Source organism: Selenomonas sputigena, from assembly GCF_026015965.1.
Classification (GTDB): Bacteria; Bacillota; Negativicutes; order Selenomonadales; family Selenomonadaceae; genus Selenomonas.
On record NZ_CP110383.1, the window covers coordinates 1,688,823 to 1,919,508 of the forward strand.

Genomic DNA, 230,686 nt, shown 5'->3' on the forward strand with positions numbered 1-230,686 from the left:
GAAGAGAACGACAGCAATATCCTCGGACTGCTGTCGTCCGCGAGCAGCGACATCTTCCTGCGCTACTTCAAGGACAGCTTGAAGGAGCTCGTGCGCCTGCACATCGTCGCGCATGGAAGGGAAAATCCTGCCGTGCCGCAGGATTTCCTCGTCAACCACATCACGGGCAGCTTCGTCGAAATGGTACTGTGGTGGATCAAGGGCGGCCGGAAGATGAAGCCCGAAGATCTTGACCGCTGCTTTCGCGCCGTGATCGAGCCGATTCTCTAGCATGAAGGACGCAAGTATCACTGGCTAGAAGAGATTTTTAATGCTATAATGACAGAAAGAAGGTGAGTTCGTGCAAAAAGAGGAACAGACTTCAGAAAAAGATCATACACTTCCTTACCAAAATCCAATCTACGACCAACACGCCAAACGTCTACTTTCACAAAGAGCCATCATGGCGCGCCTTCTCAAACGAACCGTACCAGAATTTGAAAAAGTCTCCATTTCCGACATCGCCGAAAAATACATCGAAGGCACGCCGCAAATCAGTGAGATTCCTATCGACCGAGATAAGACGAATACGGTGAGAAAAACTCCTAAAGAAATCTTTGGCGATGCCACGGAAAACGTCGCCATCACCGAAGGTTGGATTCGCTTCGACATCTTATTTCGCGCACGCGTCCCAAAATCAGGAGAATTGATCACATTGATCGTCAACGTCGAGGCGCAGAGAACACAGCGTAGGTCGAAACTCGGCTACGCACTTTTACGTCGTGCCATTTACTATGCCAGTCGCTTGATTTCCTCACAAAAGGAAACCGAATTTACTGGGTCTTCCTACGATGATATCAAGAAAGTTTACAGCATCTGGCTCTGCATGGATTCCCCCAACGGCAAAAGCGCCATCAATCGCTACGAACTGAATGAACATCACATTCTTCACTGCCATAAGGAAAATCGCGTCGACTATGACTTGATAAGCATCATCACGATCCATCTTGGAGACGAGCAGCAGCTAAACGAGGATTGGCTCATCCGTTTTCTAAAAATCCTATTCAAGGATACAAAGACGTCTCCATCAGAAAAGAAGAACCTACTAAAAAATGAATTCGATCTTGATACGACTACAGATATAGAAGAGGAGTTGAAGACGATGTGCAACCTGAGTACAGGCATCTATGAGCGGGGCATGGAACGCGGTATGGAGCGCGGTATGGAGCGCGGCATAGAAAAAAATCGCTTGGAGACAGCACTTTCTATGCTCAAAGAAAATCTTCCCCTCGATATGATTGCCCGAATTACAAACCTATCACTGGACAAGATCAAATCCTTGCAAAAAGAACATTCGATACATTGACAGCCTGCGCCCCTTTTGCTAAAATGGTACAGCAAGTCACGGAGAGGTGTCCGAGCGGTTTATGGAGCCGGTCTTGAAAACCGGTGATGCAGCGATGCACCGTGGGTTCGAATCCCACCCTCTCCGCCATGATGAAATAAACGACGCATAGATAAAAAGACGGGGCATGAATCTTCGGATTCATGCCCCGTCTTTTTTGAGGTTGCTTACTTGTCGTAGGATGTCTTTGTCGCATCGAGACGCGCGATGGCGCGGCGCAGAGCTGCTTCGGCACGCTGGAGGTCGATCTCCTTCGATGCCGAGGCGCTGCGGAACGCCTCGATGCGTTCCTTGGCGCGCCGGTAAGCGCGCTGGGCGCGGTTGATATCGATATCGATCGGCTCTTCGGCGGCCGAGGCGAGCACCGTGATCTTTTCGGGCTGCACTTCCATGAAGCCCCCGGAGACAGCGATGAGTTCTTCGCGGTCGGGGAACTTCACATGCATGGCATGGGGCAGCAGTCCCGTGACAAGCGGCGCGTGATGTGGCAGGATGCCGAGTTCGCCGCCCGTCGAGCGCACGATGAGCATGGCGATGTCGTCGCTGTAGACAACTCGGTCGGGGGAGACAATTTCGAGCTTGATGGAAGCCACGAATCATCCCTCCTTTTTGATCTTGTCCGCTTTTTCGATGACCTCGTCGATGTTGCCGACCATGTAGAACGCGTTCTCGGGCAGATCGTCGTACTTGCCTTCGAGAATTTCCTTGAAGCCGCGGATCGTTTCCTTCAGCGGCACATACTTGCCGGGCGAGCCCGTGAAGACTTCGGCGACGGCAAACGGCTGCGACAGGAAGCGCTGGATCTTACGCGCACGCGCAACGGTGAGCTTGTCCTCGTCGGAAAGCTCTTCCATGCCGAGGATCGCGATAATGTCCTGCAGTTCCTTGTACTTCTGAAGCACCGCCTGCACGCCGCGCGCGACTTCGTAGTGATCCTCGCCGATGACGTTCGGGTCGAGGATGCGCGATGTGGAATCCAAAGGATCGACGGCGGGATAGATGCCGAGCTCGGCGATCTGGCGCGAAAGAACGGTCGTCGCATCGAGATGCGTGAACGTCGCTGCAGGCGCCGGGTCCGTCAAGTCGTCGGCAGGCACATAGACCGCTTGCACGGACGTGATCGAGCCTTTCTTCGTCGAGGTGATGCGCTCCTGCAGAGCGCCGACGTCCGTCGTCAATGTTGGCTGATAGCCGACGGCGGAAGGCATGCGGCCAAGAAGAGCCGAAACCTCGGAACCCGCCTGAATGAAACGGAAAATATTGTCGATGAAGAGCAGCACGTCCTGCCCCTGCACATCGCGGAAGTATTCCGCCATGGTAAGCCCCGTCAGAGCGACGCGCATACGCGCTCCCGGCGGCTCGTTCATCTGACCGTAGACGAGTGCCGTCTTGTCGATGACGCCCGACTCCGTCATTTCTGACCAGAGGTCATTTCCTTCACGCGTACGCTCGCCGACGCCGGCGAATACGGAGTAGCCGCCGTGCTCGGTCGCGATGTTATGGATAAGCTCCATGATGAGAACCGTCTTGCCGACGCCCGCGCCGCCGAAGAGACCGATCTTCCCGCCGCGCGAGTACGGGGCGATGAGGTCGACGACTTTGATACCCGTCTCAAGGATCTGCGTCGACGTCTCCTGCTCATCGAATGTCGGCGCCGGACGATGGATCGGCCACGACTCCTTGTTGCCGACGGGAGCGGGATTGTGGTCGACCGTGCGGCCGAGCACGTTGAAGACGCGCCCGAGGCACGCATCGCCGACGGGCACCTTGATCGGCGCGCCCGTGTCTTCGGCTTCCATGCCGCGCATGAGACCGTCCGTCGAGCTCATGGCGATGCAGCGTGTGACGCTGTCGCCGAGATGCTGCATGACTTCGACGACGAGGTCGATGTCGAGGTCTTCCACCTTACCCTGGATCGTAATGGCATTGAGGATGGCCGGCAGCTCTCCCGCTGGAAATTCGATATCTACGACAGGTCCGATGACCTGTACCACTTTACCTTTAGCCAATGCTAAACCTCCTTACTTCAAGGCTTCCGCACCGCCCACGATCTCGGTGATCTCGCGGGTTATGCCAGCCTGACGCACTTTGTTGTAGTGCAGGTCGAGCTTACGGATGAGTTCCTCGGCGTTGTCCGTCGCGTTGCTCATCGCGTTCATGCGGGAGCTGAGTTCGCTCGCGGCGGACTGCAAGAGCGCCGCGTACACCGTCGTCACGAGGTACTGCGGCAACAGGAAGCCCAGGACTTCCTCCGCCGACGGCTCGTAGAAGTACTCCGCATGAGGGCCTTCCTTCGCCTCGCCGAGCCCTCTAAAGGGCAGGAGCTGCATCGTTTCCGGCACACAGCTGATCGACGAGATGAAGCGCGTGTAGACCATGTGGATCTCCTTGATGCCGCCTTCGGTGAAGCGATTCGTAAGATCTTGGGCGATCGTGCGCGCTTCTTCGTAAGTCGGACGCTCGCTGATGCCGATGTAGGATTCCGCGACATCGAAGCCTCTGTGCTTGAAATGATCGCGCGCCTTGCGGCCCACGGTCACAAGCGTCGTCTTCGACTTGTCTTCAACGAGACTCGCGACGAGCTTGAATACGTTGCTCGAATAAGCACCCGCAAGCCCTTTGTCAGCGGCACAGACGAGATAGAGCGTCTTGCCGTCCGGATGCGTCTCCAACAGCGGATGGCTGAAATCGCCGGCATTCGCCGCGATGTCCTTGACCACCTGGACCATCTTCTCTGCGTAGGGGCGGTTGTTCGTCGCCGCATCCTTGGCACGGCGCAGCCTTGAGGTCGCGATCATATTCATAGCGTTCGTGATCTGCTGGATGCTTTTTACGCTCTTGATCCTTCGGCGTATATCCTGCAAGCTAGCCAAAATGAATCACCTCGCTATTATTCTTTGACCCTGTAAGAAATCGTCTCCTTGAACTCCTCGATGCACTTCTTGATCTCGGCTTCCAAAGCATCGTCGAGCTTCTTCTGCTCAGCGACTTTCTTGCCGACATCGGCATGGCTTGCGTGCATGAACTTGATGAAGTCCTCCTGGAACTTGACGACTTTCTCGACGGGGATGTCCGCGAGGAAGCCGCGCACCGCCGTGAAGAGCACGAGCACCTGATCCTCGACGGCGAGCGGCGTGTACTGCGGCTGCTTCAAAGTCTCGACCATGCGTGCGCCGCGATCGAGCTGCTCCTTCGTCGCCTTGTCGAGGTCGGAACCGAACTGCGCGAAAGCAGCGAGCTCACGGTACTGTGCAAGGTCGAGGCGCAAGGTGCCCGCGACCTGCTTCATCGCCTTGATCTGCGCCGAGCCGCCGACGCGCGAGACGGAGAGGCCGACGTTGATAGCCGGGCGGATGCCCGAGTAGAACGCGTCGGTTTCGAGCATGATCTGACCGTCTGTGATCGAGATGACGTTCGTCGGAATGTATGCCGAGAGGTCGCCTGCCAGCGTCTCAATGACAGGCAGAGCCGTGATGGAGCCTGCGCCAAGCTCATCGGAGAGCTTCGCCGCGCGCTCTAGAAGGCGCGAGTGCAGGTAGAACACGTCGCCCGGATAGGCTTCACGCCCCGGCGGACGGCGCAGCAGAAGCGACATCGCGCGGTAAGCGGCGGCATGCTTCGTCAGATCGTCGTAAACGCAGAGTGCATGGCCGCCCTTGTACATGAAGTACTCCGCCATGGCGACGCCCGCGTACGGCGCAAGGTACTGCAAGGGAGCGCTGTCCGCCGCCGTCGCAGCGACGACGATGGAATATTCCATCGCGCCGGCATCTTCGAGCGTCTTGACGACGCGTGCGACCGTCGACGCTTTCTGGCCGATGGCAACATAGACGCAGATGCAGTTCTGTCCCTTCTGGTTGAGGATCGTATCGACGGCGATCGCCGTCTTGCCCGTGCCGCGGTCGCCGATGATGAGCTCGCGCTGGCCGCGGCCGATCGGCACGAGGCCGTCGATCGCCTTGAGGCCTGTCTGCAGCGGCTCATGGACGGACTTTCTGTCCGCGATGCCCGGCGCGGAGAACTCGACGGCGCGATGCTCTGCCGCCTGAATGGGTCCCTTGCCGTCGATCGGACGCCCGAGAGCGTCGACGACGCGGCCGACCATGTTCTCGCCGACCGGCACCTGCATGATCTTCTTCGTGCGCTTGACCGTCGCACCTTCCTTGATTTCCGTGTCGCCGCCCAAGATAACGGCGCCGACGTCGTCCTGATCGAGGTTCAGGGCAAGACCGTATACATCATTGCCGAAATCGAGCAGCTCGCCTGCCATGGCTTTCGTGAGGCCGTGGATATGGGCGATGCCGTCACCGATCTCGATAACAGTGCCGACATCATCGACGTTCAGATCGACGTTGTAGTTCTTGATCTGGTCTTTGATGATGGCCGTTATTTCTTCCGGATTCATTTTCATCTTATGCTGTCACCCCAATTTCTCACTTGTTCGCCAGTATCTCGGCGCGCAGTGCTGCAAGTCTGCCCTGTACGCTGCCGTCGATGCGCTTGTCGCCGATCTGGGCGATCGCACCGCCGATGATGGCGGCGTCGATGTGCTTCCTGAGCTTCACGCTGCGCCCCGTCGCCTTTTCGAGCTTTTCGGCAAGAAGCTTTTCCAGCGCTCCCGTCAACGGATGCGCCGTCGTGATGTCCGCGACGACGATGCCCTGCGCCTCGTTGGAAAAATCTTGATACTGAGCATCTATGACCTCCAGAAGGTCCATGCGATGCTTGTCGATCAAGAGCATGATGAAGTTCTCAATATCCGAGGAGAGTTCGCCCGAGAAAATCTTCTTGAACAGCGATTTCTTTGCTTCAGGCGGCACCTGCGGATTCGTTGCGAAGCCTCGGAGCATCGGCTCATCGAATACGGCGCGCGTCACGCCCGTGAGTTCTTCGCCGTACTCCTTGAGTTTCTTCTCATCCGCGGCAATCTCGAAAATGGCGCGCGAATACTTTTTCGCCAGTTGCAGATTCAGCATGAGAGATCACCAAGCTTTTCGTTGCCGAGTCGATCGGCGAACTCGGCGATGAGGCTCTCGTTCGCCTTCTCGTCGAGGTTCTTCGCGATGACCTTGCTCGCCGCCGCCATCGAAAGGGCAACGACCTCGGCGCGAAGCGTCTCCGCTGCCGCGCGGCGCTCGCGCTCGATCTCCTCCGCCGCAGACTTCTTCATCTGCTCAATATCGCGCTTCGTCTTCACGACGCTCTCATCGCGCTCTTCCGCCGCCTGACGCGAAGCGGAGTCGATGATGCTTTGCGCCTTGACGCGGGCGCTCGCGAGCTGATCCTCGTATTCCTTCTTGAGGGCTTCGGCCTTTTCCACGTCCTCGTCCGCTTTGGCGAGGCTCATTTCGATCTTCTTCTGACGCTCCTGGAGCATGTTGACGATCGGCTTATAGGCAAAGGCGCGAAGCAGCACGACAAGAATCAGGAAGTTCAGGATCTGAGCCGCAAGGGTCCAATTTATATCGATCAATTTGCTGTACCCCCTTTTCTGTGATAGAGAGAATTTATGCTCTCCTTATTTCGTCAGAAGCGGGTTCGCATAGAGCATGATCAGGGCAACAACCGTCGCGATGATCGCCATAGCCTCGATCAGACCGACGGAAATCAGCGTGTTCGTGAAGAGGGTATTCTTCGCCTCTGGCTGACGCGTGATGCCTTCGATGAAACGAGCCGTGACAAGACCGTCGCCGATGCCGGCGCCGATCGCGGCAAGACCCATCGTAATACCTGCGCCAATCAAAGCGGCTGCTACCATAATCGCGTTTTCCATGAAAAATTTCCTCCTTAAAATACAATACAAAAACAGAAAGGAACCATCCCTGTCACTTTCAATGCTCCCCGCCTGCGCGGATGGCTTCCGCCGCATCAAGCAGAGCACCGCCCTCGCTCATGGCGTTGACGCCGTGTCCATGATCTTCTCCCTCACTTGCATGGAAAGAATTTGACAGGTACGCTATCGAAAGCATTGTAAAAATGACGGCCTGCACCATACCGATGAAGATACTGAAAGCAAGCCAGAGGACGGACGGCACAGGCATCCAAATCGGCAAGAGCTTCAGCAGGATGATGATGAGTATCTCGCCTGCAAGGATGTTGCCGAATAGACGAAAGGCCAGAGTAATGGGCTTCGCTAATTCCTCAATGATATTAAGGATGACGAAGACGGGTGTTGGCTGAAAGAAGTGCTTGATGTACTTCATGCCTCCCATATAGAGGCCCAGGCCATGCACCAAGGCGACGACAAAGAGCGCAAGCCCCAACGTGGTGTTCAAGTCATTCGTCGGCGACGCCATCTTCGGCACGAGGCCGATCCAGTTGGAAACCAAGAGAAACATGAACAAGGTGATGATCATTGGCGCGAGCCAGCGACCTTTCGGTCCGAGCGTCGCATCCATCTGCTCATGCAGCCACACGACGACCATCTCCAGCACATTCTGCCAGCCCGAGGGAATGAGCTGCAAATTGCGCGTCGCGAGAATCGCGATGAGAAGGACGACCGCCATGGTGATCCATGTCATGATCAAGGTTTCCTCATTGAAGGTCATGCCGGCGAACTGAATAACTTCGCGAACACCGATTTCATGCATGTTTAACTACCTCCCTTTCGGATAAATCTCGGAGAGGGCCGAAAAGCATCTCCCCGGAAAGCGCGGATTCAGTCCGCCTTTCCCTTATCGGTCTTTTTCGAGTGCGAGCAGCATGATGTGGAGCATCGTCACGACGTAGCATAGGGCAAAGCCCGAAACCACAGTGAAGAACACCTCGGTCGAGATCTGCACAGCAGCCCAGAACACGATAAAAATCGTGACGAGCCGCAGAACGAATCCCTGCTGCATCTCGCGCTTGGCGCGTTCGGCGGTCAGCGTCGTGCTCCGCCATGTGCGCCATACGAGATTCCACAGACAGACTGCCGCCGCCAGATAGCCGATGAGCCATGCGCCAATGAGACCCGCGCGTCCGCTGGCGGCGAACGAAACGAGCGCCATGAGCGCAAAGCCAAGAAGCCATGCAGCGAGCCGCTTCGCATATACCGATAAGACTTCCCTCACATATTCCTCCTTCGGCAAAAAAGCGCCGTGGTGCGAATATCATTGTAAGAAATCGCTGAACATCTCAGCATTCCCAAACCGCCGCATCATTTTCTTTAAGGAACCACTGATAAATTCAGTGTTTCCTTAAAAAAACCTTTGCAGCTATTTTACTGTTTCGACAAAAGAAGCCATTCCCCTGCCGAAAACAAGCGGAAATCGCCATAAAATTAAAGAATGATAAAATAGTTAAAAATAGACAGCAATTATATAAACAATATCTATCTTTTTATAAATAAATAATCAATATAAATTATAGCAAAGTTCATAAATTCATCTTGTCAATATTCGCAGCAGAGACTCACCTTGGCTTCTCTCTTTGCAGCGACGAAATGGCAAGCATTTTCCGCTATACGAAAGCACGACGTTATACCTATGTATCGCAGAAAAGAGAGATACACTTAAGCATCTTTTAAGTTTTCTTGAAAAATTTTCTTATTTCTATATTCCTTCATGCACCGCGCGAAAACTGCCCGCGACATCGTCAGCGCATACGGCGCACGCGCCGATAGACGGAAAAGAGGGCGAGCGGAAACCCCACGAGGATTCCCGCAAAGATTCCCTTGTGTCCCAAAGAGAAGGCCTCATCCACCAGGCTCCCCGCGTACATGCAAACGCCGAGAACGGCGCAGAAGAAGATACCGATGCCACTCAAAAAGATGTAGGCATCGAGCGCTTGACGGAACGCACCTTTTTCCTTCGGCGATGTTTGCCGTTCCATCAGCAAGCAGAGAAGATGTCGGGCTTTTCATGGGAAAGACCCGCATGGTAGAGAATCGCCTGAATGATACGGCGCGCGGCCTCACCGTCTCCGTAAGGATTGCAGGCGCCGCTCATGCGCTGGTAAGCAGCGTCGTCGGTCAGAAGTTCTTTCGCTTCTCGATAGACGTGCTCCTTATCCGTACCGACGAGACGCACCGTCCCCGCTTCCACGGCTTCGGGCCGCTCCGTCGTATTGCGCAGCACGAGCACTGGCTTGCCTAGCGCCGGCGCCTCCTCCTGCACCCCCCCTGAATCCGTAAGAATGAGGTGCGACCGCGCCATAAGGTTTGCGAACGGCTCGTAGTCCAATGGATCGATGAGGTGGACGCGATCAAGGCCGCCGAGTTCTTCGCGGGCGACTTCGCGCACCTTAGGATTCTTGTGCATAGGGAATACCGCTTCAATGTCGGAAAATTCCTCGACAAGCTCCTTGAGCGCCTTATAGACGTGGCGCATCGGCTCGCCGAGATTCTCACGCCGATGCGTCGTCACGAGCACGATGCGCCGCCCTCCGCCGCCGAGGCCGTCGAGCAGCGCATCGTCGAAGGAAAAATCCTCACGCACCGTCTGCTGCAGGGCGTCGATGACCGTATTGCCCGTGACGAAGATGCGGTTTTCATTCACGCCCTCGCGCAGAAGATTCGCCTTTGCCGTCATCGTCGGCGCAAAATGGAGGTCGGCGATCGCTCCCGTGAGCTTGCGGTTCATCTCCTCGGGAAACGGTGAATACTTATCCTGCGTGCGAAGCCCCGCCTCCACATGGCCGACTGCCGTCTGATGATAGTAAGACGCCAAAGCACCTGCAAACGTCGTCGTCGTGTCGCCATGCACGAGTACGATGTCGGGCTTCTCCTTCGTGAGAACGCCATCGAGTCCAAGGAGAGCCTTCGACGTGATGTCGAAGAGCGTCTGTCCCTGCGCCATGATGTCGAGATCGTAGTCGGGCGTGATGGAAAAGAGCGAAAGCACCTGGTCGAGCATCTCGCGATGCTGCGCCGTCACGGCGACGAGCGGCGTTATCTCTGCCTCATGTTTCTTGAGTTCGAGCACGATCGGCGCCATCTTGATCGCCTCGGGGCGCGTGCCGAAAACCGTCATGACCTTGATCTTCTTCATAGGTTTGTTCTCCTTTTCCCTCACTGGAACGAACGCGTGGAAAGTGTGGCAAAAACTCCGCCCCGCATCAATGCGTCTGGGCGGAATCGTTCATGCGGAAGATGCCGAGCTTCTTCGCGCCGAAGAGCACGGAGACGACGACTCCGGCGAAGATGAGGAGCGCGATGCCGCCCGAAACCTCCGTCAAAGCGACGGCGCTGAGACCCAAGAGGGCACTTATAATGTACATTAAGAGCACCGCCTGACGCTGCGTAAAGCCGAGGTCGAGCAGGCGATGATGCAGATGTCCCTTGTCCGGCTTGAAGATCGGCACGCCGCCGCGATAGCGGCGCACGATGGCAAATGTCGTGTCCATGATGGGGAGCCCGAGCGCGAGAATCGGCACGATGAGAGCGATCGTCGCCGCGCTCTTGACAGCGCCGATGACGGAGATGCCCGCGAGCATGAAACCGAGGAACATGCTACCCGTGTCACCCATAAAGATCTTCGCCGGATTGAAGTTGTAGAAAAGGAAGCCAATGGCAGCTCCCGCAAGCGCCGCCGTCAGCACGGCAACGAGCGCATAGCCCTGCTGCAGGGCAACGAGACAGATGGTCACAGACGCGATGGTGGCGACGCCCGCCGCCAAGCCGTCGAGGCCGTCGATGAGATTCACGGTATTCGTCAGACCGACGATCCAAAAGATCGTCGCGGGTATAGCAAGATACTCTAGGTAAAGATAATCGCCGAACGGATCGGTGATGAAGTCAATGCGCACATCGAAAGCGACGAGCACGCAGGCACAGACGATCTGCCCAAGGAGCTTGACCTTCGCGGGCAGATTCTTGTAGTCATCGATGAGTCCCAGAAGCACGATGAGAGAGCCGCCCGTCATGAGTCCTGCCAGTTCAGTCAAAACCTCATCCGAAAGCTCCCCGTAGACCATAAAGCTGAGCATCGCGGCCATAAAGGCGATGTAGATGCCGACTCCGCCAATGCGCGGTACCGGCTTCTTATGAACCTTACGCGCGTCCGGCGCATCGAGCGCCCCCGTTTTTTTCGCAAAAAAAATGACCGCCGGCGTCACGGCAACCGCGACAACCATGGCGACGAGGAACGCCAAAACGTGATTCGGCATGGAAAACAGCACCCCTTTTATATACCCGCAGGACGCCTCCAAAAGCGTCACCGTTTCTTTTCAACAGCCACTCCACTTTTTCATGAACCATTGTATCATGAAAGCCCAAGAAGTCAAGCCCGCAGGGCGCAGGCTGATTGAAAAGCCCGCCGGCGCGAAGCACCGGCGGGCAGTCAAACACAGAACAAAAAACTTAATTTCCCGGCTCGATCAAGGCGTACTTGCCGTCCGTGCGGCGATAAACGACGTTGATCTCCTCCGACTCAGCGTTACGGAACACGAAGAAGTTGTGGTTCAAGAGGTTCATCTGCATGATTGCCTCCTGTACATCCATAGGCTTCACGACGAAGCGCTTCGTCTTCACGAGCGGGAACTCGCCTTCCTCCTCCTGTACGGGAATCGCACCCATCTGCTGGACGGCCTCTTCTTTGAAACCGCCGCCGCGGAAACGCTTGGCAAGGCGCGTCTTCTGCTTGCGGATCTGACGCTCAAGCTTCTCGACGACGAGATCGATGGAGGTGTACATATCCATCGTGGCCTCCTCGCCCCGGAGCAGAACACCACCCGGGATGGGCACAGTGACTTCGACAATATGGCGTCCTTTGGAAACCGTGAGGAGCACCGAGATTTCGCCCACCTCGTCAAAATACTTCGTGATTTTGCCGACACGCTTCTCGACATAGTCCTTGAGCGATGGGGTGATCTCAATGTTTTTCCCTCGTACCGTGAATGTGGCCATAGTGACATGTCCCCTTTCCTGTATCTTCTGCTGTATATATTCTCTCTCCGCTCGCAAAACCCTTCTTTTGGAAAAGAATGTTTCTGAAAATTTTCACGAGGGTCATCCAATGCGTTTTCACTGGCTGCCCCTCCGCTCCACGTGCCGGCCTTCGATTTGTCTTTCAGCGACTCGTTCCCCTCGCTTGAAAACAAAAGAACCGGCTCCAAACGGAGCCGGTCTTTGCCAAACTTCAGAAAACGCGTGGTTCAATCAACGTTCTCTGAGGGAACACGATATGCTTTCGCGCAGCTTACGCCGTCTTCACGACATTGGAAGCCTGCGGGCCGCGTGCGCCTTCGACGATCTCGAATTCTACGCCCTGACCCTCAGCCAACGTCTTGAACCCATCGCCCTGGATTGCAGAGAAATGGACAAAAACATCATCGCCGTCTTCCCTCTCGATGAAACCATAGCCCTTTTCTGCGCTGAACCATTTGACCTTACCAACCATAGTAATTCCTCCTGTTTCTTGGTGTGTTGCAGAACCGCGCCTGATACTCACGCAATTTCATTATAGACCCTACCATCTAATCTGTCAATCAAATAGGAGGAAATGATTACGAGGACGCCATATTTTTTCTAAAATCTCAAGCAACGCGCCATCGCCGCGCGCACGATGCTCTCTGGCACATCGTCTCGCACGCAGACCTTGCCGATGCCTTCCATGAGCACCCAGTTGACCTTGCCGTCGACCGTCTTCTTGTCGTGGAAGATCGCCGCATAGAGGCCTTCGACCGTGCAGCCTTCGGCGAACAGTGGCAGTCCCAGACGCTCTGTCAGACGGCGCACGCGCAGGACGTCGGCATCATCGATCATGCCGAGTGCCTCACTGATGTACGCCGCACCCAAAGAACCGATGGCGACAGCCTCGCCGTGATTGTAGCGCGCATAGCCCGTTTCCTTCTCGATGGCATGAGCGATGGTGTGCCCGTAGTTCAAAATGCGGCGCAGGCCCCCTTCCTTCTCGTCCTTAGCGACAACCTCCGCCTTGATTTCGCACGAGCGCTCGACCATGAAGAGCGCCGCATCATGCGAAAGGCGCAGTGCGTCTGCCGCATGATCTTCGAGAGCGGCAAAGAAATCTGCGTCAAAGATGATGCCATACTTAATGATCTCGCCGAGTCCCGTGCGGATCTCGCGCTCGGGCAGAGTGGCGAATGTCGCGAGATCGGCGAAAACGGCGGCGGGCTGGTAAAAAGCGCCGATGAGATTCTTGCCGAGGCGATGGTTGACGGCGACCTTGCCGCCGACGCTTGAATCGACCTGCGCGAGAAGGCTCGTCGGCAGCTGCACGAAGGGAACGCCGCGCATGTACGCCGCAGCGATGAATCCTGCGAGGTCGCCGACGACGCCGCCGCCCAAGGCGAATACGGGCGAGCGGCGATCAAGTCCCAGCTCGATGGCGTGCGTAAAAATCTCATCTGCAACGGCAAGCGACTTCGAGGCTTCGCCTGCGGGCACGAGATGGAGCGCAGGTTCCAATCCCGCCTCGCGCAAGGCTGCCAATGTCCTCTCGCCATAAATCTTCCCGACATTCTCATCGGAGATGACGAGCGTCTTGTGCGAGAAATTCTGCGCCCTTACGAAATCGGAAATTTCCGGCAGAAGATTCTCGCCGATAAAGATGTCGTAACTCGCTGCGCCAAGTTCCACGCGCACCTTGTGCATCTCACGCACGAAAAACACCTTCTCTCTTCAAATAGCCGGCGATGTCGTCGACGACCTGCAGCGGTGAAAGATCGCTCGTGTCAACGCTGTAATCCGCGACATCATAAAGTTCCCTGCGCTCTGCCATGAGGTCTGCCACCGCCTGCCGGCGATCTCCTGCATCCTTTGCGTCGAGCACGGGACGATCGCCCACATGAGCCGTGCGTGCGAGCACGGCGTCGACAGAGGCCGTCAAGCAGATGATCGCACCGTTCTCCTTGAGCAGCGCCACATTCGCCGCGTCTTTGACCGTGCCGCCGCCCGTCGAAATCACGAGAGCGCGGCGCTTGGCCGTGCGCCTGACTGCCTCCCTTTCCAAAGCGCGGAAAGCCGCCTCACCCTCAGAGGCGAAGATCTCGGGAATCGAGCGCCCCGCCTCTTCCTCGATCATGCGGTCGAGATCGACGAAGGCGCGGCCGAGACGCTGTGCAAGCGCACGTCCCGTGCTCGTCTTGCCCGTGCCCATGAAGCCGATCAATACGACGTTCTTCATCTCACGCCTCCTCCGTGCGCTTCTTGTACGCTTCGACATCCGCTTTCATGTCGCCCATATTGTCGCTGTCAAACTTCTCAATAAAGGCTTCGGCGAGCACGAAGGCCGCCATCGCCTCGCCGACGACAGAGGCGGCGGGCACAGCGCAGACGTCGCTGCGCTCCTTCGAAGCGAGCACGGGCTCTTTTTTTTCGATGTCAACGGAATGAAGCGGCTTCATCAGCGTCGGAATCGGCTTCATGACGGCACGAATGACGATATCCTCGCCGTTCGTCATGCCGCCCTCAAGTCCGCCCGCTCGGTTCGTCCTGCGCACGACGGAGTCGTTCTCGCCCAAGAACATCTCGTCGTGCGCCTCGCTGCCGGGGAGCGCTGCATAGCCAAAGCCTGCGCCGATCTCAACGCCCTTGATGGCCTGGATCGACATCATGGCGGCGGCAAACCGCGCGTCGAGACGCCTGTCCCACTGGATGTGGCTGCCGAGTCCGAGCGGCGCACCCGCGATGCGCACCTCGAAGATGCCGCCGAGCGTATCGCCCGCCTCTTTCGCCGCGCGAATCTTCTCTTTCATGCGCTCTTCAGCCTCAGCATCAAAGCAGTTGAGTTCCGATGCCGCCTTATGCGCCGCGCCCGTCTCGCGCTTGGCTGCATCGGCGGCGACGCCGCCGATGTCGAGCACGGCGGATTCGACCGTGACGCCGAGTGCGAAGAGAAGCTCCTTCGCCACGGCGCCGACGGCGACGCGCATCGCCGTCTCTCTCGCGCTCGCCCGCTCCAAGATGTCGCGGATGTCCTCACGCGCGTACTTCCGAACGCCCGTGAGGTCTGCGTGTCCGGGGCGCGCCGCCGTCACCTTCTCGCCGTGCGCATCGCCGAACGCCGCCATGCGCTCCTGCCAGTTCTGCCAATCGCGGTTTTCGACCGAGAGCGTAATAGGAGAGCCGAGCGTTTCGCCGAAGCGCACGCCCGAGAGAATTCGCACTGTATCCGTTTCGATCTTCATGCGCCCACCGCGCCCGTAGCCCTGCTGGCGACGCGCCAGGTCACGGTTGATGTTTTCCAATCTCAGCGAAAGCCCCGCTGGAATGCCCTCCAAGATGGCTGTCAAAGACGGACCGTGCGATTCGCCCGCCGTCAAAAAACGCAATGTGCTCAATATGATTTCCCACTTTCAAAAATATAACCTTCCAACTTTATTTAGTCTACTATGAAAGTCCAAGAAGTCAAGCCCAAAGGGCGCAGACTGATTGGATAACTTTCGTTAAGGGCGGCGCACAATTAGGAAGCGTCCCCTGTGCACCCCTAAAACATCTGCTGAGGAGACGTTCATTCCTTCTCGGCAAAAATCGAAAGCCGCATCTTCACATGAAGCCTGCCGTCCTCGCTCTTGATCTCCGTGCTCTCCATGCGAACGAAGCGCTCGCTCTTTTCCAAATCCTTCAGGAAGGCGAGCAGATGAAAATAATCGCCGTCCAACTCCACATCGAGCGGCAGGCGCGAAACGCCGCCCTCCTCTTCGATCTGCCCGGGTGCGACGGCGGCGAGCATCAATTTCTCATGCTGCGCTTCGCGCTCCAAAAGCGCGAGGAAATCGCCCTGTCCCATGCGAGCGGGCAGGCGCTTTTCCAACGCGGCACTGCGTTCGGCACGCGCTTTTGCGCGTTCCGCCCCGTCGCCGTGCGCGTTCATGAAGTTCTGCACGGCGACAAGCGCTTCTTGTTCCTTCGCCGTTTCCCCCTCCAGCCTTGCGATTTCCGCACGCTGCGGCAAAAAGCACAGTTGGGAGAATGCCGCGCAGAGAAGCAGCGCCAGCGCAAAGATTGCCGAGAGAAGCATCTTTGACCGCATTTCTTCATCCTTTCTGGAAAATTCCCTCATATCTTCAATTCCAACGAAAAATAAATGAGCGAGCCTCCCGCCGCTTCCTGCTTGCGCTCCGACTTCTTCAGCACGGGAGCCGCCCGGAAGAAGCCCTTGTCCTCCTCCAATACGCGCACGAAATCCGCCAGAGCGTCGTAACTCGTCGCCGCGCCCTCAAGCTCGACCGCATGACCGTCGACAACGCGCAGTCCGCGAATCCAAGCGCCTTCGACCGTGCGCGTGCCGAAGTGTACCAAGAGGCTGCGGCATGGCAGAGCGCCTTTCGACAAGGAAATGAGCTGGCGTTCCTTTTGCGCGGCACGTCCATCCTCCTGCGCCTCTTGCTCCATGCGTGCCCTCTCAGCGGAAAGGAGCGTCATCTCGTGCGCATTCTTCTGCACCTCTCCCTGCAGCTCATGGATGCGCCAAGCGTTCCAGCCATAAATCGACGCCATGCAGAAGAAGAAAATGCCCGCAAGCAGGGCGGCCAGCCTGCCGAATGCCCAATCTGCCGGACGCATCGACTCGGGCAGCAGTTCCAAGTGATTTTTCTCTCGCGAAAGAAGTTCCTGCACCGCCAGAAAAGCAGCCCCATCCTCTTCCTGCGGCAAATCGTCCGCCGCCAAATTCATTCCATCTGCGGCAAAAGTACCCGGCACTTGCCGTCCTGCTCCTGTCGGCAAGAAGAACAGGGACGCAAGGCAGAGTCCCGCATGCGAGAAAGCGCGATGAATTTCCCGCACCTTTTCGCGCGGCAAGGCCGCCAGAACGACCTCCCTCTCGCCCACGCGCCGAAAATCCAGCGAGTACGCCGCCTCCTCATGAGCATCCGGCAGACTCGCGAGCAAATCCCAACGCGCAGCCTCGCGCATCTCCCGCTCGGACAAAGGAGGAAACTCCCTGCTGTAGGAAAAGACCTCGTCTTCCGTCAAACAGACGGCGATGCGGCTCTTCTCCCAGCCGCGCTTGGCAAGGGCGACTTGGATGACGCCCGCCGCCTCCTGCCAAAGCGATTCCTTCGCCTCCGTCGGCGGCAAGGGAAGATGCAGCGTCTCCTCCCTGCCTTGAAATTCTTCCGTCCCTGCAAGACAGGCGAGACAGATTCCGCCATCCGTCAAAGAGACGCCCACTGCCCCGCGCTGCGGCTCACGCAACAGCGCACGCATCTTTCTCAGCACGTTTCGCAAAGCATCGCCTCCTCACCTCTCCCAGCGCACGAATGAGAGCCGCGTCCCCTCAAGGCGGTAGAGCGCCGCCGCATACGCACGCTTGCCGGAAATCTCCGCTGCCGCCTGCCGCTCACTCCCCGCCCTCGGCCAGCTTGCCGCCGTCAGCAAATATGCCGCGCCGTCTGGCGTATCTTCTGTCGGCAAACGCTTGGCCGTCACACGATAGAACGCGTCATTTTTTTCAAAATATCCAGATGCCGCTTCAACCTCTGCTGCCCCAGTTTCCAACGGACGACGCAAATCCGCCTCAGCTTCGAGGCGCGCCGCGCCCAGCCGCACACCGCTCCGCGCGGATTCCAAAAGGCGCGTCGTCTGCACGGCCTCCCGCGCGGCGAGACGGTTGTGCCCGGAGAGCACGAGCAGAGCCGCCGTGCCCGCGAGCAGCAGCAGGACGGCGGCGAGGGCGAAGGCGGACGCCATGCCGCATTCATCAAGTCTTGCCACCTTGCACCTCCTTCTTATCTTTCTCTTTCGGCGGCAGGCAGATGTCGGTCGAAAATGTCACGCGCTTCTTCGTGCGCCGATTCTCCCCCGTGAGACTCAGGTGCAAAAGCCCCTTCTCCGGCACACATTGAAAATCGACGACGGCCAGATTGCCGAAGATGTTGCTGCCGCCCGTCATGGGCTGCGGCGCGTAGTAGCCATGGTCTTCGCCCGATACCTTCTTGCTGATGTACGGCGGCTGTCCCTTCCTGCCCTCGCGCAGCACATAATCCGTCGTCGATTTCTTCCCGTTGACATGCCGTTCGATATGAAGTTCATACGGCACACTGCACTCGATGTGCGTCGCCATCGACGCATCCTGCGCGATGCGCTCAAGCGTCAAGCGCATCTCCTGCTGCAGTTCCCAATCGCCCATGAGCACGACATAGCTCTTGAGAAAGAACAGCCATACCGCGAAAAGGCTGACGAGCAGCACGATGTAAACGGGAAAGCTCGTCAAAAACTCCAGCAGCACGTAGCCGCCCTCCTCCTTCAAGAAGGAAGCGCGGCTCTCCCGGCACGTCTCGCACGATTTTTCCCGCACGGTTCGCCCCTTATCGTCCGCCACCGAGATGCACCGTCCTTTCAAGGGAAAGTTCCTGCACTTCTCCTTTTTCGAGCCATGTCACGCGCACGCTCGCCTGACAAACAAAAGGACTCGCCCCCGGCGCAGAAAACTTCGGCGTCAAAGTGAAATTCCTGCCATTCGCCTCGACTTCATGCGGCTGCCGTTCGCCCAACGACGCGCCGCTTCCCTGCGTCCTTGCCTGCTGCTCCATCCTTGCCAGCTCGCCTTCTGCCAAGAACATCGCGCTCGTTTCCGCCTCGCTGTGCGCCAAGAGGGCGGCGGAGCGCTCCAAAGCTGCGAGCGACGCCACGGCAAAAAGCAGCAGAAAGGCGAGCACGGCGACCTCTGCGGCGAGGAAGCCGCCCTCGTCCAGCCGCTTCATGGCAATCGCCTGCTTTCCGTGCGCACGCGCCCCGCCTCATCAATGATGACGTCGAGCGAATAATGCGGCGACTGCAGCTCGATCGTGTGACCCAAGGCGCTCGTCCCGCTCGGATCGCCCGATGAGTCAAACGAATACGTCGCCGCAGACTGCGCACTCGAACCGCTCGGCACGGCGTAGACATCTTCGGGAAAGGAATGCGTCAGAACCTCGCCCGCCGCCCACGGCAGCAGGAAATAGTAGCGATGCGCCTCCACGATGAGTTTCGGGCGCAGCCTCCATTCGCCCTTGCCGTCCGCCGTGCGCTCCGTGCGCGAAACCTCCTGCAGATAGCGAAAATCGCTCGCCAGAAGCGCCGCCTCGCGCTCCAAGCGCATGCGCTCCGTCACGCGCACGACGGGCACGGAGAGCGCCGCAACGAGCGCGAGAACGAGGCAGACGACGAGCAATTCCAAAAGGGTGAAGCCTTCCTCCTTCATCACAGAAGCCCTCCATAAAAGGCAAGAAGATCGTCGGCGAAAAGCAGGGAAAGAACCGCGCCCAAGGCAAGAAACGGCGCGAAGGCGATGCGTCGCCCGCGCTTTTCACGCCCGAAGAGCAGCAGGCAGAAGGCTGCGAGTCCGCCGCTGAAAAAGGCGAGGAAGAGCGCGAGCGCGACGCCCTCTAAGCCAAGCCACAGTCCGAGCGCGAAGCCGAGCTTCACATCGCCGCCGCCCATGCCACCGCGTGAAACAAGGCGCAGGAGGCAAAGGAAGCCGCCAGCGAGAAAAGCGGCGAACACGAAGTTTTCCGGCGGCAGAGCGCCTGAAAACAGCGAGAACGCAATGCCGATGACGCCAAACGGCAAAACGAGGCGGTCAAAAACGAGGCCGTGCCGCCAGTCGAGCAGGGAGATGCGCCAGAGAAATGCGAAGAAAAGCCAGCGCTGGAAGAACACCATGCCGAAACCGTCGATGCGCCAGAGAAACAACGCCGCACAGAGCGTCCCGCCGACGAATGCCGCCTCGCCGCAAAAGGGCAGCGGCTTCACGCGCTGAAAACCGTGCATCGTCAAGTTCCCGACGCTTCTTTCTTTTCCGCCCTGCCAAACGCTTGAAGGGGGTGTGCGTCAAGCGTCGCCTGCAGTTCTCCATTCACTTCCTTCAGCGCGTAACTCGCACCCGCCTGCTGTGCCTCCGTTTTATCGCGCAGGAAATATTTTCCCGACGGCGGCTTCAATGCATCGAGATTGACAACATACTCCTTCAGCTGATCCAAAGTCTTCGGATCGACGCCCTTTTCCGCACGGTAAAGACCCACCGCCGTGTTGAGTGTGCTGAGGTCGGCCTGAATCTTCGACGTGTTCGCGAGCGTCATCGACTGCGAGAACTTCGGCACGGCGACGGCGGCGAGCACGCCGATGATGCAAATGACGAGGAGCATTTCAAGGAGCGTGAAGCCCTCCTCGCCTAAGGGGCGGCGCCTCTTTCGGCCGCTCCTGCATCGACTCTCGTCCCGCGCCTCGAATGCGCCGGCCATCGCCCCCTGCCGCCCGCTCTCCTTCTGCCGCATTTTCTTTTTGAGCAGCATACATCCGTACATACGACATCCCTCCCATCCCAAAATCTTCAACTGTCCTACGATGCAATCCTTTTCAATAGCCGTAAGAGCCAATCATCTCCAACAATGGCAGAGCGACCGCAAGGACGACTGTTCCGACGATCGCTCCCAGAAAGAGCACGAGCAGAGGCTCCAACATCGCCTCCATGCGCTCGGCGCGCATCTCGCCCGCAAAGCGACAGAAATCCGCCGCCTTTTCGAGCATCGCCGCAAGCTCGCCCGTATGCTCGCCCGCACGCACAAGCTCCCAGACGAGCGGCGGCACGACGCTGCCCGCCAAGGCGGCGGCCAGCGTGCCGCCGCGCTCGACCTCTCGCCTCGTCCTCGAAAAGAGCGCGGCGAGGAAACGGTTCTGCACGACGCCTTCGGAAGCGGCCAGCGCCTCGTGCAGCGCACTGCCGCTTTCCATGAGGACGGCGAGCGTGTCGAAGAGCGTCATAAGCTCCAAGTCGAGGCGCAGCCTGCCGAAAAGCGGCAGGCGCAAAAGAAGGCGGTCAGCGAAAAAATGCAGCCGCCTCTCGCGATAGAGAAGCCGAAGCGCCAAGGGCAGAAGGAACAGAGCCGCAAGGACTGCGACGCCGTGCCGCTCGAAGAGACTGCCGATTCCGATCACGAGCCGCGTCGGCAGGGGCAGCTCCACGGCAAGACCGTCGAGCATGTGGACGAAGTTCGGCAGCACGAAGAGGAAGATGAACGTCACGGCGAACACCGCCGCCAATGCGAGCAGCGCAGGATAAACGAGCGCCGTCTGCAATTTCTCCCGCACGCGCCAGCTCTTTTCCTCCTTGTCGGCGAGACGCTTCAACAGAGGCTCCAAACTGCCGCCCGCCTCCCCCGCGCGGACGAGGGAGGAAATCGTCGGCGGGAACACCTCGCCGTGGTGCGCCATCGCCTCGGCGAGCGTCGAGCCATGCGCCATGCGCCGTGCCATATCCGAAAGCATCGCCCGCCTCTTTTGCGGTGCATCCGCCGCAAGGAGCTGCAGGCTCTCGTTCGCGGCAAGTCCCGCCGCAAGCATCAGCGCCAACTCGCGGCAGAACACCATGGCGTACTTGCGATCTGCCGCGCGGCGGCGGGCGAGATGCAGCGCAGACTTTCGCCGCAAAGCCACGGCGAAAAGTCCGTGCGCCTGGATGAGCCGCGCCGCCTCCGTGCGCGTGGCGGCTTCCACCTCGCCTCGTCGCAAGTCTCCCGCTTCCGTGCGTGCCGTATAAGAAAAGGACGCCAAATCGCCACCTCCCTTCGCGCAAGTCCCCTGTACTAGCGCCCCTCGCCAAAGGCGTCGCCGTCGACAAGCGCCGCCTCTGCCGCTTCGCGCGTAATCTTGCCCGCGCGAAGCAGTCCCTCGACGGACTGCGCCATCGTCTGCATGCCCTGCGCCCCGCCCGAGAGGATTGCGCCTCGGAGCTGCGCGACCCTGCCCGTGCGGATGAGGTTTCGCACGGCGGGCGCGGCGACGAGCGCTTCGGCCGCCAGCACGCGCCCGCCGCCCGACTGCGGCAGAAGCCGCTGTGAGAAAATGGCGCGAAGCACGAGCGCGAACTGATGGCGCATCTGCTGCTCCTCGCCCGCGAACATCCCCTCGATGCGAAGAACCGCCTCCGCCGCATCCCTCGTGTGAAGCGTCGCCAGAACGAGACAGCCCGACTCCGCCGCCTGCAGCGCGATGCGCACCGTTTCGCGTTCGCGCATCTCTCCGATAAGGATCACGTCGGGATCTTCTCGCAAAGCATCCCGAAGCCCCGCCGGAAACGACGGAAAATCCCTGCCGAGCGTGCGCTGGCTGATGAAGCAGCGCTTCGGCACGAAAGCGTACTCAACGGGATCTTCCAGCGTGATGATGTGCGCGGCGCGGCTTTTATTCATCTCCTCGATAAATGCCGCAAGCGTCGTCGACTTGCCTGCTCCCGTGCGCCCGCCAACGAGGATCAGCCCGTCCTGCGCCCGAAGAAGCGAAAAAAGCGCAGGTGGCACGCCGAGGCTCGAAAGCGCCGGAACCTCTCGCGGCAGGAGGCGCACGGCAATCGCCCAAGAACCGCCCATGCCGTACACATGCGCACGACAGTGCCTCCCTTCGAGCGCGAGAGGAATATCCAGACTCTTCTCCTGCCGCAGACGCTCATGCTCCGCCTCGGTCAGAATATGCGCGAAGAAATCCGTCAGTTCCGCCTGCGTCAAAGAATCCTCCAATAGCGGCGTCATCTCGCCGTCAAGCCGCAGAAACGGGCGCTGCCCCGCCGCGAGATGCACGTCCGACGCCCCTCGCGCAAAGCCTTCGGCGAAGATGTCCGCCATCCTAGACGCCGCCATCGTCAGCCCCTCCGCAATCCCCTCTCGCCACTCCCGAAAAAGTTCCGGAAAAATCTGCTGCGTCCGCCTCGCCGTAGAGCACGCGCACCACCTCCGAAAGGGTCGTCTGGCCTTGCAGCGCCTTTTCTATGCCGTCCTCCGCCAGCGTCCTCATGCCCTGCCGCCCGGCAAGCTCGCGCATCTCCTCAAGCCCCGCTCTATGCACGATCGCCTGCTGCAGAGCCGCATCGACGACGAGCAGTTCCTGCAGCGCGAGCCGCCCCGAAAAGCCCGTGCCGCCGCAAGCCGCGCAGCCTGCCGCTCGCCACAGCCGTCCGGTCGGCGACGCCCCCTCGGCCCATGCGGGAAGCGCCTCCTCGGACGGCTCGCGGCAGTGCGGGCACAAGCGGCGCACGAGACGCTGCGCGACGACGCCCGTCAGAGCCGCCGCGAGCAGATACGCGGGCACGCCCATGTCGAGCAGACGGAAGACCGCGCCGAGCGCGTCCTTCGTATGCAGCGTCGAAAAGAGCAGATGACCCGTCAGCGCAGCACGCACCGCCATCTCCGCCGTCTCCGCATCACGGATTTCGCCGAGCACGATCTCGTCGATGTCCGAGCGCAGCATGGCGCGAAGACCTGCGGCATACGTCATGCCCGTCTTCTTGTTCACCTGGATCTGATTGACGCCCTCGATGCGGTACTCGGGCGGATCCTCGATCGTCATGATGTTGCGCTCGGGCGTATTGATCTCAGAGAGAGCCGCATAGAGCGTCGTCGTCTTGCCCGAATTGACCGGCCCTGTGATCAGAACCATGCCGCCGGGCTGATGGCACAAGCGGCGGAAAATCATCTCATTCTGCACGGAAAATCCGAGATTCCCGACGGAAAGAAGCGCGTGCGAGCGGTTCAAGATGCGAAGAACCGCCTTCTCCCCCGCGAGGAGCGGCAAGGTCGCCAGACGAAGATCGACGGCTTCACCGCCCTCAGGCGGCACGTACGATATGCGCCCGTCCTGCGCCATGCGGCGCTCCACGCTTTCAAGATGTGCCATGACCTTCAATCGCGCAAGCAAAAACGCATGCACCTCCCGGGGGATCGGTGCATGCGTTTCCAATAAACTTCCATCAACACGGTAACGGATGCGGACGGCGCCCTCGAAAGGCTCTATGTGGATATCGCTCGCCCGCAGGCGCAGAGCCTCCGCGATCATGCGATCGACAAACTCCACGACGGGCACGCGTCCCGGCTCTCCCTGCCTCGGCAGAGCACGGCTTGCATTTCCTGTGCGCACGCTCTGTACGAGGCGATGGATCAGCCTCTGATACGAATCCTCTTCTGTCCTCTGCATCTTCGAGCCTCCAAAAGACTGCGGAATCACGGATAAATTCGGTCACCCGTCTTCACACATTCGGGCGACTTCATTGATCAGCGTTTCCTTACCTATGAACATCTTGCTTCGGCTTTCGTGCTGACTTTCTTTTCGTTATGCCTTTGTTAATTCTATGCCTTTGTTAATTCATTACAGCTTGTTTCTTCTTGCTTTATTGATTTCCTGCCTTTTATTCCGCTGCTTTGTCATTTCGTCTCTGCTTCATTCTTCGCCGCTTGCTTCTCTTTTCCTTCCAGTGCCTCGCGCAGGGCGTGCGTCATCACGGCAAAATCTGCCTCTCGTCCCGTCCACAGGCGAAACGCCGCCGCCCCCTGCCCCACGAGCATCGCCTCGCCGTTCAGCGTCGGGCAGCCCAGCGACTCCGCACGCTGCAGAAACTGCGTCCTTGCGGGCGTATAGATGATGTCGTAGAAAAACATCCGTTCATGCACCGCCGGCCAAGGAACGGGCGGCATCGCCTGCGTCTGCGGCGCCATGCCGAGCGGCGTCGTATTGACGACGAGAGCCGCCTTTCTGACGGCTTCCTCGAACGCCGCCTCGTTCCAGTCGAGAGCACAGACCTCGCCGTACTGCGCGAACTCCTCAGCCAAGGGACGCGCCTTCGGAGCATTTCGCACGCCGAGCGTGACCTCCGCCGCACCCGAGCGCAGCAAACCGTAGAGCGCCGCGCGTGCCGCGCCGCCCGCGCCCAAGAGCACAACGCGCTTTCCCTCGACGGAAAAGTCGCGTGCCGTAAGCGCACCGAGGAATCCCTCCACATCGGTGTTGAAGCCCTTGAGGCGACCTGCCTCGCACACGACCGTATTGACCGCCCCGATGGCACGCGCCGCTTCATCCACCTCATCCAGCAGAGGCAAGATCGCCGACTTGTGCGGAATCGTCACATTGAAGCCGCGAAACCCCAGCGCACGAAGGCCGCGCACGCCGTCTTCCAGTCTCTCGGGCAGGACGAGCAAGGCGACATAGGCATAATCCAGTCCCGCCGCCCGAATCGCCGCATTCTGCATCGCCGGCGAAAGCGAATGCTCGATCGGCGAGCCGATGACGGCAAGATTTTTTGTCTTCCCTGTAAACATCATTGTACTCTCCTTTATTGTAACAAGCAGCACTTTCTTCCACAATAGGGGATTTATCCTAGAATTTTTAAAATTTTCCTACTATCCGCTTGTCTGCCACTTTTTTGTTCATCGTAATCGTAGCAAGGAAACATCTTTTTGTAAAGAGCGCCTTCCTCCGCATCGCCCTTTGTTGCAAAAAGCCTACCGCCATAGTATACTAAATGACATTCAACCCTGCCGTGCCAAAATGCAGGGGCATGTCCAACAGAAAAGGAGCGCTATGCCATGATAAAAGAAGCCATCCAAAAGATCGTCAGCAAGCACGATCTGACCTACGAAGAAGCTTATTGCGTAATGAACGAAATCATGAGCGGCAAGACGAGTCCGACTGAGAACGCCGCCTACCTCGCCGCACTCTCGACGAAGAGCGCCAAGGCTGAGACGACAGCAGAAATCGCCGGCTCTGCCGCCGCCATGCGCGAGCATGCGCTCGCCGTCGAGCATCCCGGCGTCGAAGTGCTTGAAATCGTCGGTACGGGCGGCGATCATGCGGGCAGCATCAACATATCGACGACGGCCTCCTTCATCATCGCCGCCGCCGGCATCGCCGTCGCCAAGCACGGCAACCGCGCAGCGTCATCGAAAAGCGGCGCCGCCGACTGCCTCGAAGCCCTCGGCGTCAACATCGACCTCGCGCCCGAAACATGTACAAAGCTTCTCAAAAGCATCGGCCTGTGCTTCATGTTCGCGCAGAAGTATCACACTTCGATGAAATACGTCGGCGCCATCCGCAAGGAACTGGGCATCCGCACCGTATTCAACATTCTCGGCCCCTTGACGAATCCCGCGCGTCCCGAGCGCATGATCCTCGGCGTCTACGATGAATATCTGCTGGAGCCGCTGACCCGCGTGCTCATCGACCTCGGCGTTCAGCGCGGCATGGTCATCTACGGCACGGACTGCCTCGACGAGATCTCCATCAGCGCCCCGACGAGGGTCTCCGAGTTCAAGGACGGCTGGTACAAGACGTATACGATCGCTCCAGAGGACTTCGACCTTGAGCGTGCCGAGAAGACGGCGATTGTCGGCGGCATGGCGAAAGAAAACGCCGCTGTGACGCGTGCTATCCTCACGGGAGCGCAAGGCACGAAGACCGACATCGTGCTTTTGAATGCCGGCGCCGCCATCTACATCGGCGGCAAGGCCGACTCCATCAAGGAAGGCGTCGAAAAAGCCCGCGCGCTCATTGAGAACGGTACGGCAGAGAAGAAACTGCAGGAATTCATCGAACAGTCGAACGCCTGAGGACAGCCCCCAAGCCGCAATCTTGGGGGCTTCTTCATTCCTTTTCCGTCGCCATTTATATTAATATAAATTATTGATATGTTACATTTCCATAAAAATGTTGTATAATGAAAAACACATAAGATTCACAATGTTCCCCACAAACTTTTCTGGAAAGGCGGTATGAATCATGACGGAAAAGGCAGCGAAACCACGCATCGTCATCTTGGGCGGCGGCATTGCAGGCATACGTGCGGCGCGAAAGCTCGCGAACGAGGCGGTCGATGTCCTCATCATCGACCACAACAACTATCAGGTCTTTCAGCCGCTGCTCTATCAGGTGGCGACCTCGATGCTCTCGGCGGACGAGGTCATCTACCCGATCCGAGGCTTTTTCCGCAGCGCTTCAAACGTCAACTTCCTGCTCGCCGAAATCGAGGGAATCGACGCAGCGGCGCAGACCGTGCGCACCGACCAGGGCGAGATCGACTACGATCATCTCATCATCGCGCTCGGCTCGACGCCAAACTTCTTCGGCTCGAAAAGCATCGAGGAAAACTCCCTGCCCTTGAAGACGCTCGTCGACTCCATCGAGATCCGCAGCCACGTCCTCAAGGTCTTCGAAGAAGCCTCGCGTGAAAAGGATGCGGCAAAGCGCAAGGCTCTTCTGACCTTCGTCTTCGTCGGCGCGGGCCCCATCGGCGTCGAAGGCTCGGGCGGCCTCTCAGAGCTCATCTACGACGTCTTTCAAAAGGAGTACCATACGATCGACTTCAGCGAGGTCGAAATCCATCTCATCGGCGCAGACCCCGGCGTCCTCATGATGATGCCTGAGAAGCTGCGCGACGAGACCGTGCGCGTGCTTGAAAAGAAAAAGGTCGCCGTGCAGTGCTCGATGATGGTCACGGACTACGACGGCGAAACGCTTCGCTACAAGCCCTTCAGCGCTCCCAAGGATGCGCCGCTGCAGGAAATCAAGACGCGCACCGTCGTCTGGGCGGCGGGCGTGCGCCCCGTCGACTGCCTCGACGGACTTGACGTGCAAAAAGACCGCGGTCGCCGCATCATCGTCGATGACACGATGCACGCCATAGGCTTCGAGAACGTCTACGCCGCCGGCGACTGCTCAAGTTTCACGCCGCCCGAAGACGAGCGCCCACTGCCGACGCTCGCGCCCGTCGCACTCGCTGAAGGCGACGTCGCCGCCGCCAACATCCTGCACAAGCTCAAGGGCGAGCCGCTTGAGCATCTCGACTACAAGAGCAAGGGCGTCATGGCGATCATCGGCAACAGCGAGGCCGTCATGTCTGCAGGCCCTCTCGTCGGCAGAGGCTTCCTCGCGTGGTCGGCATGGCTTTGGATTCACCTTCTGACGAAGGCGGGCTTCCATGCCAACGTCTCCGTCACATTCAAATGGTTCTTCAACTACCTCTTCGGCACGCGTCTCGGACGCATGATCACACGCTAACCCTCATGACTCGCAAACAGCCCGCCAAGGCGCAAAGCCTTGGCGGGCTGTTTTGTCAAAACAAGGATATCGGCACGATCGAATTCTTCTCTTCGACTAAAATAGGATAGGATTTTATTGGGGTCGAAAAACAGGATATTGGCAAGGACTTCATTTCAAGCCATGGATACATTAAGAACTCTGTCCGATATACGATCGTTTTCTCGTATGCTATAATAAGCGAAAATTATCGTATACTATTCATACCAGTTTTCTCTCTTCCTGCTCCCCACAGGAGACAGGCATTACAAAAGGATGTGAGGCGAATGAACACACCCCGCGCGCGCCAACAGTTGTGCACCCTCCTATTCATCATCGTCAGCCTCCTCGCATTTGCCGGCCCATCCGCCGACGCCGCCGTGCCGCCTAGACCTGCGCAGCGCGAATACGTCGTCGATGCAGCGGGCATGGTCCGTCCGGGAGATGCCGAACGAATCCGGCAAATCGGCGCGGAGCTGCGCGAGAAAACGAAAGCGGAGCTCGTCGTCGTGACCGTTGACACCTTGGACGGCACAGACATCGAATCGTACGCCAACGAGCTGTTTCGCAGCTGGGGCATCGGCGACGCGAAGCAAAGCAACGGCGTTCTCCTGCTCATCGCCAAGGAGGACCGCCAGTTCCGCATCGAGGTCGGCTACGGCCTTGAGGGAAAGATCACGGACGGCTATGCGGGCAGCGTGCTCGACGCGATGAAGGACGAGTTCCGAAAGGAAAACTACTCCCCCGCTATTCTCGGTGCGTATATAAATCTCGCACAAAAGGCCTGCGAGGAATACGGCGTGGGTCTGCAGAGCCTCGGAGCCGCGCTCGGCATACCGGCAAAGCCCGCCAACCTAGGCTATGTGATCGACATGGCGGAACTCCTTACGCCCGAGGATGCAGCGCAGATTGAACGGATGGGCGGCGATCTCAGCGATGTGACGGGAGTGCAGGCCATCATCGTTACTGTACCGACACTCAAAAAGGTGCAGTCGAAGCAATATGCCGAGCAGCTTTTTACTGATTGGCAGCTCAAGGATGCCGCCGGCGGAAAAAGCATCCTTCTATTTATCGCCAAGGAGGAAAGAGATGTCCTCTTCGTCTTCGGTCCCGCCGTATCGGACGCGGAGAAAGGCGACGGAGGGCAATACGTCATCAATCGCATAACTTCCTCTTTCCCCTATGGCAAAGAGGATCTTTCCGAGGCGATCGTCAAGGGCTATGCTCTGCTCGGAGAAGATCTGTGCAAAGCAAACGGCGCCACGGTTCCGCAATCAATCGAAGAGGGCGGCAGCGAGCCCTTCTACGTCTATATACTCGGAGGCCTCGTCGCGATTCTGCTCATCGGACTGCTCATCAGAGTCTTCTATTGCGGACTCGGCATCGTCTTGCTTCCCTGGTATGCGTTTGCGGCTCTCGTAAGTCTCCTTACCCGCGGCAAAATCAACCTGCCGGGACATGATTACTTGAAAAACATAGCGCCCGCCGGCGGACGCTATGACGACGACGATGACGATCGCTACAGAGGAGGTTCCGGCGGCGGTTCCGGTAGCGGAGGCGGCGGCTACGGCGGCGGCTCTTCCGGCGGCGGCGGCGCATCGGGCGGCTGGTAGAATACAGAGAGGATGTAAAAAATGAACTACGCCAAACAACTGCGTACGCTCTTTGCGCTTCTCCTCATGATCGCGGCAATCTTCGCTTGCGATAGTCCGGCTACAGATGCCGCAGGCGAGCTGCTGCCCAAGCCTGCGCAGAGAGAATACGTTGTCGACACGGCAGGCATCGTCTCGGCAGAAGATCGCGCACAGATCGAGAAGATCGGCGAAGAGCTGCGCGAAAAGACGAAGGCGGAAATCGTCGTCGTGACCGTCCACACCTTGGACGGTGCAGACATCGAATCGTATGCGAACAAACTCTTCCGCAGCTGGGGCATCGGCGACGCGAATCAAAGCAACGGCGTTCTCCTGCTCATCGCCAAGGACGACCGCAAGTTCCGCATCGAAGTCGGCTACGGACTTGAAGGCGAAATCACGGACGGCAGGTCAGGCGAAATCCTCGACAAGATGAAGCCGTACTTCCGCGATGAGAAGTACTCCGAAGGCGTGCTCAATGCCTATCAGAAGCTCGCCGCCTACGCCTACCGTGCTGCAGGAGTCGCACCGGGCGCTGATGTGAGCGAGACGCTTGAAGACGCGTCCACGCATGAAGAAGAACCGAGCATCCTGGTGAATGTCCTCATCTTCTTCCTCGCCATCGTCGGCATGATTGTGCTCGGCGTCATCCTGAACTGGCTCCTCGGCGTCATCAACAACGCACTCGGCCCTGATAGCGGCGGCTCCTCGCGCAGAGACAGAGATTTTTCCAACGACAGCAGAAGCAGCAGCAGAAGCAGCAGCAGCGGTCCCTCGCGCGGCGGCTACGGCGGCGGCTCTTCCGGCGGCGGCGGCGCATCGGGCGGCTGGTAAACTACACGCACAAACGTCCACTTTGTGGACATTGTGCGCCGCCCTTACAGAAGCCTAGCCAATCGGTCTGCACCTTCGGTTTGACCTCTTGGGGCTTCATGGTAAACCATTCTATATTTGCTCAGTCATTCAATCGACAGAAACAGAAAGGAGTTTTCAACATGAACAAAGGACTGATCGCGCTCGGCGCTGTCGTCGTCGTCATCATCTTCATCCTCGGCGGAGCCATCTCCCTCTACAACGGACTAAAAGAGGCGGAAATCAGCGTCGATGCAGCGTACGGACAGGTCGAGAATCAAATGCAGCGGCGCAGCGACCTCATCCCAAACCTCGTCAACACGGTCAAAGGCTATGACGTGCATGAGAAGGCTGTCATTGAGGAAGTCGTCAATGCGCGTGCCAAACTAGCAGGTGCGCAGGGCGTCGAGCAGATCGATGCGGCGAACGCCGAACTCACGGGCGCACTCGGCCGCCTCTTCGCCATCGCCGAGGCATATCCCGACCTCAAGGCAAACACGCAGTACCTCGAACTCATGCGCGAGCTAGCCGGCTCGGAGAACCGCATCGCCGTCGCACGCCGCGACTACAACGAGGCAGTGCGCCAGTACAACATGAGCATCTCAACCTTCCCCGGCGTATTCTTCGCCGGCTTCATGGGGATGACGAAGAAGCCCCAGTTCCAAGCGAAGGAGGGCGCAGACGCCGTCCCTGAAGTGAAGTTCTAAGAATCACACAAAAAAGCCCCGCACCTTTCGGCGCGGGGGCTTTACATTTCATGGTGGCGGCACAGAGATTTGAACTCCGGACACTGCGGGTATGAACCGCATGCTCTAGCCAACTGAGCTATGCCGCCGCTGGTGGGCAGGGATGGATTCGAACCATCGTAATCCGAAGATGACAGATTTACAGTCTGTTCCCTTTAACCACTCGGGCACCTACCCATGGATGCCCCGTGCAAGACGAAGCATTGTCATTATAGCGGCTTTTGAGCAGGCTGTCAAGCGAAAAATCGGCGCAAACTCCCTCTCTCGATGCACGGCAAATCATATTCCGGCAAATCGGAAGAAACTTTGGAAGACCTGCCGTATTTTTATGACACAAAAAAGATTTTGTGCTAAAATGAGTTTGATATTCCTTCTCTTGAAGGAGCAGTCTGCATTGGGAGGCAATAACAATGAAAAAAAATTATTATCTGATTCTTGGCTTGGCTGTCGGCATGCTCATCTGCCTTGTGACGGGCACTTTCATGTATCTCCATGTCTTTGCCAACGGCCCCGCTAAGATCGTCAACAAGAACATTCATATCTATGTCTCATATCTCCTGACCATCGGCGTCATTTTTCACCTCGCTTGGAACTGGAAGTGGCTTCGCGGCACGACAAAGGAAATATTCGGCGGGAAAGAACACAAATAACCTCGGCAAATGCAAAGGAACCGGATACAAAGCCCTGTGGCTTCGCATCCGGTTCCTTTTTTCTTTCTTAATTCATCTTTACCCTGTAAATCAGAATGCCCAGTTTACTCCTACACTGCCCGAGAAGCCTTCGCGCTTACCCTGCCAACCGCTGAAGTTGACGTCGTAGCTGACGCGGCTCTTTTTCGGTGTGAAGCGATAGCCAAGTTCGAGCATGGCGCTGCCTCCCTTGAGAGACGGGCTTGGCGTCGCCATGCCCTGATAGGTGGCTCGCGCCTCGCCGTTGAATTCGTATTCCCATGCAAGACCCGCGTAGAATTTGCCTTCTTCGCCCATATCGTGCGTGTAGCGAGCGCCGAGTCGCAGGCGGTGCGAGTTGACGGCATCGAAGTCGTAATCCTCGCCTGTCGAGAGCTTGCCGCTCGTGCCGTTCTGATGCGAGAAGAAGTACTTGAGGTACGTTTCGAGCGCATCGCCCGCCTTGAGCTTCGTCTCCTTCCCCACGCCCAGATGAATCGCATAATAGGGGTTCGAGATGTCGTAGCTCGTGGACGTGCCGGAAATGTTGCCCTCGTAGTCGCTCTTGATGCGTCCGCCGCGCACGCTTCCTTCGAGGTAGAGGCCGCTCTTCAGATCCTGCCTTGCGAGGACACCTGCGCCGATGTAGCTGACCTTGCCGCTGCCGTGCGTGCCCGCCGCATCCTCAAGGTAAGAGTCGTAGCTCGCCCTGCCGTATTCGACGAATGGCCCAAAGGTCAGCGTGCTGTCCTTGCCATCCTGCTTTCTTGCGAAGCCGACATTCAGCGTGTAGCCGTGCGTGTCGACGTAGGAGCCCGAATGGATGCGCACGGAGGAGCCTCCCTGCGCCGCCCATGCCGTGTATGCGCCCGACTGCACATTTGCTGCAGATGCCGCCTTTGCACTCGGCGCCTTGTTTGTCGCCATGGGAGCGGCCTCGACCTGAGTGTTGGCATTGGCGGAGGCTGCCGCTTGGACAGCGGCGGAGACGCCCGCATCGGCGATCATCGTCATGCCGCCTCCCAAGACGTCCGTCGCCGTCGTCCTCGTCTCCGCGAGGGACTTCGTCGCGTCCTTCATCTTTACACTCTCGACAGCGGCGATCAATTCATCCGCGCCCTTCTTCTGCACGCGGAACTTGTAGTCGAGCGATACGCCCTGCGTACCCGTGACCTCGCCCTTGATCTTCTCGTCCGTCGTCAACGTGCCGCCTTCAGCAACCTTCATGAGACTGAAGACATCCTCGCGCTTGAGCGTCTTGGCCGCGCCCGAGAGGTTGAGGTCAACGTTCAGACCCTTGATGTCCTTGTCCTTGACGCCGAGCCTCAGCATCGTCGCCATGGAAGATTTCGCCCCTTCGGGCAGGTAGAACTTGAGGTTCTGAATGCCCTTGAAGTCACCGATCTCCGTGCCGGCGGCGCGAATGGCGAGGACGTTCGCCTTGCCGTCCGCCGCCGTGCCGCACGTGACAGTACCCTTGATCTTCGTGCCGAAGAGGTTGATGACATTGCCGTCGGTCTTCTTACCCGAGCCGCCGTAGACGTTCGCGCCGATGTTGACGGCACCGAGGTTAAGGATGTTGCCCGAAGCTTCGCCCTGCGCGGCATAACCGCCATAGATTTGCGCCTGCGTGTCCTTCTGCACCTCGACGGTGTTCTTCGTGGCATCGCCCGCGCCCTCGACAAAGCCACCGTAAGCATTTTTGAGCGTGCCGCCGGCGAGTACGAGGGTATTGTCCGTGACCGCGCCCTTGGCGCTCAGACCGCCGTAGGCCGCCTCCGTCAGCGTGCCGCCCTTGACGGTCAGCTTGTTCCGCTGCACAGTGTTGCCGATGATGGAGCGTCCGCCCCAAGCCGCCTTGTTGTCGCCCGTCTCATAGACAGAGTCCGCATTGTTCTGGAAGCGGAAGCCGCGCACGACGACCTTTTCCGCCGCCGCGCCCTTCGCCGCATCGGCTTCCTTGGCAATCGCGTATTCATAATCGCCAACGGTCTTTTCCTTCGCCTTGTCGTAGGTCGTGCCGAAGTCAATCCCCTTGTCATTCGCCATCAGCGAGAACAATTCTTCACGCGCCACACCCGTGCGCGTCGCAAGGGAGGCTTCGTCAAGGCCTGTGGTTTCAACCTTCTGCCAATCAAGCCCCGTTGTCTTCTTGCCGCCGTTGAGCGTCAAGATCGTGTCGCCGGCCTTCGCCATACTCGTGTCGAAGTGGAGCTTCTCGAAGTTCTTGATGTCTCCCGCGCTCTGTATTCCCGTGACGTTCAGCGTATTTCCCGCCGCGCCGTTGTTGCCGCCATAGATCGTCCCCGTGACCGTACCGCCCGTGAAGTTCACGGTGTTGCCCGTGGTCTTTCCCGACGTGCCGTCGGCCTTCTTACCCGTCGACCAGCCGCCGTAGGCGTCCTTGAGCGTACCGCCCGAGATCGTCAGAGTGTTGTCCGTCGCATCGTTGCCAAGTACGGAGCGCCCGCCCCATGCTGCATCGTGTGCGCTGTCGGCTTCGCCGTATGTCGCCGTGTTGCCATGGAAGCGATAGATTTCTGCGTTGACGGCCTTTGCCTGCGCCACATGCGTATCCGTGTCAAGGACAGCCTCATAGTCGCCCTTGGTCACGCCCTTGGCGCCGATGGGCGCATAAGTGTCAACACCGCCCTTGCGGAAGTCGATGCCCTTTTCATTCGCCATGAGCGTCAGGCGGTACGCTTCGTAACTCTTGACCGCAGGCTTGAATTCATCAAGCGTGACATTCGTCCAGTCAAGACCCTCGGTCGCAGCCGCACCGTCGAGCGTCAGGAGCGTCGTGCCGCTCGCCATCGTGTCTCTGACATGGAACTTGACGCTCTCGAAGTTCTTGATGTTGCCTGCCGCGATCTTGCCGCTGACATTCAGGACATTACCCGTGGCGTCGCTGCCGCTGCCGCCGTAGATCGTGCCCGTGATTTTCGCGCCGTCAGCGACATCATGGAACACGCCCGCCTCGTCCGTATAGCCGATGTTGACGGTGTTCTTCACCGTCTTTCCCGTGCCGCGCGTGTAGCCGCCGTAGACGTTCTTTGCCGTACCGCCCGCGATGTTAACGGTATTCTCCGTCACATCCGCCGCATTCGCTACGCTGCCGACGTAACCGCCGTAGACCTCTTCAAGCGTTCCCTTGCCCGTACTCAAAAGGTTCACGGTGTTCTTGACCGCACCGCCCGCAGTCCCCTCCGAGCGTCCGCCCGAAACGTACTGGAGCGTCTTACCCTCGGAGATTCCCTTGAGCGTGAACGCGTTTCCTTCCGCCGTATTGCCGCCGTAGGAAACGCCAGCGTAGGTCTTAGCATTGTTGTCGCCGTTATGATAGGTGACGTCGCCGTTTCGGAAGCGGTTCACATCGATAAGGACGGCGTTCGCCTCGCTCGTATTCGTGTCCGTGCGCTGGACGACCTCATAGTCGCCGCTCACGGCATGATTCTTCGCCGCGTAGTTCGAGAACTTCAGCTTGTTCGCCGCCGTGCTCTTCATCAGCGTGATCGCGCCGAGCGTCTTGTCTGCGGAGAGCTTCGACGTATCGACCGTGACCTTGCTCCAGTCCGCCGTCTGTCCGTCGAAACCTTCTGCAAGCGTCAGCATCGTGCCGCGACTCTTGGTGAAGGTGTCGTCGACGACCCCGCTCTTCGGCTTATCGGCGGCAATATGGTCAGTCAGATGGAACGTATAGTTCTCGAAGTTCTGCGCCTTCTTTGCCGCCGCATCCTTCGCCTTGACATTCAGTGTGTTGCCCGTGACGTCGCCTGCATTGCTGCCGCCGTAGAGCGTCGCAGCCGAAAGATCCGTACCCGTCGCGAGCGTCGCGGCCGTACCGTCGCCGAGGTTCACGGTGTTGCCCGTCGTCTTGCCCGCGCCCGTCGTGTAGCCCGCGTAGATATTGCCCGCAGCCTTGCCTCCCGTAATCGTAACGGTGTTGTCCGCAGCATTGCCGCCCGTGCTGTATCCCCCGTAGAGATCGCCTGTGACTTCCGCGCCTGCAAGCGTGACGGTATTGCCTGTCACCGCAGCAGCGCCGTAGCCGCCATAAGCCGCTGCGGTCTTGCCGCCCTGCAGAATGAGACGGTTCTTCGTCACAGCGCCGGAGGCGGCAGAATTCAGACCGCCGTAAGCCGCTGTCGTCAGTTCGCCGCCCGTCATGGTGAGGGTATTGTTCGTGACGGTGTTGCCGATGGCCGAGCGCCCGCCCCATGCCGCCACATGCGTCGCATCTGCGGCCGTATACTCCGCCGTTTCATTGTTTTGGAACTGATAGCCTTCCAGGAGAATGCTCTTCGCCCTTGCCAGATGCGTATCCGTATCTATGGCAAGCTCAAAATTCCCGTTCGTCTCCCCCCGCACGCCGAGCGTATCCGCCGCGCCCACGCCGGGCTTCGTGAAGTCCAGCCCGGCTTCGTTATGGAGAAGCGTCAGGCGGTACGCCTCATAGCTCTTGCTCTCCGGGGTAATGACAGACCCCAGCTTGACCTTTGCCCAATCCAGCCGCGTCGTTGCACTGCCGTCATTGAGTGTAAGCAGCGTATCGCCCGACTGCATCGTATTGTTGAGGTGGAATACGACGTTCTCAAAATTTTTGATATTGCCCGCCGTCATCGTGCCCTTGACGTTCAGCGTGTTGTCCGTCGCCAGATCCTTGCTGCCGCCGTAAATCGTACCTGCGACGCGTGCACCCGCGGCGACGGCGTTCGTTCCGTCACCGAGGTTGACCGTATTGCCTGTCGTCAAGCCTCCGCCTGCTGTATAACCCGCATAGATATCTCCCGCAATCGTGCCGCCCGTGACCGTGACGGTATTCCCCGTCGCGCCCGCGCTCGCGGCATTGTTGATGTAACCGCCGTAGACATTCTTCAGTGCATGCGTACCCGTTCCTTCGACCGTCACGCTGTTGCCCGTGGAGTCGCCCGCCGCGCCCGCATTCTTGCCGCCGTAAACGGCGTCGATATCGGCGCTCAGATTGGTGATCGTCAGATGATTGCTCTTCGTCGTATTCCCTACATAAGAGATACCGCCGTAGATTTCGCTCGTCGAAGTCCCGTCGTCATGCGGCATCGTGTACGCCGCAGTTGACCCGTCGTACGTTGCGTCCGTATTGTTTTGGAAGCGGTTGTAGTCGAGGAGGACTTCGCTCGCCGTACCCGTGTTCGTATCCGTGCGCAGCGCCGTCTCGTAGTCGCCGTTCGTCACGGCCGTCGTCTTGTCGCGACCCGTATAGGCCGAGAAGCGCAGCGCATTCGCCGCATCGCTCCTGAGGAGCGTCGCCTTGCCGATGACCGTGTCGCCCGAAAGCTTCGATGTGTCGATGTCGAGCCTGTTCCAATTAACTGTCTCGCCGAAGCCGTCCGTCCCCTTGAACGTGAGCATTGCGCCGCTGCCCGTTCCGTTCCGCGCGATATCGTCCGTCAGATGGAAGACATACTTGCTGAAGTTCTTTGCCGTCTTGACCTTGATATCCTTTGCCTTGACGTTCAGGGTATTGCCTGTGATGACCGTACCGCTGCCGCCGTAGATCGTCGTATTCTCGAGGTTTGTCCCCTCTGCAAGACGCTCCGTCGTGCCGTCGCCGAGGTTGACAATATTGCCCGTCGTCCTGCCCGAGGGGGCGCCGGAAAAACCGCCGTAGACATCCTTTGAAAAAGCGCCGCCCGTGATCGTGACCTCGTTGTTCTCCACTTTCCCATTGGAAAGGGAATATCCCCCGTAGACATTTTTCGCGAAAGTGCCGCCCTTGATTCTGAGCTTATTGTTCGATGCTTCCCCATTGCCCTGGATATAGCCGGCATAGACAGGGCCGCCCACCGAAGCGCTGCCCTCGATCGTGACCGTATTGCCGGACGCCTTGCCGGCATTGATGGAATGACCCCCAAAGACCGTATCACCGATCGCCGCATCCTTGATCGTCACTTCGTTTTCCGTTACGGTCGCGCCCGACTTGCCGTAAGCCCCCCAGACGTCCTTGTTGACCTGCCCCCCGTCGATACGAACCTTGTTCCCCGTTGCCACGTCGCCGCTTTCAAGGTAGGCGGCGATTACACTGTCCCGAACCGTGCTGTTTTCAACGGTCACAACATTGTTGCTCGTGTCCTCCTTGCCATAGGCACCGCGAACGCCGACGGTAACCGTGGCATTTTTAACCAAAACAGTATTATCTGCCGCTTTTTTCGCTGCCCATCCGCCAAAAATTTGTCTGACCTTGCCGTTTTCCAGCACGACACGATTGCCTGTCGCATTTCCGGCAACCTTCGCCCAGCCGCCAGTCACAAAGCCCTTGGCCTCGCCGCCGGTGATCGTGACGATATTGTCTTTCGCCGTGCCCGTGCCTTCCGTGTAGCCGCCGTAAAGCGCGGCGCTGAAAGGGATGCCGACCTCGCCTTTCTTCAGGTTGACCTTGTTGCCGACGACATCGGCTGCATTTGCCTCATCCCCGATAAATCCGCCGTAGACGTTTTTGATCTTGCCGCTTTCCAGCTCGACGTTCACTGTATTGTTTTCCGAGCCGCCCGCCGCGCCCGCAGTCTTTCCGCCGTAGACGGCGTACAGCTCGCCGCCGCCCGGTGTTCCCGTCACAGTCAGCTCGTTGTTCTCCGTCTTGTTCCCGTGGTAGGAAACGCCGCCGTAGACCTCGCTCTCCCCATCCGCCATGACGGGTGCTTCTGCACCGTTATAGTTCTGCCTGCCATCCTTGAAGCGATTCATGCGCAGATAGACCGAGGTCGCTTCCACCGTGCCGCCGTTCTCCGTCGCCTCGTCGTCCACCGTCACGCTGCGCTCGAGGCCGTCCGCCGCGCCGATGTACGCATCGCGGTCAGACAGCTTGAGCGCGCCTGCCACACCGCTCTTGATGAGCTCCACGCGCGAAAAAATGCGGTTCTTGTTCGCCTCGCTCCATTCCGCAAGGCCGTCCAACGCGATGTCCTGATCGATGCGGGCGGTGCTGCCGCCGAAGCCGTCCTGCGCGATCGTCAGCATCGTGGCTTCCTGCGGCGTGTTCGCATGGAGGAAGAACTTGTACGTCTCGAAATTCTTCACCTTGTCGACTGCGACATTCCTCGCCTTGACATTCAGCGTGTTGCCCGTCACATCACCCGCATCGTTGCCGCCCGCAAGCGTCGCGGCTGAGAGATTCGTGCCCGCCGCGAGCGTCGCGGCCGTGCCGTCGCCGAGGTTCACGGTGTTGTTCGTCGTCTTGCCCGCGCCCGTCGTGTAGCCGCCGTAGACCTCGCCCGTCACCGTGCCGCCCGTGATCGTGACCGTATTCGCATTGACCTTGCCGCTCGCATTGGAGGACTGTCCGCCCTTGAGCGTGTTGACCGTACCGCCGTTGAACGTCACCGTGTTGCCGCTCACCGTGCCCGCGCCCGAGGCACTGCCGCCCGTCACGCTGATGAGCGCTCCGCCGTCGATGGTGACCGTATTGTCCGTGACATCGTTGCTGTTCGCCGCCCAGACATTTTCACCGCCAAAGACATTGTTGACCGTCCCCTTCTTGACCGTGACCGTGTTGCCCGTCACCGCGCCGTCCGCCGCGCCCCGCGCACGCGTATAGCCGCCGTAAAGCATCGTGATCGTGCCCGTTCCCGTGTCCTCGACCGTCACGGAGTTATTCTTAGAGCCGCCCGTCGCGATGGTCGGATGCTGCTCTGTCTTGCCGCCGTAGGCCTTGATCGAATCGCCCGCAGCAACGCCCGTAATCTTGAGCTGATTGTTTTCCGTTGTATTGCCGTACTTCGAAAGCCCGCCGCAGACTTCCTTATCACTGCCGACAAGCGTCGGCGGCGTTGTCCCGTCGTATGTCGCTTGCGCTTCGGTCACATTCTTGAACTGATTCGCACCAAGGAGGAGCTTCTGTGCCGTATTCGTGCCGGTATTCGTCGTGATGCCGATCTCATAATTGCCCGCCGTGCTGTATACGCCGCTGCCGCCCGTGAAACTCAGCGAGTTCGCCGTCGCGCCCTCGACAAGCGTCAGCTCTATCGAACGCGCCGTCTGCGCCGCCATCCACGCACCGAGTCCCGTCTCGTCCGCCTTGACCTTCGACCAGTCAAGTGCGCCCGTACCAAGGCCACCCTGCACGAGATGCAGCATCGTCGAACCCGCCGCAATCTTATCGTTCAGGACAAAATTATAGGTATCAAAGGCATCCACTTCTTTCACGGTAATGCCCGACGCCTTGATATTGAGCGTATTATCCGCACGAGAACCGCCGCCCGATTTGGCGCCGTAGATACTCGCTGTGCTCAGGTCAGTACCCGTCTTGAGCGTCGCCGTCGTACCGTCGCCGAGGTTGACCGTATTGTTGCTCTGATTGCCGTTCGCCCAGCCTGCCGCGACGAAGCTCGTAACCTTGCCGCCCGCAATCGTGACGGTATTATTCGTTGCAGCGCCGCCACTCGCCATACCGCCTTGAACATAAGCGACTTCCCCGCCGCTGATGAGCACGGCATTATTCGTTGCATCACCGCTGCCCGCCGTGCCGCCGCCGCGAAGATTGGAAACTTTGCCCCCGTTCAGGATCGCGTGATTGCCCGATGCCTCTGCCGTACTCGTACTATTCTCGATATAGCCGCCATAAAGGGAGCCCACTGCCTGCCCGTTCCCGATGGTCGCCGTATTGCCCGTGACCGCACCCGTGCCGAGCGTATAGCCGCCATATATATCCTGCACCATGCCGTTGGTGAGCGTCGCCGTGCTGCCGGAAACCCGTGCCCGCATTGCTCGTATTGAGGATTGTGCTGCCATAGACATTTTGCACACCAAATGAACCCGTGATGTCCACCGTCACATGGTTATTGGTTGCATTGCCGCTTGTGCCCGCCGTATAGCCGCCTGCCGCAATCGCAAGGTGGCTGCCTGGGAGAGATTTTACAAGCAGTTTGTTGTTCGTGGTCGTATTGCCGAGATTCGAATAGCCGCCCACAATCCCCTGTACGGCAGCGCCACCTGCGGGATTGAACGTCATGGCAGTCGTGCCGTTATACGTCGCGTCGGCGTTCCGGAAGCGATCGACGTTTGCCTGCACATAGTTCGCAAGCACACGGTTAAAGGACACCATTCCCGTGACATCTGTGGACATCCGATACTCGAAGTCACCGCTCGTTGCCGACCTCGTCGGAGCGGCACTTCCATCCACAGCAATATTCAGATCGCTGCCCGTCGAACCTTGCAGCAGTGTAACGTTGCCGATGCGCCCGTATTTCGTATGGTCATCGTTCCATCCCGCCGCATTAAGCGTGATGTTATCCCATTTGACATCGGCATTCGTACCAAACCCTCCGTCATGTGTTGTGAGCATGGCGGATCCGGCCGCAACTCCCTTCGTGAGGTTGAAATTGTATTTCTCGAAATTGCGCACAAAACGGACGTGAATGTTCGACGCATTGACATTGAGCGTATTACCCTTGAGCTTATCGCTGCCGTTCGCCTGTGCCTGCCGGTTGTATCCTGTGCCCCAAACCTCTGCGCGGGTAATATTTCCCGTAAACGTGCCGTCTGCCGCACCGAGATTGACCGTATTGCCGTTCGACGTGCTGGACGTTGTACGCGAATCGCCGCCCATGATGTAATATCTCGTCGAAGTATTCGCCGAGTTCATCGTGCCGCCTGCGATCGTGACGATGTTGTTCGACATATTGCCCGTCACGGTATTGTTCATTCCGCCTCCGCCGACAATAACGCCACCTGCGGCAAATGTGCCGCCGTTGACCGTGACCGTATTGCCCGTGGCGCTGCCTGCGCCGGCAGTGCGCGCCAAGCCGCCCCATACATAGGAGATGTCGCCGCCCGAGACGGTGACGGTATTGCCCGTCGCATTGCCGGACGCACCCGTGGTCGCTCCACCGATCAGAGAAATCGCCTTGCCGCCTTTGAAATTGACCGTATTATTCGAGGCCGTACCCGTGGCCAGGCCGCCAAAGACTGTACCATTGCCCGCTGCCGTTGCACTGATGCTGTTGATGGTGACGGTATTGCCCGTCGCGTTCGCCGACGTACCGCCCACAACATTGCCGCCGATGACAGGATGAAGCCCGCCGCTCTCTGCACCGATTGTGACTGTATTGTTATCCGTCGTGCCGCCCGTAACATCGCCGGCTTGATCCTCCGACACGCCAACCGTCACATCCGCCGCATACGCCGTCGAGCCCTGCCACAGAAAGCCTCCTCCACTGGGTAGATATGCCCCCCCAGCGGACAGAGCAAGCGCCACCATAAGCGCGAGCCGTCTTCTTGATTTCCCCTTACCGACCATTGAATACGATTCCTCCTTGTGCATTCAAAGGGACGATTGCCCCCAAGTGTCCTGGCAAATCCTTGCCGCCCCTGCTTTTTGTCATACCTGATGAACTTCTAACAGGTAATGACTTTTAGTTTCAATCTCATAAATCATACCATTCTCCTACCTTCTTTGTCTAGTAATTTTTCATGAATTTCAAACAATTTGATTCACTTCACAAATACTGGGAAATATGCTCTGAATCTTTGTATTGTGACTTGCCTGCCGTCTGAAAACACGTTAAGATTAACTAAAACAAAGCTTTTTACAAAAACCAACGAAAGGAGCGGAACAATATGCAGCTTCCTGAGCGCATCAATCTTCACTTGCACGAACTCAGCGATGCCGACAAAAGCATCTGGCGCTTCATCGAGAGCCACAAGGAGACGGCCTGCCGCGCCTCCATTCATGACCTCGCGCGGCTCTGCGCCGTTTCGAGCGCGTCCGTCGTGCGCTTCGCGCAGAAGATCGGCTTCGAGGGCTTCGGCGAGATGAAGGCGGTGCTCAAGATGGAACTCGAAGAGCGCGGAAAGCCCGACCGCGACATCCTGACGTCGCTGAGCCAGTTCTACGATCAGTCATGGCGCGAACTCATGGCGCGCGACTATCGCGGCGCGAGCCGCCTCGTCCACGAGGCGCACCGCGTCTTCGCCTACGCTTCGGGCTATGTGCAGACGAACGTCATGCAGGAACTCAAGCGTCTCTTCCTCTACGACAATGTCTTCATCTGCGAGATCGCAGGGCGCGAGGAGTTCTATTCCGTCTATCAGACGGCGGGGCCGGACGATCTCTTCGTCTTCATCTCGCTTTCAGGCGAATCCGAGCGCGTCAAGGAGTTCTCCGAGAAGCTGAACCTCAAGGGCGTGCCGCTTCTCGCCATCACGCAGATGCAGCACAACACGCTCGCGAGCCGCTCGACAGAGAACCTCTACGTCGTGCCCGCCGCCTTCAACCTGCCCAAAAGCGAGGAGCGGCTGCCGTTCAAGTCCATGCTCGCCTACTTCCTGCTGCTTGAGATCTTCTACGTCCACTACCGTCTCTACCGCAGCGAGCAGGAAAATGCCCTTACAGAAGCCTAGCCAATCGGTCTGCGCCTTTGGCTTGACCTCTTGGGGCTTCTGTAACAAGTTTCACTGCATGTACCTCCTTGCAACCTCTGTACATGCCTCCCGAATGGCGCAAAATGCTTGCTTTTTCAACGATTTTCCTTTATCGTAATAGACAAAGGTTTTCAGTGTTTCAGAGGAGGTAAGCTCATGTCACTCAGCAAGGACGTCTTCATGCAGAACATGCAGCGGTTTGGCGGCGCGATGTATACGCCCGTCATCCTGTTCGCGTTCTTCGGTCTGACGGTGGCGGTGTCCATCGTCTGCAAGAACACGGGGCTGCTCGGCGCGATCGCCGCCGAAGGCACGCTATGGTACGATTTCTGGTACATCGTCGAGCAGGGCGCGTGGACGGTGTTCGCACAGATGCCGATTCTCTTCGCCATCGCCGTGCCCATCGGCTTCGCGAAGAAGGAGCCGGCACGCTGCGCCATGGAATCCTTCGTCATCTACATGCTCTTCAACTACTTCATCTCGGCCATCCTCACGCTGCACGGCAGCGCATTCGGCGTCGACTACAGCCAGGCGGCAGGTCCCGGCACGGGACTTGCCATGATCGCGAACGTCAAGACGCTCGACATGGGCATGCTCGGCGCGATCTTCATCGCGTGCTGCACGGCATACCTGCACAACCACTTCTACGATACGAACATCCCCGATTGGCTCGGCATTTTCAAAGGCCCTGCCTTCGTCGTCGCCGTCGGCTTCGCCGTCATGATCCCGATGGCCCTCATCTTCTGCTGCGTCTGGCCAATGGTACAGCACGCGATTGAGCAGTTTCAGTTCTTCCTCAAAACGAGCGGCATCGTCGGCGTCTGGGCATACACGTTCTCGGAGAAAATTCTGCTGCCCGCCGGCCTCCATCACTTCATCTACCTGCCGTTCATGTTCGGCCCTGCGGTCGTCGACGGCGGCATCCAAGCCTACTGGCTCGGCCATATCAACGACTTCATGACGAGCGCGCAGTCTTTGCGTGACCTCTTCCCCGAGGGCGGCTTCGCACTGCACGGCAGCGGCAAGGTCTTCGGCCTGCCGGGCGCAGCGCTCGCCATCTACGCGTGCGCCAAGCCTGAAAAGCGCAAGAAGACAGCGGCTCTCTTGATCCCTGCGACGATCACGGCGATGCTCTGCGGCATCACCGAGCCTCTGGAATTCACCTTCCTTTTCGTCGCGCCTCTCCTTTATCTGCTGCACGCGATCCTCTCGGCGACGCTCTCGGCGACGCTCTACGCCATCGGGCTTTCGGGCAACTTCGGCGGCGGTCTCATCGACTGCTTCGTGCAGAACTGGATTCCTCTTTTCTCCTACCATTATGCGACATACCTCACGCAGATCGGCATCGGCCTGTGCTTCACCGCCATCTACTTCTTCGTCTTCCGCGCTGTCATCCGCTTCAAGGATTACAAGACACCGGGCAGAACGGACGACGATGTCGAGGACAAGCTCTTCACGAAAGCCGACTACAAGGCGAAGCAGGCAGGCGCTGCGGATGCCGCTGCAGGCGCCGCACCCGATCTGAAGCTCGACGAGCGCGACGTGAAGGCGAAGGTCTTCCTCGAAGGACTCGGCGGCCCTGCGAACATCAAGGACGTCACGAACTGCGCGACGCGCCTGCGCGTGACGGTAGAAGATCCCGATCTCGTACAGCCGGTCGCCGTCTTCACCCGCGCGGGCGCACACGGCCTCGTGCGGAACGGACATGCGTTCCAGGTCATCGTTGGCCTCTCCGTGCCACAGGTGCGCGAGCGCTTCGAGGCGCTTCTCGCAGCGCCTGCATCCGATGCGACGGAGCTCGCCGTCGGCACGGAAAAATCCCTTTCTTTCACGGCGGTCGCCGACGGCAAGGTCATCGACATGAGCGAGGTCAAGGATGAGATGTTCTCACAGAAGATGATAGGTGACGGCGTCGCCATCGAGCCGACGGGCAATCTCGTCGTCGCGCCCGCCGCCGCCGAAGTCACGATGGTCATGGAGGATTCGTTGCACGCCGTCGGGCTGCGTCTCGCGAACGGCGCGGAACTGCTCATCCACATCGGCGTCGACACGGTGAAGCTCGGCGGCAAGGGCTTCGAGCTTCTCGTCCGTGCAGGCGACAAGGTCGGCCAAGGTGCGCCGCTCGTGAAGTTCGACCGCGCGACGATCAAGGAAGCCGGCTACCAGGACACGGTCATCATGGCAGTGACAAACTCGGGCGAATACCCGCTGATGAAAAAGCATACGGGCATGACGGCAGAAGCCGGCAAGACGGACGTCCTGACCTTCTGACGCACGTCAAATCTCGCAGCCCCCTGCCCGCACGGCAGGGGGCTGAATGGAAAGGAAAAACGCATGAAAGCAACGCATTGGTGGCAGAACACCGCCGTCTACCAGATTTATCCGAAGAGCTTCAACGACACGCACGGCAAGGGCACGGGCGATCTTCGCGGCATCACGGAAAAGCTCGACTATCTAAGGTCGCTCGGCGCGGGCGCGCTATGGCTCACGCCCGTCTACCCGTCGCCCATGGTCGACAACGGCTACGACATCAGCGACTATTGCGGCATCCATCCCGATTTCGGCACGCTCGCCGACATGGAGGAACTGATCGCCGAAGCGAAGAAGCGCGACATGCGCATCGTCATGGATCTCGTCTACAACCACACCTCTGACCAGCACCCGTGGTTCTTAGAGTCGAAGAAGAGCCGCACGAACGCGAAGAGCGACTGGTATATCTGGCGCGACGCGAAGGAGGACGGCAGCGCCCCAACGAACTGGCGCGGCATCTTCGGCGGCTCTGCGTGGACGTACTGCGAGGAGCGCGGCCAATACTACCTGCACACCTTCGCCGAGGCGCAGCCCGACCTCAACTGGGAGAACCCCGAGGTCAGGGAGGCGCTCTTCGCCGCCGCAAACTTCTGGCTCGCAAAGGGCGTCGGCGGCTTCCGCATCGACGCCATCACCTACATCAAGAAGCCCGCCGTCTTCACGGACGGCGAGCCGGACGCGACGGACGGCATGACGAGTGTCCACGATATGACGGCGAACACGCCGGGCATCCTCGACTTCCTGCACGAGTTCCGCGCACGCGTCTTCGACGGACACGACATCTTCACCGTCGGCGAGGCGAACGGCGTCACACCCGAGGAACTGCCGCTGTGGGTCGGCGAAAACGGCGTCTTCTCCATGCTCTTCGAGTTCAGCCACGTCCTCGTGCCCTACGAAGGCGGCGAATGCTGGCACAAGGCGCAACCGTGGCCTCTCACGAAGCTCAAGCGTGCGCTCACGGCTAGCCAGCACGCCACCGCCAAGGAAGGCTGGTTTCCCATCTACTTCGAGAACCACGACCGTGCACGCTCCGTCAATTACTTCTTCCCCAAAGGCGCGGACAAGAAGCTCGCGGCAAAGGCTCTCGCCGCCGTCCTCTTCACGCTGCGCGGCACGCCCTTCATCTACGAGGGCGAAGAACTCGGCATGACGAACGTGGCTTGGGATTCCATCGACGCCTACGACGACATTTCGTCGCACGGCCAGTACGCGCTCGCTTTGGAAGATGGCTTCTCCAAGAAGGAAGCGCTGGGCTTCGTCCACTTCAACAGCCGAGACAACGCACGCACGCCGATGCAGTGGACGGCCGAAAGACATGCGGGCTTCACGAGCGGCACGCCATGGCTGCCCGTCAACGAGAACTATCGCACGCTCAACGCTGCCGCCGAGGAAAAGGACGCTGACTCCGTACTGCACTTCTACCGTCATCTCGCCAAGCTGCGCGAGACGATTCCCGCGCTTTTAGACGGCGTATATGAAGAGCTTCTGGAAGAAAACGAGCAGATCTATGCGTTCTCGCGCACACTGGGAAAGACGCGCATCAAGACGGCGGTCAACTTCAGCACAAAGGACGCGGCGCTTCCCGCAGACTTCCTCCGCGGCACGCGCCTTGCCGGAAGCTATGCGGACGCGCCGACGACTTCGCTTCGTCCATTGGAAGCCGTGATTTACGAGGAGGAGATACAATGAAGGTAGCTGCAAGCGATTACGACGGGACGCTCCTCAGGGGCGGCAAGATCGACGAGGAAACGCTGCAGGCCGTCAAGAAGTGGCGTGCGGCAGGCAACAAGTTCGGCGTCATCTCGGGGCGCGACTACGGCATGCTCGTGCCGCAGCTCTTCGCTTTCGGGCTGGAATTCGATTACACGGTCTGCAACAACGGCGGCATCATCCGCGACGCGAAAGAGACGGTGCGCTTCCAGGCCGAGATCGAACCGGCCGCCCTCGCCGCCATTGCCGAAGAGCCTCTGGCGGCAAAATCCTTCCACTTTGCCTTTTCAGCGGCCGACGTGACGTACCTTTGCCACCAATCGGAAGGCTCTTGGATCGAGCGTGAGGCAAAGGAATGGGACTATCCCATCATCTACATCGAGGAATCCGAGATCGGCACGCTCAAGAAGATCCAACAGTTCTCCATGGGCTTCCCGCTTCCCGCCGAATCCGACGCCTGCGCCGCCGCGCTCAACTCGAGGCTCGGCGATAAGATCCACGCCTACCCGAACGCCTGCAGCCTCGACATCACGCCCGTCGGCGTCGGCAAGGATCAGGGCATACGCACGCTGCTCTCCGTCATGGGCTGGGACGGCGCGGAAGTTTTCGCCATCGGCGACGAAACGAACGACCTGCCGATGCTCAAGGCATTCGACGGCTATACGCTGACGACGGCGCGAGAAGCGATTCAAAAGCAGGCGAAGGAAGTTTTTCCGAGTGTCGGCGCGATGATGCTGACCTATCTGTAAGGCAAGCCCGAAGGGCGCAGCCGCACAGGCAATAGGTCGCATGTGAAAACGTCCCAAGAACGCGAGCCGAAGGCGAAGCGCAATTGGCTGACGTTGACCACCCGGGGTCCGCTCAGCGGAGAAACCCTCATTTTAAAGGAGGAGCAGCCATGACCATGGACAAGAAGAAATACGACGAGGTGCTCGCCGAATTCAGCATCAGTGACGACGAGCTTCAGAAGATTTCCGCCGACTTCGAAGCAGAAATGCAGGCGGGACTTGAGGGCGAAGATTCCACGCTGCGCATGCTGCGCTCCTACGTCGCCCTGCCGACGGGCAAGGAAATCGGCGATTTCCTCGCGCTCGACTTCGGCGGCACAAACGTACGCGCCCTGCACATACTGTTGCACGGAGGCGGCAGGTACCAAGTCATCAAGAAGGCGGCGAAGCCCCTGACCGAGCCGGGCGTCTACGACTATGTGGCAGAAAGCGCCACTGCCGAAGAGATGTTCGACTTCCTCGCCGAACTCATCGACGAGGCCATCGAGAGCAACCGCTCGACGACGTACCTGCTCGGTCACACCTTCTCCTTCCCGTCGGTGCAGACCGACCTCTACAACGCCAAGCTCATCACTTGGACGAAGGAGTTCGCGACACAAGGCGTCGAGGGCAAGGTCGTCAACGACCTTCTGAAAGAAGCCCTCGCACGGCGCGGCGCACGAAACGTCATCCCCGTCGCCGTCATCAACGACACCGTCGCCACGCTCCTTGCCGCCGCCTACAAGAAACCGAACGCCTACATCGGCTCGATTTACGCCACGGGGCAGAACACCTGCTACTTCGAGGAGTTTTCGGACGGTTCCGAGCCGCCCACCGTCATCAACATGGAGTCGGGCGGCTTCGGCAAGCTGCGCCCGACGAAGTATGACAGGCACATCGACGAAACCTCCGAAAAGCCCGGCGCACAGCACCTCGAAAAGATGGTCTCGGGACGCTACCTCGGCGAAATCTACGGCGAGGCGCTCGCCGACATCCTCGGCAAGGCCGCTCCTTTCTCCTTCACGAGCATCGACCTTTCCACGATCGTCGCCGATGCCTACCTCGACCGTCACGAAGCCGCTGCCATCCTCGAAGAAAAGACGGGCGAGAAATTCAATGCACTTGAGCTGAACCTGCTGCAAAATCTCGCGGGCGTCATCATCGCGCGCTCCGCCCGCCTCGTCGCCGCGACCTTCGCAGGCATCGTGCGCCATCGCGCACATGGCGCGGAGATCAAGGAACAGCACATCGCCATCGACGGCTCCGTCTATGAAAAGATGCCCCTCGTCGCCGAAAACCTCAAGAAGGCGCTCACCGATCTCCTCGGCGACGAAGCAGAAAAGATCCACATCGTCCTTGAAAACACCGGCTCCGCCCTCGGCGCCGCCCTCGCCGCCGCCATGACGGTGGAAGGGTGAGTTTCCTATAAAGAAAAAGCGCTGCTGCATGGAACAAACACATTCCATGCAGCAGCGCCTTTTTCTTCCCTTCACCCCTCAAAAGCGGAAGTCTCTCATGCCGTCGCCGAGTTCCTTAAGGTAGAGCGCCGCCTTCTTCTTGACAGCAGGGTTCGGAATATCCTGCCACTGCTCCTGTATGACGCGCTCGCCCTTTTCCTGCGTCGTCTTCTTCGCGTAGTCCTCCAAGTATTCCTTCAAGGTCATCAGAGCGTTCGGCAGACAGCAGTTCTTGATCTGCCCGCTCTTACACAGGCTCATGAAGCGGTCGCCCGTGCGTCCCGCGCGGTAGCACGCGGTGCAGAAGCTCGGCACATAGCCGAGGTCTAAGAGCCATTCGATGACCTCGTCCAGCGTGCGCGTGTCGTTGACATCGAACTGCGCTGAATTTTCCTCTGGACTCTCCTGCTTCTCATAGCCGCCGACGCTCGTCGAGGATGCTCCCGAAATCTGCGAGATGCCGAGATCGAGGACGCGCCTGCGGCTCTCCTCGGATTCTCTCGTCGAGACGATCATGCCCGTATAGGGCACGGCGATGCGGATGACGGCGACGATCTTCGCGAAGGTATCGTCGTCGATGGCGTTGGAGAACGCGCCCGGGTCGATGTCATCCGCCGGCCGGATGCGCGGCACGCTGATCGTATGCGGGCCGACGCCAAAACGCGCTTCCAAGTGCTCGGCGTGCATCAACAGGCCGACGAAGTCGTAGCGGTACATATTGAGACCGAAGAGCACGCCGCAGCCCACGTCGTCGATGCCGCCCTCCATCGCGCGGTCCATCGCCTCCGTGTGCCATGCGTAGTCGTGCTTTGGGCCTGCCGGATGGAGCTTTTCGTAATTTTCCTTGTGGTACGTCTCCTGAAAAAGGATATAAGTGCCGATACCCGCTTCCTTGAGCTTTCGGTAGTCTTCGACCGTCGTCGCCGCGATGTTGACATTCACGCGGCGGATCGCGCCGTTCTTATGCTTGATAGAATATATCGTCTTGATACTTTCCAAGACGTATTCCAAAGGATTGTGCACGGGGTCTTCTCCCGTCTCCAACGCGAGACGCTTGTGCCCCATGTCCTGCAGCGCAATAACCTCACGGCGAATCTCGTCCTGTGTGAGCTTCTTGCGATGGATGTGCTTGTTCTTCGCATGGTAGGGACAGTAAACACAGCCATTCACGCAATAGTTCGACAGATAGAGCGGTGCAAAGAGCACGATGCGCTTGCCGTAAAGCTCCTCCTTGATCTCCTTGGCGAGCGCGAGCATTCGCTCGACGAGATCGGGCGCGTCGACGGCGAGCAGCAGCGCCGCCTCGCGGTGCGTCAGACCCCTACAGTCGCGCGCACGCGTCAAAAGTGCTTCTACAAGCGCGCGATTGTCTTTATTATCCTCCGCCCACGCGAGCGAGGCGAGGATTTCCTCATGGTTGATGAACTCCTCAGCACGCGCGGACTTCGGATCGTACGTTGTCATGCTTATGCCCCCTCAAACATCGGGCAGGCGAGATGCAAGATCGTCTGCCTACAAGCCCGCCTCTTCGACGAGTGCGGGCAAATCGCGACGGAAGAGCGTCATCTCCTCTTCGCTCCATTCCCCCGACTGCACGCCTAACAAGAAATATTTGCGAAAGATTTCGGGATGATTGCGCAAACGGTACGTTATGTCGGGCAAACACTTATGCATGAGGCGAACCTCCTGCTTATCCCTCTCCTTTTCTTTCGTCGCCGAAAGGCTTCCTTCATGAATACGATATCGATAAAGAACCTTTTTGATATGCCCGATCCTTCCATAGCGAAGGAGGATACGCAGCCAGTAGTCATAATCTTCCAGGAGAAACATCTCGGGATCATAACCACCAATTTCCTGCGGAACGCTGCGACGGTAAAGGAAACATGCACCAATGCGATTCTGAACAAGCATCTTCCACGGATCAGCATCAAAGCGATCCGTATCCACAAGATGCTGTTTTCCAGACACATCTTCAAACAGAAGCTCCATCGCCGCATTGACCATCATATACTCGGGAAAACGCTGCAGATAAGAAACCATCTCGTGAAGTGCTTCGGGTGCGTACGCATTATCATCGCTCGTCCATGTGAAAAACATACCGTGCGCTTCGGCAAAGCCGATATTCAAAGAGCGCGGCAAACGTTGATTCTCCTTGTTGCGCACGATGCGAATGCGGCTGTCGTGCGCAGCATATTCGGCAAGGATCTGTGGCGTCGTATCCTGCGAGCAGTCGTCGACAGCGATGAGTTCCCAATCCTGCATCGTCTGCGCCAAGATGCTATCCAAAGATTCACGCAGATACTTCTCTCCGTTATAGACGGGCAAGACGATGGAAACCAGCGGCTGATGCGATTTTCCCTTTTCCATCCATGATCTCACTCTCAATCTTCCTCTCCATCATGAGCGCCCTTCTGCCAAGGCGCTGAAGCCGTAGTCAAGGAGCGCGGCGGCCTCCGATGCTCGCGTCTCCTCGTCGTTCGAGTGCATGACGACGGCGATCAGCTCCGTATCGCCGCGCATGGCGGATGCTGCGAGGCAGCCCCCTGCCGCACGCGTCCAGCCCGTCTTGAGTCCCGTGCAGCCCGGGTAGGAGTAGAGCAGCGCGTTCGTGTTCTCACAGTACGTTTTGTAGCCTGCTGGCTGCAAATAGTAGATCGTGCTCGCCTTCGTGCCAACGATCTTGCGGAACTCAGGATTTCGGAGGCCATAGGCGGCAATGAGGGCGATGTCATGCGCCGTCGAATAATGGTTCACATCGGGCATGCCGTTCGGGTTGACGAAATGCGTATGGAAAGCGCCGATCTCCCGCGCCTTCCGATTCATCATCGCCGCGAACTGCGCCTCCGATCCGCCGAGCGTCTCGGCGATGGCGAGCGCCGCGCCGTTATCGGAAATCAGCATCATCTGACGCGTGAGATCTCGAAGCCGCGCCTGCTCGCCGGGGCGCACGCGCGTCGTCTCGACGTCGGCGGCAAACGGCGTGATCGTCACAGCGAGGTCGGATCTGCCGCTCTCGACCGAAAGGATGCATGTCATCATCTTCGTCATGCTCGCGGGGTACTCACGCTTGTCGCCGTTCTTTTCGTAGAGCACCTCGCCCGTCCTCGCGTTCATGAGAATTGCCGCATCTGCCGTCATCGAGCGCACAGAGGCAGGCGGCGCGGCGAGTGCTGCGGACGACACAGACGGCGCAAGGGAAGTAGCAGGGGCGGCGTCGGGCACAGCGGCTTCAACTGTCGTTGGCTCAGCATTCGGCGCATGCTCCCGCGACGGCTTCCCCAAGGCGATCGTGCGCTGCGCCGAGCTGGCGTGCTGCCGTTCGGTATGCACCTCGGTCTGTCCGACATCGTGCGCACGCTCGCCGACCGCGACGGGGGCGTGCGCGGCAAATGCGGGCACGCCCCCTGTCAGTGCATACGAAAGCGCAAGCGCCGTCGCAGCCGTGCGCAAAATGTGACGTCCCAAAAGGCGCACGCCGCCCGGCTTGAAACCACGAAAAGAGAAGAAATCCTTACATCTCAGCAAAAGAATTGCCCCCTTACAGAAACGCGCTAGATCTAGCGCGCCCCTTACATCTCCTTGACCGGCACAGGACCGCGCGACAGCGCGATGGCACCCGTGCGTGCAATCTCGATGATGCCATACTCCGAAAGCACCTCGGACAAAGCGTCGATCTTGTCGCCTTCGCCCGTCAGCTCGATGACGACATTCTCCTTGCTCACATCGACGATACGTGCGCGGAAGATGTTGACGACGTTGATGATGTCGGCGCGCGTCTCCTTCGTCGCGCGCACCTTAATCAAGACGAGTTCACGCTTGATCGAGTCCACCTCGCTGAGGTTGACGATCTTGATGACGTCGATGAGCTTCGCGAGCTGCGTCGTGACCTGCGCTAGCTCGCGTTCGTCCTCGACCGACACGACGATGTTGATGCGCGTCACGTCCGGTTCTTCCGTATAGCCTGCCGAAATGCTCTCGATGTTGAACGCGCGGCGGCTGATCAGCCCCGATATATGCGTGAGGACGCCCGGCTTGTTGTCGAGGAGCGCCGCAAGGAAAAATTTCTGCATCATGTTTGATTCAACCGCCCTTCCCGCCGCCTGGAGGAATCTCAGGCGACACTCTCATCATATCACACATGGGCGAACGATGCCACATGCTGCCACGCAATCGCGAGGAACTTGTCGCGCAAGGCGTCGCTCCAAATCTCTCGATGCCCCTCTCGCTCATACAGATGCCATACATAGGCGCTCATGTCGATCGTACCATCCATGCGCGTAAACTCCTTCGTTTCCAAACGAAACTCATGTTCCTTCGTGCGGATTGCAAGCTTGTACGTCTGCCCAGGGAAGACGGAATTCGAGATCACATATTCGCGCGCCCGGCCGCCAAACGCGGCGGGCAGGTTCGCATCGAGCGTTTCATCCATGGGCAATCCCGCCTCGTGCATGACGACGGCATGGAGATCGAGAAGGCTCACGAGCTCACCCGTCATACCGAGGGTGGGAACGCCCGCACCGCGCATCATGAACGCCGTGCCACAGCGCTCGTCGCTGAAGAAGAACGGGTCTTCGCTGTGAATAGAAACTCCATGGTCGGAATAGGCGTTGATGATGTACTCATCCTCCCCGTAGTGATCCTCGATATAGCGGAAAAGCTCACCGAGCGCCCTGTCCATGCGCTCGATGGCAGCCATGTTGTCATACACATTGCGCAGTTTTCCATTGAGATCAAATGCCCTTTCCCTAGGCTCGCCCTCGTAGACACGTTCCTGCCAAGGAAGCTTCGCCTGCGTTTTCGGCTGGGGCGGCACCGCATAGGAAACGACAGGATGCGAATCCGCCACATGAAGGAATACATAATTGTCACACTCGTCAAAAGCGTCGAGATGGTCGATCGTCCGCTTGACGCCTTCGTATGCCGGCTGCGTGATATACGGCGCTGCAAGAATGCGCCCATAGCCGCGCTTATAGCCGCTGTATATGCCCGAAGAATCCCCCATGGTCTGGACGCAGCAGTAGCCAAGCGCCCTCATGCGCTCGGAAAGCGTTTTTTTCTCAGGCGGAAGCTCCATCCACACCTCATCATGGAAAATCTGGCTTCTGTGCATGTGCAGCCCTGTCTCCACCGTGCCGAGCGAAGGAAACGTATACTCAGCCACCGAGAACGCTTGGTCAAAAATCACGCCCTTGGAAAAAAAGCTCATGAGATTCGGCATGGCGCGAAATCCATGACGGCGCATCGCCGGCCAGGACAGACCGTCGAGCAAAAGGTTCAGTATGAGACGCTTGCGCTTGGAGCCATGTTCGAGCCGCACCGGTTCCGCTGCGGCAAACTTCCCTGCAGAAGCAGCAAGGCGCGTATCGCTCTCCATGCGCAAAAAGCCGAACTCCGCCTTGCCCGTATAGAAATCCCCGCCGCCCTCCGCGTCGCTCAATGCAACAGGCGGCACCTCTTCCAGCGGCGCGGCAGCGGCGACGACAGGCGTCTCATGCGATGCATGAATCGTCAAGGAACTCGCGACGACAGCCTTGCGAAGATCGAAAGTGATGTTGGAATAAAAGTCGATATTTCTGCAGCCTGTACGCTCCAAGCATGCCAAGCGCGTGCTCCATACATGGAAAAAGACGTCCGTGTTGTAGAGTCCGCACCACAGACCTCTGCCCCGTCCGCCGGACTGCAGGAGGAAATCTCCGGCTGAAGAGCGCAGCTGCGTCTGCAGCTCTCCCGCCGCGGACCATGCGACCTCCTCGTAAAAGGGCGCGTGAACCGGCGTGAGCCTGCCCATGCAGAACGCCCGCCGCACCGCCGGATCTTCGAGGCGAAGCGCCAAGCCAGGAAGATCGCCTGCATGCTTGTGGCAAAGCCCCTTGAAGCGCGCGGCACGCTCCTCCTCGCCCGCCGCATCATAGATGTCAACGAGCAGTCGCCACAGATCTATGTTGGCAACGCGAAGCGCGTATGCGCGCTCGGCCAGTTCACGCGCTCCGGTCAAATCGCCCGCTGCAAAGCGAAGAGCCGCTTCGATATGCAAAGGCGCAGACGCATCATGGCTCAAGGCGGCAAACTCTGCCACCAGCTCTTTCGCCTGCGGAGGAAAAGAGCGATGCTCAAACCAGAGAAAAAGCTGGTGCCGTATGCCGATCACGCGCTGTTCGCGCAAAGCGTCCGCCATGAGCGGAAGAAGTTCCTTCTCCGACGCATCAAGCAGCATTTTCTGCACAGCATCCAAAAGACGCGCACCACTTTCATGCAGCAAGAAGCGATTCCCATCATTCCAGAAGAACACGGAAGCATCCGCATCGATGGGGAACAAGCGACACGGCAGTTCCTCATATGCGGGAAATTCCTGCGGAGATGACACCACCTCCGACAGTCTCACCGCCCTGTCGAAAAGTGCCGTGCGTGCTCTTTCATAGTTCACGCGCATAGCATCGGCATTCGGCACATAGAGCAGATCATGCAGCAGAGAAAAAAGGGCCTCATCGGGCGCACGGTTGTACGCTTCCATGAGCGCCAGAACCGCTATCCGAAATGCTTCTGCCTTTCCCGCAGCAGCCGCCTCCTGCAGCTGACCGATCAGCCGCAGCTCCTCCTCATTCATCCCACTGTCTCCCTTACTCGCTCTCCAAAACCATCTCATCGAGACTCTTGCCGCCCGGCACCATCGGCAGGACGTCGACGTTGCCCGGTACGATGACGTCGATGAGCATCGGCGCATCGCTTGTCAAGGCCGCTGCCAGATCCGCCTTGAGACTTGCCGGATCTTGGAGGCGGCAAGCCCTCACGCCCATCGCCTCGGCGAGCTTCACGAAGTCCGTGCTGCCCGGCAGGAGCGTCTGGGAGTAATGCTTGTCGTAGAACATGCGCTGCCACTGCGTGACCATGCCGAGCACGCGGTTGTGCACGACGATGATCTTCACGGCAACGCCGTTCGCCGCCGCCGTCGCCATCTCCTGACAGTTCATCATGATGCTGCCGTCGCCCGTGAAGAGGATGACCTGTTGTCCGGGTCGCGCGACCTTCGCGCCGATGGCGGCGGGCAGGCCGTAGCCCATCGTGCCGAGACCGCCCGACGTCAGGAAGCGGCGCGGCTCCTTCGCATCGTAGTACTGTGCCGCCCACATCTGATGCTGGCCGACGTCGGTCACGATGATCGCATCGTCAGCGGCAAGCTCGCTGACCGTCTCAATGAGCTGCTGCGGCATGATGCAGCCTTCCTTCTTCTTGTAGGAAAGCGGCTGCTCGTTGTTCATCTCGACCGTGTAGCGGCTCCACCCCGAAAAGCGTGCGCGCAGATCGCCGAGCGCGGCCAGCTTTTCCTTGAGGAGCGGCAGCGACCAGCGCAGGTCGCCGAGCACGCGGCAGTCAGCGACGATGTTCTTGTTCACCTCGACGGGATCGACCTCGAAGTGCACGATCTTCGCACGCGGTGCAAATCCTGCAACACGGCTCGTCACGCGGTCGTCGAAACGCATGCCGACGGCGATGAGCAGATCGCACTCCTGAATCGCCATGTTCGCCGCGTATGTGCCGTGCATGCCCGCCATGCCGAGGAAGTTCTCGCGTGCGGCCGGCACGCAGCCGATGCCCATGAGCGTTGTCACCGAGGGAATCCCCGTGAGATCGAGAATCTCGCGCACAGTCTTTGCCGTATCCGAGAGCGTCACGCCGCCGCCGAGGATGAGGAGCGGCCGCTTCGCCTCGGCGATTGCCAAAGCCGCCGCCTCGACCTCTGCCGCATCGCCCGTGAAGTCTGCCGTATAGCCCTTCAAGTGCACCCTCTCGGGATAGACATAATCCAGCTCCTGCGTGAAGACATCCTTGGCGATGTCGACCGTGACCGGCCCCGGACGCCCCGTGCGCGCGATGAAAAATGCTTCCTTCAGCACCTGCGGCAAATCCTCCGCCGCCTTCACGAGGTAGTTGTGCTTCGTGATCGGCGTCGTGATGCCGCAGATGTCCGCCTCCTGAAAGGAATCCTTGCCGATGTAGGGATTGCCGACCTGCCCCGTAATACAGACGAGCGGGACAGAGTCCATGTACGCCGTCGCAATACCCGTCACGAGGTTCGTGCCGCCGGGGCCGGACGTCGCCAGACACACGCCGACCTCGCCCGTCGCACGCGCGTAGCCGTCTGCCGCATGAGCCGCTCCCTGCTCGTGACGCACGAGGATATGGGGAAACTTCTCCGTGTAAATCGCATCGTAGAGGTCAAGCACCGCGCCGCCCGGATAGCCGAAAACAACGCGCACGCCCTCCTTGCGCAGGCTTTCCAAAACCGCCTGCGCCCCATTCATCTTCAAAGCAAACACCTCACAAATCTATACTTCTCCTGCGCCGAAAACCCGCATCCTCGGCGACGAAGCGGCCGATGGCCGAAAGCTGTGCGCCCAAGCACGCGCGGCAATGCTCGGGCGTATCCTTGACGCACGCCTTGCCCGGATAGAGCGCGTACTTGCGGCGAAAATCGCCCTCCGTCACATTCGGCATGACGACGTTCGCGCCCGAACGCAGGATGAGCGAACGTGCGCCGCGCTCCAAGGTTTCCATAGCCGTCGTCGCCGGAATGTTCGCCTCGGGCAGGAGCAGCCGCAAGAGTGAAACCATGCGCCGCGTCAAGTGAATGTCGCCCGCTGCCGCCTCGCCGAGCGGCGTATCGCCGTTCGGTATGAAGGGGCCGATGCCCACCATGTCCGCATCGAGCTCCTGGAAAAAGAGAATATCGCGAGCCAGAGACTCGACCGACTGCCCAGGCAGTCCCACGAGCGAACCCGTGCCGACCTCGTAGCCGAGCGCACGCAGAGAGGCGAGACATGCGCGGCGCGCCTCCCAGCTCATACCCGGGTCGAACCTTTCGTAAAGCTCGCGATCCGTCGTCTCGATACGAAGCAAAAAACGGCTTGCCCCCGCTTCCTTGAGCGCACGATACTCCTCTTTTGTGCGCTCGCCGATGGAAAGCGTGATGACAAGCCCCAAAGCCCGTATTTCGCGCAGGATCGGGGCGAGCCGCTCGACATGCCAATAGCCGTCCTCGCCCCCCTGCAGCACAACCGTCCGATAGCCATAGCCGCGTGCATTTCGTGCCAGACGCACGATCTCCCGCGGGCGCAGACGATAGCGCTCCGCCCTTTCATTTTCGCGCCGCAGACCGCAGTAAAAGCAGCTGCGTCGGCAGATATTCGTAAACTCGATGAGTCCGCGAAGATGCACGCCGTCGCCCACATACTTTCGCCGCACGCGGTCGGCAGCGGCAGCAAGAGGCTCTTCTGCAGCAGAAGACGTCAAAAGCTCGGCAAGCTCCTCCTCGCACAAGCTATGCTCATTCTCCGCCTTTTCAATCAGCCTCTGTCCCATGGTCTCTCGAATCCGTCTCCTTTGCTGCACCAGCAGATTCGTCCACCCATACCGTCGTCAGATCCTCGCGCTCATGCTCTTCGAGCCGTTTCAGATCGTCCGCCGTCAGCGTCTTCTTCGTCTGCGCGGCAATCTCCATGCGATGCCCACGCTCGTAGGCCAGGATCGCCTCAAGGAACTTGCGCTCCAAACTCTTCTCGGGCAGATCCTTTATGACCGTCACATTCTTCGGAAACGTCGTCGTAATGGACGACCATGTGCCGTCGAGGTCGTCGGCACGCTCCAGGGTCGAAGTTCCCGCAGCAAGGTCGATACGCAGGTATTCCGCCTCTCCCACGAGGTTGTCATAGCCCGCGAGCGATTCGCCGCGCCAGCGCCTCTTGGCAACGACATCGGCAATCGCCACATCATCGTATGTCTGCAGCGTCGGCACGATAAGCACGCGCGGGTTCAGCACACCGCCCTCAAGAAGTTCGTAGTGCATGACGCGCTTGTTGAAAAAATAATTGGCGCGTGCCGAGGACTGCACCCATTCGTAGATGTTCGGCGGCACATGAGGCGCCGCCTCTGCCGTCGCCGCGAGAAAAACGAGGGGAAGGGTGGCCGCCAGCCATCGTTTCATCTTCATTTTTCTTTCCGTCTCTCCTTCTCTGATGGAATCACAGATAAACTCAGTCATTCATCTTCATACATCCGAGCGACCTCATTCTATCAGCGCTTCCTAAACTCAATCATCTGCCGCACGGTAAAGCCCGTCAAGCTCATACGGCGTCTCCTGGTACACATAATAGTTGAGCCAGTTCGCGAACAAGAGGTTCGCCACGGAGCGCCAACGCACGACGGGCATCCGCGTCGGATCGTCCTCCGGGTAGTAATTCTGGGGGATTTCAATCGGAAGCCCCGCCATCACATCGCGGTCGTACTCCTGCTTCAAAGAAAGCGGATCATACTCGGCATGACCCGTGATGAAGAACTGCCTCTTTTCGATATTGGCAATCGCATAGACGCCCGCGCGGCTCTCTGACTCCGCGAGGATCGTCAACTCGGGCACGCGCTCGATGTCCGCCTTCTTCATCTCCGTATGGCGCGAATGCGGCACATAGAACTCATCGTCGAAACCGCGAAAAAGGCGCTCGTGCTCGACGCAAAGGTGATGCTTGTAGACGCCGAAGACCTTCTTTCCCGTATCCTGCTTGTCGATGCCGTAGTGGTAGTAGAGTCCCGCCTGCGCACCCCAGCAGATATGGAACGACGAATAGCAATGCTTCTTGCTCCACTCCATGATCTCGGCGACCTCTTCCCAGTAGGCGACCTCCTCGAAGGCCATCTGCTCGACGGGCGCACCCGTGATGATGAAGCCGTCATACTTCCTGTGGCGCACCTCGGCAAACGTGCCGTAGAACTCCGCAAGATAGTCCTGCGACGTATGCTGCGGCACATACGACTCCGTATAGATGAAGTCGACCTCGACCTGCAGCGGCGTATTGCCCAAAAGGCGCAGGAGCTGCGTCTCCGTCACCGACTTGTTCGGCATGAGGTTCAGGATCAGAAGCCTAAGCGGTCGGATGTCCTGGCTGTAGGCACGCTCCGCATCCATGACGAAGATATTCTCGCTCTCCAGCACATGCGCCGCCGGCAGGCTGTTCGGTATTTTGATCGGCACGAAACCGCCTCGCTTTCCCCAAGCGGCCGAGCCGCCTCAATCGTGATTCAGTTTAGCATAGAACAGGGAAAGGTGTCAAATGAGAAGGGTGCAGGAAAAAGGAAAACCGCCTTGCGGCGGCTTAAATATTCGAGGAGTCGAATGTCATATTTTTGTGCTTCCTTTATGCTGCACTTTCTGAAATCATAGCTGCAATATCCTCATGCTGTATCGTATCGGTCTCGATTCTGCCATCCGAACGGTCTATATCGGCTTCATAGGCAACGCCAGCTTCATAAATCTCCACAATACTGGCTGTCTCACCGCTCTTGAGACGTACTCTGTCATACAATTTGATTTCCATAGTATCACCTCGTCACATAAATCGAAATCAATCGAACGACCTCTGTATCCTTGTCTTGAATCCATGCAGTCATTGCGGAATCACTGATAAATTCAGCCGCCCATCTTCACACATCTGCACTGTCCTCTCGTCGTCGACAAATCCTCGACGTAGCACTGCTACGCCTGCGGTTTGTCTCCTCGATAGATACAGCGCATCTGTGTAAATCTAGGCGACTTCATTTTATCAGTGTTTCCTTACATTCGCAGTTTTTCCATTCTTGCCTGTCAGCGCCATCCGAATCTGAAACCGCTTGCCATACCCGTTGTCCGGCTTCTCTACCGCTGCGAAATCATTAATATGCAGAGAAACATTCCGCATCAATTCCTCTGCATCTTGTATCTGATACCCGAGGGCGGAATAGAATACCTCCGCCTTATGCTTGTCTTTCGCCGGATTCAAAGCATACTGCGTGAGCTTCTCTTTTGGAAAGACCGCTATCCCATAACCCCGTATTTCTAGATTCATTATACCACCTTCAAACATATTTTTCGACTGTAAATTTGCGCCAAGGGCGCGTCATTCCATGTAGACACGTATTATTCTATGTGTTAAACTGAATATGAAAGGAGTCCTCCATGAAAAGTTACTCATCGCGCGAGATCATCAAATTGCTGAAAAAAGACGGCTGGTACGAAGTCCATTGCGTCGGCGATCATCATCAGTTCAAACACCCGACGAAGAAAGGGCGCGTCACCGTCACGCACCCGCGCAGAGACTTCCCCCTCGACACATTGAAAAGCATCGCCGAGCAAGCCGGCATCGACTTGCCCTGAATCAGCCTTAGGAGGTTGTTATGAAAGACGCATATACATTTCCCGCCATATTCCACGAGGCTTCCGACGGCATTTCGATTCACTTTCCCGACCTTCCCGGCTGCCTTCCCTGTGCGCAGACAATGGAAGAAGCCTTCCGCAACGCGAAAGAAGCCTTGCAGCTGCATCTCTACGGCATGGAGGAGGATGCGGAGGAAATTCCCGAACCAAGCCGTCTCGCCTCGCTCTCCTGCCGGAAAGGGGAAAGTCTCGCCATGATTGATGCCTGGATGCCGCCGTTTCGTGAAAAGATGCTCAACAAGTCCACGAGCAAGACCGTCACGATTCCTCGCTGGCTCGACATCCTCGCACGCAAGGAAAAGATCAATTACTCCCATCTGCTGCAAGAATCCTTGAAGAATTACCTCGGCGTGCAAACATCGGACAGGCAGCATTTCCACGGCAGATGAAAAGAGCCGCCCTTTCCGCGACAGCGGCGAGGGCGGCTCTTTTCTTTCACTCCCCATCTTCCCACCGACGCCATACTTCCTCATACGCCGCCTCGACTTCCTGCACATATTGGCGAAAGTTCATCAACGGTGAGGCGAGGAGCATGTCGCGCTGTTTTTCTCGGAGCATTTGGAGCGTTTCGGGCGAGCCGGCGAGGAGCTTTGCGATTTCCACGTACTGCGCTGCATCTTCGGCGATCAGCTCGGGAAGTCCTGCATTCTGCAGCAAGCTCGCGCCAAACCTTGCGCCATGCGTCCCGCCCTTGAGTGTCACGACGGGCACGCCCATGTAGAGCGCCTCGCACGTCGTCAAGCCGCCCGTATAGGGGGCGGTATCAAGCGCGACGTCCATGTCGGCATACTCGGCGAGGTAATCCGAGGAAAAGCCACGCAGCTCAACGCGCGACGCATCGAGACCGAGCCGCCCGAAGCGTTCGACGGCGAGCGCGCGCCCCTCTTCACTCCCAAAAAGCCGGCTCTTCAAGAGCAGCCGCGCGCCCGGCACATCTGTCAAGAGCTGCCGCCATAGGAGCAGCATCGCGTCCGTGACCTTGCTGTAGTTGTTGAAGCAGCCGAAGGTGACATACCCGCGCGAAAGGCACGGCGGCGGCGCAACGTCTGGCATCGCGACGAACGGCAGGTAGCAGAAGTGGCTGTGCGACAGGGAGAGCGGACGCTCGCTTCGCTCTTCCCGAGCGTCCTGTGATGCGCCATCCTCCGCCGCGCCTCGGCAGCTCCCTCCTGCCGTGCGCTCTGCCGCCATTTCCGCTTCCTCCGCCGCATCCAGCACCCGATCCCCAAGCAAATAGTCGATCGTCGAAAGCCCCGTCGGCCCCATGTAGCCTAACCCTGTAACCTGCACGGGCGCAGGCTTTCGCGCGAGGACGGCGAGGCAGTTGTCCTTCGTGTGCCCCGAGAGGTCGCAGAGGATGTCGATCTCGTCCGCCGCGACGAGCCGCGCCGCCTCCTCGGGCAAAAGCCCGAGGATATTCGTCCAGTGAACGCCCGGCTGCTGCGCCATCGTGCGCGACACAGCGTCCTCGCTGTTGTTCGCATAGCAGAAGACCTCGAAGCGCTCGCGGTCGAAAGCACGAAGGAGCGGCAGCAGGAAGAAGGCGACCGCGTGACGACGGAGATCGGGCGAGATATAGCCGATGCGAAGCCGCGCGTGCGCATGCCGCGCCCTCGTGTGCGCCATGCGCTCCACATCGGAAAAGAAGCCGTCGAAGCCCTCGGCCAGACCCGCAAAAGGCGCACGCTCCTCCACGGCGACATAGTTGAGCGCGAAGAGCGCGTTGCTGTACTCCGCCACGGCCTGCGCTTCATCCGCTTCCATGCGGCTCGCGGCGAGAAAGGCACGGACGCCCTCTGCCGCGCTTCCCGCGAGCGTCAGCGCAGAACCCCCGAGGCTATAGCTTTCCGCGAGGAACTTTCGATAGTAGGCGGCAAGCGGTGCGGGCGGCTCCTCGGCAAGCCGCTCCTCCAAATACGAGATGAGCGCGGCGAGATGCTTAAGCTCCGTGCGCGTCCTGCCCTCGGCCTTCTCGATGTAGATCTCCTGCAGCGCCGCGCCCGGGTGCGCGGGAGCGCTCTCGCGGATGCGGGCGATCTCCGCACGCGCCGCCCCATAGTCGCCAAGCTGCACGAGAGACGCCGCCAACACATAGCGAAGCTCCACGAGATCGTGAAAAGCCGCCGCCTCGCTGGCAGCCGCCTCCGCCGTCGAGACGAGCGCTGACTCCGCCAGCGCACGCACATCCGTATACCGCGCGGCGGCAAAAAGGCGGCTCGCCTCGCCGAGCAACTCGGCAGGCGAGCCGCCTGCAAACGCCGCGAGCGGCTTCTTCACCGAGCCGCTCCGCACTCTCTTCTGACGCTTGCCGCGCTTAGCCATGCGCTTCCTCCCCGTTCACGAAGAGCACCTTGCAGTACATCTCCTGCTTGTCGTGCAGCAAGGCGAACGCCTCCTCGTATTTTTCAAAAGGAAAGGTATGCGTCACGAGCGCCTCAGCATCGACCGCATGGCTGCGCATCGCGTTCATCGCATCGAGCCATTCGGCAGGGCGCGTGTTCAGGCTGCTCTTCCATGCGCCGTGCAGCTCGACCTCCTTCTGCAGCAAGAGATCGTACATGAGGCCCGTCATCTCAAGGCTCTTCTCCGGCCTTCCCATGACGACGACGCGCCCGCCGCGCTTCACGGACAGCAGCGCCGTCTCCAGCGCACCGCCCTCGCCGAGACCCTCGATGCACGCATCGGCGCCGCGCCCACCCGTCAGGCGCATGACGTAGTTGTAGACGTCCGAGCCCTCGATGTCAACCGACTGCAAAAAGCCCAGCGAGCGAGCAAACGCCGCCTTCTCCATCGTTCGAGCCACGAGCACAACGTTTCGGACGTCGGCCTCGCGCGCCCAGCTCGCCAGCGCCAGACCGATCGAGCCGAGTCCGAACACCACGAGCGTCGAGCCAGGGCCTACGCCCGTCTTGCGGAAAGCATGCAGGGCCACCGCCGCCGCTCCCGTCAGCGCCGCCGCACGAAAGCTCACGTCGGGCGGCAAAAACACGAGATTTTGCTTCTTCACCGCTACGAACTCGGCCATGCCGCCCGCACGCCCCGCGCCGTAGAGCTGCATCTCGCCGCAGTCGCGCGGCCTCCCGTCAAGACACGCCATGCAGCGCCCGCAAAAAAGCATCGGATACGCCGCCGCCGCGCGGCCGACAAGAGCGACATCCTCCGCCTCAACGATGCGCCCCGCGAACTCATGCCCGAGGATCTGCGGCACATTGCCCTCCGGCGCGCCCATCTCGTAGACGCTCTTGACGTCGGACATGCTGATGCCCGACGCCTTGACCTCAAGCAGCACCTCGTCCTTCGTGCGCTCGGGGCGCTCCACTTCCTCCAGACGCAGATCACGCGCCCCGTACAGCCGCAATGCCTTCATCCATGCCACATCCCTTCCATCTCCCGACGCCGCACCTTCTCGCTCAGCCATGTTGCCAGCTCATCGGATGCCATATTGCCCGCTGCCACGTCGATGATGACCTCTTCGAGCACAGCGTCCTCTTCCTCCAAGGCACAGCCATTGACCGCGAGGAACACCAGCATCGAATGAAGCGCCGTGCGCTTGTTGCCGTCAAAAAACGGGTGGTTCTTCGCAATGCCATAGCACAGCCGCGCCGCCTTCTCCGTCAATGTCGGATAAAGCTCCACGCCGCCGAAACTCTGGAAGGGTGCGTTGACCGCCGAGGTCAGCAGCCCCATGTCGCGCACGCCCTTCTCCATGCGGGACGTGCGTTCCATCTCCTCGTGGAAGTAGAGCACATCATCCACCACCAACTGAATCTTGCTCATCGGTTCTCCAACTCCTTGTAGAGCTTCGCGTTCTTCTTCATCAGCTCTATGGAAGCCTGCCGAATCAGCTTTGCCGCTTCGAGGCTCGTCCGGCTCGTCTTTCTCTCCATCTTTTCCTCATTTCTTGCACTCGTCATTGGCTTGCCCATGGCACACCCCTCCTCGCGCCTCGGAAATGCGTTCTTTTCCTTGCCCTATAGTATACCACACTTTGCCGCCTGCGCCTACTTTTGCTTTTTCTAGTTAAAAGGTCTTGCTTTCTTTTTCAATTTCTTTTATAATGAACGTATACGAATGAACATATCGTCACCAACGAAAGGATGTGCTGCCTCATGGCGATCACACTCGGAAACACCCTCATCCAGCACTCGACCTTGAACCGCATCAACCATACATCGAACAACCTCGCGCGTCAGATTTCGAGCGGCACGAAGCACCCGTCCGCCGTATTCGGACCTTCCGCCTATGCCATCGACATGCGCATGAATGCGAACATCGCCGCCGTCAGCCAATCGGATGCCAATTCGCAGCGCACAAACGCCATGCTCAAGACGGCAGAAGGCGGCGTAAACTCTTCCCTCGAAGCGCTCGGCCAGCTGCAGCAGACGCTCCTCAATGCCGCCAACGGCACGAACAGCGACTCCGACCGCCGCGATCTCGGCAAGATGGTCGATCAGACGATCGCCACGCTCAATGACAACGCCGGCATCCAGTACAACGGCATGAACCTCCTCGACGGCTCGAAGTCCGCGAACGTCGCCTCGCTCGACGGCTCGACGAGCATCACGAACCTCGGCGACATGCGCTCTTCCGCGCTCGGCCTGACGGACGCGAACGGCAAGTCCACGCTGAACCTCGGCACGGACGCCGGCATCGCCGATGCCCTCGACAAGGTCACGACGGCGCTCAATAAGACGCTCGACCAGGCGACGACCATCGGCGCGGCGCAGCAGCGCCTCAATTACCAGTCGGCGAACTTCGTCACGCAGGAAGAAAACCTCATGGCCGCTTCGACGACGAGCAACGGCACCGACATGGCAAAGGCCGCGAGCGAGTTCAAGAACAACGATACGCAGCAGAAGCTCTTCCTCTTCGCACAGAAGGCGCAGATGAACACGATGGCGTCCCACTACTCCGCCCTGGCTCTGCTTCGCTGACATAACACAAAAAATCCGGCCTCACGGTCGGATTTTTTATTGCCTGTTTTCCTCGTGACGCAAAGGCCTTCTCATCCGTCAAATTTGTGTCCAGCAAGATCCGCATCAAAGATACTTCTCCTCCCTGTACCCTGCAAGTTCTCTAGCATAATCCAACTCGGGAACCTTGCGCTTCATGCTCTCCAAGACGGTGAATGCCTTCTCACGAGCATCATATTGCCGTTGCTCTCGCGCGGCGAATTTGCGATGATATTCATTCATGTATCGGATCAGATCCGCCATTCCCTCGTCGGGCATGGATTCCATCATACGAAATGCCTCTTGACGTAATGCATTCATGTCGAACACTCCCTTCTTTGATTTCCATTATATCATAAACCACCCCCCGTGCACATAGCAGAAGGAGGCTCCCGCTGCGGCGGGAGCCTCCTTCCTTATGCTCAGACGTGCGCGGCGATCATGCCGACGCCTTCGTCTTCTTCTTGATTTCCTCCTCCTCGTCATCGTCGGTATGGCTGTAGCCCTTGCCGTTGTAGTAGCCGGCACTGCCCACACCCTTGCCCAGGGCATTGGCGAGACCTCGGTCGGCGGCTCTCGAAGAGCCATCCACATAGGAGCCTGCACCGCTCGAAGAGCCCGAGTTACGCAGACTGCCGCTCGCGCCCGTGCGAGCGTCGCTCGAAGAACCGACGCTCACGCCCGCTGCTGCGGCAAGACCGCGATCAACGACGCTGCCTGCACCGACGCGGCTTGCAGAACCGGCGGCGCTCGCCGCACCCTGCGGCTTGGCTGCTACGCCAGACTGTGCGCCCTGCGGCTTAACACTTGCGCCCGGCTGTGCGCTCGGGCTGTAGTAGCCACCCTGACCTGCTGTGCCGCCGGCAAGCGCGGCGTTGCCGCCCGTCGTACCCTGCGGCTTGACTGCCGCACCAGACTGTGCGCCCTGCGGCTTAACACTTGCGCCCGGCTGTGCGCTCGGGCTGTAGTAGCCGCCCGAGCCTGCTGTGCCGCCGGCAAGCGCGGCGTTGCCGCCCGTCGTACCCTGCGGCTTGACTGCCGCACCAGACTGTGCGCCCGCGGCACGCGCGGCTTCATTCACCGCGCCCGTCGCGCCCTGCACCTTGCCGTTCATGCCTGCTGTGCCGCCAACGCCCGCGCTGCCGCCGATGTTCGTGCCTGTGCCTTGCTGGCGGATTCCTGCATCACCGACATTCGCGCTCGTACCCTGCTGCAGTTTCGTGCCACCGTAGTTGACACCCGCTCCCGTATAGGTGAGCGAAGCATCCGGGCCACGATGTGCGCCGAACGTATCCTTTTCATCGTAGCTTGCATGGGCGTACACCTGGCCGTCAGGGCGCAGCGTGCGATCCACGCCGTCCGTGCGCGGTGCGACGAAGAGTCGACTCGGCACCAGATTGAGCGTATAGTTCCTTTCGTACTCGCCGCGTGCGAGCGTTCTTACACCATCCTTTGTGTACCAACCCTGAATTTCCTGCCAGTTGGGCTGACTATAATCTGCCGAGCCGGACATCGGGCCATACGTGAATACACCGCTGTTGAAGCGCTGCAGATCATCTGCGACCGCAGGCGTCAAGAGGCTTCCTTCGTTCGCCTGCGCCGAACCGTCCGCAATGCGGCCCGTGTAGTTCACGCCGCCCTTGCCGGCGTACGTCGCCTGCCAATCGGGCAAGACGTCCAGCGTGCGGCGCTTGATGAAGCCTGCGCCGTCGACGCTATAGCCGCCCGCAGGAGTGCCGTTGACGAATTCATAGTTGCCCATGACATCGTCCGCGCCCTCGAAGCGATAGTTCACATTGTGCCGCTTGAGCGCACCAGCCGGAGTATCCGCCTCCGTCGCCTCTGCATCGTCGTAGGAAGCGCGCAGACTGTTCTTCGCACGCTGCTCCTCGCTCTCCGAAGCAAAGGCTCCTTCTCCCGTGCCGTTGCCATGTTCATCGACATTGGCAAAGTTCAGGTTGTTCCATGCATTATTAACACCCGTCGTGCCGTTGTAGACCTTCCAGGCGTCGGATGCAGTCACCTGTAGTCTGCGGCGGTAGATCGTGCCACTTTGCGGCTGCGTTCTGACCGTCGCCGTAAAGGAAACGCCGGACTTGTCAACCTTCGTCTGCGTCAGATCGTTGCCATCCTTGTCGAGCAACTTGTAATTGCCATTGCTCCAGGAAATATCATACGTCACCTGCTTGTCCGCCTTCGACTGCTTGTTTGCGTCAAGTGCGCTTGCGCCCGCGCTGTCGAAGTTGGCGTCAAGATGGAACGCCTTCTCGTCCTTGGTCAAGATCTCTTGCAGATTCTTTTCGTTGTTGTCCTCGTTGTCCAGAACCTTTCGGAAGTTGCCTTCACGGAAGGTGCCGTAAGCGTTGTCCTTGACTTCGTGCGTGCCGTCGTACTGCTTCTGCACATCTTGGCGCAGGAGTTCAACCTTCAGCCCCTTGGGATTGATCGTGCCGGAATCCTGCAGGAAGCTGCCATACTCAGGATGCGCCTCATCCGTCTTCAAGTTCGCGGGATCTATCTCATAGTTCTTCGACACCGCATCATCATTCATGGCAAGATTTCCATAGGTGATCGTATGCGCATTCTTTCGGACGACGCCGTTCTCATCGCGCTTGACATCCTTCGTGTCATAGACGCCCTGCCGCGTATTGCCGCCCTGCAGGAGCGCCTGCTCCGTACCGACGAGACCCGTATGCGCGTCATTGGTCGGGGAGAAGTGCAGACCGCGTACAGCCGCCTTCGTCGAGCCATCATAATCACGCGTGAGCGTCTCCGGCGCGACGGCGTCAAGCTCCACCTTGACCTTTCGCTTGACAATTTCCGCCGAAGCATCATAAGTGGAAGCAACCTCGTAGTTGCCGAGCGCGATCTTCTCCGCCTCGTTTGGCGAATCGGGATGCTGCACGCTCTTGAGCGCCAGGTTGTAATGCACGACCTTGCCGCTCTCGTTCTTCGTATTGTACTCGTTGTAATCCTTACGCTTCGCGAGTTCTTCCCAAGACTTTGCATCCAGCGTCGCGTTCTTGTCCGCTGCATCCGTCCTACGGTCATGGAAACGCCCATCGGTCGAAGTCGCTTCCACTTTGACCTTGCCTTTATCCGTTTCCAAGATACCCTGATAGGCGAAGTCGGGATGCGTCGAATCAAAAGGCTTCTCCCCGACGCGCAGAAGATCCTTGACCGTATCCGTGCCGTCGTAGATCTTCGCCAGCGGCGCGGTGTCCTTCTCGTCCACCGTGATCTTGCGCGGCGTGATCGTCGCTGTATAGCCAAGAGGACTCGTCCCCTCGGTCGTGCCGTCCGGCTTGTAGGTGCCGTCCAAAAGGCGGGCTTCCATATCGCCCGGATCGAGCTCCCAATCCTTATAATCCTTGCCGGACGTGACCTCCTTCAAACGATAGACAATGTCTTTCTTCTTACTCGTCAGAGCGCCGTCGTTATGCACATTGGCATCGCGCTCCTTGGTCGTCGGGTTTGCATAGTAGGGCATATTCGCCGGTTCGTCGCCCTCGGCATCGCCGTAGAGCTTGTAGTCGAGAGGGATCGCGCCTCCGCCCGTTCCGAGGTCGACGGAAAGATGCAGCTTGTCGTAGAACGCTCGTTTGACCGCCTGCTTGATCGTCTTGGTTTCGTCGGAATCCTTCTCCCCGACGGTGCTTGCCTCGCCAAAGCTGTAGTAACGGCCGTCCGCCCCCTTGAGCTTGGCAGTGCTCGTGCCGTCATAGGGCTTTTCAAAGCCACCGACCCAAGTCTTTTTCAGCTTGACCGTCTTCGGCGTGATCTTGCCCTTGCCGTAGACCATGTCTTCCGGATGGACGTACGTACCGCTTTCATCAACGTAGCCATTGTAGAAATAATTCTTCGCTCCATTGACGTCACGGTCACTGAGGCTCGCCATCGCTTCATCCAGACCCTGCAGGCGCACATCGCGCGCAACGACCTCTCCGGTACTGCCGTTCCTGCGCTTGACATGCGCATTCTGCGTGAAAGAGCCGTCTGCCTTCCGGTCGCCATAACTGCCGTTCTTGATCTTTTGGATCGCCGTATCATCGAGGGACAGATTTTCACCGTCGACTGCTCCCTTGAGCAGAAGCTTCTCCTTGAGCGTCTTCTCCGTCAAGTTGGCATTGCCGTCATACTCCTTGTCGAGCTGGCTGAGATCGAACTCGACCTTCTTGTACCAAATATCACCATGCCCGATGACATTGTAATCCGCCGTCTTGTTCGCCTGGTTGATGGCCGTGTTGTTGTTGTCATACACCTCGAACTCGTAGTTGTCTTCCGCCTTCGCATCGCCGGTCAGATGCAGCTTGTAGCCTACGTCCTTCTTCGCACCGGGCGAATACGGCGAGCGGTTCGCGTTCTTGTCGAGGTACTTTGCATCGAGATTCGCCAGATCCAACGCAACGCCGTCCGTACCGAGAAGGCCGCGCTCATTCTTGAGGGCGCCCGTCTTGTCATCGCGCTCCGCCTTTTCCACCTGGATGAGATCTCGGAGCGTGACATCTTGATTGGCATGCTCTTTCAAGGTGCTGCCACGGCCTTCGTAATAGCCGTTCTTGACGCCCGTCTTGCCGTCGTAGATCTTCTGCACATCCTGCAAGGTGAGCTTCACTTTGCGCGGATCGATCGTACCGATGCCGGTATAGGGCTTGTCAATCGACGGACCCGTATAGATGAAGTTGTCCTTATCCACAGAGAAGGTAAATTGGACATCCTTATTCGTCCCGGCATCCTTCGCCAGAAGCGTCCCCGTGTCCTTGAACTTGCCCGTTGCCGAATACGCACCGTCGATTTCCGTGATGTCCCACTCTTTCGGCGTCGCGCCCTCGGTGTACTTGACCTTGACTTTTGCCCCCGATTTGCGCAGACGATCCATCGCATCGGGGATGTCCGCCGTGCCATCATACGTCTTCCTAATCGAAGAGGGATTGAAAGCCGGATTCAGCTCCACATCGGTGATGGTGAGCGGCGTGATCTTGCCTGCGCCCGTCAGCTTGTAATAGCCGGCTGTCGTATCGGCTTCAAGATCCTTGATGCCTTCCGTCGTCTGATAGACGAGGTTGTAGTTGTTCGCCTGATCGACGAGCTGAATATGACTGTAGTTGACAGCGTTCGCCTTGCCGTCCTTCGGCTTCACATTGGGATCGCGATACTTCGCCCGATACTCATCATGGGCTGGCGTATGATTGAGCGTCGCTGATGCTTCATACGCGCCGCCGGCTTGGACGGCTGCCTTCGCCGTATCGTAGTATACGCCGTCAATCGTGAGCTTCGAGAGGATGCCGCCCGTGACCGTATCGGTGTTCGTATTGCCATTGTAGACCTTCTGCGCCTCCGCCGCCTTGACGAGGAGGTTTGCCTTTTGGATCGTCCCTTCGCCGTCAATCTTTGCGCTGCCGGTTCCAGCATCGCGTGCGAGCGCCTTGTTTTGGAATTCTGCCAGCGTCAGAGCGCCCTTGTCCAGTTGATCGAAGTCGCTCTTCTTGTAGATGCGATAGTTGTCCTGTGTACCGTCGGAGAGCGTGAGCGTATACGTCACCTTCCTCGCGCCGGCGTCCTTCTCAGCGAATTCACCTTTTGCAGACCATTTGTCCGCATTCAAGAGTCCTGTATCGCGGTTCTTGATATGATCATCGGAGAAGCTCGCACTGCTCTTCGCAAGAACCGTGACCGATTTGGCGCTTCCTGCCGTCGCATTCGTGAGATTCGCATCCTCGATATCCTCGTTCGCATTCGACGTGCTGCTGTAACGCTTCGCATCCTTCGTGCCGTCGTAATACTTTTCGAGCGTAGGATTGACGAGATCAGCAAAGACCATGCGGCGCTCGATGTCGCCCTTGGCTGTGATCTTTCCGCCGTCGGCGACAGCCGTCCCGCCATGCTTGAAGGTATAGTTGCCCTTGTCCTTGCCGTCGAAACTCACCGTGTACTCGACATCATAGCCCTTCGCTGCCGCAGCGAAAGGATCGATGTTCGCCTTGGAAACATCCGCTCCCCCCTGCTTGTAAAGGCCCTCGGATTTCCCCGAACCGTAGACGAGCTTGACGTCATCTCCGTCGGTTCCTTCCTTGACCACATCTTCATCATGCAGGTGGAGATGATTTTCGATATCCTTGACCTTCGACGTGCCGTCATAGACCTTGCGTGCATAAGCATCCGCATCAACGCGAAGCTCCTTCGGATTGATCTTGCCGTCCATGATCTTATAGTAGTCATAGCTGCCATCGGCCTGCCATGCGCCTTCATTTGGAGCAGCATTTCGCAGATCTGAGAGGTCGAAGTTCTTCAAATCCGCCGAATCGAATGTGACATTGAGACGAACCTTCTTGCTGGCTCCTGCGTCCTTGGCACGCGTACCGGCATTTCCGGTATTGTCCGTCGGACGGTATTCCGCTTCGTTGACGCTCGCTATGCCGATGTCGATCTCTTTCGTCCCATCTTTCACATAGCTCTTCGTCACAAGGTTCTTCCAAAGCGTAGGATTCTGACTCGCCGTCTTGCCCGAGACGAAGCCCGTGCCATCGTGTCCCTGCACCCACTTGTTGCCGTCGTATGTTTTCTCGACTGCACCGGTCTGCAAGCCGATGTTGAAGTTGTCCCCTGTGACCTTGCGCTTCTCGATCAGGCCATAGCCTTTCATCGTATAGTATAGGTTGCCATTGGAATCAACCATCGTATCCTTGTCGAGATCAGCATTCTCTCCTGCGGCATCCTTGTAGACCAGCTTATAGTTGCCGGCATCAGCGCCCGTGAGCTGGATGCGGCGATACGTCACATACTTGTTCTTGTTCGCCGCCGTATCATCGGCATTGGCATCTTTCTTGTTGTAATGGCGATAATACTTGTCCGTCGCGTCCGATCCGTCCGGCTTTTCTGCGATGTGGTTGAGCTCGACGTCGTCGAGTACGCCATTAGTATTCGCATCGTCTGCTCCCGGCGCCGATTCGTGCTTTTTCGGCCTCGCCAATTCCAGCTTTCCCTGCCCCGTCGCTACATCGACATCACCGTTGTACTGCCGCCGGACATCCGTAGGAGCCTTGACGAGAAGATCCGCCTGGGTGATCGTGCCTTTGCCCGTAAGCGGCGCATGCACAGCATCCCATTTCTGTCCCGCATACGTCGAGCCACCGTCCGGCGCATGGTAGAAAACATAGTTCGTCGGCACGCCAGTAACCTTCGGCGTATAGAGAACCTTGTCGTCTGCAGCGCCGGCATTGCGATTTTGATAAGCGCCCGTCGAGATATTGGATGCATCATCCAAATTACCCTTCTTGGCAAATCCCGCATTATTCTGTCCGCCATTGCCAAGACTGAGGAACGGATCTCCGCTGGTCGCTCCCTGGAGGATCAGTTTCGTCGTTCCGTCGTAGGACTTCGTGGTCATTTCCGGGTTCTTGGCGTTGCCGCTGAGGCTCACATACATCTTGCGCGACTGGATGTAGCCGACGCCGTCCCGCTCGAAGGTGATGTGATTGTGATCGCCGTCCACCGTGTACTTTCCTGTTGTCGTATTCCCATCGTGCCAGTTGCCAAGCTCGTAATTCCCTGCGGCCTCTCCGAGAAGCTTGATCGTATATTTGACGCCATAGGCAGCGGCACCTGCGTGCAGTGTAGCGCCATCATCCTCCTGCGCGTTTGCGTTCGGTGCCTTGAAGTCTCCTGTATTGGCAAGTGTATTGTAATATACGGAGTTCGCCCGCTCAATCTCGTAGCCGATGCCCGGCTTGAGTTCCGTCCCATCGACCGTGAGCTTCCGCAGTCCGTCCGCCTCGGCACGTTCGTTCGCATCGTACGTCTTCGTGACCTTGCTCTTCAAGAGTATCTTGAGGTTGTCCTTCGTCAGAACCATCTTCGTGATGTCGCCGAGGACGTCGAACGCATCGTCAATCTCATAGTTGCCGCTGTCCGCTCCCGTGAGAGCCTTCGAGATGCCCGTATATGCCACGGTATAGTTCGTGCCGCGGTTCACGGCCTTCTCAGCTTTCGTCGCGTCCTTGTAATACGTTCCCGTGATCGTAGTGCCGGTGCCCGTATTGAGCGTGACCGTATCGCCCGAGATCTTGCCGTCGAGGGTATGCTTGCCATCCAGCAGCGACGCCGAAGCGTCAGAGCCGCCATTGTAGCCGCGCGTGACCGGCGAAGTAGATGTAAGCGTCAGCTTCTTCGGCGTGATCTTGCCCGTGCCCGTCATCGTGATGGCGCTGCCTGTCGTCGCCGTGCCGCCTGTGGGCGTGTAGCTCAGGACATAGTTCGTCGCGGCATTCGTACCTGTGAGGCCGATCTTGTACTCGACGTCCTTGCCATCTTCAATAACATCGCCCGTCGCCGTGCGCGAGACGTCCTTGTCGCCGGCCTCCAATCCGCTCGCCTTCTTCTTGTAGACGGCAGACGTCGCCTTGATCTCCGCGCCGTCGCCTTCGACGAGCTTGTGATCGTCGGCCGTGCCTGTGACGTAGCCGAAGTTCGTGCCGAACAGCTTGTTGTTCGTCGTGCCGTTCGTGCCGTCCGTGACAGCCGTCGTCTTGTCATACACCTTGTCGATACCCGTCTTCTTCAAGAGGTCGACCGTGATCTCGCGCGGCGCGATGAACCCCGCACCCGTAACGGCATAGTCATCCGTCGTGTTGAGCGCACGCGTCGTGCCGCCGCCGAGATCAAGCTCGTAGTTTGCGAGCGTCTCACCATTCGTCGTGTCGCTCGCCTTGAGGGTATAGGAAAGAACCCGCGCACCATTGGGATTCGTGGTCGCGTTGTAGACGTCCTTCGTCGTCGCGCTCGTGGCGCTGTTCTTGTAGTAGGCCTTGTTGTCCGCAGCACTGATGTTGAACTTGAGCTTGTCCTTGTCCGCCTCGATGACGTTCCTGCCCGTGTCCAAGGCTTTGCCGGCTTCCTTGTCGACCGTGCCCTGCACCTTGCGCGTGCTGTCGACGACGAGGTAGTCCGTGCCGTCGTAAACCTTCGGCTTGCCCGAGACAGTGAAAGCCGACGCGTCAATCTTGCGCTTTTCAATCGTGCCCGTGCCCCAGATCGTACCGCCGTCCGTCTTCACCGCGCCGATGTAGCGGTCATTCGTCAATTTGTTCGCATCATTCGTAAGGGATGTGTAATCTGCCGCATGCGCAGCCTTGTACGCGTCCTCGCCAGCAGCCTTCTCACGGTAGAGCACGTCGCCCGTCTTATTGACGAGCATATAGTTCGCCGTCGAGCCCGTCGCTCCGGCGGCAAGCTTGATGTTCTTGTAGGCGATGTCGCGGTCGACCTTGGCATTGCCCGAAGTATTATCGTCGGCATCGGACGTTTTGTCCTTCATGTACTTCGCCTTAATGTCCGTGTAGTTGAGCTTGACGTCGCCCGCGGCATAGCCGCCTGCGGTCTTCGCCTCGAGTTTCAGCACATCGTTTGTCGTCTTCGGATCAACCGTACTCTTCACGTTCGCCGTGCCATCGTATGTCTTGCTGTAGTCCTTCGTATCGTCAAGGCCGACGACGATTTTCTTCTGGCGGATATTGCCCTTGAGGCCGGAAGCGGGCGGCGTAAGGCTGGCAGCATCAATATTGCTGTAGTTTACCGCGTCCGCGCCCGTGAGCGTGAAGGTCCCCCCTATAGTCAGTGACTTGCCGTAACCAGCATTGGCATCTGCGAAATTAGCAGTCACAGGATGCGCCGGATCAATGCCAATCGTTGCATTATCGCCGTCTATGACCCCTGTGATGCTGATACTGTCCGCCGTCAGGGACTTCTTTAGCGCATCCGTCGCGTCGGGCGTGGTGTCGTATTCCTTCTCGATCGTCAGGTCGTTCCAACTGCCGACGACCTTGCGCTTCGCGATCGCAACGTTCGTGCCCGCGACGTCGTAGCCATGCTGTCCGCCGTAGAGGACGGCCGTCTTGCCCGCATTGCGGCGGCCGTGGTCGGTGTCGAGCTTGATCTCCTTCGGATCGTTGGCTGCAGGCGCCGTGTAGCCAACGATGTTTACATCGGAGACATTCTGCACTTCCGTTCCGTCCGCCTTCGTAATCTTACGATAGGTGGCGTCGTAAGTGCGCTCGGGTATGCTCGCTCCGTTATTCGTTTTGAGCGTGCCGCTGATTATATCCGTATATGTATTGGAAACATTGCCGCTGTGTGCATGACCCGACTGCTCAAAATCGGCATACGAATACTCCGCCTGCACCGTGCCCTGCATAAAGGCGGTAAGAAGCGGCGTCGACTGCCCCGCGAAGATGCGCCACGTCGTATTCGCGCCGCCCTCGTCGGAGATGTCCCATGCGCCATAAGAAGAAGCCTGCTTGGCATCCTTATCATCGACAGCAGTCCCCGTCACCTTATTCGTATTGACTAACTTGGCTTTGCCCGTCGATGTCGCATAAGAATCGTAAGCGTTGATCGTATTATCCGCAATTCCCAATTGCGTGCCTTGAGACGTGTATGCATTCTTGATAAAAGACGAACCGCCCAATGACTTATAAACAGCGCGCGAAGTGCCTGCTTTGAGAAGGCCCGTATTGTAAACAGCATAAATCTGGCTGGTGCCTTGAATCCAACCTGCCACGCCAGCCGCCTGAGAATTAATTGGGGCCGTATTATAGGCATTGTCCAGACTGGAAGCATCCAGTCTGCCAACAAGACCTCCCGCCTCATGCGGAGAAGCACCACCGATCTCCTTCGTAGCCGCTGGAGTGGCACTCGACACCTCATTGTAGACATTGAATATATGCGTACTATTTTCCGCCTTGCCGACGACAGCGCCGCCATAGTCAAGCGTGGAGAGATTCGCATCGCGGATGCCGACATTCGCGATCTCCGCACCTGATGCATTGCCGAAAAGCCCCGCATAGTCCGTGGCATCGCCCGATGCCACGGTCATATTCTTGATTTCGTGGAACATGCCGTCGAATTTGCCTGTAAAGGGATCGGTATTCGTGCCGATCGACGTATGCGCCGCGCCTCCAAAGTCGATATCATTGCGCAGCATATATCTGCCCGCAAGACCTCCGGCAGTCGTCCTTATTGCATCGAGATCTGCCTTGCTGCCGACGAGCTTGTACATATTGGCATCCGTGAGATTCTTGTACTTACCCGTACTGCCATACGTCGGTGCAGAAGAAACATAGCCCACATGCACATAGCCCTTGTTGGCACGCACGGTCTTCATACCGCCAGCATCCACCTCAAGCGCACTCTGGTCAGCGACGGCAGAGACATCCGGCGAGTCGATCTTCGCATCGTTCATGATGCGCACGCTCTTGCCTTCGAGGACGATCTTCGTCGCCTTGACCGAGCCGCTGCCGTCGACAAGGCTGACGATATCGGACTCGGCCAGACCCGCCGAGCTGGCCGCGCTCCCATTGATGATACTGCCCGTGACTCCAGCACTCTCTGGAGTATCGAGATCGATCGTGCCATTTTTGACAGATGTGCCGATGGCGTCGGCATCGAGTTTGCGCGTCGTCACATAGAGGTTGCCGACATTGACGCTAGCCGTTTCGCCAAAGACAACGCCGTTCGTATTCGCGATATAGACATTCTTGCCGCCTGTAATCGAGCCGTCGATGCGCGACGTGACCTTGCCCGTGACGACATTGAGGTAATTGTTCGTCTTGGCGCCGCCGTCAAACTCTACAGATTCACCGTTTTTGACGGAAAAATCCTTCCAGCCGATAACATTGTTCGTATTATGGCTTTCGATTGTCGTTGCCGTACCAACATTAACCGTCGCACCGCCTGCACGCACACCCTTATCATCCAGAGACGGCGCGCCGTGCGCCGTCGAGGCAATGCCGAGGAGGCCGGCAAAGAGGCCGAGGCTGACTTGACACGCCAAGGCGTCCTTCTTGCTCATTCCTCTCATTTCTCATCTTCCTTTCTATCGCAAGAGAAGCCACCACAAGATGTGGTGGCTTTCTTTCCTTCTCGACTCCTGCCTCGGCAGGGCTTTAAGGCGGCAAAAGCCACCTATATATTCCTACTACTGCAACAGACTCAAGACACCGCTCGACGACTGGTTCGCCTGTGCGAGCATGGCCTGCGCCGTCTGCGTGAGGATGTTGCTCTTCGTGTAGTCCGTCATCGCCTTCGCCATATCGGCGTCACGAATCGTCGACTCGGCATTCTGCGTATTCTCGCTCGCCGTGACGATGTTCGACGACGTGAACTGCAGGCGTGCCTGCGCCGCGCCGAGCACCGTCTGCTGGTCGAGGCACATGCCGATGGCGTTCTCGATGACGTTGACCGCCGCATTGGCGCGTGCACGCGTCGTGACCTGGATCGCCTTCGAGTCCGAGCCCATCATGCCGAGCGCCTTCGCGTGCATATCGGTGAAGCCGACCTTGACGGCCTGGTTCGAGCGCGTGCCGATCTGGAAGACCATGGCGTTGTCGGGCGTCGGATCTTGAGCGCGCACCGTCATCTGGAATTTGTCGAGCATATTGTTCTGCGCCTTCTTGATATTGCCCTGCGAATCGGTCAGGCAGAACGTCACGCCGCCGATCTGTCCTGCAGTACCACCATTGGCTGCACGGATGCAAACAGCATCCTTGCCGTCCGCCGTCCGCACCTCATGATTATACTGGTCGACACCGACATAAGAAAGATCTGTTCCTCCCGTATAGGCCTCAAGATCCTGTCCGCCCGGATTCGGCACGAACTGTCCCGCAGCCGTCGTGAAACAATCAGCCAACGTAAGATTGCCAACTCGGAAGGTCTTTTCATACGTTTTGCCGTCCTTGACGTAAGAAACCGTCATCCAATCCGAAGGCAAGATACCGAGGCTCTTACCGTTCCGATCGGCATATTCCGAAAGAGCCTTTCCCGTGGCATTCGTCCCTTCCGCAAAGGCCTGGTTTGCCCATGTGGACTGCGTACCATGAGGCACTGCCACCTGGTTATTGTACGTGCCGCTCATCAGAATCTTGCCGTTGTACTGGATGTTCGCATTATCATTGATCTGATCGACCATCGCGTCCATTTCCTTCTGGATCGTCGCGCGGTCGTCATCGGTGTTCGTGTCGTTCGCCGCGTTGATGCACTTCTCCTTGAGCGTGCGCAAGATCTCGACGGTCGAGGCGACAGCGCCCTCGGCGACCTTCATCATGCTGTTGCCGTTCTGCGTGTTCTGATTGTCCTGATCGAGCGCACGAATCTGCACGCGCATGCGCTCGGAGATCGACATGCCCGAAGGATCGTCGCCTGCGCTCGTGATCTTCATGCCCGAGGAAACCTGTGCAAGGCTCTTCGCGCGATCCTTCTCGTTCTTGTTCAGCGTGTTCAGCGTATTCGCTGCCTGCATATTGTTCTTTACTACTAGTGGCACAGCAAAAACCTCCCTGATCATTGACGCCACAGCCAAAGAAACGCGCTTCCTTACGCTGCGACTGTCTTCCCTGATATGCCCAGAGGTCTCCGCCGACCTCCCTATCGCTTTACAGCAATTATATCGTAGCTTCCTCCATTTTCCTTAAGCAAGGCGATGATTTTTTTTTGCCATGAAGCCCCAAGAGGTCAAGCCGAAGGCGCTGACCTTTCGCCGTTTTTCCATATTCTCCGATCACACGAGCAGCTTCTTCATCTTCTGCAGCGCACGCCGCTTGACGACGGCGGCATAAGCGGCGCTGAGGCCGAGCTTCGCTGCGGCTTCCTTGAGACTCCAATCCGCAAGATAGACGAGCGACAGAAGTTCCTTCTCGCGCTCCGACAGCGTCTTCATCGCAGCGAAGAGCGCGTCCTTGAGCGCAAAATGCATAGGTGCGTCGCTCGCGGTCTCATCCTCGACGGATTCCCAGAAGCTCTTGCCCTCCTCGTCATCTCCCGGATGCACCTCTCGCTGCCAATAAGCACGTTCGCGGCGGAAGAGCGTATGCAGATCGCCGTAGACGCGGCGCTTGGCAAAGCCCTCGAACGGCACGCCGAGCGCTGCGTCAAAGTCGCGCACGGCGCGCAGAAAGCTCTCGTGTGCCGCCTGCAAAGCGTCCTCAAATACGGTGCGCAGATGGCGCTGCCGCGCCGCGCGAAAGAACATCCCTTGAAACTTCTCGCAAAGCTCTGCCAGAACTTCGCCATTTCCCCTCTGCGACTCTAAAACCATTTCGTTGATTGTCATTTTCCTCACCCTTGGGCGAGGAACCGGTTCCTCTATATTAGGGAACCACTGATAAATTCAGCCACCCATCTTCACGCATCTGCGCTGTCCTCTCGTCGTCGACAAATCCTCGACGTAGCACCGCTACGCCTCCGGTCTGTCTCCTCGATAGAACCAGCGCATCTGCGCAAATCTGGGCGACTTCATTTTATCAGCGTTTCCCATTAGCGCTTGCCGCTATTGTAGCGAAGAGGATGCGGCAGGCGCAAAAGCCGAGTGAGGGCTGACTCGACGGGAAGTTTGGGAGGAAGAGACCTCCACAAGCGTTTCAGCCCAATCCAAAGCCCTCCCCGCAGAACAGCAAAACCCAGCAAAGTACAGCTTGCACAGAACTCAGCGCGTATGCTATACTATATGCGGCAGGAACGATAGAGGGATACCGTATCCACATGCAAAAATCCCCCCAAGGTGGTAGCTTGGGGGGATTTTCTTGTTCCCTTGTTGCGGGCAGGGAACTACTGCCCAGGCCTGTTGCCTTTCACTCTCTCGTCAAGCCATTTGCAGAGGTAGTGGCAGACTACTCCTGCCGCGACGGAGAGAAGGAACGATAGAGGGATGCTCTCCATATCACATGCACCTCCTTCCCGTGCCGGTATGGAGGAGGCAACGAATAAAGTATAACATACTCTGATGCATCAACGCCATATGAGTCGCAAGCCAACAATTCCATACAGCAAAGAGCGCCGCAGCCCATTTCGCTGCGGCGCTCTACGCACGTTCTTTCATTTTCTTCTATTTCCTTCCTAACGCGGCACGATTCCATGCCTTCTGCCAGAAGAGGCGGCGCAGTACGGCAGCTTCGGTCTTTGCATCGAGGTCTTGCCGCAGGATTTCCGCCGCGCGAAGATGGGCGGCGAGGGTTGCCGCGCCCCAAAGCGCACGGATGCGCCTGCCACAGGAAAGCTCGATCTCAGCCGACTCTTCAGCGCGAACGAGCTGCGCGTGCATGGCATTCACGACGCCCATCGCCGCATCGCCTCGAATGCGCGGGCGCCGTGCGCGAAAGGGCACGAGCACGAGTTCCGATGCAATCGCCAAGGGCGCCGTCTGCGCAAGCGCCGTGCGCTCCTTCGCCCACGCACGTAGCAGCGGCAGAGAACGGCAATGACGCCTTGCCAAACGCTCCAGCACAGTGCGCAGACGCGCCCGCACGAGACGATCCGTACCGTCCGCCAAGAAAAGGCGCGTGGCATCGCCCTCCCCATCGACATATTCGGGCAGCGCCGCCTCGATCTCCCAATCCTCAGGCAAATCCCAATGCTTCATTCCTTCTTCCTCCCATCTTATCCAAACGTATGTTCGCTAAATCAGTATAACATACAGAACATATGTTTGGCAAGTGTTCTCATGCGGCGTTCTGCCAAAAGCGCCGCGAGAGAACATCAACGATGGAAACATGCCCTTCGGGGAAGTAAGATCCCGTATCAGCAAGAATGATGCGCTTGTTGAGGAAGAGCGGCTTTCCTCTCCCGTCAAGGAACAAGGTCGGCGTATGTCCGGCGACGATAATGTCGTCACCCGCGTAATGCTCATAGAACTCCTCGCGAATCCACAGGAGATCGTTCGATCGCTGTTCTTCGAAAGCGACGCCCGGGCGCACACCCGCATGCGCGAAGAAATAGCGTTCCCCTTCCTGCTCAACCGTATGCGAAAGCGGCAGTTCCCGCAGGAAGGCGAGTACGCGCGCAATCGTCCCCGGCGACTCCTTCTCCCATGCCAGAAGTTCCGCCATCGTCTCCCTGCCGCCGTTCATCAGCCAACTTTCGCCCGTCGCGCCGCCGAAGAAATAGTCGAGCATCATCTGCTCATGGTTGCCGCGCAAAAGGACGACATTCTTTTCCTCGGCGAGCTTCATGACGAATTCCAGCGTGCGGCGCACCGAAGGACCGCGGTCGATGTAGTCACCAAGGAACACGAGGAGGTCGTCTGCTGCGTCGACCTTCGCCTTCTCGTAAGCGGAACGAAACTTCTCAAAATGACCGTGAATGTCCCCAACTGCCAAAATCCTGCGATACGTCATGGCTTCCCTCTCCTTTTACTGCCACACTGCGATGAAAACAGGCTCGCCTGTCATACTGGCGATGCCATCGGTCTACATCATCAGTATAGCCGGAAAATGCCTCATCGTGGTCGCCCGTCATGCGACAGTTGCGGCAGGGATTTGCAGGATGTCACGGGACAAAAAGACGATGCATATGCCAAATGCGACATATGCACCGTCTCATTTTCAGTTTCAAACTGCTTTCTTCGTCAGGCAAAGCGCTTCCTTGAAAAGAAGGTCTCGTCGTACAACAACCCTTCGAGCGTGTAGAAGCCGAGGCGCGTCAGAAGCTCCAAGACATAGGGATTGTCGAGCGGCGTGCGGTACGGCGAGCGCTTGCCGTACGCCTTGACATGCTCCTTCGCCTCTTCCTGCGGAATGAGCTTCTTCGGACCGCCGACGCAGCCGCCCGCGCAGCCCATGCCCTCGAAGAAGTTCGCCTTGACCTCTCCTTCCATGAGGTCGTTGAGCATCTGCTTGCACTCGGCGACGCCGTTCGCATGGCGCGAGCGCACCTTGATCGCGCGCTCGGGATTCAGCCGGTCGAGCGTCATCTGCACCGCCTGGGATACGCCGCCTGCGTAGGCGTAGATGCGTCCCGCTTCCGACGAGTAGACGCGCTTCTTGTCCGACTGATCCTGCGGATGAATGCCGAGGCGGTCAAAGATGTCCTTGCACTCCTGGAACGTCAGTACATGGTCGATGGCGCCGACGAGGTCAGGATCCTTTGCCTCCGTCTTCTTTGCCATGCACGGCCCTAAGAACACGGTCAAGGCGTCGGGATAGAGCTTCTTCACCGTGCGTCCTGCAGCGATCATGGGCGAGACGGACGGCGGCACATGCGGCATGAGATGCCGAAAGCTCTTCTTGATCATCGCCACCCACATGGGACAGCAGCAGCTCGTGAGCATGTAATCCGATTCCGATTGGATGTTGCGGTCGAACTCCAAGGCTTCCTTGAGCGTCAGGATGTCGGCGAAGAGCGCGACTTCGACGAGACCGTCGAACCCCATCTTGCGGAAGGCATTGCGGATCTGCCCCGTCTTGACATCGTGATACTGTCCGAGGAACGCCGGCGCGAGCAGGATGTACGCCTTGCGCCCCGCCCGCTTGCCCGCGAGGACATCTTCCAAGACGGCATGCGCATCCTTCGTGAGCGCTTTCTTCTGCCCTTCGTCCGAAAGCTTTTCCTCGCCCCAGACCGGCTCATGCACTGTCGGATGGAAAAGACAGTTGAGCTGCTCGGGATCGTACTCGAACTCCTCTCGCCCTGTGGCCTTTTTCAGCGCTTCACGGTAGAAATCCTCGATTGTCTGCATGAAGAATCCTCCCCTTTTCTGTGCCATTCCCTCCAGTTATATTATAGCTTGTTTTTATATTCCTGTCAGCCAAAGAATCTTTGAATCATAAATTTTTATAAAAAAGGGATTGACAGTATACGTATTTTCTCCTATAATAGTCAACGTTGACAGCAACGCTCGTCAATGGGGTATCGCCAAGTTGGTAAGGCACGGGATTCTGAATCCCGCATGCGTTGGTTCGAGTCCAGCTACCCCAGCCATGCAAATCACGCCGCATCTGCGGCGTTTTTTTTGTACCCGAAAACGACGCAAAAAGAAGCTGCCCGCTCTTTTAGGGAGCACAGCAGCTTTCAAGAGCGCAGATTCTTCACGAAGGATTTTCCTTCCTGCTGCACCTTCACATATCTGCCAAGAGCAGCTTCAGCGCAAGCTGCTTTTCCATCGGCAGCTTGCGGATCAACTCCAATAAATGCGGGTCGATGCCGTCCGCTTCCTGCCCACGCGCAGGTGCGGGCTTCGCGACGATATTGTTGAGCTCTTCGACGGTCAGATCGAGCGCACGGCAGATCTTCAGCACGTTGTCCATCGCCGCGCCGCCGATGGAGCCATTCAATATGGAAAGAAGCGTCGTGTACGGCATGTGGATCTTCGCCGCGAATTCCTTGAGATTGCAGCCGTTCGATTTGATCAGCGACTTGACATAGTCCTCACGCGTCACGCTTTCGCCTCCTTTTTGCCGTGCATGTATTTCATTTCGTATATTTCACAATACGAGTTCATCGCTCACTGCGCCAAAAGCTCCTTGTACTTCGCCCTCTTTTCGGGCGGAATCAAAAGTGCGTTCATCGCTTCATCTTCTGACAACTGCATCGTCTGCATGATTGTCCGCAAACTCTCCAAACGATCACGCTCCATGCCCCAGTTAATACCTTCCTGACGAATCTCGTCCATGATCTTGCACATCTCGACTCGACCTCCTTCTTCGTTCTTGAAAAAACTCGCCCGATTTCTCAGTTCTTCATAATACATCTTCTCCGCATCTTGACAAAAGAAGTCGTGCATCAGCCTGCCCAACGGCGTCTCATCCTGTATTGTCCCGTTGACGTAGATGATATGTGATCGATCACCAAAGTCTTCGCCCGTTTCTTTGATTGTTCGCTCAATATGATAGCGCGAAAGCCCCTTGCCTAAAACGTCTTTTTCCGTAATGAACACCACATACGTCTCGGGCAGTTCCGTCACTTCCTCGCCTTTCTGCAGTTCCCTCGCATCCATCATGCTGCTGTTGAATCGCGCTCTCTCAGGCACAGCCCCTCGATCGTCCCGCTGCACCTCGATGTTCATGAGCCTCTCGCCCGCTCGCGCGAAGGCGTCGAACCTCACACCGCGACCATGGAGGCTGTCCGTCGTCTTCTGCACCGTGACGCTCTCGACAATCAATTCCGGCAGTGCCAGGATGATGCGCAGGATGCACGCCATCCCCGCGAGATAGCCGTCCATACATACGTTGAAGAACGTATCATCCATCAGGCACAAGCGCTCGATGCAGCTTTTATATCGCTCCTTCTGTCCGTCCATCTGAATCGCCATGCCGTCTGCCTCCTCTCGCCCCCATTATACTACGACAGGAGCAAAACGAGCAACCTTCCGCCTCGCATGGCATGTGCCAAAATGTTCTCCTTCAAAATGTCGCCGCAATAATTTTCTTTTTTCATTGGAAATCCCTCGATTTTATATTGATAAATCTGAAAATTTATGATACCATGAACTTGTCAAGAAAAAGAGGCTTTTGCGTCTCTCGGAAACGAAAAATCGTATTACCTGTCAAGTTGTGGCAAAATTTCGTTTCATGTCCAAGAATATTTCCTGCACGGCGCAAAATTCAAAGCACCGCGATGTGCGGCAGCGCTCGGGCAGATTGGCAGGCATGGAGAGGCTTCATCTTATCCGTGCTTTTGAAGAAAGGAGAACGATATGGAGAAGGCAACGGTCGTCGTCATCGGAGGAGGAGCCACGGGCGTCGGCATCCTGCGCGATCTCGCCATGCGCGGCATCGACGTGCTGCTCCTCGAAAAGGAAGATCTCGTCAACGGCGCGAGTTCGCGCTACCACGGTCTTCTGCACAGCGGCGGACGCTACGCCGTCAAGGATCAGGAGGCTGCAAAGGAGTGCATCGAGGAGAACACGATCCTCCGAAAGATCGGCACGTCGTGCGTCGAGCCGATCGGCGGCATGTTCGTGCGTCTCGACTCGGACGATGCGGACTTCGAGGCGAGCTGGGTCGAGGGCTGTCGGGCGAGCGGCATCGAGGCGCGCCCCTTGACGCTCGACGAAGCGTTCCGCATGGAGCCGCGCCTGTCGCGTCATATCGTCTCGGCCTACGCCGTGCCCGACGCGGCAATCGACGGTTTCCGCATGTCGTGCCAGAACGTCGCTTCCGCCGTACGCTACGGCGGGCGCTACAAGACGTACGCCGAAGTCGTCGGCATCTTGCAGAAGAACGGCGAACTCGAAGGCGTGCGCGTGCGCAATCGCTTCTCGGGCGAGGAATACTCGATCGCCTGCGACATCCTCGTCAATGCGGCGGGCGGCTGGTGCGAGAAGGTCGCCGAGCTTGCGGGACTCAACGTCCCCGTGCAGCCCGACAAGGGCACGCTCATCGCTTTCAACCAGCGCCTCGCGAACCACGTCGTCAATCGCCTGCACAAGCCGTCGGACGGCGACATCTTCGTGCCGCACGGCTCGATCACGATCCTCGGCACGACGTCGATGAGCATCGACGATCCCGAGGACACGAGCTCGTCCTACGAGGAGATCGAGGCATTGATGAAGATCGGTGAACAGACCTTCGAGGATCTGCGCCACTACCGCATTCTGCGCGCTTTCGCTGGCTCGCGCCCGCTCTACAAGCAGCCGGGCGCATCGGGGCGCGGCGCGTCGCGCGGCTTCGTGATTCTCGACCACGAAAACGACGGGCTCAAGGGCATGATGACGATCGTCGGCGGCAAGTTCACGACGTACCGCCTGATGGCGGAGCGCATCAGCGACCAAATCGCCGAGAAGCTCAACGTCAAGACGCCGTGCCGCACGGCCGACGAGCCGCTCGTGCCCGAGGTCAGCGAGGAGGCGAAGAAGAAGGCGGCGAAGTACTTCCCGTCCTTCGGCACGAACCTCGCGGCGACGCGCCTCGGCCCCGACGCCTTCGAGCGCGTCGCCAAGCGCCTCGAAGAGGAGCCGGAGTCGCGCGCGCTCATCTGCGAATGCGAGAACATCACGCTCGCAGAGATCGAGGAGATCGCCAAGAGCGCGGACAGCCACATCATCAACGACATCCGGCGCCGCACGCGCCTCGGCATGGGCACGTGCCAGGGCAATTTCTGCAGCCTGCGCGCCGCCGGCATCTTCGGACGCGTCGGCAGCACAGAGGGCGCGAAGGATTCGCTCGGACAGCTCAAGGGCTTTTTGCAGGGCCGCTGGAAGGGCGTGCGTCCCGTCCTCATGGGGCGCAACATCCGCGAGACGGAGATGACGCGAGCTCTCTACGAGCTTTCCTTTAATGTCAATGGAGGCCAGAAAGCATGAAACAACGGGACGTAGCAATCATCGGCGGTGGCTTTGCCGGTCTCATGGCTGCCATCGTTTGCGCCAAGAACGGCAAAAAAGCGAGCGTATTCCTCTACGGCTCGGGTTCTTTCCCCTTGAACAGCGGACTCATCGACCTCCTCGGCTACGACGAAGCGCACACATGGGTGAAGGATCCCCTGGTGGCAATCGAGCAGCTGCCCGCCGAGCATCCTTACCATAGAATCGGCAAAGCTTCCATCGAAGAAGCCGTCGACTTCTTCCTCAAGCTCATGGAAGAGGAGGGCTTCCCCTACTGCGGCTCCCTGCATGAACAGCAGTCTGCCGTGACGCCCGTCGGCACCTTGAAGCCCTCGTGTCTTGTGCCTTCATCCATGCAGGCGCCGGACTTCACCGGCAAGGACGTCATCGTCGTCGGCGTCAAGGGGCTCAAGGACTGCTACCCCGAGATGATCGCGGCGAACCTCGCCGATGCGCTCAAGGAAGCTTCGAGCATCCGCACGTTCGAGGTCATGCCTGAAGCCGTCGCCGAGCGCGATCTCTCGATCCTCGACGCCGCACGCTGGCTTGAAGGTGACGGTGCAACGACGGTCAGCCGCCAACTCGCCGCCGAGGACGGCGCAAACCGCGTCTTCATCTTCCCGCAGATCCTCGGCGTGCGTGGACAAAGGGTCTGCAAGAAGCTGCAGGCGGCGATGAAAGGAAAGATCCTTGAGACGACCGCCATGCCGCCCTCGGCGAACGGCATGCGCCTGCGTGATGTGCTCATGAAAGCGGCGCGCCGCATGGGCGTTGAATTCTTCGAGAATGCCCGCGTCACGGGCTTTTCGGCGGACGGCAAGCGCTGCCTTTCCATCCGCGTCACAGGCGTCCACGAGAAGGACTACCGCGCCGAGAAGTTCATCCTCGCGACGGGCGGCTTTTACAGCGCCGGACTCATCTCCGAGAATCCCGGGGAAGCCTATGAGCCGATCTTCAACCTGCCCGTCGCGTGCGAAAAAGACCCCGAGAAGTGGACGGCTGCCGACATCTTTGATGCGCAGCCCTTCATGAAGGCGGGCGTCCGCACGGACGAGATGCTTCGCCCCGTCGATGAAAGAGGCGCACTCGTCTTCGAAAATGTCCACGTCATCGGGCGCGAGCTTGCCGGATGCGACTTCTGTCGCGAGCATTCAGGCAACGGCGTGGCGCTGGCGTCGGCCTACAAAGCGGCACAGGCGTGAAAGGAGCGGAATTTGATGAAAAAAACTTTTGAACTGCATGAAAACACGCCGGACACCGCCGACCACTGCATCGCCTGCACCTGCTGCATCGCGAACTGCCCCGTGACGGAGGCCACGCGCGCCTTTGCCGGACCGAAGCTCACGGGCCCCGCACACAGCCGCATGAAGTTCGCCGAGGACGATATTGAGCGCAGCCTCGAGTACTGCTCGAACTGCAAAAACTGCGAGATCACCTGTCCCTCAGGCGTGCGCGTCGCAACGCTCAACATGCTGCAGCGCGGCGAATACTACCGCACGCACAAGCACTCGCAGAGGGACGACATGCTCGCGCACGGCGAGCGCATGGCAAAGCTCGTGCGCTCCCTGCCCTTTGGCGCAACATGCGCCAACATCGGCATGAAGATCGGCAAGGCGCTCGGCGTCTTCGCCGCCGTCGGCATCGCAGGCGAGCGCGATATGCCCGCCTTCGCGCCTGATTCTTTCTACAGCATCTTCGCCAAGATGGAGCAGAAGCCGTCGGAGAAGAAGGTCGTCTTCTATCCGGGCTGCTACATCAACGACTACGAGCCGGAGATCGGCCGCGCCTTCATCAACGTCATGCAGAAAAACGGCTATGAGGTCATCACGGACAAATCCTTCATCTGCTGCGGCGCTCCCATGGTCGCCTCGGGCTACCTCGACGAGGCGCACGAGAACGCGAAGAAGAACGCCGAGCGCATCCTCGCTTGGAAGGCGAAGGGCATTCCCGTCGTCGCGTGCTGCACGAGCTGCTCTTTGATGCTCAAGAGCGAGTACCACGAGCTTTTCGAAGACTCCGAGATGCGCGAGATTTCCTCGGGCATTTACGACGCCTTCGAGTTCCTCGACATCATGGAGGAGCGCGGCGAACTCAGCGAGGACTTCGCCCCCATCGAGCGGCGTTTTTCCTATCATGCGCCGTGCCACCTGCGCGCCCAGGGCATCGGGCTGCCGTCCTTCAACTTCCTGCAGCGCATCCCCGGCCTTTCTATCGAGAACCTCGCCGCTGGCTGCTGCGGCATGTCGGGAAGCTTCGGTTTCAAGGGCGACAAGTACGAGATCTCCATGAAGGTCGGCGAGAAGGTCTTCGAGCGCATCGCCGAGGTCGGCGCTGACACCGTCGTCTCCGACTGCGGCACCTGCCGCCTGCAGATCCGCCACGGCTCGGGCAAGGCGACGTGCCACCCCATCGAAATCCTCGCGCAAGCGTATGGATATAAATAAGGAAGCAATCCTCGCTTCCTCAAGTCCCCCGCAGCCCGACATGACGAGTCGTCAGGGAAGAAATCTCACCCGGAAGGGAGGCGGTCATCAAGAAACGCGAAGAAGGCATCACCACACAGTTTCATCCAACGAGGTCTGCCCGGCGATGTAGCAATACGGCGCTGGGCAAGGGGAACAGAGTCGAGAAACGAACGAAAAGGAGTGGCAATATGGGACAGAAATACGTCATGGCGCTTGACGCCGGCACGACGAGCAACCGCGCCATCATCTTCGATGTGGATTCCAAGATCGTCGGCGTCGCGCAGAAGGAGTTCACGCAGCACTTCCCGCAGCCCGGCTGGGTCGAGCACGACGCGGAAGAGATCTGGAGCTCCATGCACGAAGTCATGCGAGAAGCTCTCGAGCAGTCGGGACTCGTCGCGAGTGACATCGCCGCCATCGGCATCACGAACCAGCGCGAAACGGCGGTCGTCTGGGACAGGACGACGGGACGGCCAATCTACAATGCCATCGTCTGGCAGTCACGCCAGACGGCGGACATCTGCGAAGATCTCAAGCGTCAGGGACTTGTCGATGAGTTCAAGGAGAAGACGGGACTCGTCATCGACGCTTACTTCTCGGGCACGAAGGTCAAGTGGATCCTCGACCATGTGGAAGGCGCACGCGCACGCGCGGAAAAGGGCGAGCTTGCCTTCGGCACGATCGACACATGGCTTCTTTGGAAGCTCACGGGCGGCAAGGAGCACAAGACGGACTACTCGAACGCTTCGCGCACCTTGATGTTCAACATCAAGACGCTCGAATGGGATGAGGCACTCCTGAAGCATCTGACCGTGCCGAAGAGCCTCTTGCCCGAGGTTCGCCCGTCGAGCGAGGTCTACGGTCACACCATTCCGTCCATCATCGGCGCTTCCGTTCCCGTCGCAGGCATGGCGGGCGACCAGCAGTCGGCGCTCTTCGGCCAGAATTGCTTCTCTCCCGGCGAGGCGAAAAACACCTACGGCACGGGCTGCTTCCTGCTCATGAACACGGGCACGGATATATGCATGTCGAAGAACGGACTCGTGACGACCATTGCCTGGGGACTTGACGGCAAGGTCGAATATGCGCTCGAAGGCTCGATCTTCGTCGGCGGTTCTGCCATCCAATGGCTGCGCGACGGTCTGCGTCTCGTTGACTCCGCCCCCGACTCCGAATGGGTCGCGAAAAAAGTGCCCGATGCCGGCGGCGTCTATATGGTGCCTGCCTTCGTCGGACTCGGCGCACCGTATTGGGACATGAATGCGCGCGGCATGATCATCGGCCTCACGCGCGGCACTACGAAGGCGCACATCGTTCGCGCCACGCTCGACTCCCTCGCCTATCAGACGCGCGACGTGCTCGGTGCGATGGAAGCCGACTCGGGCAACCGCCTCGCCGCGCTCAAGGTCGATGGCGGCGCCGTAGCCAACAACCTCCTCATGCAGTTCCAGGCCGACCTCCTCGGCGTTCCCGTCGACCGCCCGCAGATCACGGAGACGACCGCCTTGGGCGCCGCCTACCTCGCAGGTCTTGCCACGGGAGTCTGGGCGTCGAAGGAAGAGCTGAAGAAGAGCTGGCAGCTCGACACACGGTTTACGCCCGCCCTTGACAAGAAAGATGCGGACAAGCTCTACAAGGGCTGGAGGAAGGCTGTCAAACACGCCGCGAACTGGCTCGAGGATGAAGAATAGGAGGATGTACGATGTACGATAATCTTCTCGGCGAATTTTTCGGCACGCTCGTCCTTATCGTCTTCGGCTGCGGCGTCTGCGCCACATGCTCCCTCGAAGGCTCCAAGGGCAAGGGCGGCGGCTGGATCTGCATCGTCTTTGGCTGGGGCTTTGCCGTGACCTTCGGCGTATTCACCGCCATCTCGCTCGGTGCGCCGCAGGCTGACCTCAATCCTGCCGTCACCATCGGCAAAATGCTTGCCGGCGTCTACAACTTCCAGCAGTTCCTCGCGACTTCCGTCATCCAGATCCTCGGCGGCATCGCAGGCGCCGCCATCGTCTGGCTCGCCTATCTGCCCCATTTTGAAAAGACTCAGGACAAGGCGACGAAGCTCGGCCTCTTCTGCACGGCGCCCGCGATTCGCTGCGCTTGGAAGAACTTCCTCTGCGAGTTCATCGCAACCTTCTTCCTGCTCTTCATGATCTGGGCGATCTTCGCCAAGGTCAACGGCCCGTTCGTGCCCGGCTACGGCCCGTACATCGTCGGCATCCTCATCGTCGGCCTCGGCCTCAGCCTCGGCGGCCCCACGGGCTACGCGATGAATCCCGCGCGCGACCTCGGTCCTCGCCTCGCCCACTTCCTCCTGCCCATCGCGGGCAAGGGCGGCAGCGACTTCGCCTACGGCTGGATCCCCGTCGTCGCCCCCCTCGCCGGCGCCGCCGCCGCCTACTTCGTAGCGCACGGCATCGGCATGCTGTAAGAGGTATAGCCAAATTTCTCCCTTGCAGAAAAAAGAACAGACCTAAGACCAACTATATGTTATAATATAGTTGGTGCTGCTAGAACGGTAGGCGGTCGATTCTTAGCCCCTGAAAGGGGGCGCTGCTTATGGAACTGTACGATTTTTTGTCGTTCGTTTTCCTCGTAACGATTTCCATCGTTGCGTTAAAGGCAAAATAAGAAACCCCTCCTTCGGCTCACAACTGTAGGCGGGGTTTCTTACTCAATCTTCACGAGGGGCTGACCGTTTACCAGTAGCACCTTCTTCTACACTTATTATACAATGGGATACGATATACGTCAAATCCTCTATGCGTATATAATATCGTCTCGTTGCACATAAAAACCACAAAGTCCCCTTCCTATGATATAATGTCTGTAACGGCATCATACGGAAGGGGGCTTTTCCTATGCGCAGGAGATACATCCTTGCACTCGATTCGGGCACGGTGAAGAACCGCACGGCGATTTTTGACGAGCGGGCAAATCTCGTCGCTCTCGTGAAGAAGGAACTGAGCGTCTATCGCCCACAGCCCGGCTGGGTCGAGCAGGATGCAGACGAGATCTGGGCTGTGCAAATTCAGACGGCCGAACAGGCGATTCGCGAGGCGGGCATCAAAAAGTCGGAAATCGCGGCGATCGGCATCACGAATCAACGCGAGACGACGGTGATCTGGAACCGTCATACGGGACGGCCGATCCACCATGCGATCAGCTGGCAGTCGATGCAGTCGAGGGAGATCGTCGAGCGCTTCCGCAAGAACGCCGATCTCCTGGAAGAGTTCCGCCAGAACACGGCGATGGTGCTCTCGCCGTATTTCTCCGTCAGCAAGATCTGCTGGCTCCTCGACAACGTGCCCGGCGCACGCGAGCTGGCGGAAAAAGGCGACCTCGCCTTCGGTACGATCGACAGCTGGCTTCTGTGGAAGCTCACGGGCGGGAAGGTGCACGCGACGGACGACTCGAACGCTTCGCGCACGATGCTCTACCACCTCGCACACGGCACATGGGACGAGACGCTCCTGCAGCACACGCGCATCCCGCACGCCCTCATGCCTGAGATTCACCCATCCTCACACGAATACGGCATGACCTCGCCCGCTGTGTTCGGCACGGAGATTCCCATCAGCGGCATCCTCGGCAACCAGCAGGCCGACCTCTTCGGCCAGTGCTGCTTCACACCCGGCACAGCGAAAAACACCTACGGGGAAGGATCTTTCTTCCTCCTCAACACGGGCGATCGCTACGTGCAGTCGCACAACGGACTCAATGCCACCGTCGCCTGGAAGCTCGACGATCATGTCACTTACGCGCTCGAAGGCAGCATCTTCGTGGCAGGCGTCGCACTCGAATGGCTGCGGCGCGGACTCAAGATCCTCGACTCGCTCGAAGAGTCCGAATGGATCGCCAAGCGCGTCACGGACACGGCGGGCGTCTACTTCGTGCCTGCTTTCCGCGGCCTTTCCGCGCCCTATTGGGACAGCGAGACGCGCGGCATGCTCATCGGACTTTCTGAGGACACGCGCCGCGCCCATCTCGTTCGCGCGGCGCTCGCCGCCATGGCATACCAGGTGCGTGACGTCTACGAGGCGATCCGCTCGGACGCGGCTCTTCCCATCGAGGAGCTTCGCGTATCGGGCGGCGCGAGCCGCAACAATCTGCTCATGCAGATGCAGGCGGGCGTCCTCGGCCTTCCCGTGCGCCGCCCCGTCGAAAGCGAGACGACGGCGCTCGGCGCCGCCTACATGGCAGGCCTTGCTGCAGGGATATGGCAGAGCACCGACGAGCTCGCCTCCCTCTGGCGAGAGGACGCCTGCTTCCTGCCCCACTTCAGCAGCGAAGAGCGCGAGCACCTCTACGACGGCTGGCAGAACGCCGTCTCCCACGCCATGGGCTGGCAGGGCTGAGCAAACAATCTTGAAGGCTGCATTCTCTCACCTTGTTGATGAAATGCAGTCTTCTTTCTATTCTATAGGAAGAAAGATGTTCTTATACAGAATAATTCTTTTGGGTTATCATCATATAAAGATATTTCATAGGATGTGATTCCCATATTAGGCAGGATATGTTCAGAAAAAACAGAAGGATATAATTACTCAGAAAGGCGTCCATGAAGATGTACATTTCAAAAGAGGAGATGATAAGAAAATGGATGCAGCAACATTGACCTTAGTGGTGCTGGGAATTGCCGCCTTCTTCTTCGCCACGGAGATCATCCCACTGGCGGTGACGGCGATGGGAGCGGCGATCGCTCTGGGCTTTCTCGGCGTATTGACTCCCGCCGAAGTATTTTCCGGCCTGTCGAATTCCACCGTTGTACTGTTCGCGGGCATGTTCGTCATCGGCGCGGCAATGTTCCAGACGGGGCTTGCACAGAAAATCGGCGTAGAGGTTGTAAAAAAATCGGGTACGGACGAAAAGAAGCTGATGATCGCCTTGATGGTCATAACGATCGTCCTGTCCTCGGTTTCGTCAAACACGGCGACCGTCGCCTGCCTGATTCCCGTCGTCATGCAGATCTGCGCCGCCGCGCGGCTTCCCGTCGCCCCTCAGCTCATGGCACTCGCCATTGCTGCGAACGTCGGCGGCACGATCACGATGATCGGCACACCGCCGAACATCTTGATGAGCGCAACCTTGGACGCGAACGGCCTGACGCCCTTCGGCTTCTTCGAGTTCGCCTGGATTGGCATCCCCTTGTCCATCATCGGCGTGCTCTACATGGTGTTCATCGGCAGCCGCCTCTGCCCGCACACGATGTCAGAAAGCGAGATGGACGACAAATCCTCCGAAGCACCTAAAGATGCACGGAAGATGATCATCTGCGCGGCAATTCTCATCGCTACGGTCATCGCGATGGTGCTCGAAAAGCAGATCCACGTCCCCATGCAAACCTCGGCGATCGTCGGCGCCCTCGCCTGCGTGCTCACGGGCTGCGTATCGGAAAAGCAGGCATATCAGGGCATTGACTGGACGACGATCTTCCTTTTCGCCGGCATGCTTCCCCTGGCAAAGGCTATGGACACGAGCGGCGCGGGAAAGCTCATCGCGCACAGCGTCCTCGACCTCATCGGCACGCATCCTGCTCCCATGCTGATTGTCGTCTCCATGTTCCTGCTCTCCTGTGGACTCACGCAGTTCATGTCCAACACGGCGTCTTCGGCGCTCCTCGCCCCCATCGGCATTTCCATCGCCCAATCGATCGGTGTGTCACCGCACCCCGTGCTCATGGCAATCGGCATCGCCGCCTCCTGCGCCTTCACGACGCCCGTCGCCACGCCGCCCAACACCCTGGTTCTGGGCCCCGGCAAATTCCGCTTCATGGATTATGTGAAGATCGGCGTGCCGCTCGTCGTGCTTTCCCTCATCGTATGCGCAGTGATCATCCCCATCGTATGGCCGTTTTAGCCGAAAGGAGCTTCCTATATGAAAAAAGAACTGTTATTGAGCAAACTGCAGGGCTTCGATCCGGAAATCTTCGCCATTTTGCAGGATGAAATCCAGCGTCAGCGCTACATGCTCTCCCTCGTGCCCAACAACAATGCCATGTCGCCCTTCGCTCACTATCTGGAAGGTAGTCTGCTCGCCAACAGCGCCTTCGATGCACAAAATCCGAATGCAAACAGCACAAATCTCGAAGAGATTGCCATCAAGCGGGCGAAGAAACTCTTCGGCAGCGAGCATGCCATCGTCCGCCTCGGCAATATCGGCGCCGCTTCGCGTGTCGTCTGCCTCGCGCTGCTGCAGCCAAACAGCCGCGTACTTTCTTTCAATCTGCGCAAAGCAGAACATTGCAGCGGCCTCAGCTTCACATTCAAAAACTTCGGTATAGACGCAAAAAAACAAGTTCTCGACTGGGATGAGGTCGAGCAGACGGCGGATGAGACAAAACCTCATCTGATCATCTTCTCTCCCGTCAGCTACCCGCGCAACGCGAATTATCGCCGCCTCTCTGAGATTGCACGAAAAGTCGGCGCATACCTTTGGGTGGACATCGGGCAGAGCGTCGGACTCGTCGCGGCCGGACTCCTTCCTTCCCCCGTGCCGTTTGCCGATGTCGTCACGTTCCCCACGAATGATTCGCTGCACGGTCCGGACGGCGCCATCGTGCTTTCCACGAAGGAAATCAGTCAGAAGCTCGATGAAACCGTCATCAATACGGGGCATACCTCACTCCATATCAATCATATGGCGGCATTGGCCGCGGCCCTCTTGGAAGCTGGAACAGAAACCTTTCGTCAATACGGCAAACAAGTTCTCGCCAACAGCAAGGAACTCGAACATGCTTTGGAAAGGAGCGGCATCCCCCTCCTCTGCGACGGCACGGACACGCATCTCGTCCTGCCACTGCTCCCTGCCGAACTGCAGGAGATCGATATAACGGAGTATCTGGGAAAGGCCGGTTTCCAGGTCAAGGCAGACCGTGTACCGACCATGGCGAAGGACATCTTCCTTCCCGCCCTGCGCCTTTCGAGCCTGACGCCAACCATACGCTCCTTAAAAGAAAAAGAGATTGCCGACATCGGCGCTCTCCTCAGTACGGCCTTGAAAAAAAAGCTGCCTGACACAGATCTTGAATCCATCCGCAACCGAATTGCCACGCTTGTCATGAACAAGCCCATCTTTTCAGAGGAATGGCTGACGAGCAGCAAGATGGGGACGCACGCCGTCTACAACAGCGCAAACAGCAGTGCGGCGCACGAAGCCGCCTCCACAGAAAAGAAGAACATCATCAAGAATTTCTTCCATCTCAAAAACTAAAGTCTTTCTCTGGTTGGCGTACCCTCTCCATTTGAATCCTTGAAGCAAAAAAGAATCCCCAAGCCAGAAGACTTGAGGATTCTTTCCTGCTTCGTATCTCAGGCGACTGCTACAGCGTCAAACCGTCGGTGCAATGCCGAGCTGCATGGCGATAAGCATCGTGATGATGCAGATGACGTAGTATATCGCCCATGGCACGATGTCCGTTCGGATCAGCTTGCCCTCGATGCCCTTGATCGTGATGACGCCCGTCGTGGCGGCAGCAGCAACGATGTTGTTGATGCAGATCATGTTGCCGATCGCGCCGCCCTGATTCTGCAAGGCGAGGATGACCGTCGGCGGGATATTGAGGAGCTGCGCCGTCTGGAACTGCAGCGGGGAGAACATGATGTTCGACACCGTGTTCGAACCGAACATGAACGCGCCGACCGAGCCGATGAAGGTTGCGAAGTAGAAGTAGTTGCCGCCCGCAAGCTCTGCAACGCCCTTCGCCATCGTCAGCAACATGGAGTCAAGGCCGAGGCCGTTGATGCTCGAATAGCGGTACATGTAGACGAGACCGAAGCCGAAGATCAGGGCGATGGTCGCACCATAGACCTGGTTTGCGGACTTCGAGAAGATTTCCTTGACCTGCGTGCCAGAAAGGCCGTAGAGAGGAATCGAGAGAAGAACGATGAGGATGAACGGCGCGACGCCCGGGTTGTTGAGGATCGCGAAGTTCCATGCAGCTTCCGGAACGCCGAGGATGCCCTTGACGGAGATGACGACGCTCTTGATGGGTCCCTTGAGACCGAGCTGCGGGATGCGCGTGAGGATCAGCCACAGAGAAACGAAGAGGTACGGAATCCAAGCCTTGAAGAGCGACATGTGCGGAATATCTTCCGTCTTCTTATCCTTCTTCTCATCGCTCTCAAAGCGCCAAACCGTCTTCGGCATGAGGAAGCCGGCTTTCGCTGCGCCGATGAGCACGAAGATCGTGATGGCTGCAGCCGTCAGCGACGTGATCTCCGAGCCGATGAACTTGGCAAGGAGGAGGAAGAAGATGTCGAAGACGACAGCGGCAAAGAGGCAGAACGGCAGGACAGGCATGGCATCCATGAAAGACTTGTTCTTGCCGAACATGCGCGTGATAATGCCGACGACAACGAAGATGATGAGGAGCGCGCCGACGGCCATGCCGAGCGCCGAGATGAAGGAAAGTCCGAGCTTCCACGCCTCGAAGTCGGTGATGCCGATCGTGGGCAGCATCTCCTTGACGATGTCAGCTGCCGCATTCGTCGGCGTGCCAGCTGCACCGAAGGGAACCGGCGTCGAGTTCAGGATGAGGCAGGAAATCGCAGCTGCCATCGGAGGAAAGCCCAAGCCGATCAGCAGAGGGGCCGCAATCGCCGCCGGCGTGCCGAAGCCCGCCGCACCCTCGATGAAGGCGCTGAACGCAAAGCCAACGATGACGAGCTGGATGCGCGCATCCTCCGTGATGCCGTTGAACATGCCCTGGATGCGGTGCATGGCACCCGCCTTGTCCAGCATGTTCATCAGCAGGATCGCGCCGAAGATGATGAGGAGCGTATCAATAGAGCCGAGGAAACCCGCCACAGAATACGCGGCGATATCCAAAACCTTCATTTCCCAGGCAAAATAACCGATGACGACAATGACTGCCCAAGCGATCGGCAGAACCTTCTTCGCTGACATGTTGAACACAACGGTCAGCACGATGGTCAGCAGAATAGGTACTGCTGCGAGCAAAGCTAACATGAATTTCAACTCCTATCCAGTTTTCAAAGATTCGGGACGACTTGCGTCCCTAGGCATCGCAGTCGTTTCGACGCTTCCCGCAGGCTGCCTGCGGGAAGCGTCGAACGCTGCCAAACTGCGGTTTACATCAAGCTCATCTTCCCCTTGCCGCGATATTTTCCGCAAGAATATCGGCGACATGCTTGATCTTGATGTTCGGCGCCTGCTTGTCGAGACCGCCGCCGATCTGCATCATGCAGGCCGGGCACGCGACTGCGCAAACTTCAGCGCCCGTGTTCTTGATGTTGTTGACTTTCTTCTCGAGCAGCGGCATCGAGATCTCGACGTACTTGACGCCGAAGGCGCCCGCCATGCCGCAGCAGTGGTCGGCGTCCTTCATCTCGACGAAGTCGATGCCCGGCGTCGCCTCCAGAAGCGCGCGCGGCTCCTTGTAGATGCCGAGACCGCGGCGGATGTGGCACGAATCGTGGTACGTGACCTTCTGTCCACCAGCAGCCGCAGGCATTAGGCGGCCTTCCTTCTCGTAGATCTCCGCGACGAGGCTCGTGAACTCGCGAACCTTGCTGGAGAACGTCTTGACCTTCGCGAGCATGGCAGGATCGTCCTCGAAGATCTCGACGTACGTCTTCTCCAAGGTTTCCGTGCAGGTCGGGCAAGCCGAGAAGATGGCATCGGGGTTCGACGCGAGAAGCGCCTCGATGTTCTTCTTCGCGAGCTTCCTTCCCGTATCACGGTCGCCCATGCCCATCGCAGGCTTGCCGCAGCAGCTCTGCTCCTGCGGGAAGGTCACGGCGACGCCGGCATCCTGCAGCACGCGCACGGCGTTGACTGCCGAATCAGGGAAGACGAAGTCCATGTTGCAGCCCGTGAAGAAGACGACGCGCATCTTCGGATTCTGCGGGTTGTCCTTTTCGAGCGCCTTGGCGCGGTCGCGGAATGGCGTATCGGCGATGGCGGGCAGACTGCGGTTGTCCGTCATCTTCGCAAAGAACAGAGGCAGATGGCGAATGAACTTGCCGCTCGTCATCGGCTTCTGCGCCTTCGCGCCGATCCTCAGAAGCGTATGGAATACCTTGCGGTTCGTGAGGATGTTCTGGAACACCGTCTTTTCTGCAAACGGCATGCCGTTTTCCTTCACGTTCCTCGAGCGCAGCTCATCGATGATGTCCGGGATGGGGATCTTGCCCGGGCAAATCTGCACGCACTTGCGGCAGCCTATGCAGAGATCGCTGAACTTCGAGAAATCCTTGAGACCGTTGTCCAAAAGACCCGTGAGAATCGCCCCGATACCGCCCGAGTAGATATGCCCGTAGACGTTGCCGCCGACGAGTGTCCAGATCGGACATACGTTGAGGCACGAGGCGCAGCGCACGCACTGATAGACCTCGTTGAGCTTGGGGTCACGCGCAGCGTCCAAACGGCCGTTGTCCAGGAGAATGACATAGAGCTTGCGGTTTTCCTCTACCCACTTGCCGTCCTTCTTGTAGATGACGGGCGTCGGCCCCGAGATGAACGTCTCGTAGCTCGTCGCCTTCTGGCACGTGCCATTTCGCGGCAAGAGGCGCAGAATCTTGGAAATATCTTCAACCTTCGGGATGAGCTTCTCATAGCCAATGAGGACGACGTTGATGCGCGGCAAAGTCGTCGTGATGCGCGCATTTCCTTCGTTCGTCACGAGACCGGTCGCACCGTTCTCGGCGACACCGAAGTTCGCGCCCGTGAAGCCGAGATCCGCCTGCAGGAACTCTTCGCGCAGCACCTGGCGCGCCGTCTGAACCATGAAGGGGATGTCGCTTGGGATGTCCTTCTTCAGTTCCTTGGAGAAGAAGCCCGCGCACTGCTCGCGATTCAAATGAATCGCCGGCATGACCATGTGCGACGGGTGCTGTCCCGCGACAGAGAGCATCCATTCGCCCAAGTCCGTCTCACGGATGTGAATGCCGTGCGCCTCGATGTCTTCGTTGAGGCGGATTTCCTCACTCGCCATGGACTTCGACTTGACGATGCGCTTGACGTTATTTTCCTTGCAGATCTTGAGGAGGTAGTCCTTGACCGCCTGCCCGTCCTTCGCGCGGAAGACTTCGCCACCGCGCTCACGGACGGCAGCCTCGAACTGGTCGGCGAGCTGGTCGATGTGCTGCACGGCATCGTGCTTCATCGCGCGCAGATCCTCGCGCAGAGCCTCGATGTCATACCCTTCGTACGACTTCAGGCGAGCACCCGGATACTGCTCGGCAAATTTGCCGAGAGCGCCGCGAAGAATCGGATCCTCAAGCTTTTCGTTGATTTCCTTGCGCAGATCGCGTGCCATCAGCCCTCACTCCCTTCCATATTTTCGATCGCAATGACGAAGAAGCGGCTCGGGCCATGAACGCCGAGCGTCAGCACGCGCTCGATGTCCGCCGTGCGCGACGGTCCCGTGATGAATCCGACGTAGCCGCGCTTGTAGACGCGCGAGATGATCTTCAAAGCCGTCGTGAGGTTTTCCGTCATATAGTTCGCATTGACATAGACGGCATGCACCGGCGGCAACATGCCCGTGACGCGCGCCTCGTAGGAATAGGTGTCGACACAGACGCCGCCCGTCTCGCCGACGCCGAATTCCGCGACAGAAAGGCCGAGGTCGGCTGTCGGTGCATTCTCCGCAATCTCGAACTTGTCCGTATAGATCGGCACCTCGGGCGTAGAAAGCTCCTCGTAGATCTTCTTGATGCCCGCATTATTGTCGCCGCACGTCGCGATGACCTTCTTACACTCGAACTCCTTGATGAGTTCCGCTGTCTTCGCCTTCGCCGCTGCCAGATCCTTCACGCGAAAGACTTCCGCAGCAGCCAGAGTGGCGTTTTTCTCAAAATCGTCCCAATATTTCGCATCGATAAGTTTGTCATCGAATGCTTCCTTGGGCCAATCCTGACAGATTTTCAGCATGGTCCATCCTCCTTGATTAAATTGTTTTAAAAATAAATAGTATATATTATTTCTTAAGAAATCCCCTTCTCCCGGGCTTGCCGCTCAAGATCGTGCAGGAGGCGGCCCGCACGGCGCTTTTCGCAGCAAGGCGGGAAAAGGGGCTTTCATAAGCTGGATTGTTTGTCGAGAAGCGCTGCTTTCGGCTGCAGCTTCCACAAAATTTCATCATTCAGTCGCCAAAGGCGTAAATGCGCTGTGACGGCAGATCCTTAGAAAAGCTTCGTCGGGTTCAGGATGCCCTTCGGATCGAAGGCCTTCTTGATACCGCGCATGAGCTCGATCTTCTCAGGCGTATAGTTCTCGCCCATGTAAGACATCTTCGCGAAGCCGATACCGTGCTCACCGGAAACGAGACCCTTGAGCTCACGTGCCTTCTTATACATGCGGTCCATGGCATCTCCGAGGTTTTTCTTCCACTGCTCGTCGTTCATGTCGTCACGCAGGATGTAGATGTGGAGGTTGCCGTCGCCCGCATGTCCGAAGCTCTTGATGCGGATGCCCATGTCCTCGCGCACCTGATGCACGTATTCGACGAACGTGTTGACGCAGTCACGCGGCACAACGCAGTCGACCTCGTCCATCTCCGTCGTCGAACCCTTGATCGCCTCAAGGAACGCACCGCGCGTCTTCCAGATCGGCGTCTCGCGCTCTTCCGTATCGGCGATAAAGAGATCGATCGCGCCCTGATCGAGGCAGATCTTCGCGATATCGTCGTAAGTGCCCGAAATCTCCTCCGTCGAGTTGCCGTCGAACTTCAGCAGCAGATAAGCGTCCGCCGTCTTGTCGGGGAACTTCATGCCGAGGAACTCTTCAGCGTCCATGATGACTTCGCGCTCCATGAACTCGACGGCCGTCGGGATGACCTTCGACTTCATGATAACGGGTACCGTATCGATCGCATGCTTCAATGTCGGGAACGGCACGAGCAGCGTGACCGTCTTCTTCGGCAGCGGGATGAGCTTCAGCGTCGCCTTCGTGACGATGCCAAGCGTTCCCTCTGAGCCGATGATCATGTCCTTGATGTCGTAGCCCGTCGAGTTCTTGACGACCTTGCCGCCGAGATTCATGACCGTGCCGTCCGCCATGACGACTTCCAGGGCGCGCACATAGTCGCGCGTGACGCCGTACTTGACGGCGCGCATGCCGCCAGCGTTCGTCGAGATGTTGCCGCCGATCGTCGCGGACTTCTCGCCCGGATCCGGCGGGTAGAAGAGGCCATGCGGCTCGACGTAAGCATAGATTTCCATGATGAGTACGCCCGGCTCGACCGTCAGCGTGAGGTTCTTTTCATCAAGCTCAAGGAAGTGGTTCATGAGTGTCGTGTCAATCATGACGCCCTTGTGCACGGCGACGGCTGCACCGACGAGTCCCGTGCCAGCGCCGCGCGGCGTCACAGGCAGGTGCTGGTCGTAGCAGTACTTCATGACCTTGGAAACTTCTTCCGTCGAGAGCACGCGCACGACGACGTCCGGATAATGCGCCTCGGCACTCAGCTCGTCATGGCTGTACTCTTCCTTGATTTCATCTTTCCAAAGAAGGCGCTCGCGGTCAACGATCTGGGCAAGAGCCTCGAAGTCTTTTTCGTCGAAAGTCTTGTAGTTACTCATGCTACAACGGCCTCCCCTTTCTTGATCTTTTCGATCAGCTGCGGAACGATCTCATAGATGTCTCCGACGATGGCGTAGTTTGCCACATCGAAGATCGTAGCCTTCGGATCCGAATTGATGGCGATGATGTTTTCCGAGTTGTTCATGCCGGCGACGAACTGAATCGCGCCCGATACGCCGCAGGTGATGATGAGCTTCGGGCGAACCGTGCGGCCCGAAAGACCGATCTGATGCTTCGCATCGAACCAGCCGCTTTCCATCATCGGACGCGTGCAGGCAACCTGTGCACCCAAGAGCTCTGCAAGCTCCTCGATCATCACGAGGTCTTCCTTCTTCTTGACGCCGCGGCCTGCGACGACGAGAATCTCGGCGTTCTCGATGCTCTGCTCCTTCGGCTTCTTCGTGGTGCCGTGCACTTCGACGCGGTTCTTGAGCTTCTCGGGTGCCACCGTGAACTCCTCAACCTCGCCGGAAAGTTCTGCACTCCTCTCGGGCGCGTTCATGATCTTATAGCGCACCGTGCACATCTGCGGACGATGGTTCGGCGTATGGATCTCCGCCATGATGTTGCCGCCGAATGCCGGGCGAATCTGGACGAGATCCGTGTTTTCCTTCATGTCGAGAATCGTGCAGTCCGCCGTAAGTCCCGTCTTGAAGCGGGCTGCGATGCGCGGCGCAAGCTGACGGCCGACCGAGGTCGCGCCGACAAGGATCGCCGTCGGCTTCACCTTGTTGATGAACGCTTCAAATGCCGACGTGTACGTCTCGATCTTGAAATACTTAAGCTCGGGGTTGTCGCAACAGAACACCTTGTCCACACCATAGTGCCTGAGTTCATCGACGCGTCCCTTGATCTCGCTGCCAATGAATACTGCATACACAGGATGGTTGATTTTTGCCGCGAGTTCCTTCGCCTTGCCGATGAGTTCGAACGTGACGGGGTGAATCACGCCTTCTTCATGCTCGACGTAGACAGCAATGCCCTTCCAATCGTCCTTGTTGACCGAGGGCTTCACTTCATCCTCGACGAACTCCATGACGCCCGCAGGACCTTTCTTCACGCACAGCTTACAGAGCTTGCAGCCCGCGTTGATGTCCAGTTTGCCGTCTTTGTTTTCCAGTGCATTGAACGGGCAGACGGCGATGACTGCCTCCATAATCTCCGCGCTGGTGATTTTGTCTTGATGGACAATGAGTTTCCCCATGTGCATTTCCTCCAGTTCTTGTTCGACTCCCTCCAAGGCGCGTCTTTCGCGCCATACGGGCAGTTTCTTCGACTTGGTTCAAACGATCAGGCGATGAACTTCTTCTTTTTCAGCATGCCCATGATCTTGTCCGTGACTTCTTCCGCTGTGCCCGTCCACGAAACCTGCTCCTTGTCGGATGTCGGCGGGAAGATGCGCTGCACCTGCGTCGGCGAGCCGTTCAGACCGTAATGGTTCTTGTCTTTGTCCGCCATGTCCTGAAGCGTGAACATCGGAATCTCTTTCGTCTCCGTCGCCTTCTTCTTGAGGTACGACGGCAGACGCGGCTGCACAATGTCCTTCTGCACCGTGATGAGGCAGGGGAACTGAACCTTCAAGTGCTCGACATCCTGCGCCATCTCCATGTCAACCAAGATGCCGCCGTCCTCGACGCCCTTGATCTTCTTGACGTTGCAGACACAGGGCAGATCGAGCGCCTCGGAGACCTCAGGCCCGACCTGCGCCGTATCGCCGTCCGTCGTCTGCAGGCCGCAGATGATCAGGTCGAACTTGCCGAACTTCTTGATGCCCTGCGAAAGCGTGTAGCTCGTCGCGAGAACATCCGCGCCGCCGAACGAGCGGTCGGAAATGATGACGCCTTCATCCGCACCCATGGCGAACGCTTCATAAAGGACGGCCTTCGCCTGCGGCGGTCCCATCGTGATGACGCTCACACGTCCGCCGTACTTCTCCTTGAGAAGCAAGCCGCACTCGAGAGCAAACAGGTCGTACGGGTTCATCTTAGAATCAGCGCCGTCGCGCTTCAAGACGCCCGTCACCGGATCGACTTCAACCTTGTTCGAGCCCGGGACTTGTTTGATACATACGAGAATTTCCACAATTACCCCTCCGTTTATGATGATATCGCTTAAAGCCCTACCTCGTTTATGATACTATAAACCCGCGCAATAGGCAATAAGATTTTTCTGGTTTTTTTCGGAAGAATTCTGCTTTTCACGCGTTTCCTCTTGTCCATGGCGCAAAAAAATAGGGCTTTCCCGCCTTGCGCCTATTGTATTCGCTATGCGCGACGAAAATCCTTCTTCGGAAAATAATTTTCTTTTATCGAGATATAAATCTAATATAATTCTGTCCTCGCATAAAAAGCGGGGCTGCTGCACGGTGATCTCCATGCAGCAGTCCCGCCTGTCCTCTACCACTTTTCCTTCCAGCCAAAAGAGGCGCGTTTGCCTTCGGCGTCGTAGATCTCGATCGGCGAGAGCGTCGTCTTGCCGTCCTTCTTGCGGAACATCTCGGCGCGTGCACGGTAGCCGTCGCCGAGATCGATCTCAAGGTTGCCGAGCCGAAGGTCGTGCCACGCACTGTCGAACGTACCCGAAAGGCTCGCAAACGGTACGACCCAGCGATACGTCCCCGCGCCCGAGCGAAAGCTCCCGCTGTACTTGGTGCGCCGCGAGTTTCCCGACGAGTGAATCGTAAGGTCAAGCTCCACCTTGCAGTCGAGCCATGCACTCGGGAATCCTTCCGCCGCTTCCAATCCCTCGCCTTTCCCGTAAAGATTCCAATAGCGCGTGTCGAGGTCGTAGTCGCCGTAGGCGTACAGCTTGCCGCCGAAGACGTCCGCCGTGACGTCGGTGAAGTCAAGGCGAGCGTCGTGCCAGCGCACCGTTCCCTCAACGTTTCTGAACTCAATGCCCGGGATACGGAGCTTCTTCATGCGCACGAAGCCTTTGCCCTCCATCGCTTCCAAAGGTCCGGTGAAACGCACGGAGAGCGTCATCTTGTCGCGAATGTCCATGCCGAATCCCAACGAGCTCGGATCGACCTCGCTGACGAGCACGGAAAGGTCGGCGACAGGGCGATCCGCCTCGCGCATATCGACCGCGCCATTGAGCGTCATTCCGATTCCCTTCATCGTGCCGCCGAGTCCCACGACCGATCCCTTGACGGCGACTTCCTCGGACGTGTTGATGTCGGCATGTACCTCCATGCCCTGCAGCAGATAATGGCGGCGACGATAGAAAAGCTCACCGCGGCAGTTCGTGAGATCGAGCTTCAGGCGCAGCTTCTTTCCCTCGCGGTTGAAGTTTTTCAGGCGCTCCTTCATCGCCTCCTTCCTCTTGGCTCGCGCTTCCTCGCCGAGCGCCTTGAGCTCCGCCTCCGTCATGTCTTCGCGCCTCGCTCGGTGTTCTTCGGCGCGTTCCTTTTCCTCGCGCTCCTTCTCCTTGAGTCTTGCCTCCTCCAACGCGTCAAGTTCCGGCGAATGGCGCAGGAAATCGAACTGCATGTCGTCGTCCAAGGCCATCGAGAGCACGGCGCCGTCCAAGGTCAGCTCCTGAATCGTCGTCGATTTCAAATTGCCCGTGAGGACATCGTAGGGACGCGCACGAAAACTGCCGCGCGGCACGAAAAGAATCGTATTGCCCTCCGGATCCTTCCAGTCGAGATTTTCAAAGCGCACCTCGCCGAAGACGTTCGCATGCAGCTTCTCTACCGTCACCGTGCCGCGCAGCATCGTCTGCTCGGCCATCGCATGGTTGAAGATCAGCGCGGCGCTGCGGCTCAACACGAAAAGGTCGGCAAAAACGAGAATCGCGGCGAGAAACATCGCCGCGATCAGACCTCGAATTATCTTTTTCCTGCTTGCTGTAAAGCGCAGCATCAGGCGAGAACCTTCTGCAGGTACGCCTTGATTTCTTCCCCGTCTTCCATCTTCATGACATCGGCGAGGATCTCCTTGGCCTGCACAGCGGAAACGGCGCGCAGCTTTTCCTTGACGCGCGGAATCGACGGTGCGCTCATACTGAGCTCGGTCAGCCCCATCGCCATCAAGAGGACGGCAGCGTAGGGATCGCTCGCCATCTCACCGCACATGCCGCACCATATCCCATTGTCCTTCGCAGCGCGCGCCGTGCGCTCGACGAGGCGCAGGACGGCGGGATTGAAATGATTATAGAGGTACGAGATGCTCGAATTGCCGCGGTCAACGGCGAGCGTGTACTGCACGAGATCGTTCGTGCCAATGCTGAAGAAGTCGACGTACTTGGCAAGCTCGGGCGTCATGATGGCGGCCGCCGGCGTTTCGACCATGATGCCGACCTGCACGTTTTCGGAGAATGCCTTTCCCTCGTGCGAAAGCTCCAGCTTCGCCTCGTCGACGAACTCCAGAACCTTCTTGAACTCCGCGACGTTGATGACCATCGGCGCCATGATCGCCGCCTTGCCGTAGACGCCGGCCCTTAAGATCGCCTTGAGCTGCGGCAGGAAGAGGTCGCGCCTCTGCAGGCTGATGCGCAGAGCACGGTAGCCCAGGAACGGATTGTCCTCGGGAGGAATATTAAGGTACGGCAGAGGCTTGTCGCCGCCAATGTCCATCGTGCGGATCACGCAAATCTTGCCGCCGCACTTCTCGACGGCTTCCTTGTACGCCTTGAACTGATCGTCTTCCGTCGGGATGTCCTGCCTGCCCATGAATACGAATTCCGAGCGGAACAGTCCCACGCCCTCTGCACCATAAGTGAGTGCCGCGTCAACGTCCATGTGATTGCCGATATTGGCGCAAAGCTCGACGCGCACGCCATCCGTCGTGACGGCAGGCAGAGGCGCTAACTCGGCGTAGTACGCCTTGCGCTCCTCCTGCTGCTTGATCTTCTCGCGATAGTCTGCCAACGTCACCTCGTCGGGGCGCACGAGGATGTCGCCGCGCTCGCCGTCGATGACGACGCATGCGCCATCAGGGATCTCCGCCAGTCGCTCGCCAATGCCGACGACCGTCGGAATCGCGCGCGCCTTGGCGATGATGACGGCATGGCATGTCGTGCTTCCCTGTCCCAAGATCACGCCGGCGATCTTGTCCGTTGGGATGTTGGCGATGACGGACGGTTCGATCTCGTGCCCGCAGAGGATCACGGGATCGTCGCCGATCTCCGGCTCCTTGACGCCAAGAATGTACTTTGCGATGCGCTTGCCGACGTCGCGGATATCGGTAGCGCGCTCGCGGAAATACGGATCGTCCATCTGCTCGAAAATTGCCGCCTGTTCCTTCGCCGTGTCGAGCACTGCCAGAGGAGCGTTCGCGAGCGTTTCGATCTTCGTGTGCATCGTCTCTTCCATCATCGGATCCTGCGCGAGCATGCGGTGCGCTTCAAGAATAGCCGCCTGCTCCGCCATCCCCTTCGCCTGCAGCGTCTTGATGTTCTCCTGCAATACGGCGACAACAGCCTTAATGGCATCCTTGATTTTCTGGTTCTCAATGTCCTTGTTGCCGGGCGTATATCCTTTAAGGTGGCCGTCAATGTTCTGTCCTGCCATCATGATCGTGCCGATCGCAATGCCGGCGATGACGCCCTTGCCGCGCAAACTTTCTGCCATATGCTTCTCCCCCATTCATGGATCGTTCAGATGTCGCACAACGATTTTGATGAGTCCTTATAAAAAAGCTCCGGGGCATAAACGAACATCTCCCCGGAGCTTCCCTGATTACTCCTCGCCGAACTTCGTTACGATAAGTTCTTTGAGAGCCGCCACAGCATCTGCCTCATCGGGGCCGTCCGCCTCAATCGTGATTTCCGTTCCCTTGGCAAGTCCCAGGCTCATGAGCATGAGGATGCTCTTGGCATCCGCCGTCTTGCCCTTCGCTTTGACCTGCACCTTGGACTTGAATTTTGCAGCCGTCTGTACAAAAACGGAAGCCGGACGCGCATGGATTCCCGTCTTGTTCTCAATCGTCAATGTTGCCTCTGTCATCTGAATCTCTCCTTACCAAAAAAGAATAAAGCAAAACCTCACATCACCAAAACAGCGCAGCTTCCAAACAAGATGCACTGTCCCGTGAATCCTATTCAATGTATAATATTCGCCGTCCGTCCGACATTCCCTTTTTGCAGAGAAAAATTTTATCAAAAGACTTTAACGAAGCAGTTTTTCAAAAACTGCGGCAGGAATTCAAGGATAGGCGTCGAAATAGCTAATGTCAGGGGTTCTGCAAGCAGCCCCCAGCCCCTGCGGACGCAAAGGCGTCTGCGGAAAAACTTATCGAAACGAAGCGTGGTGATAGGTATTGACGTTTTTCCTGCTTGCTGTCGCCATCATGGCGGCGAGTATCCTCTTTCTTCACCGAATCGCCATTTTCTTTGACTGCCCCATCAAGTACAAACCCTTGATTCTCTGCGCAGTCATGGCCTTCCTCGTGAATTTTGCGACGCTCAACATCTCATCCTTCTTGACGGCAACGCATTATGCAATCATCCTCATCTTCGTACTTGCAGCATCCTTGGGCGTCACCTTTTACAACGCTCGCCTGCTGAAGAAAGAACGTCTTACAGCTTCTGCCGATATACGCGGCGAGCCTGAGGCGGAGGAAACCAACGAAACCGATGCCGACAAGACGACAGTCGGCAAAGTTGACGCAATCGAGGCAACTGCTGAAGAAGCGACCGACGAAGTCGAGGCAACTGGGGCAAATGCTGAAGAAGCGACCGACGAAGTCGAGGCAACTGGGGCAAATGCTGAAGAAGCGACCGACGAAGTCGAGGCGGCTGCGACAACTGCTGAAGAAACTGTCGACGAAGACGCGGCGGCTGAGGCAACTGCTGAAGAAGCGACCGACAAAATCGAGGCGGCTGCGACAACTGCTGAAGAAGCGACCAACGAAGTCGAGGCAACTGGGGCAAATGCTGAAGAAGCGGCCGACGAAGTCGAGGCGGCCGAGGCAAATGCCGAAGAAGCGACCGACGAAGTCGAGGCGGCTGCGACAACTGCTGAAGAAGCGACCGACGAAGTCGAGGCGGCTGAGGCAAATGCTGAAGAAGCGACCGACGAAGCCGAGGCGGCTGAGGCAAATGCTGAAGAAGCGGCCGACGAAGTCGAGGCGGCTGAGGCAACTGCTGAAGAAGCGACCGACGAAGTCGAGGCGGCTGCGACAACTGCTGAAAAAGCGACCGACGAAGTCGAGGCAACTGGGGCAAATGCTGAAGAAGATGCCGACGAAGTCGAGGCAACTGAGCCAACTGCCGAAGGAGCGGCCGACGAAGTCGCGGCGACTGAGGCAAATGCTGAAGAAGCGGCTGACGAAGTCGCGGCGACTGAGGCAAATGCTGAAGAAGCGGCTGACGAAGGNNAGCGGCTGACGAAGTCGCGGCGACTGAGGCAAATGCTGAAGAAGCGGCTGACGAAGTCGCGGCGACTGAGGCAAATGCTGAAGAAGCGGCTGACGAAGACGAAGCGGCTGAAGCAAATGCTGAAGAAGCGGCCGACGAAGTCGCGGCGGCTGAGGCAACTGCTGAAGAAGATGCCGACGAAGGCGAAGCGGCTGAAGCAAATGCTGAAGAAGCGGCCGACGAAGTCGCGGCGGCTGAGGCAAATGCTGAAGAAACTGTCGACGAAGACGCGGCGACTGAGGTAACTGCTGAAGAAGATGCCGACGAAGACGAAGCGGCTGAAGCAAATGCTGAAGAAGCGGCTGACGAAGTCGAGGCAGATGAGGCAACCGCCGAAGAGACTGCTGACGAAGCCGTCGATGAGGAAGATCTTGACCTCGAGCCTGCGGTACTGCCCAGCGAAGAAGAACGCCGGCGTGCCAAGGACGAGCTTAAGGAGCTCACCGAAGCCGTCGGCCGCCTCCACTCGATGGATGATTATCTCGACTATGCAGACAGGGAGTCGCGGGAGCATCACCCCCGTCGTGCCGTCTTCGCCTACAAGCAGGCGCTCGGCATCTACTGGAACGATGATTACGCACCGTTCATCGCCATCAACCTTGGTAATACCTACAAGGAAATGGGCGATTATGAAGCTGCAAGCGAAACCTACGAGGCGGCGCTCACGCTTCCAGCAACGCAAAAAAGTGTTGCCATGCAGCAGGAATTCCACCGAAGTGTCGGCTACCTGCGCACCGTCCAACATATCTTGGCAAGCCACGGAATTGCCCATACGCCTTTTGCGCAAATACCGCCTGAAATCTCTGCGGAGATCGAAAGCGCCGCTCAAGAGGCATAAGGATACAACTCCGATATAGAGAAAGAAAAACCTATCACACACAGGGGGAAATATCTATGAAGACAAGTGCAGAAATCTTAGGATTGCCCGTGATCAGCATCACCGAGGGTCGCGAGCTCGGCATGAGCAAGACCCTGCTCATCGACGCCAAGAACGGCGCCGTCGCCGCCATCACGATCGAGGATGACGACTGGTATCGCGGCGTCAAGCTCATCCCATTTGAAAGCGTCATCGCCGTTGGCGCCGACGCCATCACGATCACAAACAGCGAGAACATCCTGACGCTTGAGGACGCCGTCGACTTCGAGAACCTGCTCGACGAGAACGTGCGCATCATCGGCACGAAGGCGATCACGAAGGCAGGTACGATCCAAGGTTCTGTCAGCGAGATCTACGTCGGCGACGACGGCAAGGTCGTGCAGTGTGAGATTTCCGACCCGCAGGGAAATTTCCTCGACAACATCTCCGCCGAGCAAATTTCCATCTTCGGCAAGCAGGTCACGGTCATCGACAGCGGCAGCGTAACAGCGACCGCATCTCCTGCCATGCCCGCAACCGAAGCTCCTGCAGCTCCCGCCTTTGAAGCTGCCCCGACATTCGCCGAAACGCCCGCCGCTGAGCCATCTGCCGAGTCTGTTCCCGAGCCTGCGCCCGAGACGCCTGCAGTTCCTGATATGTCCACGACAGAGCCGACGGAAGAGCCGACGCCGAAATCCGTCGCCGAACCCGCTGCCGAGACGCCCGCCGAAGCTCCTGCACCAGAGCCGGCAGCTGCGCCTGAAACCGCGGAAGACCCTGCGGAAAAGGCAGCCGCCAAGGCGACCGAGGACAGGCATCGCCGCTTCCTGCTCAACAAGAAGGCATCGCGCCGCATCACGACCGACACAGGCGTCGTCATCGTCGAAGCCGGCGGCGACATCACCGAAGAGGTTCTCCAGAAAGCGAAGCTCGCCAACAAAATCATCGAGCTTTCGATGAACGTGCAGTAAGAAGGCAAAGAAAATCCCCCGACACGGCAAAATGCCGCTTCGGGGGATTTCTTGTTTACCATGAAGTCCCAAGAGGTCAAGCCGTACGACCACATTCTTATAACGGCTATCGTACACCATTCGAAGCGAGGTATTCGACATAAGTTGATTGGACACTCGTGTTACAAGAACGCTTGACCACAACAGAAAGGGGCGGCAGCACTTTTTGCTGTCGCCCCTTGATTACCCACCAGCAAAGATAGACGGGGCTGTCAACGGTGGGCGCAGTCCATTCACTCGCCGTTGACCGGCTCGGCTGGATTTGCTAAATCATTTTTTTCAAAAGTGTTTCTACTTCTTTTGATTTCAACACCTTTCCCATAGAAGCAACCTGCTCATTTACAACAAGAGCTGGCATACTCATTACTCCATACTGCATGATTTTTTCCATGGCTGTAACATATTCAATCTCAATAGCAAGTCCCATTGAATGAACCGCTTCCTGAGTTGCTTCTAACAGTGCACGACAGCTTTTGCAACCAGAACCTAAAACCTTAATACAGCAAATTCCGTCCACTTTTTTTCCGTAACACTCTTTTTCCAGCTTGATTTCTGGTGCCTCGCTTGTCGGGCAGCCGGCATTACAAGCACACGCAGGCGTTTTTTCTTCTTTGTTTTTTCTGTTAAATAATGACATAATGAATACCTCCATTTATTTTTCGCTTTCAAAGCGTTTTTTCAAAACCTCATAATGATTTCGATTGCTTTTATCCCCACCATTATCTGGGAACAAGCAATAAGGCAAACTATCCGTTGTACGGTGCTTTATGACGCAAGCACAACACCGCCCATGATTTTGGCACGATATTTTAGGACAAATACATTCTTTTACATTTTCGCAGTGTATTTTTCTAACTCATTTCAAATTAGTATTGGCTGAATGGCGTTAAAGAGATAGCCAACCAGTATAATTCCGACCGTACAGATTGCGATAAAAATCCATAAAAGTTTAGGTTTTACAGCTTTACGAAGCATAATCATTGAAGGCAGGGACAAAGTGGTAACGCCCATCATAAAAGATAAAACAACGCCCAACAATGCTCCCTTTGCCAGTAGTGCTTCTGCAATCGGAATTGTTCCAAAAATATCTGCATACATGGGTACTCCGGCAATAGTTGCGATAATTACACCAAATGGGTTATTAGCTCCGAGTATCTTAACAATGATTTCTTCTGGTATCCAGTTATGAATAATAGCCCCGATACCTACACCGATCAAGACATAAGGTGCAACCTTTTTCGCAGTAGATACATCCTGTTCCCATGCAAAATGAAGTCTATCCTTAAAGTGCAATTCTTCCTGCGGAATATCAACGGATTTTCCATTTTTAATGTATTCCTCTACTTCATTTTCAAGGTGTAGTTTTTCGATTAAACTCCCTCCTGCAACAGCAATTATAAGTCCGAGCAGAACATACACGATTGCCACTTTCCAGCCAAATATGCTCATAAGGAGTACAAGAGAGCCGAGGTCTACCATAGGAGAAGAAATTAAAAAAGAAAACGTAACACCCAGCGGCAGCCCGGCACTGGTAAAACCGATAAATATTGGAATGGACGAACAAGAACAAAACGGCGTAACTGTTCCCAAAAGGGCAGCTATCATATTTGCCCCTATTCCTCGAAATCTCCCTAATATCTTTTTGGTTCTCTCCGGCGGGAAATAACTTTGAATATACGAAATTATCAAAATCAAAACGCCCAGCAATAGCATAATTTTTATGGTGTCGTAGATGAAAAACTGAACGCTTCCCCCTAACCGAGTTTCAGTAGATAGACCACACGCTTCTAACAGATTTCCTATCAGTTGGTTTAGCCATTTCATACCGAGGATTTCATTCTGAAAGAAATCCCAAACACTTTTTAGTTCCTGCATATCCTAATCTCTCCTTCTTATAAATCAAGAATTTTCGATTTGATATTCCTAAAAAAAGCCGTTGCCATATTGGAACGGCTTTTAGGTGTTTGAACACTTATTACAACTCATATTTATTTCGTCAATAGCAATCGTATCTTTCAATAAAGACAGTACCTTTTCACTGCCTTGCTTGCTGATTTGGTAATGTGTCCATTTACCGTCCTCACGACCTGTCACAATACCTGCTTCACATAGGATTTTCATGTGATAGGAAAGCGAAGATTGAGGCATATTCACTTCATCGTTTAAAGTGCAAGTACACTTTTCTCCATTCTGCAAAAGTTCTAAAATGCGTAATCTACGCGCATCACTTAAAGCTTTAAAGATTTTTGCTCTTTCCTCATAAATAGTTGCCATGCTCTCACCTCAAATCCAAATTTCTTGATTTAAGTATATGCTTCAAATCGAAAAAAGTCAATATGAAATTATAGTTTTTCTAAATTTCAATAAACAGATACGGAATAATCGGGGCTGCTGTCTGCAAAATTCTTGTGTGTTACTTTGCCGCACATGAGCATTATAGCACGGGATGTCACTATGGATTTTGTTTTTGTTTAGCTGTTCAACTTCATTTTACAATTAACCCTCAGATAAAAGCATCATTCTTAATAGAATAGGAAAACCGAAGAATTTCGCACACCGGATATCTCTGGCAAATTTTCCCTCGGGTGAAGTTTTGAATAAGGCAACATGTCTCAAAGTGAGACACAGCAGGTTTTCATCTTATACGCAGGTCGTTCCTGCCCAACATTCAACCTCTTCCTGCATCAACGGTACAGAGGAACCCCCTCTCCATAAATGTCGTTTTCATGTTTCCAGAAGGTCGGAATTTTTAGCAACAAAAACCCGAGAGATTACACACACTGAATGCAACCTGTGGCCTTCTCTCGGGCAAAATGTTGAGGAACAAGCGATCTTCTCTTATGCTCCTGTTGACCCTGCCAATCGTTCAACTTCTTCCTGGGGCAACTGTATTGCTTCAGCAATCTGGGAAAGTGTGAGTTTCCCCAAAGCAATTAAAGCCGTCGCCATTCGACGAGCCGATTCCATACGCCCCTCTTCCAATTTCTTCTCTCCGAATTTCTCCATCAATTCGCACATGGTATGTACCCCCTCTGCTTCTGCCTTAAAATAGTCGGCTCTTTCAGCCAGCTCCTTATAATTCATCTTGTTTGGATTCTCGCAGAAAAAATCCTGCATCAATCGCCCGAGCGGCGTATCATCACGATTCGCACCATTGACGTAGAGGATATGCGCCCCATCATCAAACGGTCGCTGAAGCTCCTCTATGATTCGATCCACATGGTAAAGCGGACAACCCGCTCCATAGATGTCGTTTTCTGTAATGAAGATCACCCATGTCTCTGGAAGTTCAGAGAACTCCGCTCCTTTTGCCAGTTCCCGCGAATCCATCATGCTGCTGTTGTAGCGTGCCCGACGCGGAGCGGCACCCTCGTTGGCACGCTGTACCTCGCAGTCATAGAGCTTTCCCTCGCTGTCCTCCGCCAAAACATCAAAACGCACGCCGCAACCATAGAGATTGTCCGCACTCTGCTGCGTAACGACATGCTTGACAACGAGATCCTCGCGGTCAAAGAAGATACGCAGCAGGAGCTACATTCCCTCGACATAGTTGCCAAAACATACGTTGAAAAACGTATCGTCGATCAAGCGGAATTTTTGAATCAGCATATCATATTCCGCAGGAATGTCCTTCTTGCTTATCCTCACCGCGCCTATAGCCTCCTCACCTTATTCTACTATCATAGTATGCACTATGCCAAAGATTGTCAAGGCTGAAAAGAAACGTGCGCCGCCGGGCGCACATCCAAAAAGAGCCGGGCGAAGATGAAATCCATCTTCGCCCGGCTCTTCCTTTTTCACAGCCTATCATTCATCCAGCAGCGGCAGATACGCACCGTAGCCCTGCGCCTCCATCTCTTCTTTCGGCACGAAACGCAGAGAAGCGCTGTTGATGCAGTAGCGGATGCCGCCCAACGCCTTGGGGCCGTCCTCAAAGACGTGCCCGAGGTGAGCGCCGCTCTTGGCTGCCGTGACCTCCGTGCGCACCATGCCGTGCGACGTATCCTCGTGCTCCGCGATGAGAGAGGCGTCGATCGGACGCGAGAAAGCCGGCCAGCCGCAGCCCGAATCATACTTGTGTGTCGAAACGAAGAGCGGCTCCCCCGTCGTCACATCGCAATAGATTCCCGCGCGAAACTCATGATCGTATTCATTCTGAAACGGCGCTTCCGTCGCCTTCTCCTGCGTCACCTTGTACTGCATCGCCGTCAGGCGCTCCTTGAGTTCATCGTCTGACGGCCTCGCATAAGACTTCTCCTTCTGCCCTTCCTTCGCCGCTTCGCTCTTCCCGCGCATGTCGGCCATCAACGAAAGCGGGATATGGCAGTAGCCGTCCGGATGCTTTTCCAGATACTTTTGATGCTCCTCTTCTGCGCGGTAAAAGTTCACGATAGGCCCCGTCTCTATGGCGACAGGCTTTTTCAGCCTCTCCTCCAGGCGACGTAGCGAATCGCCGATCACAGCGACTTCCCCGTGCGCCCTGCCGCTCTTTGCCACATAGTAAATGCCCGAACGATACTGCTCGCCGACATCGTTTCCCTGGCGGTTCTTCGCCGTCGGGTCGATGGACTCGTAAAACAGTTCCAACAGCTTTTCGAGCGGCAGAACCTTCGGATCGTAGACGACATGCACGGCTTCGGCATGGCCGCTGCCCGAGCACACCTCGCGATACGACGGACGCGCCGTGCGCCCGTTCGCGTAGCCGCTCTCCGCCGATATGACGCCGGGTGCAAGGCTCAAGTAATGCTCCGTGCCCCAGAAGCAGCCGCCCGCGAGGTAAATCTCCGCCTCGCCCTCTTGCGGCGCGTTCTTCTGCACGATTTCCTCAGGCATCTCAGCCATCGATGCGGGCGCCGCCCCGCAGCCGCCCAGACAAAATGCAAGCCCCAAGGCGCAGATGATGCGTAAGGATGGAATTTTCATAGGTACCTCCCTCTAGGTCATGAAATGCACTTTCTTTTCTCCACTATACCACAGAAAACGAAAGATATGATAATAAGAGAATAAAAATTATTTAAGAATAATCCTGCTCTCTTGTACCTCCGTATCTTTCCTTGCATAAACAAGAAAAGGAGCGTACAATAGGGATGTGCCTTTCAAAAACGCAGGCAAACACATGCGCGAAGTCAGGCAGCTGAATTTATCCGGGATTTCTTTATTATAGAGCGAGGCCGTCTTATGAACATCATCGGTCGCTTGCGAAGGCTGTCGCCTTTCCGCATCATCATCTTGAGTTTCCTCGTCCTGATTCTCTGCGGCACAGGACTTCTGATGCTGCCTTGGGCGACGGCAAACGGAGAGGGCGCCTCCCTTGCGGACGCGCTCTTCACCGCCGTTTCCGCCAGCTGCGTGACAGGACTCACCGCCGTGGATACCGCTTCCTACTGGACGCTTTTCGGTCAGCTCGTCATCCTCGCCATGATTCAGATCGGCGGCTTCGGCGTCATTACAATCGCGGTTTCTCTCGCCGCTCTTTCCGGACAGCGCATCGGGCTCATGCAGCGCAGCCTTTCCAAGGAAGCCGTTTCAGCGCCGCAGCTCGGCGGCATCGTGCCGCTCCTCTACTTCATTCTGCGCTTGACTTTCTTCATCGAATTTCTCGGTGCGCTCTTCCTCGCCCCTTCTTTTTGCCAAAAAGTCGGCCTCGTGCGCGGCATTTACTTCGCCGTCTTTCACTCCATCTCATCCTTCTGCAATGCGGGCTTCGACCTCTTCGGCAATTCCTTGATGGACTTCGCTGCCGACCCCGTCGTAAACATCACGGTCATGCTCCTCATCATCGCCGGCGGCCTCGGCTTCACCACCTGGGCGGACATACGTCTGAACCGCAGAAATTTTCGCGCCTACAGCCTGCAAAGCAAGATCGCCCTCACGATGACGGCAGTCCTCATCCTTATTCCTGCGCTTTTCTTCTTTTTCTTCGAGCTTGATCCCGGCGTTTCCACGGGCGAACACTTCCTGATCTCCCTCTTTCAATCCGTCACGACCCGCACTGCCGGCTACAATACGATCGACATCAAAGACTTCAGCGAGACGGGACGAGCCGCCCTCATCGTCCTGATGCTCATCGGCGGCTCTCCCGGCTCCACAGCGGGCGGCATCAAGACGACGACGGCTTTCACCTTGTTCGCCATCATGATCGCCACCTTTCGGCTCAAGGAGGAGCCGACCTGCTTCTCTCGCCGTCTTTCGCCCGAAACCCAGCGTCACGCCGTCACCATCCTCATGATGTATCTGCTGCTTTTTGCCTCCGGCAGCGTGCTGCTCAACCTCATCGACGACATTCGCCTGATTGACAGTGCTTTTGAGACGGCTTCTGCACTGGGGACCGTCGGTCTTTCCATCGGCGTCACCGAGGATCTTGGCCCGCTTTCCAAATGCGTCATGATGCTTTTGATGTTCTTTGGACGCATCGGCGGCCTCACGGTCATCTTTGCGGCACACGCGCGCGGGCGGCAGGAATCCGGCCGCCGCCCAGAGGAACGAATCACCATCGGATAGGAGGAACATCATGAAATCCATCCTGCTCATCGGCCTCGGCCGCTTCGGCCGCTACATTGCCAAGAAGCTGCACGACATGCAGCATGACGTCCTCGCCGTCGACCACGACGAAGACCGTGTAAATCGCATACTGCCGCTCGTGACGAACGCTCTCATCGCCGACAGCACCAATGCCGACTTTCTGCAGTCCCTCGGCATCCCCAGCTTCGATGTCTGCATCGTCGCCATCGGCGATGACTTTCAAAGCTCCCTCGAAACGACCTCCCTCCTCAAAGAGTTCGGCGCTCGCTATGTCGTGGCGCGCGCTTCGCGTGACACTCACGAGAAATTTCTGCTGCGAAACGGCGCGGATGAAACCGTCTACCCCGAGCGCCAGCTTGCCCTGTGGACGGCCATCCGCTGCGGCTCCAACCACATCCTCGACTACTTCCCGCTCAGCGACGAATACGCCATCTACGAAGTGCCCGTGCCCAAAGCATGGGAAGGGAAAAGCATCATCGAGCTTGATATCCGCCGCCGTCATCACCTGAACATCCTCGGCATCAAAGCAGGCGACCGCATCGACCTCAATATCTCCGCCCAAACCATCCTCGCCGCCAATGCCGCTGTCCTTGTCGCAGGCAGGCAGGAAGACGTCGACCGCGCGCTTCGGAAGAATGATTGATTGTTCCGCACAGAAAACCTTGCCGAATATCACGCCCCCGCTCCTTTGACCCGCTTTTAACGCTTGCATATTCGCGCTTCTTCTGCTAGAATATACACATTGCCTGCGGTCGTAGCTCAGCTGGATAGAGCATCTGCCTCCTAAGCAGGGGGTCGCGCGTTCGAATCGCGCCGATCGCACCATGAAAATAAAGCCTGCACCTCTTCGGAGGGCAGGCTTTTTTGCTGCATATTGATCTGCTGCACACTCAGAGAAGCGGCGCCTTTTTCCTCGCTGCGTTGAGAAGGTCGCGGCAGCGTATGCCTTCCTCCGGTGAATAGGCGAGCGTGATGCGGCACTTCATGCCGTACTTTCCATATTCTGCATTTCCCGGGCGGAAAATCGCTTCGATGCCCTTGACGTTCAGTTCCAAAAGCGGCTTGCTCGTCACATCGCGCACAAAGACGGCGAACGCGCCATCGCCAAGATGCGCAAGCACATCGCCCGAGCGGAACTTACCGCCGATGGAGTTGCAAAGCCTCACGAGAAGCGTTTCCGCGCCGCGCTTTCCCAGACGCTTTTCCAAATCCCCATAGCAATCCAAACGCACGAGGACGAGTGCATTGACATCCTTCTTTCCTTCACCTGCAAGGAAACGGTCGGCTTCCTTGAGCAAGCCGTTCTCGTTGGCAACGCCCGTAACGGAATCAAGTTCGGAGCGGAAGCGTCCACCTTCCTTCGCCGCATCATGCAGGCGGTCTGTGCGCCACATGACGCCGCGCACGGTGCCCAAGTGTCCGTATTCATCGTTCTCCTGCTCGATGACAAACTTGTACCACGAGTACTTGCCCGTCGGGGGATTCCCCATGTCGAGCAGGAAACTGTCGCGTTCCGTATTCTGGCCCGAGAAGAAGGCGATCATCTGCTCGAGGAAATCCGGATGTACCATCAGACGCCGCTCGGCGTTCATCGTGCGGCGAAAACCCACGATCTCACGCGCCTGCATACCGCCGCGCACCAAGCGAAAGGACATCGTATCCGTCTTCAATTCGTAGCTGAACAAGATAGCACCGAGCTTTTGCAAGAGAAGCTTGACGCATTGATTTTGATAGTGTGTTTCGGGAATATCCGCCTTATACTGCCACATTGCCTATACCCCCTCTTGGCAATCCCTTACTAACCAAAGCAAGGCTTTCCGAAAAACATATCATGGGATATGAACCCACTTCATTACTTATTTCGTTATTTTCACGCTTTTTGTTAAACGATTTCTTCTTGATTGCGATGAAAAAAGCCGCTCCCAACATCAAAACGATGCAGGAGCGGCTTCTTCCTTATTCCTTTTTAAGCGCCGTATCAAGCGTGTGCCACGAAAGCACAGCGCACTTGACACGTGCGGGCATGTGCGAGACGCCTTCAAGCGCAGCGGCCTCGTCGAGTTCTTCGAGTTCTTCCTCCGTCAGCTCTTTGCCTTTGATCATCGAGATGAAGAGATCGGCGAGATGGTGCGCTTCTTCAACGCTCTTGCCCTTGACGAGATCGATCATCATTGAGGTCGAAGCCTGTGAGATGGCGCAGCCAACGCCCGTGAAAGCGGCGTCCTTGATCTTGCCCGCCTCGACGATGAGCTCCAACGTGATCTCGTCGCCGCACGAGGGATTGTGCCCGCGCTCCTTGATGGTCGCGCCCGCAAGTTCATGCTTGTTTTCCGTCGAGCGGCTGTGCTCGGCGATCAGCTCCGTATAGATGTCCGTAAGGCTCATAGATGCATCACCTTCCTGACCTCTTTCAAGGCTTCGAGCCAGCGGTCGACATCCGCCTTCGTGTTGTAGAGGTAGAAGCTCGCGCGGCATGTGGCATTCTGCCCGAGATACTTCATCAGCGGCTGGGCGCAGTGGTGGCCGGCACGCACGGCGACGCCGAAGGAGTCAAGGATCGTCGCAACGTCGTGCGGATGGACGTCCTTGACGTTGAACGTGATGATGCCCGTCTTCAAGGCAGGGTCGGCGTCGCAGCCGTAAAGCTCGACGAAGGGGATCTCGCGCAATTTGGGCAGCGCGTAGTTCACGAGTTCCTGCTCGATGCGGCGCACGGTGTCGAAGCCCGTCTTTTCGAGGTATTCGATGGCGGCGCGAAGGCCTGCTGCGCCGCCGACGTTCTGCGTGCCCGCCTCAAACTTCTGCGGCAGCTCGGCGAACGTCGTCTCCTGCTCGGTGACATACTCGATCATGTCGCCGCCGCGCAAAAACGGCGGCATGGCATCGAGCAAGGCCTCCTTGCCGTAGAGCACGCCGATGCCCATGGGAGAGAGCAGCTTGTGACCCGAAAAGGCGAAGAAGTCGCAGTCCATATCCTGCACATCGACCGCCATGTGCGCCGCGCTCTGCGAGCCGTCAACGAGGATGACGGCGCCGTTTTCGTGCGCGACGGCGGCAATCTCCTTGACAGGATTGATGAGGCCGAGGACGTTCGAGACTTCCGTGACGGCGACAATCTTCGTCTTCTTCGTGATCTTCTTCTTCGCTTCCTCGACGGAGAGCCTGCCGTCCTTTTCGAGGTACATGTACTTCAAGACAGCGCCCTTCGCCTGAGCGACCATCTGCCACGGCACGAGGTTCGAGTGATGCTCGGCGATAGAGATGACGATCTCGTCGCCCGCCTCGACATTCGCGAGACCGTAGCTGTACGCGACGAGGTTCAGCGCCTCCGTCGCGTTCTTCGTGAAGATGATCTCCTGCGGCAGGCGCGCGTGGATGAAGGAGCGCGTCGCGGCGCGCGTGTACTCGTAGATGCCCGTCGCCTTGACGGAGAGCGCATACGCGCCCCGATGCGGGTTCGCGTTGCAGCCGCCATAGTAGCCGCAGATCGCCTGAATGACCTCGTTCGGCTTCTGCGTCGTCGCGCCGTTGTCGAGGTAGACGAGCGGCTGATTGTTCATCTTGTGCGTGAGCAAGGGAAAATCCTTGCGAATGTCTTCCTCAGTCCGCATCTTCGATCCTCCCTTCGATGGAAGCGGCGATCTCCTCCTTGAGCGCTTCGTCCGAAATGCGCGCGAGCACGGGGAAGAGGTCTGCCTCGACGACGAGACGCCGCGCCTCGGCGAGATCGAGTCCGCGGCTCATCAAATAGAAGAGCTTCGCCTCGTCCATCTTGCCGATGCTCACGGCATGATGTCCGTCGACGTCGCCCTCACCTGAGAGCATCAGCGGCACGGAGCGGTTGCGCACGCCGGGAGAGAGGATGATGACGTCCTCGTTCTCGCGCCCGACGGAGCCGGCTGAGCCTGCGATGAAGTCGAGCGTGCCGCGAAACACCTTCTGCGCCTCGTCCATCAATGCGCCCTTGACCTGCATATTTGCGTCGGTGTGCGCGCCCCTCTGGCGCACGAGATAGTTGAAGTCGAACTTGCGCTTCTTGTCAGCGAAGTAAAAGGCCGCGATATCCGCTGCGGCGTCCTTTCCCGCAAGCTCGACGGAAAGCTTCGATACGAGCTCGTTCGCGCCGACCTCAAAGATCGTATAGGAGAATGCGCCGCCCTCTTCGACGCACACCTTGACGTCGTCGGCATGGTCTTCCCCTTCGGGCACGAGCTGCACCTTGACGAGGGAAAGCGTTCCGCCTGCCTCAACATGCGCCTCGATCTCGGCATGGCCGCCCTCCCGATAGATCTGGACGGCTTCCTTCTTCTCGCCCGCCTTCACATGGATCTTCTGCACTTCGGCGACATCGAGCCCTGCGGGCAGAGCCGCGCCGTTGACGCCGAGCCAGCGCCAAGTGCGCATGGGAATGGAGCTGAAAAGTTCTTGATTCTGCATATTCTTCCCCTCCTTATCCCATCGTGCCTTCAAGCTCGATATTGACGAGATTGTTCATCTCAACGGCATATTCCAAAGGCAGTTCCTTCGCGATCGGCTCGACGAAACCTCGCACGATCATCGCGCGCGCCTCCTCCTCGTCGATGCCCCGGCTCGTCAGATAGTAGACCGCCTCGTCGCTGATGCGGCCGATCTTCGCCTCGTGCCCGATGTCCGCCTCATCGCCCTCGATGTCCATGGCAGGAAGCGTGTCGGAGCGCGAGATGCTGTCGAGCATCAGGGATTCGCAGTTGACCGAGCATTTCGTGAAAGGTGCATTCTTCGCTACCTTCACAGCGCTTCGGTAAATCGCCTTGCCGCCCGCCTTCGAGATCGAGCGCGTGTTGATCGTCGCCGATGTGTGTGGCGCCGTGTGGATGACCGTCGCGCCCGTGTCGAGCGTCTGCCCTTTCGACGCAAAGGTCACGCCCGTGAACTCGCAGCGTGCGCGCTCGCCGTGCAGAATGCTGCACGGGTAGAGCATGGAGACGTGCGAGCCAAAAGAGCCGGAGACCCACTCGATCAGGCCGTCTTTTTCAACGAGGGCGCGTTTCGTGTTGAGGTTCATCATGTTGCGCGACCAGTTCTCGATCGTCGAGTAGCGAAGCCGTGCCCCTTCCTTGACGAACAGTTCGACGCAGCCTGCATGGAGATTCGTCACATTGTATTTCGGCGCCGAGCAGCCCTCGATGAAGTGCAGGTTCGCGCCTTTTTCCACGATGATCAGCGTGTGTTCGAACTGCCCCGCGCCCGGCGCGTTGAGCCGGAAATACGACTGCAATGGAATCTCCACATTGACGCCCTCGGGCACGTAGACGAAGGAGCCGCCCGACCAGACGGCGCCGTGCAGCGCCGCGAACTTGTGATCCTTCGGCGGCACGAGCTTCATGAAGTACTTCTTGACCAACTCCTCGTGCTCGACGAGCGCCGTTTCCATATCGGTGTAGACGACGCCCTGCTTCACGAGGCTTTCCTGTATGCTGTGGTAGACGACTTCCGAATCGTACTGTGCGCCGACGCCCGCGAGCGATGTCTTCTCCGCTTCGGGGATGCCGAGTCGGTCGAACGTATCCTTGATGTCCTCGGGAACTTCCTTCCAGTTTCCCGTCATCTTCGCATCAGGGCGCACGTAGGTGACGATCTCATCCATATTCAGCTCTGAGAGATCCGGCCCCCACGAGGGAAGCGCCATCTTGTTGTACGTCTCGAGCGACTTCAGACGAAACTCAAGCATCCAATCGGGATCGTGCTTCTGCTTCGCGATGTCGCGGATGATGTCCTCCGTCAGCCCCTGCTGTGCCTTGTAGACGGGGACGTCGTGGTTCTTGATGTCGTAGAGCGTGCGCTCGATGTCCTCCACAAAGGTTTTCTTCTTTGCCATCTCGCCCACCTCACTTTGCCGCAGCGTCGTCGAGGATGTGCGTGAAGCCGCGGCGGTTCACCTCGTCGATGAGTTCCGGACCGCCCTCTTCGACGATCGTGCCGCCGATGATGACATGCACGCGGTCGACCTTGAGCTTTTCCAGAATCTTCGAGTTGTGCGTGATGATGAGGCAGCTGTTGTCCGCCGTATGATACTTCTCGATGCCCGAGGAAACGATCTGTACGGCATCGACGTCGAGTCCCGAATCCGTCTCATCGAGCAGCGCGAGCTTCGGCGCGAGCATCAAAAGCTGCAGGATCTCATTGCGCTTCTTCTCGCCGCCCGAAAAGCCCACGTTCATGTAACGCTCGGCATACGAAGGATCGATCTTCAGCTCTTCCATCGTCTTTTTGAGTTCCTTCTTGAAAGCCATGATCTTGACCTTCTCGCCCGTCACCGCCTGCTTCGCCGTCCGAAGCATGTTCTCGACCGTGATGCCCGGGATCTCCTCGGGCGTCTGGAACGAGAGGAAGAGACCTTCCCTCGCGCGCTCGAACGTCTTCTTTTCCAGTAGGCTCTTGCCCTCGAAAGAAATATCGCCCGCCGTCACCTCGTACTTCGGATGACCCATGATGACGTTCATGAGCGTCGACTTGCCCGAGCCGTTCGGCCCTAGGATCACATGTACCTCGCCCTTGTTGATCGTCAGGCTGAGGTTCTTTAATATCGCTTTTCCCTCCACGCCTGCGGAGAGATTCTTGATGTTCAGCAATGCATCCGACATGATGATGCTCCTTTCTTCCGCACGGAATCTTTTGGCAATTCGCCGCCGTGCAACGCATTATGTTCAATCGCCTTCAAGAAGGTAGCGCCTTCTAAAGGTTTCATGGTATTTTACTCGGGATTTATTTCCTTTCATTTTAGGTGGTTTTATCATAAATGTCAATCCCATAAAGCAAAAGTCCTTGTAGATAATAATTATCATAAAAAGGCCGACGCATACGCTCCGTATGCATCGGCCGAAAATGCCTGCTGCTCATTCCAGCGTCATGATCTTGTGCTTCAAGACATAGATCAGAGCCTGCGTGCGGTCGTTGACGTTGAGCTTGCGGAAGATATTCGTCAGATGGTTCTTGACCGTCTTCTCGCTGACGAAGAGCGCCTGCGCGATGTCCTGATTGCTGAAGCCCTTGGCAATACACGACAAGACGTCCATCTCACGCGAGGTTAAGCGCTCGGAGCGGCTCTCGCGCCACATCGTGCGCGCCTTCTCGTTGATGTTCTCATCCTCGGCGACGCCGCCGAAGAGACGCTCGGCGAGAGACGGGTAGACGAAAGCATTGCCCTCGTTGACGACGTGGATCGCCTTGATGAGCATCGAAGGCTCGACATCCTTAAGGAGATAGCCGAGGACGCCGTTTTTCAAGAGTTCAAGTACATAATTGTCACTGTCGTGAATCGTCAGCACGATGATCTTGGTCTTGGACTTCGCCGCCTGGAGCTGGCACGCCACCTCAAGACCCGACAACCCCGGCATATTGAGGTCGAGGAGCAGCACGTCGGGCTGCAGAACGAGGGTTCTGGCAAGCGTCTCCTGCCCGTCCTCCGCCTCGCCGATGACCTCCAGGTCGTCTTCGAAATTCAGCACGCGTTTAACCCCCTGCCGAAGCAGCGCATGGTCATCCGCGATCAAGATCTTGATTGTCATTGCCAAACATCCTTTCCTTTCCGCTCTGATTCCGCCGTTCCTTCGGCAGGAGAAAAAGTATCGCGCAAGATGTGCGCGGTCAAAAATATCATGATTTCCGAATCGGTCTTCGTGTGGCGAACGCTCTTGAAGAATGCGCCAAGTATGGGGATGTCACCCAAGAGCGGCACCTTTGCAAAAACGCGCGATTCCTCGCTGCCGATGAGCCCGCCAATGACCATGGTCTCGCCGTCTTTTAAGCGTACGGTCGTATCGGCCGAGCGCTCCTGGAACTTGTACGCCTTGAGGGCGTCGACGTAGACAGGAGAACTGACCTCCGTGTGAACCCGCGCCGTGATCTCGCCGTTTTCATGAATGCGCGGCGTATAGCGCAGGATGATGCCCGCCTTCTTATACGTTATCGAGGTCGTCACCGTAGAATTCGTCGTCTGCGTCTCGGGCACGGGCACGGAACCGCCGATGTTGATCACGGCTTCCCTGCCCTGCAGCGTCGTGATGTTCGGACGTGCCAAGACGTTTGCCTTGCCATCCGTGACGAGTGCCGCGATCTTCGCCCGATAGTAGAACTCATAGGGCTTTCCTTCGGGCGTCCTGCCGAAGCGGATGACGCCCGGCACCTCACCATCGATGCCTCTTCTTCCACCCTCCGAGCCGCCCTTCGCCGTGGCGTGCGAATCGATGGGCAGCGGCGACCAATCCCAGTCTACACCGAGTTCCTTCGCCGCGTTTTTCTCCAATGCGACGACACGCGCCTCCAAAGATACCTGCTCGGTAGGCACATCGAGCGAATGCAGCACAGCCTCAGCGCGTACCTTCTCCTCTTCTGTTCCATAGAAAAGCAGGGCATTTGTCGCACGGTCAATCAAAAGCCGCTCTCCCGTTCGGTAAAGCCCCTGCTCGCTTATATCTTCCTTCCCATTTTTCTTATTCTCGTCTATCGCGAAAATTCCTGCTTCTCCCAAAGATAATTTTACGGCAGCGAAAGCCGTATCAAGATCCGCATAGCGAACGGGCAGCACGTGCATGCGGTAAAAAGGCGTTGCCTCCTTCGCCGCGCGCACGAGAAGGACTTTTCCCTCATGCTGCACTACCAGCCCTTTCGCCTTGCCGATGAGCATCAGTGCTTCTTCCGGCTCAACGTCCTTGAGGCTGAGGCTGATGCGTCCTTTCACAGAATCGTCAAGTATGAGGTCGAGTCCCGAAAGCCGGGCAATGGACGTCAGAATCGCCGTCACATCCGCATCAACAACTTCAAGCGTCAAGGGAGAGGCCGATGCCGGTGAAGAGCCGGCAAACCATGCGGCAAGGAAAAATGCACCGACTCTCGGCAAGCTGCCCATATCGAACTCCCTCCTTGGAGCACAAACAATTCTCTCCCAGCTCATCCCTTAGACGCTATTTTTCCCGAACTGCATCGAGCAGATTCATCCGGGAAGGTTCAGTGTGTACGACTTGCCGCCGACCACGACGACGGCGCTTTTGTCCGAAAGCGACTGCAGCAGCACGCCCTCTTTTTCCTCGCCCTCAGCGAGGAAAAAATCGTGTCCGCCGACCGAGAGCAACAGCACGGTTCCGACATTGCTCGTCACCGTACCACGCACCTGCGGCACAGCAGCACTGGCGGTCTTCCCCACTGCTACACCGTTCGGCGAGGCCGCAGTTTTCTCATTCTGGCGCCCGCCTGCACTCGAATCGCTACCGCTCTTGTCCGTCGCACGGTTCAGCGCGGCAGCACACCGTTCGTCACCGCCGCCGACAGCGGCCATCGCCGCAACCGTCGCCTGTTCCTCACCATGAAGCAGTGCGAACGGATCGGCCAACGCCTTTTTATTCTGCGCCTCCTTCGTTCCCGTCACATCCTCACGCAACGGCGCCTGAGACACCGCTGCCGAGGGCGGTGCGACGAACACGCCTTCCTCCGGCTCCGTCCCTTCAACAAAGAACCACGCGCCCACGGCGACAAGAAGAGCCGCGAGAAGAATCGGTCGCCGCCCTTGCAGCCTGACATCCTCACCAGTGCCGACAAGACGTTCGCGCAAGGCGGTAAACCAACCGTCCGCCAAAACTTCACGCACGCCCGTATTCTCCTTCATCTCTTCTCCTGATTTTCTCTCATCCCTTTTCAGCATTCTCTATCACCTCCTTTCAAGAGAATCACGAATAAATTCCCGTTCTCCAAGGAATAAAACAGCCCCGCTTCCTCCTTGCCAGAATCCGCAGAGCTGTTGATCTCGCCTCTTGCGAGTATACGACGGAAACACCGATCCGTCGATGCTCCCTATGTCTTGCGGAAGCTCTCTCCAAGAAGATCCTCGCAGAGCTTCCGTCATCTTATGATCCTTTACTTTGCAATATGCCCCAGCTACTTTTTCGCCGCCTTGAGCGCTTCGAGCTTCGGCCCCATGATGCGCTTGTACGACTCAACACCGGGCTGATTGAACGCGTCGACATCGGCAAACTCTCCCTCATAGGCAATGCTCAGAGCCAAGAGATAAAGCAGTTCTCCCAGATGGAAGGCATTGAGTTCGGGCAGCGAGAACAGCGCATTGAAGCGTTCATTCGAGGCAAGCGCATCGGCGTTCGATTGACGTGCGACCTCAAGTGCCTCGCCCATCGTCAGCCCCGAGATGTCCGCCAGCTTCTTCACATCGGGAAATTCGTTCGGAATCACGAGATCGTCCACCCACTTTTCCAAGCGGATGAACTGCACGACCTTGTTGCGCTTGCCCTCTTGATGCTGCTGCGTCTGCGCATGCATGTCCGTCGTGCCGACGGCGACAACGGGTGTCCTGCCGTAGCAGACTTCATTGCCCTCGCGATCGACCTCCTTGCCCAAGGACTCCGCCAAGAGCTGGATGTACCACTCGGAGACCGACTTCATGTAGTCGCCGTAAGGCATCATGACCTCGATGTCTCGCCCATACTTCTCGGAAGCGATGAACTTCAAGACCGCATTGAGCATCGCCGGATTCTGCCATACGTCGTCCGCTTGGCATGCCTCGTCCATCGCACGCGCACCCGCGAGGAACGATTCGATGTCGAAGCCGATGCAGGCCGCGAGCGACAGCCCGACCTCGGAGAAGATCGAGAAGCGTCCGCCCACGCCGTCGGGCACGGCGAACGTCTGCCAGCCTTTATCTTTCGCAAGCTTCTTCAAAAGCGTCGGCTTCTCTTCATTCGGATCGGTCACGGCGACAACTTCGACCTCGATATCCGCATCGTCTCGCAGTGCCTTGTAGACTACCATGAAGTTCGACATCGTGTCAAGCGTGCCGCCCGACTTCGAGATCACGAGGAGCATCACGCGAAGCGCACGCTTCTTGTGACTTCTGGCGATCTTCGCCTGATTCTTGAGCGAACGGAGAAGATCGCCCGTCGCACGCGGGTCAATGTTGTTGCCGCTGAAATAGACCTTAGGAAAGCCGCCGCGCTCTTCTTCCGTCCTCTCGTTCCAGTAGGCACCGCACTCTACATCGAAAAGTACCTTGTTGCCGAGATAGGAGCCGCCGATCCCGAGCGAGACGACGGCGTCCGTATGATTCTTGACATGCGCCGTCAATTCCTTCAGGCGCGCGAGCGAGGCGGGCGAGTTCAAATGCCCGTCGGCGACATACGGCAGCTCGGAGAAGAGCACCTTCTCCGGCGTGCCGTCCTTCGACAGATGGCCGCGAATGACACCCGTCGAGCGCATGACTTTCATCGCCTCATGCGCCTTCTTCATCCTGTCCGCCATTTCCTTGACATCAGTCTCTGTCACCTTGCCCGGGCCATAGAGATTATCGTAGTCAAAAAGGAATCCAGACTTCAACTTCAACCCCATCGATCATCAACCCCCATGCCATCAGCGATATTTGAGAAACAGACTCACATCAGAACTTAATGCTTACAGTATAGCACACCACTGGAAAAAGAACAATCCCCACTTAGGCAATTACTCCGCATCTTCTTCCATCTTTTGTCGGAGCAAAGGCCCGATCCTTTGCACGAGATACGCCATGAAGTCGTCGCGGATCTCCGGCCGTTTCAAGGCCTGCTCCACCGTCGCTTCCAAGAAGCCCTCCTTGTCACCGATGTCGTAGCGCCTTCCCTCGAAACGGTAGGCGTAGACCTTTTCCTTGTGCGCAAGCTCACAGATGGCGTCTGTCAGCTGGATTTCCTCTCCGGCACCCGGTTTCGTATGCTCCAAGATGTCGAAAATGGCCGGCGTCAACACATAGCGGCCGAGTACGGCGAGGCGCGACGGCGCCTTTTCTGCCTCGGGCTTTTCCACGAGATCGACCGCCTGCCAGACGTTCGGCTTCACCGTACGCGGGGCGACGATACCGTAGCGAGAAACTTGGTTCTGCGGCACCTGCTGCACGCCGAGTACACTGCCGCCGTAATCCTCATAAACGTCGATAAGCTGCGCGAGGCACGGCACCTTCGCGTCGACGAGATCGTCGCCCAAGAGCACGGCGAAAGGCTCGTCACCAACGAACTGGCGCGCGCAGAGCACAGCATGGCCAAGCCCGCGCGCCTCCTTCTGCCGGATGAAGTGGATCTGGATGTCCGAGATCTCCTCAACCATCTTGAGCATGTCATACTTGCCGTGCTCCTTGAGTTGCATCTCCAGCTCCAGGGAACGGTCAAAGTGATCTTCGATCGAGCGCTTGTTGCGTCCCGTGATGATCAGAAGCTCCTCGATGCCCGAGGCGACAGCCTCCTCAACGATGAACTGGATGGCCGGCGTATCGACGATGGGCAGCATCTCCTTCGGCTGCGCCTTCGTCGCCGGCAAGAAGCGCGTGCCAAGACCCGCTGCAGGGATGATCGCCTTGCGGATTTTCTGCTTCGTCATCATTACCCCCGAATGACAGCGAGGAGTTCCTCCGTCTTTTCCTTCATCAATTTTTCATCATGACGAGTCTCCACATTGAGACGGATCACCGGTTCCGTGTTCGACATGCGCAGGTTGAAGCGCCAGTCCGCGAACTCGACGGAGAGTCCGTCCACCTTCGTAACCTTGCCCTTGCCGCCGTAGATTTCCTCGACCTTCTTCATCACGGCATGCGCATCGGCAACCTTGCTGTTGACTTCGCCCGAGATCGGATAGCGCGCCATGCGCTCCGCCATAAGTTCGGACAAGGGCTTTCCTGCAGCGCTCATCAGTTCGAGCACCAAGAGCCACGGAATCATGCCGCTGTCGCAATAAGAGAAGTCGCGGAAGTAGTGGTGTGCACTCATCTCGCCGCCGTAAACCGCATTGACCTTGCGCATCTTGTCCTTGATAAACGCATGGCCGCTCTTGCACATCACAGCCTCGCCGCCAAGTTCATCGCAGATTTCGATCGTGTTCCAGACGAGGCGCGGATCGTAGATGATCTTCGCGCCCTTGTTCTTCTTGAGGAACGCCTGCGCGAGGAAGCCAACCATGTAGTAGCCCTCGATGAAGCCGCCCTTCTCGTCGAAGAGGAAGCAGCGATCGAAGTCGCCGTCCCAAGCGATGCCGACGGCAGCGCCCGACTCGCGCACCACCTTCGCCGTCGCCTCGCGATTCTCCTGCAGGATCGGGTTCGGTACGCCGTTCGGGAAGTTGCCATCCGGCTCATTGAAGACCTTGACCATCTCAAAGGGCAGATGCTTTTCGAGCGCGTTGATGATTGGCCCTGCCGCACCGTTGCCCGTATTGACGACAATTTTGAACGGCTTCAGCGCCTTGACATCGACGTATGTCAGGATGTGCTTGACGTACTCGTCGAGCACATCGACCTCTTCAATCTTCCCTTTCGGGCGGTCGAGCGGCTTGAAATCGCCCTCCATCACAGCCTTCTCGATGTCCTTGAGCCCCGTATCGCTCGAAATCGGGCGCGATTCCTTGCGCACGAACTTCATGCCGTTGTACTCTTTCGGATTGTGACTCGCCGTGATCATGATGCCGCCGTCCAGCCCATAGTGCGCCGTCGTGAAATAGATCATCTCCGTGCCGCACTGCCCGATGTCCATGACATCAGCGCCCGCCTCCGTCAGCCCCTTCGCAAGAGCGTCACGAATCGAAGGCCCGGAAAGACGAATATCGTGCCCGATTGCGACCTTCTTCGCATGGAAGAGATCGACGAAAACGCGCCCGATGCGATAGGCAAGCTCCTCATTGACCTCCTCCGGATAAATCCCACGGATGTCATACGCGCCGAAACCCTTGTTGCTGATTTTCATAACTGCCACCTCTTCTTGCTGAATACGTTGCCTTATGACTTCATGGTTTACTGAATTACTGAATATTATATTCTTTCGGGAAAAGGCGTCGATTTCCCTGCTTAGCAAAAGGAAAAAATTTAAGGAATCTGCATATTTCCAATAAAAAACGGCATGGCGCAAAACCATGCCGTTCCCAAATCCTTATGCGTCCACCTTGATCGCATGCGCCTCGCGCTGCAGCTGCTCGTAGAGCGTCTTGGCAAGACCGATACCGCCCGCTTCCGACATCTTTTCCACCATGGCCGTATCGCGCATGGATTCTAAGATGTCATCCGTGTTGTCGTGCCCGAAGAGCGTGTCCTTCGGCACAGTCTGGCGCATCTGCCGGTACATGATGTCGAGGAACATCGACTCAAAGCCCTTGCAGGCATCCATGAGTTTCTTGTTCGCCGCCGCTTCCTCGGCAGAAGTCTGTGCTTTCTGCCCCTTTTCGGGAGAGAGCGACTTCTGCGCCTCCTTCAGCTTGTCCGAAAACTGCACGCTGTCCGCGCGCTCCTTCGCCTGTTCCAAAGAGCTGTTCGCCGCTCCCTGTCCATGGAGCGCATCCGCATGTAAAGCGTCAAAAATCTGCATACCGTCTCACCTCGTCAAATGATTTCCAGGTCCGCATGGAGCGCCCCCGAGGCCTTCATCGCCTGCAGGATGGAAATGATGTTTTGCGCCGTCGCGCCGACCGAATTCAATGCGCCGACGACGTCGCCGACGTTCGCTGTCGCGGGCAGCACGATAGAGCTTGCCTTCTGCTCCTTCGCCTTGACGTCCGTGTTATCTGCAACGACCGTCGTACCTGGGCTGAACGGCGGCGGTTGATCGACGGTGAGATCCTTCGTGATGCTGATCGAAATGCCGCCCTGCGTGATGGCGATCTCATCGACGGCGATATTGCCGCCCATGACGATCGTGCCCGTGCGCTCGTTGACGACGACCTTGGCAACGGAATCCGGCATGACGGGAAGATCCTCAAGACTCGCAACGAAAGTGACGATATTGCCGCGGTAGTAGGCGGGCACGGAGATGTCGATGCGCCCGGGATTCGCCGCGCGCGCAATGCCGCCGTACTGTGAGTTGATTGCCTGCGCGACACGCGCCGCCGTCGTAAAATCCGCCTTGTTCAAAGAGAGCGCGATCGTACCGTTCGCGCCGATGTCATCATCCTCGACACTGCGCTCCACGATGGCGCCGCCTGGCGTCGTGCCGACAGTCGGGAAGTTCTTCTGCTGCGAACCGCCGCCCGAGCCTGCGGAAAACCCGCCCGTAGCCACAGGACCTTGCCCGACGGCATAGACCGTGCCGTTCGCCGCACGCAATGGCGTCTGCAGCAGAGTGCCGCCAGCGAGGCTCTTCGCATCGCCCATCGAGGATACGGTGATATCGATATTATCGCCTTCGCGCACGAAGGGCGGCAGCGTCGACGTAACCATGACGGCCGCGACGTTCTTCGTCTTCAAGTCCGCCTTATTGATCGTCACGCCGTACTCGCGCAGCATGTTCGTCACGGACTGCAAGGTTTCAAGCGTTTTGTTCGAATCGCCCGTGCCATTGAGACCAACGACGAGGCCGTAGCCCATGAGTTGGTTCGAACGCACGCCCTGCACCTTCGCAATATCCTTGATGCGCGTCACTGACGACTCTGCAAAAACCGTCGTGCTCATCATGACGACGAGGAAAAGTGCGGCAAAGCACGCAAGGATCTTCTTCATAAAACTGCCTCCTCAAAGCCAAGGAAAGTCGAACATTCCTCCAAAAGCCCATTCACCTAGAATAGAATGTTGAGAATCTGCGTGAGGATGCCCTGGCGCTGCTTCGCGTTCAGTGGCCCCTTGCCATCGAAGCGCACGGTGGCGTCCGCCACCTTCGTCGACGGAACCGTATTTTCATACGTCACATCATCGCGTCGCACGATGCCGCGCAATGTGATCTTGTGTTCGTCCTTATTCTGCCAGATGGACTGCGTACCCTCGACAACCATATTGCCATTCGGCTGTACCTCGACAACCGTCACCGCGATATTGCCCGAGAAATTACTCGAATCCTTGGCAGAGCCGTCCGCCTTCCACGAATCCGAACCGCCCGCCGAAGCCGAGGTCAAAAAATCAAAGATGCCCGTGCCCGCATTGAGTGTTGTCGAAGCCGACTTACCATTCTTGCGCGATTTCGTCTGCGTCGTCGTCGTCTTCTCGCTGATCACAATCGTCAGCGTATCACCCACATTATGCGCCTTACGGTCGGCAAAGACACCGTAGGACGTACCTTCCGCAGCATCCGCCCACAGAGACTGCGCAAAGGCCGTAGGAGCGAAGAAGAGCGCTCCGCCGAAAATGCTGGCGAGCATAAAGGACTGCCATTTCTTGCTATTTCTCATAATGTCCCCTTCTCAAGACCCAATCTCGACTGTGGATGCGTCCAACACCCGCGCGAGCATCACCTTGCGGGAAGCCGCATTGCGCACGCGGATCTTCTGCCCCACGCGACCTCGTGTGAGCGCGACGCCTGAAACACGCACTTCGATGCCATTGTAATGCGAAACAATCGTCACCGCCGCACCCGATTCCATCACGACCGGCTGTCGCAGGAGATCCTCCGAAAGCACCGTGCCCTCCCGAACCATGCGCGATACGACATGCCCAAGCGCCTCGCCCTTTTCTTTCAAGCAGCGTCCGCGCACGCGCGTCACTTCACGTTCCTCGAATCGCAGATCCGCTTCCGACAATGCCTGCTCAGGAAAGAGATTTCGCGAAGCGACGAGAACCGTGTCGTAAACGCGGACGGTATAATAGGAAAGCGCCCGACGATACGGTCTGCCATCCAAGAGCACAGAAACGTAAATCGGCGTTCGGCGGTCATACAAAAGCCCCAGAGGAGCTTCTACTGAGAACGAAACCTCGCCTGCTGGCAATTTCATGTCACGCGGCGGTTTCACAAGAGCCACCTCGCGACGGCGCGTTTCGCCCTTGTCCTTAAAGAGTGTCTCCATCTTCTCGTCCGTCATGCGCTCGAACTCAGCGGCGCTCACGGTCTGAGAAAAGCGCGACGCTTCCACCATACCCGCCGAAGTGAGGAAAAGGGCGACGCACACCAAGAAGAGTGCTGCCGCCGCCTTAGCCTTCATGTTTTATCCCTTCATCAACGCTTGAGGGAGTTCGCAATCTCAAGCATCGAATCCGACGTCGTGATCGCCTTGGAATTCGATTCGTACGCACGCTGCGCCACGATCATATTGACCATTTCCTCGACGATCTGGATGTTCGACATCTCGACAACGCCCTGCGTGAGTGTGCCCGCGCCTTCTTCTCCAGGGTTGGAGTCAATCGCGTTGCCCGAAGCATCCGTCTCCTTAAACAGGTTCTTGCCGATCGCGAAAAGACCTGCAGGGTTCACGAAGCGCGACAGCGTAATCTGTCCAACCGCTGTCACGTTGCCGCCAGCCGGCGTGCACGAAACCTGACCATCGCCCGCAATCACGATGGTATCACTCGGTGCATTGGCATCAAGTGTGATGCCGTCCGCCAAAGGGTAACCATCCGTCGTCACAAGGCGGCGGTTCTGGTCGAGCTTGAAAGAGCCGTCGCGCGTGTAGGCGATCGTTCCATCCGGCATCTCAATGCGGAAAAAGCCCTCACCCTGAATGGCGACATCGGTCGGATTGCCCGAGGACTGCAGATTGCCCTGCGTGAAGATGCGCTGCGTCGCCGCCGTGCGCGTGCCGAGACCGATGGCAAGCCCCGTCGGATACTGGGAATCGGCGCCGCTCTGCGCACCCGCAGCGCGCAGATTCTGGTAAACGAGATCCTGGAATTCCGCGCGCACCTTCTTCGAACCGAAGGTGTTAACATTCGCAATGTTGTGTGCGACGACGTCCATATTGTCCTGCTGCGCCTTCATGCCTGAAGCTGCGGACCAAAGTGCTCTCATCATAATGCAAAATCCCCCATCTGCGTTAAATCCGAAAAAATGACAAATCCCTATCCCTAGGATTCTTTACGTTATCAGCTCGTTCGGCCGACCTCGTTGACCGTCTTGTCTGTCATCGAGTCCTGCGTCACCAGAGCACGCGATCCCGCTTCATAGATGCGGTAATTGTTGATCAAACTGACCATCTCACTCGCAATATTGACATTGGAATTTTCGAGCATGCCCTGCTGAATGTCACCCGTTGCCGCCTGCGGCTGTGCGCCCTGCTGCGGACGATAGAGGTTGTCTCCTTGCTTCAAGACAGCCCGGCGATCATCGAACTGCACGAATTGCAAGGTGTCGATACGCCTCCGACCATCCATAATCTCGCCCTTGGCGCCGATCGTGATATTTGCACTGTCGGGCAGCATGATCGGGCGATTCTGTGCATTCAGAACGGCTTGTCCGCGTGCCGTCACGAGGGCGCCGTTCGCTTGCCGATAGAAACTGCCATCGCGCGTGTAGCGCACGCCCTGGGGCGTCTGAATGGCGAAATACCCCTCACCCGATACAGCGAGATCGAGCATGTTGCCCGTCGTCTTCATACTGCCCTGCACATGGTCGGTAGCGATCTCCGCCGTATAGGCGCCAAGTCCAAGATTGCCGACACGCGGCGGTCCCTGCTCCAACCGGAAGCCACGAAAAGACGTGACCTCATCGTCCTGGTTATCATTGATGCGCTTCAGCAGTATAGGTGCAAACTCCTGATTGATCGCCTCGTCCCTCTTGTATCCGGACGAGGCCGCATTCGCGAGGTTGTTGGCAATCACATCCGTACGGTTCGTCTCGGTAATCATGCCGGACGCCGCGACGTACAAGCCACGCAGCATGGCAAAGCCTCCTTGTCATCATCCGCAACATAGCAGATGTATACTTGCAAACTGCAAAATTCCTTATACTTTTTATCGGCATTTTCTCTCAAATCATAAGAGGGCAAAAGGCTTTATTTTAACAAGAACTTCACTCGCTCTGCCGCCATGCCGATATACTCGAGCGCCTTACCCGTGCCGAAGGCCACGCACGACATCGGATCCTCAGCCAGAGCAGCGGCAATTCCAGTCTCATGGCGCAGGAGTTCATCGAGTCCATAGAGCAGTGCACCGCCGCCCGTCATGACAATGCCTCGATCCATGATGTCCGCCGCAAGTTCCGGTGGTGTCTCCTCAAGCACCTTTTTCACGCACTGTACGATGCCCGTTACGGGAGCCTCAAGCGCTTCCGCCACATTCTTTGATGTCACCGTGATCGTTTTCGGCAAACCCGACAGAAGGTCACGCCCGCGCACCTCCATTGAAGAGTCGCGCGCACCGGAAAAGGCCGCACCAACATTGATCTTGATTTCCTCCGCCGTGCGTTCACCAATCAGCATATTGTACTCGCGCTTGATGTAAGCGATGATCGCCTCGTCAAAAGTATCGCCTGCGATGCGCAGGCTCGCGCTGTTCACGATGCCGCCAAGGCTGATGACGGCGACATCCGTCGTGCCGCCGCCGATATCAACGACCATCGAACCGTTCGGCTCCTCGATATTGAGTCCTGCGCCCAAAGCCGCGGCCAAGGGTTCCTCAATGAGCTGCGAATAGCGTGCGCCCGCCTGCTCCGCCGCTTCCTGCACAGCGCGCTGCTCGACGGTCGTGACACCTGACGGGATACAGATCATGATGCGCGGACGAAAGACGAAGCTTTTACCCGTGACCTTCTCAATAAAGAAGCGGATCATGCGCTCCGTCATGTCATAGTCGGCAATGACGCCCGATCGGAGCGGACGAATCGCTGCGATATTGCCAGGCGTGCGCCCGATCATGCGGCGTGCCTCCTCGCCGATTGCCAGGACACGTCCCGAATCGCGATCCATCGCCACGACCGAAGGCTCGCGCAGGACGACGCCTTTGCCCTTGACAAAAACGAGCACGTTCGCCGTTCCTAAATCAATCCCGATATCCATTGACATGCCAAACATATATCAAACCCCTTCCAAGGGATACTTCTCATCAGTCATCTTTTATAATATAATATTTTGCTTCCCGTGACAAGGGCTTCAAGGAACGTCTTCGCTCAGCGAAGCTTCATATTCTTCCAAATCAGCAAGTAACGTCGAGAGCGCCCGTTTTGCCACAAAGACGGGACAGTCCGGTGAACAAATCTCGCACTTGCCGCAGCATGCTTCCACCGCCTCGATTGCTTTCTTGACCTTCTCCGACTGTAGCATGATCGTTCCCCTTTCTGCAATAAAAAAGCCCAGCAAACGCTGAGCCCTGAATTCAAGTGGTGCGGTTGATGGGACTTGAACCCATACGTCTTGTGAACACTACCCCCTCAAGATAGCGCGTCTGCCAGTTCCGCCACAACCGCATGATAGATAAGATATGAAGTTTAGAGGATATGGTGCGGTCGAGAGGACTTGAACCTCCACGATGTTGCCATCACTAGCGCCTGAAGCTAGCGCGTCTGCCATTCCGCCACGACCGCATGTTGAATTTTTGGCGATATGGAAATCAGATGGTGCCGAGGACCGGAATCGAACCGGTATGGTTGTCACCAACCGGGGGATTTTAAGTCCCCTGCGTCTGCCAGTTTCGCCACCCCGGCATGCAAAAAATGGAGCGGGTGATGGGAATCGAACCCACGTGATCAGCTTGGAAGGCTGGAGCTCTACCATTGAGCTACACCCGCATCTAAGCTAAGTGGAGCTGGCGAGAAGAATCGAACTCCCAACCTGCTGATTACAAGTCAGCTGCTCTGCCTATTGAGCTACACCAGCAAAAGAAGTGGTGCCTCAGGACGGAATCGAACCGCCGACACGGGGATTTTCAGTCCCCTGCTCTGCCAACTGAGCTACCGAGGCATAAATGGCGACCCGAAGGGGACTTGAACCCCTGACCTCCGCCGTGACAGGGCGGCATTCTAACCAACTAAACTACCGGGCCACATTGGTGGGCGATAACAGGATCGAACTGCTGACATCCTGCTTGTAAGGCAGGCGCTCTCCCAGCTGAGCTAATCGCCCGCTACAAGCCTTATCCCCAGGAAGGGAAAATATGAAACACCCAAAGGTGAAATCAACAAGATGGTGACCCACCGGGGACTCGAACCCCGAACCTGCTGATTAAGAGTCAGATGCTCTACCAATTGAGCTAGTGAGTCATGATGTGAGATGGTCAAGCCAGTCACTAGATAAGCCACCGTGGTGGCTCACCCGGGGGTCGAACCCGGGACAACCTGATTAAAAGTCAGGTGCTCTACCAACTGAGCTAGTGAACCATACTGGCTGGGGTAGCTGGACTCGAACCAACGATGCGGGAGTCAAAGTCCCGTGCCTTAACCGACTTGGCTATACCCCAATTACCCCAGGGGTAAAATGGCTCCTCGAGCAGGGATCGAACCTGCGACAACCTGATTAACAGTCAGGCGCTCTACCGACTGAGCTATCGAGGAATGAAACCAGCAGCTTTCTATCCTCCCAGGTCGTCTCCAACCAAGTACTTTCGACGTATGAGTGCTTAACGACTGTGTTCGGGATGGGAACAGGTGGATCCACTCAGCTATCGCCACTGGATTTGTGAAGGTGTTTGTTGCACCCTCAAAACTATACAGAAGACTCAATGGAACATTTTAGGTAATAAGTCAAGCCCTCGGCGTATTAGTACGGGTCGGCTGCACGCCTTGCGGCGCTTCCACTCCCCGCCTATCAACCTCATCGTCTTTGAGGCGCCTTACCGGATTACTCCGTGAGAAACTTCATCTTAGGGCTGGTTTCACGCTTAGATGCTTTCAGCGTTTATCCTTTCCGGACGCAGCTACCCAGCTGCACGGCTGGCGCCATGACTGGTACACCGTTGGTCCGTCCACTCCGGTCCTCTCGTACTAGGAGCAGCCCCCTTCAGGTTTCTTCCGCCCGCGATGGATATGGACCGAACTGTCTCACGACGTTCTGAACCCAGCTCACGTACCACTTTAATGGGCGAACAGCCCAACCCTTGGGACCTGCTTCAGCCCCAGGATGTGATGAGCCGACATCGAGGTGCCAAACCTCCCCGTCGATATGGACTCTTGGGAGAGATTAGCCTGTTATCCCCAGGGTAGCTTTTATCCGTTGAGCGATGGCAATTCCACTCTCATTCCACCGGATCACTAAGCCCTACTTTCGTACCTGCTCGACTTGTCGGTCTCGCAGTCAAGCTCCCTTCTGCCTTTATGCTCTTCGCGCGATTTCTGTCCGCGCTGAGGGAACCTTTGGACGCCTCCGTTGCTCTTTCGGAGGCGACCGCCCCAGTCAAACTGCCCACCTGGCACTGTCCCGAGTGTCGTAACTACTTCGGTTAGATGACCAGCGGAGGAAGGGTGGTATCCCAACAGCGGCTCCGGGCGTCCTTGCGGCCGCCTTTCTTAGCCTCCCACCTATCCTGTACATCATCCGCCGGGCATCAATGCCAAGCTGCAGTAAAGCTCCATGGGGTCTTTCTGTCCAGTCGCGGGTAACCTGCATCTTCACAGGTATTTCAATTTCACCGGGCCCCTCGTCGAGACAGTGCCCAAATCGTTACGCCTTTCGTGCGGGTCGGAACTTACCCGACAAGGAATTTCGCTACCTTAGGACCGTTATAGTTACGGCCGCCGTTTACTGGGGCTTCAGCTCAAGGCTTCGGATTGCTCCTGACCTCTCCCCTTAACCTTCCAGCACCGGGCAGGCGTCAGCACCTATACGTCAGATTTCTCTTTTGCAGGCACCTGTGTTTGTGGTAAACAGTCGCTTGGGCTTCTCTTCTGTCGCCGGCCCCGGCTCCAACCGCAGGGGTCTTCACCAGTTCCGGCCATCCTTTTCCCGAAGTTACGGATGCAATTTGCAGAGTTCCTTAACGAGGGTTTTCCCGCGCACCTTAGGATCCTCTCCCTGCCTGCCTGTGTCGGTTTCGGTACGGGCGCAGTTCGTCTCGCTAGAAGCTTTTCTCGGCAGTGTGGTCCGCTTGGCTTCGGCTCACCCAAGGGTTTGCCTCCCTGTCACGTCTCGGCTTTTACAAGGGGGATTTGCCTCCCTTGCAGCCTACCGGCTTCGACGCGCTCTTCCATTCGCGCGCCCAAGCTCCCTCCTGCGTCACTCCATCACTCAAACGACTCCCTGCGGTACTGGAATGTTTGCCAGTTGTCCATCGCCTATGCTTGCTGCCTCGGCTTAGGTCCCGACTGACCCTGGGACGACGAGCGTTGCCCAGGAAACCTCAGGCTTTCGGTGGGCCAGATTCTTGCTGGCCTTTTCGCTACTCATACCGGCATTCTCACTGCCATGCACTCCACCGCTCCTTCCGGTACGGCTTCGCCGCGCATGGTACGCTCCCCTACCCCGCATACTTTCGTATGCAGCCGCAGCTTCGGTTCTGTACTTGAGCCCCGGATATTTTCGGCGCAGGGACTCTCGACCAGTGAGCTATTACGCACTCTTTAAATGGTGGCTGCTTCTGAGCCAACATCCTGGTTGTTTTCGAATTCCTACATCCTTTTCCACTTAGTACAGCATTGGGGACCTTAGCTGGCGGTCTGGGCTGTTTCCCTCTTGCGTACGGGTCTTATCACTCGCACGCTGACTCCCGAGTTTGACATGCAGCCATTCGCAGTTTGACTGGGGTCGGTAGGCTTTACGCCCCCTTGCCCGATCAGTGCTCTACCGTCTGCATGCATCACTCGAGGCTAGCCCTAAAGCTATTTCGGGGAGAACCAGCTATCTCCACGTTCGATTGGCATTTCACCCCTATGCACAGCTCATCCCAAAGTTTTTCAACACTCACGGGTTCGGCCCTCCGCTCAATTTTACCTGAGTTTCAGCCTGGCCATGCATAGATCACTGTGGTTTCGGGTCTACCCCGTCGAACTCTTCGCCCTTTTAAGACTCGCTTTCGCTTCGGCTCCGCGTTTTCCGCTTAACCTCGCTCGACAGGATAACTCGCCGGTTCATTCTTCAATAGGCACGCCGTCGCGCATATAAAGCGCTTCGACTGCTTGTGGACATACGGTTTCAGGTTCTATTTCACTCCGCTCCCGCGGTTCTTTTCGCCTTTCCCTCACGGTACTTTCCTCTATCGGTCGTCAGGTAGTATTTTGCCTTGGATGGTGGTCCACCCGGTTTCCCACAGGGTTCCTCGTGTCCCGTGGTACTCTGGATTCCAGCCCGTTCTTCAGCCTTTCGTGTACGAGGGTTTCACTCTCTTCGCCCGGCCTTCCCATGCCGTTCCACTAGGCTGCTTTCCCTTTATGCTGATCCTCAACCCCGAAAGCCCGAAAGCTTTCGGTTTGGGCTCTTCCCGCTTCGCTCGCCGCTACTGAGGGAATCTCGTTTGATTACTTTTCCTCCGGCTACTTAGATGTTTCAGTTCACCGGGTTTGTCTCCCTTTCGGGTAGTGCGACATGACTCGCACTGGGTTGCCCCATTCGGAGATCCGTGGATCAAGGCCTATTTGCGGCTCCCCACGGCTTTTCGCAGCTGATCGCGTCCTTCTTCGACTCCTGACGCCAAGGCATCCACCGTATGCCTTTCGTAGCTTGACTTTTCCACGATTCTTATCGTGTGTTTCGCCTCAAGGCATCATTTCTGATGCTTGGTTTGTGATCCTAAAATGTTCGGAAAATCTTTGCTGTATTTCTACAGCCTTCGATGATTTTCTTTCATTTTGTCTTCTGTGTAGTTTTCAAGGTACGACAGCGGTCATCTGACCGCATAAATGGTGGGCCTAAGTAGACTTGAACTACTGACCTCACGCTTATCAGGCGTGCGCTCTAACCAGCTGAGCTATAGGCCCATATCATATATGGTGGAGACGAGGAGAATCGAACTCCTGACCCCCTGCTTGCAAGGCAGGTGCTCTCCCAGCTGAGCTACGCCCCCATGAGGGTATTCCCTCAAAACTAGACAATGCAGAAAGCCTGATGCCTCGACTTAAGATCAAGCTGTCTTTCAACGACTCGGCGCGGTCAACGTCTGCCAATCGCGCTTCGCCTTTCGGCTCGCGTGCTTGGGACGTTTTCGCGTACGAGCTGTTTCCGAATCAGCTACGCCCTCCGGGCTTGCTTCTTCGACAGCTCAGTATCCCTAGAAAGGAGGTGATCCAGCCGCACCTTCCGATACGGCTACCTTGTTACGACTTCACCCCAGTCATCGCCCCCGCCTTAGACGGCTGCCTCCTTGCGGTTGGCCCACCGGCTTTGGGCGTGAATGACTTCCGTGGTGTGACGGGCGGTGTGTACAAGGCCCGGGAACGTATTCACCGCAGTATGCTGACCTGCGATTACTAGCGATTCCGACTTCATGCAGGCGGGTTGCAGCCTGCAATCCGAACTGGGGGATGGTTTGTGGGGTCCGCTCCGGCTCGCGCCTTCGCTTCCCTCTGTCCATCCCATTGTAGTACGTGTGTAGCCCAGGACATAAGGGGCATGATGACTTGACGTCATCCCCGCCTTCCTCCGCGTTCTCCGCGGCAGTCTCCTTTGAGTTCCCGCCATTACGCGCTGGCAACAAAGGACAGGGGTTGCGCTCGTTGCGGGACTTAACCCAACATCTCACGACACGAGCTGACGACAGCCATGCACCACCTGTTCTCGTGTCCCCGAAGGGAGGAAGCTATCTCTAGCTCTTTCACTCAATGTCAAGCCCTGGTAAGGTTCTTCGCGTTGCGTCGAATTAAACCACATACTCCACCGCTTGTGCGGGCCCCCGTCAATTCCTTTGAGTTTCAGTCTTGCGACCGTACTCCCCAGGCGGAATGCTTATTGCGTTAACTCCGGCACAGGAGGGGTCGATACCTCCTACACCTAGCATTCATCGTTTACGGCCAGGACTACCGGGGTATCTAATCCCGTTCGCTCCCCTGGCTTTCGAGCCTCAGCGTCAGTTACAGTCCAGAAAGCCGCCTTCGCCACTGGTGTTCCTCCCAATATCTACGCATTTCACCGCTACACTGGGAATTCCGCTTTCCTCTCCTGCACTCAAGGCATACAGTTTCCATCCCCTCACGGGGTTGAGCCCCGCACTTTTAAGATGGACTTATATGTCCGCCTGCGCTCCCTTTACGCCCAATAATTCCGGACAACGCTCGCCACCTACGTATTACCGCGGCTGCTGGCACGTAGTTAGCCGTGGCTTCCTCGCTCGGTACCGTCACCCAAACTCAATGTTTTCAAGCTCGGTTTTCGTCCCGTGCAACAGAGCTTTACGATCCGAAGACCTTCTTCACTCACGCGGCGTTGCTCCATCAGGCTTTCGCCCATTGTGGAAGATTCCCCACTGCTGCCTCCCGTAGGAGTCTGGGCCGTGTCTCAGTCCCAATGTGGCCGTTCATCCTCTCAGACCGGCTACTGATCGTCGCTTTGGTGGGCCGTTACCCCGCCAACTGGCTAATCAGACGCAGGCCCATCGACAGGTGATAGCATATTCAGAGGCCATCTTTCATCACCAGAGGATGCCCTCCGGTGACTTCATTCGGTATTAGCATTCCTTTCGGAATGTTGTCCCCATCCTGTCGGCAGGTTGCCTACGTGTTACTCACCCGTTTGCCACTCTCTCCTTTACCGAAATAAAGGTTCCCGTTCGACTTGCATGTGTTAAGCACGCCGCCAGCGTTCGTCCTGAGCCAGGATCAAACTCTCCGAAAAAACTTGATCTTTTTGCGCCATACTGCGTCACGACTTCGCAACGTGTCCTCAGCGTACGCGAGTACGCTTCCGGGACGTTGCTTCGCCGTTCCTTGTCTGGCACAAAAATCCCTGCGTTTTTTTCTCTGCATCCAACATGGTTATGTTGGATGCGGAGAAACTTGCATTCAGTTTGCAGAGAGCCATGATTGGCTCTTTTTATCTTCTGGATACGATTCTTTCGAACCGCATAAAGAAATTGTCGATTGCTTTTACAAATGTAGTTCACAATCGATGTTTCATCAAGATTCCTCTTGATGGACATCTGGCTTGAATCATATAGATGATTCATTTCTGCATTGTTTAGTTTTCAAGGAACACCGCCGAATTTCTTCGGTTCATTGCCGTTCCGAAGAATCGGCTTAGTCATTGTATCGCATGGAGTTCATCTTGTCAAGCGCTTTTTTCACTGCCCGTTCGCCAGAACGATCTTGCTAAGCGAAACTTTTGCACTCGCTTTGATTCCTCACTTGCCGCCTTACGGCGACTTGTACAATGATACAGGATTCCTTCCTGCTTGTCAACACCTTTTCGACTTTCTTTTAGAAAATCTTTTGTGCTGAAAATGGTGTCCTGGGAGGGACTCGAACCCCCGACCCTTTGATTCGTAGTCAAATACTCTGATCCAACTGAGCTACCAGGACATGTTATCTCCCCTGCATGAAGCATGGTGGGCCCACCAGGACTCGAACCTGGGACCGACCGGTTATGAGCCGGATGCTCTAACCAACTGAGCTATAGGCCCGGAGAAGCCATCCCTCAATTTGGGGAAAGAAATTCTCGCAACCTGCAAAAGCGTTGCGAGATCTCAAAAGCAAATGGAGCGGAAAACGAGGCTCGAACTCGCGACCCCCACCTTGGCAAGGTGGTGCTCTACCACTGAGCTACTTCCGCATATATGGAGCGGAAAACGAGGCTCGAACTCGCGACCCCCACCTTGGCAAGGTGGTGCTCTACCACTGAGCTACTTCCGCTTGATTTGCCCGCCGCACACGCACGCGCTGACTGACAGACTATATTCTAGCGGCTCTCGCCTCGTTTGTCAATACCTTTTCTGATGCTTTTCGCAACTCTCCCGCTCATTTCGCATCAAAAAGCGGCAGCGCTTCCAGGAAGATCAAATCTTTCCTCTCTGCCGCTTTGCCCTCCGCCAACACGCACGCTTCGCCGACGATCTTGCCGCCCGCCTTGCCTGCAAGCTCCGTCAGCGCCTTCATCGAGCCGCCCGTCGACACCACGTCGTCAAGAAGTAGCACATTCTTCCCTGCAATGCGCGCCTTGTCCACGCCGTCGAGGCAGAGCTTCTGCACGCCCTTCGTCGTAATGGAACGATCCTCGACCCAAATGGCATCCTCCATGTACGCCTTGACCGACTTGCGCGCGACGACGTAGCGCTTCATGCCGAGACAGCGCGCGAGCTCCGCCGCGAGCGGTATGCCCTTCGTCTCTGCCGTCAGGAGGACTTCCGTCTCCTTCGGCACCTTCTCAGCCAAAGCCCTTGCACAAGCATCCGTAAGCTCGACGTCGCCGAGCATGATGAACCCCGCGATCGCCAGCTCATTCGTCACGTTCAAGATCGGCAATTCCCTGCGGACGCCCGCCACTTCCAAAGTATGAAATCTCTGTGCCATCGTTCAAAAGCCCTCCGTCCTTCTCGTATCCCAGCGCAGGGAGCGCACATATCCCGCACTCTTCTGCATCGCCTTCATTATAATGGAATTTTCTCGCAAGCGCAATTCCTTTCATTGTCCAAGCGATTCCTTCTATGATATAATAAGACCTGCTAAGACATAAACAATACAAAAGGAGCGTGGAATAATGCAGTTGAAAATTCCTTACAGCAAGGGCAAGATGATGATCGAGGTGCCGGACGAAAACTTCCTCGGCGTACTCGAATCGCACCCCGAGGGCAAGGAACAGCCGGGCACACAGGCGGAAATCGTCGAGCGCGCACTCGACAACGTGATCGGCAGTCCAAAGCTCGAAGAACTCGTCCGCGGCAAGAAGCGCATGGTCATCATCACAAGCGACCACACGCGCCCCGTACCGAGCCGCGTGACGATGCCGATTCTCCTGCGCCGCATCCGCGAGGCGAACCCCGAGATCGACATCTCAATCCTCATCGCGACGGGCTTCCACCGCGCGACGACGCATGAAGAACTCGTCGACCGCTTCGGCGAGGACATCGTCAAGAACGAAAAGATCATCATCCACGATTCGCAGAACGACGCGGCGATGGCGGATCTCGGCTTCCTGCCGTCGGGCGGCAAGCTGCTCATCAACCGCGCGGCCATCGGCACCGATCTGCTCATCGCCGAAGGTTTCATCGAGTCGCACTTCTTCGCAGGTTTCTCGGGCGGCCGCAAGGCGATCCTGCCCGGCATCGCTTCCGCCAAGACGGTCATGGCGAACCACTGCAGCAAATTTATCAAGAGCGACAAGGCGCGCACGGGCATCCTCGACGGCAACCCCATCCACCGCGACATGCTCCACGCGGCGAAGGAAGCGAAGCTCGCCTTCATTCTGAACGTCGTCATCAATGCGGAAAAGGAAATCATCGCCGCCTTTGCCGGCGACAGCCAGGAAGCGCACGTCACGGGCTGCGACTATGTGCGCACGCTCGCCGAAATCAAGCGTAACCCGTCCGACATCGTCGTATCGACGAACGGCGGCTACCCGCTCGACCAGAACATCTATCAGGCAGTCAAGGGCATGACGGCGGCCGAGGCGAACTGCAACGAGGGCGGTGTCATCATCATGGTCGCAGCCTGCAACGACGGTCACGGCGGCGAATCCTTCTACAAGACCTTGAAGGCCGCAAAGACGCCGCGCGAACTGCTCGATCAAATCGAAGCAACGCCGCAGGAAAATACGCTGCCCGACCAGTGGGAGATGCAGATCCTCGCGCGCATCCTCGACCGCTTCACCGTCATCATGGTCACGGATCTCTGCGATCCGCAGATGATTCGCGACATGCACATGGAGCACGCGCTGACCTTCGACGAGGCCTTGAAGCGCGCCTTCGAGATCAAAGGCAAGGACGCAAAAGTCACCGTCATCCCCGACGGCGTTTCCGTCATCGTGCGCTGAAAAGACACTTGGCAACAAAAAAGGCTGCTTGCGCAGCCTTTTTTGTTGCCTATTTTTCATTCAAGCGAAAAGATCGTTGAACGCCTCCGTCATCGTCGGGTGCGTGTAAACAGCATCCGCCAGCGTACCCGCCGTGATGCCCGCATCCATGGCGAGCTTTATGATATTGATCATTTCCTGCGACTCCGGGCAAAAGAGATGCGCCCCTAAGATCTTGTCCGTCTTTGCATCGATGACCGCCTTCAACAACCCCGCGGGCTTTCGCAGCACCTGCGCCTTCGGGATAGCGGCAACAGCAAGCTTGCGCACGGCGACCTCGAAGCCTGCGGCTCGCGCTTCCTCCTCCGTCATGCCCACGCGAGAAAGCGGCGGGTCAAGAAACACCGAATAAGGCACGGCGCCGCGGTTCTTCGTCGTGCGTTCGCCCTTGCCGAACAGCGTATCCTTGACGATGCGGAAATCATCGAGCGAGATGTACGTGAACTGCAAACTGCCCGCGACGTCGCCCATCGCCCATATATGCTCTGCCGTCGTCCGCAGTTTCTCATCGACCGCGACCGCACCGCGCTCCGAAAGCTTTACGCCTGCCTTTTCCAACTGCAAAGCGGCAAGCTCAGGCCGCCTGCCCGTCGCAACGAGAACGGCGTCCGCCGTGAGCCGACGCTCGCTGCCCGCCGCCTCGACCGTGAGCACAGCAACGCCGTCCTCATTCTTGACGCCGAGCACCTTCGCGCTCTTCACGATGGATATGCCGCGCTCTTCAAGCACTTTCTCCACGCAGGCAGCGATTTCCTTGTCCTCACGCGGAATGAATTCCGCCGTATCCTGCACGACCGTGACGTCGGAGCCGAAATTTGCATAGTAGGATGCAAACTCCAAACCGATATAGCCGCCGCCAATGACGACAAGCTTTTCAGGCAGCTTGTCAAGCTCCATCATTCCCTCGCTCGTATAGACATGCGCACTCTCCTTAAGCCCCGGAATCGGCGGCACGAAGGGCGCCGCGCCCGTATTGATGAAGATGCGCCCGGCGCGCACGATTTTTTCTCCCGTCTCCGTCACAATGCGCACCGTATGCGCATCAAGGAAGGAAGCCTCGCCGTCGATGACCTCCGCCCCTGCCGCCGTGACCTTCTCGTAGTTCTTCTGGCGGAGCATCGCCGTCAGACGCCGCTTTTCAGCGATTGCCGCCCGATAGCGCGCCGCCCTCGCTGCAAAGTCGCCGCCCGCCGCAGCAGAAAGCCGCGCACTGTACTCAAGCGACTTCGACGGGATGCAGGCGACATTGATGCAAGTGCCGCCGTAGCGCTCCTTCGAACGCTCGACAAGCGCTACAGACTCGCCGCGCTTTGCCAGAAGCCCCGCCAAAGTCTTGCCCGCCTTGCCGAAGCCAAGGATCAAATTCTGATATTCTTTCGTTTCCTGCATGAAAAATCCTCCTTATTCATATATAAAAAATACGCATAAATGCGTAGTAAAACAGTACCATGCACATCATGACAAGAGAAAGAGAGCCGCACCCTTCACCTCTCCCACACCCTCGTCTCGACCGCCCCCATACCGAGTGCCGTCTTGATGCCAATACCGACGAAAGGCGCGAAGGAAAACAACATTCCCAGAATCCGCCGCATGCCGTCCGTGCCAAAAAACCGCACGCGCATCGTGCCGCAAAAGCCACGAATCGTATGACCTTCGATAGAAAAAGGAACGGAACGAAGCGCGTATTTAGAAAGCTGACAGGCCAGCGCCATCCGCTCCGTCAAATCCTCATCATAGAGATAAATTTCCTTGGCGAAGCGATTCCATCGCATCAAAAGGCTCTGGCAAATCAAGAAGAAATCCGGCAGCATCACATAGCGCCCCTCGCGCTTGAACGAAGTCGGCGTGCAAAAAGAAAGCTCCGCCCCCTTGGGTGCCGCCTCCTGCAAGAAGAACGTATCGGCAATCTCCTCAAAAGAGCTTTCCGCCAACAACCTCCGCTCTCCCAGACGAACCTCATACTCCTTCTGCCGCAGGAATATGCCATCTCCTTGCCGCAAGGCCTCCCCGATCGCCTCGCCGGCCTCTTCCTCCACGACGCCGATGCGCCAACGGGCGAAGCCACCCGCCTTGTCCCACGAAACGCTCTGACTGTACGGGCGCATATCCTGTTCGTGCAGCCTCTCTACCAACTCCTTCGGCAGGCGCTCCATCAAAGCGCCGTGCAGCAACGAGCCGAAAGAGCTGACCGCACGCTCTTCCTCGGGTAGAAAAAGTACCGATTCGAAAAGACGTATCATCGATTGACCTCCTGCGAACGGCAAAGTCCCAGAATCCATGCATCACTCCATATGTCGTAATCCTTTCACACAAAGCCTCCACAGCCTCATCTCCCTTCTTTGTCGAAATCATAAGAACTATATTGAAAATATTCTGTTTCCAAAGAAAATTTCCTGCCCACCTCGTCCTGGAATCCTAGATTTTCCTGCAAATCCTAAAAAATAATGACATCCTCGATATGACGATCGCCCACACCCCATGAACGAACTGACGTATGATCGGCCAACAAATAGATGCGCAAAGAATCCGTCTCCAAATCAATCAAGCGGCTCGTTTCCTCGACGAGCCGCTCATACTTTTTCTTGCTCAAAAATGCCTCAAAAGCAGACTTCTGCACACGAATCCCATAGCGCTCGACACACTTGACCATGCGGTTGCGGCGCTTGTTGTCCACGATGTCGTAGATTACAAGCACGATGTAACGGCGCTCGTCAGCAGCGACAAACTCCATCTCCTCGTATTCCAAACGCCTCCGGCACAAGACACCCCAAAGCACGGAAATGCACCTTCGCTGCAATCGCCTTACGTCCCAGAGCGAGATAAAAAGACGAACCCTTGAGCAAGATCTGCTGCTCCTGCCGAAAGACATGCACATGGCGCGTCGATTCAAGACGACCGAAGAACGCCCCTGTGCGCGACAGCCATGTGACAGGGATGCCCAAGCGAAGAAGCTCCACCATTGCCTGTGAGGAAACCTGTATGCGATCGATCAGAGTCAGCCCTTCCAAGACCTCCTCGGGAATCTCCATAATGCACTCACGGTTACGACCGATAACGAAATTCCCACCGCGCTTCTGAACATAAGCTCCCTCTTCCGTGATATAGACAAAACTCATGCTCACACCTCCAAGAACTACCGTCCCCTTTCGGGGTTCGTGTTCTGAAATAACCGCCGTAAAGGAGGAAGCGACGGTCTATCCTGAGAAGTTTCCGTCCCCTTTCGGGGTTCACATTCTGAAATCAAATACAACGCCAAATACAACAAGGAAAAATACGCAAAGTTTCCGTCCCCTTTCAAGGTTCGTGTTCTGAAATGCGACAGCAAAAACTATTACGAATAATGACCTCGGCAAGCAATTACACGCAAGACGTCTTCAATTACATCATAAACAATACGATTCGTGTCATCAATGCGACGACTTCAATAGCCTGACAAAGAGCCGTGCAGAGGTTCTGGCTTGCCAATACCATGAAACGCATCCCTTTGCATATCTTTGACAAGTTCATTGATTCTCTTCAGTGTCTTTCGATCCTGCATCTGCCAATAGAGATAGTCTGCCCAAGCGCGTTCTTCCCACAGAACCTTCATGCATCTGCCTCAATTAACGCGTGTTCCTGAAATTTCGCAGTTCCGTTTTTAACGTCGGTAACAATGCTCTCAAGATGAGCGATATTCGCAGAGGAATAGAACGGATCGACGGAAACCTCAAACGGGATCCGCCTTTCGCGACTCATCTTTTTAGCAAAGATCGTGAATGCGGTTGTCATATTCATTCCAAGATCGCGGCAGACAGCTTCCATATTCTGCTTTAATTCAGCGTCCATACGAATATTGACCAATGTTTGCGCCATATAGATCAACCCCTTTGCTGTCAGTTTAGCATAAGCAAAGTACACTGTAAAGACAACACATAAACAACAGGCTGCGATTTCATCAATAAGAAATCATAGCCTGTTCCGTCCCCTTTCGAGGGGCACGTTCTGAAATGTGCGCGGCTCGTTGTTCGTGAAGGGCAATAAAAAGTTTCCGTCCCCTTTCGGGGTTCACGTTCTGAAATAGTCCATTACGACATGGACGAGGACGAGGTGTACACGTTTCCGTCCCCTTTCGGGGTTCGTGTTCTGAAATAGATTTCCAGACGGGCGCAAAGGGCAAGTTCGTCACTGAGTTTCCGTCCCCTTTCGGGGTTCACGTTCTGAAATGAAGCAAAACAGATTGAGACGGATGCCAACAAAGTTTCCGTCCCCTTTCGGGGTTCACGTTCTGAAATGACATTTACAGAAAGGCGGTGCTGGCATCATGAAAGTTTCCGTCCCCTTTCGGGGTTCGTATTCTGAAATTTGTTTTTCTGTTCTCTGGAAGGAGAGATTGATCATGTTTCCGTCCCCTTTCGGGGTTCGTGTTCTGAAATTCGCCTTTCGGAAAGATCAAGCTCGACGCGATGGGCGTGTTTCCGTCCCCTTTCGGGGTTCGTGTTCTGAAATCCTCGTCTTGCAAGCTCTGATTTTATGCGGCTTCAAGATGCTGTTTGCGGCGCGGACTGTTTTTTTGTCTCTTTTCTGCGCCATTTCTTTGAAAAAATACGCTTCAAGCCTTGTCATTGTTGATGCGGTGCGGATTCCTCTTATAGTATAACATAAAGGAAGCAGAAGGACAATGATTTCTACTTCCTTTTCCCAGTATCAATATCGTTGCAAGAGTTGGGCGTTTTCCAAATCGTTGTTCAGCAGGCAGTAGTCAATCGCCGTATGCCCCGACTTGTCTTTCCGATAAGGATCCGCTCCTGCATCGAGAAGAATCTGTAGAAGCTCGTGCCTTGCCTCGGAAGATGTATAGGTGTGAGATACATACATCAACGGCGTCGTGCCATCGTTTGAACGATAGTTGACATCTATCCCTTGTTCGACAAGGTAGCGGCAGATTGCAATACCATCTCTCCCCAATGGCATGGACAAGAGCGCATTGCGCCGATCCATAGCATAGACGTCCTGAATGGAATTGATAGGCGCACCCCAGTTGTGCAGATATTCCATCAACGGAAGATTGCCGTTTGCCGCTGCTTGCACGAAATAAGAGTGAACGCGATATTCGCGCGTACTGGTGACATACCCGCGCACATCCGCGCCGCGTTCAAGAAGCATCTGCATGATTTCGCGCTTGTCGTTGTAGATTGCGCAGGACAAAGGCGTAGCCGACTTGAAATTGTAGTAGGCGTTGATGTCAAGACCCTTGTCGAGCATACGCCTCACGGTGTCGGCATCGCCTTTTTCAATCGCCACGAAGAGCATCCTCTCATCCGTTGTCGGCTCTCGCTCGATGATGCGATTGTTGATCTCCCCATGCCGAGTCTTCTCCTCAGGTTTTTTCTCTTGTCCTTCCTGCTTCCCGCCCTTGAGGATTGAGCCGAGGACATCGCCGATAATCTTACCCCATTCGCTCGCTTCCGCTTTTGCAGGATGGATGACGGCAGGGACACCCATGAACAGGAAGGCCGCAGCCACGGTTGTGGCGACAAATTTCTTCACAGCATTCGCTCCTTCATTTCGCGGCAGCTTGGTCGCCGCGCATCGCCGGTTCTATTCCAATTCCAAAGATACCAAAAAGGCGCCGCTTTCGGTCGGAGCGTCACACCCGACATCTCTTTTGCCCATTGCCGAAGCATGCGGCGCGTGAGGACGCTTTTTTCACCTCAAAAGCCAGTCGCCTTTTCTTAGTTTCAGTATAACAAGATTACTCTCGCCTGTAAAGGATAACTTTGTTTCTCAATATCTTCTTCCATGTGGCATCGCCAATTCGCCAAAAAGAAATAATGGAATGACTGTAGTGAGAGGGATCTTTTTCTACTTTCAAACGCAAGATTGCCTTGAACCGTTCTCCATTTTCTTCTATCATTTTCAGGATCACAGCGGTATGCGGTTTCGATGATGCAATGATGTAATCCGGCTCTTGTATGATTTGCGGAATGTACCTCATGAATCTCTCATAATCTTGAGGATGCCGTTCTTTGATATGCTCAATCCTCTCATCCGTGATAACGACATCCGAGGATTGAATCTCTCGCTCCACAAGTGAATAAATTGCCTTGTCAATCCTGCAAAGCAAATGCATCGAATCACATCCTTAAACAAAACTGCCGCACGCGGATGCGTGCGGCAGTTTCCATTCGTACAGCTTAGCCAACGATGACCAGCGGATCGCCGGCCTTGACGCTCTGACCGGCGGCGACGTTGATCGCCTTGACCGTGCCGGCCTGCGTTGCAGCGATTTCGTTCTGCATCTTCATGGCTTCGAGAATCAAGAGGACATCGCCCGAGTTGACCTTCTGGCCCTCGGAAACGAGGACGTTGACGATCTTGCCCGGCATCGGGGCGTTGACGGAAGCTTCGCCGGCGCCAGCGGAAACAGCTGCCTTGGCAGGAGCGGCAGGAGCAGCCGGAGCAGCGGCCTTCGGAGCGGCGGGAGCGGCTGCCTTCGGTGCAGGCGCCGCGACGGCTGCCTTCTCTTCCTCGACCTCGACTTCGTAGCTCGTGCCATTGACCTTGATGTTGAACTTTTTCATTGTAAATTCCTCCAAGTCTTCAATTTGTTTTCGCTTACGTCTTTCTTAATGGATGCTCTGGCGACCTGCCATTGCCCATGCGTCGTTGCGCTTGATCTTGACGGCAACGACTTTATTGCCAACCATCATCTGGACGGCTGCAGCGATGACCGCAGCGACCTCAGGTTTGACGTCTTTTGCGTTTTGCATAAGTGAACCTCCCGATTACAACGGAATATTGCCGTGCTTCTTCGCCGGCCCGACTTCGCGCTTCGAGGCGAGAGCGTTCAATGCCGTGATGACATAGGGGCGCGTCTCCTTCGGCTCGATGACCATGTCGGCGTAGCCGCGCTCCGCCGCCTTGTACGGCGTAGCGAACTCCTCGACGTACTCCGCCGTCTTCTGATCCTTGTCGGGATCCTTGCGGAAGATGATGTTCGCAGCGCCCGCAGGGCCCATGACGGCGATTTCAGCCGAAGGCCATGCCATGACCTGGTCTGCGCCGAGTTCACGGCAGCACATGGCGATGTATGAACCGCCGTACGCCTTGCGCGTGATGACCGTGACCTTGGGCACCGTCGCCTCGCTGTAGGCATAGAGCATCTTCGCACCGTGGCGGATGATGCCCGTGTGCTCCTGGCCGACGCCCGGCAGGAAGCCCGGAACATCGACGAGGTTGACGAGCGGGATGTTGAACGCATCGCAGAAGCGGATGAAGCGTGCCGCCTTGTCGGAAGCGTTGACGTCGAGGCAGCCTGCCATGACGTTCGGCTGGTTCGCGATGATGCCGACGGAGCGACCGTCGAAGCGTGCGAAACAGGTGATGATGTTCGTCGCGAAATACTGATGCACTTCGTAGAACTCGCCGTTGTCAACGATGCTGCGGATGACGTCCTTCATGTTGTACGGCGCGTTCGGGTTGTCGGGAATGACCGTGTTCAAGGACTCGTCCATGCGAGACGGATCATCGCCTGTCTCAACGATCGGCGCGTCGTCCATGTTGTTGCTCGGCAGGAAGGAGAGCAGGTAGCGGATCTGCTGGATGCAGTCATCCTCGTCCTCCGCCGCGAAATGCGCAACGCCCGAGACCGAGTTGTGCGTCATGGCGCCGCCCAAGGCTTCCGCCGTGACTTCTTCCGCCGTGACGGACTTGATGACGGCAGGACCCGTGATGAACATCTGGCTCGTGTTCTTGACCATGTAGATGAAATCCGTGATGGCCGGGCTGTAGACAGCGCCGCCCGCGCACGGTCCCATGATGACGGAGATCTGCGGTACGACGCCCGAAGCCGCCGTGTTGCGGTAGAAGATGCCCGCATAGCCCGAAAGCGCGTCAACGGCTTCCTGGATGCGTGCGCCGCCCGAGTCGTTGATGCCGATGCACGGAGCACCCATCTTCATCGAGAGATCCATGACCTTCCAGATCTTGTGCGCGTGCTTCTCGCCCAAGGAGCCGCCCTCGACCGTAAAGTCCTGCGCGAAAGCGTAAACAAGGCGGCCGTCGACCGTGCCGTAGCCCGTGACGACGCCTTCGCCCGGCAGTTCCTTCTTGTCCTGTCCGAAGTTCGTGCAGCGATGCTTCATGAACATGTCAAGCTCGACGAAGGTGTTCTCGTCAAAGAGCTTCTCGATGCGCTCGCGAGCCGTCATCTTGCCCTTTTCATGCTGCTTGTCGATGCGCTTCTGTCCGCCGCCCAGTTGGATATGTTCCTTCTTGGCGTGCATGAGGGCGATTTTTTCCTGAACTGTAGCCATACTCTTCCTCCTCTATGTCGAATCTTTCTCGTATATAGTACCTTATGAAAGTCCAGGCGGTCAAGCCCGACTCTTTCATTCCCGCTCATCCCAAGCGCACAGGCGCAGGCTATGCGGCAAGGGTTCAGCGGTCTTCGTGCTCACAGATTTCGAGGAGGACGCCGTGCGTGGCTTTCGGATGAATGAAGGCGATCTTCGCGCCGCCCGCACCGTAGCGCGGCTTCTCGTCGATCATCTTCACGCCCTTTGCCATGAGGTCGGCGATCGCGTTCTCGATGTTGTCTACGCGAAGAGCGATGTGCTGGATGCCGCCTCTGCCGCCGTTCTTCTCGATGAACTTCGCAATCGGGCTCGTCGGCTCCGTCGCCGCGAGAAGCTCGATCTCCGAGCCGTTCGGCGTCGGGTTGAAGCTCGTCTCGACCTTCTGCTCGGCAACAACTTCCTTGCCCGTGCACGGGATGCCCAGCTGCTCCGTCCAGAACTTGCCAACCTCGTCGAGATCGTTGACAGCAATGCCGATGTGGTCTACACCCATAACTTTGAACATGTGGATTACCTCCTAATATAGAAAGATCTGCCGTCACTTGAGCATATTTTTCATGATGTCTTGCGTGACGGTGTAGGGATCTGTCCTGCCTTCCTTGATGTCGGCGACGAACGCGTTAAGCTTGCCCGAATCGACAACCTTGCTCTTGACGTACGAGCCGATATTGCTTTCGAGGATATCGATCATCTCGTCCTTCGTGCGCTTCGTGCGCCGCTCGGCGAGAATTCCCTTCTCCTCGATATAGGCGCGGTGCTTGTCGACGGATGCGACAAGTTCCTTGACGCCGATCTGTTGGTTTGCTATGACCTTGTCGATGGGCGGACGCCAATCTTTCATCACGCCGTCCAAATCGAGCATCATGTTGATCTCGCGCACAAGCTTGTCCGCGCCGTCGAGATCTGCCTTGTTGATGGCGAACACGTCGCCGATCTCCAAGACGCCCGCCTTGATGGCCTGGATGTCATCGCCCATGCCGGGAATCAATACGACCATCGTCGTATCGGCTGCCCGAACGATGTCGACCTCGGATTGCCCGACGCCGACGGTCTCGACAAAGATAATGTCCTTGCCAAAAGCGTCCATCGCCTTGACGGCGTCCGCCGTCTTGTGCGAAAGGCCGCCCAAGCTGCCGCGTGTCCCCATGCTGCGGATGAATACGCCTTCGTCCATCGCCAGACTCGCCATGCGGATGCGGTCGCCCAGGATGGCGCCGCCCGAAAACGGGCTGGTCGGGTCGATGGCGATGACGCCGACGGTCTTGCCCTGCTTGCGGTATTCGTTCGCGAGCTTGTCCGTCAGCGTGCTCTTGCCGGCGCCCGGAGGCCCCGTGATGCCGAGCACATAGGCGTGACCCGTATGCGGGTAGAGCGCCTTCATGATGTCGATGGCATTTTCCGCCTCGTTCTCGATCGCCGTGATGGCTCTCGAAAGCGCGAGGCGATTTCCTTGCAGGAGTTCCTTGGCTATGTCCATGGAATGCACCACCTATGCCATTGTTCCGGAAAATCTCGAAAAACACAGAATTGCCCGTTGTTTCCCGAAATTTCGCGCATGATACGGATAAAAGCAAGGCTGGCGGCAGACGAGCTGCTGCCAGCCCCATATCGAACTCTTACTTCTTCACATGCTCGTTGATGAAATCGACGATGTCGCCCGTCGGCGTGCCCGGCGTGAAGACGGCGGCAATGCCCGCTTCTTTGAGTGCGGGGATGTCCGTCTCAGGAATGACGCCGCCGCCAATGATCAGCGTGTCCTTCATTCCCTTGCTGCGCACAAGCTCGACAACCTTGGGGAAAAGATGCGGATGAGCGCCCGAGAGGATGCTCATCGCGATGACATCGACGTCTTCCTGCAGAGCTGCTTCCGTAATCTGCTCCGGAGTCTGGCGAAGACCTGTGTAAATGACCTCGAATCCTGCATCACGAAGAGCACGCGCGACGACTTTCGCGCCGCGATCATGGCCGTCCAAGCCCGGTTTTGCTACCAATACCCTGATTTTTGCCATTTGAAATTACCTCCAAGTTCAAGTAGAGAAAGGAATGCAGGGTGCGGCCGCCCGAAAAACGGACGGCTTCCCCAAAAGCCCTGCGGATTACAGGGACGTATGAGCCTCGTATTCGCCGAAGACGCTGCGCATGACGCCGCAGATTTCACCGAGCGTCGCATACGTCTTGACAGCCGTGAGGATGTGCGGCATGAGGTTTTCCTTCTCATCCTCGCACGCCTTCTTGAGGGCTTCGAGCGCGGACTTCACAGCTGCGTTGTCGCGCTTCGCCTTGACCTCGGCGAGCTTCTTCTTCTGCTTCTCGCCGACGGAGGCGTCGACCTTCAGGAGGTCCTTCGGCGGCTCCTCGTTTTCCTTCTGATACTTGTTGACGCCGACGATGATGCGAGCGCCGGACTCGACATCCATCTGCCAGGCGTAAGCACTGTCCTGGATTTCCTTCTGGATGTAGCCCTTCTCGATGGCAGCGACAGCGCCGCCCATCTCGTCGATCTTCTTGATGTACTCCATCGCTTCCTTCTCGATCCGGTTCGTCATGGCCTCTACATAGTAGGAGCCTGCCAGCGGATCGATGACGTCAGCGAGGCCGCTCTCATGCGCAACGATGTGCTGCGTGTGCAGAGCGATGGAGACGGACTCTTCCGTCGGAAGCGCGAGCGCTTCGTCGCGGGAGTTCGTATGGAGGGACTGCGTGCCGCCCATGACGGCTGCCGCCGTCTGCAGCGCGACGCGGACGATGTTGTTGTCCGGCTGCTGCGCCGTGAGCATGGAGCCTGCAGTCTGGGTATGGAAGCGGAGTTTCATGGACTTGTCCTTCTTCGCGCCGAAGCGGTCGCGCATGATCTTCGCCCAGATGCGGCGAGATGCACGATACTTCGCGACTTCTTCGAGCACGTTGTTGTGCGCGTTCCAGAAGAAGGAGAGACGGCCCGCGAAATCATCGACGTTGAGTCCCGCCTCGATGGCGGCATTGACGTAGGCGATGCCGTCGGAAATCGTGAACGCGATTTCCTGAGCAGCCGTGGAACCGGCTTCGCGGATATGGTAGCCCGAGATGGAAATCGTGTTCCACTTCGGTACATTCTTCGAGCAGTAAGCGAAGATGTTGGTGATGAGGCGCATGGACGGACGCGGCGGGAAGATGTAGGTGCCGCGAGCCGCATACTCCTTGAGGATATCGTTCTGAATCGTGCCCGTGAGTTTGTCTGCGGGCACACCCTGCTTCTCAGCAACAGCGATGTACATCGCAAGAAGCACGGAAGCCGGGGCGTTGATCGTCATGGACGTCGAGACCTTGCCGAGATCAATCTGGTCGAAGAGGGTCTCCATGTCAGCGAGCGAATCGATCGCCACGCCGACCTTGCCGACCTCGCCTTCGGAAATCGAATCGTCGGAGTCGTAGCCGATCTGCGTCGGCAGATCGAAGGCGCACGAGAGGCCCGACGCGCCTGTCGCGATCAACATGCGGTAGCGCTTGTTGGACTCTTCGGCCGTGGAGAAGCCGGCGTACATACGCATCGTCCAGAAGCGGCCGCGATACATCGTAGGCTGCACGCCACGCGTGTAGGGGAACTGGCCCGGAACGCCGAGATCCTCGACGTAATTCTCGCCCTCGACGTCGAGCGGCGTGTAGAGACCCTGCTCGGGAACGTGCGGGCGAAGCGGGAATTTCGCGGTGGTCTTTTTCAGGTCAGCCTCGTACTTTTCCAACTCGGCCTGGATTTTCTCATTGCTCATATTGTTTTCCTCCTGTCAGGGAATGCAAAAAGGGGCGCATCCGCTCGTCTCCTGCGTGTCTTTGCCGCGGAAGTCCGAGCGGTCTATAGCCGCTTCCTTTTCCCCATTGATTTCCGATCCGTTCAAAAAATGTTTTCTGCGCCTTATTTCATGGATTTCGTTTCGATGAACTTCTCATGGAAGGAAAGCGCTTCCTTGATGATGTGCGGCGTATGTGCATGCTTGGTGGCCTCTACGGCTCTGTTGTAGTAGTCAAGCAGCACCGGCTTGTAGTCGGGATGCACGCAGTTGTTGATGATCTCCAAGGCGCGCGCCCTCGGTGCAAGGCCGCGCAGATCCGCGATGCCCTGCTCCGTGATGATGACGTCAACGTCGTGCTCCGTGTGATCGATATGCGAGCACATCGGAACGACGGACGAGATCGCGCCGTTCTTCGCAATGGAAGGCGTGTAGAAGATCGTCAGGAAGGCGTTTCTCGCGAAGTCGCCCGAGCCACCGATGCCGTTCATCATCTTCGTGCCTGTAACGTGTGTGGAGTTCACGTTGCCGTAGATGTCGACTTCAAGAGCCGTGTTCATGGCGATGACGCCGAGGCGATGGACAACTTCCGGGCTGTTGGAGATTTCCTGCGGACGCAGCAGCAGGTACTTCTTGTACTTCGCGACGTCCTTGTAGAAGCGCTCCATGCCCGCCGGCGAGGGTGAAAATGCTGTGCCCGAGGCGAAGTTCAGCTTGTTTGCGTCGATGAGGTCGAGCATGCCGTCCTGGATGACCTCGGTGTAGACCGTGAGGTCTTCGAGGTCGGAGTCAACGAAGCCCGCCATGACGGCGTTCGCGACGTTGCCGACGCCCGACTGCAGCGGCAAGAGGTTCTTCGGCATGCGACCCGCCTTGATCTCCGCGTTGAGGAATTCGAGCGTGAACTGCGACATCTTCTTCGAGTTCTCGTCGATCGGCGCGAGGTCACGCGTGTGATCCTTGATGTCGCACGGCACGATGTACTTGATCTTGTCCGGCGTGCACGGGATGAACGGCGTGCCAACGCGGTCATCCGCCTTCACGATGGGAATCGGCAGACGATTCGGCGGGTCGAGCGGCACGTAGACGTCATGCATGCCCTCAAGCTCCAGCGGCTGCGTCGTGTTGACCTCGACGATGACGACATCGGCCTGCTGCACATAAGAGGCAGCGTTGCCGAGCGAAGTCGACGGAATGATGTTGCCCTCTTCTGTGATGGCGACGGCTTCGACGATGGCGATGTCGAGCTTGCCGAGGTAGCCGACGCGTGCGAGCTGTGCGGACTCACTCAGATGGAGGTCGAGATAGTCGACGGAGCCATTGTTGATCTCGCCCCTAAGAATGGCGTCCGTCTGGTACGGCAAGCGCCTCTTGATGCCGTGGACGGCGGCAAGCGTGTCGTCAAGCTCCGGGCCAGTCGAAGCGCCCGTCCAGATGTCAACGGTGAAGGGCTCCTTCTTCATGCGCTCGGCCAGGGCAAGCGGAATTGCCTTCGGATAAGCGGAAGCGGTGAAGCCGCTCATGCCGATGCTCATGCCCGGCTTAATGAAGGCCGCCACTTCCTCCGCGCTCACGATCTTCGCCTGCAGGTCTTTGTTGCGTACGCGATCCGAGATGTCAATCATTCAATACATCCTCCCTCACAAGGCCGTCCGGCCCGTGTAATCTAAGGAAACCGCCGCTTCTCCCGGGAAAGCAGGAAGAGCCGGGCTTCCAGTGATGAACTGCCGCCGCAGCCGAACTCACCCTCCTCTTCCGCTCCCGCATGATAGCTTCTCGCTATCGCGCGAAAATGGGATAACTGAGGCTTATCGTACTACTATGCGACAATTATATCCTAAGCTAAAGAATACCACTTCGACGCTTTAGCGTCAAGTCAATTTTCGGACTCTTCGCCGCTATTTTTAGGCGATTCGCCGCCCTCTTTCGCCCTCTGGCGAAGCTCTCGAAGCTTCTGCCGCTTCCTCGCCGCCAGTTCGTCCATGACGATGGCCTCGTCCTCCTCATTGCCCGCAAACTCTGTGACGGCGGCGAGCGCCGCAAGAAGCCACAGGAGCATCGACGACGGGATGTTGAAGAGCACGTCGTCCGTGAGGCCGTTCAGCGCGATGGAGAAGAAGGCGAGGCTGATCCCCAGCATCAGCCCTTGGCGGAAGCCCTCACTGTCATGCACCTTCGAGAAGAAGGCCAGCCCCATCGTGCCGAAGAAGAACCACAGGAAGGCTACGGCACCGACGACGCCGATCTCCGCCGCGTAGTTCAGATACATGTTGTGCGCGTGGACGATGAGCACGTCCGCGCCCTGCAGGTAGAAGTCGTATTCGGGGTAGACCATCCAGTAGGCACCCCAGCCGATGCCGAAGAACGGATGATCGCCGATCATGGCGAGCGTGCTTTCCCACAGCGCAAGGCGCATTTCCGACGAGGTGTCGACGCGCGTGAAGACCGACGTCACGCGGTCGAGAAGCGCGGGGTCGAGGAGGAAGAGCGCGCCCGCGACGACGCCGACCGCAAGCAGCACGCGCCCGTCGCGGAACATACCGTAGAGGATGAAGATCAGGGCGACGACGAGGAACGCCATGCGTGCATACGTCATCGCGAGGCACGCTGCCAGGAGCACGAGCGCCGCACCGAGCGCGATGCGCCGTCGTTGATCGCGCATCTTCACGAAAAAGGCGAAGGCGAAGCACATGGCGACGTCGAGATAGCCCGCGAGAATGTTGGGGTTCTCCCACGTTGAGAAGACGCGCTTCTTGAGCTCGGGGAAGGCATCACCGTCGACCCACTTCATCGTGCTCGTGTCGATGCCGAAGGCGAACTGGTAGAAGCCGTAAAGCACGACGAGCACGCACGAGAGACCGAGCGCGTAGACGATCTTGCGGATGTCCTGCGACGCCTGGACGTTCTGCCCGATCAGAAGATACGTCAGAAGGTAGACGCCGACGAGGTTATAATAGTTGTAGAAGCTGAAGCCACGGTCGGGCGAGACGAAGATGGAAACCGCGCCCAAAAGCGCGAAGAGCGCGGCAGGCACGTCGTAGGGCAGGCGGCGGAAGCGACGGCACTCCTTGTCGACGACGAGGCGCGCGAGCCAGAAGATGACGCCGAGGAGCAGAGCCGCCGTCGCCAGGGGCGGCGAGAGCGCAATGAGGAAGGCTTCGAGCAAGATGGCATAGTAGATGCCGCCCGCAAGATAATCCGACAGGCTGTCCTTAGCCGTCATGGTGCGCCCCCCTCTCCAAAAGCAGACGCCGCAAGTTCCCTATGAGATATAAGGAGCCTGCCGCGCAGAGGATGCGCCGCCCGGCCGCCCGGTCAAGCGCACGCGAGAGAGCCGCATCCGCCGCCGGGACGACTTCGACCTCCTGCGTGATTTCCCGCGCGACGCGGGCAAGGTTCTCGGGGTCGCCCGCGCGCGCCGAATCCGGCGGCGTGATGACGACGCAATCGTCCGCACGCACGAGTGTCCGAAGCATTGCACGATAGTCCTTGTCCTCCAAGATGCCGAGGAGCAGCACGCGCTTCTCGCCCGCGAATGCCGCGTCAAGGCTCTCCTTGAGAGCCGCCGCCCCCGCCGGGTTGTGTGCGCCGTCGACGACGATGCGCACGCCTTCGAGCGCAAAGCGCTCGAAGCGCCCCGGCCAGGCGACGGACTTCAAGGCGCGGGCGATTGTCTCGTGCGTGACGGCGCGATGCTTCTCGGCGAGGAGCATCGCCGTCCGAATGGCGAGCGCGGCGTTCTGCCGCTGGTATGCGCCGCCAAGCGCGAGCGCGTAGTGCGCTGCGCCGCCGTCCTTCGACGAGAAGTCGATTCCCTCAGCACCTGCGGCCGCGCGGAAATCTTCGCCATAGGCGAAGATTTCGCTTCCCTCCTCCGCGGCCTTTCGGCGCACGACGTCGAGCGTCATGCCCTCAGCCGCCGTGACGACGGGCACGCCCCGCTTGATGATGCCCGCCTTGTGATGCGCGACGCCTTCGAGCGTGCCGCCGCAGCGGTCGGCGTGCTCCATGGCGACGTTCGTGATGACGGCGACCTCGGGCATGATGACGTTCGTCGAGTCGAGAAGCCCGCCCAGGCCGACCTCGATGACGGCATAATCGACGTGCTTTTCGGCGAAATAATAGAACGCCGCCGCCGTCAGCACCTCGAACTCGGTCGGCTGCTCCAGCCCCTCGGCGAGCATCGCCTCCGCCGCCTCTTTTGCAGCCGAGATCGCCGCCGCGAAATCCGCCTCGCTAGCCTGCTCGCCGTCGATGACGAAGCGCTCCGTGTAGGAAGTGAGATGCGGCGAGGTGTAGAGTCCCGTCCTAAAGCCCGATTCCGTCAAAATCGCCGCCGTCATGGCGCTGACTGAGCCCTTGCCATTCGTGCCTGTGACATGGACGGTTCTGTATCGCCTTTCGGGGTGGCCGAGCAGCTCCGTGAGCCGCTCGATGCGCGAAAGGCCGAGCTTCGAGCCGAAGACGTTGAGACTTTCGAGGTAAGAAAGACTTTCCTTGTAGTCCATTTCCCCACCTTCCTCAGAGTTTTGCCAGATAGGCGAGGCGCTCTTCGACGGCCTTCTTCTTCTCCTTCGCCGCTTCGAGCTTTTCGCGCTCTTTTTCCACGACGGCGGGCGGCGCCTTCTTGACGAAGCCCTCGTTCGCGAGCTTGCCGCCGAGGCGCTTCTCCTCGCCGACGAGGTTTGCCAATTCTTTTTCCAGACGCGCCTTTTCCTTCTCGACGTCGATGAGCCCCCTCAGAGGCAGGTAGACCTCGACACCCGAGACGATCGCCGCCATGGCATTCTCGGGCTTCGCCGCGCCGTCTTCCAAGACGGTCAGAGGCTCCGCCCACGAGAGCGCGGCGAAGTACGCGGCGTGCGCGGCGAATACGGGCGCGAGCGCCTTGTCCGCGAAGTGCAAAATGACCTCGCTCCTCTTGCCTGGCGCGGCCTCAACCTCGGCGCGCATGTTACGGATGCGCACGATCACTTCCATGATGCTCGCCATCTCGCGCTCCGCCGCCTCGTCGACGAGAGCCTTGTCCGCCTCGGGCCACGGCGCGATCATAACGCTCCTGCCCTCATGCGGCACGCGCTGCCAAATCTCCTCCGTGAGGAACGGCATGAAGGGGTGCAGCAGGCGAAGCGTGCGCTCCAAGACGTACGAGAGGACATACTGTGCCGTCTTCTTCGAGCGCTCGCCCGCCGCATCTTTGTCATAGAGCCGCGCTTTCGCCAACTCGATGTACCAGTCGCAGAACTCGCTCCAGATAAACTCGTAGATCATGCGCCCCGCTTCGCCCAGCTCGAACTTCTCCAGATTCTCCGTCACGCCCGCCGCCGTCTTCTGGCAGCGCGACAAGATCCAGCGGTCGGCGAGCGTATAGTCCTCCGCCGTCGGAGTGAAGCTCGCATCGAAGTCCTCCAAATTCATGAGCATGAAGCGCGAGGCGTTCCACAGCTTGTTCGCGAAATTTCGCGCCGCTTCGACGCGCTCCCAGTAGAAGCGCATGTCGTTGCCCGGCGTGTTGCCCGTAATGAGCATGAAGCGCAGGGTGTCCGCGCCGTACTTGTCGATGACCTCGACGGGATCGATGCCGTTGCCGAGCGACTTCGACATCTTGCGCCCCTCGCTGTCGCGCACGAGACCGTGGATGAACACATGGCGGAAAGGGATGTCCTTGCCGAACTCCAAGCCCATCATGACCATGCGTGCGACCCAGAAGAAGATGATGTCATAGCCCGTCACGAGAACGCTCGTCGGGTAGAACTGCTTGAGTTCCGGCGTGGCATCAGGCCAGCCCATCGTCTCGAACGGCCAGAGTCCCGAGCTGAACCATGTATCGAGCACGTCCTCATCTTGGTGCAGATGATGACCGCCACACTTCGGGCAGGTCTCGACGTCCTCGCGCGAGACGACCGTCTCCTTGCAGTCTTCGCAATACCACGCAGGGATGCGATGCCCCCACCAAAGCTGGCGCGAGATGCACCAGTCGCGGATGTTTTCGAGCCAGTTCACATAGATCTTCGTGAAGCGCTCGGGCACGAACTTGATCCTTCCATCCTGCACCGCCTCAATCGCGGGCTTCGCGAGGCTCTCCATCTTCACGAACCACTGCTTGGAGACGAGCGGCTCGACCGTCGTATGGCAGCGCGAGCAGTGGCCGACGGCGTGCTCGTGCTCCTCTGTGGAGACGAGAACGCCCGCCTCTTCGAGGTCTTTGACGAGCATCTTGCGGCACTCGTAGCGGTCGAGTCCCGCGTACTTGCCGAGACCTTCCGACATCGTGCCGTCATTTTCTATGACGCGCACCTGCGGCAGGTCATGGCGCAGCCCCATCTCGAAGTCGTTCGGATCGTGCGCAGGCGTGACCTTGACCGCGCCCGTACCGAAGGCGGGATCGACGTACTCGTCGGCAAAGATGGGAATCGGGCGATTGACGATGGGCAGAATGACGTTCCTGCCGACGAGATTCTTGTAGCGTGCATCATCGGGGTGCACGGCGATTCCCGTATCGCCGAACATCGTCTCCGGGCGCGTCGTCGCGATCTCAACATAGCCCTCGCCGCCCTCGAAAGCATAGCGCAGATGCCAGAGATGACCCGATTCCGTCTCGTGCTCGACCTCAATATCCGAAAGCGCCGTGTTGCACGACGGGCACCAATTCGTAATGCGCGTCCCCTGATAGATCAGCCCCTTCTCGTAAAGGCTCACGAAGACTTCGCGCACGGCGCGCGAGCAGCCCTCGTCCATCGTGAAGCGCTCGCGCGCCCAGTCGCACGAAGAGCCGAGCGTTCGGAGCTGATACATGATGCGGCTGCCGTACTCCTCCTTCCACTGCCAGACGCGCTCCGTGAACTTCTCGCGCCCGAGTTCGTAGCGGTTCGTACCCTCTGCGCGAAGCGCCGCCTCCACCTTCGCCTGCGTCGCGATGCCCGCATGGTCGCAGCCCGGCATCCAAAGAGTATTATAACCCTGCATGCGCCGCCAGCGGATCAAAATGTCCTGCAAGGTATTGTCGAGCGCATGCCCCATGTGCAGTTGCCCCGTCACATTGGGCGGCGGAATCACGATGGAAAATGGCTTCTTTCCCTCCTCGGGTTCGGCATGAAAGAGATCGTTCTTCTCCCAGAACTCGTACCATCTCTTCTCAAACGACTGCGGCTCATAAACCTTCGGGATATTATCCTTTGCCATGAAAAAACCTCCATACATGTCGCATTGACGCAAAAGTCCCCTGCAGGAAGCACGGACAGCCGCAAGACAAATCCCCGCAGCCCGCATAAACCTCCCGCAAACAAAAAATAAAGCTCTCCCGTCCGAAAGGACGGAAGAGCCTGCTTCCGTGGTACCACCTAACTTCCCGCAAGGCGAAACGCCCTGCAGCTCCAAGGCATAACGCCGCCGCCGCGCCCGCACCTACGCACCGAACGGCAAAATGCGCCATGCGGCTTCAGCCCGAAAGCTCCGAAGCGACCTTCCGCCGCCCGCCGCAGGGATTCTCACCAGCCATCCCCTCTCTGAAGCGGCGCTTGCAGCGTACTCCTCTTCCTCATCGCCTTTACCGACAAAAGGATACCATAAGAATGGCATTTTGGCAAGATGCGGCGACGCTCCCTTGCCGTTCACCCCTTCGCCGCTCGCTCCTTCTCGGCGAGCAGCGCCTCCAAATCCTCGCGCGTGAACGCGTACTTCTCGCCGCAGAAGTGACAGCAGACCTCCGCCTTGCCGTCGGCGACAAGGGACGCGAGATCCGCTGTACCTAGGCTCAGAAGCATGGACTCGACGCGCTCCTTTGAGCATGAGCAGCGAAAGGCGAGACCGGTCTCGGCGAGGACTTGCATTTCGCCCAAGCCCTGCATGACGCGCTCGGCGATCTCGTGCGCCGTCATGTCCTGATGCACCATGTCGGAAACGGCGGGAAGCGCGGCAAGATTCTCCTCCAACTGCGAAAGCGATTCCTCCGACGCGCCCGGCAATGGCTGCACGAAGAAGCCGCCAGCCGCCAGCACCGAAAGATCGGGCGCAACGAGCACGCCGAGCGCAACGGACGACGGCGTCTGCTCCGAATCATACAGGTATCGCGTCAAGTCTTCCGCGATCTCACTCGTGACGATCTCGGACGAGCCGGCGACAGGCTCCTTGAGTCCCGTGAAGCGCGTGACCGTCAAGAGTCCCGTGCCAACGCCCGCGCCGACGTCGAGCTTTCCCTTTGCGTTCAGCGGCAGATTTACATGCGGATGCTCGACATAGCCGCGCACGAAGCCCTCGGGCACGGCGTCCGCCACGATGGCGCCCAAGGGCCCTGCGCCTGCGAACTTTACGGTCAGCGCCTCCTCATTCTTGAGGTTCGCCGCGAGGAGCAGCGCTCCCGTCATCGTGCGCCCGAGAGCCGCCGCCGCGACGGGCAGGCAGTCGTGGCGGCGCACGGCTTCACCCACGAGATGCGTCGTCTGCGCCGCATAGATGCGGAAGTCGCCCGCCATCGCCTTGACCAGGGTATCTTTCATCGGAAAATTTCCTCCTTCTTCAAGCAAGGCGGGTGGACACACAGCGTATCCACCCGCCTTATCTTCTATATTCATCATTCATCCCACGCGTAGAGCACAAGGATGTCGGGCGCATGGACGGCGTCGTAGAAAGCGACGATCTTGCGCCCCGCCGCCTTGCACCACGCATGGCGCAGTGCGCCGCCCTTGTCCGGCGACTTCTCTTCCGAGCTGAAGAAGTCCGCGCGCTCCGCCTCCGTCAGCCCCAGCGATTCCAAGGCGAGCGTCAGCACGCGCCGCAGAGCCAAAGAGCGCGGCACAGGCGCCTTCTCGCTCTTCATGACGATGCTCGAAAGCGCCCCCGCCTCGTTGACGTTCAGAAAGAGCCTCCCCTTCTCCTCAATGCCGAGGAGCTCGGCCTCATAGACGCGATAATTCTTGAGCTTCACGTCGTTCGACAGAAACGGCGCGGCAAGACGCACGACGGAATCCTCGCGCTGAGCCATATCGTTGTAATGCGCGACAAAGGCCGCCGCATCGAGATCCGAAACGCGCACCGCATGGTTCGCCAGACAGACGCCTGCGCTCGTCACAAAAAATACGCCGGCAAGCGCAAGGCCGCGCAAAAAGTCATGCCACAAGGTCAAAAGACGCCTCCCCAAAGACTATCCAAGCCACTATTTCAATGTGCAGACTACACGCACAAACATCCACTTCGTGGACATTGTGCGCCGCCCTTAATGAAAGTTACCCAATCAGTCTGCGCCCTTCGGGCTTGACTTCTTGGACTTTCATAGTAAGCTCCATTATAGCACAACGGAGCGGGGATTCAAGGAAAATCGTGCCGCCACCTGCGCCTGCACGGATTATTTATAAGGAAGGGAATTGACAGTCTCATACCGATGTAGTACATTGTAATTAACGAAAGGAGTGATGGAAATGAGCTTTTCAATCCGACTGACGGACACGGAGCGGGCGCTCGCCGAAAGCTACGCGAAGCTGCATTCGCTCTCGCTCGCCGAAGCATTCAAGCGGGCGCTCTTCGAAAAGATCGAGGACGAGTACGACATCGCGCTTGCCGACGAGGCGTATGAGGAGTATCTGCGTAGCGGCAAGCAGGCAAGACCGATTGAAGATTTGTGGAAGGAGCTGGATCTTGAAGATGACGTATACGGTGCAGACGACCGCCGCCTTCGATCGGGATTTCAAGAAGCTTGACAGCTATACGCGCCGCATCATTCGCGGCTGGATTGTCAAAAATCTCACGAACTCGGAAAATCCTCGTGCACACGGCAAGGCACTCACGGGTAACCACAAGGGCGAATGGCGCTACCGCATCGGCGACTACCGTCTGATCTGCGCCATCGAGGACGAGCGGCTCGTTATCCTCGCCCTCGCCCTCGGGCACAGGCGCGAGGTGTATTGACGTGCAGACGAGAGCATAACGATCTGCCGCACACGCCTTTGCCGCGAATGTCCGAGACGCAAACGACTTCGATTCTTCTTGCCTTTTCATCCGTCCTTAAGGTATACTAAAATCGTGATAATCGGTATCATATTGGATTGAGGTGAAGAATATGATTTACACCGTGACATTCAACCCGTCGCTCGACTACATCCTGCGGCTCGACTCGCTCGAAAAAGGCGAGATCAACCGCGTGACGTACGAGCATATCCTGCCCGGCGGCAAGGGGCTGAACGTGTCAATGGTCTTGAAGAACCTCGGCCACGCGAGCCGTGCGCTGGGATTCGTGGCGGGATTCACGGGCGAGGCTGTCAAAAAGCAGTTCGAGAGCTTCGGCTGCGAGGCGGACTTCGTACACCTCGCAGAAGGATTTTCGCGCATCAACGTGAAGATCAAGGCGAAGGAAGAGACGGAAATCAACGGACAAGGGCCGCAAATTACAGAGGCGGCGCAGGAGGAGCTTTTCCAAAAGCTTGAAAAGCTCCAGGCGGGCGATACGCTCGTCCTGGCGGGCAGCATACCGAACACTTTGCCCGACGACATCTATGAGCGCATCATGGAGCGACTCGGAGGACGCTCCATCCGCATCATCGTCGACGCGACGAAGGGGCTGCTCCTCAAGGTCTTGAAGTACGGGCCGTGGCTCATCAAGCCGAACAACCACGAACTCGGCGAGATGTTCGATACGGAGCTCAAGACAGAAGAGGAGCTGATCGCGCACGCGAAGAAGCTGCAGGAGATGGGCGCGAAGAACGTGCTGATCTCGATGGCGGGCGAAGGCGCGCTCTTCCTGACGGAAAGCGGAGAATCCTTCAAGAGTCCCGCGCCCAAGGGAACGCTCGTGAACTCTGTCGGCGCGGGCGATTCGATGGTCGCGGGCTTCCTCGCCGGCTACGAGGAGTCGGGCGGCTCGTGGCGTGACGCCTTCTTCATGGGCGTCGCGACAGGCTCTGCGTCGGCATTTTCCGAAAACCTCGCACGGCGCCCCGAAGTCGAGGCGCTATTGAAGGCCATCGGCTGAACGCCGGCTGAAAGAAAGGAGCGGTCGATATGCGTATTACGGACTTATTGAAGAGCGAGAGCATCATGCTCGGCGCACAACCGAAGGACAAAAATGACGCCATCGCCATCTTGACGGGACTGATGGAAAAGGGCGGCAATCTCTCGGACAAGGCGCAGTACGAAAAGGACGTGCTCGCACGAGAAGCGTCGGGCACGACGGGACTCGGCGACGGCATCGCGACGCCGCACGCCAAGAGCGCGGGCGTCAAGGAGCCGGGGCTTGCAGCGATGACGGTGCCGGCGGGTATGGATTTCGAGGCGATGGACGGCAATCCCTCGCGCCTCTTCTTTGAAATCGCCGCGCCAGACACAGCAGCCGATGTGCATCTCGAAGTCCTGAGCAAACTCGCGACGATGATCATGGATCCCGACTTCAAGGAAGCTTTGGTCGCGGCGAAGTCGAAGGAAGAGTTCCTCTCGCTCATCGACGCGAAGGAAGATGGCAAATTCGAGGCTGCGGCAGAGCCTGCGCCCGCCGCAGCAGAAGACGGCGCACAGGCAGCCGCACCAGTCGAAAGCACTGCGGCTCCTGCGGCAATCACCAAGAAGATCCTCGCCGTCACGGCGTGCCCGACGGGCATCGCCCACACCTTCATGGCGGCGGAAAGCCTGGAGCAGCACGCGAAGAAGCGCGGCATCCCCATCAAGGTGGAAACGAACGGCTCAGGCGGCGCAAAGAATATCCTGACGGCGGCGGAAATCGCCGACGCCGCATGCATCATCGTCGCGGCGGACAAGAACGTGGAGATGGCGCGTTTTGACGGCAAGCCCGTCATTCAGACGAAGGTCGCGAACGGCATCAACAAGGCGGACGCGCTCTTGGACGAGGCGCTCTCCGGCACAGCGCCGATCTACCACCATGCGGGCGGCGCGGCTGCAGCGGAGGAAAGCGCGGCAGATGACGAGAGCATCACGCGCCAAATCTACAAGCATCTGATGAACGGCGTCTCGCACATGCTGCCGTTCGTCATCGGCGGCGGCATCCTGATCGCCCTCGCCTTCCTCCTCGACACCTTCGACCCCGCCAACCCCGGCAACTTCGGCTCAAATCTCTGGTACGCCAAGACCTTCATGGACATCGGCGGCATCTCCTTCGGCTTCATGCTGCCCGTGCTCGCGGGCTTCATCGCCATGAGCATCGCGGACAGGCCGGGACTCGCCGTCGGCTTCGTGGGAGGCGCACTCGCCTCTTCGAGCGGCGCGGGATTCTTGGGGGCGCTCATCGCGGGCTTCGTCGCGGGCTACGTCGTCAATGCGCTCAAGAAGGTCTTCGCCGATCTGCCGCACTCTTTGGAAGGCATCAAGCCCGTGCTTCTCTATCCGCTCCTCGGCGTCTTCCTCGTGGGCGTCATCATGATCTTCGTGATCAACCCGCCCGTCGCGGGCATCAACAACTGGATGATCGAGACCTTGAAGGGCATGGACACGTCGAGTCGCATCTTCATCGGCATCCTCATGGGCGGCATGATGGCGGTTGACATGGGCGGTCCCGTGAACAAGGCGGCGTACGTCGTCGGCACGGGCATGCTCGTATCGGGCGAATACGGCATCATGGCAGCGGTCATGGCGGGCGGCATGGTACCGCCGATCGCCATCGCTCTTGCGACGACGTTCTTCAAGAGCCGCTTCACGGAGCAGCAGAGGAAATCGGGCGTCGTCAACTACATCATGGGGCTTTCATTCATCACGGAGGGTGCGATCCCGTTTGCGGCGGCCGACCCCCTGCACGTGATTCCGTCGTGCGTCATCGGCTCGGCGACAGCGGGCGGCCTGTCGATGTTCTTCGACTGCACGCTGCGCGCCCCGCACGGCGGCATCTTCGTCGTGCCGACGATCGGCAACCCGCTGCTCTATCTCGTCGCGATTTTCACCGGCGCCGTCCTCAGCGCGCTCTGCCTCGGCATCGTCAAGAAGAAGGTCGCAGAGTGACGGCGCTGAAGAAGGACGGCACACGCTGAAATTCACTTGAAGGGACTGGAAACCATGCAGGAAACTCCCGTGCGCCTGCCGCACGATCACGGCCATCAAGGAGCCGCCCTGCCGCACATGCCCGATGCGGATACGCTCGCCACGGTATCGGCGGCCATGAAGCAGCTCGGCGACGCGACGCGGCTGCATATCTTCTGGTTCCTGTGCCATTACGAGGAATGTGTGATCAACATCGCCGCTTACATGCAGATGTCGAGTCCGGCGATCTCGCACCACTTGCGGCTCTTGAAGGCGAGCGGCCTCATCACCTCGCGGCGCGAAGGCAAGGAGATGTACTACCGCGCGGCCGAGACGCCGCTCGTCGAGGAACTGCACCATACAGTTGAACGAGTCGGGCGCATCTCATGCCCGCGATAAGAAAAAACAGGCGCAAGGCAAGCGTGCTTGCCTTGCGCCTGTTTTCCATAAAAAGTAAAGGAGGATTCCATGTCATATACGGATTTTCAAATCGGCGAGAAATTTCCCCTGCCTATCCGCCAGCAAGGCGAGGGCGGGCTTTTTCAAGTCGACGCGAACGGCGCGATGTTCATCCTGCAGCTCGCCAAGAGCGACATCATCGCCATCGAGGCCTTTCGCACGGGAGAGATGGAGCTTGCCCTCTACGAGACGGAAGGCGTCCTCTTCCTTCTCTATCGGATTCCCGGCATCTTCAAGGACGGCTGGGGCGACGCGCCGCTTTCCTTCGGCGGTCTTTCCAAGGGGCATCTGCCGTCAGAGGAGTCGCTCGCGAGAGCATCGCTGCACCTCTGCCTCGTCGACGCGCGGCTTTCTCTGCTGCTCGCACAGCGCGAGGCGCAGATGCCCGCCCCGTTCGCCGATTTTTTGCGCCGCCACACGCTTTCCGCCTTAGGAGCGCCTCTCGCGCCGCAGGACTTCGCCGTGCGCGTGCAAAGCATCTGGCAGCGCATGAGTCCCGCCGAGATGCGCGAGAAGGCCGCCGTCGTCTGGGAGATTCCGCTCGCGCTCAAGGGCGCTACGCTGCATTGACGCGCACGAGGAAAGGAGAATTCGCATGAAGCCGAAAATCTGCATACTGACGACGGGCGGCACGATCGCAGGCGCGGCGGCGCGTTCCGATGCGCTCACAGGCTATCGTGCGGGCGCACTCGGCGCGGACGAACTTCTCGCCGCCGTGCCCGAAATTGCAGACGTCTGCGCCATCGAGAGCGAGGAGATCGCCGCCATCGACAGCAAGGATATGACGGATACAGTCTGGCTGCATCTTGCCGCCCGCATCAAAGCGGTGCTCGCTGCGGGCGCGGCGGGCGTCGTCGTCACGCACGGCACGGATACGCTCGAAGAGACGGCATACTTCCTACAGCTTGTCGTAAAGAGCGAAAAGCCCGTCGTCCTGACGGGCGCAATGCGTCCCGCGACGGCGCTATCCGCCGACGGCCCCTTGAACCTCCTCGACGCCGTGCGACTTGCCGCCAGCCCCGAAGCGCACGGACAGGGCGCGCTCGTCGTGCTGAACGGCGAAATCCACAGCGCACGCGACGTCCAAAAGGTGCATACGACGGCCGTGCAGGCGTTCGTCTCGCCCGATGTCGGTGCGCTCGGCCGCATGGAAGACGGGACGCCGCATTTTCGCCGCCGCGTGCTCACGCGTCATACGCGCGAGAGCGAATTCGACCTTGCGGGCGTGACGACCCTTCCCTATGTGCCGATCCTCTACGGCCATGCAGGCGCGGACATCCGTCTCGCCCGCGCCGCCATCGAGAGCGGCGCGGCGGGCGTCGTCCACGCGGGCACAGGCAACGGCAGCATACACGAAGCGCTGCTCGCGACACTCGCTGATGCCGCAGGAAAAGGCATCCCCGTCGTGCGCGCGAGCCGCACGGGCGCGGGCGCGGTTCTCTTCGCCGAGAGCGCCTACGCGGACGCGGGCTTCATCGACGCCGACACGCTGCCGCCCGCCAAGGCGCGCATCCTGCTCGCTCTCGCGCTCTTAAAGACAAACGACCGCAACGAAATCCGGCGCATGTTCCACGAGTATTGATACAAAAGGGCTTTCATGCACAGACAACAGCGCATGAAAGCCCTTTCCCCAAAAGACGCGCGAAGAAGTCTTGTGCGTCCCACTGGAATAACTGCCCGCGATGGAGTATAATAGAGAGAGTATGATTTGGGGTCGTGTGCCGTCCGAAGGGAGAGTTACATGAAGGCCTATGAGTTGAAAATCGCTTTGCGCGGACAGTCGCCGGAGGTTTGGCGGCGCGTTCTCGTGCCCGAGGAGCTGACGTTTTCACAGCTCGCGCTCGTCTTCAACCTGGCGATGGGTTGGGAGAAGGAAACGGTGTTCTCCTTCCTGCTGCCGCACAAGAAGATGGTCATCACCGAACTGTCGGAAGAGCAGGCGCATGGCGAGCGCCTGAAAGAAGCTGCCGTGGTGCAAATCTGCAGCCATCTGGAACGTGCGGGCGCCTTCCTTTACCTCTACGCAAACCGGCGCGAGATGCGCCACGACGTGCATCTGGAGAATATTGTCGAGCCGTGGAGCGGCAGAGCGCCGCAGGTGCTCGAATGGAGCGGTGCGCGCACGGCGGCGGCAGTACTCGAAGGCGCGAAAGATGCGAAAGACAGCGTCCGCTACGATATGGACGCCGTGAACGAGAAGCTCGCCCTTTGGTGCCGTCTTGACCGACGGCGCTACGAGGATCGCCCGCTGGCAAAGCTGTACGAAGATATGGAGGCGGGGAGATACGGCTTCTCCGCCTACAAGTACAAGATGCGCTCCATCGAGGGGGCGAACGCCACACCGGAAGCACAGAAGACCTTCTTTTCCACGGTCTTTCACCAGCGCCTGCAGGATACGGAGGACGAAGAGCGCGTGCCGCCGACGCTTCGCGACATGTTCGCAGGCTTCGCCAAGGAAGAGCTGCTCTCGATTGCCGAGCAAAAAGGCATCGAGGTGCGCCACGGCATGCGCAAGCAGGACATCATCCGTCAGCTGACGAAGCAGATGCTCGATCCTCGCGTCATGGAAGAGTACTTCCTCTGCCTGAGCGACGAAGAGGTCCTTTCCCTGCAGCAGCTGCTCGCGAACCTTGACGACTTCGAGGAAGAATCCGAGCACAACTTCGAGACCCTTTCGACTGCGGGCTACATCGCCGAAACGCCCGAATTTGAACTCGTCATCTCGCGCGACGTCGCCGCAGGATTCATCCCCTTCGCCGTGGACATGGGCGAGGAGCTGTACAACAGGCGCAGAAGGCGCACATGGCTCATCAACACGATTCTCACGGCGAACGTCCTCTACAGCGTGACGCCGCTCGACATCCTGTGCCGCATCTACAACCAAGGCGGCATCGGCGACCTGAAGCCTGCAGAACTCAAAAAGGAAATGGAAAAGATTCCTCCCGAGTTCCTCGCCGGCTACTGGCAGCGAGGCGACGTCTTCATCTCCGAAGGGCTGGACGAAGAGGAGATCCGCGTCATCCTGGAATCGCAGGGCGACGGCGACTTCTACATCCCCGCCACAGAGGAAATCCCTCTCTTCGCACAGGGGCTTGCGCTTTCCGATCCGAACGACGAGCAGGCGCTGGGTCTCTTCTTCCACGAAACGCTCTCCTACGATGAGGAGGAAACCGTGGAAATCATGCGGCACATCCATTGGACACTGCTCGCGGGCGCTCCCGTTTCCTTCGTGCGCGACATGCTCAAGGACGACGGCTATTTCGACGCTCTGACGAAGGAACAGGACGTCACCCTGCGCCGCCTGCTGAACCGACTGCACGACAGCACGCGCTCCGTCGCGAACCGCGGCTTCACGACGAATGAGATCAAGGAGCGTCAGCAGGCAGCACGCGCAAAAAAAGAAGAGCGCAAGAAGGCCTCGCGCCAAAAAGTCATTTTTTTGAAAGACAGGAACAAGGAGAAATCACATTGAGCAATCTGGACGTAGGTATCGTAGGTCTGCCGAATGTCGGCAAGAGCACCCTTTTCAACGCGATTACGAAGGCGGGCGCAGAAGCGGCGAACTATCCCTTCTGCACGATCGAGCCGAACGTCGGCGTCGTCGACGTGCCCGACGCTCGCCTTGCAGTGCTGCACGAGATGTACCAGTCGAAGAAGACGACGCCCGCCTCCGTGCGCTTCGTCGACATCGCGGGACTCGTCGCGGGCGCGTCGAAGGGCGAAGGACTCGGCAACAAGTTCTTGGAGCACATCCGGCAGGTCGACGCCATCGCCCACGTCGTGCGCTGCTTCGAGGATACGAACATCACGCACGTCGCGGCGACGATCGACCCCGTGCGCGACATCGAGACGATCTTGACGGAGCTGTGCCTCGCCGATCTCGAAGTCCTCGAAAAGCGCATCATGAAGCTCGCCAAGCTCGCCAAGAGCGGCAGCAAGGAAGCGAAGGCAGAGGACGAGGTGCTGCGCCGCATCAAGGCTTGCCTCGAAGAGGGCAAGTCGGCCAGAAGCCTCGACCTCACGGAGGACGAGCTATCGCTCATCCGCGAGATGAACTTCCTGACCTTGAAGCCCATGCTCTACGTCGCCAACGTTGCCGAGGACGAGGCGGCAAAGGACGGCGCAGGAAATGCGCACGTCGCCGCCGTGCGCGACTACGCGGCAAAGGAAGGCTCGGAAGTCGTCGTCGTCTCGGCGCGCGTAGAGTCGGAAATCGCCGAACTCGACGCAGAAGATGCGAAGGCCTTCCTCGAAGAACTCGGCCTTACGGAAAGCGGACTCGACCGTCTGATCAAGGCGGCATTCGAGCTTCTGGGACTCTTGACGTTCCTGACGGCAGGGCCGGACGAGTGCCGCGCCTGGACGATCGTGCGCGGCACGACGGCGCCCAAAGCGGCAGGCAAGATTCACTCCGACATCGAACGCGGCTTCATCCGCGCGGAGATCGTCAACTACGACGACCTCGTCGCTGCGGGCAGCACGGCGGCCGCCCGCGAAAAGGGGCAAGTGCGCCTCGAAGGCAAGGACTATGTGATGCAGGACGGCGACGTGACGTACTTCCGCTTCAACGTGTGAGTTTGCAGCGCGTGATACTGGGGACGGGGCGCGTGCGCCGCTTCCCCGATCTATTTCTATCGCAATAGGAGGCGGCGGCCATGACAGCACAAAAGCGGATCTTTGCGGCAGTCCTGCTCACGTCCTTCATGGGGCCGTTTCTCGGCAGCTGCATCAACATCGCCATCCCGACGATCGCCGTGGAGTTCTCGTGCCTCGCGACGGATCTCTCGTGGCTCGCGACCGCCTTCCTCTTGGGTGCCGTCGCCCTGCTCCTGCCTTTTGGCCGCATGGCGGACATCCTCGGCCGATGTCGCATCTACGCGATCGGCACGGCGGCGATGGCCGCCGTCTCCTTCATCGCGGCATTTTCCCCCTCGGCCTCCTTCCTCATCGCCATGCGCGCCCTGCAGGGACTGTCCCTGGGGCTCGTCTTTTCGAGCGGCATGGCGCTCCTCGTGGCGGCACATCCCGCAAAGCAGCGCGGGCGCGCCATCGGCTACTCCGCCGCCGCCACCTACGTCGGACTGTCCTTGGGGCCTGTGATCGGCGGTCTCGTCACGCAGCACCTGGACTGGCGGCTTCTCTTCGTCCTCACCTCCATCGTCATCCTCGTGAGCAGCCTGCTCGTGCGCACAATCAAAGAAGATTGGTACGGCGAGCGAGAAGGCGGCTTCGATCTGCCCGGCGCCGTCTTCTACACGGCTGCGAGCACGCTGACGCTCTACGGGCTTTCCTCTCTCGCCGCCTTCCCCTGGATGCGCTTCGTTCTTCTCGCGGGACTCGTCTTTCTCGCGCTCTTCCTTTGGCAAGAGCGGCGGGCGAGCACGCCGCTCCTTCATCTCTCGCTTTTTGCGAACACGGTCTTTGCCATGAGCAACCTCGCCGCGTTTTTGAACTACAGCGCGACCTATGCGATCGGCTTCTTGCTCTCGCTCTACCTGCAGCTCGTGCGCGGCCTCGACGCTTCGACGGCGGGCGTCGTCCTGCTCCTGCAGCCCTTGATGATGGCGATCCTCTCGCCCATCGCGGGAGCGCTCTCCGACAAACACGAGCCGCGCCTCGTCGCGAGCTTCGGCATGGCACTGACGACCGCGGGCATCTTCTTCTGCTCGCTCTTCGATGCCGGGACGCCGCTTCCCCTCATCGCAGCTGCCTGCGTCATCATCGGCATCGGTTTCGGCTTCTTCTCGCCAGCAAACAACAACGCCATCATGGGCGCCGTCTCCAAGAAGCTCTACGGCGTCGCCTCTTCCATGGTCTCGGTCATGCGCCTCTCGGGACAGGCCGTCTCCATGGCGGTCGTGACCCTGCTGCTCGCACAAGCGACACTTCCCGCAGCCGCCGACTGGACGGAGGAACTTTCAGCGGCGATCCGCCTCATCTTCTCCTGTCTGACCGTCTCATGCGTTGCCGGCGTCATCGCCTCGCTCATGCGCGGCAGGAGAAAAACAGCCGAAGAGGAACGCGAACGGATATGACTGACGGAAAGGAGTGCAGCCATGCAGCGCTATGAACCGGGCGACATCGTGCGCATGAAGAAGCGCCACCCGTGCGGCAGCGACCTCTGGCGCATCCTGCGCACAGGCACGGACTTCGGCCTCAAGTGCGAAGGCTGCGGGCGCTTCGTACAGATCGGGCGCGAGAAATTTCTGCGCCTCGTGCGCGAGGTCAAGGAAAAGCCGGACACTTAAAGCCATTCCTTCGGGTGATAAAAGCATGAATGAAAGGAGGAGAAGCGACATGGAAAGCGGCAAGAGCGATAAGAGTGGCAAGACGAGCCTTTTTCCTGTCGCCATGCCTCCGGCATCGACGAAGGAAAAGCAGCTGATCGCCATCGGCGCCTCGACGGGCGGTACGGAAGCGATCGCGGCCATCCTCAAGAACCTCGCGCCGCCGCTCCCTCCCATCGTCATCGTGCAGCACATCCCGCCCATCTTCAGCAACCACTTTGCGCACAGACTCAACGCCATATCGAAGCTCACAGTCAAAGAAGCCGAGGACGGCGAAGCCATCAAGGACTCGACCGCCTACATCGCGCCCGGCGGCCAGCACATGAAGCTCGAAAGGCGCTCGGGCAGGCTCATCGTCACATGCACGAAGGGCGACCCCGTGAACTGGGTGCGCCCGTCCGCCGACGTCCTCTTCTTCACCGTCGCAGAACTCGTCGGCGACGCAGCGCTCGGCGTCATCCTCACGGGCATGGGCGCGGACGGCGCGAAGGGACTCTTCGCCATGCGCCGCGCGGGCGCCATGACGTTCGGTCAGGACGAAACCTCATGCGTCGTCTACGGCATGCCGCGCGCGGCCTTCGAGTTGGGAGCAGTCGAACGCCAACTGCCGCTCGCGATGATGGCCGGCGCGATCACGCAGGCCGTGCGCGGGCGATAGAAAGGACTTTTATGGAAATCAGCAACCTCGCCTGCCCCAACTGCGGCAGTGAAAACACAGTATCCGTTCCTCTCATGTACAAGAGAGGCCACGCCACGGGAACGGCAACGCATAAGGAAATCGTCGGCTACGACGTAGAAACGACGACAACCACCTATTCAGACGGCTCGAAAAAAACAGAAGAGACCGGCCGGCATGCCGTCTACGGCGATGTCACGCGCCCAACTTACACGGTCACGGATCTTGCCCGTGAGATCGCTCCGCCGCCCGAGCCAAAGCTCAAGCAACTTGAACATGACACTATGACGGTTGGCTGCGTTTCTTTTGGTTGCCTGCTACCAATCCTGTCGCTTGTCATAAGCCTAGTGGCCTACAAATTTTCAAAGCTCTCGGGTCTGGAAAATACCTTGACCTATATCGCTGCGGCACTCGTCATTTGGAAACTCTGGAACGACCGCAGAACTACAAACAAGAAAAATCGCGCACGGAAAGAAGAATATGATCAGGCCATGGAAGAATATACGCGCCGTCTTGCGGAGTGGGAAAAACTCTTCATCTGCATGCGCTGTGGTCATATCTTTAAGCCATAGCCTCCTTCCGAGTAAACCAAAACGAGCTACTGTATGAGACATCTCCCCGTTTCATACAATAGCTCGTTTTCTTCTCTACAAATCCCTTATATCTCACAAATCCCGATCCTGCGCAGATAATTATATGTTCCATCATAATATTCTGGTCTACGCGTAGCATCACTTAAGTCACCTTGCGGTATGAAAATGACCAGTCCCTGTCTCGCTCTCGTCAGAAGAACCCGATAGGCAAAATCTGATCTGCTTCACATGCAAGAAAACCTTGGATTTCACTGGAATAATACGCTCTTCCCACCTTATTTCCCCCCTGAATATCCGTCACATTCCTCCTTCGTGCCTTTTCACGCCCGCGCCTCGTACGGATAGACCGTGAGTGCGCCCTCCTTGTACTCGCCGATGTAGACATCCTTGAGTTCATATCCCTGCTCTCGAAGCGCCGCGTCGAGCCAGATCCGATCCTTGTCGGCAAGTTCCAAGGCTTCCTCATCTGCCTGTCCGTCGACGACGACGGGATAGCGTGCGTTCTGCTCGCCGTACTGGATGACCGTGAGCTGACCGTTCGGCTCAAGGACGGCTCGCTTGACGTCCTTGACGAAATAGACGCCCGCCGTGCGCAGTTTCAGATGGATGTCGTGCGCGAGGAGTCCCCGCCTCATGCACTCTTCGACGTCGAGCTTGCCGCGCTCGATGATGCGCACGGGATGTCCGTCGACGAAGGATTTGACGGCGCTGCTGTTCGACTTCATGTATTTCAGGAGCAGGACGAGCATTGTCCAAGCGATGAGCACGAGGATGAAGTCCATGAAAGAAATATTCTCGTTGTATATGACGCCGCCGATGATGCCGCCGAGAACGTAGTTCTGCACCTGATCGGTCGCGGAGCTAGGCGCGAGATTTCCCTTGCCGAGGAGATTCATCTGCAGCACGAGGCACAGAAGCCCGAGCGCAAGTTTTGCCAAGACCAGCGAATATGTGAGCATTGCGCGTCCCTCCTAAGAATCCTTGTCAACGATCTTCACGTCACGCGTCATCAGATGCGTTTCCTCGTACTTGAAGGACGTGTAGTCGCCGTTGAACGTGATCTCGTAATACTTGCCCTCCGCTTCGACGAGAAGTCCCTGCTTGAGATGGGTGGAACTCGTGCGAATCTCCTCGGGCGGCACCTCCATCTCCTCGCCGAGATTGTGCAAAAATCCCGCCATGCGCGAGGTCTGTTCGCGATCACTCTTCGTCTGGCTGAAGCTATTCCACTGTGCACCGCCCAGGAAGGCGACGGCGAGGAAGAGGATGACGATGAGGTCGCGATAGCGCGTGACGAGACGGTTGCGAAAATACTTGATGATGGCAACGAGCAGCGCGAAAAGCATGAGAAAAGACACGCCGTACCGTACAGCGTCGTTGATCTGACTGTGCTGCACAATGTAAGCATAGGTATAGAACTGCAAGAAAAGCACCTCCCATAGTGCGGTGAGCCGCCGCAAAAAAAGAACTGCCGCGAGAGCGCAGCCTCAGCGCACAAAGTACGGTTTCAACAGCAATGTGAGGAAAAAGACGGCGGCGGCGACGACGACGATGCTCGCGCCCGCCGCCATGTTGCAGTAGTAAGCGAGCAAGAGTCCCGCAACGCCCGAAAGGAGCGCGATGGCAACGGAGAGCAGATGGTAGCTCTTGACGTCCTGCGCGATATTTCTCGCGGCGGCTGCGGGCAACACGAGCAGCGAGTTGATGATGAGAAGCCCGACCCACTGGATGCTGACGGCGACGACGACGGCGAGCACGGAAGCAAAAAGCCCCTCCGTGAGAAAGGCGGCGACGCCGCGGCTTCTGGCGAACGACGCGTTGATCGAGAGCACGAGAAGTGAGTTGAACACGAGCGCCCAGACGAGGACGACGGCGAGAAAGACGAAGAAGAGCGAGCCGATTTCCTCGGGCGAGATGGAAAGAAGATCACCGATCAGGTACGAGGAATATTTGTTGAAGCCGCCGCCCCGGCTCATGAGCATGAGGCCGAGCGCGATGCCCGTAGACGAGAAGACGCCGATGATCGTGTCCGTCGACGCGCTGCTGCGGTTCTTGATGTAGGTGATGAGGAGCGCGAAGACGACGGAGAAGGCAACGAGCGAGAGGAGCGGCGAGAGCCAGCCCAAGAGCACGCCGACGGCAAGCCCCGTGAAAGCGCCGTGTCCCAGAGAGTCTGAGAAGAACGCCATGCGGTTCGACACAACCATCGTGCTCAGAAGCCCGAAGAGCGGCGTCACGAGCAGCACGGCGAGAAAGGCATTCTTCATGAAGCCGTGCTGCAGCCAGTCGAAGGGCAGAGCGCCGAGAAGCGCATAGAGGATTTCCATCAGTGCCTCACCCCTTCCTTCTCCGACTCGATCTGCAGTGACTCATTTATCAGAGCTTCATCTTGCAGCGCATCGGGCGCCGTCTCCATTTTCTGAGGCGCTGCGCCCGCGAGCATGCCGAAGATCTTCTTCGTCCGCGCATCGCCGAAGACCTCGGCAGGCGTGCCGCTCGTGACAACTTTATGGTCGAGCAGCACGACCTGGTCGGCATACTTTGCAACGAGGTTCAGATCGTGCGAAATCAGAATGATCGCCATGTCCTCTTGGGCGCGAAGCTCGGCAACGATATTGTAAAAAAGCTCCAAGCCGTTCTGATCGACGCCCGAGACAGGTTCATCGAGGAGCAGCAGGTCGGGCACGGGATCGAGCGCGAGCGCAAGAAGCACGCGCTGCAGTTCGCCGCCCGACAGTGCGCCGAGCCGCCGGTCGATGAGATGCTCGGCATGAACGCGAGCGAGGCTCTTCAAGACGCGCGGTCTCAAAGACTTCGCGGGAAAGAGCCAGACGGGGCGGCGCGAGAGGCACGCCATGAAGATGTCCATGACGCTCGTCGGCGAACTGACGTCGAAGCGCAGGTACTGCGGCACATAGCCGATGACGGGCTGCCCCGTGCGCCGTCCCGCAGCGTCCGCATAGGAAAGCCTCCCCTTGTGCGGCACTTCGCCGAGGATGGCGCGAAGGAGCGTCGATTTTCCCGCGCCGTTCGGCCCGATGAGCGCCGTGAGCTGTCCGCAGTGGACGTGAAGGTTCACGCCCGAAAAGATTTCCACGCGCCCAAAGGATACGGCGAAGTCTTCGATCTTCGTGCAGCAGAGATGGCCGCAGTCGTCCGCGGAACGCGCACGGTGATGCAAGATATTCTTGAACAAGGAGACGCCCCTTTCTAAGGAAGCATAGATAAAAATGTGGGAACGCAAAAGCGCCTAGCGCGTCAACTGGGAGAAAGACCGATTCGCGAGCCAGAAGCAAAGGAGCGCGTAGAAAACGAGCGCACCGAAAGAAAGTGCAGACGCAGCCTCGCCGCCCGCGAGTGCACGCAGGAGCACGCTCGTATGCGTGAGCGGCAGAAGCTCGATGAGGACGCGCACGACCTCGGGCAAAGCCTTCGTCGAGAAGAACGTGCCGCAGAGGAACGACATCGGCAGCAGGATGTATGTATTGACCTGTCCCATCTCTTCGTACGTCTCAATCTTCATCGCCGCAATGAAGCCGATCTCCGCGAAGATCACGCAGTTCAGCACGAGCACGAGAAGAAAGAGCGGGGAAAGAGAGAGCTTCGCGCCGAAAAGGCAGGCGAGCACGACGATGATGGCAGAGGAAATGAGTCCGCGCAATACGGCCGCGAGCACCTTGCCGATGACGAAGGCCGCCGGACGGATCGGCGCGACGAGGTACTCTTCGAGGCTCTTGTGGTAAATGCGCTCGGCATGCACGGGAATCACGCTGTTGAAGCTGATGTTCATGGAATTGAGCGCGAGGATGCCCGGCACGAGGAAGTCGAGATAGGTGCCGGAAGACACCGATATGCTCCTGCCGAGACCCCAGCCGAAGGCGACGAGGTAGAGGAGCGGTGCGACCATGCGGCTCAAGATGAACTTCGCCAAGCGGCGCTTCAAGACGATCCAATCGCGCCAAAAGACCGTCCATATATCATAGAGCACTCACAGCCCCTCCTTTCGCCCCGTCAGCTCGATGAAGGCGTCCTCCAGATTCGAGCGGCGGATGCTCGCCGCGCCGTCGAGCGCGGCGGCAAACGCGGCGGCATCTTTGCGCCCTGCGAAGTAGCGGTACTCGCGCCCCGCCTCGCCGTCCCACTCGACGACGAAATCGCCGAGCCTTTCGCGCAGGGCGGCGGGCGCATCGAGCGCCGCTAGCTTGCCGCGGTTCATGATGGCGACGCGCGCGCAGAGGCTCTCCGCCTCCTCGATGTAGTGCGTCGTCAGCAGCACCGTCACACCTTCATGCGCCATTTGCCGAATCAGCTCCCAGATGCGCCGCCGCACCTGCGGGTCGAGCGCGACCGTCGGCTCGTCGAGAAAGAGGATGCGCGGTCGGTGCACGAGGGCGCGCGCGATGAGAAGTCTGCGCTTCATGCCGCCCGACAGACGCCGCACGGGATCGCGCCGCACGCCCTCAAGCTCGACGAAGGCGAGCAGCTCTTCTATGCGTGCGCGGCGCTCTGCCGCCCCGATATGATGCAGGCGCGCGTGCAGCTCAAGGTTCTCGCCCGCCGTCAAATCCTGGTCGAAGTTCACCTGCTGCGGCACGACGCCGATCAGCTCCTTGACCGCCGCTTCATTTCCAGCAAGCGGCCTGCCCTCGTAGAAAATTGCACCCGAAGTCGGCTGCGTGAGCATCGTCAACATGCGGATCGTCGTCGTCTTGCCCGCGCCGTTCGGCCCTAAAAGCCCGAAGATCTCCCCGCGTGCGACAGCAAAAGAAAGCCCGTCTACCGCACGCTTCACCGCTGCCTTTCCCGCAGCATCGGTATGACGAAACTCCTTGACAAGATTTTCCACGCGAACCAAGACAGCACCTCCTCAGCCTGCAACTTTTTCTCTTCGTTGGTAGATTACTACAGGAAGCACGTCGCGTCAACCATGCGAGGAGAAAAATCACCGTCTGCCGTACTTCGTGCCGCGTCCGCTGCCAAAAATCGTATCGCACGGAAAAATTTTGGCCTTTCGCTGTTTACTGTGGGTAACGCTTGAAAAGCGGAATTCACTTCGGTAAAATTGTATCCATGAAGATAGAGCGAGGAAGGCGGTCTGATCATGGATGCTGTAGATTTATTTGCTGTTGCTTTGAATCTTCCATCGCCTTGGCACATATCTCAAGTGGAGTTCAAACCATCGAAAGAATCATCCTTAGAACTTCACATTTACATCGCTTTTCAACGTGGAGGACGGTTTCCTTGTCCGCAAGAACCCTGTGGAAAAAGTTTTCCTGCTTACGACACCGCACCGAGAACATGGCGGCATCTCAATTTCTTTCAATACAAGACCTACATTCATGCTGACCTTCCGCGTATTCAATGCGAAAAGCATGGGGTGAAAACGGTACAAGTTCCTTGGGCGAGGGAGGGTTCCGGCTTCACACTTCTTTTTGAAAGCTGGATCGTAGAACTCTCAAAACATTTGCCCGTAGCCGTCATCGCTCGTATGGTGGAAGAGCATGACACAAGACTCTGGCGGTTCATCCGACATTATGTGGGAAAAGCCCGGGAAGCAGAAGATTACGCCGGAGTTACCAACATCGGTATAGATGAAACCAGCAAGAAGGGGCACAAGTACATCACGGTTGTCGCCGATCTTGCGCAGCGCAAAGTCATCTTCGTCACGGAAGGCAAGGATTCAACTACAGTTCAACGGTTTGCAGTGGACTTCGAGGCGCATAGCGGAAAATGTGAAAAAGTTCATCTTGTCACCTGCGATATGTCTCTGGGATTTCGTAAAGGCATACGGGAAACCTTCGAAAACAGCAAAACCGTCATCGACAAATTCCATGTAATCAAGCACGCCAACGAAGCTGTGGACAAAGTGCGCAAGGCGGAAGCCAAACAGAATGTGCTGTTGAAGAACTCGAAATATTTGTGGTTGAAGAACGAGGCCAATCTGACGGAAAGCCAGCGGGCAAAAAAGGAAACTCTTCAGAAGAAGCATCTAAAAACAGCACGCGCCTATGCCATGCGTGTTGAAATGCAGGAGATTTATGTGCAAGCGCTGAATCGTGACGATGCAGAAAAGCGTTTGAAAAAACTCTGCAGCTGGATGATGCATTCCAGGCTCGAACCCATGAAAAAGTTTTGCGGCACACTCCGCAACCATTGGGAGGAAATCCTGCATTACTTCGAGCATCCATACACCAATGCGATTCTGGAAGGGCTGAACAGCTTGATTCAGAACATCAAGTGTCGTGCACGAGGCTTCAGAAATGACGAGTATTTCAAGACGATGATCTATTTGGGATGCGGTAAGTTGAAATTTGATATTTCATTTCCATAAAATCTGACGAAATTTTTGAAGTCTTGCATAAAACAGAACATCTGTTTTATGCGACTTCCCATACTAAATAGCGAGGAGCCAAAATTTTTCCTGCCGCACGCAAATGATACGAAAATTTCTATCGTTCCATTTTCGTGCGAACGATAGCACGAGAAATATTTTTTCGTACCGCACGAAAACACACCGACGAAACATCCAACAGAAAAGTTCGCACAGAAAAGCCCTCGACGAAAATCATCGAGGGCTTTTTCAATTGTGCTTCCAGCACTTTTTCAATCGAAAGCGCCTACATGGATGCTCGTGATCTTTCCTGCCCCGTTGAACAGGAACTTGATGCCAAGATTGCCATTGGATTCGCTCTGATAAAAGAAGCTCCCTTTCCCTTGACTGTCCGGCTCGCCATAGATGCGCAGCACCGTTTCCTTCGTCATGCCGACCGTGATGCCCGCAGGTGTGGCCCAGCCGTTATTTCCCTTGCAGTCCGTGTGCACCATTGCTGCGTTGCAAAAAATGACATCCACGCTCGCTCCATAATGATATGTGTCGATCCACCCCCGCCAAAGCGGATGCTGACTCGTCGTCGACACCTTCGACGGTGCGCCGTATATGCTGCGCACATAATCCACCGACGCCCCATAAGGGATGCCGCCGAGCGACACTTCCTCATCGGGAACGGAAGCGGACGCCGCGCTCATCGTCGAAAACAATGCGACCACAGCGATTGCAGAAAAAAGTTTACGCACGAGGTTCACTCTCCCTTTCAAAAATCGATTTCAGTCTGCTGAAACCCTACCTTCTTCACCCCCATCCGACGCGCTCACCTCTGCCGCGCCTCGTCAAACGCATCGAGCACCGCGAGCATTTCCTGCGGCAGACGGCGGCGGCATTCCGATTTCAGCGCTTCGGGCACGCCGTAGAAAGCTTCGGCAATGCTGCCCGCGATGCAGGCGACCGTGTCCGTATCACCGCCGAGGGACACGGCATTTCGCACGGCATCCTCGAAATCCGTGCTTTCGAGGAACGAAATAATCGCCTCGGGCACAGATCCTTGGCATGTAGCGTCCATCGAGTAATGCGGACGAATCTCATCGAGCGTGCGTGACAAATCGTAGCTGAACTCCCGCACGATATATTCCTTGATCTCCTCCTTCGGCTTGCCCTCACGCGAAAGGAAGATGGCGCTCGCCGTCGCCTCCGCGCCCTTGATTCCCTCCTCATGGTTGTGCGTAACGACCGCCGTCTGCCTCGCTACCTCGCGCGTCCTTGCGAGCGTATCGTAGAGCCAGCCCGCAGCGGCGACGCGCATCGCCGAACCGTTGCCGAAGCTACCGTAAGGCTTCGGCTCATCACTTGCCAGCCAGCGGCGGAAGAGTCCTCCGTAGCCGGCGCGAGGATACCTCCTGCCCCAGCGCTGCATCGAGCGAACGATCGCCGCACAAACCGCCGCTTCGTCCGCCTCTTCTCCCACTTCCAACAAGGCGTCCGCCACAGCGATCGTCATCACCGTATCATCCGTAAAGCGCGAGCCTTGACTGAACAGAGGAAAATCCTTCGTCTTGCCGCCGCGGTCGAATTCATACGGTGAACCGATCATATCGCCTAAGATTGCACCATACATGCGAATCGCTCCTTTCCTTGCCCCTTGATCTTATCATTTTCTACTAGAATACTAGAAACTCATCAACCTCTGCGTCGACGCCCATTTCATTTTCAACGTCCATTAAAAAATCGAACGACGGTCACTTCGCTTCATCCCTTTAGCAAATTCGGGATTTCCTCCGCATATCTCCCATAGTCAGCAAACAGAGCCTTTGCAAAAGTCCGCAAATATGTCTGGTCGAATTCGTTTTCAAATGTCAGCTCATGCGCATGACCTATCCCCATCTTGTTGTGAAGGTTGCCTTTCACATGGATAATACACCCTGTTGATTCTCTCCTACGCTTTTTCCACAAGCTGCCGCACAAAGTCCGTCGCAGGACTCTTCTCGATTTCCTCGGGAGCGGCGAACTGCTCGATGCAGCCATCTTTCAATATGAGGACGCGCGTGCCGAGGCGCAGGGCTTCTTCGACATCGTGCGTGACGAAGACGATCGTGAGACCGCCGCGTGCGTGAATGGCGCGGATTTCGTCCTGCAGCTGGCGGCGCAGCAGGGCGTCGACCGCGCCGAACGGCTCATCCATCAGCAGAAGCTCGGGCGACGCCGCCAAGGCGCGCGCGATGCCGACGCGCTGCTGCTGCCCGCCAGAAAGCCCAGCGGGATAGCGTTCGCCAAGCTCTGCGGCGAGTCCGACGATCGCCATCCACTTCGCCACGGCCTTCTTCGTGCGCTCCTTGTCGCTCTTGTTCCAAAGGTTCGGCACATAGGCGATGTTTTCCTCGACCGTCAGATGCGGGAAGAGCACGCTGCCCTGAATCGCATAGCCGATCTTGCGGCGCAGCTGCACGAGATCCGCCGTTTTGAGGCTTTCGCCGAGCACCGTGATCTCTCCCGAAGTCGGCTCGACGAGTCCGTTGATCATCTTGAGGAACGTCGTCTTGCCGCCGCCCGATGCACCGAGCACCGTGATGAACTCGCCCGCCTCAATGGAAAGGCTCAAGTCGCGGACGGCCTCCGCCCCTCCATACGATTTGCTTACATCGCGAAACGTGATGACCGCGCTCATCGGAGCACCCCCTTTTCTTCCAAGAAGCGACGTGCAACGATGCGCGGCTCCTCGCCGCCCGACTCGACCGCGTCGTTCATCTCTGCCATCTCCGCTTCCGAAATCAGTCCGTCGAAATGCGCGAGCAAGGCGCGAAGCTCGGGATGTGCCGAGAGCGCCTCTTCGCGCACGACCATCCCGCATTCGTAGGACGTAAAAAATTTCTTGTCATCTTCAAGCACGATTCCATTGACCTTGGAAAGCCGTCCGTCTGTCGTGAAGACGATCATCGAATCGAGCTTGCCTTCATCAAGCGCCTGATACTTGAGACCGATGTCGATATCGACGGTCGAAGCGAAGTTCATGCCGTAAGCGCGGCACATTGCAGGGAAGCCGTCCTCGCGCTCGAAGAAATCGTACTCGGCGCCAAAATTCATCTTGTCTGCGACGCGTGCGAGGTCGGAATACGTCCTGAGCTGATACCGCTCGGCGAGATCACGCCGCACGGCGATGCCGAAGGTATCGTTGAAGCCCGTCATGCCGAGCCACTCCATGTGATACCGATTGCGATACTCTTCCTGCAATTCGGCGAAGCGCGATTCGTCGTAGGCGTCCGTGCGTTTCAAAACCTGCAGCCAGCCCGTTCCCGTATACTCGGGATAGATGTCGAAATCGCCATGCTCCATCGCCGGCATGATGTTCGACGTGCCGCCGCCGACGCCCGGCGTCAGGGCGACCTTGAGCCGCCCGTCCTGCTCAATGACGAGTTTGAGCATCTCGCCGAGGATCAACTGCTCCGTCATCGGCTTCGTCGCAATGCGGATGACAGCCACCTTCGTGCTCTGAAAGAACGCATAAGCGCCGCCTGCTGCGACGAGCGCGAGAGAAATCGCCACAAGACGCCGCCACGAACGTCTCCTCCGCCCCCTCGTATCGCTTCGGCGGAGAAAGACACGCTTTTCGAGGCGAGCGAGAACGGTATCAGCCAGGAGCGCCAAACAGGCGATGAGGAGCGAGCCGTCGAAGGCGAGCGCTGCATTATTCGTCGTGATGCCGCGGTAGATGGCGATGCCGAGGCCGCCCGCACCGATGAAGGACGCGATGCCCGCGAGCGCGATCGTCATCGTCGTCATGTTGCGGATGCCTGCGAGAATGACGGGCATGGCGAGCGGCAAGGCGATGCGCCTGAGCACCTGGAAGCGCGTCGACCCCATGCCGACCGCCGCTTCGATGAGGAGTGGATCGACATTTTTCAAGCCCGTATGTGTATTCTTCACCATCGGCAAGAGCGCATAGAGCGTCAAGGCGATGATCGCCGTCGTGTTGCCAATGCCCGAAAAAGGCAGAAGAAAGCCGAACATCGCGATCGACGGGATCGTGTAGAGAAAATTGACGACGAGAAGCGTCGGCTGCGCCATGCGGTCAACCTCGGCGATCAAAATGCCCATCGCGCCGCCAAGCACGATGGCGAGGACGATCGCCACCAGCGATATGGCAATGTGCTCCAGCGTAAGCTGCAGAAAAAAATCGCTGCGCTCATGGAAAAGTCGTATCATCTCTGAAAACATGGGGATTCCTCCTCAGTCAATGCGCCTCGCTGCCCAGCCTTTCGATTGCTTCCACAGGACAGCTTTCAAAACAAAGTCCGCAGTGCAGGCAGTGTGCGGCCGCAATCTTGTACGGCTCGCCTTCCGCGATGCACTGCTGCGGACAGACCGCCGCGCAGGTGCCGCAGCCGATGCAGTTCTCAGTGATGCGAAAGCCCTTTTCCTCGCGCTCTGCACGGCCGAAGGAACTGCTCTCACGACAGATTGGACTCTTGCCGAGGTCGAAAAATTCGAGTCTGCCCTCCGCGATGACGAAGGCTTCGAGGATGTAACGTGCCTCGCCTGGATAGACGCCCTCCATCGAGGGATTCTCATGAAAGATACGGTCAATCATCGCCTTCTGTTCGCTGTCCGCAAGCCTTTCGGCGCGTCCCATAAGACGTACCGTCTGCCACTCCTTGTTGAGTCCCGTAACAGCGACGGCGGGATTCGCCATAAGTTCGGCATAGAAATCCTTGCCGCGCGCCGTGCAGAAGTAAAGCCGCCCCTCTTCCACTAACATCACGTCGATGATGCGCACGGTGGGCGCTCCCGTGCAATCGATCGTCGCAAAGGCGCAGTCACGGATATTGCGCAGGATTTCCAGATACTCTTGAACACCCATCATGCTATCGCTTCCTTTCATTCATACATTCATTGTAGCATAAAACTGGGTGAGATTCTCGATGGTTTCATTCAGCAATCTTTATTCAACTTTAAAAATTGAGTCCACAATCATCATGTGTTATACTTATACATGGTGCTACTTAAACGGTAGGCGGTCGATTCTTAGCCCCTGAGAGGGGGCGTTGCCCATGACGATTAACGATTTAATCGCGTTGCTCTTGGTAACGCTTTTTATCCTCGTCGTTCTGAAGGCATAAGAAACCCCGCCTCCGGCAACCAATCGTAGGCGGGGTTTCTTAAACCAAACTTATCATTGGGGCTGACCGTTTACCGGTAGCACCTTTTCTATGCTCATTATACGACACAATGCGTCATTCGTCAAATAACATCCATGCGCCTTGCTTATCCCTCGCTGCCCCAAAGCACCTTGCCGACGCTGCCGCGCTCGATGAGTTGGGCGGGGAAATCGCTGACAGATTCGACGACTTCTCCCGCAAGTATCTTCAACAGCATCTTCGACGCGCGGCGGCCGAGCGCTTCGTAGTCGAAAGCGACGGTCGTCAGCGGCGGATACGTCACAGCGCCCAGTTCGTACCCGCCGAAGCCCACGACGGAGACTTCTCCGGGCACGGCGACGCCGTTCTCATGCAGCGCACGCATGATGCCGACAGCCAGTCCGTCCGTCGCGCAGATGACGGCGCTGGGGCGATAGGCTAGGATCTCCTCGCTCTTCTTGTAGGAGTCTTCAAAGCCAAAGTCCGTCTCCACGAAGTTCACGCTCGCGTTGCGGTTGCCGCGCGAGAAGACCTCGACGAAGCCGTCCTTGCGTGCGACGCCGACGGCCTTGTCCTTCTCCGTGACGCCCACGAAGACGACGCGCTCATGCCCCATGCGACGGATGTAGTCACCGAGCAGACGACCCGCACCGAAATCGTCGGCCTTGATATAGTGCACCTTCTCATGCTGCTGTCCGATGAAGAGCACGGGAATCTCCTGCTCTTTCAGTTCCTTGACAAGCGCGATATGCTCGTCCGTGATGCCAAGAGAAGATACGAGGATGCCGTCGACGCCGAACTGCGCGAGATGTTCAATATTCTTGATTTCACGCGGCATTTCCAGAAACGAGGATTCGAACAATGTCCGGCAGCCGACCTCGTCGAACGCCTTCGCAATTCCCGTGAGCAGCTTGCCGCCCGTCGGCGAATCGACGCGCGGCATGACGATGCCGATCACGCCGCTCTTCTTCGCCTTCAGCCGACGCGCGAAGGCGTTCGAGGAAAATCCCGTCGCCGCGATCGCCTTCTGGATGCGCTCCGCCTTCTCCTCGCTCACATAACCATGGTTTAAATAGCGCGAAACCGTGCTTTTCGACACCTCGGCAATCGCTGCGATATCCTGGATCGTCACCTTGCGTTCCATGTAAATCCCTCCAATTCCCACAAACTTCCCTCTATGCGTTCGAGCTTCCTATCCGCCGAGATCACGAGCTTCGGCTTTTCCTTCTTCGTCGGAAAGACGAAGAAGGAAGCAGCTTCCTCGCCGTCTTGGAAGAAGACTTCGACGGCGGTCTTGTCCTGATAGATGTGCAGTTTCAGCGAATCGCGCACAGCGAGCCGGAAGCGGCGCACGCCGCGCCCGCCGAGCCGCATTCCCGTGCGGTCGAGCGTCATGACGGCGGTCGGCCGCATATAGGAAAGCCGCATATATTCGCCCGCCTCCCTATAAACGAGATCGACATGCACCTCCTGCGCATCGCCGAAGACAATTTCCAGTTCGATTTCCGACTTCTCCGCGAGATCCTGCCCCAACTCTTCTATCCGGCAAGCGCCGAACTTCTGCGCCGCGCCCTTGCGAAGAGCCTTCATCTCTTCAAGCGGCGCAAAAAAGAGCCTGCCGTCCGAAAGGCGCACCTCGCGCGGCATCGTCAGCGAGAAGAGCCAGCCCTCTTCGCGCGTCGGGTACTCTTCCTCGCGCTCGGGCATTCCCATCCAGCCGAAGAGAATCGCACGCCCCTCGTGCACGAATGCCTGCGGCGCATAGAAGTCAAATCCCCGATCAAGCTCATGAAAAGCGCCGTGCTGCAGCTTCAGTGAATCGACGTCGAGCTTCCCTGCGACGTAGCCCGACTGGTAGAGGTTCTGCCAGCGATAGTCCTCGGCGCCAAGCCCCTGCGGCGAGAAGAGCAGCACGTCGCCTTCCGCGAGCTGCAGGAGCGTCGGGCACTCCCACATGTAGCCGAAGTCCGATAGCTCCGTCTTGATCTCGCCCGCAAGCTGCCACGCGCCCTCCTTTTTTTCGTAGAGCACGGCGCGTCCCTTCTCTTCTGTCGTCTGAGCGCCGAGCACGAGGAACTCGCGCCCGTCCTTTACGAAGCGGCTCGGATCGCGAAAATGCGCCGTATAGCCTTTCGGCTCGTGCTCGATGATGATTTCATTCTTCTGCGCGATCCCCTTTTCCGGCTGCCACGTGGCGAGTCTCTGCGCAGGCGTGCGCGCGCCGTCCTCCTTGCGGTTGCACGTGTAGACGAGGCGCAGGGCATCGTCCTCGACGAAGCCCGCGCCCGAGTAGCAGCCGTCCTTGTCATGCACATCGCTCGGCCAGAGCGCAAGCTCGGGCAGGCGATAATGCACGAAATCCTCGGTTTCCACATGCCCCCAGCACTTGTGCTTGTGCTCGACGCCCAAGGGATTCCACTGAAAGAAGATGTGGTACTTTCCCGCGTACCACGAAAGCCCGTTGGGATCGTTGACGAGGCCGAACGGCATTTCGAGATGGAAGTCGTTGTGCCAGCGATGCTGCAAGGGAAATCCCTCGCGCACCTTCGCGTCGATCGCTTCCTTGTCAAACGCCTTGTCGAACGCTTCGTTTGCCATGATCTCACTCCTTCGGATCGAAGAGCGTGTACGTCAGGCCAAAAGCGATGCCAAAGCCGATGACATTGACGATCAGGTATTCGAGGAGATGATCCATGTAGAGCAGCGTGCCCGGCAGAACCGTCACGCCCATGCCCGTGCCCGCGAGGTGCATGATGCCCGACGCCGCTCCCGCGCAGGCGCCGCCCGCGAGCGCGTAAAGGAACGGCTTCATGAAGCGCAGGTTGATGCCGAAGATCGCCGGCTCCGTGATGCCGAGGAACGCCGGAATCGCCGACGAGATGTAGAGGGCGCGCTTCTTCCTGTTCTTCGTGCGCGCCGCGACAGCGACGGCAGCGCCGCCCTGCGCGATGATCGCGCCCGTGATGATCGCGTTGAAGGCGTCGCGCCCCGTCGAGGCGAGAAGCTGAATCTCAAGCGCGTTGAATACATGGTGGATGCCGCTGACGACGATGACCTGATGCAGGCCGCCGACGATGAAGCCGCCGATGCCGAACGGCAGTTCAAGGAACGCACGCACCGCACCGAACACGGCAAGTTCCAGCGTGTGCATGATGGGGCCGACGATGAGGAGGCCGACGATCATGCACGAAAAGAGCGTGAGGAACGGCGTGAAGATGAGGTCGACGACATCGGGGATGAACTTCTTGAGTCCCGCTTCAACCTTTGCGGCAAGGATGCCGAGGACGAGCGCCGGCAAGACCGATCCTTGGTAACCGACGACGGGAATCGAAAGCCCCAAGAGATTCATGTAGATGGGCTGCGCTTCCCCGCTCGCGATCGCGTAGGCATTCGGCAGCTGCGGCGCAACGAGCATGAGTCCGAGGACGATGCCAATGACAGGCGTGCCGCCGAACTTCTTCATCGTTGACCAGCAGACGAGCGCCGGCAGGAAGGCGAACGCCGTATCCGTCAGGATCTGGCTCATGCGCACGAGATTGTCGCTCATCTCGACGCCGAGGTTCTGCAGCATGCCGCGCAAACCCATGAAAAGACCGGTAGCGACGAGCACGGGAATGATCGGCACGAAGACGTCACCGAACGTGCGCGAGATTTTCTGCGCCGTCGTCATCTGCTCGTATGCAGCTTCCTTGTTGGAGCCGCCCGCGAGCGCGGGATTCATGCCGACGAGCACGTCGTAGACCTTGTTGACGAAGCCCGTGCCGAGGATGATCTGGTACTGCGCCGCCGCGAAGAACTGCCCCTTGACGCCGTCGATGTTCTCGACCGCCTTGTCCTCGATCTTATCCTTGTCGTTCAAGATCAGCCGCAGGCGCGTCGCGCAATGCTCAGCGGAGCGGATGTTCGCCATGCCGCCGATGTGGTCGAGAATCTCTCGCGCCACGCGCTCCTCAGCAGGCATCGAGGCATAGGCGGGATTCGGCCCTGCCGGCGCTGCAGCCGCCGCAGGTGTTCCCGCCGCCGCAGGCGCTGCCGCCTCGCTTGCCTCTTCCTCGCCTTCGCCCGGCGAGGAGACCTTCTGCGCGCCCAAAGAGAGCGTAATCGTGCCGTAGTCCGCCGCATTCGTCACAACGACGGGCGTCGTCGTATCGTAACCGGCCGCGCGGATCGCCGCCTCGTCAAACTCGATGAGGAGATCTCCCTTCTTGATCTCGGCCCCCTGCTCCACATGCGCCGTAAAGTGCTTGCCCTCAAGGTTCACCGTGTCGAGTCCGACGTGAATGAGCAGGTCGACGCCCGCCGTCGAATGAAGGCCGATCGCGTGCTTCGTCGGAAAGAGCACCGTGACCTCGCCGTCGAACGGCGCGCGAACCTTGCCCTGCGGATTCTTGACCGCAGCACCGCGCCCCATGAGCTCGCCGGCGAACGCAGGATCGTTGACCTCCTTGAGGGCGATGAGCTCGCCCTCCAAGGGGCTTTCCAACAATAATTCCGCCATTCCCATTCCCCTTTCTATGAAATCGGTTTCATAATTCCACTTTTATCTTACCCCGCGCAAGAATCATTGTCAATAGATTAGAAGGAATGCGCAGCAAAAAGAATTTTTTCGCCCCCATTGACATGTAATCCAGTATGTTATATTATCTTTATTATATACTAAACATGTATGAATAATACCTTCTGCAAAAAAGGAGCGCCGCCATGAAGAAGACGATTGACAGCCACGAGCACACGCACAGCCACGACCATAGCCACGACCACGAACATGTACACACGCATGATCACGACCACACGCACCCTGCCTGGCAGCCGCACACGCACGACGCGGCGCACCCGCACACGCACGGCGGCGTCAACGACTACATGCAGGCGGTTTCCGCCTACCGCAAGACGTTCGCCTCGAAGCAGGATGTGCTCGACAAGACGCCCGATCCCGCCGTGCGCGAGATGCTGCTGCACATGGAACAGATCGGCTGCGATACGGCGTTCGACCGCTTCGATCAGCAGAAGCCGCAGTGTTCTTTCGGCCTCGCCGGCGTCTGCTGCAAAAACTGCAACATGGGGCCGTGCAAGATCACGGCGAAGAGCCCGCGCGGCGTCTGCGGCGCCGATGCCGATCTCATCGTCTCGCGCAACCTCCTTCGGAGCGCTGCGGGCGGCGTCGCCCAGCACGGCGCACACGCGCGCGAAGTGCTGCTGTCGCTGAAGTTCGCCGCCGAAGGCAAACTCAAACTGCCGCTCCTCGGAGCAAAGCGCATCCGCGAGGTCTGCCGTGCCTTCGGCATCAATACGCGCGGTCAGAGCACGCGCCGCCTCGCGAGCCGTCTTGCCGACGTGCTGCTCGCCGATCTCTCGCGCGCCCTGCCCGAAGAGTATCGCTCCATCGCTGCACTCGCCCCCGCTGAACGAAAAGAAGTCTGGCAGAAGCTCGACATCCTGCCGATCAGCGCCTACAACGAGGTCTTCGACGCCTTCCACCGCACGGGCTGCGGCACGGACGGCGATTGGCAGAGCGTCATGAAGCAATTCCTGCGCTGCGGCCTCGCCTTCTGCTACACGGGCGTCGTCGCCGCCAACATCGCGACCGACGCGCTCTTCGGCGTCGGTCATCGCGCGACCTCGAAGGTCAACGTCGGAGCACTCAAGAAAGGCTGGGTCAACATCGCCGTGCACGGCCATCTGCCGACGCTCGTCAGCGAAATCGTGCGCATCGGCCGCACGCAGGAATTCATCGACCTCGCGAAGAAACACGGCGCAGAGGGCATCCAGTTCTACGGCATCTGCTGTTCGTGCCTCGCCGCCATGTACCGCTACGAAGGCGTCATCCCGCTCTCGAACGCTGTCGGCGCAGAACTCGTGCTCGGCACGGGTGCGCTCGACCTCTGGGTCGCCGACGTGCAGGACGTCTTCCCCTCCATCATGGACGTGGCGCGCTGCTTCAAGACGACCGTCGTCACGACGAGCGATGCGGCGCGTCTGCCCGGCGCGGAGCACTATGCCTACGACCACCATCACTCAAACGTCGCCGACACGGAGAAAATCGCACGCAAGATCGTCACGCGCGCCATCGAGAGCTTCGCCGCGCGGCGCGATGTGCCCGTATTCATCCCCGCCTACGAGGTCACGGCAGAAATCGGTTTCAGCGCCGAATCCGTCAGCGAGCGTTACAAGGGATTCGGCGCGATTGCGGAAGCGCTGAAGAGCGGCAAGATCCGCGGCATCGTCAACATGGTCGGCTGCAACAACCCGCGCGTCGTCTACGAGCGCGCCATCATCGACATCGCTGAGGAGCTAATAAAGAACGACGTCCTCATCTTCACCAACGGCTGCGCTTCGTTCCCGCTCTTGAAGCTCGGCTACTGCAGCCTCTCGGCGCTCGCCAAGACGGGCAGGAATCTGCGCGAATTCCTCGGTGAAGACCAGCCGCCCGTATGGCACATGGGCGAGTGCGTCGACAACACGCGCGCCTCGACGATCCTCGGCGGCATGGCAGCAGCGGCAGGAGAGGACATCAAGGACATGCCGTTCGCGTTTGCGAGTCCCGAGTGGGCGAACGAGAAGGGGCTTGACGCCTCGCTCGCCTTCCGCCTCTTCGGCATCAACTCCTACCACTGCGTCGAACCGCCCGTACAGGGCTCGACGAACGTCGAGAACTTCCTCAAGAAGGACACGCAGGAAACGCTCGGCGCCGTCATGACGGTCATCACCGATCCCAAGGCGCTCGCAAAGAAAATGCTCGAAGACATCGACGAAGCGCGTCGGGCGCTCGGCTGGAAAGCGTGCGCACCGCTGCAGCTTTCCGCCTCAGAAGCGAGCGGCGAGACGGATTCCATACCGGCAGCGAAGGCGGCAAACGCATGAAACAAGCAGCAAGAAAGCGCATCCTCCTCGCTTCGCTCCTCGCCGTCGTCGGCGCACTCGCCGCCTTCGGCAGCTACCGAAGCGAAGCCGAGCCGCGAGACGTGCGCACCGTGCGCCTCGCCTACCTGCCGACCACCCATGCCCTGCCGCTCTTTGCCCAAAAGGAAATGGAATCGCCCGACGGTCCCGTCCGGATCGAGCTGATCAAGTACGGCTCATGGCCCGAGCTTATGGACGCGCTCAACACGGGACGCGTCGACGGCGCATCGGTGCTCATCGAGCTTGCCGTCAAAGCGCGCGAACAGGGCATCGATCTCAAGGCGGCGACTCTCGGGCATAAGGACGGCAACATCGTCGTCACCCTGCCCGAGATCGAACGCGTCGAAGACCTCAAGGGCAAAGTCTTCGCCATCCCGCACAAGCAATCGACGCACAAGCTGCTCCTCGACGAGCTTCTTGCCGCCCATGGCATGACGGAACGCGATCTGAAAGTCGTCGAGATGACGCCGCCCGAAATGCCCGCCGCACTCGCGCAGAAACAAATCGCCGGCTACTGCGTTGCCGAGCCTTTCGGCTCGCAGGCCATCGCTCTCGGCGTGGGAAAACTCTTCGCGCGTGATGACGAACTCTGGAACGAAAGCCCGTGCTGCGCCCTCGTTTTCAACGGCAGCTTCGTGCGCGAAAACGAGGAGCTTGCACGCGCGACGGTCAAGGCATACATGGAGGCGAGCGAGCATCTGAGCGAACATCCCGAAAGCCGGACAGAGATCGCCGGCCATTTTCTCAAGACGAAGCCCGCCGTACTGGAAAAATCCTTCGACTGGATCTCCTACGACGATCTCGCCATCAGCGAAGAAACCTACAATGCATTGACCGCACGCATGAAAGCGGCGGGGCTGCTGCAGAAAGCGCCGCCCTACGAAGACTTCGTCGACCGAAGCCTTCTCCCCTGAAAGGTTTGTGATTTATGAAAAACGTCCGGCATCTTATCGGCGCGGCCGCCGTCACTCTCCTCTTTTGGCAGGCGATCTGTGCGTTCAGCGGCTGGCACGAGGCGCTTTTCCCCTCACCTCTCGCCGCCTTCCTGGGATTTGTCGAGCTCATCAAGGACGGTGTGATCTTCGAGGACGTCGCGGCGAGCCTCGTGCGCTTCGCCGTCGGCTACCTCGCCTCCGTCCTCCTCGCGCTCGCTGCAGGTCTCATTCTCGGCTGGTATTCCAAGGTATGGGCGTACCTCAACCCCATCGCGCAGGTGCTTCGCCCCGTCTCACCCGTCGCCTGGCTGCCCTTCATCGTGCTCTTCTTCGGCATCGGCGAAGCGCCTGCCATCGTCATCATCTTCCTCGCAGCGTTCTTCCCCGTGCTGCTCGCGACCGTCGCCGCCGTGCAGAAGCTCGACCCCGTCTATCTGAAGGTCGCGCAAAACTTCGGCATCAAAGAGCCTGCCGTCTTCACGAAGATCATCCTGCCCGCCATCTTCCCGCAGATTGCCACGGGGCTTCACCTCGCCCTCGGCACGGCCTGGGTCTTCCTCGTCGCGGGCGAGATGGTCGGCGCTCAGTCGGGGCTGGGCTTCCTCATCATCGATGCGCGAAACAACCTCAGAGCCGACCTTCTGATGGCAGCAATCCTCACGATCGGCCTTCTCGGACTTCTCTTGGACAGCGCCATGAGCCTTGCCGAGAGGCAGCTTTACCGCGCCTGGGGCATACGAGGAGGGAAATCATGAGCTACATCGAAATACGAGACGTCTGCCGCCACTATGAACAGAAGGGCACACGCTTCACGGCGCTCTCCCACGTCGACCTAGCCATCGAGCGCGGCGAATTCATCTGCCTCCTCGGCCCCTCGGGCTGCGGCAAGAGCACGCTCCTCGCGGCGCTCGCGGGCTTCGACCGCGTATCGAGCGGCAGCGTGCGCATCGCAGGCGAAGAGGTCACCTCGCCCAGCATCAAGAACGTCACGATCTTCCAGAACTACGGCCTCCTGCCGTGGCGCACGGTAGAAAAGAACGTCGAACTGGGGCTCGAAAGCCTCGGCACAGCGCCCGAAGAGCGCGCAAAGATTGCGCGCCGCTACCTCGCCCTCGTCGGCTTGGAGCGCTTCGCCTCGCACCATCCCGCGGAACTCTCGGGCGGCATGCAGCAGCGCGTCGCCATCGCGCGCGCCCTCGCCGTCGATCCCGACATCATCTTCATGGATGAACCATTCGCCGCCCTCGACGCCATCACGCGCATGAGCCTGCAGGACGAGATCTCCGCCATCTGCCGCAAGCAGGGCAAGACCATCATCTTCGTCACGCACGACATCGACGAAGCCGTCGTGCTCGCTGACCGCGTCGTCGTCATGACGCCGAATCCCGGCAAGGTCAAGAGCATCATCGAAGTCGACCTCCACGGCAAACGCGACCGCACGAGTTCCGACTTTCTCCACATCCGTGACCGCATCTTCCGCGAATTCTCCCTGAAGCCCGCCGACAAGACGGAATACTACATATAAAAAGGAAGAGGCGTCCTCTGCACGCAGAGGACGCCTCTTCTCTTTCCCATATCCTTATTCGCTTTTCGCAGCCTCTTTCCAGTTGAGGTTGTCGAGCCATTCCTTGACCAGCGGCTTCACGAGCCTCGGCGTATCGTGGACAAACTTCCCTTCAAGACCGAGACCGTCGAGAACCTTCGCGCCCTTCGCATGGAGCGGGATGTTCTTCTCATTTCCAGTCATAGCATCCGTCAGGGACGTCGAAAACGGAATGATCGTCTTGCCCTCGAAATCATTCGTTTCGAGGAACGTATAGACCGCCATCGGCATATCGCTGCACCAGTTCGGGTAGCCGAGGAAGATGATGTCGTAGTCGGCGAGATTCACCTTCTCCGCAAGCTCCGGCCGCGCGTTCTCCTTCTGCTCACGGCGTGCGACTTCAAGCACCTCCTTGAGCTTCTCCGGATACGCCTCCTTCGTCTTGATCTCAAAAAGATCGCCGCCCACTTCGTCGGCGATGATCTCCGCCAGTGCCGCCGTATTGCCCTTCTCGGTGCGGCCGACGGCATAATTCTCACCCGCGCGAGAGAAATACGCGACAAGCACCTTAGGGCCGCCAAAACCGAAACCGGCAAAGGAACCTTGCAGACTGTACGCCGCAGCAGCCAGGACAGTCAGCAAGACAGCGCCGATCAGCATTGCTTTTCTCAAATTCATGATGGCCTCCTCTCTCTTTCCTCCTCCATTATAAACGATATAAGGGCACAAGAAAAGAGGCGACATGCCTATGCCGCCTCCATTTTGAGGAATATTCTCCCCATCTTGCTTTTCATCACACCTACAGCCTGCGTCAGCACTCGCCACAAACGAGCATCTGCCGCATCCAAGGGAGAAGTTCCTGCTCACCCGCTTGAATATAGGCATTCCATGCCTCTGTATAGCGTGGGAAGTGCATCGTGCTGTGCTCTGCACATTCAATGAGACTCAAAACCTCTTCCTCGCCAACATCCCCCTCGTAGCGCTTCACCCAGGCGATGAGGAAAAACTCCAAGAGTTTCCAACGCGCAACGAGAAGCCGCCAGTCGACAAGAAGCGATCCCTCGTATTTACACGGAAACGCCATGAGGAAAATTTCATTGACAAGGTAGTTCTCTAAAACATGGCCATGTGCAGGCAAGAATTTCTCACGATAAAGCGCCCGATATTCTGCATAAAGCGCCTCCAGTCGTGCGAGGCTGTTCTCTCCCTGCAGTTCGTAGACCTCTGCCACTTGATTGAAAGAGGCTTCCGCCATACCTGCGCGTCGACCCCAAAAGAGCGCATCCCAGTCTCGTCTCTTGACCTCATCCATCCAGCCGAAGAGCCAACGCATGTACGCCGCACTGTCAAACGGCACATACGTCAAAAGCTCGGCGGCAGAGGGCGTCAGATAAAACTCGGCGATGCCCGACAACTCGCGCTCCTCCGTCCCCGCGCCGAGCGACTCGTCCACACGGTCAATGAAGAAACCCAAGAGAGCCAAGCGTTCGTCCAGCGCATAGCGGCGCTGCTGCAAGAGAGCAAGCGCCGTCTCCTGCACGATGCGAAAAGCGTCCGCGTCCATCTTCGGCTGCACCGCCCAGCAAGCATCGCGTAAAAGCGGCGCCTGCACGCGCTCCAGGCGCATAGGATTCTTGCCGAGCAAAAGAAGTTTCCTCGCGATTGGGCAGGTAAGCGTCAAAGAGCCTGACGCCATATTGCCAAGCAAATATGCCACTCGCGGATAAAGCGCACAGGTCGACGACAGATATTCCTCCCCCAGATTTTTTTGCAGGAAACAAAGCCCATCGTCCTCAAGCAGTGCGCAGGCTTTTCCCTCTTCAGCGCGTAGTTTCATGACATATTTGCCATTTTCGCTTCGTTCGACAGCAGAGAGAACACGCCGCCGAATTTTGGTGTTCGGGATTTTCTGATAGAGCGAATAATGCTCTTCATCTACAGGAACACTCCAGCCATGACAGCACTTCGAGCCGCAAATGCTGCCGTCGCACCGAAACTCTGTCACACAGGCAGGACGCAGGGTATCGAAGCAAATCTGCTCCTCAGATGGCATGGAAGTTCACGAGGCGTGCGCCGAAGATGCCGTCGACGGCGGTGATCTTCTGCAGCAGATCTTCGGGGATGTCGTGATCGACGGTCAGCACCATGACGTTCGTGCCTTCCTTGTCCGTGCGGCCAACCTGCATGCTCGAAATGTTGACACCGCGCTCGCCCATCATCGTGCCGACCGTGCCGATGACGCCGGGACGGTTGATGTGCGGGCAGATGAGGATGCGATCGTGCGGATCGACGTCGACGCGATAGCCGTTGATCGAAACGATGCGGCCTTCCGTGCCGAAGAGCGTGCCCTTGACAACCGTTTCTCCCTTCGCCGTCTTGACGCAGACGGCGATGAGGTTCTGGAAGTCTTGCGACTCCTTGTGCTTTACCTCGCGCACCTTGATGCTGCGCTCCTTGGCAAGGCTCGGTGCGTTGACGTAATTGACGTTGAACTCTAGGACGGGGTTCAGCATGCCCTTGATGACGCCCGTCGTGAGCATCTGCGTGTTGACCTCCGTGATGTCGCCACTGTACTCGACGGCAAGCTCCGTGATCGCGCCGTCAGCCAGCGAGCATACCGTACAGCCAAGGCGCTCGGCGAGGTCGAGATAGGGGCGGATGACGTGCATGACGTCTGCCGACACGGGCGCCATGTTGACCGCTGTCAAGACAGGCTCGCCTGAAAGCGCCGCACGGATTCCCTCCGCCACGTCGAGGGCGACGCCGATCTGCGCCTCGACCGTCGATGCGCCAAGATGCGGCGTGAGGATGATGCCCGGCACGCCGACGAGCGGGTTGCCCTCTTCCAAAGGCTCGCTCGTGAAGACGTCGATCGCCGCGCCCGCGACATGCCCAGCCTTCACGGCGTCGGCGAGATCCTGCTCGTTGATGATGCCGCCGCGCGCGCAGTTGACGAGGCGCACGCCCTTCTTCATGCGTGCGATCGCCTTCTTGTCGAGCATGTCCTTCGTATCGGGATTGAGCGGCATGTGCACCGTGATGAAATCCGACTTCTCGATCACTTCATCGAGCGTGCCGACCGCGACGCCCATCGCCTTGGCACGCTCCTCGTTGATGTACGGATCGTAGCCGATGACGTTCATATCGAAGGAGAGCGCACGCTTGGCGACGCCCGAGCCGATGCGCCCCATGCCGATGACGCCGAGCGTCTTGCCGCGCAGCTCGACGCCGACATACTTCTTGCGGTTCCACTCGCCCTTCTGCATCGTCTCGTTGGCGATGGGGATGTTACGGCTCATCGCGAGCATCATCGCCATCGTGTGCTCCGTCGCCGCGATCGTATTGCCGCCCGGCGAATTGATGACGATGATGCCGCGCGCCGTCGCCGCCGCCACGTCGATATTGTCGACGCCGACGCCGGCGCGGCCGATGATCTTGAGCTTCGCCGCCTTGTCGATGACGTCCTTCGTCACTTTCGACGCCGAGCGCACGATAACAGCCTCGAAATCGCTGATGATGTCCAGAAGCTCCTCATGCGAAAGCTTCGGCTTCTCGACAACCTCAAACTTCGGGGAAAGGATGTCAATCGCCTTCTGAGATACGCCGTCTGCTACGAGAATTTTCATATCCATCGCTCCTCTACGACTAGATGTTCACTCCACGGGTAAACTACACGAACAAACGTCCACTCTGTGGACATTGTGCGCCGCCCTTAATGAAAGTTATCCAATCAGTCTGCGCCTTCGGCTTGACTTCTTGGACTTTCATAGTAAACTACACGCACAAACGTCCACTTTGTGGACATTGTGCGCCGCTCTTAATGAAAGTTATCCAATCAGTCTGCGCCTTCGGCTTGACTTCTTGGACTTTCATAGTAATATCATATCATTTTTCCAGCAACTTATCCAGTGGACAATCGTATGGCAAGCATACTTACCGAGAAAACAAAGATTCACTTGACGAAAACACGAAAAAGGGGGTAGAATTGAGTGTATATTTGTATAGGAGTCACTTTTTCACTCTGTCAGGAGGTCTTTCTGTGGAAGCGAATCGCATTTACAATTTCAATCCCGGCCCTGCCACTCTGCCGCTTGAGGTGCTCAAGGAAGCGCAGGCGGAGTTCCTCAATTTCCGCAACTCTGGCATGTCGATCCTCGAGATCTCACACCGCGCCAAGGCGTACGACGAGGTGCACAACCAGGCGAAGGCGGACATCCTCTCGCTCATGGGACTCGGCGACGACTACGACGTGCTCTTCGTGCAGGGCGGCGCGAGCCTCGCTTTCGCCATGGTCGCGATGAACTATGCGACGAAGGAGAAAAAGGGCAGCTATGTGCTGTCGGGCAGCTTCGCAACGAAAGCTTACGACGAGGCCGCGCTCCTCGGTGTCGGCGAGATTGCGGCTTCCTCGAAAGACGGCGGCTTTCGCCATGTGCCGACGCAGGCGGAGATCAAACTCGATCCGAATGCAGCGTATCTTCATCTGTGTTACAACAACACGATCTACGGCACGGAGTATCACTACATTCCCGAGACGGGCGAAGTTCCGCTCTTTGCCGACATGTCGTCCGACATGCTCTCACGTCCCCTCGACTTCAAGAAATTCAGCTTCATCTATGCAGGCGTGCAGAAGAACCTCGGCCCCGCCGGAACCTGCCTCGTCGTCGCAAAGAAGTCGCTGCTCGAAAAGAGCCCTGAGACGCTTCCCACAATGCTTCGCTACTCGACGCACTACAAGAAGAACTCCCTCTACAACACGCCGCCCGCTTTCGGCATCTACATGGTCGGCAAGGTCGCCGCATGGATCAAGGCGCAGGGCGGCCTCGCCGAAATGGCGAAGCGCAACGAGAAGAAGGCGGCGCTGCTCTACGATGCGATCGACAGCTCCGACGGCTTCTACAAGGGACATGCGGACAAGGACAGCCGCTCTTTCATGAACGTCACCTTCCGCCTGCCGAGCGAGGAGCTTGAGAAGAAGTTCGTCGCCGAAGCCGCAGAATACGGACTCGGCGGCGTCAAAGGACACCGCTCCGTCGGCGGCATGAGAGCGTCGATCTACAACGCGATGCCCTACGAAGGCGTAGCCGCTCTCGTCGACTTCATGCAGAAATTCCGCAAGGAAAACTGAGATATGTATAGAGAAGCAAGAACCCGCAGCTGATTTTCAACTGCGGGTTCTTGCTTCTCTGTCTTGTTTTTCGTTATCGTATATGATAACATTGAACCGAGGAGGCTGAAGCATGTCTTGGAATATCGACTTTTATCAAAAAGAAAACGGAGAAATTCCTGCCTACGATTTTCTCCAATCCTTGCCTGCCAAGTTACAAGCAAAAGCGTTCTCCGAAATCGAGTTGCTTGAACAATGTGGCACAATGCTGAAAGAGCCGTATGTGAAACCGATTGTCGGCAAAAAATATCAAGGCCTATGGGAGATTCGCATCCGCTTCGCCTCGGAGAGTGCACGTATTTTCTATTTTATGTTTTTTGGCAACACCTTTGTCCTTCTCCACGGATTCAAAAAGAAAACGATGCGAACTCCGCTAAGGGAATTGGAACGCGCCTTGCAATACAAAGCAGACTATGAGAGGAGGTCTAGAAAATGAAGCCAGGAGTGAGCCTGTCGCATATTCGCGAAAAATTGCTGGAGAATGAGAATTTTGCTTCAGAATATGAGCGACTGCAGCCGCGCTATAAACTGATCGCCCAGATCATAGCCGCCCGCACCGAGCAGAATATGACGCAGAGCGAGTTGGCTCAGCGCATGGGCACGCAGCGTTCGAACATCTGCCGCTTGGAAAGCGGCACATATAATCCATCGTTGGATTTCCTGATTCGTACAGCACATTCGCTTGGAAAAGAACTTCAAATCGAACTTCGATGAATGTTGACTTGCGCAAAAGAGCCGCCCGAAGCTGGAATCCAGCTTCGGGCGGCTCTTTTATACGCTTTTCTTACATCACTGTGCCGTCACGATGTCAGCTTCAAACATGCGATTCCATGGGAAGTTGACCTTTATCTCGCGCAGTGCGGGCAGGGGCGGCAGATTGTTGTCGGCGAACTCGCGCATCATGCGGTCGGCTCGGTACTGGACGCCAAGGATCTTGTCATCGAGGCTCATGTAGACGCCGCTGCCACGCAGCCAACCGAGCTGACGCGCGATCTTGTTGCGAACATTCGCCTGATATGCCCAGTCATCGAGGTAGCGCGTGAGCAGCAGGCTGTCCCGCGCGTCGTCCGTCATGCGCTCGGCAAGAAGCCCCTCAGCGACGGCGAAGCCCGTGCTGTTCGTCGGGGTATTCCAACCGGCGTAAGCGCGCAGCTTGAACAGCAGATCCTCGCGCTTCAGGCCTTCCATGAGTGCGTTGTCCGCGCCGTTCGCATAGGCGACGTCGGCGATGCCGACGGGATAACCTTTGGCGATGTAGTCCTTGAGCAGGTCGAGGAAGTACTGCGTGCCGTCGCGCACCTTGCCGTCGTTCGTGCGGTCGTTCGCTTCATACGTCTTGCCGTTGGGATTCGTATTGACGAGCAGGACGTACTCCGACTTCTCAGGGCGCTGAATGAGGACGGCGCCCGCCGCCGTGGCGGCGGCACGCACCGAGTCCTGGATGTGCTCGTCGGAGTAGGCGGGCACGGTGCGCCCGCCCGTGCCCTTGTTGTAGCGAACGTGGATGAAGGGCATCTTGTGCTCGATATTGTTGACGGCACGCGAAAGCAGGAGAAGTCCCACCTCGTCAATGCCCGACATCGTCTGAAACTTCGAGGAGCCGAGTCCTGCGCTGTAGGCGAGGAGCTTCCGGCCTTCCATGTGCGTCTGCGAATACGGCGCATTGTCGTCGCGCCCGAGCACGAAGTAGTCAAAGACGCCGCTCTTCGTATAGTCGATGAGCTTTTCATTCGCCGCAAAGTTCTTCGTGCGGCGGCTCATCCAGTCTTCCATGGACTTTTCGGGAATCAGCTCTTTCAAGAAAGCGTATTCCTTCTTTTCCCTGGAGGTCAGTCCTTCGACTTCCTGCTTGTCCGTCAGGAGCGTATAGCGAAAGATGTCCGCGCCGTAGTTCTTGTAGTAGCCTGGCTCTTCCGAACCCGACGCCTCACCCGAGCGCGGCGTGCGCATGATCGAGCCGAAGACGTAGAGCGGCAGCGCGGGATGCGCTGCGCGGAAGTCCTCGAAGTTCTTGAGACGTGCCACGATTTCACCGCGCGTGCAGTCGTGCTTTCTTGAGCCTACGAGACTGCCGTAGAGCATCGAGTCCGACGAGATGACGGCGGCACTGACCCCGGACGCATTTTCCTCCGCCCAAGTCCAAAGCTCCTCGGGATGTCCGAGGTCGGTGCGGCTGCCGAGCATGTCGTCGGGCGGCACGATGACCTCGTAGCCAAGTTCGCGCACAACGTCCGCCGTCTGCTTGTCTGAGATCGGACGGTTGTCGTGCGGAATGAACATGATGCGCTTCTGGCGCGACATCTCCTCTGCCTTGTCCTTCTTGCCCGCTTCAGCGGCAGGCAGAACGAGGAAGGCGAGCGCGAGCAAAAGCGCTAAGATCTTATACGTTTTCTGCAATTTGCACTTCCCTTCTTTTCACTCTGCGGGAGCCGCATCGTCTGACGTCTCGACACGCTCTTCCTTCATCTTGTCGCGCATATCTGACCACAGATCCTTCGCGCGGTCGACGGTCACGCGCTCCTTCGTCTCAAGCTCCTTATTGTGCATGAGCATCGACAGATACCGGCCAGCCGTATCGTAGTCGCCGAGGCGGAAATGGATCGCACCGATCAGGTAGATGCAGTCGGCTTCCGTCATCTGTCCTTGTGGGAAAACCTCGCGCGAGCGCGACTCGATGTAGAGCTTGCCGGCTTCCGCGAGGAACTTCTCCTCGTTCTCCTTGTCGCCTGCCTCACGGTAAATCCATGCGAGCGTGAGGTTCAGCCCCGCCTTGTGGGCGAATGTCTCCGTCGTGAACTTCGTGTAGAAGATCGCGAGCTTCAGCGCCTTGATGGCGTCGTCGCGCGTGCGCTGCTCCTTGAACTCGCTCGTCCCATGATGCCCGGCGAGGAAGTCCTGAATCTCCTTCTTCGCCTTCGGTGCGACGCCGTTCAGGAAGTGGCGCTCGTCCTCGGCGTAGCCGCAGTGCTCACAGACCCAGATGCGGTAGTAGTAAGGATTGATGTCTTTGTAATGCGTGCAGAGGTCGTTGTCGACCGTCTCGGTAATAAGGCGCGAGCGCACTTTCGTCGCACGCGTTTCCATGCTGCAGATCGGGCAGGGCTTCTTCACCACATATAGATAATCCTTTTCAGCCATTGTATCAGATCTCCTTTGCTGTAATCATATATCTGCAGGGACGGCGGATCTTTTCCGCCGTCCCATTGCATACGCTACCTTTCGTACAGCTCGCATAAGCCCCTAAGACGCTTCGCGTCCTCTTCGGCATGCGCGAAGTCCTTGAGCCGCCAGCGCCAGTTGATGCCGACGGTGCCGGGCACGTTCATGCGGCTGCGGCTGTCGAGGGCGCGTACATCCTGCATGGGGATGATGACGAGACGCGCGTTCGACGCATAGGCAAACTCGACGAGCTTATCGCAGATGTCCTTCGGCCGGTCGATACGTGCGTTCAGAAGCTCCGCTACCGCCGCCCGCTCGGGGGCGTCGAGATCCTGCGTGAACCAGCCGACCGTCGTATTGTTATCGTGCGTGCCCGTGTAGACGATGGAGTTTTCGGGCACGGCGATTCCGACGCGGCGCATCTCGTTGAAGTTCAGGCAGAAATGCAAAACCTTCATGCCCGGATAGCCGCAGTCGTCGCGCAGTTTCTCGACTTCGTTGGTGATGATGCCAAGATCCTCGGCGACGATGGAAAGGTTCTCGACCGACTTCTCCATCTCTTCGAAGAATGCCTTGCCGGGACCCTTGCGCCAGCAGCCATTGACCGCTGTCTTCGCCTTGCCGTCGATCTCCCAATACGCCTCGAAGCCGCGGAAGTGATCGAGGCGCACGATGTCGACGAGCGAGCAAAGCTTCCGAAAGCGAGCCTTCCACCAGCCGTAGCCGTCTTCCTTCATCGCCGTCCAGTCGTACTGTGGGTTGCCCCACAGCTGTCCCGTCGCGCTGAAGTAGTCGGGCGGCACACCCGCGACCGTCTTCGCCGTGCCGTCCTCGTTGAGCGAGAACAAGTTTTGGTTCGCCCAGACGTCGACGCTGTCGTGCGAGACGAAGATGGGCATGTCGCCCATGATTTTGACGCCCTTTTTGTGCGCGTACTCGTGCAGGTGCTTCCACTCTTTGTCAAACAGATACTGCCAGAACTTCTGGCAGCCGATCTCGTCCGCCAGGCGCTCTCGCGCCGCACGAAGAGCGGCGTTCTGTCGCTCTTTCAGCTCGGGCTTCCACTCGAACCACGGCGCTTTCTTGTTCTCAGTCTTCAAGGCCTCGAAGAGCGCGTAGTCATCAAGCCATGCCGCCTCCTTTTCGCAGAAATCCCGGAAAGCGTCGCTTTCTCCCTGTTTCTGGAAGTTCTTCCACGCACGCTCCAAATGCTTCTTCTTGAACGCCCACGCCCGCTCATAATCGATAAAAGCGGTCGCGCTGTCGGCCGCCGCCTTCACGTCACGCGCCGCAAGCAGTCCGTCATCGATGAGCATGTCGAGCGAAATGAGCATGGGATTGCCCGCGAACGCCGACGGCGATTGATAAGGCGAATAGCCGAAATCGCTGACGGGGCACAGCGGCAGAACCTGCCAGACCTTCTGACCGGCAGCGGCGAGGAAATCGACGAAGCGATAAGCGTCGCCGCCAAGATCGCCGATGCCGTACTTCGACGGCAGGGACGTCGGATGAAGCAGGACGCCCGCTTCGCGCGGGAAGCGCCTTTCCTCCTGCACGGCTTCGTAGATGCGCGCCGAGAGGGGCGGGAGCTTCACGGTCAGGACGCCGCGCTGAACCTGCACGCGTTCCTCCCCTTCGAGAGCTTCCTGCAGCGTTCCCTGCAGGAAATCGCCGACATTGAGCATGACCTTCTCCTCCTGCGTACGACTGCGGTTGATGATGACGACGAAGGCCTCGTTCTTCGCAGGTGCGCCGAACTCGTCCGTGCCGCTTCGGATCGTGCGCGCATAGGCGAGGATGTTGCCCTCGCCCGCGAGCGGCAGGAGGTCGCCCGTTTGAAGCGCCGTATGCTCGTTTCGCAGGCGGATGAGCTTCCTGTACCAGTCGCGCACGGAGATGTCAGGATTCTCCCATGCGTACGGGCTGCGGTTATACGGGTCGCGGAATCCCTGCATGCCGATCTCATCACCATAGTAGATGCACGGCATTCCCGGATACGTCATCTGCAGAAGCGCTGCGAGGCGCAGCCGATCCGTGCCGAGTTTATAGTGCTCGGCATCGAGCTTGAAACGCGACTGATGGATCGCCGGCATGCCGTCGTAGAACGGCGCCTCGCCCAAGAGCGTGATCGCTCGCTCGACATCGTGGCTGCCGATGAGGTTCATCATCACGTAGAAATTTTCCTTCGGGTAGTTCTCTCGCAGGCTCTCCAGAAGGCGCATCGCCTGGCGTCCGTCAACGTAGTTGAGCAGGAAGTCCAAAACCGTCTTGCGGAACGGATAGTTCATCGCCGAGTCGATCTCCTGGCCGCAAAGGTACTCGCGCGGCACGCCGTAGCTGATCTTGTTCGACGCGTCCTCCCAGACCTCGCCGATGAGGATCGCATCGGGGTTCGTCGCCTTGAGTTCACGATAGAACGTTTGCGTGAACTTCGCGGGCAGTTCGTCGACGACGTCGAGACGCCAGCCACCGATGCCCGTCTTCGTCCAATGGTGCAGCACGCTGTTCTCGTCGCGGATCACGAAGTCCATGTAGGACGGTGTCGTCTCCGTCACGTTCGGCAACGTGGAAAAGCCCCACCAGCTGTCGTATTCGTAAGGATACTTATGGAAGTTGTACCAGCTGTAGTAAGGCGACTCCTGCGACTGAAACGCGCCGAGGCTATCGTAATTGCCCTCGCGGTTGAAGTAGATGCTGTCGCTTCCCGTATGGCTGAATACGCCATCGAGGACGATGCGGATGCCCTCGGCCTTCGCCGCCTTCACGAGTTCTTGAAACTCCTCGTTCGTGCCGAAGATCGGATCGATCTTGTGGTAGTCGCCCGTATCGTAGTGATGATTGCTCGGCGACTCGAAAACGGGATTGAGATAGATGACGGAAATGCCAAGCTCCCTCAGGTAGGGAAGCTTTGACTTCAGCCCCTTGATATTGCCGCCGAAGAAATCGTACTGCACGATTTCCCTGGTATCGACATCCTTGTAGTAGCAAGGCTGGTCGCCCCAGTGCGCGTGCACGACGGCGCCCTTCTTCTCGATGATCGCATCGCCCTCGCGGCAGAAGCGATCGGGGAAGATCTGGTACATGACGGCGTGCTTCGCCCAGTTTGGGGTCTTCGCACCCTTGTTGAACACGGTGATCTGGAAAGACGGCGGCGCGTTGTCGTAAATGCCGCCCATGCCGCCCAGATGCTCGTTGTTGTTGCCATAATACCATGTGCCGGAACTCGTGACAACGATGAAGTAATACCATAGCAGGCAGCCGGTATCGGGCAAATCGATGCGCGCGACATAAAAGCGGTCCTGGACGCCTTCCGCCGACTTCGCCTCCAGCTCGATGAGCCTTTCCCCCGCGCCTTCTCGCCAAAGGCGCAGAATGACCTTCGATACTTCGTCCTGCGTTCGGATGCGAATGCCGAGTTGGACGGAGGATGATGCCTCGGCGGGTCCCACGGGCGAGCGGTAAAACACATCTTGCGAGTTGTGCTCCGCTTCTCGTTGCGCCATAATATCGCCTCCTAAATTCTTCGAAAAAGCAGGGAAATCCGCTAGGAAGGCACCGATAGAAACGCACTTCCCTCTTCCCCTTCTCTACTTTGTTTCGTCTTTTCTTCGCAGAAAATTAATAGGCGAGAAAGGCAAGAAAGCCCAACGCAAGCGTTGGGCTTTGCCAAATCTCACTTCGCCAATAATTTCTCATAGAGCGCCTTGTACTCTCCTGCCGATTTCTTCCAGCTGAAGTCCGCCTGCATGGCGTTCTTGACAATCTTCTGCCAGATTTCGAGCGTACTGCATTCGCGGATGGCGCGCTTGACGGCGTACATCATTTCGTGCGCGTTGTAGTTGCTAAAGAGGTAGCCCGTGCCCTCGCCCGTCTTGTTGCTGAACTGCGTGACCGTGTCCTTGAGTCCGCCCGTCTCGCGCACGACGGGAATCGTGCCGTAGCGCATGGCGATGAGCTGGCCGATGCCGCACGGCTCGTAGTTCGACGGCATGAGGAAGACGGTTGCGCCCGCATAGATGCGCTGCGCAAGCTCGTTCGAGAAGCGGATGTTCGCCGAAACCTTGCTCGGGAAACGCCACGCGAGACCCTTGAACCAATCCTCATAGACCTTGTCGCCCGTGCCGAGGACGACGAACTGAATGTTCTCGTGCTGCAGGATCTCATCCATGACGCGCACGATGAGATCGAGCCCCTTGGGCGGCACGAGGCGCGAGACGAGCGCGACCATCGGAATCTGGCGATTTACGGGCAGCCCGAGCTGCTTCTGCAGCGCGACCTTGTTGTCGATCTTGCGGTCGATGGACGTGATGTCGAACGTCTCGTAGATCGCCTTGTCCGTCGCCGGGTTGTAGACGTCGTAGTCGAGTCCGTTAACGATGCCGTAGATGTCCGCGCTCCTCTTCCTAAGAAGTCCGTCAAGCATCTCGCCGAAGTATTCGTACTGGATCTCCTCGGCGTAGGTGCGCGACACCGTCGAGATATAGTCGGCGTAGGTCAGGCCGCCCTTCATGAAGTTGACGGCATCGTAGAATTCCAGATCGCCGTTCGTGAAATACTTCCAGTCAAGTCCTAAGACATCCTGCATGACGTTCTTCGGAAAGACGCCCTGATACTTGAGGTTGTGGATCGTGTAGATCGTGCGGATCTTCTCGTAGCGCGCATCCCCCATGTGCTCAAGCTTCAAGAGCACGGGAACGAGTCCCGCGTGCCAGTCGTTCGCATGGATGATGTCGGGCCAGAAATCCATCGCTTCCAGGAGATTCAGGACGGCGCGCGCGAAGAAGGAGAAGCGCTCCGCATCGTCGTCGTAGCCGTAGAAGCCCTCGCGGTAAAAGTATTCTTCATTGTCAATGAAGTAGTAGGTCACGCCATCCATGACGAGTCGGTCAACGCCGACGAACTTGTCACGCCATGCGACATTCAGCGTGCCGTCGTAAAGATGTTCCATCTTGTCGATGTATTCCGCTGAGATCTTGCCGAACTTCGGCATGACGACGCGGATGTCAACGCCCTGCTTGACGAGTTCCTTCGGGAGAGATCCCGCAACGTCCGCCAGGCCCCCGGTCTTGGCGAACGGCACCGCTTCAGCAGCAACATAAAGTACCCGCATGATATGAACCCCCTTCTCTTCTGCGGGGCTTCCAGCCCCTGCCCCGCAGCGCACCATCTTCTATATCGCCCGCACCCGCCTCGGAAGGCTCGCGCCTTCCCCAAGGCGGACGAAGCTGTCATTTTCCCACGATCATTGGGCAGCCGCTTTCTTCTTGCTGCTCTTCTTCGGCGGTTTCGCCGACTTCTTCGCGCCTTTCGCCGTCTCCGTCTTGCGCGGACGAGCCTTGGCGGCAGTCTTTTTTGCCTCGCCGCCCTTCGGCTTCTTCTGCGAGGCAGCAGACGGCTTCTTCACCGTCTCGGTTTTGGAAGACGCCGCCTTCTCTTCGTGCGCCTTCTCCCCCTCTGCCGCTTCGCGGGGCGACTGCTCTGCCTTCGGCGCTTCTTTCTGCGCCGAATCGCTCACCTCCGCCGCCGGCTTCTTCGGCTCTTTTTCCTTCTTCTTCTCCGCGCCCTTGACGACGAGGACTTCCGTCTCCTCTTCAGGCGTGGAGCGTTTGACAAAAGGGAGCGTATCCTTGTGCCTCAGATAGATCGTGGCCATCGGCGGCACCGTGATGACGAGCGACTGCTCGCGGTCGTGCCAGGGGACGTCCTCCGTATGAAGATCGCCCTCGTTTTTCACGCCCGAGCCGCCGAACTCCTCGGCGTCGCTGTTGAAGACCTCGCGGTATTCGCCCTTCTTCGGCACGCCGATGCGGTAGTCATGTCGCACCTCGGGCGTGAAGTTGCAGAGGACGACGAGGAAATCCGCGTCATTGTCGGCCTTTCGGACGAACGTGATGATAGAGTTCTCGCTGTCGTTGCAGTCGATCCACTCGAAGCCGTTCCAGTCGAAGTCGACTTCCCAGAACGGGCGGTTTTCCTTGTAGAACTTGTTCAAGGCGCGCGAGTATTCGAGCATCTTCGTGTGCATCGGGTACTCCTCGACGAGGTGCCAATCGAGGCTGTCGTCGTAATTCCACTCGATGAACTGCGCGAACTCGCCGCCCATGAAGAGGAGCTTCTTGCCCGGATGCGCCATCCAATAGCCGAAGAAGCCGCGCAGTCCCGCGAACTTCTGCCAGTAGTCACCGGGCATCTTACTCACGAGCGAGCACTTGCCGTGCACGACCTCGTCGTGCGACAGGGGCAGCACGAAGTTCTCGCTGAAGGCATACATAAAGGAGAACGTGACCTTGTCCTGATTCCACTTGCGGTAGATGGGGTCGAGGCTCATGTACGAGAGCATGTCGTTCATCCAGCCCATGTTCCACTTGTAGTTGAATCCCATGCCGCCCATGTAGACGGGCTTCGAGATCAGAGGCCAAGCCGTCGACTCCTCAGCGATCATCAAAGCGTCGGGATGGAACTTGAAGATCGCCTCGTTGAGCTTCTTGATGAAGTCCATGGCTTCCAAGTTGCCCGTGTCTCCGTACTTGTTCGGCTGCCACTCGCCGTCCTTCCTGCCGTAGTTCAGATAGAGCATGTTGGCGACGGCGTCGATGCGCAGGCCGTCGATGTGGTACTCTTCGAACCAGAACATAGCATTCGAGATGAGGAAGCTCTGCACTTCCGTCCGACCGTAGTCGAAGTTCGTCGTGCCCCACTCCCAGTTCTCGGCACGCTGTTCGTTGTCCGATTCGTAGAGCGTCATGCCGTCGAAGTGGCGAAGCCCCTGCTCGTCCTTGCAGAAGTGGCCGGGCACCCAGTCCATGATGACGGCGATACCGTTCGCATGTGCCGTGTCGACGAAGTAGCGGAAGTCATCCGGCTCGCCGTAGCGGCTCGTGACCGCGTAGTACCCCGTCGCCTGATAGCCCCACGATCCGTCAAACGGATGCTCGCAGAGCGGCATGATTTCGATGTGCGTATAGTTCATCTTCTTCGCGTAGCCGACGAGCTGATCGGCAAGCTCGCGATACGACAGATAGCCGCCTTCAAGCGTGCGCCGCCACGAGCCTAGATGAACCTCGTACGTCAGCATGGGGTTGGAGTACGACGGATGCGTCTTCTTGCGCTCCTGCCAGGCGGCATCGTTCCACTGATATTTGCTCAAGTCGTAGAGGCGCGACGCCGTATTGGGCTTCTTCTCCGCGTAGAAGCCATAAGGATCGGCCTTCATGATGTGCGGGCCGCCCCACTGCGGCTCGATCGCATACTTGTAGACCTCGCCTTCTTCGAGCCCCTCGATGAACGTCACCCAGATCTCGCCGTCGCCAATCTTTTCCATCGTGTGCGTGCGCGTGTCCCAATTGTTGAAGTCGCCGACGACGCTCACGGACTTCGCATGAGGCGCCCAGACAGAAAAGCGCACGCCCTTCCTGCCGTCCTTCTCCACGAAGTGGGCGCCGAGCATCTCGTAAGCGTGGTAGTTGGTCCCTTGGTGGTATAAGAATAAATCGAACTCACTCAAAGCAGATACGTTCACAAAAATTCCTCCCAGCTTAGAAAAACTCTAGGAAACGCGGAGAAAACGCGCATGCGTCAAGATGCGACGCTGCATTCTTCCGCACTTCCGTCAGCCCTCGCTTCGATGCGGGAAGACACTCCCGCTGTCCGGGCCTGCGGCTTGCTTTGCAGCTTACTGACCAGATGCGATATTCGACCGCCGCCCCTGCGGCTTCGCGCAAGGGGCAGCAAACCGGCCTTCCGTCAGACGATGATCGCTGGCTTCACATGCCAGATGTCGTCCGCATACTCCTTGATCGTGCGGTCCGAAGAAAATACGCCCGAGTTGGCGATGTTGATCGCCGACGACTTGAGCCACGCAGCCTGATCCTCGTACTTACGGTTCATGTTCTTGTGCGCCCTGTCGTACGCGCCGAAATCCTTCAACACGAAGAACTCGTCGTTACCTTGAATCAAGTAATCGCGCAGCGAGTGGAAATCACCGTAGGTGCCGTCGACGAGCTGCGAAACGACGAGGCGCACGGCGGGGTTCGTGTTGTACTCGTCCCACGCCTTGTAGCTGCCCGTCGCGTAGTAATTCAGAACCTCTTCTGCACGGAGGCCGAAGATCTCGCAGTGCTCGCGACCGACCGCCTGGCTGATCTCAACGTTCGCGCCGTCGAGCGTGCCGAGCGTCAGAGCACCGTTCATCATGAACTTCATATTGCCCGTGCCTGAGGCTTCTTTCGAAGCCGTCGAAATCTGCTCGGAGATGTCGGCTGCCGGATAGACGATCTCACCGATGGAAACGCCGAAATTCTCGATGAAGACGACCTTGAGCATGTCGCTGACCGACTTGTCGTTGTTGACCTTGTCGGCGACGGCGTTGATCAGGCGGATCGTCTCCTTCGCGATGTAGTAGCCGGGCGCCGCCTTGCCGCCGAAGAAGCGCGCCGTCGGCGGAATGCGGAAGCGCTTGTTCGTCTTCAGCTCATGGTAGAGATACATGATATGCAGGATGTTCATAATCTGGCGCTTGTACGAATGGATGCGCTTGACCTGGACATCGAAGATCATGTCGGGATCGACGAGGATGCCGCCATACGCATGGATATAGTCGGAAAGATCGCCCTTTCGGAGGCGCTTGATCTTCGAAAGTTCCGCCAAAAACGCTTTGTCCGTCACATGATCGTTGAGATGCGAGAGCTGATCGGGCGCCTTCTGCCATGCGTCACCGATCGTCTCGTCGATGAGCGTGGTCAGCTCAGGATTCGCACTGATGAGCCAGCGGCGATGCGTGATGCCGTTCGTCTTGTTGTTGAACTTCGTCGGATAGTAACGGTTGAAGAACTTCAACGTGTCTTTCTTCAGGATGTCCGTATGGATCGCTGCGACGCCGTTGACGCTGTGACTGCCGACGATGGCGAGCCGCGCCATGTGCACCTGCCCGTCCTCGATGATGGAAAGCTCGCGCACCATCTGCTCGTCGTTCGGGAAGCGCCTGCGCACCTCCTCGATGTGGCGGCGGTTGATCTCCTCGACGATCATGTAGATGCGCGGCAGAAGCGGGCGGAACATGTCGATCGGCCACTTCTCCAAGGCTTCCGGCATGATCGTATGGTTTGTGTACGCCATCGTCTCGCACGTGATCTCCCACGCCTCGTCCCAGTCCATCCTCTCTTCATCGACAAGGATGCGCATGAGCTCAGCGACGGCGACCGCCGGATGCGTATCGTTGATGTGAATGGCGATCTTCTTCGCGAAATCCTTGATGTTCATGCCCGCGAGCAGGTAGTGGCGCACGATGCTCTGCACGCCCGCCGACACGAAGAAGTACTCCTGGATGAGGCGCAGGCGGCGCCCTTCGTAGGAGCTGTCGTCGGGGTACAGGTACTCCGTGATGCTCTCGACGAAGTTGCGGTATTCCTTCTTCGCCTGGATCTGCTCGTGCGTCATTGTTCCATAGTCGGAAAAATCGCGGTTGACTTCGGCGTTCCACAGGCGCAGCGTATTGACCGTATTGTTGCGGAAGCCGACGATCGGCACGTCGTAAGGAATAGCCATGACCGTCAGGTAGTCTTCGTGTACAAGAGAGAGGCTGCCGTCCTCCTCCTCCTTCATGTAGGCATTGCCATTGAACTTGACGTTGACCGCCTTGTCCGCCTTGCGATACTCCCACTCAAAGCCATTGCCGAGCCAGTTGTCGGGAATCTCGACCTGGTTTCCCTTGATGATCTTCTGCTCGAAGAGTCCGTACTGATAGCGTATGCTGCAGCCGTGCCCGGGAAGCCCCAAAGAGGCCATCGAATCGATGAAGCAGGCTGCGAGACGTCCGAGACCACCGTTGCCAAGACCCGCGTCCGGCTCTTCCGGGAAAACCTGATCCAAATCGACGCCAAGCTCTTCCAGCGCATCGGAGAAAAGCTCCATTTCACCCAAGTTGACGAGATTCGAACGCATGAGCCGCCCGAGCAGGAATTCGATTGAAAAGTAGTAAACCTGCTTGTCGCGACGCTTCGTGTACGCCTTGTTCGTCTTGACCCAGTTTTCGCTGATGTACTGTTTCACGACGGCAGCAATGGTCGCATAAACCTCATGCGACGTGAGGTCGGCGAAATCGCTGCCCCACAGGATATGCGCCGTAGCCAGAAACCTTTGTTTCAAACCTTCCTTTGCCAGCCCCAGCTCATTCCTCTTGTTTGCCATGAGATCAGTCCTCCTAACTTACATTGGCAGCCACTTGGATCTACACGCCTTTCACAAAACGGATCACCGCGCAGTGAAACTCCCCCGAGCGCTTCGACGCACAGAGACGCGGACGAAATGCAGACTGCTTTCTTGCTCTTCTTGCTTCATGATTTCATTGACGAAAAGCCGCCCCGTGCGCCCCACCTTTTCCACGAGGCAAGCGCCCAGGAGCGGCTTCCTTGCGGGCGCGCCGCTGGCGCACCCTTCTATTAGACTACGGCATTCTTGCTGACGATCAGCGGGTAGTTTGGCGCCCCCTTGAGCCAGCGTCCCTTCGTGATCACGACGTTCTTGTCGCAGATCACATTTTCGACAAGCGCGTCATCCTCAAGGTCGCACTTCTCCATGATGATGGAATTCCGGATCTTGACGCCCTCGCCCACCGTCACGCCGCGGAACAGGATGCTGTTCTCGACCTCACCGTAGACGACGCAGCCGTTGGCAACGAGCGAGTTCTGGACGTGCGCGGATTCTTTGTACTGCACGGGTACACCGTCCTTCGACTTCGTGAAGATGAAGCCGTTCTGCATAAAGAGCTCGTCCCAATTCGCAGGTTCGAGCGCCTCCATGTTTGCACGGTAGTACGAGGCGGTCGAGGCGACACACGCCGTATAGCCCTCGTGCATACAGCCGTACATCGTGTAGTGGTCAGCGCGGCGGATGATGCCGTCGAGCACGAGATCCGTGCCGCCGTGCTCGTATGTCGAGCGCACCATGTCGACGAAGATGCGCTTCTCCATGAGCAGCGCTCCGTTCGACACCTTCGAGCCTTGATAGACAACAGGCTTCATGGCGATGTCCTCGATGAGGCCGTTCTCCGCCGTCTCGATGACGACACTTTCATCCGACACCTCTTCTTTGGCAATGTTGTAGACCATTGTGATATCCGCATTCGTATTCTGATGGAAACGCAACACAGGCGCGAAATTCATATTGTAGATGTAGCTCGCGTTTGCGAGAAGCACATACTTCTGTGCGCTGTGCTCGACGAAGTCGATGTTCTGATAGAAGGTCTTGAGGTCGCCGGGACGCGTGTCCTTATCGCCCTTTGCGGGCGGCAGATAGAACATACCCTCGTGACGCCTCGCGAGATCCCAGTCCTTGCCCGAGCGCAGATGATCCATGACGGAACGAGACTGCTCAGGCAGCACGATGCCGACATGGCTGATACCGGAGTTGACCATGCTCGAAAGTGCGAAGTCAATGACGCGGTAGCGCCCTGCAAACGGCATGGAGCCGATGGGCCGTCTCTCGGTCAGCTCCTTGATGCGCCCGCTGTCTTCCTGCAGGTTGATGAGTCCCATGACCGTGTTCACAATGCTTCACTCCGTTCCTCGAAATCTTGCTGCAAGTGTCTCAGCCCGCCTGCTTGCTTCCGGCCTCTGCTGTTATGACCTCATTCTCGGGAATGACGGCGATCGCGCCTTCCTCGCCCTCGACCTTAGCGCCGGCTGCAATCGTCGCCCCCTGTGCGAGGATTGCATGATCGACGACGGCACCGTCCTCGATCTTCGCGAACGGCATGATGACCGAATTCGTGACGCGTGCGCCCTTGCCGATGCGAACGCCCTGGAAGATCACGGAGTTCTTCACCTCGCCGAAGACCATCGAGCCTTCGCTCACCATCGAGCGGCTCACATGCGCCTCGCGCCCAATGTAGTGCGGCGGCAGCGACGGATTGGACGAATAGATGCGCCAATTGCCGTCGAGGGCAAAGGGCGGCTCGTCCTGCAAAAGATCCATGTTCGCCTGCCACAGGCTCTCGATCGTGCCGACATCCTTCCAATAGCCGTCGAAGGCGTATGTGAAGAGACGCGCTTTGTCGGCGAGCATCTTCGGGATGATGTTCTTACCGAAGTCGTGGCTCGACATGGTGTCCTTCGCATCCTCTTCCAGGTACTGCTGCAGAAACTTGCGGTTGAAGATGTAAATGCCCATCGAGGCGAGATTCGACTTCGGTTCGGACGGCTTCTCCTCAAACTCGATGATGCGCCCATCCTTGTCGGCGTTCATGATGCCGAAGCGAGGTGCCTCTTCCCACGGCACCTCGATGACGCCGATCGTCGCTTCCGCCTTGTGCCCCTTGTGCGCCTCAAGCATCCACGAGTAATCCATCGTGTAGATATGGTCACCCGAAAGGATTAGCACATATTCGGGATCGACGATGTCGATGAAGTTGATGTTCTGATAGATGGCGTCCGCCGTTCCCTGATACCAGTCGGCGCCCTTCTCGCGCGCATAGGGCGGCAGAATGAAGACGCCGCCGTCCTTCTTGTCGAGATCCCACGCGCTTCCCGTACCGAGATAGTTGTGAAGCTCCAGCGGACGGTACTGCGTGAGGACGCCGACCTTGTCGATGCCGGAATTGGCGCAGTTGCTCAAGGGAAAATCAATGATGCGGTACTTGCCGCCAAACGGTACGGCGGGCTTTGCGATCTTCTTCGTCAAGGCGCCCAGGCGACTTCCCTGCCCACCCGCCAAGATCATGGCCAGATACTCTGTTTTTCTCATAAAAATCCCTCCTCGGGGCGCAACTTGCCGCGCCCATATTTCACCTTGCTAACCATCGCGCTTTTCCGCCCATGCGGAGGAAACGAATGTCTTGCTCTTTCGTATTTTCTTACGTTTTTATATCTATTCCACAAAACACGAAGATTTCCTGCTGTAATAGCCGCGGAAAATGTTTTTTTCTCGTTTTTTCAAACGCTTGTCCACGGAACGCAGCACATAAAAAGGGCGGCCGCACGCCGCCCGTCAAAGAAAAAGCATGGCGATCGCCCCGATGAAGAGCGCTATGCCGATGCCCCGCAAGAAGCCTGATGTCACCTTGCCGAAACTCCCGAGGTACTTTTCCGCGAGCGGCTGCAAAAAGAAGAGCAGAATGGAGACCGCAGCGATGAGAAGCGGCACATCATGCGTGTAGAGTGAGTAGCCAAGTCCGAGGATGACGAGCGTGAGGTTGCGCTTCGTGTTTCGTCCGCGCGTCTTTTCCTGCGCCTTCACCTCTGGTGGCGGCTTCGGGATTCGCCGATAATGATACGATTCGCTCATGTCGTCCTCCTACAGGCGCGAAGCGCTCGCACAAAGCCCCGAGAGCTTCGCATAGAGGTTTTTGCCCGGGCAGAGCGTCGAGTTGAAATCACGATGGCCAAAGACCGTACCCGCGCCAGGATTTAGCTTGTAGCGATGCGAAAGTTCCGCGATGAGTCGCATGGCGGAATCAAGCTGCACGGTCGTCGGTTCTGCCTGCTCGAAATTGCCGACAAGGTTGATGCCGATCGACGTCGCGTTGTGGTGCCAGCAATGCGCGCCAACGGCGTCGAGCGGACGCCCGCGCTCGATGATGCCGTTCTTGTGCACGACGAAGTGATAGCCGATGCCCGACCAACCGTTCTGCAGATGCCACTGGTGAATCGTCGCTGCCGACACCTCGCGATCCGTGTCGCCGATATGGTGCAGGATGATGCTGTCCGTGAAGCTTCGCTTGTCGAGCTCCAAGAACGTCAGATTCGTCTCCACGACATGCACGCCGTTCGAGATGGCTGCCTTCGCCTCCTCGGGCACGAGGAGACTCGGCGCGACATAGGCGCCTGCGGCAAGAAGGACGGCATTTTTGAGGAAATTTCTGCGATTCATATAGGAGATACCCGCTTTCTGTTTCTGGTTCACTCTTGGTTCATTTTTCGTTCATGCTGATTCCGTGAGCACGCGCGTTGAAAAGCCGCCCGCCCCATCGAGATGAAGTTCCCTTTCGTGCTGCTCTCGAAGCGTCGAGCGATGCCCGACGCTCACGATGCCCATCTCGGGCAGCTCGTGCGCGAGCATTTCATACATTTCCTGCTCGCGCGCCTCGTCGAGCGCACTCGTCGCCTCGTCGAGGAACGCCCACGCCGGGCGCACGAGCAGGATGCGTGCAAAGGCGATGCGCTGCTGCTCGCCAAGCGAAAGGATGTGGCTCCAATCGGCAGTCTCGTCGAGCCGCGGAAGAAAGGCTTCCATGCCGACGAGCCGCAGGGCACGCTCCATCTCCTCGCGCGGCCCTTGCGCCGTCAGAGGATAAGCAACGGCGCGCGCCAGCGTGCCGAGCGGCAGATAAGGGCGCTGTGAAAGGAAGAGCCGCTTTTCATTCGCTGGGAACGCCGCGCGGCCATGCGCGAACGGCCAAAGCCCCGCAAGGGCGCGAAGAAACGTCGACTTGCCCGCACCCGACGCGCCCGTGACGAGAAGCGCTTCTCCTTGCGCTAGCGAAAACGAGCAGCCTTGCAAAAGCTCCGTGCCGTCGGGCAGGGAGACGCAAAGTTCTTCCACTTCGAGACCGCCGGAAGACTTCGAAAGCATGACCGCGCTCTCCTTGGCATCGACCTCTTCCATGTGCGCCGTGAAGCCGCTCAGTCGACGCACAACGGCCGCATACTCGGCAATCGATCCGTATGCCTCAACGAAGTAGGAAAGCGCGTCCTGCACCTTACCAAAGGCCGAGATCGTCTGCATGAGTCCGCCCAGGGCCATCTCGCCGCCAAAGTAGCGTGGCGCCGCCATGACGAGAGGCACGATGATCGCGAGCTGCGCGTAGCCGTTGATGTAGAAGTTCAGGATCTTCGTCTGACGCATGAGTTCACGGAAGTTGCCGATGACACGCGCGAAGCGCTCGGAAAAGCCGCGCACCTCCTGCGCCTCACCGCCGTAGAAGGCGACGCTCTCGCTGTTTTCGCGCACGCGCATCATGCTGAAGCGGAAGTCCGCTTCGAAGCGCTGCTTCTCGAAGTTCAGCCCAATGAGCTTCCTGCCGACGCGGTGCGCGCCGACCGTGCCCAAGACGGAGTAGATGAGCGAGAACCACAGCATGTAGCCGTAGATGTGAAACTCCCAGCTGCCGACAGGAACGGTCAAAACGCCTGACAGATTCCACAAGACGACGGCAAACGCCGCGAGCGTCGTCAGCTGCTTCAAGAAGCCCACGGAGAGTGTGAGCGTCAGCTCGACGAACTGCCCGATGTCCTCCGATATTCGCTGGTCTGGATTGTCCGTGCCCTCGACGAGCGTTTCGAGCTTGTAATAGGCGCGGTTCTCCATCCAGCGTGCGAGGTAGCGATCCGTGAGCCATGTGCGCCACTTGATCTGCAGCATCTGCCGCAGATAGATGGCGTAGACGGCGACGGCGATATGCACGAAGGCGAGAAACGCGAACTTGCCGACGAGCGGCCAGAAAAGCTCGTACTCGTAAGCCTGCAGGGCATTATAGAACTCGTTGTACCAATCGTTGATCAGAACGAGCATGCCGACCGCGACAAAATTCAGCGCGATGACGACGGCGAGAAGCCCTCGCGCCTTCCACTTCTCCTCGGAAAACCAATAGCCGCGAACGATCGCGCGGCAGATGCGCCAGACGCTCTTCTTCTCCACAAACTCTCCCCTATCTCTTCTTTGCTACGACCTTCCATTGAAAAGCATGCAGCTCTTTCGCATCAACATCCGGCGGCAAAAGGGCGGCGAGCTGCGCGACAAATGTCTGATCCTGCTCCGTTTCTGCAATCTTTGAATCAAAAACCTCCTGCGGTTCAAGCCCCGCCTCCTGCAAAAGCGCAACGACCTCCGTGCGCGTGAAAAAGCGAAGATGCGTGCGGTCAAGGATTCCCGCTTCCTCGTACTGCCAGCGGCCTTTCAGCATCATGCGGAAGACAGAGAAATGCATGACATTTGGGACACTGATGATGACACGTCCGCCGGGCTTCAAAACTGCGGCAAGATTTTTCATCGTCTGCCAAGGTTCTCGCAGATGCTCAATAACATCGCCCAAGATGATGTAGTCAAACTTCTCATGCCACGCAGGTCGATCCAGCTTCTCCACATTGAGCGCCTCAACGACGGCAAAGTGGCGTGCCATCTCCGCCGCTTTTTTATCAAATTCAATGCCATAGACTTCCGCCTTAGGATTCGCATTGCGAATAGCAAGGAGCGTTGCCCCGCAGGCACAACCAACTTCAAGCACATTGAGTCCATCTTTTTGGAGGTCCATATGCTCCAAGAGTTCCGTGCGCGGTATGAAAGAATACGGATAACTCAAGCCATACTTTTGTGTAAATCTCGCATCATCTTGTGCATCATAGAACAACTCAAAAGGATTTTCATGGGCAAACGCCCCGCACGCTACAATGCAAGGCCGATCTGCCTGCCAAAAACGCAGGCAGAAATCAAGCATGAGGAACGGAGTCGTGCGAAACTCCTCCGAGAAGCCTCCCATGTCCAGCAGAGCTTGGCGCTGCGTCAAGAAGCAGAAATCCAGGGAAACCGAAACAGGCAAAACGTCCAAATTCACGGATAAATCTTCGGAAAAGCGGAGCAATCCCTCTGCATCTTGATAAGGAGCACACCGGTCTGCGGGCAGCGCCTGCACCCGATCCAATCCCAAAGGATCCTTCAACATCGGCACAACGAGAGAGATGCCATCAATGACGCCCGCTGCCCGCTGCATAGCGCGGAGTGCCAGCCGCACAAGGACGTAGGGCGCTGCTGAAAACAAAATTTCCCGTCCGCTCGCATATTGAAGCGCCGCGTTGCATGAAGCCGCTATACCTGCTCCCCTGCCGTCGAAGAGCACAGCAGATGGATCTTGATCCAAAAAAGTCACGGCCTCCGCATTCTCGCCGCAGTAGACAAGGATGCGCTCGTATTCCTCTCCCGAATAATTTTCCTGCAGGTATGCCCGCACCATGCGCGCTTCCTGCACATCCCCCGTCAAAAGCATAACGATCGTCAGCATGCGCTTCCACCTTTCCGCGCGAATCTTTCTCACGTCCACACTGTTTCAGTATAACGGCTTTCATCGCTTCACGCAAGGACTTCCTTGTGCTACAATGGAGGAAAGTTTTGTCTGCTGCTCCTCCCGCCGCGAAAGGAAAAAACCTATGCCATCTTACAAATACATCCTGCTCGCTCTCATCTTCCTGTCCCTCGTACTGCTCTACCGCTGGCTTCCCAACCGCAAGATCTGGGCACTCTTTTCCCTCACGCTCCTCTTCGCAGGAGCGGCGGCGTTCTGGAGCTTCCCGCCGCCGCCCGCGCCCAAGATGACGGCGGAAGAGCGCAGCGAGATTCATCAGCAGCAAGAAATCTTCACCGCCTGGTACGACGAGCACAAGAAGAACATCACGCAGCTCGACTACAACTGGCAGCAGTACCACAACATCCTTGAGAGTTTCAAGGAGGGCGCGATCGACATCCAAACGGCCTATGTACGTCTCACGCAGCTCGCCGAGGATGCCAAACATACGCGTGACGCCGTCGACGCACACATCCCGCCGCTCGCACTCAGCGGCATCAACTACGATCTCTGCGCCGCCGTGCGGCAGAAGACGCTCGCCTACGCCGAAGCGCAGCAACAGGCAATCAGCCGCACGAAGAACGCCGCAGACCCCGCGCAGCTCCTCACGCGCGATCCCGCCGAGCAGAGCCGTATCCTGGAGGACACGATGATCCGCGAATCGCCGCCCGGCCTCTTCCTCGCCGAAGAAATCAGCGCACTGCGCGAAAATCTCACGATTCCTTCGGAAAAGGACGAATAAAAAATGTGGGCTTCGCATACGTCCTTGACGTATGCGAAGCCCACATTTTATTTCATTCAGCCATTTCTCGCCGCTGCGACGCGTGCGCGGTATAGGCTGCGCAGCCTGTGCCAGAGCATCGGCACGACGAGCATCGGCACGCCCATGTAGAATGCCTGCCGCAGGTCGGGTGTGAAAGCGAGTACGACGAGGCAGAAGACCTGCGCCCAGATGCCAAAGAGCGTCACGTAAGGAAAGAACGGCGTCTTGTAGCGCAGGGTATGCTCCAATCCCTCGGCGATGAGGCGGCGGCGGAAGCGGTACTGGCTCCAGCAGATCGAGATCCACGCGATCGCCCCCGTGCAGCCCGACACCGCGAGAAGATACGTATAGACCGCCGAATCGGGATCAAACGTGTAGAGCAAGATGACGAGCCAGCACGCCGAAACCGACATGAGGATGGAATTGCGCGGCACGCCCTTGCTGTTGATCTGGGCGAGAAAGGCCGGCGCCATGTCCATGCGTGCGAGCGAATAGAGCGCCCGCGCACTCGAATAGAGACCCGAGTTCGAGCACGACACGGCGGCCGTCAGAACGACGAAGGCGAGCGCGGCCGCCAAGGAGTCGAGGCCGTGCGCGGCGAGCGCCGCCGCAAAGACGCTTTCGGAGATGCTCGCCTCTTCCCACGGCAGAATGGAGATCAGCAGGGAGATCGGGACGATGTAGAGCGCGATGATGCGCCACGTAACGTTGCGCACGGCGATGGGGATGCTCTTCTCTGGCTCTTTGCACTCGCTCGCCGCAAGGCCGATGATCTCCGTACCTTGGAAATTCACGAGGATGATGACCATCGTCAGGACGATCGCCCACCAGCCGTTCGGTGTGAAGCCGCCGCTCGAAAGGAGGATGCGCGTGCCAATGAATCCCTCTCCGCCGAAAAGGCCGAGACAGATGAGCGCCGCCACGACACTGAAGGCAACCAAGGCCAGGATCTTCACAAGGGACAGCCAGAACTCGCTCTCGCCGAACTTGTCGACGCGAAAGAGGTTCAGCACGGTCACGACGAGGCCGAAGAACACAGCCCACCACAGTTGGCTGACTTCGGGCACGAAATTGTTCATGATGATGCCCGCGGCGATCATCTCGGACGGCACATACGCCATCCAGTTGAGCCAGTATGCCCAGCCCACGCCGCACGCCCACGTCGAAGAGATGTTCTCTCGCGCATAGGCAACGAAAGAACCCGAAACAGGCTTGGCAACCGCCAGCTCCGCCAAGGAGAGCATGACGCAGAGCACGATGACCCCACCCAAAAGATACGCCAGGATCGCCGCCGGCCCTGCCTTTTCCAGCACATACCCCGTGCCGAGAAAATAGCCGCTGCCAATGACCCCGCCGAGCGAAATCATCTGCACATGCCTGTTCTTCAACCCTCTGTTCATCTGCGTCCCATTCATGGCCTTGATAACACAACCTTCCGTATGATGAAGTTAAA

General features: G+C 57.9%; 193 protein-coding genes, 23 tRNA genes, 3 rRNA genes, 2 pseudogenes and 1 other annotated feature (1 of these 222 running past the window's edge). Of the genes and pseudogenes, 56 read left to right on the forward strand and 165 right to left on the reverse strand.

Going from position 1 to position 230,686, the window contains the following annotated elements:
- From OL236_RS08270 to OL236_RS08280, 3 genes are all read left to right on the forward strand, one after another.
- On the forward strand, nucleotides 1–270 hold the 3' end of the coding sequence (locus tag OL236_RS08270) for a TetR/AcrR family transcriptional regulator (protein ID WP_265070244.1). The gene continues 291 nt to the left of window position 1, outside the view; only the last 270 of its 561 coding nucleotides appear in the window; its start codon lies off the left edge, out of view; the stop codon is at nucleotides 268–270.
- A gap of 70 nt (nucleotides 271–340) precedes the next feature.
- A complete protein-coding gene (locus tag OL236_RS08275; protein WP_265070245.1) occupies nucleotides 341–1,345 on the forward strand; it encodes a nuclease in 1,005 nt (334 codons plus the stop codon).
- A gap of 40 nt (nucleotides 1,346–1,385) precedes the next feature.
- A tRNA-Ser gene (locus tag OL236_RS08280) sits at nucleotides 1,386–1,474 on the forward strand.
- Nucleotides 1,475–1,551: 77 nt separating this feature from the next.
- Here OL236_RS08280 and OL236_RS08285 read toward each other — a convergent pair.
- The 29 genes from OL236_RS08285 to OL236_RS08425 form a co-directional block, all read right to left on the reverse strand.
- Complete coding sequence (locus OL236_RS08285) at nucleotides 1,552–1,977, reverse strand: F0F1 ATP synthase subunit epsilon (RefSeq protein WP_265070246.1); 426 nt, start codon at nucleotides 1,975–1,977, stop codon at nucleotides 1,552–1,554.
- A 3-nt stretch (nucleotides 1,978–1,980) separates the two neighbouring features.
- Nucleotides 1,981–3,393 (reverse strand): F0F1 ATP synthase subunit beta, encoded by a 1,413-nt coding sequence (atpD, locus tag OL236_RS08290; protein ID WP_265070247.1) that lies wholly within the window; start codon nucleotides 3,391–3,393, stop codon nucleotides 1,981–1,983.
- Between the two features lie 12 nt (nucleotides 3,394–3,405).
- The gene (gene atpG, locus OL236_RS08295; protein WP_265070248.1) at nucleotides 3,406–4,257 is read right to left on the reverse strand and encodes an ATP synthase F1 subunit gamma; all 852 of its coding nucleotides are present in this window, start codon (nucleotides 4,255–4,257) and stop codon (nucleotides 3,406–3,408) included.
- A gap of 17 nt (nucleotides 4,258–4,274) precedes the next feature.
- Nucleotides 4,275–5,795 (reverse strand): F0F1 ATP synthase subunit alpha, encoded by a 1,521-nt coding sequence (atpA, locus tag OL236_RS08300; protein WP_265070249.1) that lies wholly within the window; start codon nucleotides 5,793–5,795, stop codon nucleotides 4,275–4,277.
- 22 nt (nucleotides 5,796–5,817) lie between these two features.
- A complete protein-coding gene (gene atpH, locus OL236_RS08305; RefSeq protein ID WP_006191018.1) occupies nucleotides 5,818–6,360 on the reverse strand; it encodes an ATP synthase F1 subunit delta in 543 nt (180 codons plus the stop codon).
- Entirely contained in the window at nucleotides 6,354–6,857 is a 504-nt protein-coding gene (gene atpF / locus OL236_RS08310; RefSeq protein WP_006191016.1) for a F0F1 ATP synthase subunit B, read from the reverse strand. The genes atpH and atpF overlap by 7 nt, the downstream gene beginning before the upstream one ends.
- A 45-nt stretch (nucleotides 6,858–6,902) precedes the next feature.
- A complete protein-coding gene (gene atpE / locus OL236_RS08315; protein WP_009647169.1) occupies nucleotides 6,903–7,157 on the reverse strand; it encodes a F0F1 ATP synthase subunit C in 255 nt (84 codons plus the stop codon).
- Between the two features lie 58 nt (nucleotides 7,158–7,215).
- Nucleotides 7,216–7,974 (reverse strand): F0F1 ATP synthase subunit A, encoded by a 759-nt coding sequence (atpB, locus tag OL236_RS08320; RefSeq protein WP_009647180.1) that lies wholly within the window; start codon nucleotides 7,972–7,974, stop codon nucleotides 7,216–7,218.
- A gap of 84 nt (nucleotides 7,975–8,058) precedes the next feature.
- Nucleotides 8,059–8,436: an ATP synthase subunit I gene (locus OL236_RS08325; protein WP_265070250.1), complete on the reverse strand. Its 378-nt coding sequence runs from the start codon at nucleotides 8,434–8,436 to the stop codon at nucleotides 8,059–8,061.
- Between the two features lie 523 nt (nucleotides 8,437–8,959).
- Nucleotides 8,960–9,196, reverse strand: coding sequence for an AtpZ/AtpI family protein (locus tag OL236_RS08330; protein WP_265070251.1), 237 nt, complete (start codon nucleotides 9,194–9,196; stop codon nucleotides 8,960–8,962).
- Nucleotides 9,196–10,353 (reverse strand): non-hydrolyzing UDP-N-acetylglucosamine 2-epimerase, encoded by a 1,158-nt coding sequence (gene wecB / locus OL236_RS08335; protein ID WP_265070252.1) that lies wholly within the window; start codon nucleotides 10,351–10,353, stop codon nucleotides 9,196–9,198. The genes OL236_RS08330 and wecB overlap by 1 nt, the downstream gene beginning before the upstream one ends.
- 67 nt (nucleotides 10,354–10,420) lie before the next feature.
- Nucleotides 10,421–11,470, reverse strand: a complete 1,050-nt coding sequence (locus OL236_RS08340; protein WP_009647185.1) for an MraY family glycosyltransferase — start codon at nucleotides 11,468–11,470, stop codon at nucleotides 10,421–10,423.
- Nucleotides 11,471–11,663: 193 nt separating this feature from the next.
- Nucleotides 11,664–12,209: a ribosome hibernation-promoting factor, HPF/YfiA family gene (gene hpf, locus OL236_RS08345; RefSeq protein WP_006190997.1), complete on the reverse strand. Its 546-nt coding sequence runs from the start codon at nucleotides 12,207–12,209 to the stop codon at nucleotides 11,664–11,666.
- A gap of 292 nt (nucleotides 12,210–12,501) precedes the next feature.
- Nucleotides 12,502–12,702, reverse strand: a complete 201-nt coding sequence (locus OL236_RS08350) for a cold shock domain-containing protein (RefSeq protein ID WP_006190995.1) — start codon at nucleotides 12,700–12,702, stop codon at nucleotides 12,502–12,504.
- A gap of 128 nt (nucleotides 12,703–12,830) precedes the next feature.
- Nucleotides 12,831–13,919, reverse strand: coding sequence for a 3-dehydroquinate synthase (aroB, locus tag OL236_RS08355; RefSeq protein ID WP_265071809.1), 1,089 nt, complete (start codon nucleotides 13,917–13,919; stop codon nucleotides 12,831–12,833).
- 1 nt (nucleotide 13,920) lies between these two features.
- Nucleotides 13,921–14,451: a shikimate kinase gene (locus OL236_RS08360; protein WP_265070253.1), complete on the reverse strand. Its 531-nt coding sequence runs from the start codon at nucleotides 14,449–14,451 to the stop codon at nucleotides 13,921–13,923.
- 1 nt (nucleotide 14,452) lies between these two features.
- Nucleotides 14,453–15,607, reverse strand: a complete 1,155-nt coding sequence (gene aroC, locus OL236_RS08365; RefSeq protein WP_320109796.1) for a chorismate synthase — start codon at nucleotides 15,605–15,607, stop codon at nucleotides 14,453–14,455.
- 170 nt (nucleotides 15,608–15,777) lie between these two features.
- Nucleotides 15,778–16,299 carry a type 4a pilus biogenesis protein PilO gene (pilO, locus tag OL236_RS08370; protein ID WP_265070254.1) on the reverse strand — a complete coding sequence of 174 codons (522 nt, stop codon included), beginning with the start codon at nucleotides 16,297–16,299 and terminating at the stop codon, nucleotides 15,778–15,780.
- 26 nt (nucleotides 16,300–16,325) lie between these two features.
- Nucleotides 16,326–17,489: a PilN domain-containing protein gene (locus tag OL236_RS08375; RefSeq protein ID WP_265071811.1), complete on the reverse strand. Its 1,164-nt coding sequence runs from the start codon at nucleotides 17,487–17,489 to the stop codon at nucleotides 16,326–16,328.
- Between the two features lie 21 nt (nucleotides 17,490–17,510).
- Nucleotides 17,511–17,984, reverse strand: coding sequence for a transcriptional regulator (locus OL236_RS08380; protein ID WP_265070255.1), 474 nt, complete (start codon nucleotides 17,982–17,984; stop codon nucleotides 17,511–17,513).
- Nucleotides 17,971–18,612, reverse strand: a complete 642-nt coding sequence (locus tag OL236_RS08385; protein WP_265070256.1) for a hypothetical protein — start codon at nucleotides 18,610–18,612, stop codon at nucleotides 17,971–17,973. Before OL236_RS08385 ends, OL236_RS08380 begins: the two co-directional genes overlap by 14 nt.
- Entirely contained in the window at nucleotides 18,578–18,973 is a 396-nt protein-coding gene (locus OL236_RS08390) for a TolQ protein (RefSeq protein WP_265070257.1), read from the reverse strand. The genes OL236_RS08385 and OL236_RS08390 overlap by 35 nt, the downstream gene beginning before the upstream one ends.
- Nucleotides 18,970–19,452: a prepilin-type N-terminal cleavage/methylation domain-containing protein gene (locus OL236_RS08395; RefSeq protein ID WP_265071812.1), complete on the reverse strand. Its 483-nt coding sequence runs from the start codon at nucleotides 19,450–19,452 to the stop codon at nucleotides 18,970–18,972. The genes OL236_RS08390 and OL236_RS08395 overlap by 4 nt, the downstream gene beginning before the upstream one ends.
- Nucleotides 19,452–20,021, reverse strand: coding sequence for a prepilin peptidase (locus OL236_RS08400; protein ID WP_265070258.1), 570 nt, complete (start codon nucleotides 20,019–20,021; stop codon nucleotides 19,452–19,454). The genes OL236_RS08395 and OL236_RS08400 overlap by 1 nt, the downstream gene beginning before the upstream one ends.
- A gap of 2 nt (nucleotides 20,022–20,023) precedes the next feature.
- Nucleotides 20,024–20,554, reverse strand: a complete 531-nt coding sequence (locus OL236_RS08405; RefSeq protein WP_265070259.1) for a competence type IV pilus major pilin ComGC — start codon at nucleotides 20,552–20,554, stop codon at nucleotides 20,024–20,026.
- Nucleotides 20,555–20,606: 52 nt separating this feature from the next.
- Complete coding sequence (locus OL236_RS08410) at nucleotides 20,607–21,800, reverse strand: type II secretion system F family protein (RefSeq protein ID WP_265070260.1); 1,194 nt, start codon at nucleotides 21,798–21,800, stop codon at nucleotides 20,607–20,609.
- Nucleotides 21,801–21,832: 32 nt separating this feature from the next.
- Nucleotides 21,833–22,882 (reverse strand): type IV pilus twitching motility protein PilT, encoded by a 1,050-nt coding sequence (locus tag OL236_RS08415; RefSeq protein WP_265070261.1) that lies wholly within the window; start codon nucleotides 22,880–22,882, stop codon nucleotides 21,833–21,835.
- Entirely contained in the window at nucleotides 22,869–24,212 is a 1,344-nt protein-coding gene (locus OL236_RS08420; protein WP_265070262.1) for a GspE/PulE family protein, read from the reverse strand. Before OL236_RS08420 ends, OL236_RS08415 begins: the two co-directional genes overlap by 14 nt.
- 227 nt (nucleotides 24,213–24,439) lie before the next feature.
- The gene (locus OL236_RS08425; RefSeq protein ID WP_265071813.1) at nucleotides 24,440–25,330 is read right to left on the reverse strand and encodes a shikimate dehydrogenase; all 891 of its coding nucleotides are present in this window, start codon (nucleotides 25,328–25,330) and stop codon (nucleotides 24,440–24,442) included.
- Between the two features lie 267 nt (nucleotides 25,331–25,597).
- Here OL236_RS08425 and trpD point away from each other — a divergent pair, with 267 nt between their 5' ends.
- The 5 genes from trpD (at nucleotide 25,598) to OL236_RS08450 (ending at nucleotide 31,272) form a co-directional block, all read left to right on the forward strand.
- Nucleotides 25,598–26,617 (forward strand): anthranilate phosphoribosyltransferase, encoded by a 1,020-nt coding sequence (gene trpD / locus OL236_RS08430; RefSeq protein ID WP_265070263.1) that lies wholly within the window; start codon nucleotides 25,598–25,600, stop codon nucleotides 26,615–26,617.
- A 169-nt stretch (nucleotides 26,618–26,786) separates the two neighbouring features.
- Nucleotides 26,787–28,064: an NAD(P)/FAD-dependent oxidoreductase gene (locus OL236_RS08435; RefSeq protein ID WP_265070264.1), complete on the forward strand. Its 1,278-nt coding sequence runs from the start codon at nucleotides 26,787–26,789 to the stop codon at nucleotides 28,062–28,064.
- 305 nt (nucleotides 28,065–28,369) lie between these two features.
- Complete coding sequence (locus tag OL236_RS08440) at nucleotides 28,370–29,695, forward strand: TPM domain-containing protein (protein WP_265070265.1); 1,326 nt, start codon at nucleotides 28,370–28,372, stop codon at nucleotides 29,693–29,695.
- 21 nt (nucleotides 29,696–29,716) lie between these two features.
- Nucleotides 29,717–30,547, forward strand: coding sequence for a TPM domain-containing protein (locus OL236_RS08445; RefSeq protein ID WP_265070266.1), 831 nt, complete (start codon nucleotides 29,717–29,719; stop codon nucleotides 30,545–30,547).
- Nucleotides 30,548–30,708: 161 nt separating this feature from the next.
- Entirely contained in the window at nucleotides 30,709–31,272 is a 564-nt protein-coding gene (locus OL236_RS08450) for a LemA family protein (protein ID WP_265070267.1), read from the forward strand.
- Between the two features lie 51 nt (nucleotides 31,273–31,323).
- Here OL236_RS08450 and OL236_RS08455 read toward each other — a convergent pair.
- Both OL236_RS08455 and OL236_RS08460 read right to left on the reverse strand, forming a co-directional pair.
- A tRNA-Met gene (locus OL236_RS08455) sits at nucleotides 31,324–31,400 on the reverse strand.
- 2 nt (nucleotides 31,401–31,402) lie between these two features.
- Nucleotides 31,403–31,488 (reverse strand) — tRNA-Tyr (locus tag OL236_RS08460).
- A gap of 233 nt (nucleotides 31,489–31,721) precedes the next feature.
- Between OL236_RS08460 and OL236_RS08465 the strand changes: the two genes are divergently transcribed.
- Nucleotides 31,722–31,961 (forward strand): DUF4405 domain-containing protein, encoded by a 240-nt coding sequence (locus tag OL236_RS08465; protein WP_009645983.1) that lies wholly within the window; start codon nucleotides 31,722–31,724, stop codon nucleotides 31,959–31,961.
- A gap of 90 nt (nucleotides 31,962–32,051) precedes the next feature.
- Here the strand turns inward: OL236_RS08465 and OL236_RS08470 are convergent, their stop codons facing one another.
- On the reverse strand, nucleotides 32,052–40,670 hold the full coding sequence (locus OL236_RS08470) for an autotransporter outer membrane beta-barrel domain-containing protein (RefSeq protein WP_265070268.1): 8,619 nt from the start codon (nucleotides 40,668–40,670) through the stop codon (nucleotides 32,052–32,054).
- Nucleotides 40,552–42,249: a beta strand repeat-containing protein gene (locus tag OL236_RS08475; protein WP_265070269.1), complete on the reverse strand. Its 1,698-nt coding sequence runs from the start codon at nucleotides 42,247–42,249 to the stop codon at nucleotides 40,552–40,554. The genes OL236_RS08470 and OL236_RS08475 overlap by 119 nt, the downstream gene beginning before the upstream one ends.
- Before the next feature lie 320 nt (nucleotides 42,250–42,569).
- Here OL236_RS08475 and OL236_RS08480 point away from each other — a divergent pair, with 320 nt between their 5' ends.
- The 5 genes from OL236_RS08480 (at nucleotide 42,570) to OL236_RS08500 (ending at nucleotide 49,578) form a co-directional block, all read left to right on the forward strand.
- Nucleotides 42,570–43,352, forward strand: coding sequence for a MurR/RpiR family transcriptional regulator (locus OL236_RS08480; RefSeq protein ID WP_265070270.1), 783 nt, complete (start codon nucleotides 42,570–42,572; stop codon nucleotides 43,350–43,352).
- A 177-nt stretch (nucleotides 43,353–43,529) separates the two neighbouring features.
- The gene (locus OL236_RS08485) at nucleotides 43,530–45,644 is read left to right on the forward strand and encodes an alpha-glucoside-specific PTS transporter subunit IIBC (RefSeq protein ID WP_265070271.1); all 2,115 of its coding nucleotides are present in this window, start codon (nucleotides 43,530–43,532) and stop codon (nucleotides 45,642–45,644) included.
- Between the two features lie 63 nt (nucleotides 45,645–45,707).
- Complete coding sequence (locus OL236_RS08490) at nucleotides 45,708–47,372, forward strand: glycoside hydrolase family 13 protein (RefSeq protein ID WP_265070272.1); 1,665 nt, start codon at nucleotides 45,708–45,710, stop codon at nucleotides 47,370–47,372.
- Nucleotides 47,369–48,142 carry an HAD-IIB family hydrolase gene (locus OL236_RS08495; protein WP_265070273.1) on the forward strand — a complete coding sequence of 258 codons (774 nt, stop codon included), beginning with the start codon at nucleotides 47,369–47,371 and terminating at the stop codon, nucleotides 48,140–48,142. Before OL236_RS08490 ends, OL236_RS08495 begins: the two co-directional genes overlap by 4 nt.
- Nucleotides 48,143–48,291: 149 nt before the next feature.
- A complete protein-coding gene (locus OL236_RS08500; protein ID WP_265070274.1) occupies nucleotides 48,292–49,578 on the forward strand; it encodes a hexokinase in 1,287 nt (428 codons plus the stop codon).
- 78 nt (nucleotides 49,579–49,656) lie between these two features.
- On the opposite strand, the gene hydG is transcribed toward OL236_RS08500, so the two are convergent.
- The 11 genes from hydG to OL236_RS08555 form a co-directional block, all read right to left on the reverse strand.
- Entirely contained in the window at nucleotides 49,657–51,081 is a 1,425-nt protein-coding gene (gene hydG, locus OL236_RS08505; RefSeq protein WP_265070275.1) for a [FeFe] hydrogenase H-cluster radical SAM maturase HydG, read from the reverse strand.
- Between the two features lie 48 nt (nucleotides 51,082–51,129).
- Entirely contained in the window at nucleotides 51,130–51,996 is an 867-nt protein-coding gene (locus tag OL236_RS08510) for a glycosyltransferase family 2 protein (RefSeq protein WP_265070276.1), read from the reverse strand.
- A gap of 18 nt (nucleotides 51,997–52,014) precedes the next feature.
- Nucleotides 52,015–53,142: a D-alanyl-D-alanine carboxypeptidase family protein gene (locus OL236_RS08515; RefSeq protein WP_265070277.1), complete on the reverse strand. Its 1,128-nt coding sequence runs from the start codon at nucleotides 53,140–53,142 to the stop codon at nucleotides 52,015–52,017.
- 44 nt (nucleotides 53,143–53,186) lie between these two features.
- Nucleotides 53,187–53,687 carry an acetolactate synthase small subunit gene (gene ilvN / locus OL236_RS08520; RefSeq protein ID WP_037367896.1) on the reverse strand — a complete coding sequence of 167 codons (501 nt, stop codon included), beginning with the start codon at nucleotides 53,685–53,687 and terminating at the stop codon, nucleotides 53,187–53,189.
- 62 nt (nucleotides 53,688–53,749) lie between these two features.
- Entirely contained in the window at nucleotides 53,750–56,221 is a 2,472-nt protein-coding gene (locus OL236_RS08525) for a sulfatase-like hydrolase/transferase (RefSeq protein ID WP_265070278.1), read from the reverse strand.
- A 13-nt stretch (nucleotides 56,222–56,234) separates the two neighbouring features.
- Nucleotides 56,235–57,917 (reverse strand): biosynthetic-type acetolactate synthase large subunit, encoded by a 1,683-nt coding sequence (gene ilvB, locus OL236_RS08530; protein ID WP_265071814.1) that lies wholly within the window; start codon nucleotides 57,915–57,917, stop codon nucleotides 56,235–56,237.
- Between the two features lie 16 nt (nucleotides 57,918–57,933).
- The gene (gene hydE / locus OL236_RS08535) at nucleotides 57,934–58,974 is read right to left on the reverse strand and encodes a [FeFe] hydrogenase H-cluster radical SAM maturase HydE (RefSeq protein ID WP_265070279.1); all 1,041 of its coding nucleotides are present in this window, start codon (nucleotides 58,972–58,974) and stop codon (nucleotides 57,934–57,936) included.
- On the reverse strand, nucleotides 58,955–59,596 hold the full coding sequence (locus OL236_RS08540; RefSeq protein WP_265070280.1) for a hypothetical protein: 642 nt from the start codon (nucleotides 59,594–59,596) through the stop codon (nucleotides 58,955–58,957). Before OL236_RS08540 ends, hydE begins: the two co-directional genes overlap by 20 nt.
- Nucleotides 59,597–59,701: 105 nt before the next feature.
- Nucleotides 59,702–60,637, reverse strand: a complete 936-nt coding sequence (metA, locus tag OL236_RS08545) for a homoserine O-acetyltransferase MetA (RefSeq protein ID WP_265070281.1) — start codon at nucleotides 60,635–60,637, stop codon at nucleotides 59,702–59,704.
- Between the two features lie 163 nt (nucleotides 60,638–60,800).
- On the reverse strand, nucleotides 60,801–60,980 hold the full coding sequence (locus tag OL236_RS08550) for a hypothetical protein (RefSeq protein WP_006193596.1): 180 nt from the start codon (nucleotides 60,978–60,980) through the stop codon (nucleotides 60,801–60,803).
- 225 nt (nucleotides 60,981–61,205) lie between these two features.
- A complete protein-coding gene (locus OL236_RS08555) occupies nucleotides 61,206–61,505 on the reverse strand; it encodes a DUF6883 domain-containing protein (protein WP_265070282.1) in 300 nt (99 codons plus the stop codon).
- A 92-nt stretch (nucleotides 61,506–61,597) separates the two neighbouring features.
- On the opposite strand from OL236_RS08555, the gene OL236_RS08560 reads away from it, so the two are divergent.
- Together OL236_RS08560 and OL236_RS08565 are read left to right on the forward strand one after the other, a co-directional pair.
- The gene (locus OL236_RS08560; RefSeq protein WP_265070283.1) at nucleotides 61,598–61,795 is read left to right on the forward strand and encodes a type II toxin-antitoxin system HicA family toxin; all 198 of its coding nucleotides are present in this window, start codon (nucleotides 61,598–61,600) and stop codon (nucleotides 61,793–61,795) included.
- Nucleotides 61,796–61,815: 20 nt separating this feature from the next.
- Entirely contained in the window at nucleotides 61,816–62,244 is a 429-nt protein-coding gene (locus tag OL236_RS08565; protein WP_265070284.1) for a type II toxin-antitoxin system HicB family antitoxin, read from the forward strand.
- A 46-nt stretch (nucleotides 62,245–62,290) separates the two neighbouring features.
- Here the strand turns inward: OL236_RS08565 and OL236_RS08570 are convergent, their stop codons facing one another.
- The 4 genes from OL236_RS08570 to OL236_RS08585 are packed head-to-tail and all read right to left on the reverse strand — an operon-like array spanning nucleotide 62,291 to nucleotide 65,781.
- On the reverse strand, nucleotides 62,291–64,177 hold the full coding sequence (locus OL236_RS08570; RefSeq protein WP_265070285.1) for a hypothetical protein: 1,887 nt from the start codon (nucleotides 64,175–64,177) through the stop codon (nucleotides 62,291–62,293).
- Nucleotides 64,170–65,273 carry an alcohol dehydrogenase catalytic domain-containing protein gene (locus OL236_RS08575; protein WP_232208270.1) on the reverse strand — a complete coding sequence of 368 codons (1,104 nt, stop codon included), beginning with the start codon at nucleotides 65,271–65,273 and terminating at the stop codon, nucleotides 64,170–64,172. The genes OL236_RS08570 and OL236_RS08575 overlap by 8 nt, the downstream gene beginning before the upstream one ends.
- Nucleotides 65,219–65,632: a type II toxin-antitoxin system death-on-curing family toxin gene (locus OL236_RS08580; RefSeq protein ID WP_265070286.1), complete on the reverse strand. Its 414-nt coding sequence runs from the start codon at nucleotides 65,630–65,632 to the stop codon at nucleotides 65,219–65,221. Before OL236_RS08580 ends, OL236_RS08575 begins: the two co-directional genes overlap by 55 nt.
- On the reverse strand, nucleotides 65,629–65,781 hold the full coding sequence (locus OL236_RS08585; protein ID WP_009646744.1) for a hypothetical protein: 153 nt from the start codon (nucleotides 65,779–65,781) through the stop codon (nucleotides 65,629–65,631). Before OL236_RS08585 ends, OL236_RS08580 begins: the two co-directional genes overlap by 4 nt.
- Nucleotides 65,782–65,964: 183 nt before the next feature.
- On the opposite strand from OL236_RS08585, the gene OL236_RS08590 reads away from it, so the two are divergent.
- Entirely contained in the window at nucleotides 65,965–66,789 is an 825-nt protein-coding gene (locus OL236_RS08590) for a flagellin (protein ID WP_265070287.1), read from the forward strand.
- A 105-nt stretch (nucleotides 66,790–66,894) separates the two neighbouring features.
- On the opposite strand, the gene OL236_RS08595 is transcribed toward OL236_RS08590, so the two are convergent.
- The 7 genes from OL236_RS08595 to OL236_RS08625 form a co-directional block, all read right to left on the reverse strand.
- Nucleotides 66,895–67,098, reverse strand: a complete 204-nt coding sequence (locus OL236_RS08595) for a toxin-antitoxin system protein (protein WP_265070288.1) — start codon at nucleotides 67,096–67,098, stop codon at nucleotides 66,895–66,897.
- 148 nt (nucleotides 67,099–67,246) lie between these two features.
- Nucleotides 67,247–78,661: a filamentous hemagglutinin N-terminal domain-containing protein gene (locus OL236_RS08600; protein WP_265070289.1), complete on the reverse strand. Its 11,415-nt coding sequence runs from the start codon at nucleotides 78,659–78,661 to the stop codon at nucleotides 67,247–67,249.
- A gap of 117 nt (nucleotides 78,662–78,778) precedes the next feature.
- Nucleotides 78,779–80,122, reverse strand: coding sequence for a flagellin (locus OL236_RS08605; protein ID WP_265070290.1), 1,344 nt, complete (start codon nucleotides 80,120–80,122; stop codon nucleotides 78,779–78,781).
- 234 nt (nucleotides 80,123–80,356) lie between these two features.
- The gene (locus OL236_RS08610; protein WP_265070291.1) at nucleotides 80,357–80,908 is read right to left on the reverse strand and encodes a sigma-70 family RNA polymerase sigma factor; all 552 of its coding nucleotides are present in this window, start codon (nucleotides 80,906–80,908) and stop codon (nucleotides 80,357–80,359) included.
- A gap of 771 nt (nucleotides 80,909–81,679) precedes the next feature.
- Nucleotides 81,680–82,213, reverse strand: coding sequence for a hypothetical protein (locus OL236_RS08615; protein WP_265070292.1), 534 nt, complete (start codon nucleotides 82,211–82,213; stop codon nucleotides 81,680–81,682).
- A 79-nt stretch (nucleotides 82,214–82,292) separates the two neighbouring features.
- Nucleotides 82,293–82,967 carry a metallophosphoesterase family protein gene (locus OL236_RS08620; protein WP_265070293.1) on the reverse strand — a complete coding sequence of 225 codons (675 nt, stop codon included), beginning with the start codon at nucleotides 82,965–82,967 and terminating at the stop codon, nucleotides 82,293–82,295.
- Between the two features lie 230 nt (nucleotides 82,968–83,197).
- A complete protein-coding gene (locus OL236_RS08625; RefSeq protein ID WP_265070294.1) occupies nucleotides 83,198–84,307 on the reverse strand; it encodes a [Fe-Fe] hydrogenase large subunit C-terminal domain-containing protein in 1,110 nt (369 codons plus the stop codon).
- A 166-nt stretch (nucleotides 84,308–84,473) separates the two neighbouring features.
- Between OL236_RS08625 and OL236_RS08630 the strand changes: the two genes are divergently transcribed.
- Nucleotides 84,474–84,549, forward strand: a tRNA-Gln gene (locus OL236_RS08630).
- A gap of 137 nt (nucleotides 84,550–84,686) precedes the next feature.
- Here the strand turns inward: OL236_RS08630 and OL236_RS08635 are convergent.
- Nucleotides 84,687–85,007 carry a helix-turn-helix domain-containing protein gene (locus OL236_RS08635; RefSeq protein WP_265070295.1) on the reverse strand — a complete coding sequence of 107 codons (321 nt, stop codon included), beginning with the start codon at nucleotides 85,005–85,007 and terminating at the stop codon, nucleotides 84,687–84,689.
- Nucleotides 85,008–85,072: 65 nt separating this feature from the next.
- Nucleotides 85,073–85,879, reverse strand: coding sequence for an Rpn family recombination-promoting nuclease/putative transposase (locus OL236_RS08640; RefSeq protein ID WP_265070296.1), 807 nt, complete (start codon nucleotides 85,877–85,879; stop codon nucleotides 85,073–85,075).
- A 384-nt stretch (nucleotides 85,880–86,263) separates the two neighbouring features.
- On the opposite strand from OL236_RS08640, the gene glpA reads away from it, so the two are divergent.
- The 8 genes from glpA (at nucleotide 86,264) to OL236_RS08680 (ending at nucleotide 97,569) form a co-directional block, all read left to right on the forward strand.
- Complete coding sequence (gene glpA, locus OL236_RS08645; RefSeq protein ID WP_265070297.1) at nucleotides 86,264–87,871, forward strand: anaerobic glycerol-3-phosphate dehydrogenase subunit GlpA; 1,608 nt, start codon at nucleotides 86,264–86,266, stop codon at nucleotides 87,869–87,871.
- On the forward strand, nucleotides 87,868–89,094 hold the full coding sequence (gene glpB, locus OL236_RS08650; RefSeq protein WP_265070298.1) for an anaerobic glycerol-3-phosphate dehydrogenase subunit GlpB: 1,227 nt from the start codon (nucleotides 87,868–87,870) through the stop codon (nucleotides 89,092–89,094). The genes glpA and glpB overlap by 4 nt, the downstream gene beginning before the upstream one ends.
- Before the next feature lie 15 nt (nucleotides 89,095–89,109).
- Entirely contained in the window at nucleotides 89,110–90,336 is a 1,227-nt protein-coding gene (locus OL236_RS08655) for an anaerobic glycerol-3-phosphate dehydrogenase subunit C (protein ID WP_265070299.1), read from the forward strand.
- Nucleotides 90,337–90,545: 209 nt separating this feature from the next.
- Nucleotides 90,546–92,048, forward strand: a complete 1,503-nt coding sequence (gene glpK / locus OL236_RS08660; RefSeq protein ID WP_265070300.1) for a glycerol kinase GlpK — start codon at nucleotides 90,546–90,548, stop codon at nucleotides 92,046–92,048.
- 11 nt (nucleotides 92,049–92,059) lie between these two features.
- Nucleotides 92,060–92,788, forward strand: a complete 729-nt coding sequence (locus OL236_RS08665) for an MIP/aquaporin family protein (RefSeq protein WP_265070301.1) — start codon at nucleotides 92,060–92,062, stop codon at nucleotides 92,786–92,788.
- Nucleotides 92,789–93,218: 430 nt separating this feature from the next.
- Nucleotides 93,219–94,715, forward strand: a complete 1,497-nt coding sequence (gene glpK, locus OL236_RS08670; RefSeq protein WP_265070302.1) for a glycerol kinase GlpK — start codon at nucleotides 93,219–93,221, stop codon at nucleotides 94,713–94,715.
- A gap of 241 nt (nucleotides 94,716–94,956) precedes the next feature.
- Nucleotides 94,957–96,216, forward strand: coding sequence for an SLC13 family permease (locus OL236_RS08675; protein WP_265070303.1), 1,260 nt, complete (start codon nucleotides 94,957–94,959; stop codon nucleotides 96,214–96,216).
- Between the two features lie 18 nt (nucleotides 96,217–96,234).
- Nucleotides 96,235–97,569, forward strand: a complete 1,335-nt coding sequence (locus OL236_RS08680; protein WP_265070304.1) for a serine hydroxymethyltransferase — start codon at nucleotides 96,235–96,237, stop codon at nucleotides 97,567–97,569.
- 117 nt (nucleotides 97,570–97,686) lie between these two features.
- On the opposite strand, the gene OL236_RS08685 is transcribed toward OL236_RS08680, so the two are convergent.
- The 10 genes from OL236_RS08685 to OL236_RS08730 all read right to left on the reverse strand — a co-directional run bounded on the left by OL236_RS08685 (nucleotide 97,687) and on the right by OL236_RS08730 (nucleotide 109,855).
- Nucleotides 97,687–99,327 carry an L-lactate permease gene (locus OL236_RS08685; protein ID WP_265070305.1) on the reverse strand — a complete coding sequence of 547 codons (1,641 nt, stop codon included), beginning with the start codon at nucleotides 99,325–99,327 and terminating at the stop codon, nucleotides 97,687–97,689.
- A gap of 133 nt (nucleotides 99,328–99,460) precedes the next feature.
- Nucleotides 99,461–101,638: an L-lactate dehydrogenase (quinone) large subunit LdhH gene (ldhH, locus tag OL236_RS08690; protein WP_265070306.1), complete on the reverse strand. Its 2,178-nt coding sequence runs from the start codon at nucleotides 101,636–101,638 to the stop codon at nucleotides 99,461–99,463.
- Entirely contained in the window at nucleotides 101,638–102,255 is a 618-nt protein-coding gene (locus OL236_RS08695) for a LutC/YkgG family protein (RefSeq protein ID WP_265070307.1), read from the reverse strand. Before OL236_RS08695 ends, ldhH begins: the two co-directional genes overlap by 1 nt.
- Nucleotides 102,256–102,506: 251 nt before the next feature.
- The gene (locus OL236_RS08700) at nucleotides 102,507–103,904 is read right to left on the reverse strand and encodes an FAD-binding oxidoreductase (protein ID WP_265070308.1); all 1,398 of its coding nucleotides are present in this window, start codon (nucleotides 103,902–103,904) and stop codon (nucleotides 102,507–102,509) included.
- Entirely contained in the window at nucleotides 103,901–105,109 is a 1,209-nt protein-coding gene (locus tag OL236_RS08705; RefSeq protein WP_265070309.1) for an electron transfer flavoprotein subunit alpha/FixB family protein, read from the reverse strand. The genes OL236_RS08700 and OL236_RS08705 overlap by 4 nt, the downstream gene beginning before the upstream one ends.
- Before the next feature lie 86 nt (nucleotides 105,110–105,195).
- A complete protein-coding gene (locus OL236_RS08710) occupies nucleotides 105,196–105,987 on the reverse strand; it encodes an electron transfer flavoprotein subunit beta/FixA family protein (RefSeq protein ID WP_265070310.1) in 792 nt (263 codons plus the stop codon).
- Between the two features lie 54 nt (nucleotides 105,988–106,041).
- Nucleotides 106,042–106,281 carry a hypothetical protein gene (locus OL236_RS08715; RefSeq protein ID WP_265070311.1) on the reverse strand — a complete coding sequence of 80 codons (240 nt, stop codon included), beginning with the start codon at nucleotides 106,279–106,281 and terminating at the stop codon, nucleotides 106,042–106,044.
- 20 nt (nucleotides 106,282–106,301) lie between these two features.
- The gene (locus OL236_RS08720) at nucleotides 106,302–107,717 is read right to left on the reverse strand and encodes a hypothetical protein (protein WP_265070312.1); all 1,416 of its coding nucleotides are present in this window, start codon (nucleotides 107,715–107,717) and stop codon (nucleotides 106,302–106,304) included.
- Between the two features lie 53 nt (nucleotides 107,718–107,770).
- The gene (gene ptsP / locus OL236_RS08725; RefSeq protein ID WP_265070313.1) at nucleotides 107,771–109,480 is read right to left on the reverse strand and encodes a phosphoenolpyruvate--protein phosphotransferase; all 1,710 of its coding nucleotides are present in this window, start codon (nucleotides 109,478–109,480) and stop codon (nucleotides 107,771–107,773) included.
- A gap of 108 nt (nucleotides 109,481–109,588) precedes the next feature.
- Nucleotides 109,589–109,855, reverse strand: a complete 267-nt coding sequence (locus tag OL236_RS08730; RefSeq protein WP_006190627.1) for an HPr family phosphocarrier protein — start codon at nucleotides 109,853–109,855, stop codon at nucleotides 109,589–109,591.
- A gap of 313 nt (nucleotides 109,856–110,168) precedes the next feature.
- Between OL236_RS08730 and OL236_RS08735 the strand changes: the two genes are divergently transcribed.
- The 3 genes from OL236_RS08735 to OL236_RS08740 form a co-directional block, all read left to right on the forward strand.
- The coding region (locus tag OL236_RS08735) for a hypothetical protein (protein WP_265070314.1) at nucleotides 110,169–111,226 on the forward strand (1,058 nt) is incomplete at its 3' end.
- Nucleotides 111,227–111,736: 510 nt separating this feature from the next.
- Nucleotides 111,737–112,105 (forward strand): tetratricopeptide repeat protein, encoded by a 369-nt coding sequence (locus OL236_RS12520; protein ID WP_050992526.1) that lies wholly within the window; start codon nucleotides 111,737–111,739, stop codon nucleotides 112,103–112,105.
- Between the two features lie 56 nt (nucleotides 112,106–112,161).
- Entirely contained in the window at nucleotides 112,162–113,094 is a 933-nt protein-coding gene (locus tag OL236_RS08740) for a PRC-barrel domain-containing protein (RefSeq protein ID WP_265070315.1), read from the forward strand.
- 304 nt (nucleotides 113,095–113,398) lie between these two features.
- Here the strand turns inward: OL236_RS08740 and OL236_RS08745 are convergent, their stop codons facing one another.
- The 5 genes and pseudogenes from OL236_RS08745 to msrB form a co-directional block, all read right to left on the reverse strand.
- Nucleotides 113,399–113,770, reverse strand: coding sequence for a thioredoxin family protein (locus tag OL236_RS08745; RefSeq protein WP_265070316.1), 372 nt, complete (start codon nucleotides 113,768–113,770; stop codon nucleotides 113,399–113,401).
- 224 nt (nucleotides 113,771–113,994) lie between these two features.
- The gene (locus OL236_RS08750) at nucleotides 113,995–115,008 is read right to left on the reverse strand and encodes a permease (protein ID WP_265070317.1); all 1,014 of its coding nucleotides are present in this window, start codon (nucleotides 115,006–115,008) and stop codon (nucleotides 113,995–113,997) included.
- A gap of 81 nt (nucleotides 115,009–115,089) precedes the next feature.
- Nucleotides 115,090–115,407: an ArsR/SmtB family transcription factor gene (locus OL236_RS08755; protein ID WP_265070318.1), complete on the reverse strand. Its 318-nt coding sequence runs from the start codon at nucleotides 115,405–115,407 to the stop codon at nucleotides 115,090–115,092.
- 564 nt (nucleotides 115,408–115,971) lie between these two features.
- A pseudogene (locus OL236_RS08760) lies at nucleotides 115,972–116,781 on the reverse strand (PD-(D/E)XK nuclease family transposase).
- Nucleotides 116,782–116,940: 159 nt separating this feature from the next.
- The gene (gene msrB / locus OL236_RS08765) at nucleotides 116,941–118,056 is read right to left on the reverse strand and encodes a peptide-methionine (R)-S-oxide reductase MsrB (RefSeq protein ID WP_265070319.1); all 1,116 of its coding nucleotides are present in this window, start codon (nucleotides 118,054–118,056) and stop codon (nucleotides 116,941–116,943) included.
- A gap of 255 nt (nucleotides 118,057–118,311) precedes the next feature.
- Here msrB and OL236_RS08770 point away from each other — a divergent pair, with 255 nt between their 5' ends.
- The 3 genes from OL236_RS08770 (at nucleotide 118,312) to OL236_RS08780 (ending at nucleotide 120,480) form a co-directional block, all read left to right on the forward strand.
- Nucleotides 118,312–119,634: a TrkH family potassium uptake protein gene (locus OL236_RS08770; RefSeq protein WP_265070320.1), complete on the forward strand. Its 1,323-nt coding sequence runs from the start codon at nucleotides 118,312–118,314 to the stop codon at nucleotides 119,632–119,634.
- Between the two features lie 10 nt (nucleotides 119,635–119,644).
- Nucleotides 119,645–120,298, forward strand: a complete 654-nt coding sequence (locus tag OL236_RS08775; protein WP_265070321.1) for a potassium channel family protein — start codon at nucleotides 119,645–119,647, stop codon at nucleotides 120,296–120,298.
- Nucleotides 120,299–120,403: 105 nt separating this feature from the next.
- Nucleotides 120,404–120,480, forward strand: a tRNA-Arg gene (locus tag OL236_RS08780).
- A 65-nt stretch (nucleotides 120,481–120,545) separates the two neighbouring features.
- Here the strand turns inward: OL236_RS08780 and OL236_RS08785 are convergent.
- The 42 genes from OL236_RS08785 to OL236_RS08990 all read right to left on the reverse strand — a co-directional run bounded on the left by OL236_RS08785 (nucleotide 120,546) and on the right by OL236_RS08990 (nucleotide 147,695).
- Nucleotides 120,546–121,424 (reverse strand): diguanylate cyclase domain-containing protein, encoded by an 879-nt coding sequence (locus OL236_RS08785; RefSeq protein WP_265070322.1) that lies wholly within the window; start codon nucleotides 121,422–121,424, stop codon nucleotides 120,546–120,548.
- 187 nt (nucleotides 121,425–121,611) lie between these two features.
- On the reverse strand, nucleotides 121,612–122,040 hold the full coding sequence (sufU, locus tag OL236_RS08790; protein WP_265070323.1) for a Fe-S cluster assembly sulfur transfer protein SufU: 429 nt from the start codon (nucleotides 122,038–122,040) through the stop codon (nucleotides 121,612–121,614).
- A complete protein-coding gene (locus OL236_RS08795) occupies nucleotides 122,037–123,266 on the reverse strand; it encodes a cysteine desulfurase (protein ID WP_265070324.1) in 1,230 nt (409 codons plus the stop codon). The genes sufU and OL236_RS08795 overlap by 4 nt, the downstream gene beginning before the upstream one ends.
- Nucleotides 123,256–124,092: a SufB/SufD family protein gene (locus tag OL236_RS08800; RefSeq protein WP_265070325.1), complete on the reverse strand. Its 837-nt coding sequence runs from the start codon at nucleotides 124,090–124,092 to the stop codon at nucleotides 123,256–123,258. Before OL236_RS08800 ends, OL236_RS08795 begins: the two co-directional genes overlap by 11 nt.
- A gap of 13 nt (nucleotides 124,093–124,105) precedes the next feature.
- Nucleotides 124,106–125,512, reverse strand: a complete 1,407-nt coding sequence (gene sufB / locus OL236_RS08805; protein WP_009646892.1) for a Fe-S cluster assembly protein SufB — start codon at nucleotides 125,510–125,512, stop codon at nucleotides 124,106–124,108.
- A 10-nt stretch (nucleotides 125,513–125,522) separates the two neighbouring features.
- A complete protein-coding gene (sufC, locus tag OL236_RS08810; RefSeq protein ID WP_264918281.1) occupies nucleotides 125,523–126,278 on the reverse strand; it encodes a Fe-S cluster assembly ATPase SufC in 756 nt (251 codons plus the stop codon).
- A 252-nt stretch (nucleotides 126,279–126,530) separates the two neighbouring features.
- Nucleotides 126,531–127,202 carry a response regulator gene (locus OL236_RS08815; protein ID WP_009646904.1) on the reverse strand — a complete coding sequence of 224 codons (672 nt, stop codon included), beginning with the start codon at nucleotides 127,200–127,202 and terminating at the stop codon, nucleotides 126,531–126,533.
- A complete protein-coding gene (locus OL236_RS08820) occupies nucleotides 127,199–128,542 on the reverse strand; it encodes a type II secretion system protein GspD (RefSeq protein ID WP_265070326.1) in 1,344 nt (447 codons plus the stop codon). The genes OL236_RS08815 and OL236_RS08820 overlap by 4 nt, the downstream gene beginning before the upstream one ends.
- An 84-nt stretch (nucleotides 128,543–128,626) precedes the next feature.
- Entirely contained in the window at nucleotides 128,627–129,331 is a 705-nt protein-coding gene (locus OL236_RS08825; RefSeq protein ID WP_265070327.1) for a hypothetical protein, read from the reverse strand.
- 233 nt (nucleotides 129,332–129,564) lie between these two features.
- Nucleotides 129,565–131,022 carry a glucose-6-phosphate isomerase gene (locus tag OL236_RS08830; RefSeq protein WP_265070328.1) on the reverse strand — a complete coding sequence of 486 codons (1,458 nt, stop codon included), beginning with the start codon at nucleotides 131,020–131,022 and terminating at the stop codon, nucleotides 129,565–129,567.
- A 111-nt stretch (nucleotides 131,023–131,133) separates the two neighbouring features.
- Nucleotides 131,134–132,042, reverse strand: a complete 909-nt coding sequence (gene galU / locus OL236_RS08835) for a UTP--glucose-1-phosphate uridylyltransferase GalU (protein WP_265070329.1) — start codon at nucleotides 132,040–132,042, stop codon at nucleotides 131,134–131,136.
- Nucleotides 132,042–133,394, reverse strand: a complete 1,353-nt coding sequence (locus OL236_RS08840; RefSeq protein WP_265070330.1) for a phosphomannomutase — start codon at nucleotides 133,392–133,394, stop codon at nucleotides 132,042–132,044. The genes galU and OL236_RS08840 overlap by 1 nt, the downstream gene beginning before the upstream one ends.
- Before the next feature lie 183 nt (nucleotides 133,395–133,577).
- Nucleotides 133,578–134,009 (reverse strand): rod-binding protein, encoded by a 432-nt coding sequence (locus OL236_RS08845; protein WP_265070331.1) that lies wholly within the window; start codon nucleotides 134,007–134,009, stop codon nucleotides 133,578–133,580.
- A 14-nt stretch (nucleotides 134,010–134,023) separates the two neighbouring features.
- Complete coding sequence (locus OL236_RS08850) at nucleotides 134,024–135,136, reverse strand: flagellar basal body P-ring protein FlgI (protein ID WP_265070332.1); 1,113 nt, start codon at nucleotides 135,134–135,136, stop codon at nucleotides 134,024–134,026.
- Nucleotides 135,137–135,192: 56 nt separating this feature from the next.
- Nucleotides 135,193–135,798, reverse strand: coding sequence for a flagellar basal body L-ring protein FlgH (locus tag OL236_RS08855; protein WP_009646903.1), 606 nt, complete (start codon nucleotides 135,796–135,798; stop codon nucleotides 135,193–135,195).
- A gap of 12 nt (nucleotides 135,799–135,810) precedes the next feature.
- A complete protein-coding gene (gene flgA / locus OL236_RS08860) occupies nucleotides 135,811–136,545 on the reverse strand; it encodes a flagellar basal body P-ring formation chaperone FlgA (protein ID WP_265070333.1) in 735 nt (244 codons plus the stop codon).
- Between the two features lie 14 nt (nucleotides 136,546–136,559).
- Entirely contained in the window at nucleotides 136,560–137,351 is a 792-nt protein-coding gene (gene flgG / locus OL236_RS08865; protein ID WP_009646882.1) for a flagellar basal-body rod protein FlgG, read from the reverse strand.
- A gap of 71 nt (nucleotides 137,352–137,422) precedes the next feature.
- Entirely contained in the window at nucleotides 137,423–138,217 is a 795-nt protein-coding gene (locus OL236_RS08870; RefSeq protein ID WP_265070334.1) for a flagellar hook-basal body protein, read from the reverse strand.
- A gap of 113 nt (nucleotides 138,218–138,330) precedes the next feature.
- Nucleotides 138,331–139,347, reverse strand: a complete 1,017-nt coding sequence (locus tag OL236_RS08875) for a rod shape-determining protein (RefSeq protein WP_265070335.1) — start codon at nucleotides 139,345–139,347, stop codon at nucleotides 138,331–138,333.
- A gap of 78 nt (nucleotides 139,348–139,425) precedes the next feature.
- Nucleotides 139,426–139,632 carry a hypothetical protein gene (locus tag OL236_RS08880; RefSeq protein ID WP_265070336.1) on the reverse strand — a complete coding sequence of 69 codons (207 nt, stop codon included), beginning with the start codon at nucleotides 139,630–139,632 and terminating at the stop codon, nucleotides 139,426–139,428.
- 21 nt (nucleotides 139,633–139,653) lie between these two features.
- Nucleotides 139,654–139,739 (reverse strand) — tRNA-Leu (locus tag OL236_RS08885).
- Nucleotides 139,740–139,770: 31 nt separating this feature from the next.
- A tRNA-Leu gene (locus OL236_RS08890) sits at nucleotides 139,771–139,856 on the reverse strand.
- 31 nt (nucleotides 139,857–139,887) lie between these two features.
- A tRNA-Leu gene (locus OL236_RS08895) sits at nucleotides 139,888–139,976 on the reverse strand.
- Nucleotides 139,977–139,986: 10 nt separating this feature from the next.
- Nucleotides 139,987–140,060: transfer RNA gene (locus OL236_RS08900), tRNA-Gly, on the reverse strand.
- A 12-nt stretch (nucleotides 140,061–140,072) separates the two neighbouring features.
- Nucleotides 140,073–140,148 (reverse strand) — tRNA-Thr (locus OL236_RS08905).
- 8 nt (nucleotides 140,149–140,156) lie between these two features.
- Nucleotides 140,157–140,232 (reverse strand) — tRNA-Phe (locus OL236_RS08910).
- Between the two features lie 5 nt (nucleotides 140,233–140,237).
- Nucleotides 140,238–140,314, reverse strand: a tRNA-Asp gene (locus tag OL236_RS08915).
- A 4-nt stretch (nucleotides 140,315–140,318) separates the two neighbouring features.
- A tRNA-Val gene (locus OL236_RS08920) sits at nucleotides 140,319–140,394 on the reverse strand.
- Between the two features lie 61 nt (nucleotides 140,395–140,455).
- Nucleotides 140,456–140,531: transfer RNA gene (locus tag OL236_RS08925), tRNA-Lys, on the reverse strand.
- Nucleotides 140,532–140,572: 41 nt separating this feature from the next.
- Nucleotides 140,573–140,648: transfer RNA gene (locus OL236_RS08930), tRNA-Lys, on the reverse strand.
- 4 nt (nucleotides 140,649–140,652) lie between these two features.
- Nucleotides 140,653–140,728 (reverse strand) — tRNA-Gln (locus OL236_RS08935).
- Nucleotides 140,729–140,746: 18 nt separating this feature from the next.
- Nucleotides 140,747–140,822, reverse strand: a tRNA-Asn gene (locus tag OL236_RS08940).
- A 4-nt stretch (nucleotides 140,823–140,826) separates the two neighbouring features.
- Nucleotides 140,827–140,943: ribosomal RNA gene (gene rrf / locus OL236_RS08945) — 5S ribosomal RNA — on the reverse strand.
- Nucleotides 140,944–141,007: 64 nt separating this feature from the next.
- Nucleotides 141,008–143,925 (reverse strand): 23S ribosomal RNA (locus tag OL236_RS08950).
- Nucleotides 143,926–144,099: 174 nt separating this feature from the next.
- A tRNA-Ile gene (locus tag OL236_RS08955) sits at nucleotides 144,100–144,176 on the reverse strand.
- A gap of 10 nt (nucleotides 144,177–144,186) precedes the next feature.
- A tRNA-Ala gene (locus tag OL236_RS08960) sits at nucleotides 144,187–144,262 on the reverse strand.
- A gap of 208 nt (nucleotides 144,263–144,470) precedes the next feature.
- Nucleotides 144,471–146,025: ribosomal RNA gene (locus OL236_RS08965) — 16S ribosomal RNA — on the reverse strand.
- Together the 16S, 23S and 5S rRNA genes with 14 tRNA genes alongside form the textbook arrangement of a ribosomal RNA operon.
- 605 nt (nucleotides 146,026–146,630) lie before the next feature.
- A tRNA-Arg gene (locus tag OL236_RS08970) sits at nucleotides 146,631–146,708 on the reverse strand.
- 24 nt (nucleotides 146,709–146,732) lie between these two features.
- Nucleotides 146,733–146,809 (reverse strand) — tRNA-Ile (locus tag OL236_RS08975).
- Nucleotides 146,810–146,883: 74 nt separating this feature from the next.
- Nucleotides 146,884–146,958 (reverse strand) — tRNA-Gly (locus OL236_RS08980).
- A 5-nt stretch (nucleotides 146,959–146,963) separates the two neighbouring features.
- A tRNA-Gly gene (locus OL236_RS08985) sits at nucleotides 146,964–147,038 on the reverse strand.
- A 105-nt stretch (nucleotides 147,039–147,143) separates the two neighbouring features.
- Nucleotides 147,144–147,695: a phosphoribosyltransferase family protein gene (locus tag OL236_RS08990; RefSeq protein ID WP_265070337.1), complete on the reverse strand. Its 552-nt coding sequence runs from the start codon at nucleotides 147,693–147,695 to the stop codon at nucleotides 147,144–147,146.
- A gap of 187 nt (nucleotides 147,696–147,882) precedes the next feature.
- Between OL236_RS08990 and larA the strand changes: the two genes are divergently transcribed.
- Nucleotides 147,883–149,154, forward strand: coding sequence for a nickel-dependent lactate racemase (gene larA / locus OL236_RS08995; protein WP_265070338.1), 1,272 nt, complete (start codon nucleotides 147,883–147,885; stop codon nucleotides 149,152–149,154).
- A 60-nt stretch (nucleotides 149,155–149,214) separates the two neighbouring features.
- On the opposite strand, the gene OL236_RS09000 is transcribed toward larA, so the two are convergent.
- The 6 genes and pseudogenes from OL236_RS09000 to OL236_RS09025 form a co-directional block, all read right to left on the reverse strand.
- Nucleotides 149,215–150,582: an FAD-dependent oxidoreductase gene (locus tag OL236_RS09000; RefSeq protein WP_265070339.1), complete on the reverse strand. Its 1,368-nt coding sequence runs from the start codon at nucleotides 150,580–150,582 to the stop codon at nucleotides 149,215–149,217.
- 95 nt (nucleotides 150,583–150,677) lie between these two features.
- Nucleotides 150,678–151,433 (reverse strand): CRISPR-associated endoribonuclease Cas6, encoded by a 756-nt coding sequence (cas6, locus tag OL236_RS09005; RefSeq protein WP_265070340.1) that lies wholly within the window; start codon nucleotides 151,431–151,433, stop codon nucleotides 150,678–150,680.
- 194 nt (nucleotides 151,434–151,627) lie between these two features.
- Nucleotides 151,628–151,939, reverse strand: coding sequence for a CRISPR-associated endonuclease Cas2 (gene cas2, locus OL236_RS09010; RefSeq protein ID WP_265070341.1), 312 nt, complete (start codon nucleotides 151,937–151,939; stop codon nucleotides 151,628–151,630).
- Nucleotides 151,905–152,309 (reverse strand): CRISPR-associated endonuclease Cas1, encoded by a 405-nt coding sequence (locus tag OL236_RS09015; RefSeq protein WP_265070342.1) that lies wholly within the window; start codon nucleotides 152,307–152,309, stop codon nucleotides 151,905–151,907. Before OL236_RS09015 ends, cas2 begins: the two co-directional genes overlap by 35 nt.
- Before the next feature lie 215 nt (nucleotides 152,310–152,524).
- Nucleotides 152,525–152,782: pseudogene (locus tag OL236_RS09020) on the reverse strand (Txe/YoeB family addiction module toxin).
- Nucleotides 152,779–153,045, reverse strand: a complete 267-nt coding sequence (locus OL236_RS09025) for a type II toxin-antitoxin system RelB/DinJ family antitoxin (RefSeq protein ID WP_265070343.1) — start codon at nucleotides 153,043–153,045, stop codon at nucleotides 152,779–152,781. Before OL236_RS09025 ends, OL236_RS09020 begins: the two are co-directional and overlap by 4 nt.
- A 448-nt stretch (nucleotides 153,046–153,493) precedes the next feature.
- Here OL236_RS09025 and OL236_RS12525 point away from each other — a divergent pair, with 448 nt between their 5' ends.
- Nucleotides 153,494–153,829: a hypothetical protein gene (locus OL236_RS12525; RefSeq protein ID WP_413777372.1), complete on the forward strand. Its 336-nt coding sequence runs from the start codon at nucleotides 153,494–153,496 to the stop codon at nucleotides 153,827–153,829.
- Between the two features lie 47 nt (nucleotides 153,830–153,876).
- Here the strand turns inward: OL236_RS12525 and OL236_RS09030 are convergent, their stop codons facing one another.
- The 15 genes from OL236_RS09030 to OL236_RS09100 all read right to left on the reverse strand — a co-directional run bounded on the left by OL236_RS09030 (nucleotide 153,877) and on the right by OL236_RS09100 (nucleotide 170,414).
- Entirely contained in the window at nucleotides 153,877–154,719 is an 843-nt protein-coding gene (locus OL236_RS09030; protein ID WP_265070344.1) for an ankyrin repeat domain-containing protein, read from the reverse strand.
- A 205-nt stretch (nucleotides 154,720–154,924) separates the two neighbouring features.
- Nucleotides 154,925–155,302 (reverse strand): PBECR2 nuclease fold domain-containing protein, encoded by a 378-nt coding sequence (locus tag OL236_RS09035; RefSeq protein ID WP_265070345.1) that lies wholly within the window; start codon nucleotides 155,300–155,302, stop codon nucleotides 154,925–154,927.
- A 64-nt stretch (nucleotides 155,303–155,366) separates the two neighbouring features.
- Nucleotides 155,367–155,753, reverse strand: coding sequence for a biotin/lipoyl-containing protein (locus tag OL236_RS09040; protein ID WP_006193509.1), 387 nt, complete (start codon nucleotides 155,751–155,753; stop codon nucleotides 155,367–155,369).
- 45 nt (nucleotides 155,754–155,798) lie between these two features.
- Entirely contained in the window at nucleotides 155,799–155,942 is a 144-nt protein-coding gene (locus OL236_RS09045; protein WP_006193510.1) for a hypothetical protein, read from the reverse strand.
- A 15-nt stretch (nucleotides 155,943–155,957) separates the two neighbouring features.
- A complete protein-coding gene (gene mmdA, locus OL236_RS09050; protein ID WP_265070346.1) occupies nucleotides 155,958–157,487 on the reverse strand; it encodes a methylmalonyl-CoA decarboxylase subunit alpha in 1,530 nt (509 codons plus the stop codon).
- Nucleotides 157,488–157,611: 124 nt separating this feature from the next.
- On the reverse strand, nucleotides 157,612–158,034 hold the full coding sequence (gene mce / locus OL236_RS09055) for a methylmalonyl-CoA epimerase (RefSeq protein WP_009646173.1): 423 nt from the start codon (nucleotides 158,032–158,034) through the stop codon (nucleotides 157,612–157,614).
- Between the two features lie 33 nt (nucleotides 158,035–158,067).
- A complete protein-coding gene (gene meaB, locus OL236_RS09060) occupies nucleotides 158,068–159,006 on the reverse strand; it encodes a methylmalonyl Co-A mutase-associated GTPase MeaB (RefSeq protein ID WP_265070347.1) in 939 nt (312 codons plus the stop codon).
- A 139-nt stretch (nucleotides 159,007–159,145) separates the two neighbouring features.
- A complete protein-coding gene (locus OL236_RS09065) occupies nucleotides 159,146–159,538 on the reverse strand; it encodes a cobalamin B12-binding domain-containing protein (RefSeq protein WP_009646128.1) in 393 nt (130 codons plus the stop codon).
- An 87-nt stretch (nucleotides 159,539–159,625) separates the two neighbouring features.
- A complete protein-coding gene (locus OL236_RS09070; protein ID WP_009646138.1) occupies nucleotides 159,626–161,275 on the reverse strand; it encodes a methylmalonyl-CoA mutase in 1,650 nt (549 codons plus the stop codon).
- Between the two features lie 143 nt (nucleotides 161,276–161,418).
- Nucleotides 161,419–162,918: an acetyl-CoA hydrolase/transferase family protein gene (locus OL236_RS09075; protein ID WP_009646151.1), complete on the reverse strand. Its 1,500-nt coding sequence runs from the start codon at nucleotides 162,916–162,918 to the stop codon at nucleotides 161,419–161,421.
- A 251-nt stretch (nucleotides 162,919–163,169) separates the two neighbouring features.
- Nucleotides 163,170–164,516, reverse strand: a complete 1,347-nt coding sequence (locus OL236_RS09080) for an O-antigen ligase family protein (protein WP_265070348.1) — start codon at nucleotides 164,514–164,516, stop codon at nucleotides 163,170–163,172.
- Nucleotides 164,506–165,801 carry a bifunctional folylpolyglutamate synthase/dihydrofolate synthase gene (locus OL236_RS09085; protein WP_265070349.1) on the reverse strand — a complete coding sequence of 432 codons (1,296 nt, stop codon included), beginning with the start codon at nucleotides 165,799–165,801 and terminating at the stop codon, nucleotides 164,506–164,508. Before OL236_RS09085 ends, OL236_RS09080 begins: the two co-directional genes overlap by 11 nt.
- A gap of 13 nt (nucleotides 165,802–165,814) precedes the next feature.
- Nucleotides 165,815–168,475 carry a valine--tRNA ligase gene (locus OL236_RS09090; protein WP_265070350.1) on the reverse strand — a complete coding sequence of 887 codons (2,661 nt, stop codon included), beginning with the start codon at nucleotides 168,473–168,475 and terminating at the stop codon, nucleotides 165,815–165,817.
- 123 nt (nucleotides 168,476–168,598) lie between these two features.
- Nucleotides 168,599–168,843, reverse strand: a binding site (T-box leader).
- 60 nt (nucleotides 168,844–168,903) lie between these two features.
- Nucleotides 168,904–169,788, reverse strand: coding sequence for an Hsp33 family molecular chaperone HslO (gene hslO / locus OL236_RS09095; RefSeq protein WP_265070351.1), 885 nt, complete (start codon nucleotides 169,786–169,788; stop codon nucleotides 168,904–168,906).
- Between the two features lie 74 nt (nucleotides 169,789–169,862).
- On the reverse strand, nucleotides 169,863–170,414 hold the full coding sequence (locus OL236_RS09100) for a hypothetical protein (protein WP_265070352.1): 552 nt from the start codon (nucleotides 170,412–170,414) through the stop codon (nucleotides 169,863–169,865).
- Between the two features lie 292 nt (nucleotides 170,415–170,706).
- Here OL236_RS09100 and relB point away from each other — a divergent pair, with 292 nt between their 5' ends.
- The 13 genes from relB (at nucleotide 170,707) to OL236_RS09165 (ending at nucleotide 182,235) form a co-directional block, all read left to right on the forward strand.
- On the forward strand, nucleotides 170,707–170,985 hold the full coding sequence (gene relB, locus OL236_RS09105; RefSeq protein WP_265070353.1) for a type II toxin-antitoxin system RelB family antitoxin: 279 nt from the start codon (nucleotides 170,707–170,709) through the stop codon (nucleotides 170,983–170,985).
- On the forward strand, nucleotides 170,930–171,193 hold the full coding sequence (locus tag OL236_RS09110) for a type II toxin-antitoxin system RelE family toxin (RefSeq protein ID WP_265071815.1): 264 nt from the start codon (nucleotides 170,930–170,932) through the stop codon (nucleotides 171,191–171,193). The genes relB and OL236_RS09110 overlap by 56 nt, the downstream gene beginning before the upstream one ends.
- A 151-nt stretch (nucleotides 171,194–171,344) precedes the next feature.
- On the forward strand, nucleotides 171,345–172,253 hold the full coding sequence (gene pfkB / locus OL236_RS09115) for a 1-phosphofructokinase (RefSeq protein WP_265070354.1): 909 nt from the start codon (nucleotides 171,345–171,347) through the stop codon (nucleotides 172,251–172,253).
- A 29-nt stretch (nucleotides 172,254–172,282) separates the two neighbouring features.
- On the forward strand, nucleotides 172,283–174,223 hold the full coding sequence (locus OL236_RS09120) for a fructose-specific PTS transporter subunit EIIC (RefSeq protein ID WP_265070355.1): 1,941 nt from the start codon (nucleotides 172,283–172,285) through the stop codon (nucleotides 174,221–174,223).
- Between the two features lie 36 nt (nucleotides 174,224–174,259).
- Nucleotides 174,260–174,640: an ArsR/SmtB family transcription factor gene (locus tag OL236_RS09125; protein ID WP_232208232.1), complete on the forward strand. Its 381-nt coding sequence runs from the start codon at nucleotides 174,260–174,262 to the stop codon at nucleotides 174,638–174,640.
- A 69-nt stretch (nucleotides 174,641–174,709) separates the two neighbouring features.
- The gene (locus OL236_RS09130; protein ID WP_265070356.1) at nucleotides 174,710–175,270 is read left to right on the forward strand and encodes a hypothetical protein; all 561 of its coding nucleotides are present in this window, start codon (nucleotides 174,710–174,712) and stop codon (nucleotides 175,268–175,270) included.
- A 25-nt stretch (nucleotides 175,271–175,295) separates the two neighbouring features.
- The gene (locus OL236_RS09135) at nucleotides 175,296–176,282 is read left to right on the forward strand and encodes an asparaginase (RefSeq protein ID WP_265070357.1); all 987 of its coding nucleotides are present in this window, start codon (nucleotides 175,296–175,298) and stop codon (nucleotides 176,280–176,282) included.
- Between the two features lie 159 nt (nucleotides 176,283–176,441).
- A complete protein-coding gene (locus OL236_RS09140; RefSeq protein ID WP_265070358.1) occupies nucleotides 176,442–178,172 on the forward strand; it encodes a plasmid pRiA4b ORF-3 family protein in 1,731 nt (576 codons plus the stop codon).
- Nucleotides 178,169–179,275, forward strand: coding sequence for a redox-regulated ATPase YchF (gene ychF, locus OL236_RS09145; protein WP_009646158.1), 1,107 nt, complete (start codon nucleotides 178,169–178,171; stop codon nucleotides 179,273–179,275). Before OL236_RS09140 ends, ychF begins: the two co-directional genes overlap by 4 nt.
- Before the next feature lie 80 nt (nucleotides 179,276–179,355).
- On the forward strand, nucleotides 179,356–180,735 hold the full coding sequence (locus tag OL236_RS09150) for an MFS transporter (RefSeq protein WP_265070359.1): 1,380 nt from the start codon (nucleotides 179,356–179,358) through the stop codon (nucleotides 180,733–180,735).
- A gap of 21 nt (nucleotides 180,736–180,756) precedes the next feature.
- Complete coding sequence (locus OL236_RS09155) at nucleotides 180,757–180,948, forward strand: DUF951 domain-containing protein (protein WP_009646157.1); 192 nt, start codon at nucleotides 180,757–180,759, stop codon at nucleotides 180,946–180,948.
- A gap of 49 nt (nucleotides 180,949–180,997) precedes the next feature.
- Nucleotides 180,998–181,645 (forward strand): CheB methylesterase domain-containing protein, encoded by a 648-nt coding sequence (locus OL236_RS09160; protein WP_009646147.1) that lies wholly within the window; start codon nucleotides 180,998–181,000, stop codon nucleotides 181,643–181,645.
- An 11-nt stretch (nucleotides 181,646–181,656) separates the two neighbouring features.
- On the forward strand, nucleotides 181,657–182,235 hold the full coding sequence (locus OL236_RS09165; RefSeq protein WP_037370113.1) for a hypothetical protein: 579 nt from the start codon (nucleotides 181,657–181,659) through the stop codon (nucleotides 182,233–182,235).
- A 341-nt stretch (nucleotides 182,236–182,576) separates the two neighbouring features.
- On the opposite strand, the gene OL236_RS09170 is transcribed toward OL236_RS09165, so the two are convergent.
- The 6 genes from OL236_RS09170 to OL236_RS09195 all read right to left on the reverse strand — a co-directional run bounded on the left by OL236_RS09170 (nucleotide 182,577) and on the right by OL236_RS09195 (nucleotide 187,111).
- Nucleotides 182,577–183,215: a DUF421 domain-containing protein gene (locus tag OL236_RS09170; RefSeq protein WP_009646156.1), complete on the reverse strand. Its 639-nt coding sequence runs from the start codon at nucleotides 183,213–183,215 to the stop codon at nucleotides 182,577–182,579.
- A 12-nt stretch (nucleotides 183,216–183,227) separates the two neighbouring features.
- Entirely contained in the window at nucleotides 183,228–183,680 is a 453-nt protein-coding gene (locus OL236_RS09175; RefSeq protein ID WP_265070360.1) for a DUF3290 domain-containing protein, read from the reverse strand.
- 63 nt (nucleotides 183,681–183,743) lie between these two features.
- The gene (locus OL236_RS09180) at nucleotides 183,744–184,583 is read right to left on the reverse strand and encodes a metal ABC transporter permease (protein WP_265070361.1); all 840 of its coding nucleotides are present in this window, start codon (nucleotides 184,581–184,583) and stop codon (nucleotides 183,744–183,746) included.
- Nucleotides 184,583–185,452, reverse strand: coding sequence for a metal ABC transporter ATP-binding protein (locus OL236_RS09185; RefSeq protein ID WP_265070362.1), 870 nt, complete (start codon nucleotides 185,450–185,452; stop codon nucleotides 184,583–184,585). Before OL236_RS09185 ends, OL236_RS09180 begins: the two co-directional genes overlap by 1 nt.
- A gap of 54 nt (nucleotides 185,453–185,506) precedes the next feature.
- On the reverse strand, nucleotides 185,507–186,244 hold the full coding sequence (locus tag OL236_RS09190) for an ABC transporter permease (RefSeq protein WP_265070363.1): 738 nt from the start codon (nucleotides 186,242–186,244) through the stop codon (nucleotides 185,507–185,509).
- A complete protein-coding gene (locus OL236_RS09195) occupies nucleotides 186,245–187,111 on the reverse strand; it encodes an ABC transporter ATP-binding protein (RefSeq protein ID WP_009646152.1) in 867 nt (288 codons plus the stop codon).
- A 246-nt stretch (nucleotides 187,112–187,357) separates the two neighbouring features.
- Between OL236_RS09195 and OL236_RS09200 the strand changes: the two genes are divergently transcribed.
- Nucleotides 187,358–188,587 (forward strand): ISL3 family transposase, encoded by a 1,230-nt coding sequence (locus tag OL236_RS09200; RefSeq protein ID WP_265070364.1) that lies wholly within the window; start codon nucleotides 187,358–187,360, stop codon nucleotides 188,585–188,587.
- Nucleotides 188,588–188,859: 272 nt separating this feature from the next.
- Here OL236_RS09200 and OL236_RS09205 read toward each other — a convergent pair whose 3' ends face one another.
- The 8 genes from OL236_RS09205 to OL236_RS09240 all read right to left on the reverse strand — a co-directional run bounded on the left by OL236_RS09205 (nucleotide 188,860) and on the right by OL236_RS09240 (nucleotide 198,217).
- Nucleotides 188,860–189,330, reverse strand: coding sequence for a hypothetical protein (locus OL236_RS09205; RefSeq protein WP_265070365.1), 471 nt, complete (start codon nucleotides 189,328–189,330; stop codon nucleotides 188,860–188,862).
- 74 nt (nucleotides 189,331–189,404) lie between these two features.
- Complete coding sequence (locus OL236_RS09210) at nucleotides 189,405–190,205, reverse strand: ADP-ribosylglycohydrolase family protein (protein ID WP_265070366.1); 801 nt, start codon at nucleotides 190,203–190,205, stop codon at nucleotides 189,405–189,407.
- Nucleotides 190,206–190,523: 318 nt separating this feature from the next.
- Nucleotides 190,524–191,252, reverse strand: a complete 729-nt coding sequence (locus tag OL236_RS09215; protein ID WP_265070367.1) for an ABC transporter ATP-binding protein — start codon at nucleotides 191,250–191,252, stop codon at nucleotides 190,524–190,526.
- Nucleotides 191,249–192,799: a glycine betaine ABC transporter substrate-binding protein gene (locus tag OL236_RS09220; RefSeq protein ID WP_265070368.1), complete on the reverse strand. Its 1,551-nt coding sequence runs from the start codon at nucleotides 192,797–192,799 to the stop codon at nucleotides 191,249–191,251. The genes OL236_RS09215 and OL236_RS09220 overlap by 4 nt, the downstream gene beginning before the upstream one ends.
- Before the next feature lie 16 nt (nucleotides 192,800–192,815).
- Nucleotides 192,816–193,445 carry a 4Fe-4S binding protein gene (locus tag OL236_RS09225; protein WP_265070369.1) on the reverse strand — a complete coding sequence of 210 codons (630 nt, stop codon included), beginning with the start codon at nucleotides 193,443–193,445 and terminating at the stop codon, nucleotides 192,816–192,818.
- 401 nt (nucleotides 193,446–193,846) lie between these two features.
- Nucleotides 193,847–194,863 carry a LacI family DNA-binding transcriptional regulator gene (locus OL236_RS09230; RefSeq protein WP_265070370.1) on the reverse strand — a complete coding sequence of 339 codons (1,017 nt, stop codon included), beginning with the start codon at nucleotides 194,861–194,863 and terminating at the stop codon, nucleotides 193,847–193,849.
- Entirely contained in the window at nucleotides 194,848–196,317 is a 1,470-nt protein-coding gene (locus OL236_RS09235; protein ID WP_265070371.1) for a glycoside hydrolase family 32 protein, read from the reverse strand. Before OL236_RS09235 ends, OL236_RS09230 begins: the two co-directional genes overlap by 16 nt.
- A 4-nt stretch (nucleotides 196,318–196,321) precedes the next feature.
- Nucleotides 196,322–198,217, reverse strand: a complete 1,896-nt coding sequence (locus OL236_RS09240; protein WP_265070372.1) for a sucrose-specific PTS transporter subunit IIBC — start codon at nucleotides 198,215–198,217, stop codon at nucleotides 196,322–196,324.
- 203 nt (nucleotides 198,218–198,420) lie between these two features.
- On the opposite strand from OL236_RS09240, the gene cooS reads away from it, so the two are divergent.
- From cooS to OL236_RS09260, 4 genes are read left to right on the forward strand one after another with little or no spacing between them, the layout of a single operon-like run.
- Nucleotides 198,421–200,580 (forward strand): anaerobic carbon-monoxide dehydrogenase catalytic subunit, encoded by a 2,160-nt coding sequence (cooS, locus tag OL236_RS09245; RefSeq protein WP_265070373.1) that lies wholly within the window; start codon nucleotides 198,421–198,423, stop codon nucleotides 200,578–200,580.
- Complete coding sequence (locus OL236_RS09250; RefSeq protein ID WP_265070374.1) at nucleotides 200,577–201,533, forward strand: ABC transporter substrate-binding protein; 957 nt, start codon at nucleotides 200,577–200,579, stop codon at nucleotides 201,531–201,533. The genes cooS and OL236_RS09250 overlap by 4 nt, the downstream gene beginning before the upstream one ends.
- A gap of 14 nt (nucleotides 201,534–201,547) precedes the next feature.
- Nucleotides 201,548–202,309 (forward strand): ABC transporter permease, encoded by a 762-nt coding sequence (locus OL236_RS09255; protein ID WP_265070375.1) that lies wholly within the window; start codon nucleotides 201,548–201,550, stop codon nucleotides 202,307–202,309.
- Complete coding sequence (locus tag OL236_RS09260) at nucleotides 202,306–203,079, forward strand: ABC transporter ATP-binding protein (protein ID WP_265070376.1); 774 nt, start codon at nucleotides 202,306–202,308, stop codon at nucleotides 203,077–203,079. Before OL236_RS09255 ends, OL236_RS09260 begins: the two co-directional genes overlap by 4 nt.
- 54 nt (nucleotides 203,080–203,133) lie before the next feature.
- Here OL236_RS09260 and OL236_RS09265 read toward each other — a convergent pair whose 3' ends face one another.
- The 3 genes from OL236_RS09265 to serA form a co-directional block, all read right to left on the reverse strand.
- Nucleotides 203,134–203,775, reverse strand: a complete 642-nt coding sequence (locus tag OL236_RS09265; protein ID WP_265070377.1) for a flavodoxin — start codon at nucleotides 203,773–203,775, stop codon at nucleotides 203,134–203,136.
- 133 nt (nucleotides 203,776–203,908) lie between these two features.
- Nucleotides 203,909–205,150 (reverse strand): flagellin lysine-N-methylase, encoded by a 1,242-nt coding sequence (gene fliB, locus OL236_RS09270; protein WP_265070378.1) that lies wholly within the window; start codon nucleotides 205,148–205,150, stop codon nucleotides 203,909–203,911.
- Nucleotides 205,140–206,723 carry a phosphoglycerate dehydrogenase gene (gene serA / locus OL236_RS09275; protein ID WP_265070379.1) on the reverse strand — a complete coding sequence of 528 codons (1,584 nt, stop codon included), beginning with the start codon at nucleotides 206,721–206,723 and terminating at the stop codon, nucleotides 205,140–205,142. The genes fliB and serA overlap by 11 nt, the downstream gene beginning before the upstream one ends.
- A 413-nt stretch (nucleotides 206,724–207,136) precedes the next feature.
- Here serA and serC point away from each other — a divergent pair, with 413 nt between their 5' ends.
- The 3 genes from serC to OL236_RS09290 all read left to right on the forward strand — a co-directional run bounded on the left by serC (nucleotide 207,137) and on the right by OL236_RS09290 (nucleotide 208,978).
- Nucleotides 207,137–208,225, forward strand: a complete 1,089-nt coding sequence (gene serC / locus OL236_RS09280; RefSeq protein WP_265070380.1) for a 3-phosphoserine/phosphohydroxythreonine transaminase — start codon at nucleotides 207,137–207,139, stop codon at nucleotides 208,223–208,225.
- Between the two features lie 112 nt (nucleotides 208,226–208,337).
- Nucleotides 208,338–208,700, forward strand: coding sequence for a type II toxin-antitoxin system RelE/ParE family toxin (locus OL236_RS09285; protein ID WP_265070381.1), 363 nt, complete (start codon nucleotides 208,338–208,340; stop codon nucleotides 208,698–208,700).
- Nucleotides 208,697–208,978 carry a helix-turn-helix transcriptional regulator gene (locus OL236_RS09290; RefSeq protein WP_009646139.1) on the forward strand — a complete coding sequence of 94 codons (282 nt, stop codon included), beginning with the start codon at nucleotides 208,697–208,699 and terminating at the stop codon, nucleotides 208,976–208,978. The genes OL236_RS09285 and OL236_RS09290 overlap by 4 nt, the downstream gene beginning before the upstream one ends.
- Nucleotides 208,979–209,053: 75 nt before the next feature.
- Here OL236_RS09290 and OL236_RS09295 read toward each other — a convergent pair whose 3' ends face one another.
- The 12 genes from OL236_RS09295 to OL236_RS09350 all read right to left on the reverse strand — a co-directional run bounded on the left by OL236_RS09295 (nucleotide 209,054) and on the right by OL236_RS09350 (nucleotide 228,410).
- The gene (locus tag OL236_RS09295; protein WP_265070382.1) at nucleotides 209,054–210,661 is read right to left on the reverse strand and encodes a DUF4127 family protein; all 1,608 of its coding nucleotides are present in this window, start codon (nucleotides 210,659–210,661) and stop codon (nucleotides 209,054–209,056) included.
- 18 nt (nucleotides 210,662–210,679) lie between these two features.
- Nucleotides 210,680–211,402, reverse strand: a complete 723-nt coding sequence (locus OL236_RS09300) for a DUF2225 domain-containing protein (protein ID WP_265070383.1) — start codon at nucleotides 211,400–211,402, stop codon at nucleotides 210,680–210,682.
- Nucleotides 211,403–211,476: 74 nt separating this feature from the next.
- On the reverse strand, nucleotides 211,477–214,926 hold the full coding sequence (malQ, locus tag OL236_RS09305) for a 4-alpha-glucanotransferase (protein WP_265070384.1): 3,450 nt from the start codon (nucleotides 214,924–214,926) through the stop codon (nucleotides 211,477–211,479).
- A 170-nt stretch (nucleotides 214,927–215,096) separates the two neighbouring features.
- Nucleotides 215,097–216,533: a glycogen synthase GlgA gene (gene glgA, locus OL236_RS09310; protein WP_265070385.1), complete on the reverse strand. Its 1,437-nt coding sequence runs from the start codon at nucleotides 216,531–216,533 to the stop codon at nucleotides 215,097–215,099.
- A gap of 132 nt (nucleotides 216,534–216,665) precedes the next feature.
- The gene (gene glgB / locus OL236_RS09315) at nucleotides 216,666–218,942 is read right to left on the reverse strand and encodes a 1,4-alpha-glucan branching protein GlgB (protein ID WP_265070386.1); all 2,277 of its coding nucleotides are present in this window, start codon (nucleotides 218,940–218,942) and stop codon (nucleotides 216,666–216,668) included.
- A gap of 224 nt (nucleotides 218,943–219,166) precedes the next feature.
- The gene (locus OL236_RS09320; protein WP_265070387.1) at nucleotides 219,167–221,608 is read right to left on the reverse strand and encodes a glycogen/starch/alpha-glucan phosphorylase; all 2,442 of its coding nucleotides are present in this window, start codon (nucleotides 221,606–221,608) and stop codon (nucleotides 219,167–219,169) included.
- Between the two features lie 251 nt (nucleotides 221,609–221,859).
- Complete coding sequence (glgD, locus tag OL236_RS09325; protein ID WP_009645892.1) at nucleotides 221,860–222,966, reverse strand: glucose-1-phosphate adenylyltransferase subunit GlgD; 1,107 nt, start codon at nucleotides 222,964–222,966, stop codon at nucleotides 221,860–221,862.
- A gap of 40 nt (nucleotides 222,967–223,006) precedes the next feature.
- Complete coding sequence (locus OL236_RS09330; RefSeq protein WP_265070388.1) at nucleotides 223,007–224,161, reverse strand: glucose-1-phosphate adenylyltransferase; 1,155 nt, start codon at nucleotides 224,159–224,161, stop codon at nucleotides 223,007–223,009.
- A gap of 243 nt (nucleotides 224,162–224,404) precedes the next feature.
- The gene (locus OL236_RS09335; RefSeq protein ID WP_265070389.1) at nucleotides 224,405–224,701 is read right to left on the reverse strand and encodes an antibiotic resistance protein MarC; all 297 of its coding nucleotides are present in this window, start codon (nucleotides 224,699–224,701) and stop codon (nucleotides 224,405–224,407) included.
- 9 nt (nucleotides 224,702–224,710) lie between these two features.
- A complete protein-coding gene (locus OL236_RS09340; RefSeq protein WP_265070390.1) occupies nucleotides 224,711–225,286 on the reverse strand; it encodes an N-acetylmuramoyl-L-alanine amidase in 576 nt (191 codons plus the stop codon).
- 51 nt (nucleotides 225,287–225,337) lie between these two features.
- Complete coding sequence (locus OL236_RS09345; protein WP_265070391.1) at nucleotides 225,338–227,053, reverse strand: ABC transporter ATP-binding protein/permease; 1,716 nt, start codon at nucleotides 227,051–227,053, stop codon at nucleotides 225,338–225,340.
- Nucleotides 227,054–227,063: 10 nt separating this feature from the next.
- Nucleotides 227,064–228,410 (reverse strand): methyltransferase domain-containing protein, encoded by a 1,347-nt coding sequence (locus OL236_RS09350; RefSeq protein ID WP_265070392.1) that lies wholly within the window; start codon nucleotides 228,408–228,410, stop codon nucleotides 227,064–227,066.
- A gap of 145 nt (nucleotides 228,411–228,555) precedes the next feature.
- Between OL236_RS09350 and OL236_RS09355 the strand changes: the two genes are divergently transcribed.
- The gene (locus OL236_RS09355) at nucleotides 228,556–229,212 is read left to right on the forward strand and encodes a hypothetical protein (RefSeq protein ID WP_265070393.1); all 657 of its coding nucleotides are present in this window, start codon (nucleotides 228,556–228,558) and stop codon (nucleotides 229,210–229,212) included.
- 56 nt (nucleotides 229,213–229,268) lie between these two features.
- On the opposite strand, the gene OL236_RS09360 is transcribed toward OL236_RS09355, so the two are convergent.
- Nucleotides 229,269–230,633 (reverse strand): amino acid permease, encoded by a 1,365-nt coding sequence (locus tag OL236_RS09360; protein WP_265070394.1) that lies wholly within the window; start codon nucleotides 230,631–230,633, stop codon nucleotides 229,269–229,271.
- Between the last annotated feature and the right edge of the window lie 53 nt (nucleotides 230,634–230,686).

Excerpts from the sequence above, each read along its gene's own strand:
- atpA (WP_265070249.1), bottom strand. The coding sequence starts at position 5,795 with ATGAAAATGAATCCGGAAGAAATAACGGCCATCATCAAAGACCAGATC.
- atpH (WP_006191018.1), bottom strand. The coding sequence starts at position 6,360 with ATGCTGAATCTGCAACTGGCGAAAAAGTATTCGCGCGCCATTTTCGAG.
- atpE (WP_009647169.1), bottom strand. The coding sequence starts at position 7,157 with ATGGAAAACGCGATTATGGTAGCAGCCGCTTTGATTGGCGCAGGTATT.
- atpB (WP_009647180.1), bottom strand. The coding sequence starts at position 7,974 with ATGCATGAAATCGGTGTTCGCGAAGTTATTCAGTTCGCCGGCATGACC.
- OL236_RS08330 (WP_265070251.1), bottom strand. The coding sequence starts at position 9,196 with ATGGAACGGCAAACATCGCCGAAGGAAAAAGGTGCGTTCCGTCAAGCG.
- wecB (WP_265070252.1), bottom strand. The coding sequence starts at position 10,353 with ATGAAGAAGATCAAGGTCATGACGGTTTTCGGCACGCGCCCCGAGGCG.
- OL236_RS08340 (WP_009647185.1), bottom strand. The coding sequence starts at position 11,470 with ATGCCGAATCACGTTTTGGCGTTCCTCGTCGCCATGGTTGTCGCGGTT.
- hpf (WP_006190997.1), bottom strand. The coding sequence starts at position 12,209 with ATGGCCACATTCACGGTACGAGGGAAAAACATTGAGATCACCCCATCG.
- OL236_RS08350 (WP_006190995.1), bottom strand. The coding sequence starts at position 12,702 with ATGGTTGGTAAGGTCAAATGGTTCAGCGCAGAAAAGGGCTATGGTTTC.
- aroB (WP_265071809.1), bottom strand. The coding sequence starts at position 13,919 with ATGCACAAGGTGCGCGTGGAACTTGGCGCAGCGAGTTACGACATCTTT.
- OL236_RS08360 (WP_265070253.1), bottom strand. The coding sequence starts at position 14,451 with ATGAAGAACGTCGTATTGATCGGCTTCATGGGCACGGGCAAGACGAGC.
- pilO (WP_265070254.1), bottom strand. The coding sequence starts at position 16,299 with ATGCGGTCAAAGATGCTTCTCTCGGCAATCTTTGCGCTGGCGCTGCTT.
- OL236_RS08390 (WP_265070257.1), bottom strand. The coding sequence starts at position 18,973 with ATGAAGCGGCTGGACGAGGGCGGCTTCCTCGCCGCAGAGGTCGCCGTG.
- OL236_RS08395 (WP_265071812.1), bottom strand. The coding sequence starts at position 19,452 with ATGAAGGAGGAAGGCTTCACCCTTTTGGAATTGCTCGTCGTCTGCCTC.
- OL236_RS08400 (WP_265070258.1), bottom strand. The coding sequence starts at position 20,021 with ATGCACGGTTTTCAGCGCGTGAAGCCGCTGCCCTTTTGCGGCGAGGCG.
- OL236_RS08405 (WP_265070259.1), bottom strand. The coding sequence starts at position 20,554 with ATGTACGGATGTATGCTGCTCAAAAAGAAAATGCGGCAGAAGGAGAGC.
- OL236_RS08415 (WP_265070261.1), bottom strand. The coding sequence starts at position 22,882 with ATGGCGGCGTCTAGGATGGCGGACATCTTCGCCGAAGGCTTTGCGCGA.
- OL236_RS08420 (WP_265070262.1), bottom strand. The coding sequence starts at position 24,212 with ATGCAGAGGACAGAAGAGGATTCGTATCAGAGGCTGATCCATCGCCTC.
- OL236_RS08425 (WP_265071813.1), bottom strand. The coding sequence starts at position 25,330 with ATGTTTACAGGGAAGACAAAAAATCTTGCCGTCATCGGCTCGCCGATC.
- trpD (WP_265070263.1), top strand. The coding sequence starts at position 25,598 with ATGATAAAAGAAGCCATCCAAAAGATCGTCAGCAAGCACGATCTGACC.
- OL236_RS08435 (WP_265070264.1), top strand. The coding sequence starts at position 26,787 with ATGACGGAAAAGGCAGCGAAACCACGCATCGTCATCTTGGGCGGCGGC.
- OL236_RS08440 (WP_265070265.1), top strand. The coding sequence starts at position 28,370 with ATGAACACACCCCGCGCGCGCCAACAGTTGTGCACCCTCCTATTCATC.
- OL236_RS08445 (WP_265070266.1), top strand. The coding sequence starts at position 29,717 with ATGAACTACGCCAAACAACTGCGTACGCTCTTTGCGCTTCTCCTCATG.
- OL236_RS08450 (WP_265070267.1), top strand. The coding sequence starts at position 30,709 with ATGAACAAAGGACTGATCGCGCTCGGCGCTGTCGTCGTCGTCATCATC.
- OL236_RS08465 (WP_009645983.1), top strand. The coding sequence starts at position 31,722 with ATGAAAAAAAATTATTATCTGATTCTTGGCTTGGCTGTCGGCATGCTC.
- OL236_RS08470 (WP_265070268.1), bottom strand. The coding sequence starts at position 40,670 with ATGGTGCAGGATATATATGGCGGCTATACGCTCGGCACGGGTGCGGTC.
- OL236_RS08475 (WP_265070269.1), bottom strand. The coding sequence starts at position 42,249 with ATGGTCGGTAAGGGGAAATCAAGAAGACGGCTCGCGCTTATGGTGGCG.
- OL236_RS08480 (WP_265070270.1), top strand. The coding sequence starts at position 42,570 with ATGCAGCTTCCTGAGCGCATCAATCTTCACTTGCACGAACTCAGCGAT.
- OL236_RS08485 (WP_265070271.1), top strand. The coding sequence starts at position 43,530 with ATGTCACTCAGCAAGGACGTCTTCATGCAGAACATGCAGCGGTTTGGC.
- OL236_RS08490 (WP_265070272.1), top strand. The coding sequence starts at position 45,708 with ATGAAAGCAACGCATTGGTGGCAGAACACCGCCGTCTACCAGATTTAT.
- OL236_RS08495 (WP_265070273.1), top strand. The coding sequence starts at position 47,369 with ATGAAGGTAGCTGCAAGCGATTACGACGGGACGCTCCTCAGGGGCGGC.
- OL236_RS08500 (WP_265070274.1), top strand. The coding sequence starts at position 48,292 with ATGACCATGGACAAGAAGAAATACGACGAGGTGCTCGCCGAATTCAGC.
- hydG (WP_265070275.1), bottom strand. The coding sequence starts at position 51,081 with ATGACAACGTACGATCCGAAGTCCGCGCGTGCTGAGGAGTTCATCAAC.
- ilvN (WP_037367896.1), bottom strand. The coding sequence starts at position 53,687 with ATGCAGAAATTTTTCCTTGCGGCGCTCCTCGACAACAAGCCGGGCGTC.
- OL236_RS08525 (WP_265070278.1), bottom strand. The coding sequence starts at position 56,221 with ATGAATGAGGAGGAGCTGCGGCTGATCGGTCAGCTGCAGGAGGCGGCT.
- ilvB (WP_265071814.1), bottom strand. The coding sequence starts at position 57,917 with ATGAATGGGGCGCAGGCGGTTTTGGAAAGCCTGCGCAAGGAGGGCGTG.
- hydE (WP_265070279.1), bottom strand. The coding sequence starts at position 58,974 with ATGGGACAGAGGCTGATTGAAAAGGCGGAGAATGAGCATAGCTTGTGC.
- OL236_RS08540 (WP_265070280.1), bottom strand. The coding sequence starts at position 59,596 with ATGAAACGATGGCTGGCGGCCACCCTTCCCCTCGTTTTTCTCGCGGCG.
- OL236_RS08550 (WP_006193596.1), bottom strand. The coding sequence starts at position 60,980 with ATGGAAATCAAATTGTATGACAGAGTACGTCTCAAGAGCGGTGAGACA.
- OL236_RS08555 (WP_265070282.1), bottom strand. The coding sequence starts at position 61,505 with ATGTTTGAAGGTGGTATAATGAATCTAGAAATACGGGGTTATGGGATA.
- OL236_RS08560 (WP_265070283.1), top strand. The coding sequence starts at position 61,598 with ATGAAAAGTTACTCATCGCGCGAGATCATCAAATTGCTGAAAAAAGAC.
- OL236_RS08565 (WP_265070284.1), top strand. The coding sequence starts at position 61,816 with ATGAAAGACGCATATACATTTCCCGCCATATTCCACGAGGCTTCCGAC.
- OL236_RS08570 (WP_265070285.1), bottom strand. The coding sequence starts at position 64,177 with ATGGCTAAGCGCGGCAAGCGTCAGAAGAGAGTGCGGAGCGGCTCGGTG.
- OL236_RS08575 (WP_232208270.1), bottom strand. The coding sequence starts at position 65,273 with ATGGCTGAGCGAGAAGGTGCGGCGTCGGGAGATGGAAGGGATGTGGCA.
- OL236_RS08580 (WP_265070286.1), bottom strand. The coding sequence starts at position 65,632 with ATGAGCAAGATTCAGTTGGTGGTGGATGATGTGCTCTACTTCCACGAG.
- OL236_RS08585 (WP_009646744.1), bottom strand. The coding sequence starts at position 65,781 with ATGGGCAAGCCAATGACGAGTGCAAGAAATGAGGAAAAGATGGAGAGA.
- OL236_RS08590 (WP_265070287.1), top strand. The coding sequence starts at position 65,965 with ATGGCGATCACACTCGGAAACACCCTCATCCAGCACTCGACCTTGAAC.
- OL236_RS08595 (WP_265070288.1), bottom strand. The coding sequence starts at position 67,098 with ATGATGGAATCCATGCCCGACGAGGGAATGGCGGATCTGATCCGATAC.
- OL236_RS08600 (WP_265070289.1), bottom strand. The coding sequence starts at position 78,661 with ATGAGAGGAATGAGCAAGAAGGACGCCTTGGCGTGTCAAGTCAGCCTC.
- OL236_RS08610 (WP_265070291.1), bottom strand. The coding sequence starts at position 80,908 with ATGACAATCAACGAAATGGTTTTAGAGTCGCAGAGGGGAAATGGCGAA.
- OL236_RS08615 (WP_265070292.1), bottom strand. The coding sequence starts at position 82,213 with ATGAAGCATTGGGATTTGCCTGAGGATTGGGAGATCGAGGCGGCGCTG.
- OL236_RS08620 (WP_265070293.1), bottom strand. The coding sequence starts at position 82,967 with ATGACGTATCGCAGGATTTTGGCAGTTGGGGACATTCACGGTCATTTT.
- OL236_RS08625 (WP_265070294.1), bottom strand. The coding sequence starts at position 84,307 with ATGCAGACAATCGAGGATTTCTACCGTGAAGCGCTGAAAAAGGCCACA.
- OL236_RS08640 (WP_265070296.1), bottom strand. The coding sequence starts at position 85,879 with ATGGCGATTCAGATGGACGGACAGAAGGAGCGATATAAAAGCTGCATC.
- glpA (WP_265070297.1), top strand. The coding sequence starts at position 86,264 with ATGGAGAAGGCAACGGTCGTCGTCATCGGAGGAGGAGCCACGGGCGTC.
- glpB (WP_265070298.1), top strand. The coding sequence starts at position 87,868 with ATGAAACAACGGGACGTAGCAATCATCGGCGGTGGCTTTGCCGGTCTC.
- OL236_RS08655 (WP_265070299.1), top strand. The coding sequence starts at position 89,110 with ATGAAAAAAACTTTTGAACTGCATGAAAACACGCCGGACACCGCCGAC.
- glpK (WP_265070300.1), top strand. The coding sequence starts at position 90,546 with ATGGGACAGAAATACGTCATGGCGCTTGACGCCGGCACGACGAGCAAC.
- OL236_RS08665 (WP_265070301.1), top strand. The coding sequence starts at position 92,060 with ATGTACGATAATCTTCTCGGCGAATTTTTCGGCACGCTCGTCCTTATC.
- glpK (WP_265070302.1), top strand. The coding sequence starts at position 93,219 with ATGCGCAGGAGATACATCCTTGCACTCGATTCGGGCACGGTGAAGAAC.
- OL236_RS08675 (WP_265070303.1), top strand. The coding sequence starts at position 94,957 with ATGGATGCAGCAACATTGACCTTAGTGGTGCTGGGAATTGCCGCCTTC.
- OL236_RS08680 (WP_265070304.1), top strand. The coding sequence starts at position 96,235 with ATGAAAAAAGAACTGTTATTGAGCAAACTGCAGGGCTTCGATCCGGAA.
- OL236_RS08685 (WP_265070305.1), bottom strand. The coding sequence starts at position 99,327 with ATGTTAGCTTTGCTCGCAGCAGTACCTATTCTGCTGACCATCGTGCTG.
- ldhH (WP_265070306.1), bottom strand. The coding sequence starts at position 101,638 with ATGGCACGCGATCTGCGCAAGGAAATCAACGAAAAGCTTGAGGATCCG.
- OL236_RS08695 (WP_265070307.1), bottom strand. The coding sequence starts at position 102,255 with ATGCTGAAAATCTGTCAGGATTGGCCCAAGGAAGCATTCGATGACAAA.
- OL236_RS08700 (WP_265070308.1), bottom strand. The coding sequence starts at position 103,904 with ATGAGTAACTACAAGACTTTCGACGAAAAAGACTTCGAGGCTCTTGCC.
- OL236_RS08705 (WP_265070309.1), bottom strand. The coding sequence starts at position 105,109 with ATGGGGAAACTCATTGTCCATCAAGACAAAATCACCAGCGCGGAGATT.
- OL236_RS08715 (WP_265070311.1), bottom strand. The coding sequence starts at position 106,281 with ATGGAGATCACCGTGCAGCAGCCCCGCTTTTTATGCGAGGACAGAATT.
- OL236_RS08720 (WP_265070312.1), bottom strand. The coding sequence starts at position 107,717 with ATGTTTCTCGCCGCGATTCTCGTTTTTGCCGACCTTTTCGTGTTGAGC.
- ptsP (WP_265070313.1), bottom strand. The coding sequence starts at position 109,480 with ATGGCAGAAAGTTTGCGCGGCAAGGGCGTCATCGCCGGCATTGCGATC.
- OL236_RS08730 (WP_006190627.1), bottom strand. The coding sequence starts at position 109,855 with ATGACAGAGGCAACATTGACGATTGAGAACAAGACGGGAATCCATGCG.
- OL236_RS12520 (WP_050992526.1), top strand. The coding sequence starts at position 111,737 with ATGGATGATTATCTCGACTATGCAGACAGGGAGTCGCGGGAGCATCAC.
- OL236_RS08740 (WP_265070315.1), top strand. The coding sequence starts at position 112,162 with ATGAAGACAAGTGCAGAAATCTTAGGATTGCCCGTGATCAGCATCACC.
- OL236_RS08745 (WP_265070316.1), bottom strand. The coding sequence starts at position 113,770 with ATGTCATTATTTAACAGAAAAAACAAAGAAGAAAAAACGCCTGCGTGT.
- OL236_RS08750 (WP_265070317.1), bottom strand. The coding sequence starts at position 115,008 with ATGCAGGAACTAAAAAGTGTTTGGGATTTCTTTCAGAATGAAATCCTC.
- OL236_RS08755 (WP_265070318.1), bottom strand. The coding sequence starts at position 115,407 with ATGGCAACTATTTATGAGGAAAGAGCAAAAATCTTTAAAGCTTTAAGT.
- msrB (WP_265070319.1), bottom strand. The coding sequence starts at position 118,056 with ATGAAAATTCCATCCTTACGCATCATCTGCGCCTTGGGGCTTGCATTT.
- OL236_RS08770 (WP_265070320.1), top strand. The coding sequence starts at position 118,312 with ATGAACATCATCGGTCGCTTGCGAAGGCTGTCGCCTTTCCGCATCATC.
- OL236_RS08775 (WP_265070321.1), top strand. The coding sequence starts at position 119,645 with ATGAAATCCATCCTGCTCATCGGCCTCGGCCGCTTCGGCCGCTACATT.
- OL236_RS08785 (WP_265070322.1), bottom strand. The coding sequence starts at position 121,424 with ATGTGGCAGTATAAGGCGGATATTCCCGAAACACACTATCAAAATCAA.
- sufU (WP_265070323.1), bottom strand. The coding sequence starts at position 122,040 with ATGAGCCTTACGGACATCTATACGGAGCTGATCGCCGAGCACAGCCGC.
- OL236_RS08795 (WP_265070324.1), bottom strand. The coding sequence starts at position 123,266 with ATGCGGACTGAGGAAGACATTCGCAAGGATTTTCCCTTGCTCACGCAC.
- OL236_RS08800 (WP_265070325.1), bottom strand. The coding sequence starts at position 124,092 with ATGCAGAATCAAGAACTTTTCAGCTCCATTCCCATGCGCACTTGGCGC.
- sufB (WP_009646892.1), bottom strand. The coding sequence starts at position 125,512 with ATGGCAAAGAAGAAAACCTTTGTGGAGGACATCGAGCGCACGCTCTAC.
- sufC (WP_264918281.1), bottom strand. The coding sequence starts at position 126,278 with ATGTCGGATGCATTGCTGAACATCAAGAATCTCTCCGCAGGCGTGGAG.
- OL236_RS08815 (WP_009646904.1), bottom strand. The coding sequence starts at position 127,202 with ATGACAATCAAGATCTTGATCGCGGATGACCATGCGCTGCTTCGGCAG.
- OL236_RS08820 (WP_265070326.1), bottom strand. The coding sequence starts at position 128,542 with ATGGGCAGCTTGCCGAGAGTCGGTGCATTTTTCCTTGCCGCATGGTTT.
- OL236_RS08825 (WP_265070327.1), bottom strand. The coding sequence starts at position 129,331 with ATGCTGAAAAGGGATGAGAGAAAATCAGGAGAAGAGATGAAGGAGAAT.
- OL236_RS08830 (WP_265070328.1), bottom strand. The coding sequence starts at position 131,022 with ATGGGGTTGAAGTTGAAGTCTGGATTCCTTTTTGACTACGATAATCTC.
- galU (WP_265070329.1), bottom strand. The coding sequence starts at position 132,042 with ATGATGACGAAGCAGAAAATCCGCAAGGCGATCATCCCTGCAGCGGGT.
- OL236_RS08840 (WP_265070330.1), bottom strand. The coding sequence starts at position 133,394 with ATGAAAATCAGCAACAAGGGTTTCGGCGCGTATGACATCCGTGGGATT.
- OL236_RS08845 (WP_265070331.1), bottom strand. The coding sequence starts at position 134,009 with ATGCAGATTTTTGACGCTTTACATGCGGATGCGCTCCATGGACAGGGA.
- OL236_RS08850 (WP_265070332.1), bottom strand. The coding sequence starts at position 135,136 with ATGAAGAAGATCCTTGCGTGCTTTGCCGCACTTTTCCTCGTCGTCATG.
- OL236_RS08855 (WP_009646903.1), bottom strand. The coding sequence starts at position 135,798 with ATGAGAAATAGCAAGAAATGGCAGTCCTTTATGCTCGCCAGCATTTTC.
- flgA (WP_265070333.1), bottom strand. The coding sequence starts at position 136,545 with ATGAAGGCTAAGGCGGCGGCAGCACTCTTCTTGGTGTGCGTCGCCCTT.
- flgG (WP_009646882.1), bottom strand. The coding sequence starts at position 137,351 with ATGATGAGAGCACTTTGGTCCGCAGCTTCAGGCATGAAGGCGCAGCAG.
- OL236_RS08870 (WP_265070334.1), bottom strand. The coding sequence starts at position 138,217 with ATGCTGCGTGGCTTGTACGTCGCGGCGTCCGGCATGATTACCGAGACG.
- OL236_RS08875 (WP_265070335.1), bottom strand. The coding sequence starts at position 139,347 with ATGTTTGGCATGTCAATGGATATCGGGATTGATTTAGGAACGGCGAAC.
- OL236_RS08990 (WP_265070337.1), bottom strand. The coding sequence starts at position 147,695 with ATGGCACAGAGATTTCATACTTTGGAAGTGGCGGGCGTCCGCAGGGAA.
- larA (WP_265070338.1), top strand. The coding sequence starts at position 147,883 with ATGCAGTTGAAAATTCCTTACAGCAAGGGCAAGATGATGATCGAGGTG.
- OL236_RS09000 (WP_265070339.1), bottom strand. The coding sequence starts at position 150,582 with ATGCAGGAAACGAAAGAATATCAGAATTTGATCCTTGGCTTCGGCAAG.
- cas6 (WP_265070340.1), bottom strand. The coding sequence starts at position 151,433 with ATGATACGTCTTTTCGAATCGGTACTTTTTCTACCCGAGGAAGAGCGT.
- OL236_RS09015 (WP_265070342.1), bottom strand. The coding sequence starts at position 152,309 with ATGAGTTTTGTCTATATCACGGAAGAGGGAGCTTATGTTCAGAAGCGC.
- OL236_RS09025 (WP_265070343.1), bottom strand. The coding sequence starts at position 153,045 with ATGGCGCAAACATTGGTCAATATTCGTATGGACGCTGAATTAAAGCAG.
- OL236_RS12525 (WP_413777372.1), top strand. The coding sequence starts at position 153,494 with ATGAAAGTTTCCGTCCCCTTTCGGGGTTCGTATTCTGAAATTTGTTTT.
- OL236_RS09035 (WP_265070345.1), bottom strand. The coding sequence starts at position 155,302 with ATGCATTTGCTTTGCAGGATTGACAAGGCAATTTATTCACTTGTGGAG.
- OL236_RS09040 (WP_006193509.1), bottom strand. The coding sequence starts at position 155,753 with ATGAAAAAGTTCAACATCAAGGTCAATGGCACGAGCTACGAAGTCGAG.
- OL236_RS09045 (WP_006193510.1), bottom strand. The coding sequence starts at position 155,942 with ATGCAAAACGCAAAAGACGTCAAACCTGAGGTCGCTGCGGTCATCGCT.
- mmdA (WP_265070346.1), bottom strand. The coding sequence starts at position 157,487 with ATGGCTACAGTTCAGGAAAAAATCGCCCTCATGCACGCCAAGAAGGAA.
- mce (WP_009646173.1), bottom strand. The coding sequence starts at position 158,034 with ATGTTCAAAGTTATGGGTGTAGACCACATCGGCATTGCTGTCAACGAT.
- meaB (WP_265070347.1), bottom strand. The coding sequence starts at position 159,006 with ATGGACATAGCCAAGGAACTCCTGCAAGGAAATCGCCTCGCGCTTTCG.
- OL236_RS09065 (WP_009646128.1), bottom strand. The coding sequence starts at position 159,538 with ATGGCAAAAATCAGGGTATTGGTAGCAAAACCGGGCTTGGACGGCCAT.
- OL236_RS09070 (WP_009646138.1), bottom strand. The coding sequence starts at position 161,275 with ATGAGCAATGAGAAAATCCAGGCCGAGTTGGAAAAGTACGAGGCTGAC.
- OL236_RS09075 (WP_009646151.1), bottom strand. The coding sequence starts at position 162,918 with ATGATTGACATCTCGGATCGCGTACGCAACAAAGACCTGCAGGCGAAG.
- OL236_RS09080 (WP_265070348.1), bottom strand. The coding sequence starts at position 164,516 with ATGACGGCTAAGGACAGCCTGTCGGATTATCTTGCGGGCGGCATCTAC.
- OL236_RS09085 (WP_265070349.1), bottom strand. The coding sequence starts at position 165,801 with ATGGACTACAAGGAAAGTCTTTCTTACCTCGAAAGTCTCAACGTCTTC.
- OL236_RS09090 (WP_265070350.1), bottom strand. The coding sequence starts at position 168,475 with ATGGCAAAGGATAATATCCCGAAGGTTTATGAGCCGCAGTCGTTTGAG.
- hslO (WP_265070351.1), bottom strand. The coding sequence starts at position 169,788 with ATGAAAGATACCCTGGTCAAGGCGATGGCGGGCGACTTCCGCATCTAT.
- relB (WP_265070353.1), top strand. The coding sequence starts at position 170,707 with ATGAGCTTTTCAATCCGACTGACGGACACGGAGCGGGCGCTCGCCGAA.
- OL236_RS09110 (WP_265071815.1), top strand. The coding sequence starts at position 170,930 with ATGACGTATACGGTGCAGACGACCGCCGCCTTCGATCGGGATTTCAAG.
- pfkB (WP_265070354.1), top strand. The coding sequence starts at position 171,345 with ATGATTTACACCGTGACATTCAACCCGTCGCTCGACTACATCCTGCGG.
- OL236_RS09120 (WP_265070355.1), top strand. The coding sequence starts at position 172,283 with ATGCGTATTACGGACTTATTGAAGAGCGAGAGCATCATGCTCGGCGCA.
- OL236_RS09130 (WP_265070356.1), top strand. The coding sequence starts at position 174,710 with ATGTCATATACGGATTTTCAAATCGGCGAGAAATTTCCCCTGCCTATC.
- OL236_RS09135 (WP_265070357.1), top strand. The coding sequence starts at position 175,296 with ATGAAGCCGAAAATCTGCATACTGACGACGGGCGGCACGATCGCAGGC.
- OL236_RS09140 (WP_265070358.1), top strand. The coding sequence starts at position 176,442 with ATGAAGGCCTATGAGTTGAAAATCGCTTTGCGCGGACAGTCGCCGGAG.
- OL236_RS09150 (WP_265070359.1), top strand. The coding sequence starts at position 179,356 with ATGACAGCACAAAAGCGGATCTTTGCGGCAGTCCTGCTCACGTCCTTC.
- OL236_RS09155 (WP_009646157.1), top strand. The coding sequence starts at position 180,757 with ATGCAGCGCTATGAACCGGGCGACATCGTGCGCATGAAGAAGCGCCAC.
- OL236_RS09160 (WP_009646147.1), top strand. The coding sequence starts at position 180,998 with ATGGAAAGCGGCAAGAGCGATAAGAGTGGCAAGACGAGCCTTTTTCCT.
- OL236_RS09165 (WP_037370113.1), top strand. The coding sequence starts at position 181,657 with ATGGAAATCAGCAACCTCGCCTGCCCCAACTGCGGCAGTGAAAACACA.
- OL236_RS09170 (WP_009646156.1), bottom strand. The coding sequence starts at position 183,215 with ATGCTCACATATTCGCTGGTCTTGGCAAAACTTGCGCTCGGGCTTCTG.
- OL236_RS09180 (WP_265070361.1), bottom strand. The coding sequence starts at position 184,583 with ATGGAAATCCTCTATGCGCTTCTCGGCGCTCTGCCCTTCGACTGGCTG.
- OL236_RS09200 (WP_265070364.1), top strand. The coding sequence starts at position 187,358 with ATGGATGCTGTAGATTTATTTGCTGTTGCTTTGAATCTTCCATCGCCT.
- OL236_RS09210 (WP_265070366.1), bottom strand. The coding sequence starts at position 190,205 with ATGTATGGTGCAATCTTAGGCGATATGATCGGTTCACCGTATGAATTC.
- OL236_RS09215 (WP_265070367.1), bottom strand. The coding sequence starts at position 191,252 with ATGAGCGCGGTCATCACGTTTCGCGATGTAAGCAAATCGTATGGAGGG.
- OL236_RS09220 (WP_265070368.1), bottom strand. The coding sequence starts at position 192,799 with ATGTTTTCAGAGATGATACGACTTTTCCATGAGCGCAGCGATTTTTTT.
- OL236_RS09225 (WP_265070369.1), bottom strand. The coding sequence starts at position 193,445 with ATGATGGGTGTTCAAGAGTATCTGGAAATCCTGCGCAATATCCGTGAC.
- OL236_RS09230 (WP_265070370.1), bottom strand. The coding sequence starts at position 194,863 with ATGGAACGCAAGGTGACGATCCAGGATATCGCAGCGATTGCCGAGGTG.
- OL236_RS09235 (WP_265070371.1), bottom strand. The coding sequence starts at position 196,317 with ATGGCAAACGAAGCGTTCGACAAGGCGTTTGACAAGGAAGCGATCGAC.
- OL236_RS09240 (WP_265070372.1), bottom strand. The coding sequence starts at position 198,217 with ATGGCGGAATTATTGTTGGAAAGCCCCTTGGAGGGCGAGCTCATCGCC.
- cooS (WP_265070373.1), top strand. The coding sequence starts at position 198,421 with ATGAAGAAGACGATTGACAGCCACGAGCACACGCACAGCCACGACCAT.
- OL236_RS09250 (WP_265070374.1), top strand. The coding sequence starts at position 200,577 with ATGAAACAAGCAGCAAGAAAGCGCATCCTCCTCGCTTCGCTCCTCGCC.
- OL236_RS09255 (WP_265070375.1), top strand. The coding sequence starts at position 201,548 with ATGAAAAACGTCCGGCATCTTATCGGCGCGGCCGCCGTCACTCTCCTC.
- OL236_RS09260 (WP_265070376.1), top strand. The coding sequence starts at position 202,306 with ATGAGCTACATCGAAATACGAGACGTCTGCCGCCACTATGAACAGAAG.
- OL236_RS09265 (WP_265070377.1), bottom strand. The coding sequence starts at position 203,775 with ATGAATTTGAGAAAAGCAATGCTGATCGGCGCTGTCTTGCTGACTGTC.
- fliB (WP_265070378.1), bottom strand. The coding sequence starts at position 205,150 with ATGCCATCTGAGGAGCAGATTTGCTTCGATACCCTGCGTCCTGCCTGT.
- serA (WP_265070379.1), bottom strand. The coding sequence starts at position 206,723 with ATGAAAATTCTCGTAGCAGACGGCGTATCTCAGAAGGCGATTGACATC.
- OL236_RS09285 (WP_265070381.1), top strand. The coding sequence starts at position 208,338 with ATGTCTTGGAATATCGACTTTTATCAAAAAGAAAACGGAGAAATTCCT.
- OL236_RS09290 (WP_009646139.1), top strand. The coding sequence starts at position 208,697 with ATGAAGCCAGGAGTGAGCCTGTCGCATATTCGCGAAAAATTGCTGGAG.
- OL236_RS09300 (WP_265070383.1), bottom strand. The coding sequence starts at position 211,402 with ATGGCTGAAAAGGATTATCTATATGTGGTGAAGAAGCCCTGCCCGATC.
- malQ (WP_265070384.1), bottom strand. The coding sequence starts at position 214,926 with ATGGCGCAACGAGAAGCGGAGCACAACTCGCAAGATGTGTTTTACCGC.
- glgA (WP_265070385.1), bottom strand. The coding sequence starts at position 216,533 with ATGCGGGTACTTTATGTTGCTGCTGAAGCGGTGCCGTTCGCCAAGACC.
- OL236_RS09320 (WP_265070387.1), bottom strand. The coding sequence starts at position 221,608 with ATGGCAAACAAGAGGAATGAGCTGGGGCTGGCAAAGGAAGGTTTGAAA.
- OL236_RS09330 (WP_265070388.1), bottom strand. The coding sequence starts at position 224,161 with ATGAGAAAAACAGAGTATCTGGCCATGATCTTGGCGGGTGGGCAGGGA.
- OL236_RS09335 (WP_265070389.1), bottom strand. The coding sequence starts at position 224,701 with ATGAGCGAATCGTATCATTATCGGCGAATCCCGAAGCCGCCACCAGAG.
- OL236_RS09340 (WP_265070390.1), bottom strand. The coding sequence starts at position 225,286 with ATGAATCGCAGAAATTTCCTCAAAAATGCCGTCCTTCTTGCCGCAGGC.
- OL236_RS09350 (WP_265070392.1), bottom strand. The coding sequence starts at position 228,410 with ATGCTGACGATCGTTATGCTTTTGACGGGGGATGTGCAGGAAGCGCGC.
- OL236_RS09355 (WP_265070393.1), top strand. The coding sequence starts at position 228,556 with ATGCCATCTTACAAATACATCCTGCTCGCTCTCATCTTCCTGTCCCTC.
- OL236_RS09360 (WP_265070394.1), bottom strand. The coding sequence starts at position 230,633 with ATGAACAGAGGGTTGAAGAACAGGCATGTGCAGATGATTTCGCTCGGC.